General features: G+C 65.3%; 222 protein-coding genes, 2 tRNA genes and 1 riboswitch (2 of these 225 cut by a window edge). Of the genes, 108 read left to right on the top strand and 116 right to left on the bottom strand.

From position 1 onward, the window contains the following. Positions 1–134 carry the 5' portion of an alpha/beta fold hydrolase gene (locus tag ABC969_RS05295; RefSeq protein ID WP_345863469.1) on the bottom strand. Its footprint begins 814 nt before the window's first position, so the window shows 134 of its 948 coding nt (coding positions 1–134); it begins with the start codon at positions 132–134; its stop codon lies off the left edge, out of view. A 48-nt stretch (positions 135–182) separates the two neighbouring features. On the opposite strand from ABC969_RS05295, the gene ABC969_RS05300 reads away from it, so the two are divergent. The 8 genes from ABC969_RS05300 (at position 183) to ABC969_RS05335 (ending at position 8026) form a co-directional block, all read left to right on the top strand. Next, positions 183–662 carry an A24 family peptidase gene (locus ABC969_RS05300; protein ID WP_345863470.1) on the top strand — a complete coding sequence of 160 codons (480 nt, stop codon included), beginning with the start codon at positions 183–185 and terminating at the stop codon, positions 660–662. Positions 663–707: 45 nt separating this feature from the next. Continuing rightward, positions 708–1742, top strand: coding sequence for a Flp pilus assembly protein CpaB (gene cpaB, locus ABC969_RS05305; protein ID WP_345863471.1), 1035 nt, complete (start codon positions 708–710; stop codon positions 1740–1742). Continuing rightward, the gene (locus tag ABC969_RS05310; RefSeq protein ID WP_345863472.1) at positions 1742–3265 is read left to right on the top strand and encodes a type II and III secretion system protein family protein; all 1524 of its coding nucleotides are present in this window, start codon (positions 1742–1744) and stop codon (positions 3263–3265) included. The genes cpaB and ABC969_RS05310 overlap by 1 nt, the downstream gene beginning before the upstream one ends. A 23-nt stretch (positions 3266–3288) precedes the next feature. After that, a complete protein-coding gene (locus tag ABC969_RS05315) occupies positions 3289–3996 on the top strand; it encodes a CpaD family pilus assembly lipoprotein (RefSeq protein ID WP_345863473.1) in 708 nt (235 codons plus the stop codon). Position 3997: 1 nt separating this feature from the next. Then, positions 3998–5272: a CpaE/TadZ family protein gene (locus ABC969_RS05320; protein ID WP_345863474.1), complete on the top strand. Its 1275-nt coding sequence runs from the start codon at positions 3998–4000 to the stop codon at positions 5270–5272. Positions 5273–5331: 59 nt separating this feature from the next. After that, positions 5332–6309 (top strand): type II secretion system F family protein, encoded by a 978-nt coding sequence (locus ABC969_RS05325; protein ID WP_345863476.1) that lies wholly within the window; start codon positions 5332–5334, stop codon positions 6307–6309. 19 nt (positions 6310–6328) lie between these two features. Beyond that, positions 6329–7330, top strand: a complete 1002-nt coding sequence (locus ABC969_RS05330; RefSeq protein ID WP_345863477.1) for a type II secretion system F family protein — start codon at positions 6329–6331, stop codon at positions 7328–7330. A gap of 90 nt (positions 7331–7420) precedes the next feature. After that, positions 7421–8026 (top strand): hypothetical protein, encoded by a 606-nt coding sequence (locus ABC969_RS05335; protein WP_345863478.1) that lies wholly within the window; start codon positions 7421–7423, stop codon positions 8024–8026. A gap of 127 nt (positions 8027–8153) precedes the next feature. Here ABC969_RS05335 and ppdK read toward each other — a convergent pair whose 3' ends face one another. From ppdK to ABC969_RS05350, 3 genes are all read right to left on the bottom strand, one after another. Next, complete coding sequence (gene ppdK, locus ABC969_RS05340; protein WP_345863479.1) at positions 8154–10817, bottom strand: pyruvate, phosphate dikinase; 2664 nt, start codon at positions 10815–10817, stop codon at positions 8154–8156. A gap of 61 nt (positions 10818–10878) precedes the next feature. Then, entirely contained in the window at positions 10879–13359 is a 2481-nt protein-coding gene (glyS, locus tag ABC969_RS05345) for a glycine--tRNA ligase subunit beta (RefSeq protein WP_345863480.1), read from the bottom strand. 312 nt (positions 13360–13671) lie between these two features. After that, a complete protein-coding gene (locus tag ABC969_RS05350) occupies positions 13672–14538 on the bottom strand; it encodes a glycine--tRNA ligase subunit alpha (protein WP_345863827.1) in 867 nt (288 codons plus the stop codon). Positions 14539–14675: 137 nt separating this feature from the next. On the opposite strand from ABC969_RS05350, the gene ABC969_RS05355 reads away from it, so the two are divergent. From ABC969_RS05355 to ABC969_RS05425, 15 genes are all read left to right on the top strand, one after another. Then, positions 14676–15563: a TraB/GumN family protein gene (locus tag ABC969_RS05355; protein ID WP_345863481.1), complete on the top strand. Its 888-nt coding sequence runs from the start codon at positions 14676–14678 to the stop codon at positions 15561–15563. After that, entirely contained in the window at positions 15560–16375 is an 816-nt protein-coding gene (locus ABC969_RS05360; protein WP_345863482.1) for a TraB/GumN family protein, read from the top strand. The genes ABC969_RS05355 and ABC969_RS05360 overlap by 4 nt, the downstream gene beginning before the upstream one ends. Positions 16376–16610: 235 nt before the next feature. Beyond that, on the top strand, positions 16611–17324 hold the full coding sequence (locus tag ABC969_RS05365) for a 50S ribosomal protein L25/general stress protein Ctc (protein ID WP_345863483.1): 714 nt from the start codon (positions 16611–16613) through the stop codon (positions 17322–17324). A 90-nt stretch (positions 17325–17414) separates the two neighbouring features. Next, a complete protein-coding gene (gene pth / locus ABC969_RS05370) occupies positions 17415–17984 on the top strand; it encodes an aminoacyl-tRNA hydrolase (RefSeq protein ID WP_345863485.1) in 570 nt (189 codons plus the stop codon). 54 nt (positions 17985–18038) lie between these two features. Beyond that, positions 18039–18641 (top strand): TIGR02466 family protein, encoded by a 603-nt coding sequence (locus ABC969_RS05375; protein ID WP_345863487.1) that lies wholly within the window; start codon positions 18039–18041, stop codon positions 18639–18641. 92 nt (positions 18642–18733) lie between these two features. Continuing rightward, on the top strand, positions 18734–18982 hold the full coding sequence (locus tag ABC969_RS05380; RefSeq protein ID WP_345863488.1) for a DUF6894 family protein: 249 nt from the start codon (positions 18734–18736) through the stop codon (positions 18980–18982). A gap of 115 nt (positions 18983–19097) precedes the next feature. Then, positions 19098–19346: a DUF6894 family protein gene (locus ABC969_RS05385; RefSeq protein ID WP_427916125.1), complete on the top strand. Its 249-nt coding sequence runs from the start codon at positions 19098–19100 to the stop codon at positions 19344–19346. A gap of 137 nt (positions 19347–19483) precedes the next feature. Beyond that, positions 19484–20269 carry a Crp/Fnr family transcriptional regulator gene (locus ABC969_RS05390; protein WP_345863490.1) on the top strand — a complete coding sequence of 262 codons (786 nt, stop codon included), beginning with the start codon at positions 19484–19486 and terminating at the stop codon, positions 20267–20269. A gap of 74 nt (positions 20270–20343) precedes the next feature. After that, the gene (locus ABC969_RS05395; protein WP_345863491.1) at positions 20344–20520 is read left to right on the top strand and encodes a hypothetical protein; all 177 of its coding nucleotides are present in this window, start codon (positions 20344–20346) and stop codon (positions 20518–20520) included. A 96-nt stretch (positions 20521–20616) separates the two neighbouring features. Next, positions 20617–21714, top strand: a complete 1098-nt coding sequence (ychF, locus tag ABC969_RS05400) for a redox-regulated ATPase YchF (RefSeq protein ID WP_345863492.1) — start codon at positions 20617–20619, stop codon at positions 21712–21714. After that, the gene (locus ABC969_RS05405) at positions 21714–22100 is read left to right on the top strand and encodes a hypothetical protein (RefSeq protein WP_345863493.1); all 387 of its coding nucleotides are present in this window, start codon (positions 21714–21716) and stop codon (positions 22098–22100) included. Before ychF ends, ABC969_RS05405 begins: the two co-directional genes overlap by 1 nt. Next, on the top strand, positions 22097–22417 hold the full coding sequence (locus tag ABC969_RS05410; RefSeq protein ID WP_345863494.1) for a hypothetical protein: 321 nt from the start codon (positions 22097–22099) through the stop codon (positions 22415–22417). The genes ABC969_RS05405 and ABC969_RS05410 overlap by 4 nt, the downstream gene beginning before the upstream one ends. Before the next feature lie 283 nt (positions 22418–22700). Then, entirely contained in the window at positions 22701–23906 is a 1206-nt protein-coding gene (locus ABC969_RS05415) for a hypothetical protein (RefSeq protein WP_345863495.1), read from the top strand. Between the two features lie 115 nt (positions 23907–24021). Continuing rightward, positions 24022–25287, top strand: coding sequence for an alkaline phosphatase family protein (locus ABC969_RS05420; RefSeq protein ID WP_345863497.1), 1266 nt, complete (start codon positions 24022–24024; stop codon positions 25285–25287). Between the two features lie 11 nt (positions 25288–25298). Further along, entirely contained in the window at positions 25299–25757 is a 459-nt protein-coding gene (locus tag ABC969_RS05425) for a MaoC family dehydratase (protein ID WP_345863499.1), read from the top strand. A gap of 36 nt (positions 25758–25793) precedes the next feature. On the opposite strand, the gene ABC969_RS05430 is transcribed toward ABC969_RS05425, so the two are convergent. The 4 genes from ABC969_RS05430 to petA form a co-directional block, all read right to left on the bottom strand. After that, a complete protein-coding gene (locus tag ABC969_RS05430; protein ID WP_345863500.1) occupies positions 25794–26555 on the bottom strand; it encodes a peptidase in 762 nt (253 codons plus the stop codon). Between the two features lie 119 nt (positions 26556–26674). Continuing rightward, on the bottom strand, positions 26675–27514 hold the full coding sequence (locus tag ABC969_RS05435; protein WP_345863501.1) for a cytochrome c1: 840 nt from the start codon (positions 27512–27514) through the stop codon (positions 26675–26677). A gap of 22 nt (positions 27515–27536) precedes the next feature. After that, positions 27537–28847, bottom strand: coding sequence for a cytochrome b (locus ABC969_RS05440; RefSeq protein WP_345863502.1), 1311 nt, complete (start codon positions 28845–28847; stop codon positions 27537–27539). A gap of 10 nt (positions 28848–28857) precedes the next feature. Further along, positions 28858–29442, bottom strand: a complete 585-nt coding sequence (gene petA, locus ABC969_RS05445) for a ubiquinol-cytochrome c reductase iron-sulfur subunit (RefSeq protein ID WP_345863503.1) — start codon at positions 29440–29442, stop codon at positions 28858–28860. Positions 29443–29628: 186 nt separating this feature from the next. Here petA and ABC969_RS05450 point away from each other — a divergent pair, with 186 nt between their 5' ends. The 3 genes from ABC969_RS05450 to ABC969_RS05460 all read left to right on the top strand — a co-directional run bounded on the left by ABC969_RS05450 (position 29629) and on the right by ABC969_RS05460 (position 31717). Then, positions 29629–30078, top strand: coding sequence for a tRNA (cytidine(34)-2'-O)-methyltransferase (locus tag ABC969_RS05450; RefSeq protein ID WP_345863504.1), 450 nt, complete (start codon positions 29629–29631; stop codon positions 30076–30078). A 183-nt stretch (positions 30079–30261) separates the two neighbouring features. After that, complete coding sequence (hemF, locus tag ABC969_RS05455; protein WP_345863505.1) at positions 30262–31101, top strand: oxygen-dependent coproporphyrinogen oxidase; 840 nt, start codon at positions 30262–30264, stop codon at positions 31099–31101. Between the two features lie 19 nt (positions 31102–31120). Continuing rightward, positions 31121–31717 carry a GNAT family N-acetyltransferase gene (locus ABC969_RS05460; RefSeq protein ID WP_345863506.1) on the top strand — a complete coding sequence of 199 codons (597 nt, stop codon included), beginning with the start codon at positions 31121–31123 and terminating at the stop codon, positions 31715–31717. Here the strand turns inward: ABC969_RS05460 and ABC969_RS05465 are convergent. Together ABC969_RS05465 and ABC969_RS05470 are read right to left on the bottom strand one after the other, a co-directional pair. After that, on the bottom strand, positions 31684–32439 hold the full coding sequence (locus tag ABC969_RS05465; RefSeq protein ID WP_345863507.1) for a hypothetical protein: 756 nt from the start codon (positions 32437–32439) through the stop codon (positions 31684–31686). The genes ABC969_RS05460 and ABC969_RS05465 overlap by 34 nt on opposite strands. Positions 32440–32449: 10 nt before the next feature. Continuing rightward, positions 32450–33277 (bottom strand): DUF7847 domain-containing protein, encoded by an 828-nt coding sequence (locus ABC969_RS05470; protein ID WP_345863508.1) that lies wholly within the window; start codon positions 33275–33277, stop codon positions 32450–32452. A 126-nt stretch (positions 33278–33403) separates the two neighbouring features. Here ABC969_RS05470 and lipB point away from each other — a divergent pair, with 126 nt between their 5' ends. The 3 genes from lipB (at position 33404) to ABC969_RS05485 (ending at position 35241) form a co-directional block, all read left to right on the top strand. Next, complete coding sequence (gene lipB, locus ABC969_RS05475; RefSeq protein ID WP_345863828.1) at positions 33404–34060, top strand: lipoyl(octanoyl) transferase LipB; 657 nt, start codon at positions 33404–33406, stop codon at positions 34058–34060. Between the two features lie 88 nt (positions 34061–34148). Then, a complete protein-coding gene (locus ABC969_RS05480; RefSeq protein ID WP_345863510.1) occupies positions 34149–34424 on the top strand; it encodes a hypothetical protein in 276 nt (91 codons plus the stop codon). Between the two features lie 133 nt (positions 34425–34557). Next, a complete protein-coding gene (locus ABC969_RS05485) occupies positions 34558–35241 on the top strand; it encodes a hypothetical protein (RefSeq protein WP_345863511.1) in 684 nt (227 codons plus the stop codon). Positions 35242–35275: 34 nt separating this feature from the next. Here the strand turns inward: ABC969_RS05485 and queE are convergent, their stop codons facing one another. The 7 genes from queE to ABC969_RS05520 all read right to left on the bottom strand — a co-directional run bounded on the left by queE (position 35276) and on the right by ABC969_RS05520 (position 41500). After that, the gene (queE, locus tag ABC969_RS05490; protein ID WP_345863513.1) at positions 35276–35908 is read right to left on the bottom strand and encodes a 7-carboxy-7-deazaguanine synthase; all 633 of its coding nucleotides are present in this window, start codon (positions 35906–35908) and stop codon (positions 35276–35278) included. 2 nt (positions 35909–35910) lie between these two features. Beyond that, positions 35911–36606, bottom strand: coding sequence for a 7-cyano-7-deazaguanine synthase QueC (gene queC / locus ABC969_RS05495; protein WP_345863514.1), 696 nt, complete (start codon positions 36604–36606; stop codon positions 35911–35913). Positions 36607–36765: 159 nt separating this feature from the next. Beyond that, entirely contained in the window at positions 36766–37179 is a 414-nt protein-coding gene (locus ABC969_RS05500; RefSeq protein ID WP_345863515.1) for a DUF3617 domain-containing protein, read from the bottom strand. Positions 37180–37260: 81 nt separating this feature from the next. Beyond that, positions 37261–38172: an Hsp33 family molecular chaperone HslO gene (hslO, locus tag ABC969_RS05505; RefSeq protein WP_345863517.1), complete on the bottom strand. Its 912-nt coding sequence runs from the start codon at positions 38170–38172 to the stop codon at positions 37261–37263. 112 nt (positions 38173–38284) lie between these two features. Beyond that, positions 38285–39208 (bottom strand): ornithine carbamoyltransferase, encoded by a 924-nt coding sequence (gene argF, locus ABC969_RS05510; protein ID WP_345863519.1) that lies wholly within the window; start codon positions 39206–39208, stop codon positions 38285–38287. A 147-nt stretch (positions 39209–39355) separates the two neighbouring features. Next, positions 39356–40552, bottom strand: a complete 1197-nt coding sequence (locus tag ABC969_RS05515; RefSeq protein ID WP_345863521.1) for an aspartate aminotransferase family protein — start codon at positions 40550–40552, stop codon at positions 39356–39358. A gap of 84 nt (positions 40553–40636) precedes the next feature. After that, positions 40637–41500, bottom strand: coding sequence for an ABC transporter permease (locus ABC969_RS05520; RefSeq protein WP_380808493.1), 864 nt, complete (start codon positions 41498–41500; stop codon positions 40637–40639). 62 nt (positions 41501–41562) lie between these two features. Between ABC969_RS05520 and ABC969_RS05525 the strand changes: the two genes are divergently transcribed. Next, positions 41563–42288, top strand: a complete 726-nt coding sequence (locus tag ABC969_RS05525) for a GcrA family cell cycle regulator (RefSeq protein WP_345863523.1) — start codon at positions 41563–41565, stop codon at positions 42286–42288. Between the two features lie 195 nt (positions 42289–42483). Here the strand turns inward: ABC969_RS05525 and ABC969_RS05530 are convergent, their stop codons facing one another. Beyond that, a complete protein-coding gene (locus ABC969_RS05530; RefSeq protein ID WP_345863524.1) occupies positions 42484–43335 on the bottom strand; it encodes an outer membrane protein in 852 nt (283 codons plus the stop codon). Between the two features lie 391 nt (positions 43336–43726). Here ABC969_RS05530 and parE point away from each other — a divergent pair, with 391 nt between their 5' ends. Next, complete coding sequence (gene parE, locus ABC969_RS05535) at positions 43727–45709, top strand: DNA topoisomerase IV subunit B (RefSeq protein WP_345863830.1); 1983 nt, start codon at positions 43727–43729, stop codon at positions 45707–45709. Between the two features lie 128 nt (positions 45710–45837). Then, positions 45838–46893 carry a hypothetical protein gene (locus ABC969_RS05540; RefSeq protein WP_345863526.1) on the top strand — a complete coding sequence of 352 codons (1056 nt, stop codon included), beginning with the start codon at positions 45838–45840 and terminating at the stop codon, positions 46891–46893. Between the two features lie 4 nt (positions 46894–46897). On the opposite strand, the gene ABC969_RS05545 is transcribed toward ABC969_RS05540, so the two are convergent. Genes ABC969_RS05545 through ABC969_RS05565 form a run of 5 tightly spaced genes read right to left on the bottom strand, consistent with a single transcriptional unit; the run spans position 46898 to position 50074 of the window. Further along, positions 46898–47155, bottom strand: coding sequence for a hypothetical protein (locus ABC969_RS05545; protein WP_345863528.1), 258 nt, complete (start codon positions 47153–47155; stop codon positions 46898–46900). Beyond that, the gene (locus ABC969_RS05550) at positions 47152–47679 is read right to left on the bottom strand and encodes a GNAT family N-acetyltransferase (RefSeq protein ID WP_345863529.1); all 528 of its coding nucleotides are present in this window, start codon (positions 47677–47679) and stop codon (positions 47152–47154) included. The genes ABC969_RS05545 and ABC969_RS05550 overlap by 4 nt, the downstream gene beginning before the upstream one ends. Then, complete coding sequence (locus tag ABC969_RS05555; protein ID WP_345863531.1) at positions 47676–48470, bottom strand: LysR family transcriptional regulator; 795 nt, start codon at positions 48468–48470, stop codon at positions 47676–47678. The genes ABC969_RS05550 and ABC969_RS05555 overlap by 4 nt, the downstream gene beginning before the upstream one ends. Then, positions 48471–48869 carry a Co2+/Mg2+ efflux protein ApaG gene (gene apaG / locus ABC969_RS05560; protein ID WP_345863532.1) on the bottom strand — a complete coding sequence of 133 codons (399 nt, stop codon included), beginning with the start codon at positions 48867–48869 and terminating at the stop codon, positions 48471–48473. Beyond that, positions 48866–50074: a trans-sulfuration enzyme family protein gene (locus ABC969_RS05565; protein WP_345863533.1), complete on the bottom strand. Its 1209-nt coding sequence runs from the start codon at positions 50072–50074 to the stop codon at positions 48866–48868. The genes apaG and ABC969_RS05565 overlap by 4 nt, the downstream gene beginning before the upstream one ends. A gap of 212 nt (positions 50075–50286) precedes the next feature. On the opposite strand from ABC969_RS05565, the gene ABC969_RS05570 reads away from it, so the two are divergent. Continuing rightward, positions 50287–51534 carry a phospholipid carrier-dependent glycosyltransferase gene (locus tag ABC969_RS05570; protein ID WP_345863534.1) on the top strand — a complete coding sequence of 416 codons (1248 nt, stop codon included), beginning with the start codon at positions 50287–50289 and terminating at the stop codon, positions 51532–51534. A 205-nt stretch (positions 51535–51739) separates the two neighbouring features. On the opposite strand, the gene ABC969_RS05575 is transcribed toward ABC969_RS05570, so the two are convergent. The 14 genes from ABC969_RS05575 to ABC969_RS05640 all read right to left on the bottom strand — a co-directional run bounded on the left by ABC969_RS05575 (position 51740) and on the right by ABC969_RS05640 (position 67155). Continuing rightward, positions 51740–52840, bottom strand: coding sequence for a glycosyltransferase (locus tag ABC969_RS05575; RefSeq protein ID WP_345863536.1), 1101 nt, complete (start codon positions 52838–52840; stop codon positions 51740–51742). After that, the gene (leuB, locus tag ABC969_RS05580; protein ID WP_345863537.1) at positions 52837–53880 is read right to left on the bottom strand and encodes a 3-isopropylmalate dehydrogenase; all 1044 of its coding nucleotides are present in this window, start codon (positions 53878–53880) and stop codon (positions 52837–52839) included. The genes ABC969_RS05575 and leuB overlap by 4 nt, the downstream gene beginning before the upstream one ends. Before the next feature lie 47 nt (positions 53881–53927). Beyond that, entirely contained in the window at positions 53928–54554 is a 627-nt protein-coding gene (recO, locus tag ABC969_RS05585) for a DNA repair protein RecO (protein WP_345863538.1), read from the bottom strand. A 438-nt stretch (positions 54555–54992) separates the two neighbouring features. Continuing rightward, on the bottom strand, positions 54993–58223 hold the full coding sequence (locus tag ABC969_RS05590; protein ID WP_345863539.1) for a DUF3857 domain-containing protein: 3231 nt from the start codon (positions 58221–58223) through the stop codon (positions 54993–54995). Between the two features lie 81 nt (positions 58224–58304). Continuing rightward, positions 58305–60224 carry an excinuclease ABC subunit UvrC gene (uvrC, locus tag ABC969_RS05595; RefSeq protein WP_345863542.1) on the bottom strand — a complete coding sequence of 640 codons (1920 nt, stop codon included), beginning with the start codon at positions 60222–60224 and terminating at the stop codon, positions 58305–58307. 107 nt (positions 60225–60331) lie between these two features. Further along, positions 60332–60637 carry a hypothetical protein gene (locus ABC969_RS05600; RefSeq protein WP_345863543.1) on the bottom strand — a complete coding sequence of 102 codons (306 nt, stop codon included), beginning with the start codon at positions 60635–60637 and terminating at the stop codon, positions 60332–60334. A 147-nt stretch (positions 60638–60784) separates the two neighbouring features. Beyond that, a complete protein-coding gene (locus ABC969_RS05605; protein ID WP_345863545.1) occupies positions 60785–61339 on the bottom strand; it encodes a F0F1 ATP synthase subunit B family protein in 555 nt (184 codons plus the stop codon). After that, positions 61332–61826: a F0F1 ATP synthase subunit B family protein gene (locus tag ABC969_RS05610; protein ID WP_345863546.1), complete on the bottom strand. Its 495-nt coding sequence runs from the start codon at positions 61824–61826 to the stop codon at positions 61332–61334. The genes ABC969_RS05605 and ABC969_RS05610 overlap by 8 nt, the downstream gene beginning before the upstream one ends. Before the next feature lie 27 nt (positions 61827–61853). Then, positions 61854–62066 (bottom strand): F0F1 ATP synthase subunit C, encoded by a 213-nt coding sequence (locus ABC969_RS05615; protein ID WP_260600460.1) that lies wholly within the window; start codon positions 62064–62066, stop codon positions 61854–61856. A gap of 64 nt (positions 62067–62130) precedes the next feature. Then, positions 62131–62889 (bottom strand): F0F1 ATP synthase subunit A, encoded by a 759-nt coding sequence (locus ABC969_RS05620; protein WP_486669488.1) that lies wholly within the window; start codon positions 62887–62889, stop codon positions 62131–62133. 20 nt (positions 62890–62909) lie between these two features. Beyond that, positions 62910–63194: an AtpZ/AtpI family protein gene (locus tag ABC969_RS05625; RefSeq protein ID WP_345863548.1), complete on the bottom strand. Its 285-nt coding sequence runs from the start codon at positions 63192–63194 to the stop codon at positions 62910–62912. A gap of 198 nt (positions 63195–63392) precedes the next feature. Then, complete coding sequence (locus ABC969_RS05630) at positions 63393–63782, bottom strand: DUF1318 domain-containing protein (protein ID WP_345863549.1); 390 nt, start codon at positions 63780–63782, stop codon at positions 63393–63395. Beyond that, the gene (locus tag ABC969_RS05635; RefSeq protein ID WP_345863550.1) at positions 63782–63985 is read right to left on the bottom strand and encodes a YnbE family lipoprotein; all 204 of its coding nucleotides are present in this window, start codon (positions 63983–63985) and stop codon (positions 63782–63784) included. The genes ABC969_RS05630 and ABC969_RS05635 overlap by 1 nt, the downstream gene beginning before the upstream one ends. Then, on the bottom strand, positions 63982–67155 hold the full coding sequence (locus tag ABC969_RS05640) for an intermembrane phospholipid transport YdbH family protein (protein WP_417766394.1): 3174 nt from the start codon (positions 67153–67155) through the stop codon (positions 63982–63984). The genes ABC969_RS05635 and ABC969_RS05640 overlap by 4 nt, the downstream gene beginning before the upstream one ends. A gap of 93 nt (positions 67156–67248) precedes the next feature. Here ABC969_RS05640 and radC point away from each other — a divergent pair, with 93 nt between their 5' ends. Further along, positions 67249–67932, top strand: a complete 684-nt coding sequence (radC, locus tag ABC969_RS05645; protein WP_345863554.1) for a RadC family protein — start codon at positions 67249–67251, stop codon at positions 67930–67932. 149 nt (positions 67933–68081) lie between these two features. Here the strand turns inward: radC and ABC969_RS05650 are convergent, their stop codons facing one another. The 7 genes from ABC969_RS05650 to ABC969_RS05680 all read right to left on the bottom strand — a co-directional run bounded on the left by ABC969_RS05650 (position 68082) and on the right by ABC969_RS05680 (position 74810). Beyond that, positions 68082–68726 carry a glutathione S-transferase family protein gene (locus ABC969_RS05650; protein WP_345863556.1) on the bottom strand — a complete coding sequence of 215 codons (645 nt, stop codon included), beginning with the start codon at positions 68724–68726 and terminating at the stop codon, positions 68082–68084. 65 nt (positions 68727–68791) lie between these two features. Continuing rightward, entirely contained in the window at positions 68792–69661 is an 870-nt protein-coding gene (locus ABC969_RS05655) for a dienelactone hydrolase family protein (protein ID WP_345863557.1), read from the bottom strand. Between the two features lie 223 nt (positions 69662–69884). Further along, complete coding sequence (locus ABC969_RS05660) at positions 69885–70964, bottom strand: MBL fold metallo-hydrolase (RefSeq protein ID WP_345863558.1); 1080 nt, start codon at positions 70962–70964, stop codon at positions 69885–69887. A 70-nt stretch (positions 70965–71034) separates the two neighbouring features. Then, entirely contained in the window at positions 71035–71718 is a 684-nt protein-coding gene (locus ABC969_RS05665) for a cell cycle transcriptional regulator TrcR (protein WP_345863559.1), read from the bottom strand. Positions 71719–71828: 110 nt separating this feature from the next. After that, entirely contained in the window at positions 71829–72851 is a 1023-nt protein-coding gene (locus ABC969_RS05670) for a glycosyltransferase family 4 protein (RefSeq protein ID WP_345863560.1), read from the bottom strand. A gap of 7 nt (positions 72852–72858) precedes the next feature. Beyond that, entirely contained in the window at positions 72859–73737 is an 879-nt protein-coding gene (locus tag ABC969_RS05675) for a UDP-2,3-diacylglucosamine diphosphatase (RefSeq protein ID WP_345863561.1), read from the bottom strand. 89 nt (positions 73738–73826) lie between these two features. Then, positions 73827–74810 carry an NAD(P)H-quinone oxidoreductase gene (locus ABC969_RS05680; RefSeq protein ID WP_345863832.1) on the bottom strand — a complete coding sequence of 328 codons (984 nt, stop codon included), beginning with the start codon at positions 74808–74810 and terminating at the stop codon, positions 73827–73829. Between the two features lie 122 nt (positions 74811–74932). Here ABC969_RS05680 and ABC969_RS05685 point away from each other — a divergent pair, with 122 nt between their 5' ends. The 5 genes from ABC969_RS05685 (at position 74933) to ABC969_RS05705 (ending at position 81388) form a co-directional block, all read left to right on the top strand. Continuing rightward, a complete protein-coding gene (locus tag ABC969_RS05685; protein ID WP_345863562.1) occupies positions 74933–75130 on the top strand; it encodes a DUF1192 domain-containing protein in 198 nt (65 codons plus the stop codon). A 138-nt stretch (positions 75131–75268) separates the two neighbouring features. Then, positions 75269–77584, top strand: coding sequence for an ATP-dependent Clp protease ATP-binding subunit ClpA (gene clpA / locus ABC969_RS05690; protein ID WP_345863563.1), 2316 nt, complete (start codon positions 75269–75271; stop codon positions 77582–77584). A 119-nt stretch (positions 77585–77703) separates the two neighbouring features. Further along, positions 77704–79398, top strand: a complete 1695-nt coding sequence (locus tag ABC969_RS05695; RefSeq protein WP_345863564.1) for a GGDEF domain-containing protein — start codon at positions 77704–77706, stop codon at positions 79396–79398. 65 nt (positions 79399–79463) lie between these two features. Continuing rightward, positions 79464–79658, top strand: a complete 195-nt coding sequence (locus ABC969_RS05700; RefSeq protein ID WP_345863565.1) for a hypothetical protein — start codon at positions 79464–79466, stop codon at positions 79656–79658. Positions 79659–79696: 38 nt separating this feature from the next. Further along, on the top strand, positions 79697–81388 hold the full coding sequence (locus ABC969_RS05705) for a long-chain-fatty-acid--CoA ligase (protein WP_345863566.1): 1692 nt from the start codon (positions 79697–79699) through the stop codon (positions 81386–81388). A gap of 53 nt (positions 81389–81441) precedes the next feature. Here the strand turns inward: ABC969_RS05705 and ABC969_RS05710 are convergent, their stop codons facing one another. Next, a complete protein-coding gene (locus ABC969_RS05710) occupies positions 81442–82800 on the bottom strand; it encodes an NAD-dependent succinate-semialdehyde dehydrogenase (protein ID WP_345863567.1) in 1359 nt (452 codons plus the stop codon). 90 nt (positions 82801–82890) lie between these two features. Between ABC969_RS05710 and ABC969_RS05715 the strand changes: the two genes are divergently transcribed. The 8 genes from ABC969_RS05715 (at position 82891) to ABC969_RS05750 (ending at position 88501) form a co-directional block, all read left to right on the top strand. Further along, on the top strand, positions 82891–83145 hold the full coding sequence (locus ABC969_RS05715) for an exodeoxyribonuclease VII small subunit (RefSeq protein ID WP_345863568.1): 255 nt from the start codon (positions 82891–82893) through the stop codon (positions 83143–83145). 4 nt (positions 83146–83149) lie between these two features. Next, positions 83150–84049: a polyprenyl synthetase family protein gene (locus ABC969_RS05720; protein ID WP_345863569.1), complete on the top strand. Its 900-nt coding sequence runs from the start codon at positions 83150–83152 to the stop codon at positions 84047–84049. A gap of 114 nt (positions 84050–84163) precedes the next feature. Then, positions 84164–84670 carry a pantetheine-phosphate adenylyltransferase gene (gene coaD, locus ABC969_RS05725; protein ID WP_345863570.1) on the top strand — a complete coding sequence of 169 codons (507 nt, stop codon included), beginning with the start codon at positions 84164–84166 and terminating at the stop codon, positions 84668–84670. Between the two features lie 83 nt (positions 84671–84753). Continuing rightward, positions 84754–85476 carry a peptidylprolyl isomerase gene (locus ABC969_RS05730; protein ID WP_380808952.1) on the top strand — a complete coding sequence of 241 codons (723 nt, stop codon included), beginning with the start codon at positions 84754–84756 and terminating at the stop codon, positions 85474–85476. A gap of 34 nt (positions 85477–85510) precedes the next feature. After that, a complete protein-coding gene (gene queA / locus ABC969_RS05735; RefSeq protein ID WP_345863573.1) occupies positions 85511–86578 on the top strand; it encodes a tRNA preQ1(34) S-adenosylmethionine ribosyltransferase-isomerase QueA in 1068 nt (355 codons plus the stop codon). Beyond that, on the top strand, positions 86575–87036 hold the full coding sequence (locus ABC969_RS05740) for an EF-hand domain-containing protein (protein ID WP_345863574.1): 462 nt from the start codon (positions 86575–86577) through the stop codon (positions 87034–87036). The genes queA and ABC969_RS05740 overlap by 4 nt, the downstream gene beginning before the upstream one ends. A 137-nt stretch (positions 87037–87173) precedes the next feature. Further along, a complete protein-coding gene (gene tgt, locus ABC969_RS05745; protein WP_345863575.1) occupies positions 87174–88316 on the top strand; it encodes a tRNA guanosine(34) transglycosylase Tgt in 1143 nt (380 codons plus the stop codon). A 2-nt stretch (positions 88317–88318) separates the two neighbouring features. Next, complete coding sequence (locus tag ABC969_RS05750) at positions 88319–88501, top strand: hypothetical protein (RefSeq protein WP_345863576.1); 183 nt, start codon at positions 88319–88321, stop codon at positions 88499–88501. A 239-nt stretch (positions 88502–88740) separates the two neighbouring features. Here the strand turns inward: ABC969_RS05750 and ABC969_RS05755 are convergent, their stop codons facing one another. Next, positions 88741–89067 (bottom strand): hypothetical protein, encoded by a 327-nt coding sequence (locus ABC969_RS05755; RefSeq protein ID WP_345863578.1) that lies wholly within the window; start codon positions 89065–89067, stop codon positions 88741–88743. Positions 89068–89185: 118 nt separating this feature from the next. Further along, on the bottom strand, positions 89186–90436 hold the full coding sequence (locus ABC969_RS05760; protein WP_380808473.1) for an N-acetylmuramoyl-L-alanine amidase: 1251 nt from the start codon (positions 90434–90436) through the stop codon (positions 89186–89188). Between the two features lie 496 nt (positions 90437–90932). On the opposite strand from ABC969_RS05760, the gene ABC969_RS05765 reads away from it, so the two are divergent. Next, positions 90933–93743 (top strand): Rne/Rng family ribonuclease, encoded by a 2811-nt coding sequence (locus ABC969_RS05765; protein ID WP_380808470.1) that lies wholly within the window; start codon positions 90933–90935, stop codon positions 93741–93743. Positions 93744–93868: 125 nt separating this feature from the next. Here the strand turns inward: ABC969_RS05765 and queG are convergent, their stop codons facing one another. Next, positions 93869–94930 carry a tRNA epoxyqueuosine(34) reductase QueG gene (gene queG, locus ABC969_RS05770; protein WP_345863581.1) on the bottom strand — a complete coding sequence of 354 codons (1062 nt, stop codon included), beginning with the start codon at positions 94928–94930 and terminating at the stop codon, positions 93869–93871. A 79-nt stretch (positions 94931–95009) separates the two neighbouring features. On the opposite strand from queG, the gene ABC969_RS05775 reads away from it, so the two are divergent. From ABC969_RS05775 to msrB, 4 genes are all read left to right on the top strand, one after another. Next, entirely contained in the window at positions 95010–95951 is a 942-nt protein-coding gene (locus tag ABC969_RS05775; RefSeq protein ID WP_345863582.1) for an ABC transporter ATP-binding protein, read from the top strand. Then, the gene (locus tag ABC969_RS05780; protein ID WP_345863584.1) at positions 95948–97192 is read left to right on the top strand and encodes an ABC transporter permease; all 1245 of its coding nucleotides are present in this window, start codon (positions 95948–95950) and stop codon (positions 97190–97192) included. Before ABC969_RS05775 ends, ABC969_RS05780 begins: the two co-directional genes overlap by 4 nt. 206 nt (positions 97193–97398) lie before the next feature. After that, positions 97399–98631: a cytochrome P450 gene (locus ABC969_RS05785; RefSeq protein WP_345863585.1), complete on the top strand. Its 1233-nt coding sequence runs from the start codon at positions 97399–97401 to the stop codon at positions 98629–98631. A 187-nt stretch (positions 98632–98818) separates the two neighbouring features. Further along, entirely contained in the window at positions 98819–99307 is a 489-nt protein-coding gene (gene msrB, locus ABC969_RS05790) for a peptide-methionine (R)-S-oxide reductase MsrB (RefSeq protein WP_345863586.1), read from the top strand. 15 nt (positions 99308–99322) lie between these two features. On the opposite strand, the gene ABC969_RS05795 is transcribed toward msrB, so the two are convergent. From ABC969_RS05795 to ABC969_RS05805, 3 genes are all read right to left on the bottom strand, one after another. Then, positions 99323–99880, bottom strand: a complete 558-nt coding sequence (locus tag ABC969_RS05795) for a CHAP domain-containing protein (protein WP_380808465.1) — start codon at positions 99878–99880, stop codon at positions 99323–99325. A gap of 148 nt (positions 99881–100028) precedes the next feature. Further along, entirely contained in the window at positions 100029–100283 is a 255-nt protein-coding gene (locus ABC969_RS05800; RefSeq protein WP_345863590.1) for a DUF6356 family protein, read from the bottom strand. 112 nt (positions 100284–100395) lie between these two features. Next, on the bottom strand, positions 100396–101787 hold the full coding sequence (locus ABC969_RS05805) for a UDP-N-acetylmuramate--L-alanine ligase (RefSeq protein ID WP_345863591.1): 1392 nt from the start codon (positions 101785–101787) through the stop codon (positions 100396–100398). A gap of 65 nt (positions 101788–101852) precedes the next feature. Between ABC969_RS05805 and ABC969_RS05810 the strand changes: the two genes are divergently transcribed. The 4 genes from ABC969_RS05810 (at position 101853) to ABC969_RS05825 (ending at position 108647) form a co-directional block, all read left to right on the top strand. After that, complete coding sequence (locus ABC969_RS05810; RefSeq protein ID WP_345863593.1) at positions 101853–102671, top strand: LD-carboxypeptidase; 819 nt, start codon at positions 101853–101855, stop codon at positions 102669–102671. 238 nt (positions 102672–102909) lie between these two features. After that, on the top strand, positions 102910–104901 hold the full coding sequence (gene thrS / locus ABC969_RS05815) for a threonine--tRNA ligase (protein ID WP_345863594.1): 1992 nt from the start codon (positions 102910–102912) through the stop codon (positions 104899–104901). Positions 104902–105112: 211 nt separating this feature from the next. Then, on the top strand, positions 105113–105616 hold the full coding sequence (infC, locus tag ABC969_RS05820; RefSeq protein ID WP_345863596.1) for a translation initiation factor IF-3: 504 nt from the start codon (positions 105113–105115) through the stop codon (positions 105614–105616). A 247-nt stretch (positions 105617–105863) separates the two neighbouring features. After that, positions 105864–108647, top strand: a complete 2784-nt coding sequence (locus ABC969_RS05825) for a TonB-dependent receptor (protein WP_345863598.1) — start codon at positions 105864–105866, stop codon at positions 108645–108647. Between the two features lie 266 nt (positions 108648–108913). On the opposite strand, the gene ABC969_RS05830 is transcribed toward ABC969_RS05825, so the two are convergent. Next, positions 108914–109294, bottom strand: coding sequence for a VOC family protein (locus ABC969_RS05830; protein ID WP_345863600.1), 381 nt, complete (start codon positions 109292–109294; stop codon positions 108914–108916). A gap of 12 nt (positions 109295–109306) precedes the next feature. Further along, complete coding sequence (locus ABC969_RS05835; RefSeq protein WP_345863602.1) at positions 109307–112051, bottom strand: [protein-PII] uridylyltransferase; 2745 nt, start codon at positions 112049–112051, stop codon at positions 109307–109309. Between the two features lie 229 nt (positions 112052–112280). Here ABC969_RS05835 and ABC969_RS05840 point away from each other — a divergent pair, with 229 nt between their 5' ends. Together ABC969_RS05840 and ABC969_RS05845 are read left to right on the top strand one after the other, a co-directional pair. After that, complete coding sequence (locus ABC969_RS05840; RefSeq protein ID WP_345863604.1) at positions 112281–112961, top strand: GNAT family N-acetyltransferase; 681 nt, start codon at positions 112281–112283, stop codon at positions 112959–112961. 73 nt (positions 112962–113034) lie between these two features. Next, positions 113035–113598 carry a glycine zipper 2TM domain-containing protein gene (locus ABC969_RS05845; protein ID WP_345863606.1) on the top strand — a complete coding sequence of 188 codons (564 nt, stop codon included), beginning with the start codon at positions 113035–113037 and terminating at the stop codon, positions 113596–113598. A gap of 12 nt (positions 113599–113610) precedes the next feature. Here ABC969_RS05845 and mutS read toward each other — a convergent pair whose 3' ends face one another. After that, complete coding sequence (gene mutS, locus ABC969_RS05850; protein ID WP_345863834.1) at positions 113611–116187, bottom strand: DNA mismatch repair protein MutS; 2577 nt, start codon at positions 116185–116187, stop codon at positions 113611–113613. A gap of 160 nt (positions 116188–116347) precedes the next feature. Between mutS and ABC969_RS05855 the strand changes: the two genes are divergently transcribed. The 4 genes from ABC969_RS05855 to hslU all read left to right on the top strand — a co-directional run bounded on the left by ABC969_RS05855 (position 116348) and on the right by hslU (position 121448). After that, complete coding sequence (locus ABC969_RS05855) at positions 116348–118606, top strand: NADP-dependent malic enzyme (protein ID WP_345863608.1); 2259 nt, start codon at positions 116348–116350, stop codon at positions 118604–118606. Positions 118607–118829: 223 nt separating this feature from the next. Next, on the top strand, positions 118830–119243 hold the full coding sequence (locus tag ABC969_RS05860; protein WP_345863835.1) for a holin family protein: 414 nt from the start codon (positions 118830–118832) through the stop codon (positions 119241–119243). A 173-nt stretch (positions 119244–119416) separates the two neighbouring features. After that, entirely contained in the window at positions 119417–119968 is a 552-nt protein-coding gene (hslV, locus tag ABC969_RS05865; RefSeq protein ID WP_345863610.1) for an ATP-dependent protease subunit HslV, read from the top strand. Positions 119969–120152: 184 nt separating this feature from the next. After that, positions 120153–121448, top strand: coding sequence for an ATP-dependent protease ATPase subunit HslU (gene hslU / locus ABC969_RS05870; RefSeq protein WP_345863611.1), 1296 nt, complete (start codon positions 120153–120155; stop codon positions 121446–121448). A 26-nt stretch (positions 121449–121474) separates the two neighbouring features. Here hslU and ABC969_RS05875 read toward each other — a convergent pair whose 3' ends face one another. The 5 genes from ABC969_RS05875 to ABC969_RS05895 all read right to left on the bottom strand — a co-directional run bounded on the left by ABC969_RS05875 (position 121475) and on the right by ABC969_RS05895 (position 124631). Beyond that, complete coding sequence (locus tag ABC969_RS05875) at positions 121475–121861, bottom strand: DUF6491 family protein (protein ID WP_345863613.1); 387 nt, start codon at positions 121859–121861, stop codon at positions 121475–121477. 40 nt (positions 121862–121901) lie between these two features. After that, positions 121902–122636 carry a hydroxyacylglutathione hydrolase gene (gene gloB / locus ABC969_RS05880; protein ID WP_345863615.1) on the bottom strand — a complete coding sequence of 245 codons (735 nt, stop codon included), beginning with the start codon at positions 122634–122636 and terminating at the stop codon, positions 121902–121904. A 1-nt stretch (position 122637) separates the two neighbouring features. After that, a complete protein-coding gene (locus ABC969_RS05885; protein ID WP_345863837.1) occupies positions 122638–123069 on the bottom strand; it encodes a VOC family protein in 432 nt (143 codons plus the stop codon). 81 nt (positions 123070–123150) lie between these two features. Next, positions 123151–123894 carry a tetratricopeptide repeat protein gene (locus ABC969_RS05890; RefSeq protein WP_345863616.1) on the bottom strand — a complete coding sequence of 248 codons (744 nt, stop codon included), beginning with the start codon at positions 123892–123894 and terminating at the stop codon, positions 123151–123153. Beyond that, entirely contained in the window at positions 123891–124631 is a 741-nt protein-coding gene (locus ABC969_RS05895) for an alpha/beta hydrolase (protein ID WP_345863617.1), read from the bottom strand. Before ABC969_RS05895 ends, ABC969_RS05890 begins: the two co-directional genes overlap by 4 nt. A 132-nt stretch (positions 124632–124763) precedes the next feature. Here ABC969_RS05895 and ABC969_RS05900 point away from each other — a divergent pair, with 132 nt between their 5' ends. Then, positions 124764–125207, top strand: a complete 444-nt coding sequence (locus ABC969_RS05900; protein ID WP_345863618.1) for a hypothetical protein — start codon at positions 124764–124766, stop codon at positions 125205–125207. A 49-nt stretch (positions 125208–125256) separates the two neighbouring features. On the opposite strand, the gene ABC969_RS05905 is transcribed toward ABC969_RS05900, so the two are convergent. After that, positions 125257–126078: an SDR family NAD(P)-dependent oxidoreductase gene (locus ABC969_RS05905; protein ID WP_345863619.1), complete on the bottom strand. Its 822-nt coding sequence runs from the start codon at positions 126076–126078 to the stop codon at positions 125257–125259. Between the two features lie 239 nt (positions 126079–126317). Here ABC969_RS05905 and ABC969_RS05910 point away from each other — a divergent pair, with 239 nt between their 5' ends. After that, the gene (locus tag ABC969_RS05910; protein WP_345863621.1) at positions 126318–127463 is read left to right on the top strand and encodes an acyl-CoA dehydrogenase family protein; all 1146 of its coding nucleotides are present in this window, start codon (positions 126318–126320) and stop codon (positions 127461–127463) included. A gap of 108 nt (positions 127464–127571) precedes the next feature. Next, complete coding sequence (locus tag ABC969_RS05915; protein ID WP_345863623.1) at positions 127572–128360, top strand: SDR family oxidoreductase; 789 nt, start codon at positions 127572–127574, stop codon at positions 128358–128360. Between the two features lie 206 nt (positions 128361–128566). Here the strand turns inward: ABC969_RS05915 and ABC969_RS05920 are convergent, their stop codons facing one another. The 6 genes from ABC969_RS05920 to ABC969_RS05945 form a co-directional block, all read right to left on the bottom strand. Then, positions 128567–129199: a retropepsin-like aspartic protease family protein gene (locus tag ABC969_RS05920; RefSeq protein ID WP_345863625.1), complete on the bottom strand. Its 633-nt coding sequence runs from the start codon at positions 129197–129199 to the stop codon at positions 128567–128569. 86 nt (positions 129200–129285) lie between these two features. After that, entirely contained in the window at positions 129286–130254 is a 969-nt protein-coding gene (glk, locus tag ABC969_RS05925; RefSeq protein ID WP_345863626.1) for a glucokinase, read from the bottom strand. A gap of 72 nt (positions 130255–130326) precedes the next feature. Beyond that, positions 130327–132546 carry an aldehyde oxidoreductase molybdenum-binding subunit PaoC gene (paoC, locus tag ABC969_RS05930; protein WP_345863628.1) on the bottom strand — a complete coding sequence of 740 codons (2220 nt, stop codon included), beginning with the start codon at positions 132544–132546 and terminating at the stop codon, positions 130327–130329. A 4-nt stretch (positions 132547–132550) separates the two neighbouring features. Beyond that, positions 132551–133501 (bottom strand): FAD binding domain-containing protein, encoded by a 951-nt coding sequence (locus tag ABC969_RS05935; RefSeq protein ID WP_345863630.1) that lies wholly within the window; start codon positions 133499–133501, stop codon positions 132551–132553. Next, complete coding sequence (paoA, locus tag ABC969_RS05940) at positions 133498–134130, bottom strand: aldehyde dehydrogenase iron-sulfur subunit PaoA (protein WP_345863632.1); 633 nt, start codon at positions 134128–134130, stop codon at positions 133498–133500. Before paoA ends, ABC969_RS05935 begins: the two co-directional genes overlap by 4 nt. Before the next feature lie 180 nt (positions 134131–134310). Next, the gene (locus ABC969_RS05945; protein WP_345863633.1) at positions 134311–136599 is read right to left on the bottom strand and encodes an FdhF/YdeP family oxidoreductase; all 2289 of its coding nucleotides are present in this window, start codon (positions 136597–136599) and stop codon (positions 134311–134313) included. A gap of 149 nt (positions 136600–136748) precedes the next feature. Here ABC969_RS05945 and fdhD point away from each other — a divergent pair, with 149 nt between their 5' ends. Both fdhD and mobA read left to right on the top strand, forming a co-directional pair. Then, positions 136749–137525, top strand: a complete 777-nt coding sequence (fdhD, locus tag ABC969_RS05950; protein WP_345863634.1) for a formate dehydrogenase accessory sulfurtransferase FdhD — start codon at positions 136749–136751, stop codon at positions 137523–137525. Further along, a complete protein-coding gene (gene mobA, locus ABC969_RS05955) occupies positions 137522–138067 on the top strand; it encodes a molybdenum cofactor guanylyltransferase (RefSeq protein WP_345863635.1) in 546 nt (181 codons plus the stop codon). The genes fdhD and mobA overlap by 4 nt, the downstream gene beginning before the upstream one ends. On the opposite strand, the gene ABC969_RS05960 is transcribed toward mobA, so the two are convergent. After that, entirely contained in the window at positions 138018–138641 is a 624-nt protein-coding gene (locus ABC969_RS05960) for an alpha-ketoglutarate-dependent dioxygenase AlkB (protein ID WP_345863636.1), read from the bottom strand. The genes mobA and ABC969_RS05960 overlap by 50 nt on opposite strands. Before the next feature lie 62 nt (positions 138642–138703). Between ABC969_RS05960 and ABC969_RS05965 the strand changes: the two genes are divergently transcribed. The 8 genes from ABC969_RS05965 (at position 138704) to ABC969_RS06000 (ending at position 145796) form a co-directional block, all read left to right on the top strand. Then, positions 138704–139300 carry a hypothetical protein gene (locus tag ABC969_RS05965; protein ID WP_345863637.1) on the top strand — a complete coding sequence of 199 codons (597 nt, stop codon included), beginning with the start codon at positions 138704–138706 and terminating at the stop codon, positions 139298–139300. A gap of 270 nt (positions 139301–139570) precedes the next feature. After that, entirely contained in the window at positions 139571–140155 is a 585-nt protein-coding gene (locus tag ABC969_RS05970; RefSeq protein WP_345863638.1) for an SRPBCC family protein, read from the top strand. Between the two features lie 34 nt (positions 140156–140189). Further along, entirely contained in the window at positions 140190–141371 is a 1182-nt protein-coding gene (locus tag ABC969_RS05975; RefSeq protein WP_345863639.1) for a zinc-dependent alcohol dehydrogenase, read from the top strand. 21 nt (positions 141372–141392) lie between these two features. Next, positions 141393–142154 carry an SDR family NAD(P)-dependent oxidoreductase gene (locus tag ABC969_RS05980; RefSeq protein ID WP_345863640.1) on the top strand — a complete coding sequence of 254 codons (762 nt, stop codon included), beginning with the start codon at positions 141393–141395 and terminating at the stop codon, positions 142152–142154. A 33-nt stretch (positions 142155–142187) separates the two neighbouring features. After that, positions 142188–142697 carry a YciE/YciF ferroxidase family protein gene (locus tag ABC969_RS05985; protein WP_345863641.1) on the top strand — a complete coding sequence of 170 codons (510 nt, stop codon included), beginning with the start codon at positions 142188–142190 and terminating at the stop codon, positions 142695–142697. Between the two features lie 107 nt (positions 142698–142804). Beyond that, positions 142805–143926: an 8-amino-7-oxononanoate synthase gene (locus ABC969_RS05990; protein ID WP_345863642.1), complete on the top strand. Its 1122-nt coding sequence runs from the start codon at positions 142805–142807 to the stop codon at positions 143924–143926. Beyond that, entirely contained in the window at positions 143923–144549 is a 627-nt protein-coding gene (gene bioD, locus ABC969_RS05995) for a dethiobiotin synthase (RefSeq protein ID WP_345863643.1), read from the top strand. Before ABC969_RS05990 ends, bioD begins: the two co-directional genes overlap by 4 nt. Then, positions 144546–145796 carry an adenosylmethionine--8-amino-7-oxononanoate transaminase gene (locus ABC969_RS06000; protein ID WP_345863644.1) on the top strand — a complete coding sequence of 417 codons (1251 nt, stop codon included), beginning with the start codon at positions 144546–144548 and terminating at the stop codon, positions 145794–145796. The genes bioD and ABC969_RS06000 overlap by 4 nt, the downstream gene beginning before the upstream one ends. A 50-nt stretch (positions 145797–145846) precedes the next feature. On the opposite strand, the gene ABC969_RS06005 is transcribed toward ABC969_RS06000, so the two are convergent. Next, positions 145847–147169: an MFS transporter gene (locus ABC969_RS06005; protein WP_345863838.1), complete on the bottom strand. Its 1323-nt coding sequence runs from the start codon at positions 147167–147169 to the stop codon at positions 145847–145849. 198 nt (positions 147170–147367) lie between these two features. Here ABC969_RS06005 and cyoA point away from each other — a divergent pair, with 198 nt between their 5' ends. The 7 genes from cyoA to ABC969_RS06040 are packed head-to-tail and all read left to right on the top strand — an operon-like array spanning position 147368 to position 153957. Then, on the top strand, positions 147368–148399 hold the full coding sequence (gene cyoA / locus ABC969_RS06010) for a ubiquinol oxidase subunit II (protein WP_345863645.1): 1032 nt from the start codon (positions 147368–147370) through the stop codon (positions 148397–148399). An 11-nt stretch (positions 148400–148410) separates the two neighbouring features. Beyond that, positions 148411–150417 (top strand): cytochrome o ubiquinol oxidase subunit I, encoded by a 2007-nt coding sequence (gene cyoB, locus ABC969_RS06015; RefSeq protein ID WP_345863646.1) that lies wholly within the window; start codon positions 148411–148413, stop codon positions 150415–150417. After that, positions 150414–151037: a cytochrome o ubiquinol oxidase subunit III gene (gene cyoC, locus ABC969_RS06020; RefSeq protein ID WP_345863647.1), complete on the top strand. Its 624-nt coding sequence runs from the start codon at positions 150414–150416 to the stop codon at positions 151035–151037. Before cyoB ends, cyoC begins: the two co-directional genes overlap by 4 nt. Then, on the top strand, positions 151034–151438 hold the full coding sequence (cyoD, locus tag ABC969_RS06025; RefSeq protein WP_345863649.1) for a cytochrome o ubiquinol oxidase subunit IV: 405 nt from the start codon (positions 151034–151036) through the stop codon (positions 151436–151438). Before cyoC ends, cyoD begins: the two co-directional genes overlap by 4 nt. After that, entirely contained in the window at positions 151435–152142 is a 708-nt protein-coding gene (locus ABC969_RS06030) for an SURF1 family protein (protein WP_345863651.1), read from the top strand. The genes cyoD and ABC969_RS06030 overlap by 4 nt, the downstream gene beginning before the upstream one ends. 50 nt (positions 152143–152192) lie before the next feature. Then, positions 152193–153434, top strand: coding sequence for an ATP-binding protein (locus tag ABC969_RS06035; RefSeq protein WP_345863840.1), 1242 nt, complete (start codon positions 152193–152195; stop codon positions 153432–153434). After that, a complete protein-coding gene (locus tag ABC969_RS06040) occupies positions 153427–153957 on the top strand; it encodes a response regulator transcription factor (protein WP_380808442.1) in 531 nt (176 codons plus the stop codon). Before ABC969_RS06035 ends, ABC969_RS06040 begins: the two co-directional genes overlap by 8 nt. 27 nt (positions 153958–153984) lie before the next feature. Here the strand turns inward: ABC969_RS06040 and ABC969_RS06045 are convergent, their stop codons facing one another. The 5 genes from ABC969_RS06045 to ABC969_RS06065 form a co-directional block, all read right to left on the bottom strand. Continuing rightward, on the bottom strand, positions 153985–154188 hold the full coding sequence (locus ABC969_RS06045; RefSeq protein ID WP_345863655.1) for a hypothetical protein: 204 nt from the start codon (positions 154186–154188) through the stop codon (positions 153985–153987). Between the two features lie 195 nt (positions 154189–154383). Beyond that, entirely contained in the window at positions 154384–157242 is a 2859-nt protein-coding gene (locus tag ABC969_RS06050; protein ID WP_345863656.1) for a GAF domain-containing hybrid sensor histidine kinase/response regulator, read from the bottom strand. A gap of 18 nt (positions 157243–157260) precedes the next feature. Then, the gene (locus tag ABC969_RS06055) at positions 157261–158727 is read right to left on the bottom strand and encodes an ATPase domain-containing protein (protein ID WP_345863657.1); all 1467 of its coding nucleotides are present in this window, start codon (positions 158725–158727) and stop codon (positions 157261–157263) included. Between the two features lie 172 nt (positions 158728–158899). Beyond that, positions 158900–159745: an oxidoreductase gene (locus ABC969_RS06060; protein WP_345863658.1), complete on the bottom strand. Its 846-nt coding sequence runs from the start codon at positions 159743–159745 to the stop codon at positions 158900–158902. A 108-nt stretch (positions 159746–159853) separates the two neighbouring features. Continuing rightward, complete coding sequence (locus tag ABC969_RS06065; RefSeq protein WP_345863659.1) at positions 159854–162478, bottom strand: glycoside hydrolase family 3 protein; 2625 nt, start codon at positions 162476–162478, stop codon at positions 159854–159856. 174 nt (positions 162479–162652) lie between these two features. Between ABC969_RS06065 and ABC969_RS06070 the strand changes: the two genes are divergently transcribed. Then, the gene (locus tag ABC969_RS06070) at positions 162653–164662 is read left to right on the top strand and encodes a putative bifunctional diguanylate cyclase/phosphodiesterase (protein WP_345863660.1); all 2010 of its coding nucleotides are present in this window, start codon (positions 162653–162655) and stop codon (positions 164660–164662) included. Here the strand turns inward: ABC969_RS06070 and ABC969_RS06075 are convergent. Next, on the bottom strand, positions 164622–165527 hold the full coding sequence (locus tag ABC969_RS06075; protein WP_345863662.1) for a crotonase/enoyl-CoA hydratase family protein: 906 nt from the start codon (positions 165525–165527) through the stop codon (positions 164622–164624). The genes ABC969_RS06070 and ABC969_RS06075 overlap by 41 nt on opposite strands. A 1051-nt stretch (positions 165528–166578) precedes the next feature. Here ABC969_RS06075 and ABC969_RS06080 point away from each other — a divergent pair. Further along, positions 166579–167343, top strand: a complete 765-nt coding sequence (locus tag ABC969_RS06080; protein WP_345863664.1) for an N-acyl amino acid synthase FeeM domain-containing protein — start codon at positions 166579–166581, stop codon at positions 167341–167343. Between the two features lie 23 nt (positions 167344–167366). Here ABC969_RS06080 and ABC969_RS06085 read toward each other — a convergent pair whose 3' ends face one another. Both ABC969_RS06085 and ABC969_RS06090 read right to left on the bottom strand, forming a co-directional pair. After that, positions 167367–167915 carry an MOSC domain-containing protein gene (locus ABC969_RS06085; RefSeq protein ID WP_345863665.1) on the bottom strand — a complete coding sequence of 183 codons (549 nt, stop codon included), beginning with the start codon at positions 167913–167915 and terminating at the stop codon, positions 167367–167369. A gap of 21 nt (positions 167916–167936) precedes the next feature. After that, complete coding sequence (locus ABC969_RS06090; protein ID WP_345863666.1) at positions 167937–168368, bottom strand: DUF6456 domain-containing protein; 432 nt, start codon at positions 168366–168368, stop codon at positions 167937–167939. A 90-nt stretch (positions 168369–168458) separates the two neighbouring features. Here ABC969_RS06090 and ABC969_RS06095 point away from each other — a divergent pair, with 90 nt between their 5' ends. Further along, entirely contained in the window at positions 168459–169022 is a 564-nt protein-coding gene (locus ABC969_RS06095) for a helix-turn-helix domain-containing protein (protein ID WP_345863667.1), read from the top strand. Beyond that, a complete protein-coding gene (locus tag ABC969_RS06100) occupies positions 169019–169792 on the top strand; it encodes a glutaminyl-peptide cyclotransferase (RefSeq protein ID WP_345863668.1) in 774 nt (257 codons plus the stop codon). Before ABC969_RS06095 ends, ABC969_RS06100 begins: the two co-directional genes overlap by 4 nt. A 54-nt stretch (positions 169793–169846) precedes the next feature. Here the strand turns inward: ABC969_RS06100 and ABC969_RS06105 are convergent, their stop codons facing one another. Continuing rightward, positions 169847–170326 carry a monooxygenase family protein gene (locus ABC969_RS06105; RefSeq protein ID WP_345863670.1) on the bottom strand — a complete coding sequence of 160 codons (480 nt, stop codon included), beginning with the start codon at positions 170324–170326 and terminating at the stop codon, positions 169847–169849. Between the two features lie 57 nt (positions 170327–170383). On the opposite strand from ABC969_RS06105, the gene ABC969_RS06110 reads away from it, so the two are divergent. Beyond that, positions 170384–170932 (top strand): TetR/AcrR family transcriptional regulator, encoded by a 549-nt coding sequence (locus tag ABC969_RS06110; protein WP_345863671.1) that lies wholly within the window; start codon positions 170384–170386, stop codon positions 170930–170932. 109 nt (positions 170933–171041) lie between these two features. Here the strand turns inward: ABC969_RS06110 and ABC969_RS06115 are convergent. The 7 genes from ABC969_RS06115 to ABC969_RS06145 form a co-directional block, all read right to left on the bottom strand. Continuing rightward, positions 171042–171117: transfer RNA gene (locus ABC969_RS06115), tRNA-Val, on the bottom strand. 41 nt (positions 171118–171158) lie between these two features. Next, on the bottom strand, positions 171159–172124 hold the full coding sequence (locus tag ABC969_RS06120; protein WP_345863673.1) for a MarR family winged helix-turn-helix transcriptional regulator: 966 nt from the start codon (positions 172122–172124) through the stop codon (positions 171159–171161). Positions 172125–172284: 160 nt separating this feature from the next. Then, a complete protein-coding gene (locus ABC969_RS06125; protein WP_345863675.1) occupies positions 172285–173766 on the bottom strand; it encodes an NAD(P)(+) transhydrogenase (Re/Si-specific) subunit beta in 1482 nt (493 codons plus the stop codon). A gap of 103 nt (positions 173767–173869) precedes the next feature. Next, positions 173870–174178, bottom strand: a complete 309-nt coding sequence (locus ABC969_RS06130; RefSeq protein ID WP_345863677.1) for a proton-translocating transhydrogenase family protein — start codon at positions 174176–174178, stop codon at positions 173870–173872. A gap of 12 nt (positions 174179–174190) precedes the next feature. After that, complete coding sequence (locus ABC969_RS06135) at positions 174191–174550, bottom strand: PH domain-containing protein (protein ID WP_345863678.1); 360 nt, start codon at positions 174548–174550, stop codon at positions 174191–174193. Further along, positions 174550–175671, bottom strand: a complete 1122-nt coding sequence (locus tag ABC969_RS06140; RefSeq protein ID WP_345863679.1) for an NAD(P) transhydrogenase subunit alpha — start codon at positions 175669–175671, stop codon at positions 174550–174552. Before ABC969_RS06140 ends, ABC969_RS06135 begins: the two co-directional genes overlap by 1 nt. A gap of 11 nt (positions 175672–175682) precedes the next feature. Beyond that, a complete protein-coding gene (locus ABC969_RS06145; RefSeq protein ID WP_345863681.1) occupies positions 175683–175808 on the bottom strand; it encodes an aa3-type cytochrome c oxidase subunit IV in 126 nt (41 codons plus the stop codon). Positions 175809–175959: 151 nt separating this feature from the next. On the opposite strand from ABC969_RS06145, the gene ABC969_RS06150 reads away from it, so the two are divergent. Next, complete coding sequence (locus tag ABC969_RS06150; RefSeq protein ID WP_345863682.1) at positions 175960–177384, top strand: sigma-54-dependent transcriptional regulator; 1425 nt, start codon at positions 175960–175962, stop codon at positions 177382–177384. Positions 177385–177388: 4 nt separating this feature from the next. On the opposite strand, the gene ABC969_RS06155 is transcribed toward ABC969_RS06150, so the two are convergent. The 7 genes from ABC969_RS06155 to glmM form a co-directional block, all read right to left on the bottom strand. Continuing rightward, complete coding sequence (locus ABC969_RS06155; RefSeq protein ID WP_345863683.1) at positions 177389–178273, bottom strand: bestrophin family protein; 885 nt, start codon at positions 178271–178273, stop codon at positions 177389–177391. A gap of 51 nt (positions 178274–178324) precedes the next feature. Further along, positions 178325–179395, bottom strand: a complete 1071-nt coding sequence (gene folP / locus ABC969_RS06160; RefSeq protein WP_345863685.1) for a dihydropteroate synthase — start codon at positions 179393–179395, stop codon at positions 178325–178327. Positions 179396–179452: 57 nt separating this feature from the next. Next, positions 179453–180592 carry a site-specific DNA-methyltransferase gene (locus ABC969_RS06165; RefSeq protein WP_345863686.1) on the bottom strand — a complete coding sequence of 380 codons (1140 nt, stop codon included), beginning with the start codon at positions 180590–180592 and terminating at the stop codon, positions 179453–179455. A gap of 182 nt (positions 180593–180774) precedes the next feature. Continuing rightward, positions 180775–181383: a ribonuclease HII gene (locus tag ABC969_RS06170; protein WP_345863688.1), complete on the bottom strand. Its 609-nt coding sequence runs from the start codon at positions 181381–181383 to the stop codon at positions 180775–180777. After that, positions 181376–182338 (bottom strand): bifunctional hydroxymethylpyrimidine kinase/phosphomethylpyrimidine kinase, encoded by a 963-nt coding sequence (gene thiD / locus ABC969_RS06175; RefSeq protein WP_345863841.1) that lies wholly within the window; start codon positions 182336–182338, stop codon positions 181376–181378. Before thiD ends, ABC969_RS06170 begins: the two co-directional genes overlap by 8 nt. A 229-nt stretch (positions 182339–182567) precedes the next feature. After that, entirely contained in the window at positions 182568–182792 is a 225-nt protein-coding gene (locus tag ABC969_RS06180; protein WP_345863690.1) for a DUF1272 domain-containing protein, read from the bottom strand. Positions 182793–182922: 130 nt separating this feature from the next. After that, positions 182923–184266 carry a phosphoglucosamine mutase gene (gene glmM / locus ABC969_RS06185; protein WP_345863691.1) on the bottom strand — a complete coding sequence of 448 codons (1344 nt, stop codon included), beginning with the start codon at positions 184264–184266 and terminating at the stop codon, positions 182923–182925. 82 nt (positions 184267–184348) lie between these two features. On the opposite strand from glmM, the gene ABC969_RS06190 reads away from it, so the two are divergent. After that, the gene (locus ABC969_RS06190) at positions 184349–185662 is read left to right on the top strand and encodes a dicarboxylate/amino acid:cation symporter (RefSeq protein WP_345863693.1); all 1314 of its coding nucleotides are present in this window, start codon (positions 184349–184351) and stop codon (positions 185660–185662) included. Here the strand turns inward: ABC969_RS06190 and ABC969_RS06195 are convergent. After that, entirely contained in the window at positions 185596–185904 is a 309-nt protein-coding gene (locus ABC969_RS06195; protein ID WP_345863694.1) for a hypothetical protein, read from the bottom strand. The two genes, ABC969_RS06190 and ABC969_RS06195, sit on opposite strands and share 67 nt — an antisense overlap. A gap of 151 nt (positions 185905–186055) precedes the next feature. On the opposite strand from ABC969_RS06195, the gene ABC969_RS06200 reads away from it, so the two are divergent. Continuing rightward, positions 186056–187177, top strand: a complete 1122-nt coding sequence (locus ABC969_RS06200) for an extracellular catalytic domain type 1 short-chain-length polyhydroxyalkanoate depolymerase (protein WP_345863695.1) — start codon at positions 186056–186058, stop codon at positions 187175–187177. A 21-nt stretch (positions 187178–187198) separates the two neighbouring features. Here ABC969_RS06200 and pepN read toward each other — a convergent pair whose 3' ends face one another. Next, positions 187199–189817: an aminopeptidase N gene (gene pepN, locus ABC969_RS06205; protein ID WP_345863697.1), complete on the bottom strand. Its 2619-nt coding sequence runs from the start codon at positions 189815–189817 to the stop codon at positions 187199–187201. Positions 189818–189929: 112 nt separating this feature from the next. Here pepN and ABC969_RS06210 point away from each other — a divergent pair, with 112 nt between their 5' ends. The 3 genes from ABC969_RS06210 to ABC969_RS06220 all read left to right on the top strand — a co-directional run bounded on the left by ABC969_RS06210 (position 189930) and on the right by ABC969_RS06220 (position 193855). Continuing rightward, a complete protein-coding gene (locus tag ABC969_RS06210) occupies positions 189930–191600 on the top strand; it encodes a M28 family metallopeptidase (RefSeq protein WP_345863698.1) in 1671 nt (556 codons plus the stop codon). A gap of 42 nt (positions 191601–191642) precedes the next feature. Further along, complete coding sequence (locus ABC969_RS06215) at positions 191643–192920, top strand: M48 family metalloprotease (RefSeq protein WP_345863699.1); 1278 nt, start codon at positions 191643–191645, stop codon at positions 192918–192920. Positions 192921–193018: 98 nt separating this feature from the next. Next, positions 193019–193855, top strand: coding sequence for a Rossmann-fold NAD(P)-binding domain-containing protein (locus tag ABC969_RS06220; RefSeq protein WP_345863700.1), 837 nt, complete (start codon positions 193019–193021; stop codon positions 193853–193855). Here ABC969_RS06220 and ABC969_RS06225 read toward each other — a convergent pair. The 3 genes from ABC969_RS06225 to ABC969_RS06235 form a co-directional block, all read right to left on the bottom strand. After that, the gene (locus tag ABC969_RS06225; protein ID WP_345863701.1) at positions 193765–194679 is read right to left on the bottom strand and encodes a DMT family transporter; all 915 of its coding nucleotides are present in this window, start codon (positions 194677–194679) and stop codon (positions 193765–193767) included. The two genes, ABC969_RS06220 and ABC969_RS06225, sit on opposite strands and share 91 nt — an antisense overlap. Continuing rightward, entirely contained in the window at positions 194679–195674 is a 996-nt protein-coding gene (gene galE, locus ABC969_RS06230) for a UDP-glucose 4-epimerase GalE (protein ID WP_345863702.1), read from the bottom strand. Before galE ends, ABC969_RS06225 begins: the two co-directional genes overlap by 1 nt. Before the next feature lie 182 nt (positions 195675–195856). Beyond that, complete coding sequence (locus ABC969_RS06235) at positions 195857–196849, bottom strand: L-threonylcarbamoyladenylate synthase (RefSeq protein ID WP_345863703.1); 993 nt, start codon at positions 196847–196849, stop codon at positions 195857–195859. Between the two features lie 42 nt (positions 196850–196891). On the opposite strand from ABC969_RS06235, the gene ABC969_RS06240 reads away from it, so the two are divergent. Beyond that, a complete protein-coding gene (locus ABC969_RS06240; RefSeq protein ID WP_345863704.1) occupies positions 196892–198616 on the top strand; it encodes an acyl-CoA dehydrogenase family protein in 1725 nt (574 codons plus the stop codon). After that, positions 198613–199410: an arylamine N-acetyltransferase family protein gene (locus ABC969_RS06245; RefSeq protein ID WP_345863705.1), complete on the top strand. Its 798-nt coding sequence runs from the start codon at positions 198613–198615 to the stop codon at positions 199408–199410. Before ABC969_RS06240 ends, ABC969_RS06245 begins: the two co-directional genes overlap by 4 nt. A 121-nt stretch (positions 199411–199531) precedes the next feature. Here ABC969_RS06245 and ABC969_RS06250 read toward each other — a convergent pair whose 3' ends face one another. After that, positions 199532–199888 (bottom strand): GntR family transcriptional regulator, encoded by a 357-nt coding sequence (locus ABC969_RS06250; RefSeq protein ID WP_345863706.1) that lies wholly within the window; start codon positions 199886–199888, stop codon positions 199532–199534. Between the two features lie 49 nt (positions 199889–199937). Beyond that, positions 199938–200534, bottom strand: coding sequence for a nitroreductase family protein (locus ABC969_RS06255; RefSeq protein ID WP_345863708.1), 597 nt, complete (start codon positions 200532–200534; stop codon positions 199938–199940). 111 nt (positions 200535–200645) lie between these two features. Between ABC969_RS06255 and ABC969_RS06260 the strand changes: the two genes are divergently transcribed. After that, positions 200646–202454 carry a peptide MFS transporter gene (locus tag ABC969_RS06260; RefSeq protein WP_345863709.1) on the top strand — a complete coding sequence of 603 codons (1809 nt, stop codon included), beginning with the start codon at positions 200646–200648 and terminating at the stop codon, positions 202452–202454. 62 nt (positions 202455–202516) lie between these two features. On the opposite strand, the gene ABC969_RS06265 is transcribed toward ABC969_RS06260, so the two are convergent. Beyond that, entirely contained in the window at positions 202517–202678 is a 162-nt protein-coding gene (locus ABC969_RS06265; protein ID WP_345863710.1) for a hypothetical protein, read from the bottom strand. Positions 202679–203095: 417 nt separating this feature from the next. On the opposite strand from ABC969_RS06265, the gene ABC969_RS06270 reads away from it, so the two are divergent. Continuing rightward, positions 203096–203572, top strand: coding sequence for a hypothetical protein (locus ABC969_RS06270; RefSeq protein ID WP_345863711.1), 477 nt, complete (start codon positions 203096–203098; stop codon positions 203570–203572). Between the two features lie 27 nt (positions 203573–203599). Here ABC969_RS06270 and ABC969_RS06275 read toward each other — a convergent pair whose 3' ends face one another. Genes ABC969_RS06275 through ABC969_RS06285 form a run of 3 tightly spaced genes read right to left on the bottom strand, consistent with a single transcriptional unit; the run spans position 203600 to position 206762 of the window. Then, a complete protein-coding gene (locus ABC969_RS06275) occupies positions 203600–204451 on the bottom strand; it encodes an oxygenase MpaB family protein (RefSeq protein ID WP_345863713.1) in 852 nt (283 codons plus the stop codon). Then, entirely contained in the window at positions 204451–205992 is a 1542-nt protein-coding gene (locus tag ABC969_RS06280) for an ABC transporter permease/substrate-binding protein (RefSeq protein WP_345863714.1), read from the bottom strand. The genes ABC969_RS06275 and ABC969_RS06280 overlap by 1 nt, the downstream gene beginning before the upstream one ends. After that, positions 205989–206762, bottom strand: coding sequence for an ATP-binding cassette domain-containing protein (locus ABC969_RS06285; protein WP_345863716.1), 774 nt, complete (start codon positions 206760–206762; stop codon positions 205989–205991). The genes ABC969_RS06280 and ABC969_RS06285 overlap by 4 nt, the downstream gene beginning before the upstream one ends. A 74-nt stretch (positions 206763–206836) precedes the next feature. On the opposite strand from ABC969_RS06285, the gene ABC969_RS06290 reads away from it, so the two are divergent. Then, the gene (locus ABC969_RS06290; RefSeq protein ID WP_345863717.1) at positions 206837–207631 is read left to right on the top strand and encodes an SDR family oxidoreductase; all 795 of its coding nucleotides are present in this window, start codon (positions 206837–206839) and stop codon (positions 207629–207631) included. Here ABC969_RS06290 and ABC969_RS06295 read toward each other — a convergent pair. Then, positions 207628–207924, bottom strand: a complete 297-nt coding sequence (locus ABC969_RS06295) for a 4a-hydroxytetrahydrobiopterin dehydratase (RefSeq protein ID WP_345863718.1) — start codon at positions 207922–207924, stop codon at positions 207628–207630. The genes ABC969_RS06290 and ABC969_RS06295 overlap by 4 nt on opposite strands. Before the next feature lie 49 nt (positions 207925–207973). Here ABC969_RS06295 and ABC969_RS06300 point away from each other — a divergent pair, with 49 nt between their 5' ends. The 5 genes from ABC969_RS06300 to ABC969_RS06320 all read left to right on the top strand — a co-directional run bounded on the left by ABC969_RS06300 (position 207974) and on the right by ABC969_RS06320 (position 210454). Continuing rightward, positions 207974–208396 (top strand): metallopeptidase family protein, encoded by a 423-nt coding sequence (locus ABC969_RS06300; RefSeq protein WP_345863719.1) that lies wholly within the window; start codon positions 207974–207976, stop codon positions 208394–208396. Next, entirely contained in the window at positions 208393–208977 is a 585-nt protein-coding gene (ccmA, locus tag ABC969_RS06305; RefSeq protein WP_345863721.1) for a heme ABC exporter ATP-binding protein CcmA, read from the top strand. Before ABC969_RS06300 ends, ccmA begins: the two co-directional genes overlap by 4 nt. Further along, complete coding sequence (locus tag ABC969_RS06310) at positions 208968–209612, top strand: heme exporter protein CcmB (protein ID WP_345863723.1); 645 nt, start codon at positions 208968–208970, stop codon at positions 209610–209612. Before ccmA ends, ABC969_RS06310 begins: the two co-directional genes overlap by 10 nt. 82 nt (positions 209613–209694) lie before the next feature. Continuing rightward, a complete protein-coding gene (locus tag ABC969_RS06315) occupies positions 209695–210111 on the top strand; it encodes a cupin domain-containing protein (RefSeq protein WP_345863724.1) in 417 nt (138 codons plus the stop codon). 4 nt (positions 210112–210115) lie between these two features. Further along, a complete protein-coding gene (locus tag ABC969_RS06320) occupies positions 210116–210454 on the top strand; it encodes a hypothetical protein (protein WP_345863725.1) in 339 nt (112 codons plus the stop codon). Between the two features lie 12 nt (positions 210455–210466). Here the strand turns inward: ABC969_RS06320 and ABC969_RS06325 are convergent. Further along, positions 210467–210540 (bottom strand) — tRNA-Gln (locus tag ABC969_RS06325). 159 nt (positions 210541–210699) lie between these two features. Between ABC969_RS06325 and ABC969_RS06330 the strand changes: the two genes are divergently transcribed. Further along, the gene (locus tag ABC969_RS06330) at positions 210700–211806 is read left to right on the top strand and encodes a Ppx/GppA phosphatase family protein (RefSeq protein ID WP_345863727.1); all 1107 of its coding nucleotides are present in this window, start codon (positions 210700–210702) and stop codon (positions 211804–211806) included. Positions 211807–211819: 13 nt separating this feature from the next. Next, complete coding sequence (locus tag ABC969_RS06335; protein WP_345863729.1) at positions 211820–212509, top strand: RlmE family RNA methyltransferase; 690 nt, start codon at positions 211820–211822, stop codon at positions 212507–212509. Positions 212510–212972: 463 nt separating this feature from the next. Here the strand turns inward: ABC969_RS06335 and rpoZ are convergent, their stop codons facing one another. Beyond that, positions 212973–213317, bottom strand: coding sequence for a DNA-directed RNA polymerase subunit omega (gene rpoZ / locus ABC969_RS06340; RefSeq protein ID WP_332706973.1), 345 nt, complete (start codon positions 213315–213317; stop codon positions 212973–212975). A 119-nt stretch (positions 213318–213436) separates the two neighbouring features. On the opposite strand from rpoZ, the gene ABC969_RS06345 reads away from it, so the two are divergent. Then, on the top strand, positions 213437–214612 hold the full coding sequence (locus ABC969_RS06345; RefSeq protein ID WP_345863732.1) for a phospholipase D-like domain-containing protein: 1176 nt from the start codon (positions 213437–213439) through the stop codon (positions 214610–214612). Positions 214613–214772: 160 nt separating this feature from the next. Here ABC969_RS06345 and ABC969_RS06350 read toward each other — a convergent pair whose 3' ends face one another. Then, positions 214773–215396, bottom strand: coding sequence for a class I SAM-dependent methyltransferase (locus tag ABC969_RS06350; protein WP_380808411.1), 624 nt, complete (start codon positions 215394–215396; stop codon positions 214773–214775). A 148-nt stretch (positions 215397–215544) separates the two neighbouring features. On the opposite strand from ABC969_RS06350, the gene ABC969_RS06355 reads away from it, so the two are divergent. Beyond that, the gene (locus ABC969_RS06355; RefSeq protein WP_345863733.1) at positions 215545–216897 is read left to right on the top strand and encodes an MFS transporter; all 1353 of its coding nucleotides are present in this window, start codon (positions 215545–215547) and stop codon (positions 216895–216897) included. On the opposite strand, the gene rarD is transcribed toward ABC969_RS06355, so the two are convergent. Next, positions 216894–217769 (bottom strand): EamA family transporter RarD, encoded by an 876-nt coding sequence (gene rarD, locus ABC969_RS06360; protein ID WP_345863734.1) that lies wholly within the window; start codon positions 217767–217769, stop codon positions 216894–216896. The two genes, ABC969_RS06355 and rarD, sit on opposite strands and share 4 nt — an antisense overlap. A 48-nt stretch (positions 217770–217817) precedes the next feature. Further along, on the bottom strand, positions 217818–218561 hold the full coding sequence (locus tag ABC969_RS06365) for an energy transducer TonB (RefSeq protein ID WP_345863735.1): 744 nt from the start codon (positions 218559–218561) through the stop codon (positions 217818–217820). A 111-nt stretch (positions 218562–218672) separates the two neighbouring features. Here ABC969_RS06365 and ABC969_RS06370 point away from each other — a divergent pair, with 111 nt between their 5' ends. Beyond that, positions 218673–219311 carry a DedA family protein gene (locus tag ABC969_RS06370; protein ID WP_345863737.1) on the top strand — a complete coding sequence of 213 codons (639 nt, stop codon included), beginning with the start codon at positions 218673–218675 and terminating at the stop codon, positions 219309–219311. Here the strand turns inward: ABC969_RS06370 and ABC969_RS06375 are convergent. From ABC969_RS06375 to ABC969_RS06410, 8 genes are all read right to left on the bottom strand, one after another. Next, a complete protein-coding gene (locus ABC969_RS06375; protein WP_345863738.1) occupies positions 219289–219996 on the bottom strand; it encodes a DJ-1/PfpI family protein in 708 nt (235 codons plus the stop codon). The genes ABC969_RS06370 and ABC969_RS06375 overlap by 23 nt on opposite strands. A 20-nt stretch (positions 219997–220016) precedes the next feature. Beyond that, a riboswitch (ZMP/ZTP riboswitch) is annotated at positions 220017–220097 on the bottom strand. 102 nt (positions 220098–220199) lie between these two features. Then, complete coding sequence (locus ABC969_RS06380) at positions 220200–220535, bottom strand: hypothetical protein (protein WP_345863739.1); 336 nt, start codon at positions 220533–220535, stop codon at positions 220200–220202. Between the two features lie 71 nt (positions 220536–220606). Beyond that, entirely contained in the window at positions 220607–221029 is a 423-nt protein-coding gene (locus tag ABC969_RS06385) for a hypothetical protein (RefSeq protein ID WP_345863740.1), read from the bottom strand. A gap of 48 nt (positions 221030–221077) precedes the next feature. Further along, entirely contained in the window at positions 221078–221614 is a 537-nt protein-coding gene (locus ABC969_RS06390; protein ID WP_345863741.1) for a demethoxyubiquinone hydroxylase family protein, read from the bottom strand. Continuing rightward, a complete protein-coding gene (locus ABC969_RS06395; protein WP_345863742.1) occupies positions 221611–222096 on the bottom strand; it encodes a disulfide bond formation protein B in 486 nt (161 codons plus the stop codon). The genes ABC969_RS06390 and ABC969_RS06395 overlap by 4 nt, the downstream gene beginning before the upstream one ends. Before the next feature lie 22 nt (positions 222097–222118). Next, the gene (locus tag ABC969_RS06400) at positions 222119–223444 is read right to left on the bottom strand and encodes a S41 family peptidase (RefSeq protein ID WP_345863743.1); all 1326 of its coding nucleotides are present in this window, start codon (positions 223442–223444) and stop codon (positions 222119–222121) included. Positions 223445–223538: 94 nt separating this feature from the next. Further along, positions 223539–224726: a murein hydrolase activator EnvC family protein gene (locus ABC969_RS06405; RefSeq protein WP_345863744.1), complete on the bottom strand. Its 1188-nt coding sequence runs from the start codon at positions 224724–224726 to the stop codon at positions 223539–223541. Between the two features lie 4 nt (positions 224727–224730). Further along, positions 224731–224905 carry the end of a 23S rRNA (pseudouridine(1915)-N(3))-methyltransferase RlmH gene (locus tag ABC969_RS06410; protein ID WP_345863745.1) on the bottom strand. It continues 248 nt past the right edge of the window, so 175 of the gene's 423 nt are visible here — the last part of the coding sequence; its start codon lies beyond the right edge, outside the window; its stop codon occupies positions 224731–224733.

The following is a 224905-nucleotide window of genomic DNA, read 5'->3' on the forward strand; positions in this document are numbered from 1 at the left end:
AACAGGATGCTGCCGCGCGCCGGCGCCGCGGCGGGCCAATCAAAGCGACGCAAGGCCCAGCCATCGGGCGCAAGCCAGGTGCCGATCCGCGCTTCGGCGGGAAGCGCACGGCGATACATCGCGGGAAATTTCATGCGCGATCGTTACGTTTTCGAAAGCCATGCCGTCTAGGGGTTTCCCCGATGGTGTGGGGAAATCCGACTTTCGTGTTGCTGGCGGTGCTGGTGGTGCTGCTGCTGTCGGCCGCGGTGGAGGATGCGCGATCGCGCCAGATCGCCAATGGCAAGAACGCGGCGATCGCGTTGCTCGCCCCGTTGTGGTGGTGGGCACAAGGGCTGCAGCTATGGCCCGACATCGCGCTGCAGATCGCGGTGGCGCTGATCGTGTTCGCGCTGTTCTGCTTCGCCTTTGCGCGCGGCTGGATGGGCGGCGGCGACGTCAAGATGATCGGCGCGGTGGCCCTGTGGTGCGTCGATTGGGGCGCGCTGGCCTGGCTGCTGATCCTGATGTCGCTGATCGGCGGCGTGCTGACGCTGGTGCTGGTGATCGATCAATGGCGCCGCCGCAGCACGGCGCCGATCGAAGTGCCCTACGGCGTGGCGATCGCGGTGGCGGCGGCCGCAACGCTTAGCGAACCGATCCTTAACCAATTTCACCGATGATTAACCGCGGATCAACTGATCCAGGTGCGAGAGGCTCGAAGCGTCATGGATACCCGTAAACTCATCCTGCTGGTCGGCGCGTTGCTTGTCGCGGTGGTCACGGCGTTCATGGCGCGCAGCCTGATCTCGGGGACGCCGGCGCCAACCGCGCAGGCCGGCGCCGCGCCGATCAACGGGCCGGAAGTGCTGGTCGCGACCCGCGCGCTGCCGGTCGGGACGATCCTCGATGCCACGGCGCTGAAGTTTCAGCCCTGGCCCAAGGAGCTGGTCGAAAATGCCTATTACCTGAAGGACGCGACCAACCTGCAGGCCTTGCAGGGCACGGTGGTGCGCAATGCGATCACCGCCGGCCAGCCAGTGACGCAGGGCGCGCTGGTCAAGCCCGGCGATCGCGGCTTCCTGGCGGCGGCGCTGGGCCCGGGGATGCGCGCGGTGACTATCCCGATCACCGCGCAATCCGGGGTGGCCGGGTTCGTCTTCCCCGGCGATCGCATCGATCTGATCCTGACGCAGAGCGTGGTCGGCGGCGGCGACGGCCCCGAACTCAAGACCTCGGAAACGGTGATCCGCAACCTGCGCGTGCTGGCCACCGACCAGCGCACCGACAATACGGTGGGGCCGGACGGCAAAAGCGTGGTGCAGGCGTTTACCAGCGTGACGGTGGAGGCGACGCCCAAGATCGCCGAGGAGATCGCCATCGCGCAGACGCTGGGCAGCCTCTCCCTGTCGCTGCGTTCGATCGCCGACAACAGCACCGAACTGGAACAGGCGATCGCCAATGGCGACATCAACATGCCCGATGGGAACGACCCCAAGGCCGAGAAAGCGATGCTGGCGAAGCTCGCCACGCAACCCGTGTCGGGGGGCGGCAGCTATATCGTGGGCGCGGATATCTCGCGCTTCCAGCGCCGCACCGTGCCGGGCAAGCCGCCCACAGCATCCGCGCCCAGCGGCGCGCCGGCGCCGATGGGGGCCTATCCGGGCATGGCGACGGCGGCAGGAGACGCGGCCAGCGGACCAGTGGTGCGCGTGGCGCGGGGCAATACGGTGACCGCCGTGGTCATCGGGGAGAAGAAGTAATGCGTTTGTTATCCACGGTGGCCTGGCCGCTGGCCGCCGCGATGATGGCGGGCGCCTGGCTGGGCGGCGCGGCGCCGCTTGGCGCGCAATCCTCCGCCGCGGCGCCGGTGCTGCAGATCAACACCGGGCGCGGCCGGCTGATCACGCTGGCGCGGCCGATGAGCGACCTGTTCGTCGCCAGCGACGATATCGCCGACGTGCAGGTCCGTTCGCCGACGCAATTGTATGTGTTTGGCAAAAAGCCCGGCGAGACGACGATCTCGGCCACCACCAAGGCGGGCGCGGTGGTCTATTCGGCGACCGTGCGGGTGATCAACAATTTCGATTCGGTGCAGCAGATGCTGGCACTGGCCATGCCGGAAGCGCAGATCACCGCGACCCCGATGAACGGATTGGTGCTGCTGACCGGAACGGTCGCGTCGCCCGATGACGGGGCGGAGGCCACCCGACTGGTGCAATCCTTTGTCGGCGACGCGACCAAGGTGCTGAGCCGATTGCGCACGGCGACCCCGCTGCAGGTCAACCTGCAAGTCCGCTTTGCCGAGGTAAGCCGCAGTTTCGTCAAGAATGTCGGCGTGCGGCTGAACACGTCGGACGGGAATGGCCGCGGCTCGCTGTTCAATTCCGTCAATGGCGATGCCGGCACGATCACCTACAATCCGACGACCGGGCAGAAGACCTCGACCGTGTCGGACGGCGGATTACGATCGACGCTCGGCCTGGCCGGACGCGCGCTTGGCACCGACTTTCTCGCGGCGCTCGATCTGGGCGAAACCGCGGGGCAAGTGGCGACGCTGGCCAACCCCAACCTAACCGCGATGTCGGGCGAGACCGGCACTTTTCTGGCCGGTGGCGAGATTCCGATCCCGATCAGCCAGGGGCTCGGCGCGGTGTCGATCGAGTACAAACCCTATGGCATCAGCCTGACCTATACCCCGGTGGTGCTGGCCGATGGCCGCATCTCGCTGCGGCTGCGCGCCGAAGTGTCGCAGCTGACCTCGACGGGAGCGGTGACGATGAACAGCACCGTCATCCCCGCGATCAGCACGCGACGCACGGAAACCACGGTCGAGCTGGGATCGGGGCAGAGCTTCATGACGGCCGGGCTGCTGCAGAATACGCATGACAACAATATCGAGAAGACCCCGGGGCTGGGCGACGTGCCCGTGCTCGGCGCGCTGTTCCGCTCCAACGCGTTCAACCGCAACGAAACCGAGCTGGTGATCGTGGTGACGCCGTATCTGGTGAAACCGGTCAACGCCAATGACATCGTGCTGCCCACCGATGGCTATCTGGCGCCCAACGATGCCGAGCGCATCCTGCTCGGCCAGATCGGCACCAGCCGCACCGGCGAGCGCCCCAAGCCAAGCATGGCGCCGCCCGTCGCGGTCGCGCCGGCCTTTGGCGCGGTCGCGCCGACGCTGCCGGCGCCGCGCGCCGAGGGCCGGCGCGAGGAGCGCGCGCCGGCCCCGACCAAGCCGCCCAAGCAGGGCGCCAGCGCCGCGCCCGGATTTTCGTTTTGACGTTCGCAAGCAGGAACACGACCATGGTGATGCGCAACATGCTGATCGCCGCCGCGCTGGCGCCCGCGCTGCTGCTCGGCGCGTGCGGCGGGACGAAGAATGGCGGCCTTGAATCGGTCCACCAGCCGATCGTGACGCGCGCCGATTATCTGTTCGATGTGGCGACCAGCGGCGACGCGCTGGCGCCGGGCGAAGCACAGCGGCTGGCCGGCTGGATGCGCTCGATCAATCTCGGCTATGGCGACCGGATCGCGATCGATGATGCCGGGGCCTATGCCGGCGGCGGCGTGCGCGAGGCCGTGCAGGCGCAGGCGGCGCAATATGGCCTGCTGGTGGCGGACGACGCGCCCGTGACGGGTGCGGCGATCAGCCCCGGTACGGTGCGCATCATCGTCAGCCGCATGAAAGCGACCGTGCCGAACTGCCCCGATTTCAGCCGCGCCACCGGCATCGAATTTGCCGGCAACACATCCTCCAACCACGGCTGCGCGATCAATTCCAACCTGGCCGCGATGATCGCCAACCCGAGCGATCTGGTGCAGGGGCAACGCGGCGCTGGGTTCACCGATCCGATCCAGGCCAACAAGGCGATCGACGCCTTCCGCCGGGGCACCGGCAGTGCCGCCACGGGCGCAGCGGGCGGGGCAGCGGGCGGGGCAGGCGGCGGCGCGGCGGCCAGCGGATCGGGGCCCGGCGCGAGCGGCGGCGGCAGCCCGAACGGGGGGCAATAAGATGAACGCACCGATCACGTCGCTGCGCGCCGGCCAGCGCGTGCCCTTCACCGCCTATGTCTGCGACGATGCCACCGCCGACGCGCTGCGCCCGGTGGTCGCCGAAATGGGGTGGCCGGTCGAGAAGGTGCACAAGGGGGGATTGCGCAACGCCGTTCAGTCCTTGTCCGTATCAGCGAGCCCGCAGATCCTGTTGGTCGATCTATCCGAATCCATCGACCCGCTGGGCGACATCAATGCGCTGGCCGAAGTGTGCGAACCGGGCACGGTGGTGATCGCCACCGGGCAGGTTAACGACGTGCGGCTGTACCGCGATCTGGTCATCAGCGGCATCCAGGATTATCTGCTCAAGCCGCTCAGCCCGGACACGCTGCGCGATGCCTTCATGGTGGCGCATGCCATGCTGCATGCGCCGAAGATCAACGACGCCGGTGTTGAACGCGCGCATTGCGCGACGGCGGTGATCGGCGCGCGTGGCGGCGTCGGCGCCTCCAGCGTGGCCAGCTCGGTGGCGTGGCTGTTGAGCGAACGGAACAAGCGCAGCACCGCCTTGCTCGATCTCGACGTGCATTTCGGCACCGCGGCGCTGACGCTCGATCTTGAACCCGGCCGCGGGCTGACCGACGCGATCGAGAATCCGAGCCGGATCGATGGACTGTTCATCGAACGCGCGATGGTGAAATCGAGCGCCACGCTTTCCGTGCTGTCAGCGGAAGCGCCGATCAATGCGCCGTTGATCACCGATGGCAGCGCGTTCTTCCAGTTGCAGGAAGAAATGCGCGCCGCATTCGAATGCACCGTCATCGATCTGCCGCGCAACATGCTGGTGCAATACCCGCAGCTGATCGCCGATATCCAGCTGGCGGTGATCGTTACCGACCTGACGCTGGTGGCGGCGCGCGATACCATTCGATTGCTTTCCTGGTTCAAAACCAACGCCCCGCAAACGCAGATTCATATCGTCGCCAACCGGGTCCCGCCATCCGCATTGCTGGAAATTTCGCGCAAGGATTTCGAAAATTCGATCGAGCGCCGGATTGATTACATCCTGCCGTTCGATCCCAAGCTGGCGATGGAAGCGGCCAAGCTGGGCAAACCGCTGGCCGAGGCGGGCAAGGGATCGAAAACGATCGTGCCGCTGGCCGAGCTGGCCGATGCACTGATGGCGTGCGGCGATGCCGCCGGCAGCGCCAGCGAGGGCGCCAAGAAAGCCGCCAGGGGCCGATCGCTGATCGGCAAGTTCGCCTTCAAGACAATGTTGTCCAAGAAGAAATAGACGGCGGCGTGGCCGGGCCATTGACCGTCCGGTAACCAAACCGTGTGCAAGGTAGCGTCATGGAATTGATGCCATTCATCATGTTGGTCGGCGGCGCGGTGACGATCGTGTTGTTGCTCGCCTTTGCCTTTGCCGGCCCGTCGCCGAAGCGCGCGCAAGCCCGCCGGCTGACCGGGCTGCGCGCCCGCCACGTCAATGGCGGCGAGGTCATGGTGGAGGAGCAGATGATGCGCCGGATCAGCGCGGCGCGCGGCACCAAGGTGGACGGGCTCGTCGCCCGCTTGCTGCCGCGGCCCGCGCTGCTCAAAAAGCGGCTGTCGATGACCGGCAAGACCTGGACGGTGGGGCAATATGGCATGGTCACTGCCGGGATTGCCATTATCGCCACGATGGGGCTGATCATCCAAGGCGCGCCGCTGCTATTTTCCTTGCTGTTCGGCCTGCTGCTCGGCGCCGGGCTGCCGCATCTCGTGGTGGGCAGGACCATCAAGCGGCGCGTCAACCAGTTCACCGTGAAGCTGCCCGATGCGATCGAATTGCTGGTGCGCGGGCTGCGCTCGGGCCTGCCGATCACCGAAACGATCGCCGTGGTGGGCAGTGAAGTGGATGGCCCGATCGGCGTGGAATTTCGCGCCGTGACCGACAAGATGAGAATCGGCCGCACCATGGATGTCGCGCTGCAGGAGACCGCGGACCGGCTGGGCACGCCGGAATTCCAGTTCTTCGTCATTTCGATCGCCATTCAGCGCGAAACTGGCGGCAATCTGGCCGAGACGCTGGCCAATCTGGCCAACGTACTGCGCCAGCGCGCGCAGATGAAGCTGAAGATCAAGGCGATGTCATCCGAGGCCAAGGCATCGGCCTATATTATCGGCGTGCTGCCGTTCTTCGTATTCGGAATCATCTGGATCGTCAGCCGCGGCTATATGGAGAAATTCTTTACCGACGAGCGCTTGATGATCGCCGGCGTGGGCGGGCTATGCTGGATGGCCATCGGCGTGATGGTGATGGCCAAGATGATCAGTTTCGAAATCTGATGCGCGGGAACCACCAATCATGAGTGAGGCTCCCGGCCCGACGATCCTCGGCATCGACGTGATGATGGTGGCGACGATGCTGGCGGCGGTGGCGGCGTTTGCCGTGCTGCTGGCGATCTATGCCGCGACCACGGTGCGCGATCCGATGGCCAAACGCGTGAAAGCGCTCAACGAACGGCGCGAGCAATTGAAGGCGGGGATCACCGCCTCGACCAAGCGGCGCGCCAAACTCGTCAAGACGAACGAGACGACCGACCGCATCAAGGCATTGCTGAGCGGCATGAAGGTGCTGCAGGACAGCCAGGTAAAGGCCGCGCAGACCAAGCTGATGCAGGCCGGCATCCGATCGAAGGAATATGCCGTCGCAGTGATTTTTGCGCGCATGATGTTGCCGATCGTGTTCGGCGGGCTGGCGCTGTACATTTTCTACGGCACCGACATGTTTCCTGATTATGGCGCGCTCAAGCGTTACGGGATTGTCGCTGGGGTGTTTGTCCTGGCGTACAAAGCGCCGGATCTCTGGCTGAAGAACAAGATCAGCAAGCGATCCAAATTGATCCAGAAAGGCCTGCCCGATGCGCTCGACCTGCTGGTGATCTGCGCCGAAGCGGGGTTGACGGTGGACGCCGCATTCCAGCGCGTGGCGCGCGAACTGGGCCGCGCCTATCCCGAACTGGGCGAAGAATTCACGCTGACCGCGATCGAGCTGGGCTTTCTCGCCGACCGCCGCATGGCGTTCAACAATCTCGCCATGCGCGTCGATCTCGAGGCGGTGAAAGGCGTCGTCACGACGATGATCCAGACCGAGAAATACGGCACGCCGCTGGCCTCCGCGCTGCGCGTGCTGTCAGCCGAATTCCGCAACGAACGCATGATGCGCGCCGAGGAAAAGGCCGCGCGTTTGCCCGCGATCATGACCGTGCCGCTGATCCTGTTCATCCTGCCGGTGTTGTTCGTCGTCATTCTCGGGCCGGCGGCGTGCTCGATTGCCGATGCATTCAAGAACGGTATTGGCGGATGATCACGGAGACTTGATCGCGCCGGCACATCGCGTCAGGATCGGCGGGCGGGCCAAACGGTCGGTCCGCTTCCGATCAAGGCGAGCCTGGCGATGCTGTTTACCACTCCCCCGCAGTTCATCGTGCTCATCATCCTGTTCGTGGGCGGTTTGCTGCTCGGCCTGGGGCTGCATCCCGGCGGCAAGAAGTGGCGCAAACGCTTCCGCGACGAGAGCGGCAATTATGCGCAGTTCCGCCGCGACGCGGACAAGCAGATCGCGGAGGCCAATCGCCGCATCGCCGAACTGGAACGCGAGAATGCCACGCTGCAGGACGAGGCAACGCGCGCTGCCGCAGCGCGGGGCACACGCGCCGGCGTGATCCAGGCGGTGCCGGTCTCGGCCGCGCCCCCCCCCGAGCCACGGCCCGACACGCCAAGCGCGCCGGCCGCTGCGCAGACCAATACCTGGTTCAGCGTCGGTCGGCCCGATCTGGGGCGCATCCGCGGGATCGATGCGGAATTGAAGACCAGCCTGTTCGGCATGGGGCTGACGCGGTACGAGGATATTATCGATCTCTCGCCCGAGGACGAAATGGCGCTGGAGCAGCGGCTGGCGCTGCCCCCCGGCCATATCGCGCGCGAGGCATGGCGCGAACAGGCCGCGTTGCTGCGCGACGGCCACGATGCCGAGCATGCCCAGCGCTTTGCGCTGGGGTGAGCGATCCGGCGCGGGGCGACGGCCTTGCGCAACAATCGGCTATCACCCCGGCGCAAGCTGGGGTCTCACGCGGCCCGCGCCAGCCGCTTGAGATCCCGGCGTGCGCCGGGATGACGATGGCGTAGCCTCAGCGCCTGGCCAACGCCGCCTGCGCCGCTGCCAGCCGCGCGATCGGCACGCGATAGGGCGAGGCGCTGACATAATCGAGCCCGACCTGCTCGCAGAACGCGATGCTTGCCGGATCGCCGCCATGTTCACCGCAAATGCCAAGCTTGATCCCCGGGCGCGCCGCCCGGCCGCGCTCCGCCGCCAGCTCGATCAGCTGGCCGACACCCTCGACATCGAGACTGACGAACGGATCCTTGGCGTAGATGCCGCGCTCGACATAGGTGGTGAGGAAACGCGCGGCGTCGTCGCGGGACACGCCGAGCGTCGTCTGCGTCAGATCGTTGGTGCCGAAGCTGAAGAATTCACCGACCTCGGCGATCTCGCCCGCCATCAGGCAGGCGCGCGGCAGCTCGATCATCGTGCCGACGAGATACTCGATTTCGCGGCCCTTATCGGCGAATACCGCCTGCGCGGCCTTGTCGACGACCTGCTTCATCAGCTCGAGCTCGCGGCGCGTGCCGACCAGCGGAATCATCACTTCGGGGATCGGCGCGGCACCCGATTTCACCGCCACCTCGATCGCCGCCTCGAAAATGGCGCGCGCCTGCATCTCGTAGATCTCGGGGTAGGTGACGCCGAGGCGGCAGCCGCGATGGCCGAGCATGGGATTGAATTCGTGCAGCTCGGCGGCGCGGCGCTTGAGCACCTCGATATCGATCCCCGCGGCGCTGGCGACTTCGGCGAATTCGGCTTCCTCGTGGGGGAGGAATTCGTGCAGCGGGGGATCGAGCAGGCGGATCGTGACCGGCAAGCCGGCCATGACCTCGAACAATTCGACGAAATCGCTGCGCTGTTCGGGGAGCAATTTCTCCAGCGCGATACGGCGGCCGGCTTCGTCTTCGGCCAGGATCATCTGGCGCACGTTGGTGATGCGCTCGGCATCGAAGAACATGTGCTCGGTGCGGCAGAGACCAATGCCCTCGGCGCCGAATTCGCGCGCGACGCGGGCGTCGAGCGGGGTTTCGGCATTGGCGCGCACCTTCAGGCGACGCACGCCATCGGCCCAGGCCATCAGCGTGCCGAAATCGCCCGACAATTCGGGCTGCACGGTCGGCACCGCGCCGGCCATCACTTCGCCGGTCGAGCCATCGATGGTGACGATATCGCCGGCGTGGATCTCGCGGCCGCCCACGCGCATCACGCCGGTCTTGGCGTCGATCGAGATCGTTCCTGCGCCAGAGACGCAGGGGCGGCCCATGCCCCGCGCGACGACCGCGGCGTGGCTGGTCATGCCGCCGCGTGCGGTGAGGATGCCCTTGGCGGCATGCATGCCGTGAATGTCTTCCGGCGAGGTTTCGGTGCGGATAAGGATCACGCTGTCTCCAGCGGCAGCGCGCTTTTCGGCCGTGTCGCTGTCGAACACCGCCGCGCCCGAGGCGGCGCCGGGGCTGGCGGGCAGGCCCTTGGTGAGCACGTCGCGCGTGGCCGAGGGATCGAGCGTCGGATGCAGCAACTGATCGAGCGCCTGCGGATCGACGCGGGCGACCGCTTCCTCACGCGAGATCAGCCCTTCCTCGGCCATGTCGACGGCGATCTTCAGCGCGGCCTTGGCGGTGCGCTTGCCCGAGCGGGTCTGCAGCATCCAGAGCTTGCCCTGCTGCACGGTGAACTCGATATCCTGCATGTCGCGGTAATGCGTCTCGAGCAGATCGAACACCTTGGCCAGTTCGCCGTACACCTCGGGCATCGCCTCTTCCATCGAGGCGGGCTTGGCACCGGCGGCTTCGCGCGCGGCGATGGTGAGATATTGCGGCGTGCGGATGCCCGCGACGACGTCTTCGCCCTGCGCATTGATCAGGAATTCGCCGTAATAAGCGCGGTCGCCCTTGGCGGGATCGCGCGTGAACGCCACGCCCGTCGCGCTGGTTTCGCCCATATTGCCGAACACCATCGCCTGGATGTTGACCGCGGTGCCCCAGGCGGCGGGGATGTCGTTCAGGCGGCGATAGACTTTCGCGCGCTCCGACTGCCACGAGCCGAATACCGCGCCGACCGCGCCCCACAGCTGATCATGCACGTCCTGCGGGAACGGCTTGTGCCACTGCTGCTCGACCAGCGCCTTATAGTCGGCGACGAGCTTCTGCAGATCCTCGGCCGTCAGATCGGTATCGAGATAATAGCCGTTATCTTCCTTGGCGATCTCCAGCGCATCCTCGAACGCGGCATGATCGAGCTCCAGCACGACATCGGCATACATCTGGATGAAGCGGCGATAGCTGTCCCACGCGAAACGCGCGTCGCCCGAGGTTTCGGCGAGGCCCTGCACGGTCTGATCGTTGAGCCCGAGATTGAGCACGGTATCCATCATGCCGGGCATCGAGGCGCGCGCGCCCGAGCGGACCGAGACGAGCAGCGGATCGGCGTTGTCGCCGAAGCGCTTGCCCGTCACGCCCTCAATATGCGCGATCCCGGTGGCGACTTCATCGCGCAAGCCCTGTGGGAAAGCGCGGCCTTCCTGATAATACACGTCGCAGAATTCGGTCGAGATGGTGAAGCCGGGCGGCACGGGCAGCCCGATCGAGGCCATCTCGGCGAGGTTCGCGCCCTTGCCGCCGAGCAGATTGCGATCACCCTTGCCGCCATCCGACACGCCGCCGCCAAACCGATATACGTACTGCGTCATTGCTCAGTCCCTTATGAGTGTCGTGGGCCTGGGGAGGCGGGAGGTTAGGCGGCGAGGGTGTTCAGCCCTCGATCCTGGAGAAATCGGCGACTTGATGCACCGCGGCGCGCACACGGGCCAGCAGGCCGAGCCGCGCGGTGCGTTTGGCGGGATCGGGATCGTTGACGGTCACGGTTTCGAAGAACGCATCGATCGGCGCGCGCAGCGTGGCGAGCGCCGCCATTGCGGCCTCGAAATCCTCGCGCGCGACGGCGGCGGCGGCCCGGGGGGCGGCCGCATCGAGCGCGCCGTGGAGATCGGCTTCGGCTGGTTCGGGGGTGTAGGACAGCGGAGAATTTCCCGCGCTACCCTCCCCCGTCACCCCAGCGAAAGCTGGGGTCTCGTGCGGCTCTTGTCCCGCGCCATCGCTTGAGATCCCAGCTTGCGCTGGGATGACGCCTTGGGGCCGCGTGGCGGCAGCGTCGGCAACGCCTTCCTTCTTCAAAATATTCGCCGCGCGCTTGTATCCGGCGAGCAGGTTCGCGCCATCGGGCGTGCCGACGAACGCCTGCAGCGCATGAACGCGCGCGAGCAGCCGGACGAGATCGTCCTCGCCGCCCAAAGCAAACACCGCGTCGATCAGATCGTGCCGGACGCCGGCCTCGCGTTGCTGGACCTTGAGGCGGTCGGCGAAGAATTGTGAAAGAGCCTCAATAGACTCTTGGGCGGCCTGGACCTCAGGCACAATTACTTCTAACAACTCCAGGTATTTAGCATTTCTAACCTTCGAAGCGGCCGCCTCTTGATCGAACAAAAACTCTTGTACGATAGAGATTACTTTCTCAGCTTCAGCCTGCTCACCCTCTGCAAACACCCTAACCCTCGCGAAGTAAGGTGCCATCACCTCAACGAAGATGGTTTTAGATAAGGAAATGCGCAAATTATTTTGAAGAATAGTGCTAACTACTCCTAAAGCTGCCCGCCGAAGAGCAAACGGATCTCTCGACCCCGTTGGTGGCAAACCAACCCTAAAGAATCCCATCAGCGTATCCAGCTTGTCCGCCAGCGACACCGCCACCGTGACCGGATCGGTCGGCACGTCGTCGCCCTGCCCGACCGGCTTGTAATGATCGCGCACCGCCGCGGCGACGGCGGGGTCTTCGCCCTGCGCTGCCGCGTAATAGCCGCCCATCAGGCCCTGCAACTCGGGGAATTCGCCGACCATGCCGGTGACGAGATCCGCCTTGGCGAGGCGCGCGGCGCGTTCGGCCTGATCGGCCAGCTTCTTGAGCCCCTCCCCTTCAGGGGAGGGGTTGGGGTGGGGGTTGTCCCCAGGCGCAACATCGTGAGGCACGCCCCCACCCCCAACCCAGTTCGGCTGCTTTTGGCCCCGTCCGGGGGACGGGGCTGCAGCCGAACTCCTGAAGGGGAGGGGCTTATTGGTGACGATTCCCTCTTCCACCAGCCAGCGCGCCAGCTTGGCGACGCGGTCGACCTTGTCGGCGAGCGTGCCCAATTTCTCGTGGAACACGATCTGCCCAAGTTTTTGCGCCTGCGCGTCGAGCGGCACGGCAAGATCGGTGTCGTAGAAGAATTTCGCATCCGACAGCCGCGCGGCGAGCACCTTGCGGTTGCCCTCGATGATCTTCTGCCCGCCATCCGCGGCATCGATATTGGCGGTGCAGACGAACGCATTGGCGAGCTTGCCATCGGCACCGCGGCAGACGAAATATTTCTGGTTCACGCGCGCGGTGAGCTGGATCACCTCGGGCGGGACATCGAGGAACGCTTCATCGAAGCGGCCGAGCAGCGGCACGGGCCATTCGGTGAGCCCGGCATTCTCGATCAGCAGCCCTTCGTCCTGGATCAGCTCCAGCCCGGCTTTGCGCGCGGCCATCGTCGCGCCAAGCGCGATGATCTGGCGGCGTTCCTCGTGATCGACGACGACGTGGCAGGCGCGCATTTTCTCGACATAATCGGCGGCCGACCCGATCGTGATCATGCCGGGATGATGGAAGCGGTGGCCGAGCGTGGCCGCGCCGCTGGTGACGCCGGCGAACTCTACGGACACGATCTCCTCGCCGAGCAACGCGACGATGCCCTGCAGCGGGCGGACCCATTTCATGCTCTCGGTGGTGGTGCTTGCCTGCCCCCAGCGCATCGATTTGGGCCAGGGGAAAGCGCGGACGATCGCCGGGATGGCGTGCGCCAGCACGTCGGCGGTGGCGCGGCCGGGTCTGTCGATGACGGCGAAGAGCACGCCATCGCGTTCGATCAGTTGCTCGCGCGTGAGGCCGGTCTTGCGCAGGAAGCCTTCCAGCGCCTGCGGCGGGGCGCTGCTCTTGGGCCCCTTGGTTTCTTCGCTCACCGCAGCAGTTTCGGTGGGGAGATCGCGGGCGATCAGCACCAGGCGGCGCGGCGTGGCGTAAGTCACGAGCTCGGGCGCGGCGAGGCCGGCCTTGGTCAGTTCCGCAGTAAACAGCCGCGCGAGATCGTCGCGCGCCTTATCCTGCATACGCGCGGGGATTTCTTCGGAGCGCAGCTCGAAGAGGAAATCAGCCATTCGCCGTCTCCTGCTTCGAGGCTTCGTGGCTTCGTGCGAGGATGATTTTTTCGCACGAAGACACGAAGGCGCGAAGAGAAGAAGGTCGCGTAGCGCTATTACGCCAAGGCGCTAATATGATCTGCTGCGCGTCTCCGCGGCTCCGCGTGAACCGCTCTTCTTGTTCACCCGGAGACGCGGAGACGCGGAGAAAGAAGGACTTCTGCGCTGCGCTCTCTGCGCCTCTGCGCGCAAACAAGAAGGTTGGTTCGCGCAGAGGCGCGGAGGACGCGGAGAGGAAGGTTGAGGGGCGCTGCGCGCCGGGGGTTACGCTCATGCCGTCCACCCCGGGTACTTCGCTTGCCAGGCGGGCGTATTGTGCTCGATCCACGCCTGGCAGCTGCCCTTCGCGAGATCGCGGACGCGGCCCATATAGGCCTGGCGCTCCGCCACCGAGATTACGCCGCGCGCCTGCAGCAGATTGAATACGTGGCTGGCCTTGATCGCCTGCTCGTACGCCGGGATCGGCAGCTTGACGTCGAGCGAGTTTTCGCATTCGGCGACATGCTTGCGGAACAGATCGAACAGCGCCTCGGTGTTCGCCACCTCGAAATTCCACTTGGACATCTGCTTCTCGTTTTCGAGGAACACGTCGCCGTAGCTGACGCCGGCATCGTTGAACGCCAGATCGTACACGCTGTCCTTGTCCTGGATATACATCGCCAGCCGCTCGAGCCCGTAGGTCAGCTCGCCCGCGACGGGCTTGCAATCGAACCCGCCCATTTGCTGGAAATACGTGAACTGCGTGACTTCCATGCCATCGCACCACACTTCCCAGCCGAGCCCCCAGGCGCCGAGCGTAGGTGATTCCCAATCGTCCTCGACGAAGCGGATGTCGTGGCGCGTGAAATCGATGCCGATCGCCGCCAGGCTGCCCAGATACAATTCCTGCAGATCGGACGGGCTGGGCTTCAGGATCACCTGATATTGATAATAATGTTGCAGCCGATTGGGATTCTCGCCGTAGCGGCCATCGGTGGGGCGGCGGCAGGGCTGGACGAAGGCGGCGTTCCACGGCTCGGGGCCGAGCGCGCGCAGCGTGGTCGCGGTGTGGAACGTGCCGGCGCCCATTTCCATGTCGTACGGCTGGAGGATCAGACAGCCGCGTTCGCTCCAATAATCATGGAGCTTGAGAATCATGCGCTGGAAACTGAGCGGTCGGCTCAAGGACGATACCTCTGGCAGATGTGGAAACGTCGGGTGGCTTTGGCGCAGCCGGGTTTGGGGGTCAACCGGCGCGAATTGCCCGCCCCGTGCGCGCGACCTATATGCGCGGCATGATGCTGCTCAAAAAACTGCGCGCGCTGCTTGCCGCCACCCTGCTCGCCCTGCCGCTGCCCGCCGCGGCCAAGGGCAACGATGCCGATCCGGCGCTGTGGGTGGTGAAAGATGCCGACACCACGCTTTATCTGTTCGGCACGATCCATGTGCTGAAGCCCGGCCTCAGCTGGTTCGACGCGGCGGTGAAGAATGCGTTTGATAGCAGCGACGATCTGGTGCTGGAAATGGTCCAGCCGCCCGCGCCCGAGATGCAGGCGATCGTCATGAAAGCGGGCTTCACCACCACCGGCCCGACGCTGCCGGAAAAACTCACCGCGCCGGATCGCGCCGCCTATCTGAAAGCGCTGACCGGATTCGGGTTGCCCGCCACGGCGCTGGATCGCGCCGATCCGTGGCTGGCGGCGACGCAATTGTCGCTGATCCCGGTGATGAAATCGGGCTATGATGCGAGCAACGGCCCCGAGACGGTGCTGAGCGCGGCGGCCAGGGCCGCTGGCAAGAAGGTCATCGGGCTGGAAACCGCGGAGCAGCAGATCGGCTATTTCGATAGCTTGCCCGAGCCGCTGCAGATCAAGTTTCTCAACAGCACGGTCAAGGATCTGCCCGAGGTCGATACATCGCTGAACGACATGGTCGCCGATTGGTCGGCGGGGAAGCCCGAGCGGCTGGGCAAGACGATGAACGAGGGGATGCGCGATACGCCCGAGATCGGCCGCATCCTGCTGACCGATCGCAATCTGCGCTGGGCCGACTGGATCGACCAGCGCATGACGCAGCCGGGCACGGTGTTCGTCGCGGTGGGCGCGGGGCATCTGGCGGGCAAGGACAGCGTGATCGCGCAACTCAAGAAGCGCAAATTGAAGGCGCGGCGAATCAACTATTGATCCGGCTGCTCGGCCTCGTCGCGGCGCTGCTGCTGGCATCGTGCGGGCCGCGCGCGACCGATGCGCGGCCGGCGATGTGGCGGGTTAGCGATGCGGATACGGAAATCTGGCTGCTGGGCACGATCCATGCGCTGCCGCCCCGCGTGGCGTGGGAGACACCGGCAGTGGCGCGCGCCATTGCCGGCGCGGATACGCTGGTGACGGAGATTCCGGCCGGGGATACCGCGACGTTCGAGCGGGTGGCGCAAGGGTCCGGCCTGCCGCCGCTGGTCGAGCGTGTCGCGCCCGCGCAGCGCGCGGCGGCGGCAGGCTATGGCGCGCGGCTCGACGGGCTCAAGACCTGGGCGGCGGCGGTGACGATCGCGGCGGGGCCGATGCAGGCGGCGGGCGCCTCGGCCGAGCATGGCCTAGAAGGCGCGCTGGCGGCGCGCTTTGCCGGGCGGCGGCGTGTCGCGCTGGAGACGCAGGCGGGGCAACTGGCGCTGTTCGATACGCTGCCCGAGGCGGCGCAGCGCGTGCTGCTGGCGCGCGCGATCGACGATCCGGCGGGCTATGCCCAGACGCTGGCGGCGTGGCGTGCGGGGGACGTGCGCACGTTGGCCGCAGATTTCGAGCGCGCCTTTGCCGGTGCGCCGGTGTTGCAGCAGGTGCTGGTAACGCGGCGCAATGCGCGCTGGTCGGCGTGGATCGCGCGGCGCATGGCGGCGCCGGGGCGCGTGCTGGTGGCGGTCGGCGCGGGACATCTGGTGGGGCGACAGTCGGTCGTGGCGATGCTCCGCGCGTGGGGGCTTAAGGTGGAACGGGTCCAGTAACTCCCCTCCCTGCAAGGGAGGGGTTGGGGGTGGGTCGATGCGCGCGGTACGGCTGCCGACCTATGCTGGGCGGGCAGTACGCCAAGACGCGACCCACCCCCCGCCCCTCCCTTGCAGGGAGGGGAGCCGCAAGGATTGCCATTACCCCCCCTTTCGCCTATAGGCGCGCGCTTCGCGTCAGGGTCATCCCTGGAGGCTTGGCGCGAGATTTGAACCTGCATTTCGGAGCAATATAATGAGCGAACAATTGACGCTCGCAGCCGAGACGCGCGAACTGGTTGGCAAGGGAGCCTCCCGTTTGTTGCGCCGCGAAGGCCGCGTACCCGCCGTAATCTACGGCAACAAGCAAGACCCCGTCTCGATCCACCTCGAGGAAAAGGCGCTGATGCGCGCCTTGATGACCGGGCATTTCATGAATTCCACCGTCTCGGTCGAGCTGGCCGGCGGCCCCGCCACGCTGACGCTGCCCAAGGACGTCGCGTTCCACCCCGTCACCGACCGCCCGATGCATGTCGATTTCCTGCGCATCGGCGAGCATACCGAAGTGCACGTTTCGGTGCCCGTCGTGTTCACCGATGAGGAAGAATCGCATGGCCTGACCAAGGGCAATGGCGTGCTCAACATCGTCAAGCACGAGATCGAACTGGTTTGCGACGCCTCGGCGATCCCGGGCGAGATCACCATCTCGCTCAAGGGCCGCGAGATCGGCGATTCGATCCACATCAGCGACGTCGCACTGCCCAAGGGCGTGACGCCGGCGATCATCGACCGCGATTTCACCATCGCGACGATCGTGCCGCCGACGGTGCCGACGGTTGAAGACGAAGAGCTCGATGCCGCCGTGGTCGAGGCGAACGCCGAAGCCGCTGCCGAAGCTGAAGCCGAAGCAGGCGCCGACGCGGATGCCGCCGAGGGCGATGCTGCCGAAGGCGACGACAAGGGCGAATAAGCCTTAAGTCTATTGAATGCGATCGAGGGCAGCGGCGACGGGCACACCGTTTCCGCTGCCCTTTTTCATCGGGACGGGCGATAGTACGGCATGCAACTTTGGGTCGGTCTTGGAAATCCCGGTGCGGGCTATGCGCTCAACCGGCACAATGTCGGCTTCATGGTCGCCGATACGATCGCCGACATGTACGGCTTTTCGCCCGTAAAGAAGCAGTTCCAGGGCTGGACGCAGGAGGGCCGTGTCGGCACGAGCAAGATCCTGCTGCTCAAGCCTGGCACGTTCATGAACGAGAGCGGCCGCAGCGTCGGCGAGGCGCTGCGCTTCTACAAGCTCGATGTCGATGCGCTGACCGTGTTTCACGACGAGCTCGATCTGGCGCCGTTCAAGGTGAAGGTGAAGACCGGCGGCGGCACCGCGGGGCATAATGGCCTGCGCTCGATCGACCAGCATCTGGGGCCTGATTTCCGCCGCGTGCGCCTCGGCATCGGGCATCCGGGGCACAAGGATCGCGTGCACGGCTACGTGCTGGGCAATTATGCCAAGGCGGAGATGGACCCGCTGGCCGAGCTGCTCGGCGCGGTTGCGGCCGAGGCACCCTGGCTGGCGGCGGGCGATGACGGGCGGTTCATGAGCGACGTGGCGGTGCGGCTGGCGGAGTAGCGCCCTGCCCCCCTCTCCGCCTGGCAAAGCAGGTTTCAAGAAAGACAGACAGATATGACCAGTCGTTCGCTTTTCGCCACGCGCCTTTACGAAGGCCAGCTCGCCAATGACCCGTTGCTCGCCGAGCTCGATCGCTCGTGCCGGTCGCTGAGCGAGGAGGATCATGCCGGGCGCAACTGGTCCAAGCAGCATGGCTATCGCGGCTATACCTCCTATGCCTCGCTCGACGATCTGCCATATCGCGATCCGGCGTTCGGCGATCTGGTGCGCGTGCTCAACAAGCATGTCGCGGCGTTCGCCAAGGAGTGTTCGTTCGATCTGGGCGGGCGCAAGCTTAAGCTGGATAGTTTGTGGGTCAATGTGCTGAAGCCCAAGGGCACGCATACCGGGCATCTGCATCCGCACTCGGTCGTTTCGGGAACGATCTACGTGAAGGTGCCGGAAGGCGCGGGCGGGCTGAAGCTGGAGGATCCGCGGCTGCCGCTGATGATGGCCGCGCCGACGCCGCTCGCCGATGCGCCGGAGGACGCGCAGCGCTTCGTGTATGTTACCCCGGCCGAGGGCACGATCCTGTTGTGGGAAAGCTGGTTGCGCCACGAAGTGCCACCCGGCGCGGCGCGCGAGGACCGCATCAGCATCAGCTTCAATTATCGCTGAGCGCTGCCGCAGAACCGGCAAGTTGAGCGAGTTAATGGCCGGGCCGGCCCCATCAATGCTATAGGTCACCTTCACTATCGCGGAGTGGACCGATGCCCTTGTTTCATTTCGACCTGGCCGATCATGTCCGCGAGCCCGATCCCGAGGGCACCGTTTTGCCCAGTGTCGCGGCGGCGCGAATCCAGGCTATTGTCTTTGCCGGCGAATATCTGCGCGACCATCCCAAGCTGATCAACGAGGGCAGGGATTTCCGTGTCGAAGTGAGCGACGAAGAGGGTTGCGGATTGTTTGCCGTGCGCATCGAGCTGATCGAACAGGATCGCCTGGCCGAATTGTCCTAGCCGGCGCGGCGTGGAACGAACGCCGGTATCGGCTGTTATGCTGTCATTGCCGGTTGAACGCGTCAGGCGTCCGTCAACCGAGAGACCTTCGCGCTCCCGCCTGTGTGGAGCGACCATGCCCAGATTTTATTTCTATTTGATCGAATGCGATTCTGTGACTGACGACCTTGAGGGACGCACCTTCGCCGATGTGAGCGCCGCGGTGGCCGATGCCATCCGCCAGATCAGGTGTATGCTGTCGCTCGAAATCGTCGAATTTGGCCAGATCGCGCTCGATCGCGCGATCGACATTCGCTGCCCCGACGGCAGCGCCCGGCGGATCGACTTTTCCGACGCTGTCAAAGTACTTGCGCATGTTGCGTGATAGACAAATGTTATAAACATTTTATTAGTTCAGATCAATGACAATGGCGCCAACATGATTTAGTCACGGTCGCACTACGGAACAGACTGGCGTCGCGAGGAGGCCAGCCGACTCTTCCGCTTTGAGGCGAAGATGACGTGTCAGTCGAGACTAACGACCATTGGCTGTCACAGCCGTCACGGCCGCATACGCAGCTGCAATCAGCCGATCTCGGCGCGCTCGAGGCGCTGCCGGTTACCCGCCGCGAATATCATCCAGGGCAATATCTGCTCCGCGAAGGCGATCGCCCGAAATTCTGCAGCTATCTTCAGAATGGCATGGTTTATCGCCACAAGATCGTCGGTAACGGCGGACGGCAGGTTCTGTCGCTGCATGTGGCGGGGGATTTCGTCGATGCGCAGAATTTCCTGCTCGACCATGCCGACCATAATATCCAGGCGTTGACCTATGCCATGGTAGCGATGGTGCCGATCGAACAGCTGACCATCACCATCATCAAGCATCCTGCCATCGCCCGATTATTATGGCGCGAAACGCTGATCGATGCGGCCGTATCGCGGGTCTGGCTGACCAATATCGGGCGCCGTGACGCGCGATCGCGCACCGCGCACATGTTGTGCGAGATCGCGGTGCGGCGCGAAGCGGCCGGGCTCGGCCCGCGCGAAACATTCGATCTGCCGATGACGCAGGAGCAATTGGGCGACACGCTGGGGCTGACCGCTGTGCATGTGAACCGGACGTTGAAATCGTTGCAGGACGACGGCCTGATCCTGCGCACCAAACGATCCATCACGGTGGCCGATTGGCACGCGTTGCGCAGCGTGGCGGATTTTTCCGCCGACTATCTGCATCTGCCACCGTCGCCCGCCCTGTCGCCCGCCCTGTCGCCCGCCCTGCCGCCCGCCCTGCCGCCCCCCGCTTGAGCGATATCATCGGCGTGCGAGGCGCATCGCTTTATACTCCATTCGGCAGCGCGGGGCTGCAGGAGGGAACGACAATGTCGGAAGACGACAAGGCATATCACGCGCGCCGCGCGGCGACGCAGCGCTGGCTGGCCGAGCGCAGCAGCGATCCGGCGGCGGCGGCGGCGCATCTGGCGCTGGCTGCGCTGCATGACGATCGCGCGGCGGGCGGAACGACCAGGCCGATGCTGCGCATGGCAGTGCCGCGGTGAGCCTGCACACATGGCTGGCAAAACGGCCGTGAACCTTCTATCCCGCGCGCCATATCGCCGGCTGGGGCCGGCTTCTTTCAGTGCAAGGCGTGTGAGATGGGTTTCCGTTGTGGTATCGTCGGTCTGCCGAATGTCGGCAAATCGACCCTGTTCAATGCGCTGACCGAAACGGCCGCGGCGCAGGCGGCGAATTACCCGTTCTGCACGATCGAGCCCAATGTGGGCAACGTGGCGGTACCCGATCCGCGGCTCCAGCAGCTGGCGACGATCGCCGGATCGCAGAAGATCATCGAGACGCAGCTGGGCTTCGTCGACATTGCCGGGCTGGTCCGCGGTGCCTCCAAGGGCGAGGGTCTGGGCAATCAGTTCCTCGGCAATATCCGTGAGGTGGACGCCATCGTGCATGTGCTGCGCTGCTTCACCGAGACGGACGTGACGCATGTCGAGGGCAAGGTCGATCCGATCGCCGACGCCGAAACGGTCGAGACCGAGCTGATGCTGTCCGATCTCGAATCGCTCGAAAAGCGCGTGCCCGCGGCGGCCAAGAAGGCCACGCAGGGCGACAAGGAAGCCAAGATCGCCGCCTCGGTGCTGGGCCAGGCGCTCGATCTGTTGCGCGACGGCAAGCCCGCGCGGCTGACCGTGCCCAAGGATGAGGACGAGGCGCGCATGTTCGCGCAGGCGCAACTGATCACCGCCAAGCCGGTGCTGTATGTGTGCAATGTCGATGAGGGCGATGCGGCGCACGGCAATGCGCTGTCGGCCAAGGTGTTCGAGAAGGCCAAGGCGGAGGGCGCGCAGGCGGTGGTCGTCTCGGCAGCGATCGAGGCCGAGATCGCGACGATGGCACCGGACGAGCGCGGCGAGTTCCTCGGCGAATTGGGTCTTGAGGAAACTGGTTTGGCCCGCGTGATCACCGCGGGCTATTCGCTGCTGCAGCTGCTCACCTTCTTCACCGTCGGCCCCAAGGAAACACGCGCCTGGACGACGCATGTCGGCGCGACTGCGCCGATGGCGGCGGGCGAGATCCACAGCGATTTCGAGAAAGGCTTCATCCGCGCCGAGACGATCGCGTTTGACGATTTCATTGCATTGGGCGGCGAATCGAAGGCGCGCGAGGCGGGCAAGTTGCGCGCCGAAGGCAAGACCTATGTCGTGCAGGATGGCGATGTCATGCATTTCCTGCACAGCTGATGGCGCGGCGGCCGATCGAGCGCCTGCTGCTGGCCGTGATCGGCCTGGGCTTCGCGATCGGCTGTCTCACGCATGCGCTGGATTTCTGGTGGTTCGGCTGGGCGCCGTATGATTTCGGGCCGCCATTGCTCAATGCATTCTGGAATTCACTGGTCGCGCTGGATGCGGCGGTGCTGCTGCTGCTGGTGCTCCGGCGGCGGCGACTGGCGCTGGCGCTCGCACTGGCCATCATGCTCAGCGACGTGGCAGCCAATTCCTATGCCTGGGCCTATCTCCGCATGAGCGCGTTCGAACCGGCACTGGTGGCGCAGAGCGGGTTTCTTGGCTTGCTGCTGGGATCGATAGGGTTCCTGTGGCCGCACAGAGCGGCTACACGCGAAGCATGATCGCGCGCCTCATCCTGATGCTGTTGCTCGCCTGCCTGGCGCTGCCGGCAATGGCGGCCGCGCCGTGTCATGACGAATCGGGCGCGATGAGCGGGATGGCGATGCCGCATGCCATGCCCGCGCCGACGGAAGAGCATGAGCGCAAGGCAGTGGCGGTGCATGCGTGCATGGGCTGCATCCCCCCGGCGACGTTGCTGCGCGCCGCCATGACCGCGCCATTACCGCTGGTGGCCTTGCCACCGGCGCGCGCGCTGGTGCGCTTCGATCGCGGGCGGATGACGCCGCCCGCCACCCCCCCGCCGCGTCTGGACGCGTGACCGACCGGAGGCTTTGCGCCTCCGCCTGTTCATGCGTTCGACGAAAGATGTGATGATGAAACGATATCTGCTCGCGGCTGGCGCCGCGATGGCATGCCCTGTGCCGGTGCTGGCACAGGCAATGGATCACGCGATGCATATGCCTGCTCCTGCCCACCCTTCCCCCCCTGTAGAAGCTTCTTCCCCGGCGCAGGCCGGGGCCCATGGTGACCACGCGCAGCATCCGACGACGCCTACTGTGCCTACTGTGCCGCGACCGGCGCCGGGGCAGGAAGCGACAGAAATGGATCACGCCGCGATGGGCCATGATATGGCCGCCATGCCCGGCATGAGCATGTCCATGGCGATGGGCCAGACCGGCTATGCCGCCGGCTCGGGCACCTCCCGCCTCCCCGCCAACGAGGGCATGATGCGAGGGGTGATGCTGCATCCGGGCGACTGGATGCTGATGCTGCACGGCTATGTCTGGGGCGCCTATACCGATCAGGGCGGCCCGCGCGGCGACAATATGGCGGTCGTGCAATCCATGGGCATGATCACCGCGCAGCGGCCGCTCGGCGATGGCGCACGGCTGCAATTGCAGACGATGCTCAGCCTGGAGCCGCTGATGGGCGCGCGCGGCTACCCCAATCTGTTCGCCACCGGCGAGGCGGCGAACGGCCGGCCGCTGATCGACCGGCAGCATCCGCATGATCTGTTCATGGAACTGTCCGCCCGGGTCGACGTGGACATCGCCCGGGATACCAGCCTGTTCCTGTATGCCGGCCCGGTCGGCGAGCCCGCGCTCGGGCCATCGGCGTTCATGCACCGCAAATCGGCGCAATATCAGCCGCTATCGCCGATCACGCATCACTGGTTCGACAGCACGCACATCACGTACGGCGTGGTGACGGCGGGCATTGCGGCGCCGACCTTCCAGCTCGAGGCCTCGGCGTTTCGCGGGCGCGAGCCGGACGAGCGGCGCTGGGGGATCGAAACGCCACGGCTCGATTCGTGGAGCGTGCGCGGCACCTGGACCCCCTCCCCCGCCTGGGCGGTGCAGGCGAGCTATGGCTGGCTCAAATCGCCCGAGGAACTGGAGCCTGAGGGCAACGAGCGGCGCACCACCGCAAGCGTGAATTACGCGACGGGTGCGCTGACCACGACCTTTGCCTTCTCCAACAAGGACAAAGGGCCGGGGCGCACGCTGACGGCGTGGCTGGGCGAAGTGAATTACGATCTGAGCGCACGGCACAGCGTGTTCGGCCGCGTCGAGAACGTCGCCAATGACGAGCTGTTTCCCGACGATGATGACCCGCTGCACCATCAGCGCTTCCGCGTCACCAAGCTGGAGGGGGGCTATGCCTATCGCATGCCGATCGCCGGGCCGGTCGGGCTGGCGGTCGGCGGGGCGGTCGGCACCTATGTGCTGCCCGCTGCGCTGGATGCGGCCTATGGCAAAGTGCCGGTGAGTTTCACGCTGTTCGCGAAGCTTATGTTGGGGCAATAGCCGCCCACCCAATCCCGTCATCCCGGACTCGGTCCGGGATCCAACTCTATCCTTGGTGGAGCCTAGCCTCATGCTCGCAGACGTTCGCGCCAAGGGGATGGTTGGATCCCGGACCATGTCCGCGATGACGGGGTTTTTGGCCGCCCTCGCCCTGTCGGCCTGCGCCACTGCGCCCGCCCCGCCTCCGCCCCCGCCTGTCGCGCAGACGGCGCCGGACACCCGCGCGCCGGTCACCATCCTGATTTCGATCGACGGCTTCCGGCCCGATTATCTCGATCGCGGCGTGACGCCCACGCTGTCGCGGCTGGCGGCGGAGGGTGTCACCGGGCCGATGCATCCGAGTTTCCCGTCCAAGACCTTCCCCAATCATTATACGCTCGTCACCGGGCTGCGCCCCGATCGCCACGGCATCGTCGCCAACAGGATGGAGGATCCGCGCCGGCCGGGCGAGATCTTCACCATGGCCAGCGACGATCCGTTCTGGTGGAACGAGGCGGAGCCGATCTGGGTGACAGCAGATCGCGCCGGCGTGCGGACGGCGACGATGTTCTGGCCCGGCGCCAATGTCGCGATCGGCGGCACCCGCGCGACCGCGTGGCCGCACGCGCTGACCGGCGGGGTGCGGCCCGATGACTGGCAGCAATATAACGAAGCGGTGACAGGCCCGCAGCGGGTCAATGCGGTGCTCGATTGGCTGCGGCGCCCGGCGGCGATCCGCCCCGCCTTCGTCACGCTCTATTTCGATACGGTGGATACCGCCGGGCACCATTTCGGCCCGGGCGATGCGCGCACCACGGCGGCGGTGGCCGAGGTCGATGCGCGGATCGGCGATCTGGTCGGCGGGCTGGCGTCGCTCGGCCAGCCGGCCAATGTAGTGCTTGTCGCCGATCACGGCATGGCGGAGACGAGCAGCGCGCGGACCATCGCCCTGGACACGATCGCTGATCCGGCAGACTATCGCGTCATCGAGAGCGGCCCCTATGCCGCGCTCGCCGCCATGCCGGGGCAGACGGCGGCGCTGGAACGCAAGCTGCTGGGCAAGAGCGCGCATATGACGTGCTGGCGCAAGGCGGAGATCCCGGCGCGTTTTGCCTATGGCAAGAATCCGCGCGTGCCAGCCTATCTGTGCCTCGCCGATGATGGCTGGACGATCGCGCCGAGCGCCCCCAAGCAAGCATCGAGCGGCGGCAGCCATGGCTATGACAATATGGCCGATGACATGACCGCCTTGTTCATCGCCCACGGCCCGGCCTTTGCGCGGGGTCGCATCATCCCGGCATTTGACAATGTCGACGTGCAGCCGATGCTGGCGGCGTTGCTCGGCATCGCGCCGCGCGTGACCGATGGCAGCCTGACGACGTGGAACGCAGCAAAGAAATAGGAGAGCGGCGCGTGCAATATTTCGAGGATATCGAGATCGGCTCCCGCCAGCGTTTCGGCCGCTATGCCGTCACGCGTGAGGAGGTGATCGCTTATGCCGAGAAGTTCGATCCCCAGCCCTTCCACCTGTCGGACGAGGCGGCGGCGCAGACGCATTTCGGGCGGCTCTCGGCCAGCGGCTGGCACACCTGCGGGATGGTGATGTCGATGGTCGTCGCCAATCTCACGGCCAACAAGCAGGCGGGACTGGGCTCCCCCGGGATCGACGAGCTGCGCTGGCTGAAGCCGGTCTATCCGGGCGACACGTTGCGCTGCGAAACCGAGATCCTCGACAAGCGCGCCTCGCAGAGCCGCCCCGAAATGGGCAGCTTCCGCTCGCGCATGACCGTGCTCAATCAGGACGATGTGGTGGTGATGACGTTCGTGTCGATCGGGCTGATCCGCACACGACCTGACGAAGCCGGGCGATAGCGTTCCCCGGCAACCGCCGGGGAAAGCATGGCGACATCATTCCGGACGGGTGTCCCGACCGCTGCGCCCACCGCCACGCCCACCGCCACGCATCGCGCCGCGGTTGTCGCCGCCCGACTGCCGAGAGCTCTGCCGTCCGCCGTCGGGCCGCGCCTGCGGCTGTGCGACCGCACCGGCATCGGCCGCCCCCGGCTGGACCGCCGGACGCGCGCCGCGATTGCCCTGATACCCCTGGCGCGACCCACGACTGCCCTGGAAGCCCTGGCGCGGCCCGCGATCGCCCTGGGCGCCCTCAGCCTGCCGCGGATCGCGGTTGAAGCCCTGCCAATTGGCGCGGTCCGGCCCGCGACCGTCGGTGCCCGGCCGGCCATCGCGATCGGGGCGCCCCTGCCACGTGCCTGGCCGGCCATCGCGACCCGGGCGGCCCTGCCAGTTCTGGCCCGGACGGCCCTGGAAGTTCTGGCCACCACGGCGGCCTTCCCAATAGCGGCGCTGATTATCGTTCCAGCGATGCGCGCGGCGATTACGATCGTAAACGTAATAGCCCGTGCCGGGATAATAATAATCGCCATACCAGCCGTAATAGCTGTTGCCGAAGCCACCCAGGCCATAACCCGCGCCGCCATAGCCCAAGCCGCCGTACCCTAGGCCGCCGTACCCGAAACCGTCGTCATAACCATAGCCGCCGGCACCATAGCCGATACCGACCCCGCTATAGCCATACCCATCGGTGCAGCCACCCAGGCCGATCGCCGCGACCAGGCCGAGCGCGGCCAATTTCATCCGTGAAAACGCCATTTCCCAATTCCCGAACATGCGCGGCAATCCGATGCCGTCTGCAGATGGAAACAAAACGGGGGGCGGAACATATTCGTTCCGCCCCCCGGCATTGGCACTGATGCACGGCGTGCAGCAGCTCAGTGCTTCACGTTGCGCCACACGTTCTGATACGCGCCGTAAGCGAGGAAGGTGAAGATCAGCAGGAACAAAACGGTGGCAATGCCGGCGCCGTGGCGCGCCTGCAGCTTGGGCTCCGCCGTCCACACCAGGAATGCCGAAACGTCCTTGGCCATCTGATCCACCGTCGCCTTGGTGCCGTCGAGATAGGTCACCTGCCCGTCGGTGGTGATCGGCGCCGGCATGGCGATGTTGAGGTTGGCGAAATACGGGTTGTAATACAGCCCCTCCGGCGTCTTGGAATCGGGGAAGTGCTTGAGCAGCGCCGCCGGCTGGTTCTGATAGCCGGTGAGCAGCGAATAGACATAGGCCGCGCCGTCATGCCGCGCCTTGGCCATCAGCGACAGATCAGGTGGCAGCGCATTGTTGTTGGCGGCGCGCGCCGCGACGTCGTTGGCGAAGGGCGACGGGAAGCGATCCGATGCGACGCCCTTGCGCGTGGCGACTTCGCCGGTGTCGGGATTGATCGACGGGATGTTGTCGTAGCTGCCGGCGAAGGCCTTCACCTGCGCGTCGTTATACCCGATTTCCTTGAGGTCGCGGAACGCCACCAGGCGCAACGAATGGCAGCCCGCACAGACTTCCTTGTAGACCTGCAGCCCGCGCTGGACCTGGCGGTTGTCGAACTTGCCGAACGGGCCGTTGCTGGCCAGCGCGAGTTCTTTCGGATGCTCGTGGAATTCGTGCTCGGCGGTAACCGCGGGCGGCTCCGAGATCAGCCCGGTGACCGTGCCGAACAATGCGAGCGCCAGCACGCCGGCAAAGGCGATCCCGACGATCAGTGCGATAAAGCGAACCATGCTTGTATTTCCTCTTGTTCGCTTACGACTGCACGGCGGAAGGCTGGGCCGGCGTCAGCGCGGTATGCGCCGGGCTGGTGCCGCCACGTTTCGCGAGCACCGCCTCGGTGATCGAATTGGGCAGCGGCGCCGGCCGTTCCGACCGCGAGATCATCGGCAGGATGATCAGGAAGTGCGCGAAATAATAAGCGCCGCAGATCTGGCTGAGGATGACGTACACCGGATCGGCCGGCGATCCGCCGCAATAGCCGAGGATCAGCACGTCGAGCACCAGGATCCAGAACGCGATCCGCGCCTTGGGGCGATAATTGTTCGAGCGCACCGGCGAATTGTCCAGCCAGGGCAGGAAGAACAGCAGCAGGATCGAGCCGAACATGGCCAGCACGCCCCACAGCTTGGCAGGCAGGATGAAATCGACCGTGAAGGCGCGCAGGATCGCGTAGAACGGCCAGAAATACCATTCGGGCACGATATGCGCGGGCGTCGAGAGCGGGTTGGCCGGGATGTAGTTATCGGGATGGCCCAGGAAGTTCGGGAAGAAGAACAGCAACACCGCGAACACCAGCAGGAACACGCCCAGCCCGAAGCCGTCCTTCGCCGTATAATACGGATGGAACGGCACGGTATCCTGCTCGCCCTTCACTTCCACGCCGGTCGGGTTGTTGGAGCCCGGAATGTGCAGTGCCCAGATGTGCAGGATGATCACGCCGGCGATCACGAACGGCAGCAGATAATGGAGCGAGAAGAAGCGATTGAGCGCGGCATCGTCCGGCGCATAACCGCCCAGCAGCCACACGCGGATCGTTTCGCCGATGCCGGGTATGGCAGAGAAGAAGCCGGTGATGACCTGCGCGCCCCAGAAGCTCATTTGCCCCCAGGGCAGCACATAGCCCATGAACGCCGTCGCCATCATCAGCAGGAAGATGGTCACGCCGAGCAGCCAGATCATCTCGCGCGGCGCCTTGTACGATCCGTAATAGAGGCCGCGGAAGATGTGCAGATAGACGACGATGAAGAACATCGAGGCGCCGTTGGCGTGCGCATAGCGCAGCAGCCAGCCGGCGTTGACGTCACGCATGATATGCTCAACCGAATCGAACGCGATCGCGCCGTTCGCCGCATAATGCATCGCCAGCACGATGCCGGTGATGATCTGAATGGCCAGCGCCGCGCCCGCGAGCACGCCGAAATTCCAGAAATAGTTGAGATTGCGCGGCACAGGATAGCCGGCGCCCACCGCGTTGTACACGAGGCGCGGGAAGGGCAGACGCTCGTCCACCCATTTCATCACCGGATTGCCCGGTTGATACTGCTTGGCCCAGGGAAAGCTCATATCTGGATCCTCAACCGACGGTCACGGTCGTGTCTGACGAGAAGGCATAGTCCGGCACCACCAGATTGGTGGGCGCGGGGCCTTTGCGGATGCGTGCAGCGGTATCGTAAGCCGATCCGTGGCATGGGCAGAAATAGCCGCCGAACGGGCCCTTATTCTCGCCCTCGCCCGCGCCCAGCGGCACGCAGCCGAGATGCGTGCACACGCCCATGGTGATCAGCCAATTCTTTTTGTTTGGCTTGGTGCGATCGGCAAGCGACTGCGGATCGCGCAACTCGCTGACCGGCACGGCATCGGCGGCGGCGATCTCCGCCGGCGTCAGATTGCGCACGAACAGCGGCTGCTTGCGGAAACTGGTCTTGATCGCCTGGCCGGGCAGGATCTTGGACAGATCGATCTCGGTCGTCGCCTGCGCCAGCACGTCGGCGCTGGGGTTCATCTGGTTGATCAGCGGCAGCACCGCCACACCCGCGCCAACGCCGGCAAAGGCGACGGCCGCGATGTTGATGAAATCACGACGACGGGGGTCGTGGGACTCATCATGGTGTGGCGCCGGGGCCTCACCGGGTGGGACAGCGGTATCAATACTTGCCATTCACTTGCCCTTGCAACTTAGCCGGCGATCATTCCCGGGGTAGCATCCGCAAACGCACAAGATACGCATCCCCTATCCCCCGTTCCCGCGGGGGCTGCCGATCTGATAGACGCGGCAGGGCGACTTTGCCAACTGCATTTTGGCACGGTTGCGGCACGCGCGATCGATGTGCGATGGGATGAAGCCATGCGTATCGCTTTGTATCAGCCCGACATCGCCGGCAATGTCGGCGCCATCCTGCGCACCGCGGCGTGCCTGGGGCTGGGCGTCGATCTGATCGAGCCGATGGGATTCACCTGGAGCGACAAGGCGCTGGCCCGCTCCGGCATGGATTATGTCGGGCAGGTCGATGTCGTGCGACATATGGATTGGGCCGCGTTCCTCGCCCAGGTGAGCGGGCGCATCGTGCTGCTCACCACCAAGGGCGCGGTGCGGCTGGATGCCGCCGTCTTTGCGGAGGATGACGTGCTGCTGATGGGCAGCGAAGGCGCTGGCGTGCCGGCGGAGGTGCATGCGCGCGCCGATGTGCGCGTGCTCATCCCGATGCGCGCCGGCATGCGATCGATGAACATCTCGGTGGCGACAGGGATCGTGGCGGCCGAGGCGCTGCGCCAGACCGGCGGATGGCCTATTTAATTCCTCCCCGACCTTTGCTCGGGGAGGGGGACCATTCGCTGAAGGAGCGAATGGTCCCAGCGGCGGGTCGATCGTGCCCCCGGCACGATCTTGGATTGCCGGGGGCAATCCAACCCGACGCTCCCAGCAAGCTGGGGAAGGAATTTTGGTTCCCCACCCGGCACGAAACGATAATAAGACATCATGATCCTCGACCCCGAACAGACCCTCGCCCGCACCTGGTTCGAATCGCTGCGCGATCAGATCTGCGCCGAATTCACCGCCATCGAACGCGAGGCGGGCTCCGACGCCGCGTTCGAATATTCCCCGTGGGACCGGATCGATCCCTCGGGCGGGCCGGGCGGTGGCGGCACGCGCGGGGTGATGAAGGGCAAGGTCTTCGAGAAGGTCGGTGTCAACGTCTCCACCGTCGGCGGCACGCTGGAAGGCGATTTCGCCAAGACGATCAACGGCGCGGGCGACGATCCGGCGTTTTTCGCCACCGGCATCAGCCTGGTCGCGCACATGGCCAATCCGCAGGTGCCCGCGGTGCACATGAATTGCCGCTTCCTCGTCACCACCAAACGCTGGTTCGGCGGCGGCGCCGATCTCAACCCGCCGCTGCCGGTGGCCGAGGATACGGCGGATTTCCATGCCACGCTGGAGGCCGCGTGCGATGCGCACGATCCGGGCGATTATCCGCGCTTCCGCAAATGGGCCGAGGACTATTTCTTCATCCCGCATCGCCAGGTGCATCGTGGCGTGGGCGGCATCTTCTTCGATCATCTGGAAGGCGATTTCGCCACCAACTTCGCCTTCGTGCAGGATGTCGGCCGTGCGTTCCTGGATGCCTATCCGCGCATCGTCAGGCGGCGCATGAACGATCCGTTCGACGCCACCGATCTGGCCAGGATGCACGCCTGGCGCGGGCGTTATGCCGAATTCAACCTCGTCTATGATCGCGGCACGCTGTTCGGGCTCAAGACCGGGGGCAATATCGACGCCATCCTGATGAGCCTGCCGCCGGTCGCGACATGGGAGTGATCGGGGTGGGCGTGATCGGATGGCATTGATCCCCGTCGCCGACAGCGATGTGGCGACGATCGTCACCACGCTGGAAATGACGTGCCGCCCCCCGGCCCGGCCGATGCCCGATTCCACGCTGCGGCTGATGCGCTGGGACGCGCCATCGCCGGACAAATATCGGGCGCTGTTTCGCCGCGTCGGCGCGCCGTGGCTATGGTTCTCGCGGCTGGTGATGAGCGACGCGCAACTGACCGACATCATCCATGATCCGGCGATTGCGATCCACGCGGTGGTCGACCGACAGGGGATCGAGGTTGGCCTGCTCGAGCTCGATTATCGCAGCGCCGGCGTATGCGAGCTTGCCTATGTCGGGCTGATTCCCGAGCTGACCGGGCAGCGCCATGGCCGCTGGCTGATGGCGCAGGCGCTGGCCATGGCCTGGCGCAAGGATGTGGCGCGGGTGTGGGTGCATACCTGCACGCTGGATCACCCCTCCGCGCTCGGCTTCTATCGCGCGTCCGGTTTTACCGCGATCTCGCGCACGGTAGAGACGTTCGCCGATCCGCGGCTGACCGGCACGCTGCCGGCCGACACCGCGCCTCAGATCCCCGTGCTGGCGATCAACCGGCGATAAGCCGCGATCTGCACCAGGATGGTGGCCAGCACCGCCGCGCTGGTCACCACCCCCGCGCCGGCATCGGCCATGGCGATCGCCACGACATTGGGCGCGCCGGCCTCGAGCGCGGTGGCGATCATCGTGAACGGCGTCGCCAGCAACGCGCCCCCGACGACCGTTAGCGCGGCCAGCCCCGCCAGCACCAGGCCATGGCCGCGTGTCAGCGCCCAGCTGCGCGACAGGCTGCGCGCGACGCTCAGGCCCGGCTCCGCCGCCAGCACCGGCCCAACCACCAGCAGGCGGCCAAGCAGATAGAAAGCCGGCACCAGCAAGACGAGCGTGAGCACGCCGATGCCGAGCGGCAGGCCGACCACGATCATGGCCAGCAGGTAGCGCGGGAACAAGCGCACGCCGGCGCGGATCGCACCCGCCACATCGGGCCGATCACGCTGCAGATACAGCATCAGCACGACGAGCGACCCGGCCTGCACCAGCAGCGTGCCGACGAGATACCAGCCACCATAGGCCGATACCCAGGCGACCACCTTCTGCGCCACCACCAGTTGGTCGGCATCGCTCATTCCCGCCGTCACCGATAGCGGCGGCATGGCGGGCAACAGCAGCAACATGGCGAGTTGCGGCAGGAAGAAGAAAAAGCCCGCCACGCGCAGCAGCAGATCGCCATCGGCGCGCGCCATCGCCCAGGCATCGACGAGCACGCTTCGTATATCAAATTTCATAACGGAATGGTCATCTCGATTCGACGATCGCCTCACGCGCATCGCGCACGGCCAGATAGAGTTTGCCCTCGAACGCCGCGGCCAGCACGAAGAAGCTGGTCTGCACCACGCTGACCACTACCGAGGTGAGCACGGTGGCGAGCGAAATCTCGCCCTCGCCGCCGGCGATCAGCTGGAAGATCGAGCCGAACACGGTGCGCGCCGCGAGCATCGCGACACCAAAGACGATGCAATAGAGAATCAGCACCCCAATCACTTTCCAGGTGATGCCGCGAGTCAGCACGAATGACCGCTTGAACGCCCCCACCCCCCGCCGCTCCCGCACCACCACCGGCGTCAGCAACGACAGGCGCGCGACGAGAAACAGAAATAGCGGCAGGAGCAACAGCCCGTAAACCGACACGAACATGGCCACACCGCCCGATACCGGCACGCGCTGACCGCCCATCGCGCCGCGAAAATCATAACCGGCGAGGCTCAGCGCCACCGGGATCGGCACAAACAGCGCGAAGCCCGCGATCACCGCGAGCAGCGAAATGCCGATCAGCGGCAGGAGGCGGGCATTGGCCGTCCGGACCGCCGGCCCGCGACCGGCGCGCTGTTGCGTCGCCAAGGCAATAATGGCCAGCTGCCCCCACAAGCCGATCAGCGTGAGCACCAGCCCGACCGCGCTCACGATCATGCTGGCCGTAGGCGATTGCTTTGCGAACGGCGCGATGCTGGCCGATAGCGAGCTGGGCAAAAAGATCGTCAGCAAGGCGATGGGCACGACCACGCCCATATTGTCGCTCAGGAAATCGGTCGCTCGATCCCATACATTGCCCATGCTGATCTTCATCGAACCACCGCTCCCCACGCCCCGTCCCTAGGCTCGTCTCGTAGCGCAAGCCGGCGGTGCTTGCCAGTACGTGACAGCCGCCTGCTTGCGCCACGCCCGCGACTGGCGCAATTGCCACGTGTGATGATGCTGGACGATATCGAATGGCGCGTGGCGCCCGCACCGGTGGACTATGCGACCGCGCTGGTGGAGATGGAAGCGCGCGCCAGCGCGGTCGCCACCGGCGCCGCACGCGAGCTGATCTGGTTGCTCGAACATCCCCCGGTTTATACCGCGGGCACCTCGGCCGATAGTGCCGAGCTGGTTGATCCGCGCTTCCCGGTGGTCAGCGCCGGGCGCGGGGGCCGCTATACGTATCATGGTCCAGGGCAGCGCGTCGGCTATGTCATGCTCGATCTGACCAAGCGCGGGCGCGACGTGCGGCACTTCGTTCACACGCTCGAAGGCTGGATCATCGCGGCGCTGGGCGAGCTCGACATCGCTGCGTTCCGCGCGCCGGGGCGCATCGGCATCTGGACGCTGGATGGGGGCAAGGAAGCCAAGATCGGGGCGATCGGCGTGCGCGTGCGGCGCTGGATCACGCTGCACGGCTTTTCGGTCAACCTGTCGCCCGATCTCGGGCATTTCGGCGGCATCGTGCCATGCGGCATTGCCGATTACGGCGTGACCAGCGCGGCGGCGCTGGGAAAAGCAACGGACCTCGCAACCTTTGACGCCGCCCTCGCGTTGCACCGCAATGCGTTTCTCGAAACACTTTCTTGCAGCGCAGAAAACTGTGCTTGAGGCGTTTCGTTAATCCGACTAACGTCCACGCTGGTTTGGGTATTTGGCCAACAGGCGTTACCAATCCATTTTCTAGGGAGCTATTCAAATGCGTGCACTCATCTCCAAGGTCCTCACTGGTTCGATGATCGCCGGCGCGGCGCTGATGGTTTCGGCCTGCGGCCCGAAGACCGAAACGACGACCGAAAACACCATGGTCACCGATCTGAACGCGACCGAAGGCATGGACACGATGTCCGACAACATGACCGCCGTTGACGGCGCGATGGGCAACGACATGGGCGCTGGCATGGCCAACGACACGATGATGTCGAACGACACCATGATGATGTCGAACACCACGACGACCAACACCACGATGTAATCCAGCCTCACGGCTTGGTTAACGGCAGGCCGTCCGGGAAACCGGGCGGCCTTTTTGATTCCGCATCGGAAAAGAGTTGGGCAGCAACGTAAAAGGCCGTAACCAGACGCGAATGCATTCAGGTGAGGTTTCGATGACGGTGTTGCTGCGTACCATTTTTGCCGCGACGATCGCGGCGTCGGCGCTCGCGCCGCTGCCGGCGTCGGCACAATTCTACATGAAATCCTTTGACTTCAGCGGCGCGCCGGTGCGCGGCGACGAACCGATCATCGGGCTCAACATGCCCGATGCGACCGAGGCGGAGCTCGATGCCGGCCTGGTGTGGAATCTGCGCGCCGCGCTCAATATCGCTGCGCTGCAATGCCAGTTCGCGCCCAATCTGCTCACCGTGCCGCAATATAATATGGTCATGCTGGATCACGCCGGCGAGCTGAAATCCACTTATGCCACGCTGACCAAATATTTCGCGCGCAAGAACAAGGCGCCCCGCGCCGCGCAAATGGCGCTCGATCAGTTCGGCACGCGTGTTTACAGCAGCTATTCGACCACCTCTGCGCAATTGGGCTTCTGCCAGACCGCGTCGAACATCGGCCGCGCCGCGATCTTTGCGCCACGCGGTTCGCTGCACGTGGTGGCGAAAAACCGCCTGCGCGAGATGCGCAATGCCTTGCTGCCTTATGGCGAACAGCGCTTCCCGCGCGGCATCGGTTTCGAGGATCGCCGCGTGCTCGTGCCGCGGCTCGATGCGCAGTGCTGGAAGGGCAGCAGCTGGAACGCGAGGAAGTGCGGCTCCAGCGTCCAGTGGGTGATGCAATAAGGCTCTTGCTCCCCGCTCTCATGCGGGGAGCAGCCTAGCGCAGACCGAGCAATTTGTGCGTCTGGATGGTCAGCCGCCATTTGGGGCGTGCCAGCACCATATCGATCGCGGCGGCATGATTGGCCTGCGCCTGCGCATTATCCATCGGCTGAAGCAGGAAATGGGCAAAATCCCAGGTTTCCAGCGCCGTGATATCGGTGCCCGCCTGTGGCCACACCAGCTTTAGCTCATCGCCGCTGCGCTGCACCACCTGGCTGCCGGCCTTGGGGCTGATGCACACCCAATCGATGCGGGGATGCACCGGCAGCGTGCCGTTGCTCTCGATGGCGATCTCGAAGCTTTCCGCGTGGAACGCATCGACGATCGCATCATCGATCTGCAGCATCGGCTCGCCACCGGTGAGCACGACAAAGCGGCGCTCCACAGCTTCGCCCCAAAATTCTGCCGCCGCCGTCGCCAGCGCCGCAGCATCGGCGAACTTGCCACCGCCGAGCCCATCGGTGCCGACAAAATCGGTATCACAGAACTGGCAGATCGCGCTCGCACGGTCCTGTTCGCGGCCTGACCACAGATTGCAGCCGGCGAAGCGCACGAACACTGCACGGCGCCCGGCATGCACCCCCTCGCCCTGCAGCGTGAGGAACATCTCTTTAACGGCGTAACTCATGATCAGGCGGCGTAGATCGTCGGATCGGGCAGGCCGGCATCCTCGAAACCCTTGCTGCGCAACCGGCAGCTATCGCATTGCCCGCAATGCAGCCCTTCGGGCGTGGGATCGTAGCACGACCAGCTGAGCCCGGCATCGAGCCCGAGCCGCGCCGCTTCGCGCACGATATCCGCCTTGGTCATATGCTGCAGCGGCGCCTGGATGCGGAACGGCACGCCCTCCACGCCGGCCTTGGTGGCGAGTTCCGCCAGATGCTCGAACGCGGCGATGAATTCGGGGCGACAATCGGGATAGCCCGAATAATCCAGCGCGTTGACACCGATATACAGATCGCGCGCGCCCATCGCCTCGGCCCAGCCCAGCGCCAGGCTGAGGAAGATCGTGTTGCGCGCGGGCACATAGGTGACCGGGATGCCGCCGCCATCGCGCGTGCCCGCGCCGTCCTTGGGCACGTCGATATCGGCGGTCAGCGCGGAGCCACCGAATGCCGACAGATCGAGCGGCAACACGATATGCCGCGCGGCGCCGAGCGCGGCGACGATCCGGCGCGCGGCGGCAAGCTCGACCTGATGGCGCTGATTATAATCGATCGAGAGCGCCAGGATCTGATGCCCGTCCTCGCGCGCGCGCGCGGCGGAAACCATGGAGTCCAGGCCGCCCGAGACGAGGACGACGGCGTAGCTGGTGGCAGATGTCATGATGGCGCCCCCGCTATGCCCATGATCGGGCCAGCGCAACGAAAAACGGGCCGCCCGTAGGCGACCCAGGGGTGGCTGATGACAGCCCGTTTAGGGAGAACCGTGGCCGAACGAATATGGTCACGACCCTGTTATTAGCCGGACATCGTAAATTATCGCTTAACGAACTGCCCCGGTCTGGTGGCAAAAACCCACATGATGGCCTTCATATTCGGTTTCAAACGGTGCGCCTTCGAGAATGCCCTGCGTCCGTAAACTGAACTGCGTGCGCCCCTCGACATGGATCATGCTGCGGCCATGCCCCGCCCCGGGGCAGGTATAATGCACCGTCGCCGAACGGGGATCATTGGCGATCACGAAACGCGAACATTGCGCTGTGCCATGCTGGATCTGCATGACGTTGCGCGGATCGGCAATGCACAGCGAGCGTGACGTGCCATCCTTTTCCTTGAGCACCCACCGCCCCGGCTGGAGCGCATCCAGCGCCGCCACGCGCGGCGCCTGCGCCGCGCTGGCCGCGCCGCCCACCACCGCCACGAACAGCAATCCCATCATCGCTTGTCGATACCGCATCTCGCCAGCCCCCGGGCCGGAACGCGCTGTGCAACCGGCCGCTGGCTATCTGGGGATGCCCGGCACGCCAGACAATGACGCTTACGAAACGATTGCGCTGACCGGCACTGGAAATTTGGTCGAGCAGAATTGGCAATCGACATGGATCAGCCCGTGCTCGTCCGCCATATCCGCCTGCTCCGCGGGCGGGAACTGGCCCAGCACCCCGGCGATGTACTCGGGCGAGCAGCGGCACCCGCGCGCCAACGGCACGTCGGACAGCAGCCGCACTTCCTGCTCCTCGTTGAACAAGCGCCACACCAAGGTTTCCAGCGGCAGCGCGGGATCGGCCAGTTCGTCCGCCCCCATCGTGCCGCCGAGGATCGCGACATGCTCCCATTCGGGGTGATCAAGCCGCACGTGCAGCCGCTCGCGGCCTTCCTCGCCCTCGGGCAAATGCTGCAGGAACAGCCCGCCGGCGACATGCCGCCCATCGGGCTGGCGCTTGATGCCGAGCCGCACCAGACTGGGGATCTGTTCGGACTGGATGAAATAGCTTTCCGCCGCATCGGCCAGCGTGTCGCCATCCAGCGGCACGATGCCCTGATACCGCTCCTTGGTCGCCGCCTGATCGAACGTGATGGCGAGATAGCCCGTGCCGAACAAAGCGAACAGGCTGGGATCTTCCGGCCCTGCGGCGAGCCGCTCGGCATCATATTGCACATAACCGCGCAATTCGCCGGCCTTGTAATCGCACACCAGCAGCTTGACGACGCCGCTCTCGGTCTGCGCCTGCAAGGTCAATTGCCCGCCGACATCCTTCAGCGTCGAGCCCAGCAACGCCGCCAGCGTCAGCGCCTCGGCCAGCAACGCCTCGATCGGCGGCGGATACGCGTGCGCGGCAAGGATCGTGTCGAGCGCAGCGCCCAGCCGCACGACGCGGCCACGGGCATGCCGCGCGGGGATGGTAAAGCCGAGCGCGCGGTCGGTATCGTTGGAAATCGCTTCGTTCATAAATTCCGTCATCCCAGCGAACGCCGGGATCTCATGCCGCAAGGTCGCCCTTGGTTACGTGGAGCTGCCAGCGTCCGCCGGCATGATGGAAATAGGCAATATTGCCCGTGGATCAACCGATCTGCCCGAAGCACCAGCGCAGGATCGATTTCTGCGCATGCAGCCGGTTGGCCGCCTCGGCCCAGATCAGCGATTGCGGGCCGTCGATCACCGCATCGGTAACCTCCTCGCCGCGATGCGCCGGCAGGCAGTGCAGGAACACGGCATCGGGCTTGGCCTCGGCCATCAGCGCCTCGCTGACCTGATAGGGCGCGAGCGCGGCGAGCTTGGTCTCGGCATGCTCCTGCCCCATCGAAATCCAGCTGTCGGTAATGACGACATCGGCACCGGCGACTGCCTCCGATGCCCTCGCGACAACGGTCGCGCGGCCCTGCCCGCGCGCGACATCGATATCGCTCGGCATGAAGCCCTGCGGGCAGGCGGCGACGACATCGAACTGCATCAGCGCCGCTGCCTCCATGATCGAGGCGAGCACGTTGTTACCATCGCCGACCCAGGCGACCTGCAAGCCGGGCAGCGGCTTGCCGCTTTCGATGATGGTCAGCAGATCGGCCATGATCTGGCTGGGATGCGAGGCATCGGTCAGCCCGTTGATCACCGGCACGCTCGCATAATGCGCCATCTGTTCGAGCTTGGCGTGATCATCGGTGCGGATCATGATCGCATCGCAATAGCCCGACAATACGCGCGCCGTATCGGCGATCGACTCGCCGCGGCCGAGCTGTGTGGTGCCGGCATCCAGCACGATCGACGCGCCGCCCAGCTGCCGCATCGCCATGTCATACGATACGCGCGTGCGCGTGGAATTCTTCTCGAACACCATGCCCAGGACATGCCCGGCGAGCGGCGCATCACTATCGGCGCGGCCCTTGGGCCAGCCGGCGCGCGCCGCCTTGCGGTCCAGCGCATCGGCCAACATGGCCGCGATGCCATCGGGCCCGGCGTCCGAAAGATCGAGGAAGTTGCGGTAGGTCATTGAAAATCCTCCCTCGCGCAGCGGGGGAGGTGGCAGGCGAAGCCTGACGGAGGGGGCGCCCCCGCAGGCGCCACGCTCGTGGAGCGGCCCCCTTCACCATGCTGCGCATGGTCCCCCTCCCCCGCTGCGCGGGGGAGGATGTTAAGCTCAATCATCGCTCGTCCCCGCGAAGCTCCGCGCGCCGGCGCTGAGCCGCTCGATGCAATCGGCGATATGGCTTTCGTCGATGATCAGCGGCGGCAGCACGCGGAACACGTTCTCGCCCGCCGCAACGGTCAGCAGCCCGTGATTGTCGCGCAGATGGGCGACGAAATCGCGGCTGACGGCCGGCTCCTTCATCTTGATGCCGAGCATCAGCCCCTTGCCGCGAATTTCCTCGAAGAGATGATCGTGATTGGGGATAAGTTGCTCGAACGCCGCGCGCAGCCGCTCGCCCATCCGTTCCACCTGCGGCAGGAAATCGGCCTCGAGCATCACATCGAGCACCGCCATGCCCGCGGCCATGGCCAGCGGGTTGCCGCCATAGGTCGAGCCATGCGTGCCGAACACCATGCCCTTGGCGGCTTCCTCGGTCGCCAGGCACGCGCCCAGCGGGAAGCCGGCGCCGATGCCTTTGGCCACCGTCATGATGTCGGGCTCGATGCCGTAATGTTCATAGGCCCACATCTTGCCGGTGCGGCCATAGCCGCACTGGATCTCGTCGAGGATCAGCAGCAGGCCGTGCTCGTCACAGGCCTTGCGCAGCCCCTGGATGAATTCGGGCGTGCCTGCGGTCATCCCGCCCTCGCCCTGGATCGTCTCGACCAGGAAGCCGGCCGTCTCGCCATCGATCTTGGCCAGCGCGCCGGCCAGATCGTTGAACGGGACATAATCAAAGCCCGGCAGCAGCGGCTCGAACCCGTCCCGCATCTTGGGCTGATCGGTGGCCGAGATCGCGCCGATCGAGCGGCCGTGGAAGGCGTTCTTGAACGTGATCAGCTTGTGCCGCTCAGGGTTGCCATTGACGTAATGATAGCGCCGCGCGGTCTTGATCGCGCACTCGATCGCCTCGACGCCCGAATTGGTGAAGAACAACGTATCGGCAAAGCTGACATCGATGATGCGCTGCGCCAGCGCCTCGCCCTGCGGGCTGCCATACAGGTTCGACACGTGCATCAGCGTCGCGGCCTGCTCGGCAATCGCTTTCACCAGATGCGGATGGCCGTGGCCCAGCGCGTTGACTGCGATGCCGGCGGCGAAATCGAGATAGCGTTCGCCCTGTTCGCCATAGAGATACACGCCCTCGCCGCGCACCGGGCGCACGCCGCAACGCGGGTACACGGGCATCAGGGGGGTGATCGGCACGACAGGTCTCCCGAAAAGGAAAGGGCGACCAAAACGGTCGCCCAAGGCCCGTTTTACGGCCACCGTGGGCGCAGCGCAATGCCGCTAGTTCTTGATCTTCCAGCCCGAGCGCAGCAGCGCATAACAGACGATGGCCAAGGCCACATCGAGCGCCAGGATGGCGATGCTGCCGATCAGGATCGGCGAATCCGCGGTGCCGAGAAAACCGTAACGGAAACCCGAGATGATATAGAAAAACGGATTGGCGTGGCTGACCGCGCGGAACGCCGGCGCCAGCCGGTCGACCGAATAGAAAGTGCCCGACAACAACCCCAGCGGCGTGACGAGGAAATTCGTCACCGCAGCGGCATGATCGAACTTCTCCGCCCAGATCGACGTGATCACGCCGAGCAGGGCCAGAAACAGCGTACCGAGGAACCCGAACCACGCCACGGCCCAGAAATGCACCGGGATCAGATGCACGCCGTACAGCATCATCGCGCCCCAGACGGCAATGCCGACGAGGAATGCGCGCGTCATCGCGCCGCCGAGCAACGCGACGAGCAACTCCATCGTCGAGAGCGGCGGCTGGAGGTAATCGACGATCGTGCCCTGGATCTTGCCCACCATCAGCGAGAAGCTGGCATTGGCGAAGGCCGGCCCCATCATGCCCTGGGTGATGATCAGCCCGGGAGCGATGAATTCGGCGAACGGGATTTGCACGCCGCCGATCAGCACCGGCAGCTTGGCGCCGGTGGCGATGCTGAAAACGATCAGGAACAGCAGGGTGGTAAGCGCCGGTGCCCAGATGGTTTGCAGCTGCACCTTGAAGAAACGGCGCACCTCCTTGATATAGAGCGTTCGAAGACCGCCCCAATTGACGTTACGAATGACCGGAACGCCGGGGGCGCTCATCACCGATGATGGCACATCGACTGAATTTGGGCCGAATGGGGGCTGGCTGCTCATGGCACTCGCGCTAAAGCGTGGCGCCGCCGCCCGCAACCCGGCAGAGAAGAATGGGATAAAGAATGAGCTGGACTGACGAGCGGATCGATACGCTACGCAAGATGTGGGAAGGCGGCAGCACCGCCAGCCAAATTGCCGAGGAACTGACCGGCGTCAGCCGCAACGCGGTGATCGGCAAGGCGCATCGCCTGGGGCTGCAATCGCGCCCCTCGCCGGTTAAGCCCAACGAACCCGTCGCCGACAAGCCCGCGGCGGCCGCGGCACCGATCGCCCCCGAGCCGGTCGAGCCGAAGGCCGTGCCAGCGCCCAAGCCGGTCGTTGCCGCGCCCGTGCCCAAGCCCGTGGAGCAAGCCGCGGCGCCCGTGCCCGCGCCGGTTGATCTCGACGATGAAGACGAGGATGACGACGAGATCGACGCGCCCGTGATCGCGGCCCCCGCCGCACCGCCGGCACCGATCATGCGCTCGGTCGGCCCCGGCGGCTTCCTGCGCCAGGCGCCCGGCGAGCAGCAGGCACCGATCACCCCCGCGCCGCCGCGCCGGCTGGTGCCGGCCAAGCCCTCGCCCGAGATGGCGGACAAAACCAGCCTGCTCGATCTCAGCGACAAGGTGTGCAAATGGCCGCTCGGCCATCCCGGCGAGCCCGATTTCCATTTCTGCGGGGATAAGGTGAACCCGGGCTTCCCGTATTGCGTGGCGCATTGCGGCCATGCCTATCAGGCGCAGCTGCCGCGCCGCGATCGTCGCCCGCCGCCGCCGCTACCGTTCGGTGGCGCGCGCGGCCGCTGACTTCGGCCGCGAACCAATAAAAACCCCGCTGCAGCCGATAGGCCGCAGCGGGGTTTATGTTGCATGGCAACGTGGGTTGTCCGGGATGACTAGATTGCTGTCCGAGTCATTTAATCCCTGGGGCCACGCCAATCGGGCTGCAAATCCGATTGGAAGCGCCTGGATCGCGAACGATCCAGGCAACTCGCGCATCTCTTAAAAACGGAATGCGGCAACTGCGCGAACGCTGTGCGATTTCAGCCGGTCATCGCTGCGCTGAAAATCGGTGCCCTGCGCATTGCCCAGCACGAACGGGTTGGTCACTGGCGTGGTCGCGCCGGCCCCGGCCCGGACGGTATAATCATCGTCCTTCAGCGTCTTGTACTGATATTCCAGACCGACCGAGAAATTGCGCCCGACCTTCTGCTCGACGCCGCCGCCCAGGACATAGCCCCAGGCATCGTTTTTGCCCGATGCGCTGAACGTGTTGGCCGCATTGCTGGTCTCGAAGCTGTGATCGACCTTGGCATAAGCGACGCCGCCCGTGCCGTAGAACAGCGTGTTGCTCGCCGCAAAGCCCAACCGCAGACGCGCGCTGGCGTCATAATCGACCGCACGCGTCATCGTGTAAAAGGCCGGCGTGGTGCTGAAGGCGGTCACGCTGTCGCGAATCTCGCTCTTGCCGAACTCGCCGACCGCACCGACGACGATTGCGCCAAACTGCTTGTCGAGACCGATCCGCGCAGCATAGCCCGTGCCATCCTTGTTCGGGCGGCAGCCATTGGCGGCGGTCGCCGCGGTAGCGCGGCCGCGGCAGAAGCCCGGAGCAAAGGCGTTGCTGTTGCCATTGGCCTGTGGCGCGGCGAGCGTCACCGTATCGCCGAACGTGCCATCGAGGTTGCGATCGAACGCGATCGTATCGTTGCCGCCCTTCGGCTGAAAATCATAACCGAGCGACCCACCGACATAAAAACCGTCGAACGGCGCGGCTTCCGTTTGCGCCGCAGCGGGGGTCGCCATGGCGAGGCCCATACCACCGGCCAGCAGAATCATCATTTTGTTACGCATTACACACTCCTTGGCGGGAACATTCCGCGGCAGCGATCGCGAGCCCACTCTTCCTGGGACGCAAACAATTACATTTGGTTACGCAACGTCGTCGTCACGCTGGCGGTCCCGTGCGGCCCATGCCGCGGCGGTAGCCATGCCCCGATCCGTCCCTGCCATCGCCGGCAGGGTCGCATTGGGTGATACCAGGACGAACGAGTCCCCCGCGCCCAGCCCCGGCGCCAGTCAGGACGCCAGACCAAGGCGGGAGGCGGACGCCCGGCATCAGACTGCAGGAACGAGCCGCTGCCCGGTTGGACGCATGCCGATCCTTCTTGGCAAAAATATGTTGCAGGCGAGCAACACCGGCGGTCGCTTGGCAGTGCTGCCCCCGCCGCCCTATAGTGATGGCATGGCCGATGATCTGTTCGCTTCCAAAACTGCTCCAACGTCCGATTACGATGCTTCCTCGATCGAGGTGCTGGAGGGTTTGGAACCCGTCCGGCGCCGACCGGGCATGTACATAGGCGGCACGGATGAACGCGCGCTGCACCATCTCGCGGCCGAAGTGCTCGATAATGCGATGGACGAAGCGGTGGCGGGGCACGCCAACCGCATCGAGATCACGCTGGAACCAGGCAACCGGCTGACCATCGTCGATAATGGCCGCGGCATCCCGGTCGATCCGCATCCGAAATTTCCCGACAAGTCGGCGCTCGAGGTGATCCTGTCGACGCTGCATTCAGGCGGCAAGTTCGACGGCAAGGCCTATGCCACGTCGGGCGGCCTGCACGGGGTGGGCGTGTCGGTGGTCAATGCCTTGTCGAGCGATACGGTGATCGAGGTCGCGCGCAACAAGACGCTGTATCGCCAGCGTTTCTCGCGCGGCGTGACGCTGGGGCCGCTGGAAGCACTGGGCCCGACGCCCAACCGCCGCGGCACCTCGGTCAGCTTCGTGCCCGACGAACAGATTTTCGGGCCGGTGCTCAGCTTCAAGCCGGCGCGGCTGCACAAACTGGCGCGGTCCAAGGCCTATCTGTTCGCCGGGGTCGAGATCCGCTGGAAATGCGCGCCCGAGCTGATCAGCGACGACACGCCAGCAGAAGCAATGTTCCAGTTCCCCGGCGGCCTCGCCGATCATCTGCGCGAGCAGATCGCCGGTCGCGAATGCGCGACGGCGGATTTCTTCGCCGGCAGCCAGGATTTTCCCGGCGAGAACCAAGGCCGCGCCGAATGGGCGGTGGCCTGGCCGTTATGGAGCGATGGCTCCTATTCCTGGTATTGCAACACGATCCCCACCCCCGATGGCGGCACGCACGAGGCGGGGCTGCGCGCCGCGCTGGTGCGGGGCTTGCGCGGCTTTGGCGATCTGGTCGGCAACAAGAAGGCCAAGGACATCACGGCGGACGACGTGATGGTCGGCAGCGAATTGATGCTCAGTGTGTTCATCCGCGAGCCGCAATTCCAGAGCCAGACCAAAGATCGTCTGACCAGCCCGGAAGCGGCGGCGATGGTGGAAAAGGCCATGCGCGATCATTTCGATCACTGGCTCAGCCACAATATGGAGCGCGGCAAGGCGCTGCTCAATTACACGCTCGAACGTCTGGACGAACGTCTGCGGCGAAAAGCCGAGCGGGAAGTCAAACGTAAGACAGCCACGTCGGCGCGGAAGCTGCGCCTGCCCGGCAAGCTCACCGATTGTTCGTCGGATGATCCCAAGGGCACCGAGATCTTCATCGTCGAGGGCGACAGCGCCGGCGGCTCGGCCAAGCAGGCGCGCGATCGCAAGACGCAGGCGATCCTGCCGATTCGCGGCAAGATCCTCAACGTCGCCAGCGCCACGCTGCAGAAGATCGCCGCCAATTCGGAAATCGCCGATCTGATCCAGGCGCTGGGCTGCGGCACGCGCAAGGACTGCCTGCCCGACAATCTGCGCTACGAGCGCATCGTCATCATGACCGACGCCGATGTCGACGGCGCGCATATCGCGACACTGCTGATGACGTTCTTTTTCCAGGAAATGCCCGAACTGGTGCGCCGCGGGCATCTGTATCTCGCCCAGCCGCCGCTCTATCGCCTGACCGCCGGCACCAAATCGCTCTACGCGATGGACGATGCCGATCGCACCAAGATCGAAGCCGGCGTGTTCAAAGGCAAGAAAATCGATGTCGCGCGGTTCAAAGGTCTCGGCGAGATGAACCCGATGCAGCTGCGCGAAACGACGATGGATCCCAAGACGAGATCGATGTTGCGCATCACCCTGCCACAGGAATATGAAGAACGCGCCGGTGTGAAAGACTTGGTCGATCGCCTGATGGGCAACAACCCCGCCCATCGCTTCGCGTTCATCCAGGAAAACGCCGCGCGGATAGACGAGGAAACGATCGACGCCTGACGCGGCGTATTGGGAGATCAGCGATGATGATTCGTGGGATCCTGTTATCGGCGTTATCCGCGCTGTCGTTTCCCGCCACCGCGCAGCACTCGCCACCGCCGGTACGACGCGACATCATCGTCACGGCAATGCCGCTGGAGCGCAGCGACGCGTTGCTGCGGGCATGCCTTGCGCGAAGCTGCCCGCCGAAGGACGATATCGACGCCAGCCTGGCGCATGCCGAAAATGCCTTCGTGGCCGGGGATTATACGACTGCGCGCACCACCTTGTTGGCATCGATCCGCCGCAACAGGAAATATGCCGCCACCCTGCCGGTCGACGTCTCGGATCTGATGCGCGCGCAATCGCGCGTGGCGGTGCATCTCGGCGAAAAGAATAGCTACCTGTCCAGCACGCGCGATGTGGTGGACGCGCTCAAGGCCGGGCTTCCCGACAGCGACGCACGTATTCTCGATGCGCGCATTGCCGTTGGTGATAGCCAGGCGAAAATCGGTAACATCAATACGGCGGTTGGCATCTATCGTTCGGTTATCAAACAGGCACAAAAATACGATCTGGCGCAGACGGCGGCCTACGCGCAATTGCGCATCGCCAACCTATATTCGTCGCTCGCAAAACAGGACGTACTCTATCGTGAGGCGGCCGATCGTGAACTCGCGGCACTTTCCACCCGGACCGATCCCAAACTCGCTCGCTTTTCGGGCGCAGCAAAGGTCCTGCAAGCGCGCACAGCGGCGCGGCGCGGCGACATGAGCCAGGTCGATCGTCTGGTCGATGGCCTGAGAGCTGCTGCAGAAATTACGCCGATATTGTTATATGCGCCGCCGCTTGTGCCGGATCGGCTGCCCGGAAATAGCCCGTTGGTGAGTGTGACCAATCGCATACTCACCACCAACGTCGACAAACAATGGGTCGACATCGGTTTCTGGATCGGCACCGATGGCAAGGTCAGCGACGTTGAAGTCCTGCGCGAGAGCCCTGCTCTGTCGGGCAAATGGGTCGAGCCGGTAAAAACGGCGTTGATCGGTCGGCGCTATACGCCGTTCACGCCGAAGACCGGCACGTCCGGGATGCAACGTGTCGAGCGCTACACGCTCACAGCGTTCTGGAGCATCAAGCTGGGATCCCGCATGCGCTCGCGCGACCCCGAGACGCGAATCGAAATGCTGGATCTGACTAGTTGAGCCGCTACTCGCCCTTCATCCGCCGCGTGTGATAGATCGTGCGCATCGCCATCGCCGCCAGCATGTTCAGCACGCCCAGCGCCAGTGCAGCGAGCGGGACGAGCGTCGGGAGTTCGGGCAGCCATAGCCGCCGCGCGATGGCAAGCACGACGCCGACGAGGAGGAATGCCACGCCCGTCAGCCGCAGGGGACGGGCAATGGCGCGCAATTCGCGGCCATAAGCGACGCGCTGCGCGGGATCGGTGAGGTCAGGCGGGGTCATTGTTTGATCCAGTCGTCGGCGAGCAGGCCCCAGATATAGGAATCGCGCAGCCCGATATGCGTCTCCCATTCGCCGCGCAGCCGCCCCTCAAGCACGAAGCCCAGGCGTTCGAGCAGGCGGTTGGAGGCGGTATTGTCGGGATCGGTATCGGCGAAAACGCGGCGATGGCCTTCCTCGCGGATCAACAGATCGATCAGCCGTGCCACAGCCTCGCGCGCATAACCCTGGCCCCAGGCGGATCGCACCAGCATATAGCCGATCTCGCTCAGCCCGGGCCGTTTGACCCCGGCCCATAAGGTGCCGATCGCATGGTCATTATCGTGCAGCGTGATCGCCCAACCGCGCTGATCGCCCGTATCAAGCCGCGCCGCCATATAGGCGCGCGTCGCGGCGACATCGGCATGCGGTCCGCTCGACCAATAGCGCATCAATGCCTCGTCTCGATACGCCTCGTGCAGCGCCTCGGCATCCTCGATCCGCGTCGGGCGCATGCGCAGCCGCGCACTCTCGAACGCCGCCGTCACGAGGTGGCCAGCGCCTCGACCAGCGCCTTGACCTTTTTCTGGCGCCATTGCGGCAGCGGCGCGACCAGCCAATAGCCTTTGGCGGAGGGCTGCGCGGCGCCGACCCGCACCACGCGCCCCGCCGCGAGGTCCTGCGCGGCAAGCAATTCGGGCACGGTGGCCCGGCCCAGCCCCTCGGCCGCCGCATCGAGCGCGAGCCCGGCATCGCCGACGCTGACCAGCGAGACGGCATCGTCGTTAAGGCAACCAGGCCAGGAGATGCGCGTATCGGCGCCGCCGCCGGGGCGCGCGACGGTCACTAGTCCTTCGGATTCCAGCGCTTCGCCCTCATGCGCGCCAGGCCCGTCGCCCCAGCGGATCGCAAGATCGAGATTGGCCTCGGTGAAGTCGATATCCTCATCGGCCGAGACCAGTGCGAAGCGCAGCTCGCCATCGGCGCGGGCGATGTCGGCCAGCCGCGGCATCAGCCATTTTTCGGTGAAATCGCGCGGCGCGGCGATGGTCAGCGATTTGCTCGTCTGCCCGGCCTGCATCGCGCGCACCGCTTCCTCGAATTCGAGGAACCCCTGGCGCAGCGGGCCCAGCCCGGCAGCACCTTCAGGCGTCAGTTCCAGCCCCTTGGTGGTGCGGCGAAACAGCACCACGCCCAGCGTATCCTCCAGCGCGCGGATCTGCTGCCCGACCGCCGCGGGAGTCACGGCGAGTTCGTCGGCGGCGCGGGTGAAGGAGAGATGGCGCGCGGCGGCATCGAGCACGCGCAGGCCGTTGAGCGGGAGATGCGTACGCTTCATTTACGCCCCCACCGCCGGCGCATGCAGCGCGAACTTGGGGATCGCCACGTCGAACGCGGCGCCATCCTCGCCGATCATCTGATAGCTGCCCTGCATGTGCCCGGTCGGCGTGGCCAGCGGGCAGCCGGAGACGTAATCGAAGCTGGCGCCAGGCGCGATCATCGGTTGTTCGCCGACCACGCCTTCACCCTCGACGGAATGCGTCGCACCACGGCCGTCGGTGATGATCCAGCGCCGGCTGAGCAACTGCACCGCCTGCGGCCCATCGTTCTCCAGCCGCACATGATAGGACCAGAACCAGCGCCCCCGCTGCGGTTCGGATTGATCGGGCAGATAGCTGACCGAGACGCGTACGGTGATCCCCCGCGTCTCCGCGACGTTGGGGAACAGCGCTTTCACAAACCGACCTTTGTCAGCGCCTGATCGAGATCGGCGATGACATCCTGCGGATCTTCCAGCCCGACATTCAGCCGCAGCAGATTTTCCGTCACGCCCATTTCGATGCGCTTCTCCTCCGCCACGCCGTAATGCGTGGTCGAGGCGGGGTGCGTCATCAGCGAGCGCGAATCGCCGATATTGTTGGAAATATCGACCAGCTCGAGCGCATCGAGCAGGCCATGCGCCTGCGGCCGCCCGCCCTCGACCTCGAAGGCGAAGATCGAGCCGCAGGCATCCATCTGCCGCATCGCCAGATTGTGCTGCGGGTGGCTCGCCAGGCCCGGATGCAGGATGCGCGGCACGCGCTTCTCCAGGAACGCGCCGACCTTGAGGCTGTTCTCGCTTTGCCGGTGGATGCGCAGATCGAGCGTCTCCAGCCCCTTCAGCACCACCCAGGCGTTGAACGCGCTGAGCGTCGGCCCGGTGTTGCGCGTGAACGGCAGCAGCACATCGTTGATGAAAGCGCTGGTGCCGCATACCGCGCCGGCCAGCACGCGGCCCTGCCCGTCCATCATCTTGGTCGCGCTATAGGCGGTGACGTCCGCGCCGAACTCCATCGGGCGCTGCAGCGCGGAAGTGGCGAAGGCATTGTCGACCACGCTGGTGATGCCGTGCCGCTTGGCGATGTCGCACACCGCCTGCAGATCGACGATATCCATCGTCGGATTGGCCGGCGTTTCGAAAAAGAACACCTTGGTGTTGGGCTTGACCGCATCCTGGAATGCCTGCGGATCGCGCGCATCGACGATCGTCGTCTCGATGCCGAATTTGGGCAGCAGCGTATCGGTCAGCCAGCGGCACGAGCCGAACGCGGCGCGCCCGCCGACCAGATGATCGCCCTGTTGCAATTGGCACAGCAACACCGCCGTCATCGCCGCCATGCCCGTCGCCATCGTGCGGCACGCCTCGGCGCCTTCCATCAGCGCGATGCGCTCCTCCAACATCTGCACGGTTGGATTCTGCAGCCGCGAATAGGTCATCCCGTCCTGCTCGCCGGCGAAGCGCGCGGCGGCATCCGCGGCAGAATCATAGGCATAGCCCGAGGTGAGGAAGATCGCTTCGGATGTTTCGCCGAATTCGCTGCGCGCGGTGCCGCCGCGCACGGCCTGCGTGGCGGGGCGCCAGTTACGGGTGATTTCGCGATTTTGTCCGGTGCGGCGTTTCATGCCGCCCGCTTTGCCGGGCGCGGTCGGTGCGCGTCAATGGCTATGCGTCTAAGGCTGCATCTATGCGCCATCTCCACGCGCATCGCCCCAGCGTAAGCTGGGGCCGCCTGCGGCTCCAGCGCCCCATCGGCCGCTTGAGATCGCAGCGGTCGCTGGGATGACGCGATTGCTCCAGTGACGACAGAGTTCGCGGCCGGTAAGCAGACAACCGCATGCCCAGCGTCACCCCGCCCCGCCCCATTCTGACTGCGACCCTGATCGGCGTGGTGGCGCAATTCCTCTTCACGCTGAACATCGCCCGCCCGAGCATTCTCGTTTTCGACGAGACGCATTACGTGCCCGCCGCGCGCCGCTTACTGGCGCTGAGCGGCCCGGCCAATATCGAGCATCCATTGCTCGGCAAAAGCCTGATCGCCGCGGGCATGGCGCTGTTCGGTAACAATGCGCTCGGGTGGCGCCTGCCCTCCGCGCTCGCTTCCACCGCGGTGGTGCTGGGCGTGTTCTGGATCCTGTGGGTGCTGTTCCATGATCGCCGCACGGCGATCATCGGCGCGGTGCTGACGATGCTGAACATCACCGTCTTCATCCAGGGCCGGATCGGGATGCTCGACGGGTTCATGGCCGCGTTCCTGGTGCTGGCGGTGCTCGCGCTGCTGCGATCGGCTTATGCGCCGCCCGATCGCGTCTGGCGGCGCTGGATTCTCGGCAGCGTGCTCTTGGGGCTGGCCGTCGGCGTGAAATGGGCCGCCGCGCCTTATGTGGCATGGGCGGCGCTCGGTTTTGTCGCGGTGCGCTGGCGTGACAGGGCCGCGCGGCACCACTGGGCCGGGATGGCCACGCTGCCCGCGCTGGCCACGCTCGGCGCGGTGAGCATCGCGACGTATCTGCTGACCTTCGCGCCGGCCTTCTTCTACGCTGCGGAGCCGATGACGCTGGCCGGGCTGATCCCGTTTCAGAAGAGCATGTATCTGCAGCAGACCGAGATCCTGCCGCCGCACCCCTATCAGTCGAGCTGGTGGAGCTGGCCACTGATGATCCGCCCGATCTGGTATCTGTACGAACGCGCCGACGATGCGCAGCGCGGCATCCTGCTGCTGGGCAATCCGGCGATCCTGTGGGGCGGGTTGCTGGCGGTGGCGTGGTGCGCCTGGGCCGGGATCATGCAGCGCGCCTGGATACTGCTCGGCATTGCCGGCTTATGGACGGTGTCGCTGCTGATCTGGGCGATCATCCCCAAATCGCTTGGCTTCTTTTATTATTACTATCCCTCGATCATCTGGCTGAGCCTTGCGCTGGCCGTGGCCGGCCATCACTGGCGCGATCGCGCGCTGCACTGGGAGACGGCATATCTGGCGGTGGTGGCGCTGCTGTTCGTTTATTTCTACCCGATCATCTCGGCCACCGCGCTGCCCGGCCCGGCGGCGTTTCGCTTTTGGATGTGGTTCCCGACCTGGCCATAACGTCGAGCGCGATCGTCGCCAGTCGCCCCCCAACCGTCACCCGGAACTTGTTCAGGGTCCACCGCGCTCCGCGATCGGTCGTCGGTGAGGCGCGGTGGATGCTGAAAACAAGTTCAGCATGACGGTAGGCGGCTTTGGGGGGCTTCCTGAAGCTTATCACCCCGGCTTAAGGCGAAAATGTAAACGCAAGGTTCGATCGGCAGGATCAGTACCGCCCCCACACGAAGCGCGACGACACCGCGTAATTCCACACTGCGCCGACCGCCACGCCGATCACCGCCGACACGGCCCATTCGTGGCGCTGCGCGTCGTGGAGGAATTCCGCCACGCCGACATTGGCGATCGCGCCGACCGAGCAGACCGCGCAAAATGACAACCAGCCGCCGAACAGACCGCGCGCGCCCCTGAGCCGCAATTCGCGATAGGTCAGCGCGTTGTTGAGGAAGAAATTGACCGTCATCGCCGCGCCCGTGGCAACGATCACGCCAAGGCGGAAGCTTGTTTCCAGCCCGACATACAAAGCGGTCAACACCGCCATATGGATGCCCAGACCAAGCAAGCCGATCGCCGAGAACATCGCGAACCGCACCGGCACGACATGGCCGAACATGCGATCATAGAGTGCGATGAGGAATTCCATCGCCACGACATGATCGAGCTTGCTCTCGCCCTCGGTGCGCACGCGGAACGTGTAGGGGAATTCGCGGAACACGATTGGCCGTTTGCTCGTCGTCATGATGTCGAGCAGGATCTTGAAGCCGATCGCCGACATGTCGTGCGCCAGATCGCGCACGATCGCGCTGCGGATCATGAAGAAGCCGCTCATCGGATCCTTCAGCTCGGCGTTGAGCACGCCGCGCGCCAGCCGTGTGGCGAAAGCCGATTTGGCGACGCGGTCACTATCCCACTCGCCCGTCCCGCCGCCCGGCACGAAGCGCGAGCCGATCGCCAGATCCAGCGTCTGATCGGCCTGCAACGCGTCAAGCATCGTCGGCAGGATCGTCTCGTCATGCTGCAGATCGCCATCGATCACCGCGACGAGCGGCGCGGCGGTGGCGCACATGCCCTCGATACAGGCCGAGGACAGGCCACGCCGGCCGATACGCTGCACCACGCGCACGCGCGGGTCGGCGCGGGCAATGGCACGCGCCACATCCGCCGTGCCGTCCGGGCTGTCATCGTCGACGAAGATCGCTTCCCAGCGCCGCCCGACCAACGCCGCCTCCAGCAGCGCCACCAGTTTGGGCACGTTGGCGGATTCGTTGAACGTCGGGATGACGACCGCCAGATCGAGCAACTCGCTCACAGTTGCGCGAGCACCGCATCGCCCATTGCGTGCGTGGTCAGCGTGCCGCCGAGATCGGACGTGCGCGCGCCGGTCGCCAGCGCGCGGCCGACCGCCGCCTCGATCCGGTCCGCCGCCTCACGCATCCCCAGCGAATGACGCAGCAGCATCGCGGCCGACAGGATCGTCGCGCACGGATTGGCGCGGCCCTGCCCGGCAATATCGGGCGCGCTGCCGTGAATCGGTTCGTAGAGCCCCTTGCCCGCGCTATCGAGCGACGCGGAGGGGAGCATGCCGATCGATCCGGCACACATGCTCGCCTGATCGGACAGGATATCACCGAACAGATTGCCCGTCACGATCACGTCGAACTGGCCGGGATTGCGCACCAGCTGCATCGCGCAATTGTCGACGTACATGTGGCTGAGCGCGACCTGCGGATAGTGCGCCGAAATCTCGATCACCACGTCGCGCCACAATTGCGACGTTTCCAGCACATTGGCCTTGTCGACCGAACAGAGCCTGCCGCCGCGCCGCGCCGCGGTCTGGAAACCGAGATGCGCGATGCGGGCTACCTCCGCCTCGTTATAGCTCATCACGTCATAGCCTTCGCGCAGGCCGTCGACGGTGGTGCGCATGCCCTTTTCGCCGAAATAGACGTCGCCATTGAGTTCACGCACGATGACCATGTCGATCGCCGCGGCGACTTCGGGGCGCAAGGCGGAGGCGTCCTCCAGCCCCGGGAACAGCTTGGCCGGGCGCAGATTGGCGAACAGGCCGAGATGCTTGCGCAAGCCGAGGATCGCCTGTTCGGGGCGCAGCGATCGTTCCAGCTTGTCGCACAGCGGATCGCCGACCGCGCCGAACAGGATCGCATCGGCGCGCTGGGCCAGCGCCAGCGTTTCCGGCGGCAGCGGATGCCCGGTGGCGTGATACGCCGCGCCGCCGACCAGCGCCTCCTCGAAGATCAGATCGAGCGTCAGCGCATCCAGCACGCGGCGCGCCTCGGCAGTGACTTCGGGGCCGATGCCGTCCCCGGCGAGAAGTGCGATCAGCGGCATGAACGATCCTCAAATGAACTAGCGGCGCTTTGCCGCCCCGCCTGCGCTCACGCAACCGCCCTTTTCAGCCGCTCGATCAGCCGCGCGCGCGCGGCCAGCGTATCGTGGCGGCGATCGGTGAGAATATCCGCCTCCAGCGAGAGGCCGGTGACGCGCAAGGCAGCGAGAATATCCGCCCAGTCCGCCTCGCCGCCCGTCCGCAGGATATCGGGCAGATCATCGCTTTCCAGCCCGTAGCCAAGCTCGGCCAGCACCAGCAATTCGAACCGCGCCAGTGCCACCGCCCAGCCGCGCGCCGCCGGCGCCGCCTCGATCGCGCCGATCACGCCGCTGAGCGCGCCATGCACCCGGGGATAAGGCTGCGCCTCGGGCAAGGCGGTGGCGGTGAGCGCGGTTACCCATTCGAGCGCGGCGGCGGGCAGCGGCTCGGCATAAAGCGGGGCACGGCTGCGGATCAGTTCCAGCGTCAGCCCGGCGAGCTGATCATCGGTGCGCGCGCGCCATTCCCCCAGCACGAGATTGGCCGGCTGCAGGATCGGCCGAATCCGCCGCGAGCGCCCGCCACGCACATAGCCGGCCTGCAAGCCATGCGCGGCGGTCAGCGCACGCACGATGGCGCCGTTCTCGCCATGCTGGCGGACCGCGAGGATCAGGGCTTCGGCGCGCAGATGCATGGAAAGCCCATTACACCGCTCCCTCCGGGAAAGGGAGGGGGCCGCGCCGACGTCACGGCGGTGCGGGCAATCGGTGATAAGGAGGGCACCACCCCCAAAACTTCCGCACTTCGCTCTCCCCGGCACCGCCACGAGGCGCAACGCGGGGCAGTCCGGTGCGAGCGGCTATAAAATCACCTCGCTGCTAAGGATCGGCGGGCGGCCGGAACGGCGGGTGCGGAACACGCTTACAATCGATACCGCGCGAGCACTCCAAGGGGTAGGCAATCCCCGCGCCCGGGCCGGCCCGATCAGGCCATCGAACAGGCTCGCCATTTCAAGCGCGCCAACGTGATGTCGCCCGGCGAGTTCAGTATCTATGGTGAGCATACGCGCGCCATGTGCGCGCAGCACGCCAGCCGGGAAGACATGCCAAATGAGGGATGAGCCGGCGTCGGCTCAGGGCATGGTGATGCCGTATTCTTCAAAGTCCGACTGCACGTTGGGATAGACTTTCAGCGCGCTGGCCAAGTCGGCGGCGGCCTGGGCCTTGTTTCCCTTGCGCGCCCACGCCAATGCCCGTCCGTACAGCGATGCGCCCTGAGCCGGATGGCGCGCCAGAACCTTGTCATAGGCGGCAATCGCATCATCGAGCCGCTCCATTCGCAAAAGGACGAACGCCCGAGTATCGAGGATAGCGGTATTTTCGGGTTGCTTGGCGATCGCCGCGTCGCAGTCCTCTAACGCGGACGGCAAGGCGATACCCGCCGTCGCTCTCGTCCAGCACACGGCATTGAGCCCAGTCGCGTCCGTTGCGATCGCGCGCGCGGCAACGAAATCCCTTTCTGCGCCAGCCAGGTCGCGGGATTGGGCACGGGCAACGCCTCGTGCGGCGAGCAAACCAGGACTGTTCGGCTCCAGCGCGATCGCTGCCGTATAGCTGATAATTGCGCCGGGCAGATCGCCCGATTCCTGTTGTAGCCTTGCTTTGCCCGCAATGGCGCTGGAAGATTTCGGTTCTAGCTTCAGCGCCGCATCGTAATCTGCGATCTTGCCAGCCCGATCGCTCTTCGCGCGCGCCACCGCGCGATTGATATAGATATAAGCCTCCGGCTTGAGCACGAGGGCTCGATCGTAGAGTTTCATTGCATCGTCATGATGCTGCACGCGATTATAGACATTGGCCGCTGCCACCAGCGCGTAGACATTATCCGGATTTGCCGCGATTAATGCCGTCGTCTCTTCCAGCACCTTGTCCGTTTTTACCTGCCCCAGCAGAATGTTGACGCGAATTAGGTATGCGTCGACCACACCCGGATCGGCCGTGAGCGCCGCCGCAGCGTCGCTCAGTGCCTCGTTATCCTTGCCCAACGCGCGATAAGCAGCGGCACGTTTGCACAGCGCAAAAACATCCTTGGGATCGGATTGCAACGCCATGGTAAACGCCACGACTGCGTCCTGCAATGCTCCCTGTTGCAGCGCCATAAGCCCACGACCTCGGAATATGATCGCTAAATGAGGCTCGATTGCTGCCGCCGCGTCCAGATCTCTCGCTGCGGCTTTCAGTTCTCCTTGCCAGATGTGCGCGATCGCTCGGTCGGCAAGCGCCAACGCATTGTTCGGCTCGATTGCCAAGGCAGCATTGAAATCGGCGATTCCTTCGGCAATGCGTTGGCGGTCCATCAGGTCATTGCCGCGCTCCAAGAAGGCGCTGGCGGTTTTCGGAGTCTCTTTCAGCGCGGCAGCTAATTCGGCCTCGGTACGGCGATAGGTCCCTGGCCGACGCAGATACAACGCCTCGTCAGCCATCTCGCGCAGGATCGCTTGGGCGGCGGGCGCCTCTTGCGCAGTGAATTCCGGGGCAACACTGCGTTCGGTCTTCTCGACCCTAAAGACGCCGCCGACAAGCGTGGACTTGCGCCGATATGCGATACCGGCGACGGTGCGCTCGACATCGCTTTTTCCATCCGGCTTGATGTCTGGGAAACCCGCTGGCAATTGGATCACTTCCTCGACGCGGGTAAAATACGGATAGGGTACGGCAAACGGCGCATCACGATCGGGCCCAGCATCCCGCGAAAAATCGGCTTTGTAGCCAACCCCCGTCCCGTCAGTTTCATACCAACCGCTCTTCCAGTCCAGCTTGGCAGTGCCCGACATGGTCAGACGTTGCACGCCGGTCTGGGGGTCAAACGTTGCCCCAACCGATGTCGGCTCGACAAAGTCATATTGGCCCTTCCAGTAATCGCGCAGCGCGCGATCACGCGCGTCTCCCACGAGATTGGCAACACTTGCGTTGAGGCTGATCGCGCCATCACCGCGTAGCACTGTTTCCACCGCGATCGGCGCCGCCACCGTGAGCCCGGCACGCGCATCGATGCGGATCGTTGTGCTGGACATTGGAAGCGTTAACGGCGCCGGTATCATCCGCACCAGCGCCGCTCCCGCTACCAAAGGCAACCCCCAGCCGAACCCTGGGACGGCTAGGCGGGCGAGACTGGTGTCGCCCGTGCGCGTCCCGTCAAGCCAATAAGCGCGCCCCCCGATCGTAGCGCGAACCAGCACGTGATCGAATGCGCCGGCCATTGGTAGACGCTCGTCAAGGCCGTCGCCCATGCCAGTGCTGACCAGCACCGGCACCGCGTCAATCTCCAACTGTCTAAGGATTGCCAGCAACAATGCGGTCTTGCCCTTGCAATCGCCAAAACGCCGCGACCACGTTAACGCCGCGTCCGCCGGCACCAACCCACCCGCACCCATCGCGAGCGCGACGTACCGGATGCGATCCTGTACGAGCGCCAGCGCCGCTTCCGCACGGATCGTGGGGTCGGTCGACAGCGCGCGAATCTTGTTCACCTCGTCGGTCAGCGTGCCGACCGCCGGCAGCACGGCTGCTTTGACGTAAAGCGGGGCCATCAATTGCGCGAGATCCGGCCAACCGGCAAAGTCTGATGCCTCGACGCGCCGGCTGAGTTGATAGCGCAACGGCGCGCCCTTGGGGCCGGGCACCGGCACAATATTATCCAGTGACAGATCAACCGAGGTCGTGCCGCCCACCTTCAATGGCTTTAGCGGGGGCAAGGCGCCGCTCTGCCGCAACCGCACCGCGAGCGACGAAGGCCACTGCATGCGCAGGTGGGCACGGGTAATGGGCGCATCGTTCCATGTCGCCGCTACTGCTTCGGCATGGCCTTGCAAGATCGGGTCGCGTGACACCACCGATACCGCAAATTCCAATATATCTCCGACCTGAAGCCCTTCGGGCTGGATATTGGCGGTCAACACACCGTCCAGCGTAGCGCTTTCTAAATTGGTTTCGCGCCGCACAACCGTGAAGGTCTGGCCGGATGCCAGCACATCAATCACTTTACCATCACGGTGGATCGCCAGCTTGTGCACGATCAGGTCATCGGTATCGGGTTTCCAGGGAAATGACACATTCCCCGCCGCCAGCCCCTGCGGCGTCTGTATTCGCAGAGCGATATCAAGGTACGTTGTCTGCTGGTCGGCCTCAAACGCAATTTGCTGATCGGATAGCAGCAACTGGATCGCCGCACCGTCCGCCTTGGGTGCAGGAGGCAAAGCAGTTGGTCTTACCCACGCTGGCGCTGGCGCGATCTTCGGCGCGTCGTTGGCTTGCGCCGCCCCGCCAATGGCTACGAGCGCGACAATGATAACCGGCCGAAACATAGACTTCCCCCACCCGCGTGCCCCGGAGACTAGCAGCGGCGAGATCGGCGGCAAGCGGGCCAGTAAAGAATCGCCGGCGCGCTACCGCCCGTGATAGAAATCATACACCTGCTGCGCCACCGCGGCCGACACACCCGGCGCCTGCTGCAGATCCGCCAGGCTGGCATTGCGCACCGCGCGGCCAGTGCCGAAATGCATCAGCAGCGCCTTCTTGCGCGCCGGGCCGATGCCGGGCACCTCATCCAGCGGGCTCGCGCCGATCGCCTTGCTGCGTTTGTCGCGATGCGCGCCGATCACAAAGCGATGCACCTCGTCGCGCAGCCGCTGCAGATAGAACAAGACCGGCGCGTTGACCGGCAGCTGAAACTCGCGCCCGTCGAGCATGTGAAACACTTCGTGCCCGTCGCGGCCATGCATCGGCCCCTTGGCGATGCCGACCAGGCATACGTCCTCGATGCCCATATCCTCAAGGATCGCCTTGCACGCGTTCAATTGCCCGCGCCCGCCATCGATCAGCACCAGATCGGGCCAGTCACCGGCGTCGCGATCAGGATCCTCGGCTTGTGCGCGCGCGAAGCGGCGCTGGAACACCTCCTTCATCATGCCGAAATCGTCGTTGGTCTGCGCTTGCTTGATGTTGAACTTGCGATACTGGCCCTTGCGGAAACCCTCCGGCCCCGCGACGACCATCGCGCCGACCGCCGCGCTGCCCTGAATATGGCTGTTATCGTATATCTCGATGCGATCGGGCGGCTCGGCCAGGTCGAACAATTCGGCCACTTCGCGCAGCAATTTCGCCTGCGTGGTGCTTTCCGCCAGCCGCCGCTCCAGCGCCTCGACCGCATTGCGCTGCGCCTGCTCCATCAGCCGCTTGCGCGTGCCCCGCTGCGGCACCGACAGCGCCACCTTATAGCCCACCGCACCGCCCAGCGCCTCGCCGAGCAATTCCGCCTCGGGCAGATCGCGATCGACGAAGATCGCCTTGGGTGGCGGCACTTCCTCGTAAAATTGCATCAGGAAGCTGGTCAGCACGTCCTCTTCGCCCACCTCGTTGGTGTGCTGCGGGAAGAAGCTGCGATGGCCCCAATTCTGCCCGCCACGGATGAAGAAGGCCTGGATGCCCATCACGCCATTCTGGTTGGCGAGCGCGAAGATATCGGCATCGCCAACGCCCTCGGCGTTGATCGCCTGGCTACCCTGAATGAAGGTCAGCGCACGCAGCCGATCGCGCAGGATCGCGGCAAGCTCGAAATCCATGTTGGCCGCCGCCGCCTCCATCTGCCCGCCGAGCTTGGCCTGCACCTGCGTCGATTTCCCGCCGAGGAACGCCTTCGCGTCGTTGTTCAGCTCGGCATAATCTTCCTTGGAGATGCGCCCGACGCACGGCGCCGAGCAGCGCTTGATCTGGTACAGCAGGCACGGCCGATCGCGGGTCTTGAAGAAGCCGTCGGTGCAGCTGCGCAACAGGAACAGTTTCTGCAGCGCGTTGAGCGTGTTGTTGACCGATCCGGCGCTAGCAAACGGGCCGTAATAATCGCCCTTCGCGCGCCTGGCGCCGCGATGCTTCTGGATGCGCGGGAAATCGTGATCGCCACGCAGCAGGATGAACGGGAAACTCTTATCGTCGCGCAGCAGCACGTTATAGGGCGGGCGATAGCGTTTGATCAGCTGCGCCTCGAGCAGCAGCGCTTCGGCCTCGTTATTGGTCGTCACGATGGTCATGCTGCGCGTCTGCGCGATCATCCGCTGCAGCCGCTTCGACAGGCGATCGACCTGCGTGTAATTGGTCACGCGGTTCTTGAGCGCGCGCGCCTTGCCGACATACAGCACGTCGCCGCGCGCATCCTGCATGCGGTATACGCCGGGCCGCGTCGGCAGCGTGGCGAGAACGTTGCGGATCGCCGCCACCCCCGCCTCGAGATCGGGCGCATCGCCGCTGCCGCGGACGGCGAAGGTGGATTTTTCTTCGTTGAAGCGATCGGGGGCGTTGGGCACGGACATTGCCGCTGATTTAGGGACTGATGCCCCGCCACACCAGCCGTTGTCACGCCTCCCCGCCGCCAAATCGCCGTCATCCCGAACCGGTTCAGGATGACGGCAATGCGGGGTTACTTGATCGCGCTCAGATCCGCCGACGCCTTGGCGAGCATTTCCGGCGTGATCGCCCCGCCCGCCATCGGCGCGACCTGATTGAGCGACATGCCCTTGAACTGTTCAAACATCGGATGCGTTGAGACGCCCGGAATATTCTTGTCGAGCACGGCCTTGGCTACGGGGTCGGCGATAATCGTGGTGAGCGGGGTATCGAGCGAGAATTTGGAGCTGGCGGCAATCGACGCGGCGGGCGCGGGCGCGGTCTGCGCGCAAGCGATGGCAGGCAGGCTCAGCGCGGCAGCGAGAAGAACGAATTTCATGAGGCAGGCACTCCGAAGCGGTGGCGCGATTCGCCAGCCTGCGAAGCTGTAGCGGGATTGAGAATGATCCGAAATGTGCTGGATCAAGCGTCGGATTGACCGCACTTCCCCGGCGTCTGCCGGAGCCGTGCTGGGCGGTCGACGAGGCTAGTTCAGCCGCCCCAGCCCGGCGATCGTGCGATCGATGATCGGCTGATCGGCCGCCGCATCATGCCGTTCGGCGATGATCGACGCCGCGGCGCGCGCTGCAGCCTCGGCGGCATGCGCGCGGACTTCGGCGATGGCGATGCGTTCGGCCGCGCCGATCTTGTCCTCGGCCATCTTGCCGCGACGCGCGACGAGATCAGCGGCATGCGTCTGCGCGTCCGTGATCAGCAGACGGGCTTCCGCTTCGGCATGCGATACGATCGCGGCGGCATCGCCGGCGCTGGCCGCATCACGCGCCTTGGCCGCGACGAGCAACGCCTCGGCTTCGGCGCGCAGCGCGGCCGCTTCGTCGAGATCATGCCGGATCGTGGCGATCTTGGCATCGAGCATCCGCCCGATCAGCGCCGGGACCTTTTTCCACAACAGGATCAGGATGACGACGAGCATCGACAGGGCAACGAAGCCCGGCGCCGAAATACCGAACGCTGTCGGCATATGGTGCAGCTCGGCCACGCCGGTTTCCGCGACCGCTTCCACTGCGTGTCCTTCAGCCATGCGCGCGTTCCGCCCTTACCTTCTGCTCGATCGTCGCACGATCCACCGCCACGCCCGAAAGCTTGGCAACGATATCCTGCACCGCATCGACCGTCGCGGTTTCGATTTCAGCCTCGGCCGCGGCTTTGGCGGCATCGATCCGCACGGTGGCGGCGGCGATCCGGTCATGTGCCGCGGCGTCGCCGGTCTTCAGCGTAGCCTCGGTCGCGGCGATCGCCTGTTCCTTGGCCGCGCCGACCGTTTTCAGCGATTGCGCGCGGGCCGCATCGAGGCCGCTCTGGTAAGCGGTCTCAAGCCCGTGCGCGGTATCGTTGGCGGTCTGCGCGGCAAGCAGGTCACCCGAGATGCGCGCGGCACGATCATCGATCGTGCGCTCGATCTTGGGCACCATCGCCTTGCCGATCCCGAAATAGATCAGCGCGAACACGATCGCGAGCCAGAACAGCTGCGACGCGTAAATCTCACCGATCTGGGAAATCTGTGGCATGGCGATACTTCCTTCGGTTCGCTGGTCTTAGCGAACGACGAAGAGGATGAGGATCGCGACGACGAAGGCGATCAGGCCGAGCAATTCGGCACCGGCGAAGCCGATGAACAGGCGGCCCTGCTGGCCGTCTGCCGCGCTCGGATTGCGCAGCGCGCCTTCGAGATACTTTGCGAACACGTTGCCCACGCCGAGCGACGCGATGCCGCAACCGATCGCTGCCAGGCCGGCACCGAGATACATTGCACCAAGATCAGTCATGTTAAGAACTCCTACGAAAATACAATTTTGTGGTTGGAAACGGGGACTAGTGCAGATGCACCGCGTCGTGAAGATACAGCGACGTCAGCAAAGCGAACACATAAGCCTGGATGGCGCAGACCAGCAGCTCGAGCGCGCTGACGCCGACGATCATCACGAAGCTCAGGATCGAGACCATCCAGCCGAGCGGGCCGCCGCTCGCAAAACCCTGCACCACGAAGCTGCCGAACACTTCGAGCAGAATGTGGCCCGCGGTCATTGCCACGAACAGTCGCAGCGCGAGGCTGAACGGGCGCACCATGAACGACAGCAATTCGACCGGGGGGATCAACCACAGCAGCCACCAGGGCGTGCCATGTGGCACGAACAGGCTGAAGAATTTCAGGCCATGCTTGGCAAAGCCGACGATCAGCACGATCGCGAACGACAGGAACGCCAGCACCGCCGTCACCGTGATATGGCTAGTCACCGCGAAGGTGTGCAGCCCGGGCAGCACCGCCAGCGGCATCACGCCGATCAGATTGGCGAACAGGATGAAGAAGAACAGCGAGAAGATATACGGCGCGAATTTCTTGCCGCCGGCGCCGATATTCACGTTGACCATATTGTCGATAAAGCCGACCGCGCCCTCGGCCATCACCTGCCAACGGCCCGGGATCAGCTCGCGCTTCATGCCGCCGACCATGAACAAGGCGAGCAGCACGAACACGGCGACCATGAACAGCGCCGAATTGGTGAAGGACACGTCATAGCCGAACAATTCCAGATGGCGGCCCAGCACGGGCTCCACCAGAAACTGTTCCATCGGATCGATTTTGCCGGCGCTCACTCTGCGCGCTCCTTCGAAATCTTCATGATGTTTATGAACGCGCCGATGATGGCGAGGGTGAGGACGATCAGCAGCCCCCAGGGCGTGGTGCCGAACCATTGGTCGATGGCCCAGCCGATGATGCCACCGCCCAGCAACGCGCCGAGCAACAGCGACAGCACGCGGCCACCTTGCGAATAGCCCTTGCCGACCTGCTTGGCCTCGCCGCCACGCGCCTGCTCCCCGCCGCGCGCCTTGGCGATGCGGCTGGTCAGATCATCGGTGGAACGGCGGTCGGCCAAGGCTGGATACGTCCTGATAAGAAAACGCCGCCACACCAAGGGTGCAGCGACGAGGGAATAGGGGAGCGACGCCCCCGTTGCGCGGTCCGTTTAGGAAAGGGGTTGCTGCAAGTCAACTCTAGTGGCGGCCGAGCGCCACTCCCACCGTCAACCCGGACTTCGTCCGGGTTGACGGTGGGAGTTGAGCACCGAATCACCTCACACGCACGAATCGCTTCGGGTCGGCGGCGCCGAGGTTCGCGTTGCCCATGCCCCGCCCGCGCCCGGCCCCGGCAGGCGATACTTTTCCCCCGGCAGGGTCTGCGCGATCAGATTGCAGCCGAACGTCACCGCCTGATCGTTGATCGTCACGCCTGCCGCGGCGGCCTTCTCGGCATAGGTCGCCTTGCGCTGGATATTGATCTTGTCGGCGATCGCCTGGATCGCGGGTCCACCGCTGACCACGCCGAGATAGCCGTTGGGCTGCTCGCCGACCTGCCCGGCGGCGCGCGCCGCGGCATAGGCCGGATCACGCTGCGCCATCGCGGCGGTCGAGGCAGTTGCCAGCAGCAGCGCGCCCGCGAACCACAATTTGCCATGCTTGGTCATCAGAAAATCCCCGGATTCGCTTTGATGGTCGATTTCGCCTCACCATCGAGACGATACACGACTTCCTGCTTCACGTTGATATTGAGATTGATTTCGATCGGCTTGTCCGGCGCGCTGATACTCACGCAGCCCGAACTCGCGGCGATCGCGGTCGCTCCCAGTGCCGCCGTGAGGCATCGTCTCCACGTCACTGTCAGGGTCATGGCACGATCTCGCTTTCTTGGGGCTGAACGGGTTTTGCCGGCGGCGCGGCCGGCGGCTTGGCCTGGCGATCGCGTTCCTCGATCAGCGCGGGCAGATTGCGTTCGACCAGCCGGCTGGGCTCGTAGAACGAGCGCGCCGAATCGAACAGGCCGCGGAACGGCGCCTTGATGCGCACATTGAACACCAGGGGCAGGCGCTGCAGCCGATCGAACAGGAAATTGCGTTTGGCGCCCGCGCCCTGATTGACCCCGGCAAAGCGCACTTCGGTGACCATCTCGCCCGATAACGGGCCATTCATCGTCAGGTCCAGGTTGCGATAGCGCAGCGATTTCAGCGCCTGAAACGCATAATCGCCCCAGAAACCGAGATTTTCCTTCGAGATTTCGCCCAGATACCGGATCGTCCCGCCGCCATCGCGCACCGTGAGCCGGCCGTTGTCGACGCGGCCGCCGGCCGAATCGAAGATCATCGGCAATTGCCCGTCGAACACGCCGGTTGCATCGAGATTGTCGAAGTCGAATTGCGCCAGGAATTTCGCCGCTTCCATCCCGCTTACCGTCAGCGTCATGCGCCGTTCCTGCGCGGCGGAGAAATCGAGCACCGTGGGCTCCAGCACCAGCGTGCCGCCGGCAAACGGCCAGCGCCCCTGCTCCACGCGCACGCGCGCCTCGGGCAAGGTCTGATACCGGATCACGCCGTCGTTCACGACGATGCCGGTGTTGATCGCCTTGATCGTGGCGATCTGGCCGGCGGCGCTCTGCAGCGCGAGCAGATCAGTGAAGCGGATTTCGGTGGCGATGCCGGAGACGGGGCCAAGCGCTGCGGCCAGATCCATGTTGCCGGTGCGGAACACGCCGTCGCTGGTCACAGCCTGCGGTGACCAGCGGATATGCCCTTCGCCCGCCACCGTGCCGACGACATTGGCGATCACCCCGTAGGTCAGCCGCGTGAGATCGTCGGGCTGCAAGCCCTTATCGGCAAAGGTAAGGCCGGGGACAATCAGATCGGCGGTGCCGCTGCCCTTGGCCAGATCGTGGACGATCGCGACGGTAGCCACCGTCACCGTCTTGCCCGGCGTGAGCAGCTTGCCTTGCGCGGTGATCCGGCCGTTGGCGAGCCGCAGCGTCACGCCATCGGCCGCCAGCGGCGTGAAGCGCGGCTCGGTTGCCGCATCGCTGACCATCATGCCGCCGTCGAGCTCGAGCATGCCGCGCTTGAAGCCCCAGTCGCCTGCGGCGGCCGACAGGATCAGCGGCACGTTGCCGATCTGCCCGCCGCCACCCGCAAAGTGCCCCGCGATCGTGCTACCGCTGATCCGCCCATCCAGCGCGGAGAAATCGAGCCGCGTCACCCGCGTCAGCGCGCCGAGCCGCGCCGCGACATCGCGCAACGCAAATGTCCCATCGGCCAATTCCAACCGCGCGCTGCTCGCCGCCAGCGTCAGCGGGGTGCTGCCCAAAGCGCCGGCCAGCCGTGGCGCCGCGATTGTGGCGCCGCCGTGCAGCCGCGCTCCATCCATGCTGACTAAGGTGCCGCTGATCGGGCACAAGCGGAGAGTCGCCGGGCGCAGCACCAGCCCCGATACTGCCAACCGCTGAAAGCCCAGCGCGGTGCAATCGGGATTGAGCGCCAGCCGCCCTCGCCCATTCCAGATGCCCTGCAGCGGCAGCTCCAGCCCCTCCACGCGCCCGTCACCCAGCGGCCCCGACAACGTCACACGCATGGCGAAGCGGCTGTTGCCGCCCGGTGTCGCGCTAAAGCGCAGCGGGGTGAAGGCCAGGCGCGCCCCACCCGCGGCATAAGGCTGGAGCAGCCGCGCGGTGCCGGTGACCGGCGCACCGGGCGTTGCTTGCGCCAGCGTCACCGTCGCGACGGGAAAGCCGCCACCGTGCATCGTCAGCGTGCCCGCCAGGCGTAGCGCTCCAGAACTAGGATCATACAGCAGGTCGGCGTCGTCGGGCGCCGCCAGCAGCCCGGATGCCGAACGCAACTGCACGGCGCGGACATGCACCGGCCCGTCGCTGCTGGCCGAAAACCGCGCCTGCCCGTCCAGCGACCGCCCCGCCGCCACGCTCGCGCGTGCCAGCGCGGTCGTCAGCGGGCCGACCGGCGTCCCTGCGCCGCTTGCCCCCAGCCGTGCGACCGCCGCGAGCCGCGTGGGCGACAGCGCTACGCCGCTCCACGTGGCGGTGGCATTCTCCAGCGCCAGCCGCGCGCCGACCGCATAATCTCCGTCAATCCCCAGCCGCCGCCCCGAAGCCTCGGCGCTGACGAAGCGACCGCTGTCGAGCTTGATGCTGCCCTTGGTTTCCGCTGCGGTGCCGGCGAACGACACGGTGCCCGCGATCGATTCGGTTCGCGCCAACGGATGCCGCGCCGCCTGCGTCGCCAGCCGCGCCTGCCCCCTCCAGCGATCGAGCCCCGCGCTGAGCGCCACGCTAACATCCGCCCCAACGCCCGCCACTTTGGCACCGCCACACGTGACCAATGCCACGCGCACCGGCGCGCTCAGCGACGGCGCCGCCTTGGACACGCCGATTTCGCTGGCCACCGCGACACCCCGCGCCACGCAGCCCCCGACGGTCAACATATCCGACACCGCCGCCAGGCGCCCGGCAAAGCCATCGTTAAGCTTGCCCCGCCCGCTGAGCTTGAGCCCGATCACGCCGTGCGGCGTCTCCAGCCGCATCCGCGCATCCGCCACCTCGACATTGAGCGCAGGCAGCGCGAACGGCTTGCCGCTTGGCGGGGGCAGCAATTTGTCGAGCGCGCCGAGCACCAGTCGGCCGTCCACCAGCCGCCCGCGCAGCCGCAGCGCGCCGGCGCGCACCACATCCACACGCGCGCCGGAAAGCCCGACATCGGTACTGAGCTCGATCCAGTCCGCCACCAGATCCGGTCGCGCGGGATCGCCGATCACCACATTGGTCAGCCGCTGCCGCCCGAAGCCCAGGTCGGCGATGTCATACGTCGCAGCAACACCCTTGCTCGCCAGATAGCGGTTCACATAGCCCGCCGCGATCGGCTTGCGTTGGGTCCACACCGCCATCAGCGCCACAAGCAGAAGCAGCGCGATACCGCCGATGATCCGCGCGCCACGGCCCAGTTGCGGGAGGCGGCGACGGCGCGGGCGTGCTTCAACCTCGTCGTCCGCCGTCACGCCGTGCATTCTCCCGGGGCCCCACGCGCCCGAGCTCCAGCATAGGGGCCACGCCGCGTCATGCAATTGCACGTTGCTGCAGGCTTGCTAATCTCAGGTCCGATGCGCGATCTCGACCCCGCCACCACCGGCCACCGCGCCCGCCTGCGCCAGCGGCTTACCCAGGGCGGCGGCGACGCGCTGCTCGATCACGAGCTGATCGAATATCTGCTCGCACTTGCCATCCCCCGCCGCGACACCAAGCCCCTCGCCAAGGCGTTGCTTGCCGAATTCGGCGGTATTGCCGGATTACTCAATGCCGAGTCCGAAGCGCTCGCGCGCTTCCCCGGGCTTGGCGAAACCTCGATCGCCGCGCTGAAGATCGCGCATGCCGCGGCCATCCGCCTGCTCAAAAGCGAGATCGACGAACGCCCGGTGCTGGCCAATTGGCAAGCGCTGCTCGATTATCTGCGTGCCGACATGGCGCACGACGGAATCGAGCGTTTCCGCGTGCTGCATCTCAACACCAAGAACATGCTGATCCGCGACGAAGTGATGAGCAAGGGATCGATCGACCAGGCCGCAGTGTATATCCGCGAAGTGATCCGCCGCGCGATCGAGTTCGGTTCGGCCGCGGTGATCCTGGTACACAATCATCCGAGCGGCGATCCCGCCCCGAGCCGCGCCGATATCGACATCACGCGTAGCATCGCCGAGGCGGGCAAACGGCTCAATATCGCCGTGCACGATCACGTCATCATCGGCCGCAGCGGCCATGCCAGCCTGCGCGCGCTGGGGCTGATTTGACATGCCCAATACCGATAGCATCTCGTCGTCACCGGGGACTTGGCCCGGGGTCCACCGGGCGGCTCTGTCTTGAAAGGAGGGTGAGAGTCGCCATCCCGGCAAAATTGATCCTGAAACAAGTTCAGGATGACAGTGATATTTGTCGGATCCTATGCCGTCTCCACCGGAGCCTTCGTCTGCGCCTGAGCGGCAGCGATCAGCGCATCATCGATCTCACCCGCACGCTTGTACGCCGGCCGCGAGAGGATTCGCGCGAGGTACGCATCGAAGGCATCGCGCTGCGGCAGCGAGCCGAACTGCCTGCCCCAGGCAACCTGAGAACCGGCATAAACATCCGCCGCAGTGAAACGATCGCCGGCAAGATAATCATGCGCCGAGACGGCTTTCTCCAGCACATCAACCATCAGATCGAAATTGCCGTAACCAGCCATGCGCCCCTGCTCCGCGGTCGGCGCAAAGCCCATCGATTTGTTGGTCACCGCTTGTTCCGCCGGTCCGGCGGCGAAGAACAGCCAGCGATAATAATCGGCGCGCTCCGTGGTCGGCGGGGCAAGCCCGGCCTCGGGGAAGGCATCCGCCAGATAGGCGCAGATCGCTGCCCCCTCGGTCACCACCTTGCCATCATGGACGATCGCCGGAACCTTGCCCATCGGGTTGATCGCCAGATAGTCCGCGCCCTTCATCGTCGAGGCGTAATCGAGCACCACCGTTTCATACGGCACGCCCACTTCCTCGAGCATCCAGCGCGCGATGCGGCCACGGGACATCGGATTGGTATAGAAAATCAGGCTCATGGGCGTTCTCCGGCTCACAATTTGCAAGAACATTAGTAGAACATCGTGCGCCCTGCGTCAAGTCGTTACGCAAGCGTTCTTTCGAATAAGCCGAGCATCCGGCCCCACGCGCGGTCGGCCTGCGCGGCATTGTAGACTTTGCTATCGGGCGGGCACCAGCCGTGCAGCGCGCCCTGATAAACCTCGATTTCGGCGGGCAGCTTGGCGGCGGCAAAGGCGCTGCGCAATGCCTCCTTGTCGCCGGGGCTGCGCGCGTCATCGTTCTCGGCGATGGCGAACAGATAGCTCGCCTTCATCTTGGGCACCAACAGATGCGGGCTGTCCGGCGCGTCCGTCACCAGCCCGCCGCCGTGGAACGAGGCGCCCGCGCGCAGGCGATCGGGGCGCAGTGCGGCGGTGATCATGGTCATTGGCCCGCCCATGCAATAGCCGGTGCTGGCCATGCCCCTTTTGGTATCGACCGATTTCTGCGCATCGAGAAAGTCGGTAAAGGCCCGCGCGTCGCGCGTCGTCGCTGCCGTGGTCAACGCCGCACGCCAAGGCATGATTTTCGCGCGCACCTCGGGCTGATCGAACGATTCGCCGGCCTTGAGGAATGGCGCTTTGGTGCTGCGGTAGAATTGATTGACGACGAGCACGGCATAACCCGATTCCGCCAGCCGATCGGCCATTCGCTGGAACGCCGGGCGCAGCCCCATGATGTCAGGCCACACCAGGATGGCGGGATGCTTGCCGCTGGTGGGCGCGACGAAATAGCCGTCGGCCTGGCCATCGGGCGTGGCGATGGTGACGTTCCTGCCCTTCACCGTCATGGCGTTGGCCGGGCTGGGCAGAATCATCGCCAACCCCACAGCGCCAGCGGCGGCGCCGAACTGGCGGCGGGAGAGACCGGCAAGATGGGTCGCGTTATCGTCGGCGGTGTGTTCGTCGCACATGCGGGCTCTCCTGATCGATTCGCCGTTTGGCGTATGGCGTATGGCGCGAGGCTAACCGCTGATCGAGGTCGCGTCATCAGCCGGGGATCGGCGCTCTGCGGAACAAGGGAGCGCGCACGACGCCACGAAGACCAGGAAGGACCAGCTCATCGCTAACTCCCTCAGCTCAGACCGTGTTCCGTTGGGTCCTTGTATCTTCGTGTCATCGTGCAAAAAATCGTTCTCAAACCGAACGATACCACCATACCCCATCGCGCACGTCCTTCACCGCCCGCCCCTCGACCTCGAGCCGCCGCAGATGCGCCAGCGCCTCGCCGGTCGCCATGCCCAGCATGTCCGGCCCGATCGCGCGGCGGAACAGCCGCCCAAACACATCGACTGCGCGCTTGCCGTCGCCCAGGAACGCATGAAGCTCGTCGAGCCGTTCGCGATGCTCGCGATCCATCGCGTCGAGCCGCGTGTGCAGCCCGGTAAACGGATCGCCATGCCCGGGCAGCACGAGCAGATCGGCGGGCAATGTCTTCAATCTGGCGATCGAGGCAAACCATTCGCCGAGCGGATCGGCATTTGGCTCGGCCACGCCCAGCGACACATTGGGGCTGATCCGAGGTAATACCTGATCGCCGGCGATCAGCACGCCCGCTGCCTCGTTCAGCAAACAGGCATGCTCCGGGCTATGCCCCGACCCCACCACCACGCGCCACGCCGCGCCGCCCAGATCGAGCGTGTCGCCATCCTTGATCCGCGTGTAGCTGAGCGGCAGCGGCGCGACGATACGGCGAAACCCCGCCCAGCCGCGCACAGCGGCGTGCGCAATCTGTTCTTCACTCCAACCGCAGCCGATGCGGAACGCGGTCACCTCATCCGGCACGGCATCGCGCGCATCGGCGATCAGCATCTGCGCGGTCAGCCATTCGCCGCGCGTCATGAGCAGGGGCGCCGCGTGGTGCGCACACATCCAGCCGGCCAAGCCGATATGATCGGGGTGCATGTGCGTGCCGATCATCTTCGTCACACGCACGCCGGCCAGCGGCCCCCTAAAGATCGCCTTCCAGGCATCACGTGCTTCGCTGGTGTTCATCCCGGTATCGACCAGCGCGACGCCCTCGCCGCGCGCATCGGTATCATCGAGCAACCAGCAATTAACGTGTTTCAGCGGCCCGGGAATATGCAGCCGCACCCATCGGATGCCGGCGGCAACGGGCATGACCACGCCAGCGGCGGGCTCGGCGCCTCCGAACGGGTAGGTCAGCCCCTTATGACTGGTGGGAGTAAAGGCATCTGCGGCAGGTTCGGTCGACATAGGTTGCGAGTAGCAACGCGATTGCCGCAACGATAGCCCCTCCCCTGTAGAGAGGGGCTTCGCAAGAAGCTCAGCTCTTGAACAAATTCTCCGCGGTTCGTTCCACCGGTGCGGCCACGCCCTCGCCCGCTTCCGCGGCCTCGGCATCGATCGCCGCCTGCGCGCGCTGCGCGCGCAATTCGGTGATCAGCGCCTCGCGGTCGCCGTCCAGCTTGGTGTCGACCACCGGCTCGAGGCCCGCTGCCTTGCCGGCCTTGGCCACCGCCGCGTCCAGTTCGCGCTGCGTGGTCAGGCCCAAGGTCACCGGATCCTTCGGCGTGATGTTGGCGATGTTCCAATGGCTGCGATCGCGGATCGCGGCGATCGTGGTGCGCGTCGTGCCGATCAGCACGCCGATCGCACCATCAGTGATTTCGGGATGGTTGCGGATGATCCAGGCGATGCCATCGGGCTTGTCCGAACGCTTCGATACCGGCGTGTAGCGCGGGCCCTTGGTACGACGAACCTGCTCGGGTCCCTTGATGATCTGCAGCGCGTAATCCGGATCGGCCTGGCCCTTGTCGATTTCGTCCTGCGTCAGTTCGTGCGCGCGGATCGGATCGCGCCCGGTCAGCTTGGTCGCCGCGGTATCATCGGCGATGGCCTGGATTTCGAGGATGTGCAGGCCGCAGAATTCGGCGATCTGCTCGAACGAGAGCGACGTGTTGTCGACCAGCCACGAAGCGGTGGCATGGGGCATGAGCGGCTGGGCCACGGGCAAGACTCCTAGAAACAGAAAGGGCCGCCCCTTTCGGAGCGGCCGCGCTGCGCCGTGATGTACTGCTTCTGGCCCGGACTAGCAAGGCGCGTGCTGGCCGGAAACGCTCAGGCGGCGATGGCTTCGGGATAGACCGGCACCAGCGCGGAGAGGAACTGCTGCGCGCTTGCTTCCCAAGTGAAGCCGGCGCCGAACGCGGCGCAGGCGGCGCGGTCGCATGTCAGCGCGCGATCGATCGCCGCGTCGAGATCGTCGTCCATCGCCCCCACCGCGTCGGTGAGCACGTCGATCGGCCCGGTAACCGGATAGGCGGCGACTGGCGTGCCGCAGGCCAGCGCCTCGATCATTACCAGCCCGAACGTGTCCGTGCGGCTGGGGAAAACCAGCACGTCGGCGGCGGCGTAAGCGGCGGCCAGCGCCGCGCCGTAGAGCGGGCCGAGAAAGTGGGCGTCCGGATATTGCGCCTGTAAGGCAGCGCGCGCGGGCCCGTCGCCGACCACCACTTTGCTGCCGGGGTGAGGGCTGTCCAGGAACGCCGCGATATTCTTCTCCACCGCGACGCGCCCAACGTGCAGCATGACCGGCCCGGGCAAGACGACGATGGCCGGGTCCGGCGCGACCTGCGCGGTGAAAATGGTATGGTCGACGCCCCGGCCCCAGGGGCGGACATGCCCCAGCCCGTGCCCCGCCAGTGTCTCGGCAATCGAGCGCGTAGAGGCGAGAATCGACTGCGCCGGCGCGTGGAACCAGCGGATATAGCGCCAGATCCATTCCGGGTTCACGCCGGTGCGCGCCGCGACATAATCGGGGAATTGCGTGTGATAGGCGGTCGTAAACGGGAAATGATGCGCCAGGCACCAGCGGCGTGCAGCAAGGCAGACCGGCCCCTCGGTGGAAAGGTGGATGGCATGCGGTGCGAACGCTTCCAGCATCCGGCCAACCGCGCGCGTGCGCGCAAAGGCCAGTCGAATCTCGGGATAGGTCGGGCAGGGCATCGACACGAACAGATCGGGCGACACGACCAGCACGTGGTGTCCCTGCGCGCGCAACTCGGCGCTCACCGCCTGCAAGGTCCGCACCACCCCGTTGACCTGCGGGCTCCACGCATCGGTGACGATCGCGATGCGCATGCCGCGCTCAGGCCGCCAGCATCGCGATTTCCGGCGCCGGCACCACGTCGCGCGCGGCGATCTCGTCGGCCCAGTGCAGCACTTCCATCCGCCCGTCGAAATGTTCGACCAGGGCAGTGCAGCCTTCGACCCAGTCGCCATCGTTATAATATTCGATGCCATCGATATCGCGATATTCAGCGGTATGGATATGCCCGCATACCACCCCATCGACGCCCTTATGCGCCGCGGCCTGCGCCACCACTTCCTCATAATTCGAGATGAACTCGACTGATTTCTTGACCTTGGCCTTGGCGTGCTTGCTGAGCGACCAATACGGCAGGTTGAAGAAGCGGCGATACGCGTTGAGGCCACGATTGAGCGCCATCAGCAGATTGTACGCCGCATCGCCGACATGCGCCAGCCAGCGGTGCGCCAATGTGATCGCATCGAACTCGTCGCCATGCAGCACGAGCAGCGCGCGGCCATCGGCGGTGTTGTGGATCGCCTGGCGACGAATCTCGACCCCACCGAAATCGAGCCCGACAAACTGCCGGAACATCTCGTCATGATTGCCCGGAATATACACCACGCGCGTGTTGCGTTTGGCGCGCTTTAGCAGCCGCCACACGACATCGTTATGCGCCACCGGCCAGTAGAATTTCTTGCGCAGCCGCCAGCCATCGACGATATCGCCAACCAGATATAATGTCTCGCTGTCGACATGATCGAGGAAATCGATCAGCATCGCCGCGTTGCAGCCCCGCGTGCCGAGGTGCACGTCGGAGATCCAGATCGTGCGAAATTGCCGGCGACCGGCAATGGTCCGCTCGGGGATTGCCGGCTGCGAATTGGCGAAATCCGCCAAATCCGCGAGATTGTCCAACCCGATCCTGACGACGCTCATCCTGCCTGCCTCGCATCATTCGTGATGCGAGGCCTATGCCCGAACATTGTTACAATACGACTCGTAGCGCCATGGATCGCGGGACCGCCTTATCCCTCCATCACCAGCACGATCTTGCCGACATGGTCGCCCGCTTCCATCCGCTCATGGGCCTTCGGGGCATCCGCGAACGGAAAGATTGCGTCGATCACGGGCTTGAGCCGGCCCGCTTCGACATGCGGCCACACGGTACGCGTCAATTCCTCGGCGACGAGCGACTTGAACGCAGTGTCGCGCGGGCGCAGCGTCGATCCGGTCAGCGTCAGGCGGCGGCGCATGATGTCGAACAGCGGGATCGTCGCTTGCGCACCGCCCTGTACGGCGATCGACACATGGCGGCCGTCCTCGGCCAGGCATTGCAGATTGCGCGGCACATACTCGCCGCCGACCATGTCGAGCACGACCTGCACGCCCCGCCCTTCGTTGATCGTCTTGACCGACGCGACGAAATCCTGATCCTTGTAATTGATCGCGTGATCCGCGCCGAGCGCCACCGCCGCCGCGCATTTTTCATCCGAACCGGCCGTCACGATGATCGTCACCCCGAAGAGGTTGCACAGGCCGATGGCCATCGTGCCGATGCCGCTGGTGCCGCCATGGACGAGCACCGTATCGCCCTCGGCGGCGTAGCCGCGCTCGAACAGATTGGTCCACACGGTGAACAGGGTTTCGGGCATCGCGGCGGCCTCGACCATGCTCAGCGCCTCCGGCACCGGGAGGCACTGACCCCACGGCGCGACGGCATATTCGGCATAGGCACCGGCGGTAATCAACGCGCAAACCGGCTGCCCGATCATTTCGGGCATCACGCCCTCGCCCACCGCGACGATCGTGCCGGCGATTTCCATGCCAAGGATCGAGGATGCGCCGGGCGGCGGCGGATACAGCCCCTTGCGCTGCATCACTTCGGGGCGATTGACGCCCGCGGCAGCGACACGGACCAGCACCTCGTCCGGCCCCGGCTTCGGCACCGGGCGCTCAACAAGAACGAGCACCTCGGGGCCGCCGGGCGATGCGGGATCGATCGCTCGCATCATGGTTGGTATCTCGCTCATTCGTCCACCGCCCTAATTTGCCACTGAGATTCTTTGGGACGCTGGATCCCCTGCGGCGGTTCTTATTGACATCGGTATCCAGAGGGTCAACTTTCTTCCCCATGGATCTGGACGAGATTTTCGCCGGCAAACCCGATGACCCGCTGACCGCGCTGACGCGGCAGGATCTGGATCCTTTGTCCGTCGCCGAGCTGGACGCGCGGATCGCGGCGCTGGAGGCCGAGATCACACGCACGCGGGGCAAAAAGGATCGTGCCGTTCATCACCGCGCAAGCGCGGATGGCCTATTCAGGCGATGAACGCGCAACGCGCCAGCAAGAGAATGTGTGGGCGTGTTTTTCAAGTGCTTGATGCGGGCGGTTCGCCTCCCGACATAGTGGGAAAGGGCCGCACAGTGTTTGTGGCCTGCCCCAATGTACTCTGGGAGTAATCTTGACATGCCATCTTTCGCCTCTGCGCTGGAGACCACGCTCCACAAGGCACTCGAAGCCGCTTCATCGCGCCGCCATGAATATGCCACGCTGGAGCATCTGCTGCTCGCGTTGATCGATGACGAGCACGCCAGCAAGGTGATGCTGTCGTGTGGCGTGGAGCTCGACGAACTCAAGACGACGGTCGCGCATTATCTCGATACCGAACTGGAAGCGCTGAAGGTTGACGCAGCCACCGATCCGTCGCCGACCAGCGGGTTCCAGCGCGTCGTGCAGCGTGCGATCCTCCACGTGCAGTCTTCAGGCCGCGACGAAGTAACCGGCGCCAATGTGCTGGTGGCCCTGTTCAGCGAGCGCGAGAGCTATGCGGTCTATTTCCTGCAGCAGCAGGATATGAGCCGCCTGGATGCGGTCAGCTTTATTTCCCATGGCGTCGGCAAGGGCGGCGCAGCACCGGAGACACGCGACGTGAAGGGTGCCGAGGAAGAGAAGCCGGCCAAGCCGGGCGAGAAGGGCAAGAGCGAGAGCGCGCTCAAGCAATTCTGCGTCGATCTCAACGAGAAGGCCAAGAACGGCAAGGTCGATCCCCTGATCGGGCGCGGCCCTGAGGTGGATCGCACGGTGCAGATCCTGTGCCGCCGCTCGAAGAACAATCCACTGTATGTCGGCGATCCCGGCGTCGGCAAGACGGCAATCGCCGAGGGCCTGGCGCGGAAAATCGTCGAAGGCGATGTGCCCGAGGTGCTGCTGCCGGCCGTGATCTATTCGCTCGACATGGGCGCGTTGCTAGCCGGCACGCGCTATCGCGGCGATTTCGAGGAACGGCTGAAGGCTGTCGTCACCGAGCTCGAAAAGATGCCCGACGCGATCCTGTTTATCGACGAGATCCACACCGTGATCGGTGCCGGCGCGACCAGCGGCGGCGCGATGGATGCCTCCAACCTGCTCAAGCCGGCTTTGTCGGGCGGCACGATCCGCTGCATCGGATCGACCACCTACAAGGAATTCCGCAACCACTTCGAGAAGGACCGGGCGTTGCTGCGGCGTTTCCAGAAGATCGACGTCAACGAGCCGACCATCGAGGATACGATCAAGATCCTGACCGGCCTGCGCACCGCGTTCGAGGACCATCACAAGGTGAAATATACGTCCGATGCAATCAAATCGGCGGTGGAACTGAGCGCGCGCTATATCAACGACCGCAAACTGCCGGACAAGGCTATCGACGTGATCGACGAGGTCGGTGCGATGCAGATGCTGGTGGCGCCGAACAAGCGCAAGCGCACGATCACCACGCGCGAAATCGAAGCCGTGATCGCGACGATGGCGCGGATACCGCCAAAGTCGGTATCGACCGATGACACGAAGGCGCTGGAATCGCTGGAAATCGATCTCAAGCGTGTCGTGTTCGGGCAGAATGCGGCGATCGAGAAACTCGCTTCGGCGATCAAGCTTAGCCGTGCGGGTTTGCGTGATCCGGAAAAGCCGATCGGCAATTACCTGTTCACCGGGCCGACCGGCGTGGGCAAGACAGAGGTCGCAAAGCAGCTCGCCACGATCATGGGCATCCCGCTGCAGCGCTTCGACATGTCCGAATATATGGAGCGTCATTCGGTCAGCCGGCTGATCGGCGCCCCCCCGGGCTATGTCGGGTTCGATCAGGGCGGTCTGCTCACCGACGCGATCGATCAGCAGCCGCATTCGGTGCTGCTGCTCGATGAGATCGAGAAAGCGCATCCCGATCTGTTCAACATCCTGTTGCAGGTGATGGATAACGGGCGCCTGACCGATCAGCACGGCAAGACGGTCGATTTCCGCAACGTCATCCTGATCATGACGACAAATGCCGGCGCATCGGATATGGCGCGCGAGACATTGGGCTTCGGTCAGCTCACCCGCGAGGGCGAGGATGAGCAGGCGGTGCAGAAGATGTTCACGCCGGAATTCCGCAACCGCCTGGATGCGATCGTGCCGTTCGGGTATCTGCCGACCGAGGTTGTCGCCCGCGTGGTCGACAAATTCATTCTGCAGCTCGAACTGCAGCTGGCCGATCGCAACGTGCATATCAATCTGGACGACGAATCGAAGGCGTGGCTGACCACCAAGGGCTATGACAAGCTGTATGGCGCGCGCCCGATGGGCCGCCTGATCCAGGAGAAGATCAAGCAGCCGCTGGCCGAGGAATTGCTGTTCGGCAAGTTGGTCCATGGCGGCGAGGTCAACGTGAAGATGAAGGACGGCGCCTTGTCGTTCGAAATCACCCCTGCACCGCCCAAAAAGCCGCGCAAGAAGGGCAAGGCCGAGGCGGTCGAAGCAAAGTAATCGTTCCTTGCTGACGACAGCGCGGCCCCACCCGGGGTCGTGCCTGTCGTCGGCAATCCATTGCCGCCGGCGATCATCACATTCACACTATCTTTGCTGATCGCGTCTAGGCGATGCGCATGTTGCGCCGCTATCTTTTCGCTTTGCTATACCTGGCATCACTTTGTGCCGGCATGACCCCCGCTGGCGCGGTGGTTACCGCCGGCACCGTGGGGACCGGCATTGAGGTGTGCATCCGCGCCGATTCGATTGGGAGCGATGCCAGCACGCTGCTGCGCCATCCGCGCGGATTCGATTGCACCACCCGACAACGCGACTTTGGCGCGGGCGATTTCTGGGCCATCAGCCAGCCACTGCGGATTGCCGCCGATCAGCCGTTGAACGTGCGCGTTGCCAGCGTTTGGCAGAAGCGCATGACGCTTTACGCCCTGTATGACGATGGCACGCAGGTCAGCGTCGTTACGGATGCGCAAGCGGTGACCCGCGGCCTGCAGCTGGGCGCCATCATGCAGCAAGCATTGCCGCGCCGCGCGGCCAGGTTGGTCCGCCTGCTATGGCACGTCGAAGGCAGTGCCAACACGCGCGGAATCTTGCTGGCACCGACCGTCGCGACCGATCTGCAAGCAGCATCGTCGAACGTAACGATGGCGGCGATTTACGCCGCGTTCGGTGGCATGTGCCTGGCGCTGCTAATCTACAATCTGGGCCTTGCGCGCGCGCTGCAGCATGCGTTCCTGCCCTATTACTGCGCGATGATGACGGGCATGCTGATTTATGCCTTTTCCTCATCCGGGGCACTGGCCTGGGCCATGCCCGACGTGGGCAATAACGAGCGCCTCCGGCTCAATTATGTCATTCTGGCGATGACCGGGGTGGCCGCGATCCTGTTCCTGCGTCATTTTTTCGAAGAGGGTGTGATCCCGCGCTGGCTGGATCGGGTGATCCATTTCGCCTGCATCGTGCTGGCGACGTCAACGCTGGCCATCGTGCTGCTCGCGCCGTGGGAGTTCCGCGCGCTCGACATGGTGTACGCCATGAGCTTTGCCTTGCTGCTGGGGCTGGCCGTCCCGATGATCATTTGCGCCTGGATCAAGCGCAGCGATTTTCTGTATCTGTTCATCATCGCCTGGACGGCGCCGATCGTGCTGGCCATCCTGCGCATCGGCTATGCCATGGATCTGCTGCCGTACAGTTTCTGGCTGGATAATTCGACCATCCTGTCGATGACTTTCGAGGCACTGCTATCGAGCCGGGCGATCGCTTATCGCATTCTGCTGATCACACGGGAGCGGGACACCGCGCGCGCGCAGCAAATCGCCGCCTTGATGCTGGCCGATACGGATCCATTGACCGGGCTGTTGAACCGCCGCGCCTTCCTGCGCGAGGCCATTGGGCGTCCCGGCGAGCAAAAGCTGTTGTTGCTCGATATTGATCACTTCAAACGCGTCAACGACACGATCGGGCATGATGGCGGCGACGAGGTGCTTCGCCTCGTGGCGCGCGTGCTGCGTGCCGCGCTACCCCCCGGCGGGCTGCTGGCACGAATTGGCGGAGAGGAGTTTGCCATCGTTTGTCCGCTCGACGCCGCCCCCGACAGCAGCGAATTGCTAGCGACGCTGCGCAGCGCACGGATGCCATTCGATCTGACCGTGACGGCGAGCATCGGGGTGTGCCATGGCCCGCTGGCCCGGGAGGCCGACTGGAAGACGCTGTATTGCGCCGCCGACAGCGCGCTGTTCGCGGCCAAGCGCGACGGCCGCGATCGGGCCTGCATCGCAGACCTCAGCGCAGGGCTTGGTGCCCTCGCCGCCTGACGTTCGGCTTGCCCGACGATGGCCTGGCGCGTATTGTCTACGCCTACGCCTAAGGAGTCGATGTCATGCGCGAACGCCGGATCGGTCTGATCATTGCCGTCGCGATGCTCCTGCTGCTCGCCGTGCGCCATCCCTCGGCGGACGTTCAGATCCTGACGCATGACGCCACCGACCGCGCACCGGCGCGGATGCAGGCGGCGCTAGATCTCGGCCTGATCGGCGTGTCGGTGCTGATTACCTGGAGCAAAAGGCTCGTCTGAACTTGCAGCACGACGGTTGCCTGCTTACACCGTTGTAAATGACTGATCCGACGACCGCGTGGCTCAACGCTTACCGCCATCCCACCCCGTGGAATACCGATTTTCCTCCGCTGTCGATGGTCGATCTGTTCGACCGCAGCGCCGCCGCGCATAGCGCCGCGCCGCTGATCGATTTTCTCGGCCGGCATTATAGCTATGCCGAGACGCTTGCAGCCGCCAACCGCGTTGCAGCGGGATTGGCAGCGCTTGGCTATGGCCCCGGCGATCGCATCGGGCTGTTCCTGCCCAATGTGCCGCATTATCTCGCGGCCTATTACGGCATCCTCAAGCTCGGCGCGACCGTGGTCAATTTCTCGCCACTCTATACGGTCGACGAGCTTGCCCATCAGGTGACAGATTCGGGCACCAAGTTGCTGTTCACCGTTTCGGCCAAGGCAGTGCTGCCGACCGCGCTGAAAGTGCTCGACCGCAGCGGACTCGACCGGCTGGTCGTGGGTTCGGTGGCGGGCGCGCTACCGGCGGGCAAATCATTGATGTACCGGCTGTTCAAGGGCAAGGAGACGGTAAAGCGACCGGACGATCCGCGCGTCATCGTCTTTTCCAAGCTGATCGCCAATGACGGCAAGCACAGCACACCGCCGATCGACCCGATCAATGATGTCGCGCTGATCCAATATACCGGCGGCACCACCGGTGTGCCCAAGGGCGCGATGCTGACGCACCAGAATTTGTCGGCCAATGCGCGCCAGGTGATGGCGCTCGATCCGCATCCGGGCGAGGCCGATCGCATTCTCGGCGTGCTGCCGCTGTTCCACGTGTTCGCCAACACCTGCGTACTCAACCGCACCGTCCTCAACGGCGGCAGCATCGTGATGCTGCCGCGCTTCGATGCCGGGCAGGTGCTCGCCGCGCTCGGGCGCACCAAGGCCACGGCGTTGCCCGGCGTGCCGACCATGTATCAGGCGCTGCTCGATCATCCACAGGCGGCGACAACCGATTTCACCTCGCTCAGAATCTGTATCTCGGGCGGCGCGCCGCTGTCGGCTGAGCTGAAGGCCAAGTTCGAGGCAACCACCGGCGCCACCGTGGTCGAGGGCTATGGCCTGTCGGAAAGTTCGGGCGTCGTCTCGGCTAATCCTTACGAAAACGAAGGCAAGCCCGGCAGCATCGGCCAACCGCTGCCGGCCACCGAAGTCCGCCTGGTCGACAAGGGCGATCCCACGATCCCCGCACCCGAAGGCGAGCCGGGTGAGGTGATCGTGCGCGGGCCGCAGATCATGAAAGGCTATTGGGGCAAGCCCGACGCCAATAACGAGGTGTTCGTGCCGTTCAATAATCTGGAAGGCTGGCTGCGCACCGGCGATGTCGGCGTGATCGATGAGGACGGCTTTATCCGCATCGTCGATCGCCTGAAGGACATGATCGCGGTCAGCGGGTTCAAGGTATTCCCGAGCCAGATCGAGGCGCTGCTCTACCATCATCCGGCGGTTAAAGAGGCGATGGTGATCGGTCTGCCCGACGCCTATCGCGGCGAGCAACCGCGCGCCTATGTGACGCTCAACGACGGGATCACGGCGACGCCTGATGAATTGCGCGAGTGGATCAATCCGCAGCTGGGACGGCACGAGCGGGTGGATCAGGTGGTGATCCGCCTCACCATGCCCAAGACGATGATCGGCAAATTGAGCCGCAAGGATCTGGTCGCCGAGGTGATGGCAGAAGGCGTCTGACACCTCGCGTCACCCCGGCGGGGGGCCGGGGTGACGTAGCTATGCGCGCTCGCTTACCCCAGCACGGTCTTCAAATTCATGAACTCGTGCAGCCCGTAGGGGCCCAGTTCCCGCCCATGTCCAGAGCGCTTGATTCCGCCGAACGGCGCCTCGGGGCTGCTGGACAGCATCTGATTGACTGCGGTCATCCCGGCCTCGATCTCGCGCTCGAAGCGCTCGCGCTCGGCCGCATCGTTGGTCCATATCGACGAGCCGAGGCCAAATGGCACATCATTGGCCAGCGCGATCGCCGCATCGATATCGTCCACTTTGAACAGCATGGCGACAGGGCCGAACAATTCTTCCTTGGCGACGGCATGATCGATCGGCACGTCGACCAGGATGCCGGTGGACATATACGCGCCCTTGCCCGGCAGGGCCTCGCCGCCGAACAGCAATTTGCCGCCTTCCTTTTGGATCATTTCAAGCTGATCCAGCACGGTCTGGCGCTGCGCCTCGCTCGACAGCGGCCCGATATCGGTGGCCGCGTCCATCGGATCGCCGGCTTTCACCGCCTGCATGCCGGCGGCAAATTTCTCCAGGAACGCATCATAGATATCGGCATGGACGATCATGCGCTTGGCGCAGACGCAGGATTGACCGGTATTCTGCACCCGCGCGGTGACCGCCGTCTTGGCCGCGAGATCGAGATCGGCGGAGGGCATGACGATGAACGGATCCGAGCCACCCAGCTCGAGCACGACCTTTTTCAGCGCGCGACCGGCGGCTTCGGCGACCTTCATCCCCGCGCCCTCGCTGCCGGTCAGCGTCACCGCCGCGATGCGATCATCGGCGATCAGCGCATCGACCTTGTCGGATTTGATCGCGAGATTCTGGAACAGGCCGGCCGGCGCGCCCGCCGCGATCACCATCTCCTCGATGGCGGCACCGACGCCCTGCACGCTGGAGGCGTGCTTGAGCAGCCCGACATTGCCCGCCATGATCGTCGGCGCGAGGAAGCGCACGACCTGCCAATAGGGGAAGTTCCACGGCATCACGGCCAGCACCGCACCGATCGGCAGCCAGCGCGCCGTGGCCCTGCCGCCCGAGGTGGCGATCTCGCGCGGGGCGAGCATCGCCGGCCCTTCCTGCGCATAATGCCTGAAACCGACCGCGCATTTATCGACCTCGGCCAGCGCCGATTTCAGCGTCTTGCCCATCTCGCGGACGGCGATCTCGGCGAGCCGCTGGCGGTTGGCCTCGAATTGCTCGGCGATCGCCGAAAGCAGCGCCGTGCGCGTGGCATAATCGGTCGCGCGCCAGGATTTATAGGCCTGCGCGGCGCGCTGCAGCTTGGTCTCGATCTCGTCCGCGGTCAGCTCGGCAAAGCTCTCGCCAGGCGCGCCGGTGGCAGGGTTGATGCTGGTAAACATGGAAAAAGCTCCTGAAACGTCGCTTGCTCAACGCAGCGCGCGTGCCGTGTATCCTTGACCCCCGTCGCCCGCACAGGCCATAGCGCGGCCATGGATATTAACCCCGTTCAACCTCCCGTCGAAGAGCTGTCGTTCGAAGCGGCGCTGCGTGAGCTGGAGGCGATCGTCGGCCGGCTCGAATCCGGCGACGAGCCGCTGGAAGGCGCGATCGCGCTGTACGAGCGTGGCGACAAATTGCGGCTGCGCTGCAAGGAGCGGCTTGATGCCGCCCAATCGCGCATCGAATCAATCCGTACCGACGCCGACGGCCGCGCTGCGGGCACGCAACCCTTTGCCGCAGGCTGACACTATGGGGGGGGCATCACCCGTGCTGCAGGGAGCGCTGACCGAGGTCGCGCGCGATATCGATGCGCGTTTCGATGCATTGCTCGAGGTGCCGAGCGATCCGCGCGCCGATCTGTACCGCGCGATGCGCCATGCCGCGATCGGCGGCGGCAAGCGGCTGCGGCCGTTGCTGGTGCAGGCAACCGCGCAATTGTTCGCGGTGGATCGCGATTGCGCCGGGCGCGCGGGGCTCGCGATCGAATGCATCCATGTCTATTCGCTGACTCACGATGATCTGCCGGCGATGGACAATGACGATATGCGCCACGGCAAGCCCGCCGCGCATGTCGCGTTTGGCGAGGCAACGGCGATCCTTGCCGGCGATTGCCTGCACGCCTTGGCCTTCGACGTGCTCGCCGATCCGGCGACGCATGCCGACCCGTTCGTCCGCGCCGAGCTGATCGCCGATCTGGCGCGCGCTTCCGGCCCGAACGGCATGGCCGGCGGGCAGATGATGGATCTTGAAGCGGAAAAATCGAGCTTCGATCTGCCCACCGTCACCCGCCTGCAGGCGATGAAGACCGGCGCGCTGATCGCGGCGTCGGTCGAGGCCGGCGCAATCCTCGGTCGGTTGCCGATCGAGGGGCGCACGAGTCTGCGCGGTTATGCCCGCGATCTCGGCCTCGCTTTCCAGATCGCCGACGACATTCTGGATGTCGAGGGCGATCAACAGCTCGCCGGCAAGGCGCTGCGCAAGGATGCGGCGGCGGGCAAGGAGACGTTCCTGTCGCTGCTCGGGCTCGATCGGGCCCGTGAGCAATTGCGCATGCTGGTTGATCAGGCGATCGCGCATCTGCACGCCTACGGCCCGGAAGCGGACGTGCTGCGCGATATAGCGCGCTTCGTGATGACGCGCGATCACTGACCTTCCCGTCACCCCAGCGAAGGCTGGGGTCTCTGTGGGGCGTACGTCGCGCTCGCCTCACGAAGATCCCAGCGTCCGCTGGGATGACGGCTTCTCGGTTTGGGAGCTAATGACATGACCACCCGCATCGGCGTTTATCCCGGCACGTTCGACCCGATCACGCTCGGCCATACCGACATCATCCGCCGCGGCGCGAAACTGGTCGATCGGCTGGTCGTCGGCGTCACCACCAATGCCTCTAAATCGCCGATGTTCAGCATCGCAGAGCGCATGGCGATGGTGCAGCGCGAGGTCGAGGAGATTGGTGGTGATATCGATGTGGTCAGTTTCGATTCGCTGCTGATGGATTTCGCCGAACGCCAAGGCGCCAAAGTGATCGTCCGGGGCTTACGCGCCGTCGCCGATTTCGAATATGAATATCAGATGGCGGGGATGAATCAGCAGATCAATCCGCGCGTCGAAACGGTGTTCCTGATGGCCGATGTCGCGCTGCAGCCGATCGCCAGCCGGCTGGTCAAGGAAATCGCATTGTACGGCGGGGATATCGGCAAGTTCGTGCCACCACGCGTCCAGACCGAAGTTGCCGCCCGCGTAGCCACGATCGGCCGCAAAGGGAGCTGAGCGGCGCGTCTGACGTTCAGATTGGCGCAAGCCGGGATTTGCTCTAGACGCCGGGCTACTGCCGAAATTGTCGCGGGGATATGATGCGTTCGATTGCCACCATGATTGCGTTTGCGTGCGCGCTGTTTGCCGCGCCGGTGCTGGCGCAGCAGCCGGCCCCGGAAAAGGCCGCGCCGCTTAAGAATGTCGAATCCCCCGTGGTGTTCGCACCGCGCATCGCGCCGGCCTCGGCCACCGATCCCGAGAACCTGCTGTATCTCGATCTTTCCACCGGCGGGCGCGTGGTGATCTGGCTGCGCACCGATGTCGCGCCGAAGATGGTCGAGCGCGTCAAGACGCTGACGCGCCAGCGTTTCTATGATGGTCTGCCGTTCCACCGCGTGATCGAAGGCTTCATGGCGCAGGGCGGCGATCCCAAGGGGGATGGCACCGGCGGCTCGCCGCTGCCCAACGTGCCGGCCGAGTTCAACTATCTGCCGCACGTGCGCGGCGCGGTTTCCGCCGCGCGCGCCGAAGACAAGGACAGCGCCAACAGCCAGTTCTTCATCGTCTTCCAGCCGCGGCTCAGCCTCGACAAGAAATATACCGTATTCGGCCGCGTGATCGAGGGCATGCCATATGTCGATGCGATCGAGCGTGGCGAACCGCCGGCCAACCCGTCGAAGATCGTGCATGCCTATATCGCGGCGGATGGCCCGCCGGCCTATGCCCCGCCCCCGCCCGTCGCCGCGCCGTCACCGCTGCCCGTGCCCGGCGCAAAGCCCGCGCCCAAGCCCGCCGCCGCAAAGCCTGCCGCCAAGAAATAAGCTAACGCCCCGCTCGCGGGCGGGGACCGTACCGATGAACGTCGATCTGTTTGATTTCGTACTGCCGCCGGAGCGCATCGCCTTGCGCCCGGCCAGCCCGCGCGATGCCGCGCGGATGCTGGTGCTCGACGGCGCCGAGACACGCGACCTTCACGTCGGCGATCTGCCCGGGCAATTGCGGCGCGGCGATCTGCTGGTGTTCAACGATACGCGCGTGATCCCGGCGCAGCTCGAAGGCACGCGCGCCGCCGCGGATCGCGACGCGCAAGGCGCGTCGGGGGCGAAGATCGGCGCGACGCTGCACAAGCGCGAGGGGCCCCGCCGCTGGCGCGCCTTCGTGCGCAACGCCAAGCGACTGCGCGAGGGGGACAGCATCGATTTCGGCCAGGGCGTGTCGGCGATCGCCTCCGATAAACTGGCCGATGGCAGCGTCGCGCTGACCTTTGCCGGTAACGAGCCGGTCGAGCTGCTGCTCGACCGCGCCGGTCGCATGCCATTGCCGCCCTATATCGCCGCCAAGCGCCCCGCCGATGCCAGCGATCTGGACGATTACCAGACGATGTTCGCAGCGGAAAAGGGCGCCGTTGCCGCCCCCACCGCCGCGCTGCACTTCACTCCCGAATTGATGGCGGCGCTCGATGCTGCGGGGATCGGCCACGCCACGCTCACGCTGCATGTCGGCGCGGGCACGTTCCTGCCGGTCAAGGCGGAGGATACCGACGCGCATCAGATGCACGCCGAATGGGGCCGCATCGACCCCGCCACCGCCGACCGGCTCAACGCCACCCGCGCCGCTGGCGGCCGGGTCATCGCGGTCGGCACGACGAGCCTGCGCCTGATCGAAAGCGCGAGCGACGAGGACCATCTCGTCCGCCCGTTCGAAGGCGATACCGCGATCTTCATCACCCCCGGCTATCGCTTCCGCGGCGTGGACGGGCTGATGACCAATTTCCATCTTCCGCGCTCCACGCTGTTCATGCTGGTCAGCGCGCTGATGGGCCGCGAACGCATGCAGGCGGCCTATGCGCACGCCATCGACAACGACTATCGTTTCTACAGCTACGGCGATGCCAGCCTGTTGCTGCCGACGAAGGATCAATGATGCTGCTCGCCGCGCTCCTGTTTGCCGCCGTCCAGCAACCCGCGCCACCGGTGCCGGGCGCCCAGCCGCAGCCGTTCGCCTCGATCGTCGCCGAACCCGCGGCATTGCTGATCGCGGCCTGCGATGAAGATGGCGATGGCGATGCGGTGGTGACACGCGTCGAGCTGCACGCCTGCCTCGCGCGCAGCTTTGCCGGCGTCGCGCAGGGCAAGCCCGATATCGGTTATATCGGCTATGGTGACTGGGCGCTGCGCTGGCTGGGGGACGCCAATGCGCTGCCCAGCCAATATGGCGTCGATACCGACAATGATGACCGCATCACGCTGGCCGAACTGACTACCGAATTCGATCGCCTGTTCGATCGTTATGACGTGGACAAGAACGGCACGCTGACCCGTGCGGAGCTGCTGACGATCCGCAGCGCCATCCCGCCACGGCCGCCGGGCAAGCGCAAATAAGGGCTCCGCCGTCATCCCAGCGAACGCTGGGGTCTCACGCAGCATAGGCGAGACAGAAGCCGCATGAGACCCCACCCTTCGCTCGGGTAACGGCAGGCATACTCGACACGTACCAGCCAAGACGGCATGGGACCCCCATGACCCCCCGTTTCGATTTCACGATCGCCGCCACCGACGGCAAGGCGCGCACCGGCGCGATTCGCATGCAGCGCGGCGAGATCCGCACGCCGGCCTTCATGCCGGTGGGCACCGCCGCCACCGTCAAGGCGATGAAGCCGGGCGATGTGCGCGCGTCCGGCGCGGACATCATTCTTGGCAACACCTATCACCTGATGCTCCGCCCGACCGCGGAGCGCGTCGCGCGCTTGGGCGGGCTGCATGCCTTCATGGGCTGGGACCGGCCGATCCTGACCGATTCAGGCGGCTATCAGGTGATGAGCCTCAGCGATCTGACCAAGCGGGATGAAAACGGCGTCACTTTCCGCAGCCATCTCGATGGCTCCAAGCACACGATCAGCCCGGAACGCTCGATCGAGATCCAGCGGCTGTTGGGCTCCGACATCGTCATGGCGTTCGACGAACTCGTGCCCACCACCTCGACGCGCGAGGTGCAGGCCGCCGCGATGGCGCGCTCGATGCGCTGGGCGCGGCGCAGCCGCGATGCGTTCGACGGCGGCGGCGAGCATGCCGCGCGCGCAGCGATCTTCGGTATCCAGCAAGGCGCGCTCGATCAGCGCTTGCGTGCGGAGAGCGCCAGCGATCTTACCGCCATCGGCTTCGATGGGTATGCGGTCGGCGGCCTGGCGGTCGGCGAAGGCCAGGAAGCGATGTTCGGCTGCCTCGATTTCGCGCCCGATCAATTGCCCGCCGACAAGCCGCGCTATCTGATGGGTGTGGGCAAGCCCGATGATATCGTCGGCGCGGTGGAGCGCGGCATCGACATGTTCGATTGCGTGCTGCCCACCCGTTCGGGCCGCACGGGACAGGCGTTCACCCGCGGCGGGCCGATCAACCTGCGCAATGCGCGCTTCGGCGAGGATCAGGGCCCGCTTGATCCGGCTTGCGCATGCCCGGTGTGCGGCACCTGGACGCGCGCGTATATCCATCATCTGGTGCGCTCGGACGAGATGCTGGGCGCGATGCTGATGACCGAGCATAACCTGTATTTCTATCAGGCGCTGATGGCCGATCTGCGCGCCGCGATCGCCGATCGGCGGCTGTCGGTATTTGCCAACGGCTTCCGCGAGGCATATCGAAAAGAACCCAAATCCGGAGAGTGAGCGTGTCCGACCAGGAACCCAACGAGATCGTCGCCGCGGCGGCACGTGCCAAGGCCGCCAAGGAGCGGCTGGCAGCCGATGCGGACAAGAAGAACTGGCCGATCGCCGCGATCGGGCTTGGCGTCGGCATCGGCTCGGCCGCAGTCGCCGCAGCGGTGATGTTCGCCGGGCGCAAGAAAGACTGAGAACGCGCCAGTCCGACATCCCGTGTCGGCGCCGGCGCGGATGAAGAGCAACGGCGACGCGGCATGACGCCGGATTTGTTCACGATTGGCGGCGCTTGCGCTGCCGACTATCGCTGGAAGAATTCGGCAAGACCGCTGTAATAGCGACGCCCGGGCACCGCAAACAAACACCCCCGCTAAAACGAAACGGCCCCGCCATCACTGGCGGGGCCGCTGCCGCTAACGCGCTTGCGCCGGGATCAGCGACGAGCGCCCTGGCGGTCGTTCTTCTGGACGCGGATGCGCTGGTTCAGCGTGTCGAAGCGGCGATCGAGATCGCGGCGTTCGGCCTGGGTAAGGCCGGGACGGCTGCGACGATATTGCTGCTCGAGATTGGCCAGCGTGCGGAACTGCGTTTTCAACCGCGTTGCTTCATTGCGGTTGAGTGCGCCCGTACGAATGCCCTGATCGATCCGCTGATACATATTGGCCTGGCGCTGGTTGATGTTCTGCCACGGCGCGGCGCTGGCCGGAACGGCGGCCGCAGCGAAGCCCAGGCCTGCCAAAGCGAGCATGATCTTGTTCATAACCTAAACTCCTTGTGCCGGCCGATCGCGTCGGCCTGAGTGCAGGTATGAAACCCGGCTGTCGCCAGGATGTGCCATGATCTGCCAGAAAGTGTCGCGAATTGTGTCGGATACGCGATCAGTTGCCCGCCAGCCGCCGCGCGAAATGCACCTCCACCGCACGCCGCACGCTTTGCGCGATGCGTTTGCGACCGTCCGCTGAATCGATGAACGCGGCGTCGCCGGGGTTCGAAATATAGCCCGTCTCGAACAGGATCGAGGGCATGTCCGGCGCTTTCAGCACCATCAGCGATGCCATCCGGTGAAAATTCGCCTTAAGCGGGATCAGCGGCTGCGCCTCCCGGCCGAGCAAGCGCGCGAAATTGGCCGAGGCGTTCATTGTCTCGCGCTGCGTCAGATCGATCAGGATCGAGGAAATGTCCGCGGTGGTACCACCGAGATCGATCCCGCCGATAATATCCGCCTTGTTCTCGCGCGCCGCCAGCCGCGCCGCTTGCTTGTCGGAGGCCACTTCCGACAGCGTATAGACCGAGGCGCCACTGGCGGTGCCCGAACCGACGCTGTCGCAATGGATCGAGATAAACAGATTGGCCTTGAGCCTGCGCGCAATCCCGTAACGTTGCTGCAGCACGAGAAAGCGATCATCCTCGCGCGTCAGCGCGACGCGCACCCGCCCAGATCGCACCAGCTCGTCGCGGATCGCCTTGGCGATACGCAACGTCACATCCTTTTCGCGCAACTGATCGGAAGGCGCGATCGCGCCCGGATCGACCCCGCCATGCCCGGCATCGATCACCACCAAGGGGCGGCTGGCGTCATCTCCATAAATCGGCGGCAGTTTCGGCTTCTTGCTCGGCCGCGGCAGCGGGATGGTCAGTTCATACTTGCGCCGCGGGGCCGCCGCCTGGAGGCCGATCGGAGGCAGGAAGCTGAGCCGACCTTGCGCCGCCGCACGGGCAAAGCGCGCATCGTCAACGCCGCGCAGCTCCAGCGTCAGCGTGCGCCCATCAGCGCCGAAACTACCCCCACTGATGACCACCGGGCGCGACAGATCGAACACAATGCGCACGCCATCCCGGCGCGCCGATTGCCGCACCGCGCGGACCGGCCCGCCGAGCGCGCTGCGCTTGCCCGGTTGGACGCCTGCAACGTCGAGCGCCAGGCGGTTGGGCCCGGCCAACGTCACCGCCGAAGCACCGATCACCCGCGCGTCGGCCTGCACGACGATGCGATCGCGCGCGATCGCCACGCGCTCGATCGTCGCCGCCACGGCTGGAACGCCGGTGAACCAGCAGACCAAAAGGGTGAGAAACAATGACACGCGATGGTATTGCCGCGCCGATGCGGACGCGGTCCAGTCAAAAGACATGAGCGCCAGGCGGGGTGATAAAGTTAAACACCATGCCCGTGGTCATAGCCCCACTGCCTTCCGGCGTGGTGAAGCGATACGGTTAATGCCGAATTCTCATGTTCTTATCGCGACTTCGCGACGGCCATACCAAAAGCTGAACATCACCGCCATTGAGCCCAGTTGCTGTAAACAAAGTCCGGTGCTAGTCATCGGTGCGCACCGGCATGGCATTCTGCCGACCGGTCCACATGGCACGCGCCGTTCCAGGCGCGGCCGATCCAGGTTGACGTACGCATGATGCATTCCCCCTGCCCTCCGCGCCGACCGGCTTTTGCCGGCGGGATCGCGGACGTGGCAGGCGCCCAGGGCCAGATGCCGGGGCGTGCTCAGCGTGCAGAGGCAATGTTGTCCATCGACGGCACGCAATCGGGCGGCACTCCGCCCCCTGCGCCGCCGCATCACAATCGCGCGCGGGGAGCCCCAGGCACCGGACCGCGCGCCCGGAGAGAATTACATGACAATGCGTATGCTGATCGACGCACGCCACCGGGAAGAAACCCGGGTCGCCGTGGTCAATGGAAACCGAATCGAGGAATTTGATTTCGAATCGTCCGAGCACAAACAGCTCAAGGGCAATATCTATCTCGCCAAGGTTACCCGCGTCGAACCATCGCTGCAGGCGGCGTTCGTCGATTATGGCGGCAATCGCCACGGTTTCCTGGCGTTCAGCGAAATCCACCCTGATTATTATCAGATCCCCAAGGAAGATCGCGAAGCGTTGCTGCGCGAAGAGGCCGAGCATGCTGCCGAGGAAATGGCGCTGCGCGCCGAGCATGACGATGACGACGATGAACTGCATGACGACGATGGTGGCTACACCTCGGGCGGCGAGCTCGACGACGATGAGATCGACGAAGACAGCGTCGAGCGTTTCGAGGACGATGGCGGCGTAGAGGCCGAAGTCGTCGCCGAAGGCGCGGCCGAACCGCGCGGCCGTCGTCGCAAGCGCAGCAGTGCCAATGACGAAGCCGCCGAGGATCTGCGCGAGCGCCGCACCAATCTGCGCCATCGCTACAAGATCCAGGACGTGATCCGTCGCCGTCAGGTGCTGCTCGTCCAGGTCGTCAAGGAAGAACGCGGCAACAAGGGCGCGGCGCTGACCAGCTATCTGTCGCTCGCCGGTCGTTACTGCGTGCTGATGCCCAACACGTCGCATGGCGGCGGGATCAGCCGCAAGATCAGCAACGCCGGCGATCGCAAGCGCCTGAAGTCGATCATGGCGGACATGAAGCTGCCTCCCTCGATGGGCTGCATCGTGCGCACCGCCGGGCTCCAGCGCACGCGCCAGGAGATCAAGCGCGATTTCGACTATCTCGCCCGCCTGTGGGACGGGATTCGCGAGAAGACGCTCGAATCCTCCGCGCCCGCGCTCGTCTATGGCGATAGCGATCTGCTCAAGCGTGCGATCCGCGATATCTATAACAAGGATATCGACGAGGTCATCGTCGAGGGCGTCGAGGGCTATCAGCAGGCGCGCGAATTCATGAAGCTGCTGATGCCCAGCCATGCGCGCAAGGTGAAGCATTATTCCGATGCCGTGCCGCTGTATCAGCGCGCGCGCGTCGAGGAGCAGCTCTCCGCGATGTACCACCCGGTGGTGCAGCTCAAATCGGGCGGCTATCTGGTGATCAACCCGACCGAGGCATTGGTGTCGATCGACATCAACTCGGGCCGTTCGACGCGCGAGCATTCGATCGAGCAGACCGCCACCGCGACCAACCTCGAAGCCGCGACCGAAATCGCGCGCCAGTTGCGGCTGCGCGACATGGCCGGCCTTGTCGTGATCGATTTCATCGACATGGATAACAGCTCGAACGTCCGCAAGGTCGAGAAGGCAATGAAGGATGCGCTGAAAAACGATCGCGCGCGTATCCAGGTCGGCCGTATCTCCAGCTTCGGTCTGATGGAAATGAGCCGCCAGCGCTTGCGCACCGGCGTGCTCGAAGCCTCCACCCGCCAGTGCCCGCATTGCGAAGGCACCGGCCTGGTGCGCACGGCATCGTCGTCGGGCGTGTCGGCACTTCGCCTGATCGAGGATGAAGCCGCGCAGGGCCGTGGGTCGGTGCTGACGCTGCACGCGAGCGCCGAAGCCGCCTTCTTTCTGCTCAACCGCAAGCGCAGCGATCTCGCCGAGATCGAGGAGCGCTACGGCGTGACCATCGAAGTGACGCCGGATGGCGAGCAGGAAGGCGCGCGCATGTCGGTCGAAGTGGCCGGCCCGCCGCCCGCTTACGCGCCGCGCTTCGCCGCGCCGATCGTCGAGATCGAGGAAGACTATCCCGAGGAAATCGAGGAAGAATTCGACGAGATCGAGGACGACGACGAGGTCGAGGAAGCGGCCGAGCCGCGCGCCCCGCGCGAACCGCGTGAACGCACCGAGCGTTCGGCCGACGATGAAGGCGGGCGCAAGCGTCGCCGCCGTCGTGGGCGCCGTGGGCGCAATCGCCCTGAGGGCGAAGAAGCGCGCGAAGGCGACGAGGCGACGACCGAGGAGCCAGTCGACACCGAGATCGACGCCGATGTCGCCGATGAAGCCCCAGAGGTCGATGGCAACGAGCAACCGGTAAACGAAGAAGGCGGCGAAGGCCGTCGTCGGCGTGGCCGTCGCGGGCGTCGTGGTGGTCGCCGCAATGAGGGCGATCGCGTCGAGCGCAGCGGCGACGCTGTCGAGGGCGATGTCGAGGTGGCCGACGATGCGCCGGTTGCCGAGGCGCCAGCCCCCGAGCCGGTCGCTCAGGTCGAGGACGCGCCCAAAAAGGGCCGTCGTCGCCCGCGCGCCCGCGCCGCCGATACCGCGCCCGTTGCCGAGACCGCGCCGATGGTGGAAGCGGAGTCTGCGGTGGAAGCGCCGGTTGCCGAAGCCGAGCCAGAAGCACCGGCCAAGCCCAAGCGCAGCCGTCGCAAAAAGGCCGACACGGTGGAGGCCGAGGTTGCTCCCACCGAGACCGTCGCGATGGAAAGCCCGGCGCTAATGGATGCGCCGATCTCGGAAGAGGCAGCGCCCAAAAAACGCCGCGCGCCGCGCAAGAAGGCGACTGAAGCTGAGGTGAGCCCCGAAGCGGACGCACCGGTTGCTCCAGCTCCCAAGGCTGCGCCGCGCCGCAAGCCCAAGGCGGTCACCGCACCGGTGGCTGATGCCCCAGTGGCCGAGCCGGAGGCAGCGCCGGAGCCGGAAGTCATGCCCGCCGAACGCGAGATCGACGCCGATCCGGGTGAGGCAGGCAGCCCGCGCCGCGGTTGGTGGCAGCGCACCTTCGGGGCCTGATCACCTGCCCGGCTAAAGAAAGGCCCTCTCCCCGCGCGGGAGGGGGCCTTTTCGTTTGCGCGAGCAGTCGCTGCCGCCGCGATATCCAGGCGGCGCTATACAGTGGTAGCCGAAACGGACGGCGTTCACCCGGCGGGCGACAACTGTGACAAAGCCCAGCGCGCCGCGTCGCTAACGACCTCCGATGGGTCTTCTAACAACCGCGACAGCGGCGCAATCAGCGCTGCCGACCCGCTATTCCCCGCCGCAATCGCGGCGTTGCGCACCATCCGATCGCGCCCGATGCGCTTGATCGGCGAGCCCGCAAATACCTGGCGAAACCCCGCATCATCCAGGGCCAGCAGATCCGCCAGCTCCGGCGCGGTCAGTTCCGCGCGTGGCACAAAGGCCAAATTGGCGCTCGCTGTGGCGGCAAACTTGTTCCACGGGCACACCGCCAGGCAATCGTCGCAGCCATAGATGCGGTTGCCGATGCTCGCGCGAAATTCCTCGGGGATCGGGCCGGCATGTTCGATCGTGAGATACGAGATGCAGCGCCGGGCATCGAGCCGGTAGGGCGCGGGAAAGGCGCTGGTGGGGCAGGCGCGCTGGCAGGCGTCGCACGACCCGCACGTGTCGAGCCCCGGGCGATCGGGGGTAAGATCCAACGTCGTGTAGATCGCGCCGAGGAACAGCCAGCTGCCATGATCGCGGCTGACCAGATTGGTGTGCTTGCCCTGCCAGCCGAGCCCCGCCGCCTCGGACAGCGGCTTTTCCATCACTGGCGCGGTATCGACGAACACTTTGAGATCGTGGGGCACATCGCTGGGTAGCTCGGCGACCAGCCAGCGGGCCAGCGTCTTCAGATTGCGCTTGATCACGTCGTGATAATCGGACCCTTGCGCATAGACCGAGATGCGGCCCACCTCCCCTGCCCCGGCCAGTGCCAGCGGATCGACCGCGGGCGCATAGCTCATGCCGAGCGCGATCACGCTGCGCACCTCGGGCCACAGGCCGGCGGGCGATTCGCGGTGGTGGGCGCGCTCCTCCATCCAGATCATGCCGCCATGCAGCCCCTCCCCCAGCCACTGCCGCAGCCGGGCGGCGGTCTGCGGCGCGGCATCGGCGCGCGCCACCCCGCACGCGACGAACCCCAGTTCCGCCGCTTTCGCTTTCAACCGATCGGTGAGTGACTTGTCTTGCTGCACCGCACACCGCTACCACGTTGAGGAAACGCCAACACCTTTGCCGTACGGCGGAGATAGAGCGGATGTAAGGGGCGCCCAAGTGACAAGCGACACATTGGCGATCAGCGCCACCGGGCTGATCAAGAATTTCGGTGGCCGTCGCGTGGTCGACGGCGTCGATATCGCCGTGCCCAAGGGCGCGATCTACGGCGTGCTCGGCCCCAACGGCGCGGGCAAGACGACCACGCTGCGCATGCTGCTCGGCATCATCGAGCCGGACGGTGGCAGCCGTACGTTGCTCGGTCATGATCGACCACGCGAGGCAAGTGACCTGGTCGGCTATCTGCCCGAAGAACGCGGGCTTTATCCAGCGATGAAGGCCAAGGATGCGATCGCCTTTCTCGGCGCGCTGCGCGGGTTGGATCGGCAGACCGGGCGCAAGCGCGCGGTGGAGCTGCTTGAGGCAGCGGGGCTCGGCCACGCGGTCGATCAGAAGATTCGCAAACTCTCCAAGGGCATGGCGCAATTGGTGCAGCTGCTGGGCGCGGTGGTGCATCGCCCCGATCTGCTGGTGCTGGACGAGCCCTTTTCCGGGCTCGATCCGGTCAATCAGGAACGGCTGGAAGCGTTGATCATCGCCGAGCGGGATCGCGGGGCGACGATCCTCTTTTCCACGCATGTGATGGGGCATGCCGAGCGGCTGTGCGATCGGCTGTGCATCATCGCCGGGGGCAAGCGCCGCTTCGAGGGCACGGTAGCGGAGGCACGCGGCACGCTGCCGATGAAGGCATTGTATGTGCCGCATCATGACGGGGACGGCATCGCCGCGTTGCTGCCGGCGGACGCGATGCGCGACAGCACGGGCTGGAGCTTTACCGTGCCGGAGGACGGCGCCGAGGCGATCCTCAAGCGGCTGATCGATGCCGGCTTTGGCATCGCCACGCTCTCGATCGAGCGGCCGGGCTTGCACGAGGCGTTCGTGCGCATCGTCGGTGCGGCGGCGCAGGACGACGAAGCGGCATCGCTGGAGAAAGCGGCATGACCACGCCAACCAGCAACACGCGGCGGTTGATCCGCCAGACACTGACCATCGCGCGGCGCGATTTCGTCGCCACGGTGTTCACGCCCACTTTCCTGCTGTTCCTGTTTGCGCCGCTGATCATGGGATCGTTTGGCGCGATCGGCGGGCTGGGCGCGGCCAGCCTGCGCGATGGTAACGACCACAAGGATCGTATCGTCGCGATCGTGACGGCCGAGCAGGCGCGCACGATGAACGCGATCGATACGCGCTTGCGCCGGATTTTCCGCGGCCGCGACGAACGCCCGCCAGTGCTGGTCACTGAAGCGCCTGGCCCCGATTCGGCCGCCCGCGCCCGCGCCGAATTGCAGGCCAAGGAGTATGACGTCTCGGCGGTGCTCTATGGACCGCTGGCGACACCGACGATCCTGTACGGCGCGCAAGGATCGCGCACCGCAGATTATCTCGCCGAACTGGCCGAGGCCACGTTGCGCGCCGAGCGCAGCGGCGGGGCGACGCCACTGAGCCAGCCGAGCAAGCAATCCGTGGTCAGCGCCAAAGTGTCGATCGGCGGCAAAAACCAGGCAGCGTTCTTCACCGTATTCGGCATTTTCTTCCTTACCCTGCTGCTGGCGGGGCAAGCGGTCGGCACGATGGCGGAGGAGCGCAGCAACAAGGTGATCGAGGTGCTGGCCGCCGCCGTGCCGCTCGAATCGGTTTTTCTCGGTAAATTGCTCGGCATGTTCGGCGTGGCGGTGTTGTTCGTCGCCTTCTGGGGCACGTTGGTCAGCCAGATCAGCGCAATCGCGCCGCCGGGGCTCGCCGCCAATCTCGCCACGATTGGCCCGGCGATCGGCATGCCCGCTTATGTCATGCTGTTCTTCGCTTATTTCACCATGGCGTACATGCTGCTCGGCGCTGTTTTCTTGAGCGTCGGCGCGCAGGCCTCAACGATGCGCGAGATCCAGATGCTGTCGCTACCGATCACCATCGTGCAGGTGGCGATGTTCGGCCTAGCCTCGGTCGCCGCGTCGCAGCCGGGGACCGCCGTGGCGACCTTTGCCGAATGGTTTCCGCTCTCGTCGCCGTTCGCCATGGCGGCGCGCGCGGCAAACCGGCCGGAACTCTGGCCGCATCTGCTGGCGCTGGCGTGGCAAGCCTTGTGGGTAGCGATCGTCATCACGCTCGGCGCGCGTGCCTTCCGCCGCGGCGTGCTGCAATCGGGCAGCGGCAAGTTCAGCATCAAGGCGTTGCTGGGGCGATAGCCCCGCCCCACCTCATTCCGTCATGCTGAGCTTGTTTCAGCATCCAGGCGCGGCTGGTTGCCAAAACCGGCACCTTCCGTGGATCGTTTGACCGCGCCTGGCTCCTGACACGAGTTCAGCATGACGACCGGGTAGCGGGATTCGGTTCAAACACTATTGACCTCGATGTCAGTTAGGGTTCTTCTATCGTCAAAAGGAGAGGGACAATGGCCACGATGCTGCAGCCGGAAATGCGCGCGGATCCGTTCGATATGAGCCGCGCAGCTTTGTACCGTGACGATCTTTGGCACGCGCCATTTCGCGAATTGCGCGCCAACAGCCCCGTCCACCGCGTCGAGCACAGCGACTATGGCCCTTATTGGTCGATCGCCGGCTACCATCCCATCATCGAGGTCGAGTCGCTGCCCGACATCTATTCCAGCCAGGCCGGCGGCATCACCATCGCCGACTTCCTCGCATATGACGACACGGTGGAGATGCCGATGTTCATCGCCATGGACCGTCCCAAACATACCGGTCAGCGCCGTACCGTCGCGCCCGCCTTCACGCCCTCGGAAATGGTGCGGATGAGCGACGACATCCGCCACCGTACGGGCGAAATCCTCGATACATTGCCGTGGGGCGAAGAATTCGATTGGGTCGATCGCGTGTCGATCGAACTGACCACGCAGATGCTGGCGATCCTGTTCGACTTCCCCTGGCAAGACCGGCGCAAGCTGACCTTCTGGTCTGATTGGGCGGGCGATATCGAGCTGATCAAGGACGGGAACAAGCGCGCCGAACGGCTCGGCCATATGTATGAATGCGGTGCCTATTTTCAGAACTTGTGGAACCAGAAAGTCGGCCAGCCCCCCGCGCCGGACCTGATCTCGATGATGGTCCATTCGGATGCCATGCGCGAGATGGATCATCTCGAATTTCTCGGCAATCTCATCCTGCTCATCGTCGGCGGCAATGATACCACCCGCAACACGATGACCGGCCTGGTCTACGGGCTCGACAAATTTCCTGATTCACGCAGCAAACTGGAAGCCGATCCCGGGCTGATCTCCAATGCCGTGCAGGAAGCAATCCGCTGGCAGACGCCGCTTGCGCATATGCGCCGCACGGCGACGCGCGACGTCCAACTGATGGGTCAGAACATCGCCGCCGGGGACAAATTGATCCTGTGGTATCTCTCGGCCAATCGCGACGAGAGCGTGTTCGAGGATGCCGACCGGATCATCGTCGATCGCCCCAATGCGCGGCGGCATCTGGCCTTCGGGCACGGCATCCACCGCTGCGTCGGCGCGCGGCTGGCGGAGCTGCAGATCGCGACGCTGCTGGCAGAGATGGCCAAGCGACGGATGCGCGTGAACGTGCTGCGCGAGCCGGAGCGCGTGGCGCAATGCTTCGTGCATGGGTATAAGAAGCTGCCGGTGACGATCAGCAAATACTGAAATGCCGCATGCAATCGCCCCCCCAAACCGTCACCCCAGCGAAAGCTGGGGTCTATGTGGGGCGGACGCTTCCCCGCCGCCTGAAGACCCCAGCTTTCGCCGGGGTGACAGGTGGGGAAATGCTGCATCTCGCAACCCCCGCCCCGCGTACTTACATCCACACCAGATGCCCGATGCGAGAACGCCCATGCCCCACGACCGCCGCACCTTCCTCGCCCTAGCCGGCTCCGGCGCTGCCGCCTTCGCGCTGTTCGGCTGCCGCGGCGCGACGGCCGCGCCTGAGAAGTTCGCCTATGTCCTGACCGACGCGCAGTGGAAAGCCAGGCTGTCGCCCGCCGCTTACCAAACGCTGCGCCACGAGGCGACCGAGCGGCCGTACAGCAGCCCGCTCAATGCCGAGCATCGCGCAGGCGTGTTTTCCTGCGCCGGTTGCGCGCTGCCGCTATTTTCGTCGGCGACCAAGTTCGAGAGCGGGACGGGCTGGCCGAGCTTCTGGCAGCCGCTGGCCAATGCGGTGCGCACGCGGCGCGACGGGTCGCTGGGCTTCACCCGGACCGAGGTGCATTGCCGCAACTGCGGCGGGCATCTCGGGCATTTGTTTGATGACGGCCCCAAGCCGACGGGCAAACGCTATTGCATGAACGGCGCGGCGATGACGTTCCGGGCGAAGCGCTAGGCCCGATCCGCTGGTTTAGAACGCCACCCGGTTGACCAGCGAAAGCACGCCGATCGTCTTGGCCGCGTCGGTCGAGGCCATCGTTACCGACGGCAGCGGGGCGACGTCATCGGTGGTCGCGCCGTTGGCATAAATAAAGCCATTGGCCGGATAGGCGGTGGTGCCGAGATCGCCATTGGCGGCGAACCAGATCTTGACCATGCTCCAGTCACCCGCGGCCGACACGTCGATGGCGCGCACGTTGCGCTCGATCCCGCCGCGGCGCGACCAGTTGGCGTGCGTCAGCGTGACTTCGCGGTCGTTGATCACGCCGGAGACCATTGCGACATGGCCAAGCCGCATGCGGCCGCTCGATTGCAGCGACAGTACAGCGCCAACCTTGGGCGCCTGGCCGCGGTCATACCGACCGGCAGCCTGCGCCCACCAGGTGTGCGCGTTGCCATGGATATTGATGCCGGAGATCGACCGGGCATAGGGCGCGCACTGCCAGAACTGCGCCGCGGCTGGGGTCGCCCCCATCAGGACGCACGATACTGCCAGTGCACAACGCACTGCAAAAGCCCGGAATTTCATATGACCCCCTCAGGTCCAATCGTTCACTGAGGGTCACAAAGCAGGTCGGCGGCGGGGTGGAAACCCCCGCGCAGGTTTGTGTGGAACCTTTCCGGACGAAGTGAGTTTACCGTACGACGAAGCCCCCTCGCCCGTCCCCGATCGCGCCTCAGATGACGTATTCGACCGTCTTGCGCTGCGCCTCATCGGCTGCCTTCGCCGCGCGCATATCCACGATCCGCTGATTGAGCCGTGCCACGGTGCGGCTACCCGTGGTCTTGAACAGTGCCGGAATGAAGGCATGCACGACACTGGCGCAGCCCGCCGCGATCATCGTCAGCCCGAAGCTGGAGGCGACGCCGAAATGCTCGGTGAAGCTCTCGCCGACCGATTCGGGGTGGTCGAGGAACAGGCGGCGGAACATGGGATACCTCGTGGCTGATGCTTGCGCAGAATATCACGCGGCATAACGAGTGTCAGCCATCGACCTCGCTGCCAACCCGGCGACCGCCGGGACGGCGCTGTAGTAGATGTGGCTAGCTCAGCTGCCCCAGCATGTCCCCCGCCAGCAGGCTCAGCGTATCATCGCGCGCGCCCATCACGACGATGCGATCCCCCGGCCGCGCCAGCGCCACCAGATGCGCCGCCGCACCTGCGCGATCGGCGATGTGCGCCGCCTGCGCCCCCGTCGCCGCGATCTCCGCGACGATGTCCGCACTGGTCACTTCGCGATTGACGGTGCCGCCCTGATAGACCGGATCGGGCAGCACCAGCACGTCGCCTGCCGCCAGCCGTTCGGCGAACATCGCCACCAGCTCGCGGCGCATGACCTTGAGCGGCCCATAGCCATGCGGCTGGAACAGCACGAGCAACCGGCCGGGAAACGCGTGCAACGTCTCCAGCGTGGCGGCGATCTTGTCGGGATTGTGCCCGAAATCGTCGATGACCGCGACGCCGCCGGCTTCGCCGACCAGCTCGAACCGCCGCTTCAGGCCGACAAATCCGGCGATCGCGGTGATCGCCTCGGCCAGCGGCACGCCCGCCGCGCGCACCGCGCCGAGCGCCGCCAGCGCGTTCGACACGTTATGCCGCCCGGGCACCGACAACCGCACCTTGTGGCGCTCGCCGCCCTTGACCAGATCGAAGCCGATGGCGAACGGCTCCGGCAGCAGATTTTCCGCGCGCAGATCGGCCGAGGCATCGATCGCGAAGGTCACCAGCCGGTCGCGCGGCAGGCTCATCGCCAGCGCCGCGGATTCGGCATCGCCGACATTGACCACGGTGGTCACCGCTCTGCCGGCAAACGTGCCGAACAGCGCGCGCAGTTCCTCCAGGCTCTTGTGATCGAGGCTGACATTGTTGAGCACGGCGATCTTGGGATGATAAAGCGCGATCGAGCCATCGCTCTCGTCCACTTCCGAGACGAACGCCTCGCCCTGCCCGACCAGCGCGCTGGCAAACGGCGCTTGCGGGGCCACGAAATTCTTCATCACCGCGCCGTTCATCACCGTCGGATCGCGCCCGCAGGCGTGCAGGATCCAGCCGATCATGCCCGTCACGGTCGATTTGCCGCTCGTCCCCGCCACGCCGATCGGCAGCACGCCGGCGTTGAACAATTGGCTGAGCAGCTCGGCGCGGCTCAGCCGCGCCGCGCCCACCGCCTCGGCGGCGACGATATCCGGCACGGTCGCCTCGACCGCGGCGGAAGCGACGACAATCTGGTCGGCCGAGCTGATCCCGCTGCCGTCCTGCGGGAACAGCGCCACGCTCTTGGCGGTGAGATCGGCGAACTTGGCGGGCAAGGCGCCGCTATCCAGCGCGCGGTCCGAGCCCGCGACCTGATCGCCGCGGCCGGCAAGAATCATTGCCAGCGGCATCATGCCCGAGCCACCGACGCCAACGAAGAAGTAGGATTTGCGCGTTTCCATGACCGCGGGCTATCGCGGCATTTCGGCAACGGGGCAAGCGCCCCACAGACAAGGCGAATTTCCGCATGCGCATCGGCGTGGTCAGCCCGGCACGACCAATCGACCCGTCGGTGGAGAGCATGATGCAGGCGCTGGTCGCGGTCAGCTTTCCCGAAGTGGATATCGTGTTCCACCGGCAATGCTTTTTGAGCGACGGGCATTTCGCCGGGTCGGATGCGGTGCGCAGCGCCGCGTTCCTGGAATATGCCAATGATCCCGCGTTCGACGCGATCTGGTTCGCGCGCGGCGGCTATGGCGCCAATCGCATCCTCGATACGGTGCTGCCGCAACTGAATGACGCCGCGCGCCGCAAGACCTATCTCGGCTATTCCGACATGGGGTTTCTGCTCGGCGCACTGTATGCCAGCCGCATCGGGCGGCAGGCGCACGGGCCGATGCCGAGCGAGATCCGCCGCAAAAACGATCATGCTGCGTGCGTATCGCGCGCGCTCTCCTGGCTGATCAGCGGCGATCGCCGGTCACTCGAACCGACTATCGACGCGCGGCCTCATGCCGCGTTCAACCTGTCGATCCTGACCGCGCTGATCGGCTCGAAATATCTCCCCGATCTCACCGATCACGTGTTGATGATCGAGGAAATCAGCGAACCGCTCTACCGCATCGATCGCATGCTGTTCACTATGGCGCATGCCACGCAATTGAAGGGCATTGCCGGCGTGCGGCTGGGCGTGGTGGGCGACGTGATCGAGAATGACGTGGTGTTCAACGACACGCCCGAGCAGATGATCGTGCGCTGGTGCGCGGATATGGGGGTACCCTATCTGGGCCGCGCGCAGATCGGGCATTATGCGGCGAATTGCGTCGTGCCGTTCGGCGTGGCGTAACGCCTCCACCTTCCGTCATCCTGAACTTGTTTCAGGATCCATCGGGCGGCTAAGTCCGGCGGCATGGGGTGAGCATTGCCATTCCGGCACCATGGATCCTGAAACGAGTTCAGGATGACGGCGCTATACGGGGCGGCCGCATCCCGCACCACACTCGCCTCTACACGCAAGCTTGCCTATATAGCCGCTGCAGGCATAAGCCCCGCCCTCTGCCCTAGTCACGAAAGACCGTTTCCCGATGTCCGAGATGTTCCGCATAACGCTGCCTGACGGTTCCGTCCGCGAGGTAGCGCCGGGCACTACCCCGGCGGACATCGCCGCGGCGATCGGTCCGGGCCTCGCCAAGGCGGCAATCGCCGCGCGCGTCGATGGCGAACTCCGCGACATCATGCGCCCGTTCGAGCAGGACGCACAACTGGCGCTGGTCACCGCGCGCGACGAAAAGGACGCACTGGAGCTCGCCCGGCACGATTTCGCGCATGTCATGGCCGAGGCGGTACAGCATCTGTTCCCGGGCACGCAGATCACCTTCGGCCCGGCGACGGACGACGGCTTCTATTACGATTTCGCCCCTAAAGACCGCCCGTTCACCGACGAGGATTTGCCCGCGATCGAGGCGGAGATGCGCCGCATCATCGCGAATAACGAGCCGTTCATCCGCGAAGTGTGGAGCCGCGAGCAGCTGATCGAGACGTGGACCAGGCAGGGCGAAACGTTCAAGGCCGAATGGGCCGCCGAACTGCCCGATGGCGAGGAGCTGACGATCTACCGCCAGGGCCAGTGGCTCGACATGTGCCGCGGGCCGCACATGGTCTCGACCGGCAAGCTCGATCCGCAGGCGTTCAAGCTGACGCGCGTGTCCGGTGCGTATTGGCGGGGCGATCAGAACAATGCGATGCTCAGCCGCATCTACGGTACCGCGTGGCTCAACAAGAAGCAGCTCGATGCGCATCTGCTGATGCTCGAGGAAGCGGCTAAGCGTGATCATCGCAAGATCGGCCAGGAAATGGACCTGTTCCATCTCCAGTCCGAAGCGCAGGGCTCGGTCTTCTGGCACCCCAAGGGCTATATCCTGTGGCGCGAACTGGAGGCCTATATGCGCCGCCGGCTCGATGCGGCGGGCTATCAGGAGGTCAAGACGCCGCAGTTGATGGACGCGCGCCAGTGGGAGCAATCCGGCCATTGGGGAAAGTATCGCGAGAACATGTTCGTCGTGCCGGACGAGATCCCGAACACGGACGATGCGGCCGCGATCTTCAGCGGCACCGCCGATCTGATGGCGCTGAAGCCGATGAACTGCCCGGCGCACGTGCTGATCTTCCGCCAGGGGATCAAATCGTATCGCGATCTGCCGCTGCGCCTCGCCGAATTCGGCTGCTGCCACCGCAACGAACCGCATGGCGCGCTGCACGGCATCATGCGCGTGCGCCAGTTCACGCAGGATGACGCGCATCTGTTCGTGCGCGAAGACCAGTTGATCGGCGAAGTCGCGCAATTCATCGACCTGCTCGACAGCGTGTACAAGCACCTCGGATTCGAGGATTATGCCGTCAAGCTCGCGCTGCGCCCCGAACAGCGCTTCGGCAGCGACGATATGTGGGATCAGGCCGAAGCAGAACTGCGCGAGGCGGTGCTGCAATCCTCGCTCAGCGACTCGATCAAGGCCAAGTTCGAGGAACTTCCGGGCGAAGGCGCTTTCTATGCGCCAAAGCTCGAATTCCACCTGACCGATGCGATCGGGCGGACCTGGCAGGTAGGCACGATTCAGTCCGACCGCGTGCTGCCCGAGCGACTTGATGCCAGCTATGTCGGGCAGGATGGCGAGCGCCACCGCCCCGTGATGCTGCACCGCGCGATCCTCGGCACGTTCGAACGCTTCCTCGGCATCCTGATCGAGCATCATGCCGGGCGTTTCCCGTTATGGCTGGCCCCGGTGCAGGCGGTGGTGGCGACGATCGTGTCGGATGCCGATGATTATGCAGCGGAAGTGACGGCGAAGCTGCGCGCGGCGGGGCTGCGGGTGGAGACCGATCTGCGCAACGAGAAGATCAACTACAAGGTGCGCGAACATTCGCTGGCCAAGGTGCCCAACCTGCTGGTGGTGGGCAAACGCGAGGCGGAGGAAGGCACCGTCGCGCTCCGCCAGTTGGGCAGCGATCGGCAGCAATTCCTGGCGCTCGACGACGTGATTGCAAAGCTCGCGGAGGATGCCAAGGCGCCGGATTTGTAAGCCTCTGCCCCACCCCAGCGAAAGCTGGGGTCCCAAGCGGCTCCCGTCCCGCGCCAAGCGCTTGAGATCCCAGCTTTCGCTGGGATGACGGCGGGCGGCAAGAGAACCTAGCGCCACACCTTTCGCTATAACGCCTAAATCGCTATATACAGTCGTCACAACTACAGGAGCTATACCTATCCGACCCCCAATGACCCGGCAGGCGCCGCCGATGAACGGCCCTCGCTTCAACGAATTCATCGTATCGCCCAAGGTCCGCGTGATCGACGGAGAGGGCGAGAATCTGGGTGTCATGTACACCCGCGAGGCGATGGAGCAGGCGCGCGAGGTCGGTCTCGACCTGGTCGAAGTGTCGCCCAACGCCGATCCGCCGGTGGCCAAGTTCCTCGATGTCGGCAAGTTCAAATACGAGGCGCAGAAGAAGGCGAACCTCGCCCGCAAGAGCCAGAAGACGCAGGAGATCAAAGAGATCAAGATGCGTCCCAACATCGACGACCATGATTATAACACCAAGATGAAGAAGGTCGCCGAGTTCATCGACGAGGGCGATAAGGTGAAGATCACCCTGCGCTTCCGCGGTCGCGAGCTGAGCCACGGCCAGCTCGGCATGGCGCTGCTCCAGCGCGTGCAGACGGATATCGCCGAAACCGCCAAGGTGGAAGCCTATCCGCGCATGGAAGGCCGTCAGATGCTGATGGTGCTCGCGCCCAAGTAAGAAATCGGGCCGGTTGCAAATAGGACAATCGTCTTTGTTGCCGGCCCGTTGCCACTTGCCGTTTCCGTAAGGGAAAATGGCCTACCGATTGCGTAAAGCGCAGTCGCATCCCGCAAAATTGTGCCGATCCGGCCGAAAGTGACTGTTTTCCGTCGCTTTTTAAGCTGGACGTTGCGCGTGCGCGCTCTATGCAATCGGACGCTAACGGCAAAAATGCCGGGTCAAGATATCATAGGAGAGGTTCACGATGCGCAAGACCGCGTTACTGTTGTCCGTCGCTACGCTGGCAATCGCCGCCCCCGCCTTCGCGCAAGACGCGACGGCCACCAACACCACCACCGAGACGACGACGCAGGACGCGCAGGTTGCCTCCGAAGCAACCGCTGCCGCCGACACCGCCGCTGAAGACGTAAACCTGGGCGACATTATCGTCACCGCCACGCGCCGCAGCGAGCGGCTGTCCAACGTGCCGATCGCGGTTTCCGCGGTCAGCCAGGAAGCGCTACAGAATTCGGGCGCCACCGATATCCGCCAATTGAGCCAGCTCGCGCCATCGCTGCTGGTCAGCTCCACGGGCAGCGAATCGAACGCATCGGCGCGTATTCGCGGTATCGGCACGGTGGGCGACAATCCCGGCCTCGAAAGCTCGGTCGCGACGTTCATCGACGGTGTCTATCGCAGCCGCACCGGCTCCGGCCTCAATGATCTGGGCGAAGTCGATCGCATCGAAGTGCTGCGCGGGCCGCAGGGCACGCTCTCCGGCCGCAACGCCTCGGCCGGCACGATCAGCGTGATCACCAAGGCGCCTGATCTCAACAAGTTCGGTGGTTATGCCGAAGGCACCTACGGCAATTACAACAATATCCGCTTGGCCGGCGCGCTCACCGGGCCGATCAGCGAGACGCTGGGCTTCCGCATCGACGGGATCTACGCCAAGCGCGACGGCTATTATTACGACGTCGTCAACAACACCGATTACAATGATCGCAACCGCATCTTCGGTCGCGCGCAATTGCTGTGGGAGCCCTCAAGCGACGTACGCGTACGGCTGATCGGCGATTACAGCCGCCGCGACGAAAAGTGCTGCGGCGCGGTCTATACCGATATCAACGAGAAGATCGATCCGACCCCGGGTGTGCCGGGCGATTACACCGTCAATCCGGCGGGCAACCGCATCGTCGATATCATGACCGGCCTGGGCGCCGTCTTCCCGAGCGCCGGTGATCCCTATAACCGCCGCATCGCCAATTCGCCGGGCCGTGCCTATAGCAACAAAACGGTGGATTATGGTGGCTCGGCGCAGGTCGACATCAATCTCGGCGCCGCCTCGCTGACCTCGATCACCGCTTACCGCGAATATAACGCCGAAGGCGCGGCGGACATCGATTATGGCAGCCTCGATATCGGCTACCGCCCCGATGACGGCAACAATTACCGCCAGTTCCACACCTTCACGCAGGAGCTGCGGCTGAACGGCGAAGCCTTCGGCGGCAAGCTCGATTGGCTGGTCGGCGGTTATTACAGCAACGAGCAGTTGCAGGTCGTCGACAATCTCAAATTCGGCACCGAATATGGTCAGTTCGCCGCCTGCCGCGTCGTCTCGGGGATCAGTGCATCGCCGGCGTTGCGCAATCTGAGCGCACCGGGCTGTCTCAGCGCCACTGGCACCGCCGCCGTGACCGGCACGTTCGGCGCCGCCGCGTCGCTGATCATCGGCAATCTGCGGCGGCTGAGCACGCTCAACGATCTCGGCAGCAGCCGCGATGTCTATAACCAGACGAGCAACAATTACGCCTTCTTCACGCACAATATTTTCAAGCTGACCGATCGCCTGAGCATCACGGCCGGCCTGCGCTACACGCGCGAAAAGAAGGATTTCGACGCCAACTTCCAGAACAACAATACGGTCTGCCCGGCGCTGCAGGCCGGCACCGCGCAAGGCGGCTTGGGCGGCCTGCTCGCCAACCCCGCGCTGGCATCGGTTGCGGCCGGGATCATCACGCTGGGCTGCACGGGCAATTCGAGCTCGGCGCTCAATGCGGTCAAGCTCAACGACAGCCTGAGCGAAGGCGAATTCACCGGCACCGGCGTGCTCTCGTGGAAGCCGGTCGACGCGCTGCTCACCTATGCGAGCTATTCGCGTGGCTATAAGGCCGGCGGCTATAACCTCGATCGTTCGGATCTCGGGGATGCCTTCCTGGCATCCACGCTCGCCAACCCGAACGCCACGCGGCTGCGCTTCGACTCCGAGACGGTCAATGCCTATGAAATCGGACTGAAGTATAGCTCGCGCCAGTTCACCTTCAACGCCGCCGCGTTCCGCCAGGAATTCGCCAATTTCCAGCTCAACACGTTCAACGGCACCAACTTTGTCGTACAGAACATCCAGTCGTGCAAAAACAGCCTGAACGGCGGCGACCGCGATGCGAGTGCGGCGACCGGCGCGTGCGCCAATGGCGATACGCAGTACGGCGTGGTGTCGCAGGGCGTCGAGCTGGAAGCCGGCTTCTATCCAGCGCGCAACTTTGCGGTAGCGATGGGGTACACCTTCTCGGATACCAAGTTCCGCAACAATCTGGTCGGCAGCAATGCGGGCGAAGCGCTCGATCCGGCATTGTTCCTGCTGGCGGGCAAGCAATTGTCTAACGCGCCGCGCAACGTGGTGACCAGCTCGGTCAGCTGGACGCCGGACATCGGCGGCAATGGCCTGAGCGCGTTGTTCTATGTCGATGGCCGTCTGTCGTCCGACTACAACACCGGTTCCGATCTGTTCGTCGAGAAGGAGCAGGATGCGTTCTTCGTGATGAACGCGCGTGTCGGCCTGCGCGGTGCGGACAAGAAATGGGCGCTCGAACTTTGGGCGCAGAACCTGCTCGATACCAATTATCAGCAGGTCGGCTTCAATGCCCCGTTCCAGGGCGCCGGCTCACAGGCGCAGGTGCAGGCGTTCGGCGGTGTCGGCAACCAGATCTTCACCTCGTATCTGGCCGAACCGCGCACTTACGGCCTGACGCTACGCTCGCGTTTCTGAGCCTGGCATAGCGCCGCGCTTGCGGCCGGCCTCCGAAAGGGGCCGGCCGTTTTCGTGTGGGACGCTGTGAAGCAGAAGGTTGTTCGCGCGGAAGCGCGGAGGCGCGGAGATGGTGCGCTTGCTGCGCAGCGGCACTCATCATCGAGCCTTGCACAAAGCCGCCGGGGCAAAATTGAGGCGCTAGGCGCGCCAATGGAGCAACCTCCTCCGCGCCTCCGCGCCTCCGCGCCTCCGCGCGAACAAACCTTCTTACCCGGTTCCCCCAATCAAACAGGCGGCTCCCACAATTCGATCGCATTCCCTTCCGGATCGTGGATGCGCGCGAATTGGCCGGTCGCCGGGTCGTTCCATTCCGGCTTGGTGACGATCTCGATTCCGCTCGCATTCAATTGCTCGAGCAACGAATCCAGATCGCGCACGCGCAGGTTGAGCATGAACTGCTTGTCCGCCGCGAAATACTCGCTGTCCGCCTGGAACGGCGCGAAGACCACGGGGCCGCCTTCGGCCTGCCAGCTATAGTCGTCCGCCGTGGCACCCTCGGTGGATACGCAGCCCGCACCGATGCCCAGATGCTCCCGATACCAGCTGTTCAGCGCGTCGGGATCGTTCGCGCGAAAGAACAGCCCACCAATTCCCAGCACCGGCATGTCGAGTCTCCCTCAGCCGGTCTCGATCATATCGATCCCCGCCGCAGCGTCCAGCAGCCGCCGCTCAAGCGTTTTGAGCCGCGATGCACCCTGGATCTTGTCGCCCGTCAGATCGGTCAAATAAAACGTATCCACCGCGCGTTCGCCATAAGTCGCCACGTGCGACGAATGGATCGTCACTTTCGATTGGAATAAGGTGTAAGCCAGCTGGTGCAGCAATGCCGGCCGGTCGCGTGCGTTGACCTCGATCACGGTGAAGCGGTTAGACGCCTTGTTGTCGATCAGCACGTTGGGCGCGATGTCGAACGCTTCCGCGCGCATCCGCGGCAACGGTTTGGCGCGCAACCGATCAGCCAGCCGCCCGCGATTGGCCAGCGCATCCTCGATGCCCGTCTTGAGCCGCTGCAGCTGGCCGGCGTCGTCGAACGTCCGGCCGAGCGGATCCTGGACCAGGAAATTATCCAGCGCCATGCCGTCGCGCGTGGTGTGAATACGCGCATCGATGATGTTGCCGCCCGCCGCATGGATCGCACCGGCGATGCGGTAAAACAGCCCGGGATGATCCGCGGCATAGACCGTGACCAGGGTCGCGCCACGATCGGGATAGACCTGCGCCTCGATCGACAATTGCGCGCCCCCCGCCGCGACGATCTGCCGCGCGTTGCGCGCCAGCACGTCCTCGGGCTCGGCCACCCAATAGGGTTCGGGCAAGCGCCGGACCAGGGTGGCGAAGGTCGCATCGTCCCAGCCCAGCGTCGCCTGCAGTGCCTCCTGCTTGGCGGCCACGCGCTCGCTGCGCCCCTTTTGCTTGTGACCGAGGCGCAGCACTTCCTCCGCCGCCTCGTACAGATCGGAGAGCAATTGCCGCTTCCACCCGTTCCACACCGCCGGCCCGACCGCACGGATATCGACGACGGTCAGCGCCAGCAGCAGTCGCAGCCGCTCGGGGCTTTGCACGACGTCGCAGAAATCGAGGATCGTCTTGAAGTCGGAGAGATCGCGCTTGAACGCGGTGGCCGACATCAGCAGATGATAGCGCACCAGCCACGCCGCGGTTTCGGTTTCCGCTGCCGTCAGCCCGAAGCGTGGGCCGAGCCGTTCGGCCACTTCGGCGCCAAGGATCGAATGATCGCCGCCCCGCCCCTTGGCGATGTCATGCAGCAGCACCGCGACATACAGCACGCGGCGCGACACGATTTGCTGGAAGATCGCCGTCACCAGAGGATGGTCATCAGCCAGCGTGCCATGCTCGATCGTGCTGAGCAGCCCGATCGCGCGGATCGTATGCTCATCGACGGTATAGTGGTGATACATGTCGAATTGCATCTGCGCGACGATGCGACCGAAATCGGGCAGGAAACGGCCGAGCACACCGGCCTCGTTCATCCAGCGCAGCACCAGTTCGGGGTCGCGCGGTGAGGTCAGGATATCGAGGAACAGCGCGTTGGCTTCGGGGTCGGGCCGCAAGTCGTCGGCCAGCTTGGCATCGCGCGCGGCGATGCGCATCGCCAAGGGGTGAATCTCCAGGCCGTGCTTGTCGGCCAGCGCGAACAATTCGATCAGCCGCATCGGCTTCTTGATCAGAAAATCGTCCGCCGGCAGCGCGAGGCGTCCGCGCACCAGCATGAAACCGTTCAATTTGCGCGGCGAACGACGCAGCATCGGCAACCCGAAACGCCGCCCGCGCGCGGCGAATTTCTCGTCGAGATGCGCCAGGAACACGCCGCTCAGGTTTCCAACCGTCTTCGCCTGCAGAAAGTAATATTGCATGAAGCGCTCGACGCTCGATTTGCCGGGGCGATCGGCGAAGCGCATGCGTTCGGCAATGTCGCGCTGCAGATCGAAGGTCAGCCGGTCCTCGCCGCGCCCCGCAATGCTGTGCAGATGGCAGCGTACCGCCCAGAGGAAATTATCGGCGCGGTGAAACTGGCGATATTCGTTGGCGGTGAGCAATCCGGCATCGACCAGTTCGGCTGCGCGCTGCACATTATAGGCATATTTGCCGATCCAGAACAGCGTGTGCAGATCGCGCAAGCCGCCCTTCCCTTCCTTCACGTTGGGCTCGACCACATACCGCGTATCGCCCATCTTCTTGTGCCGCACCTCGCGCTCGGCCAGCTTGTCGGCAACGAAGCCGGCTGTATCGGTCTGCACCTCGGCCTTGAACCGCCGGGCCGCTTCCTCGTACAATTCGGTGTCGCCGCAGACGTAGCGTGCTTCCAGCAACGCAGTGCGGATCGTAATGTCGCTTTTGGCCTGGCGCACCATATCGTCGAGCGAGCGGCTCGAATGGCCGACTTTAAGACCGAGATCCCATAAGGTGTAGAGCATGGTCTCGATCACCTGCTCGGCCCAGCCGGTTTGCTTCCAGGGCGTCAGGAAGCCGATATCGAGATCGGAATAGGGCGCCATCTCGCCGCGGCCATAACCGCCCACCGCAATCAAGGTGAGCCGTTCCCCGGCGGTGGCATTGCCGACCGGATAGAGCCGCTGGAGGGTAAAATCCTGGATCAGCATCAACAGCCGATCGGTAAGGTATGCCTGCGCCGCGGCCGATTCGAGCCCGCGCGAGGGGTGCTCGATCAACCGGCGTTCGATCTCGACGCGGCCCGCTTCAAGCGCGGCCTTGAGGATCGGCACGGTCGCGCGGCGCAGCAGCACGCGATCGTCGCCCTCGATGGCAGCAAGTTGTTCGGCAATGCGGCCGCGATCGATGATCGCGCGGCGTTGCGGGAGCGTGTCGAAGCGATTGTGCATGCGCTTTGCAGATAGGGTGTGTTGGCGGGCGCGTCACCCGGCTTCGGAGGGGAAGGCGACATTCAGCCACTCCCCGTCATCCCAGCGAAAGCTGGGATCTCACGCGGCAGGAAGGCACAAGAGCCGCGGGAGACCCCGGCTTCCGCCGGGGTAACGGTGATGCGGCGGTTATAGTTCAACCACAGAAAACAGGATGCCTCGCCGCGCCGACCGGTCCATCATCACGCCCATGATGCCCCATCCCCTCGACCGCCCGATCTGGCACTCGCTCACCGGCGCCCACGCGCCCCTCGCACTCGGCTACGGCGACGCGCTGCGCTATCGGCCCGAAGCACACTTTTTCGCCGCCGCCCCCGATGACTGCCGCGCCAGCCTTGTCGCGCTTGCTCGGCTGCTCCCGCTGGACGGCACACTCGGGCTGGTTCAGGCGGATGCGATCGATGCACCGCCCGGCACGCACATCCGTTCGCGCGTGGCGATCAATCAGATGGTGCTGACGGCGCTCACCACCGCTGGCGCGCCGATCGCCTTTGATGATCTCGGCGATGCCGATGCGCCGGACATGCTCGCGCTCGCCACGCTGACCGCGCCCGGCCCGTTCTTCGCTGAAACGCATCGCCTCGGCGCGTTCATCGGCGTCCGCCATCACGGCCAGCTCATCGCCATGGCGGGCGAGCGCACCAGGCCGCCCGGTTTTACCGAAATCAGCGCCGTGTGCACGCATCCCGATCATCGCGGGCGGGGCTTCGCCCGCGCGCTGATGCAGATCGCCATTGCGCGCATCCTGGCGCGCGGCGATGCGGCATTTCTCCACGTCTATGGCCATAACGAGGGCGCGGTTGCGCTGTACGAAGCGCTCGGTTTCCGCTTCCGGCGCGAGATGATCTACACAATTCTCGAGGCTGCTTGAGCGACAAGCTTCGGTTCAGGCAACAAAGGCCATCGCCCGGTCGTTACGTTGCCATCACTACCGGAGATTCGCCATGAAAAGCCTGCTGTTGATTCCCGCCCTCGCCGCCGGCGTGCTTGCGCTTGCCGCCCCCGCTGCCGCGCAAACCGCGCAGGAAAGCCAGCGCTTCGCCGCCGCGCAAAACCGCTTCAATAGCGAGATGCAGACATTCCGCGCCGAATTCGATCGCTATCAGGCCGCCGTCCAGCGCCGCGGCGGCAATAGTGGCTATCGCGACGCGCCGTACAATGATTCGCGCAATGATCCGCGTTACAACGACTCGCGCTACGACCAGGACGATTACTCGCGCGCCGAACCCAATTACGATCCGACGCGCTATTATCGCGATGGCCGCAATTATCAGGAGCGCACGCTGAGCGCCGACGAGCGCGTCTATGCCGGCAATGACGGGCGCTATTATTGCAAGCGCAGCGACGGCACGACCGGGCTGATCATCGGCGCGGCCGGTGGCGGCATCCTTGGCAACGTCATCGATGGCGGCCGCTCGCGCACCGTCGGCACGTTGCTCGGCGGCGCTTTGGGCGCGGTCGCCGGCCGGGCGGTCGAGCAGAACCAGAGCCAGGTGCGCTGCCGCTAACCTTAAAGGCGCTCAGCTCTCGCGGCTGAGCGCCTTTAATTTGTAAAGCACGTCCAGCGCCTCGCGCGGGGTCAGGGCATCGACATCGATCGCCTCGACCTCCGCGCGGATCGCGTCGCACTCCTCTTCCGTCGCCTCCTGCAGCGCGGCGAACAGCGGCAGATCGTCGAGCCCCGCCGCCAGCCCGCCGGTCTTGGCGCGCCCCGCCTCGAGCTTGGCGAGCACGGATTTGGCGCGCGCGATCGTCACCGGTGGCAGCCCCGCCAGCCGCGCCACGGCAAGCCCGTAGGAGCGATCCGCCGGCCCCTCGCTCACCTCGTGCAGCAGCACCAGCTCGCCCTTCCATTCGCGCGCGCGCACGTGATGCAGGGTCAGCGCCTCGCAGCGTTCGGCCAACCGAGTCAGCTCGTGATAATGCGTGGCGAACAGGCAGCGGCAGCGATTGTCCTCGTGGATCGCCTCGACCACCGCCCAGGCAATGGCGAGGCCATCATAAGTGGAGGTGCCACGCCCGACCTCATCGAGGATGACGAACGACTGGGGCGTGGCCTGCGCCAGGATCGCCGCGGTCTCGACCATCTCGACCATGAAGGTCGATCGACCGCGCGCAAGATTGTCGGACGCGCCGACGCGACTGAACAGCCGATCGACCAGCCCCAGCGTGGCCGACGTCGCGGGCACATAGGCGCCCGCCTGCGCCAGCACCGCGATCAGCGCATTCTGGCGCAGGAAGGTGGATTTGCCGCCCATGTTCGGCCCGGTCACCAGCCACAATCGCGACTCCTCGGATAGCCGGCAATCATTGGCCACGAAACGCTCGCCGCGCTTGGCCAGCGCATCCTCGACCACCGGATGCCGCCCGCCTTCGATCTCGAAACAGGCATGCTCGACCAGCGCGGGCCGCGCCCAGCCGCCTTCGACCGTGCGCTCGGCGAGCCCCGCCGCGACATCCAGCCGAGCGAGCGCGTCTGCCGTCGCAGCGATATTTTCCCGCTTGTCGAGCGCCGCCGCGATCAGATCCTCGAGATGCGCCGCTTCCGCCGCCAGCGCATGGGCGCCGGCCTGCGTTACGCGAGCGGCGACGTCGTGCAATTCCGGCGCGTTGAAGCGCACCGCCCCCGCCATCGTCTGGCGATGCGTGAAGCCGCTTTCCGCTTTCATCAGCACATCGGCATTCTTGGCCGCAACCTCGATATGATAGCCGAGCACGTTGTTGTGCCGGATCTTGAGCTGCGCGATGCCGGTGCGCGCGCGATAGTCCGCCTCCAGCGCGGCGATCGCCCGCCGCCCGCCGGCGCCGGCATCGCGCAGATCGTCCAGCGCGGCGTCATAGCCCTCGGCAATATAGCCTCCGGCGCTGGCATCGATCGGTGGCGCGGGCACCAGCGCGCGGTTGAGCAGATCGATCAGCGCGCCATGCCCGCGCAGTTGCGGCGCAAGCTCGGTGAGCAAGGCGGGCGGCGTCTGGATCTTTTCCAGCCGCTCGCCCAGCCGCCAGGCGCCATCCAGCCCATCACGCAATTGCCCGAGATCGCGCGGGGAGCCCCGCCCCGCCGCCAGCCGCCCGAGTGCGCGCCCGATATCGGCCAGCCCGCGCAATGTGCTGCGCAGCGCCTCGCGCAGCGCGCCATCCTCGACCAGCACTTGCAGCAGATCGAGCCGCGCCTCGATCGCGGCGCGCGCCATCAGCGGCGCGCCGAGATCGGCGGCGAGCAAGCGCGCGCCCGCGCCGGTAACGGTGCGATCGACCGCGTCGAGTAGGCTGCCCTTGCGCTGCCCGCTGGCCGTCTGCGTCAGTTCCAGGCTTTCGCGCGTCGCGGCATCGATCGCCATCGCGTGGCTCGCCTGGTGCAGCCGCGGCGGGCGCAGGAACGGCAGCGATCCCTTGGCGGTGTGCGCGAGATAGGCGATCAGCCCGCCCGCCGCGGCAAGGCCGGCGCGGCTGAACTGCCCGAATCCGTCGAGCGTCGCCACGCCGTATAGCTCCTTGATCCGCCGCTCCGCCGCTCCGCTATCGAAGTCGGCGCGCGGGCGGAGCATCGTCGCCGTATCGGCAAACGCGCTTCCCTCGCACGCGATCGTCTCCGCCGGCGCCAGCCGCGCCAGCTCCGCGCCCAGCCCCGCCGCACTGCACTCGATCAGTTCGAACCGCCCGGTCGACACATCCGCCGCGGCGATCGCCACGCCCCCCGCCGCCTCGCCGACGGCGACGCACCAATTGGCCGTCCGCGCGTCGAGCAACGCTTCCTCGGTCAGCGTCCCCGCCGTCACCAGCCGCACGATGCCGCGTTCGACCAAGGTCTTGCCGCCGCGCTTCTTGGCCTCGGCCGGGCTTTCGGTCTGCTCGGCGATGGCCACGCGGTGCCCGGCCTTGATCAGCCGCGCGAGATACGCCTCCGCCGCATGCACCGGCACGCCGCACATCGGGATCGGCACGCCTTCATGCTCGCCGCGTGCGGTCAGCGCGATATCGAGGCACGCGGCGGCGATCTTCGCATCGGCGAAGAACATCTCGAAGAAATCGCCCATCCGGTAGAACAGCAGGCAATCCTGCGCCTCCGCCTTGAGCGCGAGATATTGCGCCATCATCGGGGTGGGGGGTGAAGACATTTCCGCGGGGTAGCGAAAAGCGCGCGGCGCTCCAATCCCTCTCCCGCATCGCGATGCTGCTTCGGCGATAACCGCCCCAAGCCGGTTCACATCCTCGCGCACATTCCGTAAGGACAGCCGCGACACGAAAGGCCTCCCCATGTCCGAAGATTCCAATCTGCAATTCTCCGAGCGCGAGGCGCTGCTGTTCCATTCCGAAGGCCGCCCGGGCAAGATCGAGATCATCGCCTCCAAGCCGATGGCGACGCAGCGCGATCTGGCGCTGGCCTACTCGCCCGGCGTGGCGGTGCCCGTTCAGGCGATCGCCGACGATCCCTCCATGGCCTATGATTACACCGCCAAGGGCAATCTCGTCGCCGTGATCTCCAACGGCACCGCGATCCTCGGCATGGGCAATCTGGGCGCGCTCGCGTCCAAGCCGGTGATGGAAGGCAAGGCTGTCCTCTTCAAGCGCTTCGCCGATGTCGATTCGATCGATATCGAGCTGAAGACCGAGGATGTGGACCGCTTTATCGACGCGGTCGAATTGATGGAGCCGACCTTCGGCGGGATCAATCTCGAGGACATCAAGGCGCCGGAATGCTTCATCATCGAGCAGACGCTGCGCGAACGTATGAACATCCCCGTGTTCCATGACGATCAGCACGGCACGGCAATCATCTGCGCCGCCGGGCTGATCAACGCCTGCCTGATCACCGGGCGCAGGCTCAGCGAGATCAAGCTCGTCGTCAACGGCGCGGGCGCCGCCGCCATTGCCTGCACCGAGCTGATGAAGGCGATGGGCGTGCGCAACGATAACGTCATCATGTGTGATCGCACCGGCGTGATCTATCAGGGTCGCGACGATGTGAACCAGTGGCAGTCGGCACATGCCACGACAAGCGAGGCCCGCACGCTGACTGAAGCCTTGGTCGGCGCGGACGTGTTCCTCGGCCTGTCCGCCGCCGGCGCGCTCAAGCCCGAAATGGTCGAGCATATGAATGCCGCGCCGATCATCTTCGCGATGGCCAATCCCGAGCCGGAAATCCGCCCCGAACTGGCCATGGCGGCGCGCCCCGACGCGATCGTTGCCACCGGGCGCTCGGATTATCCGAACCAGGTCAACAACGTGCTGTGTTTCCCGTTCATTTTCCGCGGCGCGCTGGATGTGCGCGCGACCGGGATCAACGACGAGATGAAGATCGCCGCCGCCAATGCCATCGCCGAACTGGCGCGGGAGCGTGTGCCGGAGGAAGTCGCGCTGGTGTACGGCGTGCATCACACGTTCGGCCCGACCTATATCATCCCCACCCCGTTCGATCCGCGGCTGATGGAAATCGTGCCCGTCGCGGTGGCCAAGGCGGCGATGGCCTCGGGCGTGGCGACCAAGCCGATCCTCGACATGGAGGCATACCGCCAGTCGCTGCGCGCGCGGCTCAACCCGACGACGTCGGTGCTGACGCTCGCCTATGAAGGCGCGCGCGCGCATCCCAAGCGCGTGATCTTTGCCGAAGGCGAAGAAGAAGTCGTGCTGCGCGCCGCGATCGCCTTCCGCGAGGGCGGTTATGGTACGCCGGTGCTGGTCGGGCGCGACGATGTGCCCGATCGCCTGCGTGCGCTGGGCGTCAAGGATCCGGAAAGCTTCGAGCTGCATAACAGCCGCGTCTCGCCGCTCGTCCCCAAGATGGTCGATTTTCTCTACGGCCGGCTGCAGCGCCGCGGCTATCTGCGGCGCGATTGCGAGCGGATGGTGAATCAGGATCGCAACATTTTCGGCGCGCTGCTGCTGCAGCTCGGCGAAGGCGATGCGATGATCACCGGCATCACGCGCACGTACGGCGAGACGATGCGCCAGATCTACCGCGTGATCGATCCGGCGGCGGGCAAGACGCCGTTCGGCATCCATCTGCTCGTCGGGCAAAGCCACACCGTGTTCATCGCCGATACCACGGTGAACGAACGCCCCAGCGCCGAACAGCTCGCCGATTTCGCCGAGCAGACTGCCGCCGTCGCGCGGCTGATGGGGCATGAACCGCGCGTCGCGTTTCTCAGCTATTCCAATTTCGGCAATCCCAAGGGCGAATGGCTCGACAATATCCGCGATGCCGTGACCGTGCTCGACGGCCGCCAGGTGGGCTTCGAATATGAGGGCGAAATGGCGCCGGATGTGGCGCTCAACCCCAAGCAGCTGGCCAATTATCCGTTCGCTCGGCTCTCCGGCCCGGCCAACGTGCTGATCATGCCAGGGCTGCAGTCGGCGCATATCTCGGCCAAGCTGCTGCGCGAATTGGGCGGCGATTCGGTCATCGGGCCGATGCTGATCGGCATGGAAAAGCCGGTCCAGGTCGCGCCGATGACGAGCACGGCCAGCGAATTGGTAACGCTGGCGGTGCTCGCCGCCGGCGGCATCGCGCGGTAATTTCCTGATTGCCTCCCCGCTTATGGCGCCCTGGCAACGCAGGGCGCCGGAAGCGGAACGGCGCTTGGGCAGAACGTCGCCCGGCAGGATGCCGCCAACCAGTTTAGCGACAAGGCGTTAGCGAAGATTTTGCTCGGCCTAATAAAACGCTGTCCTACATGAAACCAAATAGGTTATCTTGCCCGACCGTCGCGAATGGTGACGGTACATGGAGGCACGTTTCATGGGCATTCTCGACGGCATTATCGGCCCCATCGCCGGGCTGATCGACAAGATTATCCCCGATCCCAAGGCGCGCGACGCAGCGAAGCTGGAATTGTTGCGGCTGCAAGGCAGCCAGGAGCTCGAGCAGGTCAAGACGCAGATGTCGGCCATCGTTGCCGAAGCGCAATCCGTCGATCCCTGGACCAGCCGCGCGCGCCCGAGCTTTCTCTACGTCATGTATGCGCTTTTGCTGTGGTCGATCCCCATGGGCCTGATCGCGGCGGTGCAGCCGGCAATGGCCAAGGACATCGCCACCGGGATGAATGCCTATCTCGCCGGGATTCCCGAACCGCTCTACGCGCTCTTTGGCACCGGCTATCTTGGCTATACGGTCGCGCGGAGCTGGGGCAAGGCCAAGGGCCTGGACAAATAGGCGTACTTTAATGTCGGGCCGGGGACGCAAAATTTCACGATCGCCGTGAAAAGTGCGAAGCCAATCTGCCGGCCGTGCCGCGGCGCGTGACGAAATGTTTCCCCGCCGGCGCGTGATGAGAACAAGGATGGGGGGTGATTGCGCGCCGCGGATCGCCCACCCATATCCCGCCCATGAGCGAAAAACTGACGTGGCACGGCACGACCATTCTCTCCGTGCGCCGCAATGGACGCGTCGTCGTCGCCGGTGACGGCCAGGTGACGCAAGGCCAGACCGTCATGAAGCCCAATGCCAAGAAGGTCCGTCGCCTGGGCGACGGTTCGGTGATTGCCGGCTTCGCTGGCGCGACCGCCGATGCCTTCACCTTGTTCGAACGGCTTGAGCGCAAGCTCGAACAGCATCACGGCCAATTGCTCCGCGCCGCAGTCGAACTGGCCAAGGATTGGCGCACCGACAAATATCTCCGCAACCTGGAGGCGATGATGATCGTCGCCGATAAGGATGTGACGCTGATCCTCACCGGCAATGGCGATGTGCTGGAGCCAGAAGCGGGCGTCGCGGCGATCGGCTCGGGCGGCAATTTCGCGCTCGCCGCCGCGCGCGCGCTGGTCGATTACGAGCAGGATGCCGAGACGATCTGCCGCAAGGCTATGGCGATCGCCGCCGAGGTCTGCGTCTACACCAACGACCGACTGACCGTGGAAAGCCTGGAAGCCAGCGCCTGACTTCCTTCTAGTCCTCTCCCGCTCTTCGCGGGAGAGGGTTGGGTGAGGGTCTTCTTCTTCTTCTTCTTCCGCCCTGGTGAAGAAGAAGACCCTCACCGACTTCGCCTAGGCCCGCATGAAGTATGCGGGCCAAGTCTCCGTAGCCTCTCCCGCGTGCGGGAGAGGGCAATAAGAAGCCCCGCACATGAACGACGCCCTCACCCCCAAAGCCATCGTCGCCGCACTCGACGAACACATTATCGGCCAGACCGATGCCAAGAAGGCGGTCGCCGTCGCGATGCGCAATCGCTGGCGCCGCCAGCGGCTCGGCGCCGATCTGCGCGATGAGGTAAGCCCCAAGAACATCCTGATGATCGGCCCCACCGGCTGCGGCAAGACCGAGATCAGCCGCCGCCTGGCCAAGCTTGCCGACGCGCCCTTCATCAAGGTCGAAGCGACCAAGTTCACCGAGGTCGGCTATGTCGGTCGCGATGTCGAGCAGATCGCGCGCGATCTGGTCGAGGAAGCTGTGCGGCTGGAAAAGGAACGCCGCCGCGTCGCGGTGAAGGACAAGGCCGAGGAAGCGGCGATGATCCGCCTGCTCGATGCGCTGACCGGCAAGGGTGCGAGCGAAGCGACGCGCGAGGCATTCCGCCAGCGCATGCGCGACGGACATCTGAACGAAACCGAGATTGAGATCGAAATGGAGGCAGCGCCCGCCATGCCGTTCGAAGTCCCCGGCGGCGCGCCGCAGATGATCAATTTGTCGGAAATGATGGGCAAGGCCTTTGGCGGCCCGCAGCTCAAGCGCCGCAAGCTCACCGTCCCCGCCGCCTGGGAGAAACTGGTCGAAGAAGAAGCCGACAAGCGGCTGGATCAGGAAGAGGTCAGCCGCACCGCGCTCGCCGATGCGGAAGCCAACGGCATCGTGTTCCTCGACGAGATCGACAAGATCGCGGTCAGCGATGTCCGCGGCGGCTCGATCAGTCGTGAAGGCGTGCAACGCGATCTGCTGCCGCTGATCGAAGGCACGACCGTCGCCACCAAATACGGCCCGATGAAGACCGACCATATCCTGTTCATCGCCTCGGGTGCGTTCCACGTCGCGAAGCCCAGCGATCTGCTGCCCGAATTGCAGGGCCGCCTGCCGATCCGCGTCGAGCTGAAGGCGCTGACGGAGGCCGATTTCGTCGCCATTTTGAGCGACACCAAGGCCAGCCTGCTGCAGCAATATACCGCGCTGATCGGTACCGAAGGCGTGACGGTCACCTTCACCGAAGACGGCATCGCCGCCGTCGCCAAGATTGCCGCCGAAGTGAATGGCGAGATCGAGAATATCGGTGCGCGTCGCCTGCAGACGGTGATGGAGAAACTGCTCGAGGAAGTAAGCTTCGAGGCCGAGGATCGCGGCGGGCAGACGGTGGTGGTGGACGCCGCCTATGTCGATAGCCAACTCGCCAGCATCGCGCGCAACACCGATCTGTCGCGCTTCGTGCTGTGACCTATGCCGGCCCGATCGTTAGCCCGCTAACGCTTGGGCCGGTCATACGGGGTAAACGTACCCAGCCGGCAGTTTGCGCCGGGGACGACGTCGCCCGGCTGCCGCGGCTGGAACTGATCATTCTGGCACATCTGCGATCCGAAAGCCTGGACGATCAGCGTCGAATCCCGCCGCAGCGACGGGCAGCTTGCGGGCAGCGTGTTGATCCACAGCCGGCGCCCGGATTGGGTGAAGAGCAAGGTATGATCACCCACGATCTGCGGCCCGCCGGCGCTCGACCGGTCGATGCAACGTTGTGGGGCACCGGCGATCCGCCCTGCAGTCGCCTCCGCCAGCGCACGATCGGCGCTGCTGGTGTCGACGGGCAATGAGGTGCACGCGGCAAGCAGCGGGAGCAGAATAAACGTGCGCATCGACTCTCTCCCGCTCCCCGCCAGCATAACCGATCGCCGGCTAGCCGCGAAATGCATCCTTCGCGGCGCGGCGCTCGGCAAGCTGGGCTGCAGACGATGCGCGGAGGAACGGGTTGGTCGCCAATTCCGATGCGATGGTCGTCGGCAGCGTCGCCTCGCCGTGCGTGCGCAGCGCATCGACCTCCACCATGCGTTCACGGATCGCCGCATTGTCAGGCTCGGCGGTCAGCGCATAGCGGCCGTTGCTCTGCGTATATTCATGCGCCGCATAGACCATCGTCTCCGGCGGCAGCGCGGCCAGACGCTGCATGTTGGCAAACATCTGCGCGGCATCGCCTTCGAACAATCGTCCGCAGCCCATGGCGAACAGCGTGTCGCCGGGAAACAGCAGCGCATCGTCTGCCAGGCTAAACGTGATGTGCCCTGCGGTGTGCCCCGGCGTCTCCAGCACGGTGCCGACATGATCCCCCAGCCGCACCGTATCGCCCTCGGCCAGCGCCACATCCAGCGTCGGGATGCGCGCCGCCTCCGCCGTCGGCGCGCTGACCACGGCGCCATGCGCCGCCTTGATCTCGGCATTGCCGGCGGTGTGATCGGGGTGCCAGTGCGTGTTCCAGATCTGCCCGATGGTCCAGCCCCGCGCGTCCGCCTCGGCCAGCACGGGGCTGGCCTCGGCTGGATCGATCACCACCGTCTCGCCCGACGCCGCATCGTGCATCAGCCAGACATAATTGTCGCTGAGCACCGCGATGCGGATAATCTCGAGCCCGCTCATGTCACCACTCGCCGACATTGGGCATCGATTTCCACGGCTCGGCCGGCTCCAGCACGCCATCCTGCAACAGCTCGATCGAGATGTTATCGGGCGTGCGCACAAACGCCATATGGCCATCGCGCGGCGGGCGGTTGATCGTCACGCCAGCATCCATCAGCCGCTGGCAGGTCTCGTAGATATTCTCGACGCGGTAAGCGAGATGCCCGAAATTGCGCCCACCGGTATAGACTTCGGGCGCTTTGTCATCGGACGGCCAGTTGTACGTCAGCTCGACCTCGGCGCGTGCGCGTTCGCCCGGGCCATTCATGTCTTCCGGCGTCGCGAGGAAGATCAGCGTGAAACGACCCTGCTGGCTGTCCAGGCGGCGTACTTCCTTGAGGCCGAGCAGTTCGAAGAACCGGATCGAGGCATCGGGATCGGTGACGCGGATCATGGTGTGGAGATAGATCAAGGGATGCTCCTGCAGATGATGCACCCGAGATAGGAAGCGACGACGGTGCCCGCCAGTATCGTTTCAGGGCGTGGCGGTATCAAACTGCGCCAGTGCGGCCTGCGCGCGCTTGCCCGCCTCGCTGGCCGGCGCGCGGTTTGCCGCCTGTCGCCATGCGGCCTTGGCGCCCGCTTCGTCGCCAGCAAGGGCGGCAATATTGCCCGCCTCAAGCTGTACCGAGGCATCCTCGGATGACAGCCGCAGCGCCTCGGCAATATCCTTCCGCGCCCGTGGCAGATCATCCATGCGTCGCGCCAGCGTCGCCGATAACAGCCAGGCCAGCGGATCCGCCGCGGCATCGATCAGCGCGGGATCGAGATCGCTGCGTGCGCCGGCCAGATCGCCCGCCGCCACCTGCGCCCGCGCCCGATCCAGCATCGCTTCGCCGCGATCGAGCCCGGTCAGCGTACCCGCGGCCAGCGCGGCATCCAGCGCCGCGCGCGCCTTTGGGGCGTCCTGTGCGGCCAGCCAGGCATTGCCGCTCTGCGCCCAGTAGAGCGCCGCGCGCTTGTCCTTGGCCAGCTCCGCCGCGCGCGCCGCGCCCTCGAACTCGCTCGCTGCAGCGGCCCATTTGCCGTCATTGGCATAAGCCATGCCCAAACATTGCCGCGCCAGCGCACCGCCCCCGGCAAGCCGCCAGCGGCCTGCTTCTTCCGCCGCCGCATGCGGATCTCGGCCAGCCAGCTCGACGCACGCGTTAAACCTATCCTGCAGCGAGGGAGCGGGCGGGCCTGCCTGAGCGGCGAGCAACAATAGCGGCAAGATCATAAGCGTGCGATCACATCCTCCACCGCCCGGATGACAGCCGCGATATCGGCATCGCGCGACAGGCGGTGATCGCCATCCTTGATCAGTATCGTCTGCACGTCGGCTGAACGGAGCAATTCGGCCAGCCGCGCGGTGCGCGCCCAGGGCACGTCCTTGTCGCGCTGGCCCTGCACCAGCCGCACGGGGACATCAATGGCGATCTGCCCGAACATCAGCCGGTTGGCCTCGCCCGAGGCCCAAAAGGCGTTGGTGTAGACGGTGGGCTCGGGACCATAAGGCGACGCGCGCTCCAGCCGTCCGGCCGACAGCATCACGAGCTTCTCGTCGGTGGTGAAGCCCCAATCGGTGAAATCGGGCGCCGGGGCGATGCCGACCAGCCCAGCGACCAGCGCCGGCCGGTCGCGCGCGACGAGCAGCATCAGCCAGCCGCCCATCGACGAGCCGACCAGCACCGCCGGCCCTTTGGCCAGTTGTTCGAGCATCGACACGACATCGTCGCGCCAGCCGGCCAACGTCTGATCCTCGAACGCGCCTTCGCTTTGCCCGCAGCCGCCATAATCGAAACGCAGGAAGGCGCGGCCCTCGGCCTTGGCCCAGGCTTCCAGCGCGAGCGCCTTGGTACCGGTCATGTCGCTGGCATAGCCGGGCAGGAACACGATGGTCGGGCCGGTCCCCTCGGTCAGGTGATAGGCGAGCGCCGGGCGGGCGGCGGGCGGAGCGGCGACGGTGTCGATCATGGCGCGACCCTTAGCAATCGAGGGCGCGGTTTACAGCCCTCGACGCGAAATCGCCGTGGGAGGGCAATGCGATGGGCGCTGCGGGGCGCCTGCCTCTCGCTAATCTGCCGCGCAGTACCTACTATATGGCCCATGAAACACCTGCTTCCGGCGCTTTCCCTGTTGCTCGCCGCCTGTTCGAACAGCACGGGGATGGGCAACGATTTCGCCACCACCGTTCAGCAAGCCGAGCCGATGCGCCCGGGCGTGCGCGCGGTACGCATCGGCGAGGGCGGCCCCGGCTTCCAAGCCTGCGCCTATACCGCGCGGGTGGTGAATTTCGGCAAACCCGATCTGCCGCTGCGCCAGGCACCGTTTCAGGAAGCGGACGAAGTGCTGCGCCTGCCCCACGACGCGCGCCTGTTCGCCTGCACGCGCTCGATCGACCAGCGCTGGCAGGGCGTGGTCGTGCCGCCGGCTGATGCGCCCGATACGGATTGCGGCGTGACCGCGCCGGTGGCGTCACCGCGCGATTATACCGGGCCGTGCAAAAGTGGCTGGGTGGCGAGCGCGTTCGTGCGGTTGGTCGCGGGCTAGTCGCTCGATCCTCCCCAACTGCCGTGTCATCCTATTGAAAGCCGGGATTTCAAGCGGCAAACGCCTCCAGCGCGGTGAACAGCGAGGGGGTTGCCGGATCCCAGCCGTGCCGCGGCCCGATCGTCATGCCGCCGTCGACCGTGATGTGGGTGCCGGTCACGAAGCCGGCATCGTCGCTCGCCAGATAGGCCGCCGCGGCGGCGATATCTTCTGCGCGGCCGGCGCGTTGCAACGGCTGCGCCTTGGCCGCGATCTGGCCGATCGCGCCGTTGGCCACGGCACACTTATCGCCGGCAATGCCCAGCGCCGATGTGAAGATGTTGGTGGTGATGAAGCCGGGGCACACCGCGTTGACGCGGATATCGAACTGCGAAAGATCCGCCGCCGCCATCGTCGTCAAATGCAGCACGCCAGCCTTGGCCACCGAATAAGCGGTCGGCGCGGCGCCGGCCTGCAATGCGGCAATCGAGGCGGTGTTGACGATTGCGCCCCCCTCCCCTCGCGCGATCATCAACGGCGCGGCATACCGGATGCCGAGCGCGACCGAACGCAACAACAGGCTCTGCGTGCGATCCCAATCTTCCGGGCTGATTTCGTGAATCGGGCTGCGCGACCCGCCGGCACCGGCATTGTTGAACACGACATGCGCATCAGCGGTAGTCATCAACGCTTCGATGTCGGCAGCTTGCGTCACATCGGTGCGCAGAAAGTGAATCCGTTCATTGGACGTGGCGGCAAGCTCACGCCCGCCATTCTCGTCGATATCTCCGATCCACACTTCGGCGCCTTCGCTGACCAGCCGGAGTGCGGTGGCCTTGCCGATGCCCGAAGCGCCGCCGGTGACGACGGCGCGCTTGCCTGTGAACCGCATCCTGCTTCTCCTGTGTTTTGCACAGCATAGTATGGGGTTTGCGTCGGTCAACCGAGCGATTTTGGAATTTCGGGTTTGCAGCCCGCAAGCGATTAAGGCATCGATCCTTCAACTATTGTGTGCTGACGTCGTTCAGCGTCGATGCGCGGTCACTCGTCACAAGAGCGACGTCTATGGGGTTCCTGACCGCGCATCGATGCTGAAACAAGTTCAGCATGACGGGTATTGGAGAGATGAAGATGGCACTCGACCGCGAAACCTTCGATGCGCTGATCGATACGGTAGGGCGCTTTGTCAGCGAACGGCTGCGGCCACTTGAAGGCGCGGTTGAGGAAGCCGATGCGATCCCCGACGATATCGTGCAGGAGATGCGCGACATGGGGCTGTTCGGCCTGTCGATCGCCGAGGAGTATGGCGGGCTCGGGCTGACCATGTCGGAGGAAGCGCGCGTCGCGATCGAACTGGGGCGGACGACGCCAGCGTTTCGATCCACCTTCGGGACGAACGTCGGGATCGGCTCGCAGGGATTGGTCATGGCCGGCAACGATGCGCAGAAAGCGGCGTGGTTGCCACGCATCGCCAGCGGCGAGATCATCACCAGCTTTGCGCTGACCGAGCCGGACGTGGGCAGCGATTCGGGCGCGGTGAAGACGCGCGCCGTGTTCGACGGGCAATCCTATCGGCTGAGCGGGACCAAGCGCTACATCACCAATGCCGACAAGGCCGATCTGTTCACCGTAATGGCGCGCACCGGCGACGACCCCGGCGCGCGCGGCGTCTCCGCATTCCTCGTGCCGCGCGATCTGGCCGGTTTGTCGATCGGCGAACCCGAAAAGAAGATGGGGCAAAAGGGGGCGAAGGTCGCCGATGTGATCTTTGACGATGTCGTGGTACCCGCCGAGAACCGGCTTGGCGCGGAGGGTGAAGGCTTCAAGATCGCGATGCGCGTGCTCGATCGCGGTCGTTTGCATATCTCGGCGGTGTGCGTCGGCGTGGCGGAGCGGCTTATCGCGGATTGCGTGGCCTATGCGACCGAGCGCAAGCAGTTCGGCAAGCCGATTGCCGAGCATCAATTGATCCAGGGCATGATCGCGGATTCCAAGACCGAGGCGCTGGTAGCGCGCGCGATGGTGCTGGAGACGGCGGCGGCCAAGGATGCCGGCAAGGACGTGGTGATGGAATCGGCGGCCGCGAAATATTTCGCCTCCGAGATGGTCGGGCGCGTGGCGGACCGCGCGGTGCAGATTTTCGGCGGCGCCGGCTACATTGCCGATTACGGGATCGAGCGGTTGTACCGCGATGTGCGGCTGTTCCGCATCTATGAGGGCACCAGCCAGATCCAGCAGATCATCATCGCGCGCGAAACGATCAAGCGCGGCGGGTGATCTGATGCCGTCACCCCAGCGCAGGTTGGGGTCTCGTGATGGCGCGCGGCACGCCAGACAATAAGCAGACGCCAGCTTGCGCTGGGGTGACAACTTGGGAGAAATACCATGGACACGACCAACCTTTTCCGCCTCGACGGGCGCACCGCGCTCGTCACCGGTGGATCGCGCGGGATCGGCAAGATGATCGCCGCGGGCTTTATTGCGCAGGGCGCGACCGTTTATATCTCCGCGCGTAAGGCCGATGCCTGCTTCGCCACCGCGGCGGAACTGGGTGAGCGCTGTATCGCGTTGCCACAGGACGTGTCGACCGTCGCCGGGTGCCAGGCGCTGGCCGCGCAACTCGCCGAGCATACCGACAGCCTCGACATCCTCGTCAACAATGCCGGTGCCGCCTGGGCCGAGCCGTTCGAGGATTTTCCGGAAAAGGGTTGGGACAAGGTGATGGACCTCAACGTGAAATCACCCTTCTTCCTGACCCAGGCGCTTCATGCCGCGCTCAAAAACGCTGGCCGGCCGGACAGGCCATCAAAGGTGATCATGATCACCTCGATCGACGGCCAGCGGCTCAATCCATGGGAAACGTACAGCTATCACGCGTCGAAATCGGCGCTCATCTATCTTACCAAGCGCATGGCGGCGCGGCTGGTGAAAGATGCAATCAACGTGACGTCGATCGCGCCAGGCGCGTTTGCCAGCGAGATGAACAAGGCGGCGCGCGATCATGGCGAGACGATTGCCAAGAGCATTCCGGCCGGGCGCATCGGCGTGGCCGAAGACATGGCGGGCACCGCGATATTCCTCGCCAGCCGCGCCGGAGATTATGTCGTGGGGGATACGATCACGGTGGATGGCGGACTGGTCAATGCCGCGCTGGGGACGAGCATCGATGCATAACTGATCCCGCCCCCAGCTTTGCTGGGGGCGGGGGAGTAGCGGGTCCGACAGCCCCGCTGTTCAAGCTCTCCCCGGGGGCCGACCCACCGGCGACTCTCCGCTTCTTCAGCTGAGTTGGGGAGGGTTCCGGCGGCGTACGCAGCATTTGCGACTTACCCTCCATGACGCTTCGCGTGCCACCTCCCAGGGACAAGCTCGTCGAGGAGTTACGTCGTCGTTTGCGGATGATGGGGTTCGAGGATCAGCGTCTTGCCCTCGACACGCCAGCTTTTCAGCCGCGAAAGGAAATTCATCCCCACGACGCTGAGCTCGCCAAACGCAGGCGACACCACCACGGGCAGATCGCGCGCCACCACGTTGCCAATGCGCAGCTCGGGAATCGTCGCGGTCTGCGCGTTGATCGACCCGTTGGCGGTCCGCAGCACGACGGGCACTAATGGCGTTTCAACCTTAAGCCCCATCGCCTGCGCGACGTTGCTGGACAGCGCCGTCACCGTCGCACCACTATCCACCAGCATCCGCTGCTCGGTATCGCCGACCTTGACGCGGACCCAAAAATGCCCGTCGCGCGCCATCGGTACACGCATCTCTCGGCCCACCACGCGCTGGCTGCTATCATCAAGGTTGAGCGCCTTGGCGACACCATCAAGCCCGGGATCGAAATTCGCGCGCTGCGTGAACAGCGCCAGCGATACCGCGATCAGCCCGATGGTCAGCAGCGTGCCGAGGATGCGGAACCGACGCGCCAGTATAACCAGCACAGCAACGCCGGCGACGATCCACCAGAAATGCGGATTGGCATTGAAGGCGTTGGCAAGGCTGGTCAGGATATCGGTCATGGGATGAACGATATGTATGTGCGCCGAGCCGCGTTGCTAGGGGCAACCGATCGCCACGATGCCCGCCGCAGCGCCGGGAGGCGATCCTAGCGCGCATGCTCCTGCGCGAACGCGGCGGCAGCGCCAAACAGGCCGGGTTGCGGGTGGACGATTAGTTTGACCGGGATCGTCGACATCAACGCCTCGAAACGGCCTTTGGCGGCAAAGCGTTCGGCAAAGCCGCTACGATCGAAATGATCCTTGAGCCGCAAGCCCAGGCCGCCGGCGATGACCACGCCCATCGCGCCATGCGCCAGCGCCAGATCGCCCGCCACCGCGCCCAAGGCCTGGCAGAAGCGATCCAGCGCGTCGAGCGCCAGGCTGTCGGTCCCCTCCAGCGCCATCGTCCAGATCGCCTTGTCGTCAAGCCGCTGCACCGCACGGCCGGCCATCGTGGCCAGCGTTTCGTAAATCCCGACGATGCCGGGACCGGAAACGATACGCTCGGCCGAGACGCGCCGGTAGATCGGGCGCAAATGCTGCACGATCGCGTCCTCCAAACGATCGAGCGGGGCGAAATCCATGTGCCCACCCTCGGTAGGCAATACGTGATAGCCGTGCTCAGTGCACAGCACCTGCGCCACGCCCAGCCCCGTGCCGGGGCCGCAGACGGTGATCACGCCGCGATCCTTGAACGGCACGTCGGGCCCGGCAAGATGCAGGAAGTCGCTTGCCGGCGCTTGCGCTACGGCATGGCCGACCGCGCCAAAATCATTGATCAGGCTGAACTGATCGACTTCCAGCCGGCCGGGGATCATTGCCGGGCGGATGATCCAGGGATTGTTGGTCAGTTTGATCACTTCGCCGCCCACCGGCGAGGCGACGGCGATCGCCGCATTGCGCGGCAACACGCGCCCGGCTTGCGCGCCAAACGCCTGCCAGGCGGTCTGCACGCTGGCAAAATCGGCGGTCTTCAACGTGATCGCGTCGCTCATGGAGACGACGCGGCCCTGTTCCACTTCGGCAATGGCAAAACGGGCGTGCGTTCCACCGATATCGACTGCGACGACTTCCACCGGCTTCTCCTTCGAGCGCGGGGATAGACGGGCGGGAGGCACGGTCAAGCCCTGCGCTCCCGCCCGAGGCGGTCAGGTCATCACCGGCAGCTTATCCAGATGCTTGTCGAGCGTGATCGGATAATCGCGCACGCGCACGCCAGTGGCATTGTAGATCGCGTTGGCGATCGCCGCGCCCACACCGCACAGGCCCAGTTCGCCCACGCCCTTGGCCTTCATCGGCGAGGAGATCGGATCGACCTCGTCGAGGAAAATCACTTCCTGGTGCGGGATATCGGCATGGACCGGCACTTCGTAGCTCGCCAGATCGTGATTAACGAAGAAGCCGAAGCGTTTGTCGACCGCGAGCTCCTCCATCAATGCCGCGCCCGCGCCCATCGTCATCGCGCCGATCACCTGGCTGCGCGCCGATTTGGGATTGAGGATGCGCCCGGCAGCACACACCGCGAGCATGCGGCGAATACGCGTCTCGCCGGTATAGGCGTTGACCGCGACTTCGACGAAATGGCCGGCGAAGGTGGATTGCTGGTACTTCTTGCCGAGATCGCCATATTCGATCGCGTCTTCGACCGTGAGCCCGGCATCGCCGACTGCCTCGCCCAAGGCGATGCTGCGATTGCCCGAACCTACCTTGCCGTCAGCAAAGGCGACGTCGGCGGCGTTGTAACCAAGCTTCTGCGCGATCAGGTCACGCAGCTTGACGCAGGCGGCATAGACCCCGGCGGTGGAGTTGTTAGCACCCCACTGACCGCCGGAACCCGCCGAGGCCGGACTGTCCGAATCGCCCAGCTTGACCACGACCTGATCGAGCGTGACGCCCATCATCTCCGCCGCGGTCTGCGCGATGATCGTGTAGCTGCCAGTGCCGATATCGGTCATGTCGGTCGTGACGGTGACGATGCCCTTGCGGTCGACGCCGACGCGCGCGGCCGACTTCATCAGCAGATTGTTACGGAAGCCCGCGGCCACGCCGAGGCCGATCAGCCATTGCCCTTCGCGCCTGGTGCCGGGCGTGGCGCTGCGCGCGCTCCAGCCGAACTTGTCCGCGCCCATTTCGAGGCATTTGATCAGCTGACGCTGGGAGAAACGGCGGGCGGGCTTTTCCGGATCGACCTGCGTATCGTTGGCGATGCGGAAGGCGACCGGATCCATGCCGAGCTTTTCGGCCATTTCGTCCATGGCGATTTCCAGCGCCATCAGGCCGGGCGCTTCGCCCGGCGCGCGCATCGCATTGCCCTCGGGCAGATCAAGCACGGCGAGCCGCATCGAGGTCAACCGATTGGCGCCGGCATACATCAATTTGGTCTGGCTGACCGCCGTCTCCGGGCCGCCGCCGGGAAGATCACCCGAGCCGCTTTCATGCGCGATGGCAGTGATCTTGCCCGCCTTGGTCGCGCCGATGCGGATGCGTTGCATCGTCGCCGGGCGATGCGTGGTGTTGTTGATCATCAGCGGGCGCTGCAACGTGACCTTCACGGGGCGACCGGCGGCCTTGGCGCCCAATGCCGCCATGATGGCATCGGTACGGACGAACAGTTTGCCGCCGAACCCGCCGCCGATATAGGGCGAGATCAGCCGCACCTTGTCCTTGGGGATTCCTAGGGTCTTGGCGACATCGCCCTTGCCCCAGGCAATCATCTGGTTCGACGTCCACAAGGTCAGCTTGTCGCCTTCCCACACGGCCAGCGACGCGTGCGGCTCCATCATGGCGTGGCTGTGATCCGGAGTCGTGTAGCGCGCATCGAGCGTGACCGGAGCGCTGGCGAAGGCGCCCTCGAAATCGCCGACGCGATCGACCGGCGGCGCCTTGCTGCCTTCTCCACTGTCGCCCCCGGTAAGCGGCGCGACCTTGAGTTCGGCGGCGAGATCGAAACGCCCCTTGCCACGCGCATAATCGACGCGAACGAGGTGTGCGGCAGCGCGCGCCTGTTCGAACGTCTCGGCGACGACCAGCGCCACGGTCTGGTGGTAATGCTGGATCTCCGGGCCGCCGAGCAGCATCGCCGTGTTGAAATCGCCCTTGATCAGCTTGCCGGCATTGTCCGCCGTGACGATGGCGATCACGCCGGGTGCGGCCTTGGCTTCGGCCAGATCGATGGCGTTGATGCGGCCCTTGGCGATCGCCGCGCCGACGATATAGCCATAGGCCTGGTTGGCGACGACATCATGCTGTTCATAGGCATAAGGCGCTGTACCGGTGGTCTTGAGCTTGCCGTCGATACGGTCATGCGGGCGGCCCACGACCTTCAGCTGATCGATCGGGTTCCGGCCGGCGGGGGTGTCGAACTTCATGGGATTACCCCTTCGCTTCGGCGAGCACCGCGCCGAGCGTCCGCTCGACCAGAGTCACCTTGAATGCATTGTCTTCGGTCGGGCGTGCGCCGGCGAGCAATTTGGCGGTAACCGCCTTGGCGCCACGCGGCAGATCGGCGTCGGCCGCCTCCACGCGCCACGGCTTGGGCGCGATGCCCCCCACCGCTACACGCCCCGTGCCATCGGGCTGCACCACCGCCGCCACCGAGACCAGGGCGAACGCATAGGAAGCACGATCGCGCACCTTCCGGTAGATATGCGTCCCGCCGAGCGGCTTGGGCAGCGTCACCGCAGTGATCAGCTCACCGCGCTGCAGCACCGTATCGATATGCGGCGTGTTGCCCGGCAAGCGATGGAAATCGGCGATCGGGATGGTGCGCGCGACGCCTTCGGGATTGACCGTCTGCACGGTGGCATCGAGCAGCCTAAGCGCCACCGCCATGTCGCCGGGATAGGTGGCAATGCAGGCGTCGCTGGTGCCGATCACGGCGAGCTGACGGCTATAGCCGCCGATCGCCGAGCAGCCCGTGCCGGGCTGGCGCTTGTTGCACGGCTGATTGGTATCATAGAAATACGGGCAGCGCGTGCGCTGGAGCAGATTGCCCGCCGTGGTCGCCTTGTTGCGCAACTGGCCCGAGGCCCCCGCGACGATCGCGCGACTGAGCACGCCATAATCACGGCGCACGCGCGCATCGGCGGCGAGATTGGTGTTGGTGACGAGCGCGCCGATGCGCAGCCCGCCATCATTGCTATCCTCGATCTTGTCGAGTTTCAGCGCGTTGACATCGATCAGATGCGCCGGCGCCTCGATCTGCAGCTTCATCAGATCGAGCAGATTGGTGCCGCCGGCGATGAACTTGGCGTTCGGCGTGCGCGCGGCGGCGGTGGCCGCTTCGGCCGGCGTCTTGGCGCGCTGATAGGTAAAGGGCTTCATGCCACGGTCTCCGCGACGTCGGTCATCGCTTCCAGAATGTTCGAATAGGCCCCGCAACGGCAGATATTACCGCTCATCCGTTCCCGCATCTCGTCGTTCGAGGCGGTGGGACGGGCGGTAAGATCGGCGGTGACATGGCTCGGTACGCCGGCCTTGATTTCGCCCAGCACGGCGACGGCGGAGCAGATCTGCCCCGGCGTGCAATAACCGCACTGATAGCCGTCATGCTTGATGAAGGCGGCTTGCATTGGGTGCAGCTTGTCGGGCTGGCCGAGCCCTTCGATCGTGGTGATCTTGTCGCCTTCGTGCATCACCGCGAGGCTGAGGCAGGAATTGATCCGTACGCCATCGACGAGCACGGTGCAGGCACCGCACTGGCCGTGATCGCAGCCCTTCTTGGTGCCGGTGAGCTGCAGATTTTCGCGCAGCGCATCCAGCAACGTGGTGCGCGTATCGACCTGCAGCGTGCGCCTTTTGCCGTTGACCACGAAACCGAGCTTGGTGGTGGCGGGCACCGGCGCTGGCGCCTGGGCCGCCGCGCCAACCGGCACTGCAGTGACCGCGACCGATGCCGCGCCCGCACCGAGCAGGCCGCGACGCGACACTTCGAATTCTCCGCTATCGCTCATGGCGGTATCGTTTCTCACTTGGCAGGGCCGCGCGCGGCCGATGTTGGTATGATCTTGATAACGTGCAAATGACGTTAAGGTACCGATTGCGCAGGCAATATTTGCTCCGCATACCGATCGGTATAATACAAAGCGGGCTTGGCGTCCACCCGCTGGTGTCGTGTTTGAGCGATGCCGCGCCTACGCCACGATCCTGACCGGCACCGATTTAGCGGCGGGGACATGGCTTTCCTCGGCAAAATGCTCGACCGGCATGAGCACGTTGGCCTCGGGATAATAAGCGCCAAGGCAGCCGCGCGGGATGCTGTAGGGCGTGACGATCAGCCCCTCGCGCCGGCGCATGATGCCATCGTCAGCATCGCTTTCCAGCGCGACGATCTGGTTCTCCTTGAGCCCCGCCGCGGCGATATCCTGGAGATTGATGAACAGCACATCGCGCGTGCCCTTCACGCCGCGGAAGCGATCATGATAGCCGTAGATCGTGGTGTTGAACTGGTCGTTGGAACGCAGCGTCATCAGCCGGAAGCGACCGTCGGCATCGTCGAAGCCGGTGGCGCACAAGCCGGTGGGGGCGAGGAATTCCGCCTTGCCGCTGGGCGTCTGCCAGATCCGCTCGCTCGCCTTGTTGCCTTTCCAAAAGCCGCCGGGCTGGAACAGCCGGGCGTTGAAATCGGCGAAGAATTGCGGATAGGTCTGCTCGATGGCGTCGCGGATTTTCGAATAATCGTCGACCCAGGCATCCCAGTCGACCTTGGGATTGACCGGCAGGATCTGCTTGGCCAGCGCGCCGACGATGGCGGGCTCGGACAAAAGATGCTCGCTCGCCGGCGTCGCCTTGCCGCGCGAAGCGTGGATGCAGCTGGTGGAATCCTCGACCGTGACGACCTGCGGGCCGCTGGCCTGCACGTCGGTTTCGATCCGCCCCAGGCACGGCAGCAGATACGTTACCTTGCCGGGGAAGAGATGGTTGCGGTTGAGCTTGGTGGCGACCTGCACCGACAGATCAAGATTGGTCCAGGCGGACTCCATCGGCCCGGTTTCGGGCACCGCGCGGAGGAAATTGCCGCCCAGCGCGACAAACGCCTTGATCGAGCCATCGATCACGCCTCGGCAGGCATCGATCGTGTCGGTGCCTTTCTCGCGCGGCGCGGTAAAGCCATATTGCGCCTCCAGCCGCTCGACCGGCACCAGCTCGGCCTTTTCGGTGATGCCAACCGAGCGCTGCCCCTGCACGTTGCTGTGCCCGCGCACCGGGCATGGGCCGGTGCCCGGCCGGCCGATATTGCCGCGCAGCAGCAGCAGATTGACCAGCATGCGGACATTCTCAACGCCCTTCACATGCTGCGTCAGCCCCATGCCGTAAATCGCCATCACCGCCTTGGCCTTGGCATAAACGCGCGCCGACGCCTCCAATTCGAGCTTGGACAGCCCGGATTCGGCAACGATCGCGCCCCAATCGGCGGCACGGACAGCGGCCACAAACTCCTCGAAGCCATGCGTGTGCGCTTCGATGAACGCGGTATCGAGCACGGCGGGCTGCCCGGCGAGAATGGCCGCATCGTGCCATTCGACGAGGAATTTGGCGATCGCCATCATCGCGGCGATGTCGCCCCCGGCCTTTACCTGGTGATATTGCGTCGAAATGCGCGTTTCGCCCAAGGTCGCCATCTCGATCGGGTTCTGCGGATCGGTAAAGCGTTCGAGCCCGCGTTCGCGCAACGGATTGAAGGTGATGATTTCCACCCCGCGTTTGCGGCAATCGCGCAAATCATGCAGCATGCGCGGCGAATTCGAGCCGACATTCTGCCCGAAGAACAGGATCGCGTCGCAATGCTCGAAATCCTCGAGCCGCGTGGTGCCCACCGGCACGCCGATCGCCGCCTTGAGCCCGACCGAGGTTGATTCATGGCACATGTTCGAGCTGTCGGGCAGGTTCTGATTACCGTACATCCGCGCCATCAACCCGTACATGTACGAGGCCTCCAGGCTGGTGCGGCCGGACGAGTAGAAGACCACCGATTTGGGATCGAGCGGCCGCAGCACAACGCCTATTTCGGAAAACGCCTCATCCCACGAACAGGCGACATATTTGTCGCTCGTGGCATCATAGCGCAGCGGGTGCGTCAACCGGCCATTCTGCTCCAGATCGTAATCGCGCCAGGTGCGCAGCTCGGTCAACGTATGCTCGGCAAAGAATTCGGGCGTGGTGCGATAGGTGGTCAGTTCCCAGGCGGTGGCCTTGGCGCCTTCCTCGCAGAATTCGGCGGGGTGATGATTGGCCGGTTTGGGCCAGGCGCAGCTGACGCAGGCGAAGCCATCCGGCTTGTTCTGCCGGACCAATTCCCGAAGTGTCTCGGGCGAGGCGCGCTCGCGCGGCATGATCTCGGCCAGCGATCGCACCGATCCCCAGCCGCCTGCGGGGCCGGCGAACGGGGTGATTTCGGGTTTGTCGGAATGCTGCTTGGCCATGATGTTTCCTGCCCGAACACGGTAATGCGTTTGCCGAGTTTACTGAGGGTGGAACGGCGCGGCGCTGAAATGGTTCACGCCAAATGCGCCGCAGCGCAGCGGGCGCCGCCCGTATTGGCGCGCGGGACAGATCGTGTAGGACGACACGCATGACCTCGCTGCCGCTTCCCTTCCTACGCCGAACGCCCGATGGCGTCGCGGAACCGATCAATCGCGCGATTGCCATCGAACGCCCGATCGCGATCGAGTTCAACGGCATCGGCTATGCCGTGATGATGGCGACGCCTGCCGACCTGCACGATTTCGCCTTCGGCTTTGCGCTGAGCGAGCGGCTGGTCGATAGCGCCGCATCGATCCTCGACGTGGATGTACACAGTATCGCGGCCGGCGAGGTGGTGCGCGTGACGCTCGATCCGTCTTGCGGCGCGCGTTTGCTGGAGCGCGTGCGGCACCGCGTATCCGAATCGTCCTGCGGCTTGTGCGGCATTGAAAATCTCGAACAGGCGCTGCGCCCCCTGCCCCGCGTGACATCGACCAGCGCGGCGGATGAAGCCGCGATCTTTCGCGCGCTGGCCGGCTTGCGCGCACAGCAGCCGCTCAACCGCGCGACCGGGGCGGTGCATGCGGCGGCGTTTTGCTCGGCGGACGGCACCGTGCGACTGGTGCGCGAGGATGTCGGGCGGCATAACGGATTCGACAAGTTGATCGGCGCCATGGCACGCGAGGGGCTCGGCTGGGATGGTGGCTTTGCCGTGCTGTCGTCGCGCTGCTCCTACGAACTGGTGGAGAAGGCCGCACTCGCCGATTGCCCCTTGCTGGTGACGATCTCGGCGGCGACCGATCTGGCGATCGCGCGGGCGCGGGAAGCGGGGTTGCGGCTGATCATGCTGGCGCGCGCGGATGCCATGCTGGCCGTTACCGAATGAGGATCCTCGGCGCGATCCTGGCCGGCGGCGAAGCGCGGCGCTTTGGCAGCGACAAGGGCCTCGCGCAATTGGAGGGGCAGAGCCTGATCGCCCATGCTGCAGACGTGCTGCGCAGCATGAGCGATGCCGTGGTGGTATGCGGGCGTGCCGTGGCACCGGCCGGGCTGGCGACGGTGCCGGACTGGCCGGCGGGCGGGCTCGGGCCGCTGGGCGGCCTATGCGGGGCGTTGCGCCATGCCGCCGCCGGCGGGTTCGATGCGGTGCTGACGGTTGGCTGCGACACGCCGGAATTGCCCCCCGCGGTGCTCGGCGCGCTGATCGCGGCGGGCGGCGCGAGTTATGTGCGGCAGTTGCCCATTCTGGGCTGCTGGCCGGTGACGCTGGCGGCGCGGCTGGCGGATCATCTGGCGACGGATACCGATCGCTCGGTGCGCGGTTGGGGCACATTGGCGGGAGCGGTGGCGATCGATGCCGGAGGCGACATCGCCAACATCAACCGCCCGGACGACCTGACCCGGTTGATTGCCGCGCGAGCGCGCTGAGCCCCTTGTACGACAGCGTGCGGAAGGTGATCGACCAGCGCGGCACCTCCATCGCGGCGATGCTGTGTTCCCATGCGTGGCGCACGTCGCCGCTTAGCAAATAGATCGAGCGCGGCGGGAGCGGGAGGCTTGCGCGCTCGAAACCGTCCGCCGAGCGGCGCCGCAGGCGTAATGTTGCCGCATTGGCGAGCGAAATGCCGATGACATGCTCGAACACAGGGCGATCACGATGCCAGCCGATCCCGGCGCCGGGATCGTAGCGCGTGACCATGGCCTGGACGAGATCGTCCTGGGGCATAGCGGCAAAGGCGGCGGCGCGGGCGCGCAAGGGGAGCAGATAATCGGGGATCGCCTCGGTAGGGCCGAAACTGGCATCGTCGAAATCGTAGCGCCAGCCGAACGACGCCGTCTCGCGCTTGCCCAGCCAGCCCTGGAACTTGAACGGGGCGACGGGCACTTCGGCCAGGCGGGCGAGCAACGCGGTCTCCTCGGCGGCGGTGAGGATGTCATCGGCGGCGGCCAAGCCGGGCGGCAACGTCGGGGCAGCGGCAAACAGATCGAACTGGGCGGTCATCCGTTGGATATGGGGCCGGGCCGCATCGGAACAACGTAAAGCGGCGGGGGATTGTACCGATCATGCCGACGCTCAAAGTGTATCGCACGCCGATCGGCTTTCATGACGCCTATGTTGCCGCGCCAAGCAAGAAGGCGGCGCTGCGCGCCTGGGGCAGCGAGAAGGATCTGTTCGCGCGCGGCGCGGCCGAACTGGTCACCGACGCAGAGCTGTCGAAAGCGCCGCTGGCCGAGCCGGGTGTGGTGATCAAACGCTCGCGCGGCACGGCAGCGGAGCAGATCGCCGCGCTGCCGCCGGACCCGCCGCGCCGGGCGCAGGCGACGGAGAGCGCGGAAGAGGCGCCGACCCGCCGCAAGGCGAAGCGCGCGGCGCCCCCTGCGCCCAAGCCCCAGCCCAAGCCCCAGCCCAAGCCTCAGCCGAAACCGGCGCCCAAACCACGACCCGATCGTGCTGCGCTGGACAATGCCGATGATGCGATCGGCGCGGCGGGGAAGCGGCACGACAAGGCGCGGCAGGAGATCGATGCGCGGATCGCCGCATTGCAGGCCGAACGCGACGCGCTGGTGCGCGAGCAGCGCGCGGAGAACGGCGCGCTGGAAGACGCGCGGGATCGGCTGGCTGACGATTACGACGCGGCGATGCGTGCCTGGCGGGGTTAGCGGCGCTCCCCAAAACACCTCGTCACCCCGGACTTGGTCCGGGGTCCGCTACGCCGCACCGCTCGGTTTCTATTGCAGTCGCTTAGTGTGCCGCCTGGTGGACCCCCGGACCAGGTCCGGGGTGACGAGGAAGGTGGCAAGGCAACCTATCCCCCAATAATGCTGATCGAGACAAACCTCTCACGTCGTTTGATTTCGCCGGTGAAACAACCCGGAACTTAACCACGCCCCATTTGCTTGAGCAGGCGACCAGCAAGACCGGAGGATTTCATGGCCAACGAATTTGCTACCACCGATGACGCGCCGCTGACCGCATCGAAAAACAGTCATGCCGCCGAGCAGGCGGGGCAGACGCTGATCGAGCCGAAGGGCGACAGCCTGGTCGGCCGCGCGGTGACGATCAACCGCCCCGCCGCCGAGCTTTATGACTATTGGCGCGACTTTTCGAACCTCGCGCAGTTCATGGAGAATGTCGTTTCGATCGAGACGCTCGATGCCAAGCGCTCGCACTGGGTGGTCAAGGCCCCGGCTGGCAAGACGGTGGAATGGAATGCCGTCGTCACCGATGAGGCCGAAAACAGCTTCATCGCCTGGGCCTCGGAAGAAGGCGCCGATGTGCCCAATAGCGGCCGGATCGACTTCAAGGAGGCCGGCGCGCGCGGCACCGTCGTCACCGCCACGATCCTGTACGATCCGCCGCTGGGCGTGGTCGGCAAGGTAATCGCCAAGCTGTTTCAGCGCGAACCGGCGATCCAGGCGCGGCGCGATCTGCGGCGCTTCAAGCAGCTGATGGAAACGGGCGAGATCGCCACCGCGGCGTTCACCCAGGAACAACTCCAAGAGGAGCGTAACTGATGCGCGCGCGTTTTTGTAAAGAGGAGCGACGCTGATGCGCGCACTGGCATGGCACGGCAAGCACGACGTCCGCATGGACACGGTGCCCGATCCCGAAATCATCAACCCGCGCGATTGCATTATCAAGGTCACCTCGACCGCGATCTGCGGCTCGGACCTGCATCTCTACGATCATTACATCCCGACGATGCAGGCGGGCGATATTCTCGGCCACGAATTCATGGGCGAAGTGGTTGAAACCGGGCCCAAATCGACGCTCAAGAAGGGTCAACGCGTCGTCGTGCCGTTCACCATCGCCTGCGGCAGCTGCTATCATTGTGGCAAGCAGCAATATTCGGCGTGCGACAACGGTTTGCCGGCTGACAATCAGGATATCGCGCAGACCATTTACGGCCAGCCGATGTCCGGCCTGTTCGGCTATAGCCATATGACCGGCGGCTATGCCGGCGGCCAGGCCGAGTATGTCCGCGTGCCGTTCAGCGATGTCGGCCCGATCGTCATTCCCGACGGCGTAGATGACGACAAGGTGCTGTTCCTGTCCGACATCCTGCCGACCGGCTGGCAGGCGGCGGAATATGCTCAGATCGAACCGGGCGATACGGTGGCGGTGTGGGGCTGCGGGCCGGTTGGCCTGTTCGCGGTGCAATCCGCCTTCCTGATGGGCGCCGAGCGCGTGATCGCCATCGATCATTTCCCCAAGCGCCTGGCGCTTGCCGCCAAGTTCGGCGCGGAGACGATCAATTTCGAGGAAAGCGCGGTCTATGAAGCGCTGATGGAAATGACCGGCGGGATCGGCCCCGATGCGGTGATCGACGCGGTCGGGCTGGAAGCACACGGGCTGTTCGTCGACAACGTGATCGACCAGATCAAGGCCTCGACTTTCCTCGGCACGGATCGCACGCATTCGATCCGCCAGGCGATCATCGCCTGCCGCAAGGGCGGTCGCGTGTCGATGCCCGCCGTCTATGGCGGGTTCGTCGACAAGTTCCCGCTCGGCGCGTTCATGGAAAAGGGGCTGACGCTCAAGACCGGGCAGACGCACGTACAGCATTACATGCCGGCCCTGCTCAACGCGATCATGGAAGACAAGATCGATACGACCTTCCTGATCTCGCACCGCATGGATCTGGAGGACGCCCCCAAGGCGTATGACATGTTCAAGAACGATCAGAACAACGTGACCAAGGTCGTGCTCAAGCCCGGCCTGGGCCGCTAATTACTTTCAGGAGCGTATAAAATGGCCAATAAATTCGCAATCGTCACCGGCGCTTCCGCCGGGATCGGTGCCGAGCTTGCCAAGCTGGCTGCTGCCGAGGGCTACGACCTGCTGCTCGCCGCCGACACGCCGTTTACCGAGAGCGTGGGCAACGCCGAAACGCTGGATGTCGATCTCTCGACCTTCGAGGGCGTCGATCGCCTGCTGGAGGCCGCGGGCCATCGCCAGATCGATCTGTTGTGCGCCAATGCCGGTCACGGCCTGGGCCGCGCGTTCCTCGATCAGGATCCGGCGGAGTGGAAACATGTCGTCGATACCAATATCGTCGGCACCGCCTATCTGCTGCAAAAAGTGCTGCCGCAGATGGTGTCGCGCAACGACGGCAAGGTGCTCGTGACGGGCTCGATCGCGGGCTACATTCCGGGCGCGTTCCAGGCGGTCTACAACGGCTCCAAGGCGTTCGTCGACAGCTTCGTCGCGGCGCTGCAGAACGAGATCAAGGATTCGGACGGCATCACGCTGACCAACCTGATGCCCGGGCCGACGGACACCGATTTCTTCGAACGCGGCGACATGATGGATACCTCGGTCGGCACTGATCCCAAGAAGGAAGACCCGGCGGACACGGCCAAGAATGGCTGGGATGCGCTGATGTCCGGCAAAGCCAGCGTCGTTTCGGGGCTGAAGAACAAGATCCAGTCCGCCGTGGCCAATGTCACGCCGAACGCGATCCTGGCCGAGCAGCATCGCAAGATGGCCGAACCCGGCACCGCCGACGACTGATCCGTTTCACCACCACTTTTCAGGAGACAGACTATGGGCTTGTTCAGCAAAGATATCGCCACTCTCGACGACCTGTTCCTGCACACCGTGCAAGACATCTATTATGCCGAGCATCAGATTCTCAAGGCGCTGCCCAAGATGATCGACAAGGCAACGGCGCCGGGGCTCAAAAAGGGTTTCGAGACGCATCTGACGGAAACCGAAGGCCAGATCGCGCGGCTCGAGCGCGTGTTTGCCTCGCTCGACCAGAAGGCCAAGGCAGTAAGCTGCCCGGCGATCGACGGGATCATCAAAGAGACCAACGAGATCATCGGCGAAGTCGCCGACAAGGCCGTGCTGGATGCGGCATTGATCGCAGCGGCGCAGGCCGTCGAGCATTACGAGATCACGCGCTATGGCACGTTGATCGCCTGGGCCAAGGAACTGGGCCATACGGAAGCGGCGGGCTTGTTTGCCGAGACGCTGGCCGAGGAAAAGGCTACTGACGAAAAGCTGACCAAGATGGCCGAAAGCAAGGCCAACGCAAAGGCAGCGGCGGCGTAAGCCGTACGCCCGGGCGTGATTTAAGGGCGTGGGCGGTTTCCGCCCGCGCCCTTTATTGTGGCATGATGAGGCTCGCACTGGGGCGCCGAGCGTCTTAAAGGCGCGCGATGACTTTTCTGGCGGCGCAGCAAGCCGATTTCCACATGCTCGAGGCGCGCGCGCGGCTGCGGCGGTTGCAGCCACGCACGGGCGTTGATTTTTGTTCTAACGATTATATCGGGCTGGCCAACGCGGCGCGCTTGCGCCGCGCGGTGACCGAGGCGCTGGCCCGGGGTGTCGCCTTGGGATCCGGCGGATCGCGGCTGTTGCGCGGCAACGATCCCGAGCATGAGGCGCTGGAGGCCGAGGCGGCAGCGTTTTTCGGCAGCGACAGCGCGCTGTTCTTTTCCTCCGGTTATGCCGCCAATGCCGCCTTGTTCGCGACGCTGCCGCAGCGCGGCGACCTGGTAGTGCATGATGCGTTGATCCATGCCAGCGCGCATGAAGGGATGCGCCTTGGGCGGGCAGACTGCATATCGGCGCCGCATAACGATGTGCAGGCGATCGCCGAGGCGGTGGCCGCCTGGCGTCGCGGCGGCGCCACCGGGCAGGCGTGGATCGCGGTCGAGAGCCTGTACAGCATGGATGGCGATCGTGCGCCGCTGGACGATCTGATCGCGGTGGCGGATCGGCTGGGCGCGATGCTGCTGATCGACGAGGCGCACGCCACCGGCGTGTTCGGGCGCGACGGGCGGGGGCTGGCCGAGGGGCTGGAGGGGCGGCCCAACGTCGTCACGCTCCGGACCTGCGGGAAAGCGCTGGGGTGCGAGGGGGCATTGCTGTGCGGGCCAACGATCGTGCGCGACATGCTGGTCAATCGTGGGCGCGCGTTCATCTTTTCGACCGCCCCCTCGCCGCTGATCGCGGCCGCGGTGCGCGAGAGTTTGCGGATCCTGGGTGACGAGCCGGCGCGGCGCACGGCGCTGGCCGCGTTGATCGCGCAGGCCGGGCGGGTGCTGGCGCCGCTTGGCGTGGCGGTCACGGGATCGCCGATCATGCCGCTGCTGCTGGGCGACGATGCGCTGACGATGCGTGTTGCCGGCGCGGTGCAGGAAGCAGGGTTCGACGTGCGCGGGGTGCGGCCACCGACCGTGCCGGTGGGGACCAGCCGGCTGCGCATTTCGCTGACGTTGAATGTGAGCCCGCGCGAGATCGATGCGCTGGCACTGGCGATTGGGGATGCATTATGAGCGATTTTAGTTGCGTGGTGACCGGCACGGACACCGATATCGGTAAAACTGTGTTTGCCGCGGCGCTGGTGGGTGCGCTTGGCGGCTATTACTGGAAGCCGGTGCAAGCGGGGCTGGACGGCGGCAGCGATGCCGAGCGGGTGGCGGCGCTGAGCGGGTTGGCGCCGGAGCGCGTGCTGCCCGAGGCGTATCGCCTGGCGACGCCGTGTTCGCCGCACCGCGCGGCGGAACTGGACGGCGTGACGATCGATCCGGCGCGGCTGGAGCCCCCAGCGCAGCGCCCACTGGTGATCGAGGGCGCTGGCGGCGCGCTGGTGCCGGTGACGCCCGATGTGCTGTTCGCGGACCTGTTCGCGCGCTGGCAGTTGCCCGTGGTGATCGTCGCGCCCACCGGGCTGGGCACGATCAACCATAGCCTGCTGACGATCGAGGCGCTGCGCGCGCGCCGCGTGCCGATCCTGGGCATCGCCTTTGTCGGCGACGCGGTGGAGGATAGCGAGGCGACGATCGCGCGGCTCGGGCAGGTGAAGCGCCTGGGCCGACTGCCGCTGCTGAGCACGCTCGATCGCGAGACGCTGGCGCGGGCGTTCGCGGCCAATTTCGCGCTGGATGATTTTCGATGAGCGCGATCTGGCATCCCTTTACGCAGCATGGCCTGGGCGAGCCGATCCCGCTCGTCACGCATGCCGAGGGGGCGGCATTGTTCACCGCGGATGGGCGGCGGATCATCGATGGCATCTCCTCCTGGTGGGTGACGACGCACGGCCATGGCCATCCGCGCATCGTGGCGGCGATCGCCGCGCAGGCGCAGCGGCTCGACCAGATCATCTTCGCCGGCTGGACGCATGAGCCCGCCGAGACGCTGGCGGCGGGCCTGCGGGCGATCATTCCCGAGCCGCTGACGCGCGTATTTTTTTCGGATTCGGGATCGACCAGCGTGGAAGTGGCGCTGAAGATGGCGCTCGGCTTCTGGGCCAATCGCGGGGCGCCGCGGCAGCGCATCCTGGTGCTCGAGCATAGCTATCATGGCGATACGATCGGGGCGATGTCGGTCGGCGCGCGGGGCGTGTTCAACCAGGCCTATGCGCCGTTGCTGTTCGATGTCGGCACGATCCCGTTTCCCATGGCCGGCGGGGAACAGGCGACGCTGGACGCGCTGGAAGCGGCGTGCCGAGCGCAGCCGGCGGCGTTCATCGTCGAGCCGCTGGTGCTGGGCGCGGGCGGGATGCTGATCTATCCCGCGTGGGTGCTGACGGAGATGCACGCGATCTGCGCGCGCCACGGCGTGCTGTTCATCGCCGATGAGGTGATGACCGCATGGGGGCGGACAGGGACATTGCTGGCGTGCGAACAGGCCGGCGTGGTGCCGGATATTCTCTGTTTGTCGAAGGGGCTGACCGGCGGCGCGATGCCGCTTGCCGTGACGATGGCGCGCGAGGAAATTTACGCCGCGCATCTGTCGACCGATCGCGCGCGGATGTTTTTCCATTCATCGAGCTATACCGCCAATCCGATCGCCTGCGCCGCGGCCAATGCCAATCTCGCGATCTGGCGCGAGGAGCCGGTACTGGCGCAGATTGCCGATCTGGCAGCGCGGCAGGCGGGGCATCTGGCGGCGCTGGCCGCGCTGCCGGGCGTGACCGGCGCGCGAGCCATCGGGACGATCACGGCGCTGGACATTGCGGGCAATGCGCAGGGCTATCTGTCAGCGCTCTGGCCGCAGTTGCTGGCGTTTTTTCGCGAGCGCGATCTGCTGATACGGCCGCTGGGCAACACGGTGTATGTGATGCCGCCCTACTGCATCGACGAGGGCGATCTGGCGCTGGTCTATGCCGGGATCGGCGCAGCAATCGAGATGGCGCAAGGATAACTTCGGGCCGATAGCGCCCCCTCTCCCGTGGGGAGAGGGATGGCCACCGCTTACGAAATACGCTTGCCGAGTTCCTTGTTCACGCCGAGCGCGATCAGCGTGCCAAGCGCGCCCGATAGCAGATACGCGCCCGCTGCGAGCAAGCCGAATTCGCTCGCCAGCACCAACGCAACGAGCGGCGCGAAGCCGGCGCCGACCAGCCAGGCCAGATCAGAGGTCAAGGCGGCGCCAGTATATCGCCGTGCGCTGGCGAAGTTGGCTGCCACCGCGCCCGATGATTGGCCGAAGGCTAGCCCAAGCAGGCCAAAGCCGGTGACCATGAACACGATCTCACCCAGATCGCCGCCGTTCAGCAATTGCGGCGCAAAGCCGCTGAACACCGCGATGCCGGCCGCCGACGCGCCAAGCAGGAAGCGCCGCCCGACGCGATCGGCGATCAGCCCGGAGGCGACCACGGCAATCGTGCCGACGACCCCGCCAACGATTTCGATGACCAGGAAGCGTGCGGCGTCCTCCTGCGTGAACAGCACCACCCAGGACAGCGGAAACACCGTGACCATGTGGAACAGCGCGAAGCTGGCCAGCGGAGCGAATGCGCCGATGACGATGTTGCGCCAATCGCTGCGCAGCGTATCCGTCACACGCGATGGTTCGAGCTCCTTGCTCTCGAACAGCGCCATATAATCCGGCGTCGTCACCATACGCAGCCGCGCGAACAGCGCGACCACATTGATCGCGAAGGCGACGAAGAACGGATAGCGCCAGCCCCAATCGAGGAAATCGGCGGTCGACAGCGACGACACGAAGAAGGCGAACAGCGCGCTCGCCACGATCAGGCCGAGCGGCGCGCCCAATTGCGGGATCATCGCATACCAGCCGCGCTTGTTCTCCGGCGCATTGAGCGCGAGCAGCGAGGCAAGGCCATCCCATTGGCCGCCCAGCGCCACTCCCTGGCCGATACGGAATACCGCGAGCAGGATCGCCGACCACGCGCCGATCGTTTCGTACCCCGGCAGGAAGGCCACCGCGACAGTGGAAATGCCCAGCAGAAACAATGCGATGGTCAGCTTGGTGCCGCGGCCGAGCACTTCATCGATGCGCAGGAAGATGAGCGAGCCGATCGGTCGCGCAATGAATGCCAGCGCGAAAATGGCGAATGAATAGAAAGTGCCGGTAAGCCGATCGACATAAGGGAATACCAGCGCCGGAAAGACCAACACCGAGGCGATGGCATAAACGAAGAAGTCGAAGAATTCCGATGTTCGCCCGATGATCACGCCGATCGCGATTTCGCTCGGCGCAACATCGCCGTGCCGTGCGTTGATGGCGCGCGCGTCGCGTTCTGCAGTGTGGGAAGCGGTCTGGGCGGTCATCTCGGTATCCTGCGTGCCGGGTTGGTTGGCCACTATGAGGCTCAATGCACCATAACGCACGGGACGGCACATTGGACAAAATGTCCAATGTCGCACTGCAGCATCGAAGAGTAATTCGCGATCATGCCTGTCACCCGACTCACTCCTCCCCGCCACCCCGGATCTTTTGTACGTGCAGCGCTGGCCAAAGGTGCTGCCGTGGCCGCGCTTGCCTTGCTTGCGGGCTGCAATACCGTGGTGCTCAATCCAGCGGGCGATGTTGCGCAGCAGCAGGGCAATCTGGTGATCTTCTCCACCGTGCTGATGCTGGTCATCGTGCTGCCGGTGATCTTCCTCGTCTGCCTGTTCGCGTGGCGTTATCGTGCGAGCAACGAGGAAGCGACCTATTCCCCCGATTGGGACCATTCGACGCAGCTCGAATTGCTGATCTGGGCGGCGCCGCTGCTGATCATCATCTGCCTTGGCGCGGTGACCTGGACGGCGACGCATCTGCTCGATCCGTATCGCCCGATCGAGCGCATCGCCAAGGATCGGCCGGTCGCGCCCAATACCAAGACGCTCGAGGTGCAGGTCGTGGCGCTCGATTGGAAATGGCTGTTCATCTATCCCGAATACGGCATCGCCACGGTCAATGAACTGGCCGCGCCGGTCGATCGCCCGATCCGCTTCCGCATCACCGCATCATCGGTGATGAACGCCTTCTATGTGCCGGATCTGGCAGGGATGATCTACGCCATGCCGTCGATGGAGACCAAGCTCCACGCGGTGATCAACAAGCCGGGCAATTATGCCGGATTCTCCTCCAACTATAGCGGTGCGGGCTTCTCGGGCATGCGCTTCCGCTTCCACGGGCTAGATGATGCCGGCTTCGCCGCCTGGGTGGCGAAGAACAAGGCGGCGGCCCTGCCCTTGTCGCGCGGCAATTATCTGCAGCTCGAAAGGCCCAGCGAGAATACGCCGGTGATGCGCTTCGCGCGCGTCGCACCCGGCCTGTTCGATGCGGTGGTCAATCAATGCGTGCGCCCCGGCACGACCTGCATGTCCGATATGATGCAGCATGATCGGGGCGACAGCGCCGCGATGAAGCACATGCCAGGCAAGGGCAGCCCGGCCGCCGCCAAGCCCGAGGAAGCGCTGACCGGCGGCGACGCCGCCGAAGCGCCGACCAAGAATCCGAAGGATGTGCAGCAGCGCAGCAATGCCTCGCCATCCAACCCGACAACGCTGTGAACGGCCAGATCATGCAGACCACCACCCACCCCGCCATCAGCCCGATCCTGGGCCGGTTCACGCTGGAATCGCTGCCGCTGCACGAACCGATCGTGGTCGCCACGTTCGTTGGCGTGGCGATCGGCGGCATCGCGCTGATCGCGGCGCTGACCTATTTCAAACTCTGGGCCTATCTGTGGAAGGAGTGGTTCACCACGGTGGATCACAAGCGCATCGGCATCATGTACATGATCCTAGGCATCGTCATGCTGCTGCGCGGCTTTTCCGATGCGATCATGATGCGCGCGCAACAGGCCATGGCGTTCAACAACGAAGGCTATCTCAACGCGCACCATTATGATCAGGTGTTCACCGCGCACGGCGTGATCATGATCTTCTTCGTCGCCATGCCGATCGTGACCGGGCTGATGAACTATGTCGTGCCGCTGCAGATCGGCGCGCGCGACGTGTCCTTCCCGTTCCTCAACAATTTCAGCTTCTGGATGACCGCATCGGGCGCGGTGATGGTGATGATGAGCCTGTTCGTCGGCGAGTTCGCGCAGACCGGCTGGCTGGCCATGCCGCCGCTCTCGGGCATCGGCTTCAGCCCCGGGGTGGGCGTCGATTACTATATCTGGTCGTTGCAGATCGCCGGCGTCGGCACGTTGCTATCGGGCGTCAATCTGATCTGCACGATCGTCAAGATGCGCGCGCCCGGCATGAGCATGATGAAGATGCCGATCTTCTGCTGGACCGCGCTCTGCACCAACATCCTGATCGTCGCCGCCTTCCCGGTGCTGACCGCGGTGCTCGCGCTGCTCAGCCTCGATCGCTACGCCGACACCGCGTTCTTCACGAACACGCTGGGCGGCAACCCGATGATGTACGTCAACCTGATCTGGATCTGGGGCCACCCGGAGGTGTACATCCTGATCCTGCCGATGTTCGGCGTGTTCAGCGAAGTGACCTCGACTTTCTCGGGCAAGCGGTTGTTCGGCTATACCTCGATGGTCTACGCGACCTGCGTTATCACGCTGCTCGCCTACCTCGTCTGGCTGCACCATTTCTTCACCATGGGGTCGGGCGCCAGCGTCAATTCGTTCTTCGGCATCACCACGATGATCATCTCAATCCCCACGGGGGCCAAGATCTTCAACTGGCTGTTCACGATGTATCGCGGGCGCATCCGCTTCGAGTTGCCGATGATGTGGACCGTGGCGTTCATGATCACCTTCACGATCGGCGGGATGACCGGCGTGCTGCTCGCCGTGCCGCCGGCTGATTTCGTGCTGCACAATTCGCTCTTCCTGATCGCACATTTCCACAACGTGATCATCGGCGGCGTGCTGTTCGGCGCCTTCGCGGCGATCAACTACTGGTGGCCCAAGGCGTTTGGCTTCACGCTCAACCAGTTCTGGGGCAAAATCTCGTTCTGGCTGTGGGTCAGCGGCTTCTACTTCGCCTTCGTGCCGCTCTACGTGCTTGGCCTGATGGGCGTGACGCGTCGGCTGCGCACCTTTGAGGACCCGTCCTACCAGATCTGGTTCATCATCGCGGCGTTCGGCGCGTTCCTGATCGCGCTTGGCATTGCTGCCATGCTGATCCAGTTCGCGGTCAGCATCCGCGATCGCAAGAAGCTGGTCGATGTGACGGGTGATCCGTGGAACGGGCGCACGCTGGAATGGGCGACCTCGTCGCCGCCGCCCGACTACAATTTCGCCTTCACGCCGATCGTGCATGACGGCGATGCCTGGGCGGACATGAAGGCGCGTGGCTATCAGCGCCCGGTGAGCGGCTACAAGGACATCCACATGCCGAGCAACACCGGCACGGGCGTGATTCTGGGCGCGCTCAGCACGGCCTTTGGCGTGGGCATGATCTGGTATGTGTGGTGGCTGGCGGGCTTGAGCTTTATCGGCATCCTCGCCGTCGCCATCGGCCATACCTTCAACTACAAGCGCGATTACCACATCCCCGCGGCCGAAGTGACGGCCACGGAAGATGCGCGGACCGCGGCGCTGGCAGGAGTGGTCGCATGAGCGCCCAGGTAGCAGAATTCGATCGCGACCTATTCCACCCGGAAGAGGAGCCGCATCACGCCGAGGGGTCGAGCACGATGCTCGGCTTCTGGATCTACCTCATGAGCGATTGCCTGATCTTCGCGATGCTGTTCGCGACGTATGGCGTGCTCGGCACGAGCTATGCCGGCGGCCCGGGGCCGAAGGAATTGTTCGAGCTGCCGCTGGTCGCGCTCAACACCTCGATGCTGCTGCTGTCGTCGATCACGTACGGCTTCGCCATGCTCAACATGACCGAGGGCAAGCAGCGCGCGACGCTCGTGTGGCTGGGCATCACCGGATTGTTCGGCGCGGCATTCCTCAGCATCGAGCTGTATGAATTCTATCACCTGATCCACGAGGGTGCGACGCCGCAGCGCAGCGCTTTCCTGTCCTCGTTCTTCACGCTGGTCGGCACGCACGGGCTGCACGTCACGTTCGGGATCATCTGGCTGGTGACATTGATGGTGCAGGTCGCGCGCAAGGGGCTGATCACCGCCAATCGCCGCCGGCTGATGTGCCTGAGCCTGTTCTGGCACTTTCTCGATGTGATCTGGATCGGTGTCTTCACCTTCGTCTATCTGATGGGAATGCTGCGATGAGTGCTGTCAGCGACGGTTACGACAACCCCGAACACGCCGTGCAGGATCATGCGCACGACGATGAGGAAGCGCACGGCTCGCGCAAGGGCTATTGGATCGGCTTTGCGCTTTCCGTCGTGCTCACCGCGATCCCGTTCTGGCTGGTGATGACCAATCCGCTGTCGGCGCAGACCACGGCGCTGATCATCATGGCGTTTGCGGCGGTGCAGATCGTGGTGCACATGATCTTCTTCCTGCACATGAACCGTCGCGCCGAGGGTGGCTGGTCGATGATGGCATTGCTGTTTACGATCGTCATCGTGGGCATCTCGCTCGCCGGATCCCTGTGGGTGATGTATCACATGAATGCCAACATGATGCCGGCGATGGATATGCAGGATATGGGCGGCGGCATGGGATGATACGCGCCGTTGCCCATGTTGCGCTGGCGGTGCTGTGGATCGCGGTCATTGCCGGGTTGCTGGCGCTTGGCACATGGCAGGTGCAACGGCGGGCGTGGAAGCTGGATCTGATTGCACGCGTTGATGCGCGGCTGAAGGCGCCGCCGGTACCGGCACCCGCGCTAGCCGATACCGAGGACGCCTATAGTCGCGTGAGCGCAACGGGACGGTTCCTGCCAGGCAAAGACAGTTTCGTGCAGGCCTCCACCGTGCAGGGGCCAGGCTGGTGGGTCATGACGCCGCTGCGGGTGGAAGCTTTGGGGGATAAGCGCGCGCCCCGCACCATCCTCATCAATCGCGGTTACGTGGCGGAGCGCCGCGCCGCGCCGGTGCCGACGGAGCGTGTCACGATCACTGGGCTGCTGCGCTTGACCGAACCCAAAGGAGGGTTCCTGCGCAGCAACGATCCCGTCGCCCAGCGCTGGCATTCGCGCGACGTGGCCGCGATCGCCGCGCGCCAGGGCCTTACCGACACGGCCCCTTATTTCATCGATGCGGATGCCGCAGGCAACGCGCCCGGCCAGCCGGTCGGGGGGCTGACCGTGGTGAAATTCCCCAACAGCCATCTGGTATACGCGATCACCTGGTATGTATTGGCGATGATGACCGCCGCCGGCTTCTATTACTGGATCACACTGGTGCGCCGCCGCGGACGACCGGCGTGATCCGGGCGCTGCCGGGGCGTCCCGCCGATGCCGAGGCGGGGCATGACAATATGCGGCAGCTGGTGCAGCTGCGCTGGCTGGCGGTGGCGGGGCAGCTGGGGACGATCCTGCTGACGCATTTCGTGTTCGACATCCGGCTGCCACTCGTGCCCATGCTGGGCGTGCTTGCGGCACTGGTGGCGCTCAATATCGCCAGCATCGGGCTGTTGCGGCAGGCGCGCGCGATCACCAACGCAGAACTGTTCATCGGCATGCTGCTCGACGTCGCCGCCTTGTCGGCGCAGCTCTATTTCAGCGGCGGGGCGACCAATCCGTTCGTCTCGCTGTTCCTGTTGCAGGTCGTGCTCGGCGCGGTGTTGCTCGATCTATGGTCGAGCTGGCTGCTGGTGCTGGCCTCGAGCATCGCCTTTGCCTTTCTGACCGCGCTGTATCGCCCGATCCTGCTGCCGCCCGAAATCCCCGGCGATCTGTTTGCGCTGCATATCCAGGGCATGTGGGTTTGTTTCGCGCTGGTCGCGGTGCTGCTGGTAATGTTCGTCACACGCATCAACGGCAATCTGCGGGCGCAGGACGCGCATCTGGCGGAGATCGGGCGCCAGGCGGTGGAGGAGGAGCATATCGTGCGTATCGGCATGCTCGCCTCTGGCGCCGCCCACGAACTGGGCACGCCTTTGTCATCGCTGTCGGTGATCCTGGGCGATTGGCGGCGCAACAAGACGATCGCGCGGAACCCCGATCTGGTCCGCGATGTCGAGGAGATGCAGGCCGAGATCCAGCGCTGCAAGGCGATCGTCACCTCGATCCTGCTGTCCTCGGGCGACGCGCGTGGCGAGCAATCGGCGGCGACGACGGTGCGCACCTTGCTCGACCGGGTGATTGCCGATTGGTGCGTGGCGCGCGATTTCACCAATGCCGTCTATGCCGACCATTTCGGCCGCGACGTGCCGATCGCGTCGGACGTCGTGCTGCAACAAGCGGTGTTCAATCTGCTCGACAATGCCGCCGAAGTGTCGGCCGCCATCCACATCCGGCTGGCGCGCGAAAACGATGCCCTCGTGCTCAGCGTGCGCGACGAAGGGCCGGGTTTTGCAGCGGAGCAGCTCGCCAATCTGGGCAAACCCTATAACAGCAGCAAACCCGATCTGGGCCGGGGCCTGGGGCTGTTCCTCGTCGGCAATGTCGCGCGCACGTTGGGCGGGACGCTGGGCGCGCGCAATCTGGCCAAAGGCGCGGAAGTCACCTTGCGGCTGCCGCTGGCGGCGATCCGGCTGGCGGAGGATGACGATGGCTAAACCGCTGCTGCTGATCGTCGAGGACGACGCGGCGTTTGCGCGCACGCTGCAGCGCTCGTTCGAACGCCGCAATTATGAAGTGATCCACGCCAGCGGCCCCGGCGAGCTGCCCGATCTGCTTTCGGTGCGCACGCCGGATTATGCCGTGGTCGACCTCAAGCTCGCGCAATCCTCGGGGCTGACCTGCGTCGAGGCGCTGCACGCGCATGATCCGCAAACGGTGATCATCGTGCTGACCGGCTATGCCAGCATTGCAACAGCCGTGCAGGCGATCAAGCTTGGCGCGACCTCATATCTGGCCAAGCCCGCCAATAGCGACGATATCGAACGCGCGTTTGGCATGACGCTGGGCGACGCCGACGTGCCGATCAGCGCGCGATCGACCTCGATCAAGACGATCGAATGGGAACGGATCAACGAAATGCTCGCGGAAACGGGCTTCAACGTGTCCGAAACCGCGCGGCGGCTGGGCATGCATCGGCGCACGCTGGCGCGCAAACTGGAAAAGCGGCCGATCGTTTAGTTTCGCAACAGGCCCGCAGCGGGGTCGTTACCGAACGCGCAGGGTTGGGGACGCAATGACGCGATCTTGAGTGGCCTCGGCATGATATCCGATCGCCTTGTCGATCAACTCGGCTGCCAGCGGCTCTGCCGTCACCACGGCCAGCAGCACGCAATCCTGCGCATACTGTTTGGCCCGCATCATGCGATCCGCACGCGCCGAATCGAGCGCATCAATATACCAGAATTCCATTCCAAGCCTCACGTTCCGCCCCCGCAGCAACGGGCTAAAGCAGTTAACGCGCGAGAAAGGTTCCGCTTTCCGAAATTAATCTAGATTATGTCGCGGGCCGCGCAGGCGATTGCAATCCTGCTGGCGGTGCCTCGACCATTGGTCCGCAGCAAGGCGCGAGGATCACGATCACTCCGCCACAACTGGCGCGCCTCGCTACGCCCCGATCAAGTCGCGGATCCGCCCGGCCAGCACGTCCATCCCGAACGGCTTGGTCATCACATGCATGCCCGGATCAAGATGGCCGTTGCCGACTACGGCATTTTCGGCATAGCCGGTGATGAACAACACGGTGAGCCCGGGCCGGCCAATTCGCGCCGCATCGGCGAATTGGCGCCCATTCATCCCTTTGGGAAGCCCGACATCGGTGATCAACAAATCCACCGTAACATCGGTTTGCAGAATGGCGAGGCCGGCCGGGCCATCGCCCGCTTCGAGCGCGGCATAGCCGAGATCGGCGAGGATATCGGTAACCAGCATCCGCACTGCCGGTTCGTCGTCGACCACCAGCACGGTTTTATCGGAGGGCGCTCCACGTGGCGCGATGCGGGCTTCGACGACGGGCTCGGCCTCGGCATCGCCATGCGCGCGGGGCAGATACAGGCGCATCGTCGTCCCCTGGCCGAGTTCGGAATAGATCCGCACCTGCCCGCCGGATTGCCGCACGAAGCCATAAATCATCGACAGGCCGAGACCGGTCCCCTCGCCGAGCGGTTTGGTGGTGTAAAACGGATCGAACGCACGCTCGATGGTCTGCCCGTCCATCCCCGTACCGGTATCGCTGACGCTGAGCGCAACATATTGCCCGGGCGGCAGATCGCATTCCTTGGCAGCGATCGCATCGAGCCATTTATTGGCCGTCTCGATCGTAATCCGCCCCCCCTGGGGCATCGCGTCACGCGCATTGATGCACAGATTGAGTAGTGCATTTTCGAGCTGGTTGGGGTCGATCAAGGTCGTCCACAGGCCACCCGCACCGACGATCTCGATGTCGATCTGCGGGCCGACCGAGCGGCGCAGCAGATCATCGAGGCTGGCGATCAGGCGATTGATGTCCGTCGGCCGTGGATCGAGCGTCTGCCGACGCGAAAAAGCCAGCAGCCGGTGCGTCAGCGCAGCGGCGCGCTTGGCCGCTTGCTGCGCCATGGCGACGTACCGTTCGACGCGATCCGTCTCACCCTGCAGAATTCGCGTCTGGATCAATTCCAGGCTGCCTGAAATGGCGGTCAACAGATTATTGAAATCGTGCGCCAGCCCGCCGGTCAATTGGCCGACCGCCTCCATCTTCTGTGCCTGACGCAGCTGATCCTGCGTCTGTTCGAGCGCCGCGCGCGCCTCGCGCTCTGCGGTGATGTGGCGGCCGCTGGCATAGATGCGATCGCCTTCCATCGTCGCCACCCACGACACCCAGCGATACGATCCATCCTTATGACGCAGACGCTGTTCATAGCGTCGCAGCGACCCGGCCCGCGCCTTGGCGTGCGCCGCTTCGCTTTCCGCCTGCTCCTCGGGATGATTGAACACCGTGTACGGCTGGCCCACGATCTCCTGTGGCGACCAGCCGAGCACACGTGTCCAGGCGGGGTTGACGGCAATGAACGCGCCGTCAGGCGCGACGATGGCAAGCAGATCCTGCGTGTTCTGCCAGGTACGGTCGCGTTCGCGGGTGCGCTCCTCGACCTGCCGTTCCAGCGTTTCGGCGAGCGTGGCCAATGCTTCCTCGGCCTTGCGCCGCTCCACTGCGGTTCGCGTGCGATCGGCCACGTCGCGGATAAACGCGAGATCTTCCGCCGACCAGTGCCGTGACGCTTGGTGATTGAGATACAGGAGAGCGACGAACGCCCCGTTTTCGATCACCGGCAGATTGACGAACGAACGCGCCGAAATCGCCTCGAGCGCCGGCGCACCTTCAATCGTACGGGGATCGAGCCGGACGTCGGCGATCACGGTCGTCTCGCCGCGTTTGAGATCTTCGATATACGAGCCATAATCGCGGAACTGCAGCGTTCCGGCCAAACTCTTGATCCCCGGCTGGTTCCAATCGCGCTCGACCGTGATGGTCTCGCGCGCGGGATCGATCGTGCCATAACCGGCGCGGCTGACGTCGAACGTGGTGCCGAGGATTTCGGCCGCGCGATACGACATTTCGGCGGCGTCCGGCGCCTCGCGCAATTGATCGCTGAGCATCAGCAGCGCGCGTTGCCGATCCTCGATCTGGCGCCGTTCGGTGATCTCGTGCGATACGCCGACCAGGCGGATCGGGCGATCGTGCGGATCGACTTCGACCCGGCCATTGGTCTGCAGCCAATGCAGCGTGCCATCGGGCCAGATAACGCGATATTCGGCGCCATAATCCTCGCCGCGCTCGATTGCCGCATCGGCCACCGCGCGCACCCTCGCGCGATCATCGGGATGGATACTCTCCAGCAGATCAGCGTACGCAAGAGGCTGATCGGGCTGTCGCCCGAAATGCGCCTTGCACTCATCATCCGCGAGCAAGCTGATGGGATCGAATTCGATCCGCCAGGCGCCCAGCCCGCCGGCGGACAGCGCCAGCTTGAGCCGCTCCTGCCCTTCATGAATATCTTCCAGCCGTTTGCGCGCTTCATATTGCCGCCGCCGCGCGCGGCGCGCGGCGCGCGCCAGTGACAGCAAAGTGGTGGGGTGAAACGGCCGCTCGAGGAACGTGACGTTACCGAGCGTATCGAGCAGGCGCACCGCCCCCGGATTGCGCTCCAACCCGCCCCCGCGCTCGGTCAAGACGATGAAGGGCAGATCGGACCAGCCCGCCTGATCGGCCACGAAGCCCACCAGATCGCGCAAATCTGCGCCGCGCAATGCTTCCTCGGTAACCACGGCAAAGCCCACGCCGGTGCGCAGCGCGCTTACCAGCGCGGCGAGATCAGGCGCAACACTCGCCTCAAGGCCCCCTTCCCGGAGCATGGCTTGCGCGATCGCGGCGTCGCGACCACGCGGCGCGAGAACGATGGCCCATTCGGCAAAAGTGCGATTCAACGGTTCATCGAGCCTTATTCAATCCAATAAAAGATCGCCACTGCCCACCAGACTGGGCACGCCCCGCAACACGCCCTGGAAGGCAGTCAACGGCGCCCCCACGGTGATGCCGTCGCTGCCGATCATGAACTCGCGGATCGTATCCTCATGGTGACCAGTGCGCTTCTTAACGACCGAAATCGCCCTTCGGACCCGTCCCCCGACCTCAAAATATCTTAACAAAACCAACGTGTCCGCCAAATAAGTAACATCGACCGGCGAATGCATGTCGCCAAACAATCCGTGCTGCGCCACGGTCAGGAATGTCATCGCGCCCTGACGATTGAGATATTGCAGCAATTCATGCATGTGGAGGATCAACGCGCGCTCCTCCGGCATTGCCGCCTGATAGCCGTTGAGGCTATCGATCACGATCGTCTTGGCCTGATATTTCTCGACACACACGCGCACGCGCTGTGAAAACTCGCCCGGCGTCAATTCCGCCGCATCGATCTGCTCGATAACCAGATGACCGCCATCGACCATCGCGGTCAGATCGATATCAAGCTTTCTGGCGCGATCGAACAGCAGGCCGAGTTCTTCATCGAACACAAACATCGCGGCATTTTCGCCGCGCGCGACCGCGGCCTTGATCAGGCTCAAGGTCAGCAGCGACTTGCCGGTGCCCGCCGGCCCCAGAATCAGCGTGCTGGCGCCACGCTCGAACCCGCCGCCGACCAGCTCATCGAGCGCGGCATTGCCCGTCACCACCGTCTCACGCACAAAGCTGGTGTGATGTTCGGCCGCCACCAGCCGGGGGAACAGGCGGATGCCGCCTGTTTCGATAACGAAATCGTGAAAGCCGCCGCGATATTTACGCCCGCGATATTTAAGCACGCGCAGCTGGCGCCGTTCCGCGCCATAATCAGGCGATAATTCCTCAAGCCGGATCACCGCATGCGCCACGCTGTGCACGGCTTTATCGAGTATATCGGCGGTCAGATCATCGAGCATCAGCACGGTGGCGTTCTGCCGCGCAAAATAGTGCTTCAGCGCGAGTATCTGGCGGCGATAGCGCAGCGAGCTTTGCGCCAGAAGGCGGATTTCGGACAGGCTATCGAGCACTACGCGCGTCGGATTGAACCGCTCGAACGCGTCGAAAATGCGCCTGGTGGTCTCGCCCAGTTCAAGATCGGAGGAATACAGTAGGCTTTGCTGCTGCTCGTCGTCGAGCAGACTTTCCGGCGGCACAAGTTCGAAAATTTCGAACGAGGGCGCGAATTGCCAGCCATGCGAGGCCGCACCATCGCGCAGTTCCTCCTCGGTTTCAGACAAGGTGATGTACAACACCTTTTCGCCGGCATCGGCACCCGCCATCAGAAACTGCGTGGCGATCGTCGTCTTGCCCGCCCCCGGCTTGCCTTCAAGCAGGAACAACCGGCCACGCGCCATGCCGCCAGCAAGGATTTCATCAAGTCCGGCTACGCCGGTTGTGCAATTATTCAAGCCATTTGCTCCCAACCGATAACTCGTATCAGTTGAGGCGACACAACGTAATTGATGCAAATCATGTGCTGCGTTGCATGATGGACTGCCGCGCTGCACCGCGATCCACGATGCAGCACGCCCCTTGGTCGCGCGCGGTATGGGCGATGGCGTGGTTAGGTCTTCGCTGCGATCATGCGTCAGGAAAGTCGGCGCTCAGGCTCAACGCCCGATCGGCTTCGATCGCTGCGAGCCGTTCGCGCAGCTTGCTCGTCACCGTCTCGAAGGCGAATTTGCCCAGCACCAGATGCCGCGGCGGCACGGCGCGTTCGACCGCGGCGATGATTGCTTCGCCGGCGCGCACCGGGTCGCCCGGTTGCGCGCCGCTATACGCCTTGGTGCCATCCATCCGCGCCGCCGCCGTCGCCGCATAGTCGTCGATCGTGCTCGGCGTCTGGCGCAGCGAGCGGCCCGCCCAATCGGTGCGAAACGGCCCGGGCTCGACGCAGGTGACGCCGATGCCGAGCGGCGCGACTTCGGCGAGTAGCGCATCGGACCAGCCCTCGACCGCATGCTTCGACGCGGCATAATAGCCCGAACCGGGCAGACCGACGAACCCCGCGAGCGAGGTGAAATTGACGATGTTGCCGCTGCGCTGTGCGCGCATGATCGGCAATACCGCGCGGGTCAGCGCGAACAGGCCGAAGACGTTGGTGTCGAACTGCGCGCGGATCTCGGCCGCGTCGCCTTCCTCGCTGGTGGCCTGATAGCCATAGCCGGCATTGTTGACGAGCACGTCGATCTGGCCGAATCTGTCGTGCGCGGCAGCCACGGCAGCGGCGATCTGCGCCGCATCGGTGACATCCAGATCGAGCGCCAGCGCGTTGGCATTGCCCTCGACCAGATCGGCGACGCGATCGCGCCCACGCGCCGTGACCACCGCGCGCCAGCCGCGATCCAGCACCAGCCGCGCAAGATCGCGCCCGAAGCCGGTCGAGCAACCGGTGATGAACCATACGGGCGAGGTGGGGATAGCCATGCGGAAGCCTTCCGGAAGTTGCGGGAACTCAATCAGAAGCGTGTAACGCGGCACCCCCTGGCTCGGGTCCGAGCAACGGTGCGTTTCGGCGATTGCCACATTCCGCGATCACTCCGGCAGCGTGACCGTTCCGGTGATGGCCACGTGCAACGCCTGACCCGGCGGGACCACGTCGCGGCCCGACAGGGGCTGACCACCCCCCACCCACAGATCCGCCTTGCCCGGCATCACCCGGCGGACGCCGCCGGCGTCGACCGTGCTCAGCGCACGCGCATCGAGCGCGAAGGACACGCGCCGGCGTTCGCCGGGCGCCAGATGAACCCGCTCGAAGCCGATAAGCGCGCGGATCGGGGCGTCGGGAAGTCCCGGGCGGCTGACATACAGCTGCACCACCTCGTCACCGGCGCGATCTCCGCTGTTGGTCACGGTCACGCTGACGGTAAGCGGTGCGCCGGCGCGGATGCGCCGCTGCGACACGTGCCCGCCGCTATAGGCGAAGCGGGTGTACGACAGGCCGTGCCCGAAGGGATACAGCACGGGGCGATCGAAATAGCGGTAGGTCCGCGCGGCCATGGCATAATCGGTAAAGGGCGGCAGATCCGCGGCGGTGCGGTAAAATGTCACGGGCAAGCGCCCGGCGGGATTGACGTCCCCGGCGATCACGCGCGCCACCGCGTCGCCGCCCTGCCCGCCGGGATACCAGGCTTCAAGGATCGCGGGGACATGCGCATCGGCCCAATTGACGCTGAGCGCGCTACCGTTGACGAGCACCAGCACGAGCGGGGTGCCGGTCGCGTGGACACGCTCCAGCAGTGCCTGTTGCGGCGCTGGGAGATCCAGGCTGGTGCGATCGCCGCCGGCAAAACCGGGCACGGCCATCGGCATCTCCTCGCCTTCGAGCTGCGCGGTCAACCCGGCGACGAACACGGTGAGATCGGCAGCGCGCGCCGCCGCCACGGCGGCCGCAGCGCCGGGATCGGCGGGCGGGCTCCACAACAGCCGCTCGCGCCCCTCGGTCGCGCGCTGGAACGCCTCGACACGCAACCGATAGGTGTGACCGGCCTCGAGCCGCACTCTGCCCGCGGCGATCGACGGTCGCCAATCGACATTCCAGGCGTCGACCACCGGCTTGTCATCGAGGAAAATGCGATAACCGCCATTGGCTTCATAGCGAAACACATGATCGCCATTCTCACGCGCGGTGAGATAGCCGGTAAAGCGCACCGCGCCGCTTTGCAGCGCGCCCGACCAGGCATGATCGGCGCGCTCCACGACCGCCGTGGTATCCGGCCGCCCGGCGAACGTGCGATCGACGAAATGCTCGATCGTCACCCCGCGCCGCCGGCACGCCGCATCGACGCACAAATCGTTGCCATCCACCGGCTGCAGCGCCGGATCGATCAGCCCCGAGCCCTCGACATGGCTTATCGCGGCATCGGGAAAGCGCCGCTTGAGGCCATCGAGGATGGTGACGGGATGCGACGGATCGCCGTTATAATTGCCGACCAGCGCCGCCTGGCTATCGGCGTTGGGGCCGATCACCGCGATCCGCCGCGGGGCGGCCCTGAGCGGCAACAGCCCGTCATTCTTGAGCAGCACCAGCGACCTTTCCGCCGTATCGAGCGCCACCGCGCGGTTGGCCGCGGTATCGTAATCCTTGGCCGTAATGCCGGGAAAAACTGTCGCCGCCTCGTCGAACTGGCCGAGCTTGATCCGCGCAGTGAACAACCGCACCAGCGAACGATCGATCACTGCCTGGCGCAGCACGCCGCTGTTGACCGCGCGCACGATATGCTCGCTTTCCACCGCCCCGCCGCAGATCAGATCCATCCCGGCATCGAACGCCGCGGCGACGCCCTGTTCGGGCGTACGCCGGAACCCGTGATGGTCGGGCAGATAGGTGTCCGCCACCGCCTCGCAGTCCGACACGACATAGCCGTTGAATTTCCACGCCCCGCGCAGCGTGTCCGTCAGCAGCGCGGGATTGGCGCATGCAGGCATTCCGTTCACGGCATTGTAGGCGCACATCACCGATTGCGCGCCCGCTTCCATCACGGTCGCGCGAAACGCGGGCAGATACGTGTCGGCCAGATCGTGCGCGCTGGGGCGAATATCGTCGCGGTGGCGGCTCGCCTCGGGCCCCGAATGTACTGCGAAATGCTTGGGCGTGGCGATGGTGCGGAAATAATCGGCATCGGTACCTTGCAGCCCGCGCACGAAAGCGACGCCGAGCCGCGCGGTGAGATAGGGATCCTCGCCATAGGTTTCCTGCCCCCGCCCCCAGCGCGGATCCCGAAAGATGTTGATGTTGGGCGACCACACGGTCAGCCCGCCAAACCAGTCCGATCCGCCAAAACGATGCTGCGCGGCGAGATATTTGGCGCGAAATTCGGTGCTGATCAGGGATGCGACCTGCCCGATATGCGGCGCATCGAAGGTGGCAGCGAGCCCGATTGCCTGCGGGAAGACCGTCGCATGGCCGGCGGCGGCGACCCCGTGCAAGCCTTCGTTCCACCAATTATATTCGCGAATGCCAAGCCGGGGAATGGCGGTGGCATCGTTGACCAATTGCGATGCCTTCTCCTCCAGCGTCATGCGCGCGACCAGATCGGCGGCGCGCGCCGGCGCGGACTTCCCAGTGTCACGGTAAGACGGCAAGGACGCGCCGGGCAATTGCGCCGCCGCCGATCCGATCAGCGAGCCCGCCAGCAATATTGCCGCGATCATTCTCATCGTCTTCCCCCCCGATACATCTATGCGGGGAATAATGGCCGCACCGATGGACGTGGTCCAGCCCCCCTCCCGCTCGCTAAAGACAACATGTCTCGCTGAACAACGAAATACTTTTGCGGTGAACACTCCGCGTTTCTTCGTGTCTTCTACACTATTGCCAGTCATACAAACGCGATGATGGGCCTCATTACCCGGCTGAGAAAGCTACGACATACCGATCAGGCGGTCGTGGCACACGTGCGCCGCACGCTGGTGGAATCGCTGTACACATCTCCGCAATCGCTGGTGATCGGCGCTGTCACCAGCAGCGCGATCGCGATCATTGTCGCGATCGTCAGCGGACACCGGCTCATGCTGGCCTGTGCTGCGGCGATCGCCATCGTCGGGGCGGTCCGCATTGCCGATGCGGTGCTGCTGCAGCGTCCTCCTCGGAGCATGTCGCGCGGCGCCTGGGCCAGACGGCAGGAAGGCCTCTATCGCTCGGGTGCGCTCGTTTATGCGGGGCTGCTCGGCACCTTTGGCTTTCTCACGCTGCTGCAGACTGAGGACGGCGTGCTGCATATGCTCGCGGTGACCACCGCGATCGGTTACGCGGCGGGCATTGCCGGTCGCAATGCCGGCCGCCCGTGGATTGCCTTGTCGCAGCTGTGCCTGGCATCGCTGCCGCTGTCCGCCGGGCTCTTCCTTTCACTCGATCCGCTCAAGATGATGCTCGCGGTGGTGATCATCCTGTTCGTGGCAGCGATGATGGAGATCACGCTGCAAACCTACAGTGTGATCCTCACCGCGACCGTGGCATCGCGCGAGAAGACCGCTTTGGCCGAGCATCACGCCGCGATCGCGCGGCGCGACGATCTGACCGGCGTGGCCAATCGCAAAGCGTTTCACGAGCAATTCGACGCACGTCTGCAGGCATTGCAGAATAGCGATCAAACGCTGGCCATCCACTGGCTCGATCTCGACCGCTTCAAGGAGATCAACGACACGTTTGGGCATCTGGCGGGCAACGCGCTGCTCGTCGAAGTCGCCGGCCGGCTGGCGCATCGCTTTAGCGGTGGCGATTGTATCGTTGCCCGAATGGGCGGCGACGAATTCGCCGTGATCAGCGCGATACGCCACAGCTGCGACGCGCACCGCATCGGCAGCGAAATTCTGGCCGAAGTGAAACGGCCCGTCGATCATGACGGGCGATTGTTGCAGATCAGCGCGTCGATCGGGGTTGCGATTGCCCCCAGCGACGGGGTGGACGCGGATACGCTGCTTAAGAACGCCGATCTGGCACTGTATCGCGCCAAGGATGGCGGCCGCGGGCAGATGTGCTTTTACGAGCCGCTCATGGACGAGAAAATCGAACGCAGCCGCGATATTGCCGCGGAAATGCACGGTGCGCTGGAACGGGGCGAATTTCACCTGTTGTTCCAGCCGATTTTCGATCTGGCTGGTCAGCGCATCTTATCCTGCGAGGCGCTGCTGCGTTGGACCAACCGGCGCCACGGCGCGATCGCGCCGGCCGAATTCATCCCCATTGCGGAGGATAATGGCCTGATCGTCGGCATCGGCAATTGGGTCATCCGCGAAGCGTGCCGCACCGCCAGCCGCTGGCCGGTCGAGGTCAAGATCGCGGTAAACCTGTCACCGGTGCAACTGAAATCAATCAACCTGCCGATCATCATTCTGAGCGCGCTGGCGGCGAGCGGTCTGGCGGCCGACCGGCTCGAGCTGGAAGTGACCGAATCCGTACTGCTCGATGATATCGACGCATCGCTGGCCGCGCTGGACGCGATCAACCGGCTGGAGGTACGCACCACGCTGGACGATTTCGGCACGGGCTATTCGTCGCTCAGCTATCTGACCAAATTCCCTTTCCAGACGCTCAAGATCGATCGCTCGTTCATCGCCAATCTCGAACAATGCCCGGCTTCGGTGGCGATCGTGCAAACCGTGATCGAACTGGCCGCCAAATTGGGCATGCGAACCGTGGCCGAAGGGATCGAAACGCAGGCGCAATTGGATCAGCTGCGCCGTACGCGCTGCGACGCCGTGCAAGGATATCTGCTCGCGCACCCCATGCCGCCCAGCATGGTGACCTCCATGCTGAGCGGTCGTAATACGCTGGACGGCTTCTCGCCGGACGCGGCGCAATTCAGTTCAACGCCTTATCCATCAACTTCGTTTGGGCACTGACGAGCCGGCGCATCAGCTTCAGATCGGCATCGCTGATGCGCAATGCGGCATCGGCCCACAACCCGACCACGGCTTGCAGCTCGCTCAGCGGCAGCGGATTGACCGAGCGCGACGCTTCATAAATCGCGCAATGCCCGCTGTGGCGCCGGCTGTTTTGGCGGATATAGCTTTCCACCTCGGCGCGCCCCTGACCCTTGGTGGCCAGGCCGTGGACGATGCCCAGATCGTATAATTCCTCCGCGCTGTAGCTGCGGCCGCTCAGGATCATCTGTTCCGCGCGCGCCGCCCCGAGCCGGCGCGACAGGAAACAATGCGCCCCCATCCCCGGGAACAGCCCGAAATTGGTTTCGGGCAACCCGAAATGCGTGCCCCGCTCCGCGATCACCACGTTAAATGACAGCAGCGCCTCGAAGCCCCCGCCCAGCGCATCGCCCTCGACCAAGCCGATGGTGATGATCGGCTGCTCCAGACTTAACATATTGCGGTGCAGGATTTGCACGCAGGCGCGGCCATAGCGGACCAGCGCCTCGCGATCGCCCCGACGGATGTGGGCGGCGAACAGATCGAGATCGCCACCCAGCGAGAAAATACCCGGAAAGCGCGATCCCAGCACCAGATAACGGATCGGCATCGCCCCCGAGGAGCGCACATCCACGATATCAGCCTGCCACTGTTCGAATTCGCGCAGCAGGCTCGGCGTGAAGCTGGGGCGGACTCGCTGGCGCATATAGGTCCACAGCGTGCCGAGCTCGGGATCGAAGCGCGTTTCCAATTCGGCGAGATCGAATGGTCGTCGGGCGGCAGGCAGGCCGGGGCATAGCTGCGAACTGCCGTCCGCAGGGGTTCCGATATGGTCGAGCGTCATCGCATGATCCTTCTTCACGCACCGCATTGTGGCGCGGAGGAAGTCGAGGTCGATATGCCGGCGGGGCCGGCGTCGTGACGCGAACAGGAAGCGGCGCTAACTTGCGGGAGCGCTCAACCCGAGTCAATCAAAGGCGGCGGGGCGGGATCAGCATTTGCGCATGGCCTAAGCATCCGCCGCAGGACCGCGCCGGATATAATGATGATATAGCGAACTGATCCCGTCGCGCATTGTTGGCTCCAATGGCGTCCCAGCGCGATGCTCGAGCCGTGAATCCGGCGCCGACGCCCGCGCGCGCGGCCATTTCTGGACCGCCTTCCCGAACAACGAGCAGCTGGCACAGTATTTGAATGTAGAACCGGATCGCCGTTCAATATCGGCAATGCGAATATACCTATTTGTTGTTTAATTTTACGATTAAAACATTTTTGGGGCTTAAGTAATTTATTAATCGAATCATTATATTTCATTCTTGCGTCCGCCGGCAATTTTTATTCAGACCGGGCGGCGCAACCGGGCACAAATAGATAATATTTATATTTTAATCATCGTCGTTTTAGGTCCCTGGGCGTGCTGCTGCAGCAGCGCCCAAGAGATATTTCTTCGTATTGCTCATGTTGCCGCACTTTAGGAGCGTCTTGGCCCAAGAGGGGGGCAAAAATTTTCGGACAATGTCATTGTGGGTTCGGCATCAGCGCGATCTCGAATGCCCTGCACGCAGGCGGCCGTCGCAAACGGACGTAGAATAAAGCGTGCTGGCATTGGGGCATCGATTCGGAGGCAGGCAGGCCAATATCGATCTGAGACGATCACTCCTGGGGGACTTTAACAGTACGCGGATAGTTGGAGAAGCACTTGGCAGGCTTCGATCGCACACATGCGTTCGATGAACTTTTCCACACATCTGAGCAACTACGCTGCAAATCTTTCCGGACGTTTGTCAGATCCTGTTTAATGCTCTTGCCGACGCAAGGTTATTAGCGCTGCAGAAGCACATTTAGCTATGAATTACTTCAACAGGCGATAACTCAGTCAAAGATCGGAGCGTAAAATGCAAATGTTTCATGATCCGCAATCTCACGAGAGAAGTTTCCTGCCATTGCAGGCTGGAGATACTCAACAAAGATCACACCCACCATCGACATTGGGAATACGACTGCCGTGGTCGGAAAATGTCAGTGGGGTAAATCCGATTACGGTGCGTCTGGCTGATATCGGAGAGCAACGAAATTCCGCGCGAATGCTGGTTAACAAGATGTATTCTACACGCGGCTATGGCGACCAGCACGTTATCCCACAGACACCTACGCACACCACCTTCTCGGCAACCGCTGGCCCAGAAACGATTGGCACGATCACACTCGCCGTAGATTCCAGCGCCGGTCTGGCAGCCGATGCTATTTTCAAAGACGAGATAGACACGTTCCGGCAGGTCCCCGGCGCCAAGGTGTGCGAACTTACCAAGCTCGCATTCGATACCACCGCGCCATCCAAGCCCTTATTGGCATCAATGTTCCATTTGGTCTTTATATATGGTCAGCGCCGGCATGATTGTACGGATCTATTCATTGAGGTAAATCCTCGCCACACGCGATTTTATGAAGCAATGCTTGGCTTCAAGCGCGTCGGCAATCTCAAGATCAATGCAAGCGTTGCCGCTCCTGCCCAATTGCTTAATCTCAAAGTCTCCACGATCCGCGCGGAGATCAATAGACTGGCCGGCATTGGAGAAAACTCGACATCTCGATCGCTGTATCCTTACTTTTTCTCGCCAAAGGAGGAGGACGGCATTTACAGCCGCATGACATCTGAATAGCGGCCGACGCCCGCTTTGCCCTTTCACACCACGGGCAACGCCACGAACGCCGCCGGGGCTGACACGATTCGCACGGCGTCCCCCGCGCGCACCACGCCACTCGCAACGACCACCGCCATGACCCCGCTTTTGCGCACCAGGGTCCCATCCGCCGCCTTGTTCAACAGCGCTGCCATCAGCCCTTTTTGAAAGCGGTCGATTTGTTTGCAGGGATTGCGCAACCCGGTCACGCGCACACGCGCCGCATTACCCAGCGCGAGCACCGCGCCCTCGGGCAATCCGAGCAGATCGATGCCCCGCACCGTAACATTCTCACCCAATTCGCCGGGCGCGACGGCAAAGCCCTTTGCGGCCAGCTCATCGAACAATTCGGCGTGGATAAGATGCACCTGACGCAGATTGACCGCCCCCGGGTCCTTCTTCTGGCGCGACAGATGCTGCACCGTGACGCCCAGATGCGCGTCCCCCTCGACGCCGAGCCCCTCGATCAGCCGGATTTCGTTGCGGCGCGGCTTGGCGAACCGATGCGCGCCGTCAGCCGCCACGGCGATCACCTCTGCTGTTACCGTCATCACTGCCCCATCGTTACCCGATCATCGCAAGCCATAATGCGTGGCCAACCGATCGAGCGCCAGCGTTAGCACGACGCGCCCGGCGCGTGCCGGCCAACCCAGCGCCCGTTCCGCCGCCGGCAGCCCCTCGCCCGCGCACACCACGCGCCACAATATGTCGTTAAGCCCCGGCCCGACTGCGCCGACCGCGGCATCGAAGCGTCGTTTGGCCGCGATTTGCGCCGTGCCCGGATCGAGCGCCGCGCCACCACCGTCGACGCGCGGCGCCCAGCGCATCGTGGTTCGCGGCGCGATCGCCGCGCGCTCGTAATCGCCGCGCAATCGTTCCCCCGCCTCGAACTGCCGCGCATCGACAAGATCGCGCGAGCGCAACCAGCCCAGGGGCGACTCCGCCAGATTGACCGTCACGCGCCGCGCGCTCCCCGCCACCGCCCGTTCTGCCAAGTGCCGCATCGCCATTCTCCTCTCGTCCGTGCGAATCGCGGCTTGCCACAACGTCATGTTTGTAGGACAGCACAAAAACCAATCTGGTTAGGAACCACGATGATTACTGCAATCCGCGAAGTTCGCCGCGCCAAGGGGCTGACGCTTGAGGATGTCGCCAGGGCCTGCAGCCCGCCGACCACCGCGCAAACCATCGGCCGGCTGGAGACGGGCACGCGCACCGTTTCGGTCGACTGGCTTAATCGCATCGCCGATGCGCTCGGCGTTACCGCCGCCGATCTGGTCAAACTGCCGACGCGCGCCGACCTTCCGGTCGCCGCCATCCTCGATGCCGGCGGCGCACACGCCCCCAAACGCACCGCCACGGTCGCCCCGCCAGCGCCCGGCCCCGGGCTGATCGCGGTCACGGTCGCGCAGGGCATTGGCGATTATCGCAGCGGCGATGCATTGTGGTGCGAGACGCTCGCCCCTGCCGATTTCGCGCGGGCGCTCAATCGCGATGTGCTCGTCCCCCGCCCCGCCGGCCGCTTCCTCTTCGGGCGATTGATCGGCCGTGAAGGCGACAAGCTGCACCTCCTACCGCTCGGCGCCGGCAGCCGCCAGCAGGTCGTTACCGATCCGCCCTGGATCGCCCCCGCCATCCGATTGGTCCGCACGTTATGATCCGCGCTCTCGCGCTTGCCGTCCTGCTTGTCGCCACCACGTCTTCGACACAGGAAACGCCGCCGCGACCGCCCGCCATCCAGCCGACGCTTGTTGCTACCTATCCGCATGATACGAGCGCCTTTACCGAAGGGCTGCTGATCACCAACGGCAAACTCTACGAAAGCACCGGCCGCGAAGGCGCCTCCTATATCCGTCAGGTCGATCTCAAAACCGGCAAGGTGCTGCACCAGATCGCGCTGCCCGCGCCCTTGTTCGGTGAAGGCATCGTTGCGTGGAACAACGAACTGCGCAGCGTCGTGTGGCATGGCGGCCAGGGCTATCGCTGGTCGCTGCCTAAACTGAAACGGCTCGGCACGTTCCGGTATGATGGCGAAGGCTGGGCCATGACCGATGATGGGCGCCACATCATCCTGTCGGATGGCACGCCGGTACTGCGCTTCCTCGATCCGGTAACGATGAAGGTCGTGCGGCGGCTGACCGTTACCTATGCCGGCCAGCCGCTGCGGCAGATCAACGAGCTGGAATATGTGGAGGGGGAAATTCTCGCCAATATCTGGATGACACCTGCGATCGCGCGGATCGATCCGGCGACGGGGGTGGTGCGCGGCATCATCGATCTATCCGTGCTGGTCGCCGCGGCGGGGGTGGTGGACCGCGATGCCGTCGCCAACGGCATTGCCTATGATCGAACCGCGCGCAAACTGTACGTCACCGGCAAGAACTGGCCCAAACTGTACGAAATTGCGCTGCCGCCGCAGGGGGGATGATGGAACGCGACGGCATGTGGCTGATCAGCTAGCGTCCGATCCTCGTCAGCTTGGCTATTGCGGCGACGCCGCATGAGTGACGCCGCCCTGGACGCGCGCTCTGGCGGTCATGAAGGGGCCAACCGGACGCCGCCCCGGCGCGAATTTCTGCAGGCCCACCGGCTCGGGCATTGCCACATACAGCGCTTCTACGCCGCCCCTGGCATGGTATGTCTCGTGCCAGAAACCGGCCCCCGCCGAGAGTTCGCGGATGCGACGCCACCAATCGGCGTGCGGCTCGCTCCGCGTAAACTGCTCAAGCATGTCGATATCGCGCCAATACTGGCGGAAACCGAAATGCGTCAGACCGAACATCATGCCTTCGTGCGCCAACAGACCTTCAGGCGCGCGCCGTCCGATCTCGTTCAGCCCCGGGCCGATCCGGCGCATCGCGAGCAACCCGCGCCACCCTTTCAACTGGAAGCCAAGCATGATCATGACCAGATCTGGATAGGCCGACAGGTCCACAGACTGCCGATCGATGGGCGCTTGCATCTTTCATCCTTCTGCTGCTTACAGCGTAAGCATAAACAATTGGTGTACGATGTAAACATGGCGAATGAAAATAGTCTGGATCTGCATGCGCGCTTGCTTGCGGCGGCGTTAGCCGCACTTGAGCGTGGCGAGGATGTCGGCCTGCGGGCGATCGCGCGCGATGCCGGCGTGTCGGCGATGGCGCCGTACCGGCACTTTCGCGACAAGGCAGCACTATTGGGCGCGGTGGCAATGGCTGGCTTCGACGATCTGCGCAACGTTCTGCTGATGGCGGATCAGAAGCCCGATGCGCGCACTGCTTTGGTCGCCCAGGGCGAAGCGTATATCGCGTTCGCGCGGGCCCGCCCCGCCCTGTTTCGGTTGATGTTTGCCGGACACGATGACGGCCCACCACCGGTCGAGGACAATGCTTACGGCGTGATGGTCCGGCGGGTACAGGAACTCGCGCCAGTCAATCTGGACGCGGCGACGCTCGCGTGCTGGGCGGCGGTCCACGGGATGGCAACGCTGGCCCTTGACGGCGGCTTGCCCGCAGGCGGTTCGCCCCACGAGCGCGCTGCCCTTGAGCTCGTCGTGGCAGGCTTGGCCCATACCGATCGAGCGTGAACCAGCCGCAATCATCAGCGGGGGCTGCGCGCGGTGGCGATGCTGGGGCTCGATGGCCCTGTCGTGCAGGCCTATCGCGTAATTCCACGATGGCGGGTTCTGGCGGGGGTGGTGGGCGATGACGGGCTCGAACCGCCGACATTCTCGGTGTAAACGAGACGCTCTACCAACTGAGCTAATCGCCCCCGCGTGCTCCATGCCAAAGCAGCGCCCCCCTGGCAACCCATCAGGCGATCGATAGACCTGCGCGTCGCACCGCCGCAAAATAGCCACGCAGGCCATCTCGCGCCTGGACGGAGAGCGCCATGAACGCGCGCCGGCGATCGAACGGATCCGGCTCTCGCTCGAGCAGCCCGGCCTCGGTCATCTTGGAAATCCAGCGCAGCGCCGTGGTCGGTGCGACAGCGGCAGCGATGCACAAGGACGATACCGAGACCTGCGCGCGTTCAAGCTCGGCCGCGTAAAGATCGAGCAGCATATCCCAAGCGGGATCTTCGAGCAGCGTGGGATCGAAGAACTGCCCGCGCAGCCGACGCGCGCGGATGGCCTGCCGTAGATCGCTGGCGCGGACATCGTCCTCGCGCGGCGGCGCGCCATAGCCATTGTGGCGGTCGCCGACGCCGGGCGGCGCGCGGTCTGGCGGCAGCCCACCGTCGCGCGTCAGTTGCGCCAGCGTCTCGGCAATACGCGCCACTTCTTCGTTCAACCGTCGCAACCGCGCCGCCTCGGCATCTCGGCCAACCTCGCCCACCACTGCATCCGGGCGCCCTGCCGCAGCGACGGCGAGGGCGGCGACGCGTTCGGTCAAACTCGGGCGACATAGCAGGTCGACGTGCGGGCCAAACGCATGATTGGCGACGGTATCGATCTGGTCCTCCTCCAGCGCGACAATGATCCTCGCCCCGTGGCGCCGCGCTTCCCCGATGATCGGCGGCAGCGCGGTCGCCAGTACGGCATCGCAGACCCCGATCGCTTCGAGCACGAGCAGATCGAGCCGCAGCGGGCGGGCCAGCAGCGTCGCTGCATCAGCCCAATCAGCGCGCAGCAGGATTCTGGCGCCTGCCAGTGCGACCGCCTCTGCCGGGAGGATCGAAGCGGGCGCGGCAACAAGAACCGCGCCCAGCCGCGAATCATAACATGGTGCGTCGTCGATCATCCCCGCCCCCAGCGTTTCCAGCCTCGAAATACGCATTTCGCCGCGTTCGGGGAGCCGTAATCCATCCATATCGGCGGTAAGCGCGCGATGCGTCGCGACAGCACGCGGTGCGCCTAACTTATCACCGTTTCGGAGCAATCTTGCCCGAGCAGCTTATCCTGGGGAACGATAATCGCCGTGTGTTTTGCGCCGCATATCATTCCAGAGATTTGACGATTTCCTCGACCATCTTTTTGGCGTCGGCGAGCAGCATCATCGTATTGTCCATATAGAACACATCGTTATCGACGCCGGCATAGCCCACCCCGCCCATGCTGCGCTTGATGAACAGCACCGTCTTGGCCTTCTCCACGTCGAGCACCGGCATGCCGTAGATCGGCGAGGTCTTGTCGGTCTTGGCGGCCGGATTGGTCACGTCGTTGGCGCCGATCACGAACGCGACGTCGGTCTGCGCGAATTCGCCGTTGATATCCTCCAGCTCGAACACGTCGTCATAGGGCACGTTGGCCTCGGCCAGCAGTACGTTCATATGTCCGGGCATACGTCCGGCCACCGGATGAATCGCGTATTTCACGCGCACGCCGTGTGCCTTCAATTTGTCGCCCATCTCGCGCAACGCATGCTGCGCCTGCGCCACCGCCATGCCGTAGCCGGGAACGATAATGACCTGTTCGGCCTGCTGCAGCAGGAACGCGGCATCCTCGGCGCTGCCGCGCTTCCACGGCCGCTGCTCCTTCGCTTCGCCGTCGCCCGCCACCGCTTCGGCGCCGAAGCCGCCGGCGATCACGCTGATGAAGCTGCGATTCATCGCCTTGCACATGATATAGCTGAGGATCGCGCCCGACGAGCCGACCAAGGCGCCGGTGATGATCATCGCCGTGTTGTGCAGCGTGAAGCCCATCGCCGCCGCCGCCCAACCCGAATAGCTGTTCAGCATCGACACGACGACCGGCATGTCCGCCCCGCCGATCGGGATGATCAGCAGGAAACCGATCGCGAAGGAGAGCGCGGTGATCGTCCAGAATACCCAGGCGCTCTGATCCTGCGTGAAATACGCGACCAGCCCAATGATCGCGGCGAGCACCGCGAGATTGATGACGTGGCGGCCGGGCAGCATGATCGGCTTGCCGCCCATATTGCCGTTGAGCTTGAGGAAGGCGATAACCGAGCCGGAAAAGGTGATCGCGCCGATGGCGATGCCGAGGCCCATTTCGATGCGGGAGACGGTAAGGATATTGCCGAGGCCATCGACGATGCCGAATGCTGCAGGGTTCAGGAACGCAGCAGCGGCGACCAACACCGCGGCCAGACCGACCAACGAGTGGAACGCCGCGACAAGCTGCGGCATATCGGTCATCGCGATGCGGCGTGCGGTGGTGAGGCCAATTGCCGCGCCGATGCCGATGGCGGCAAGGATTTCTACGATGGTGATGAAATCGACACCACCGGGCCATAGCGTCGCATTTCCGGCAGGCGATGTGACGAAGGTTTCGTCGAGCAGGACCGGCACATGCGTCAGCAGCGTCGTCACCACGGCGATCGTCATGCCGATCATGCCATAGCGATTGCCGCGCTGCGAGGTTGCTGGCGACGACAGGCCGCGCAGCGCGAGGATGAAGCACACCCCGGCAATCAGATAGGCCAACGCCGCCCAGGGATTAACGCTCAGATGTTCCATAGTGCTCGCCCGCCTCATTCGTCATGCCAGTGAACGCTGGCATCTCCCCATTGCTCGCGCGGGACAATGCCGCGCGAGACCCCAGCATTCGCTGGGGTGACGGCTAGTGTTTCGCCGCCGCCGCCGGCTTCTTCTTGTACATCGCCAGCATCCGCGCGGTAACCGCGAAGCCGCCGAAGATGTTGACGCTCGCCAGCACCACTGCGAGCAGCCCGAGCCACTTCGATGTGGCCCCCGTGCCCCCGATTCCCGTCGCCGCCGCAGCGATCAGTGCGCCGACGATGATCACCGAAGAGATCGCATTGGTCACCGCCATCAAGGGCGTATGCAATGCCGGCGTCACCGACCACACGACATAATAGCCCACGAAACAGGCCATCACGAAGATCGACAGGATGCTGATAAAATCCATGTGTCCGTTCCCTTACCGATCGAGCTTTTGCGCGAGGAAGCTTTGCAGGCTGCGCACATCGGTATTGCGCCCGACCTTGAACTGGATCCCGTCATGACCTGAAAGATAGATGCTCAGCTCCGCGTCCAGATCGAACGTCCCTGCCGTCTCGATCGAGAAAGCCGTGATCGAGCGATACGGCACGGTCAGATAATCGCGCTTGCTGCCGGTCAAGCCCTGTACGTTGATGTACAGCACGCGCCAGTTGGTGAAGGCGATATAATCGCGCAGCGCCTTGAACGCGAAATACACCGTCTCGCCATCGGTCAGCGCGTCGCCATGCTTGTCGATCAGTTCGCGCGGATCCGCGGCGGTGGCGTTAAGCAGGCCCATCAGCCCAGCAACCGCGCACTCACCACCCGACCATCCTTGGTCAGCCGGATCGCATCGCCAATTTCCGCATCGAGCACTGGCCGACCCGCGTCCTTATTCCAAAACGCGTTGAGAAAATTGTACAGGTTGCGCGAAAACAACGCGCTGGCATCCGCCGCCAATCGGCCCGCAACATTGCGATGCCCGACGATCTTGACCCCGCCGACCGTGACGACCTCGCCCGCCACCGCGCCCTCGACATTACCGCCTGCCTCGACCGCGAGATCGACGATCACGCTGCCCGGCCGCATGCTCGCGACCTGTGCGGCGGAGATCAGCCGCGGCGCGGGGCGCCCCGGGATCAGCGCGGTGGTGATGACGATATCCTGCTTGGCGATATGCCCCGAGACCAATTCGGCCTGCGCCGCCTGATATTCAGGAGACATCTCGCCGGCATAACCACCGGATCCCTCGCCTTCGATGCCCGCGACATTCTCGACGAAGATTGGCTTGGCGCCAAGCGACTGGATCTGCTCCTTGGTCGCCGAGCGCACGTCCGTTGCCGAAACCTGAGCGCCCAGCCGCCGTGCGGTGGCGATCGCCTGCAACCCGGCGACTCCGACACCCATGATGAACACACGCGCGGCGGACACCGTGCCCGCGGCGGTCATCATCATCGGAAACGCGCGGCCATATTCCGCCGCGGCATCCAGCACCGCCTTGTAGCCGGCCAAATTCGATTGAGACGACAGGATATCCATCGATTGCGCCCGCGTGATGCGCGGCATGAATTCCATCGCCAGCGCCTCGATCCCCGCCGCGGCATAGCCATCGACGCGGGCGCGCTCGACAAAGGGATTGAGGCTCGCGGCAAGCCACGCGCCGGATGCGGCGCCGGCGAGCGACGCCGCATCCGGCCCCTGCACGCCGAGAATTATCTCCGCGCCAGCCAGCGTCGCCGCGCGATCGCCGAGCCGTGCGCCCGCCGCCGCATAATCGCCATCGGCATAGGAAGCGGCGCTCCCGGCGCCCGCCTCGACGGCAACGTCGGCGCCCAGCGCGACGAACTTTTTCACCGTCTCGGGCGTAGCTGCGACGCGACTTTCCCCGGCGGCCTGCTCCTTGAGGACGGCGATTTTCATCCGCTGAATGCTCAGCCCGAGATCAGATAGATGACCGCCGCGACGACCACGGCGCAGGCGACAGCGCCCCATTTCAGCATGCCGATCACCTGTGCGTAGGTGCCTTCGTGCGCTTTGATGTCACCGTTACCGGCCATATCCTCTGATCCCTGTAAGCTTTGTATATGTCTCGCTTAGCCGCCCGCCGCGCGTCTCTCAAGTGCCTAGCGATTGACCACGCCTGCGCTTAAGCCCGTCTTTACCCTACGCGGTTATGCCTGTCCGCAGCGATTGGGACAGGACAAAAGAATGACGCGCAACGGACAGCGCCTGTTGATGCTGATCGACGACGAGCCCGCCCAGCGCCGGCTGATCGCGGCGATCGCCGCGCGGCGCGGTTGGCGCGCAGTGTTTGCCGATGACGCCGAAATGGCCATCGCCATGCTCGGCACGCAGGACGGCATGCAGCTCGACGCGATCCTGCTCGATCATTGGGCCGCAGAGACGGACGCGGCGGCGCTGATCGCGGAGATTCGCGCGCGCCGCCCGGCGCTGCCGTTGCTGATGCTCACCGCCAACGGCTCGGTCGCGCACGCCGTTGCGGCGATGCGCGCCGGCGCCACCGATTTCCTGGTCAAGCCTCTTGCCCCCGAACGGCTGCTTGCCGCACTGGACGCCGCCGTTGCCGGCAGGACGGCCGGCGAGTTGCGCCCGTTGAGCGAAAAGATTCCTGCTTTGCTCGCGTTCGACGAGATTGTCGGATCGTCGCCTGATTTTCGCGCGGCGCTGGCGATCGCCGCCAAGGCGGCGCGCGCGCGCGTTGCCCTGCTGCTCGAAGGCGAGAGCGGCGTGGGCAAGGAAGTTGTGGCGGAGGCGATCCACGCTGCGTCGCCCCGCTCGAAGCGGACGATGGTGACCGTTAACTGCGGGGCGATTCCGGCCAATCTGGTGGAATCGGAACTGTTCGGGCATGAAAAGGGCGCGTTTACCGGCGCGTTCGAGCGAAAAATCGGGCGATTCCAAGAAGCTGATGGCAGCACGATCCTGCTCGACGAAGTCGGCGAGATGCCGCTCGAGGCGCAGGTCAAGCTGCTGCGCGTGCTGCAATCGGGCGAGATCCATCCGATCGGCGCGCGCCATCCTAAGGAAGTCGACGTCCGGGTGATCGCCGCGACCAACAAGAAATTGATCGAAGAAGTCGAGGCCGGCCGCTTCCGCGAAGATCTGTATTACCGGCTCAACGTGGTGCAGGTAACCATCCCGCCGCTGCGCGAACGCACCGCCGATATCCCAGCGTTGACCCGGCACCTGCTCGCCCGTGTCGCGCAGCAACCCGGGCTACGTCCGCTCGGCATCACTGACGATGCGCTGGCACTGCTCGGCGGGTATGACTGGCCGGGCAATGTTCGGCAGTTGCAGAACGCGCTGTTCCGTGCCGCGGTGTTGTGCGACGGCGACGCACTGACGCGCGCCGATTTCCCGCAGATCGCCGCGCTCAGCCAGCAACGGCACAGCACGCCCGGCCCGGTGCCGATGGCGACCAGCGGCGGCGTTACGCTGTTCCACGCGGACGGCAATCTTCGCGCGCTGGAGGACATCGAGGCGGATGTCATCCGCCTTGCCATCGGCCATTATCGCGGCCGCATGACCGAGGTAGCGCGGCGGCTGGGGATCGGCCGCTCGACGCTGTACCGCAAGTTGGGCGAACTCGGGATCGATAACGCTGCCGCCTGAGGCGTCACCACAACACGCCCTTGACCGGCACGACCGGCTCCGGCGCGGGATCGCCGAGCGCCTGCAGCAGATCGATTTCGATCGTGCGCGTCATCGCGGTAAGCGGCACATCGTGCACGCTATCGGCAAACGGATCGACCAGATCATCGCCGATCTGCAACACCGCCAGGAACATCAGCCCCGCGACGGTCGAGCCGATCGGCGTGGCATAGCCCAAGGTTTCGACCAGCCCGATCGGCAGCAACACGCAGAACAATCGCGTGAAAAAGGTCGGGAAGAAGCGATACTGGTTGGGCAGGGGCGTGTTCTTGAGCCGCTCCATCCCGCCCTGGGAATTGGCGATATCGACCAGGGTACGCTCGATCGAGGCTTGCTGCACGGTATCGATCCAGCCTTGGGCACGCGCCTGATCGACGCGGCGACCGGTGCCGTCGAGAATGCCATTGGCCCGGTTGGTGCGGGCCAGCGACGGCGCCGCCTCGTCCGGCGACAGGAAGCGGTTTAGCTCCGTCGTGGGATCCTGCCGCCGGAGCTGGCAGCGCAAGACGTGGGCGTAAGTGATCTGCCGCAGGATGATCGCGCGCTGCAGATCGCGCCCTTCATCGTCGGGCAAATAACTGCGGGCGGCGCGCGCCAGACTACGCGATGAATTGATCATCGCCCCCCACAACACGCGGCCTTCCCACCAGCGCTGATAGGCCGAGGTACCGCGAAAACCGAGAAACAGCGCCAGCGCCGAGCCGAACAGCGTCAACGGCAGCGACGGCGCTTTGAACGGCATGACGTAATACGTTATCGTTACGATAACGTCCCACACGAACAGGCCGATCAGCGGCCGCCACACCTCAGTGATGATGTGCCGGACCCGCGGCACAGAATCGATGATCATATAATCCTCCACTTGGCCGGCCCGAACGCATCACGCCAAGTCTCGGGTGCATCAGCCGCCAACGAGCGCCTGATCCTTGCAACCGCGCCACACCCGCAACGCCTGTACCGTCTCCGCGACATCATGCACGCGCATCAATTGCACGCCAGCCTCCGCGCCCTTCAGCGCCAGCGCGACCGAGCCGCCCAGCCGTTCACCCGCCGGCGCTTCGTTGGACAGCGCGCCGATCAACCGCTTGCGGCTCGCACCGAGCATGATCGGGCAGCCCAAGCCGTGGAACAGCGCCAGCCCGTTGAGCAACGCCAGGTTCTCCTGCAGCGTCTTGCCGAAGCCGATGCCAGGATCGACCAAGATCCTGCTCCGTTCGACGCCGCCGGCCACCACCGCGGCGATCCGCGCCTCGAGCCAGTCGAACACGTCGGTCAGCACATTGGCATAACCGTTGCCACCATGCGGGCCCTTGGCCGGATCGGGCGAGTGCATCAGGATCACCGGGCAGCCCGCCCTGGCCACCACATCGAGCGCGCGATCATCCCACAACAACGCCGACACATCGTTGACGATCGCGGCGCCGGCAGCCAGCGCGGCCTCCATCACCGCGGCCTTGCGGGTGTCGATCGACACCAGTGCGCCGCCCTTGGCCAGCCGCTCGATAACGGGCACGACGCGCTCGATCTCGTCGCCTTCCCACACGATCGGCGCGCCGGGGCGGGTGGATTCGCCGCCGATGTCGATCAGCGCGGCGCCCTGCACCGTCAGGTCGAACCCGGCGCCGGCGGCAGCGGCGGCGTCACCCAGATGCGCACCGCCATCGGAGAAACTGTCGGGCGTGATGTTGAGGATCGCGGCGACGCCGGGCTGGTCGAAGCGCAGCATGCGGTGTCCCAGTGCAAGGGGAGCGCGGGGCGCGGTGATGGCGGCGTGGAGCTGGCGCGCACGCGCGCTGGTGCCCAGCACGGCATCGAACTCGGCGATCGTTACCGTGCGGCGCGCACTGCCTTCCAGCACGTCATAGGCGGCGAACCATTGCAGCCCGCCGGCGAGGCGCGCGACTTCGCCGTCGCGCCCGATCGGACTGTCGACGAAGTGCGTGGGGCGGAGGTGGAGCATGCGATCAGTCATTCAACTCCCTGCCCTCACCCGGAACAAGCCCGGGGTGACGTGTCATTGGGGCCGGCGTTACGGCTGCGTCGCCAGCAGATAGGTCTGCCGGAGCGTGTCGATCGGCTTCAGCCCCTCGGGCGTCTCGTAATGCCAGAAGGTCCAGCCGTTGCACGCCGGCGCGCCCTGCAGCACCGAGCCCAATTTGTGGATCGACCCGGTCACGTCACCCGACAATACCGAGCCATCCGCCCGCACCGTGACGCTATAACGGCGCTTGGCATCGACCAGCACCGCGCCCGCCACCAGCATGCCATTCTCGACGATCGTGCCGAACGCGACGCGCGGCGCCGCCTTGGGGCTTTGCATCGTTTTCAGCGCCGACTCATCCAGCGGCAGCGCCGCGGCGATCCGCTCGCGCGCCGCCGCGACATACGCCGTCTCGCGTTCGATGCCGATCCAGCGCCGGCCCAGGCGCTTGGCCACCGCGCCGGTCGTGCCGGTGCCGAAGAACGGATCCAGCACCACATCGCCCGGCTTGGTGCAGGCGAGCAGGATGCGATAGATCAGCGCCTCGGGCTTTTGCGTCGGATGGACCTTGACCCCGTCCTTCTTGAGCCGCTCCTGCCCGCCGCACACCGGAAATTCCCAGTCGCTGCGCATCTGCAGCTCATCATTCAGCGTCTTCATGCTGCGATAGTTGAACGTGTAGCGCGCCTTTTCGCCCATCGACGCCCAGATCAGCGTCTCATGCGCGTTGGTGAAGCGCGTGCCCTTGAAATTGGGCATCGGATTGGATTTGCGCCACACGATATCGTTGAGGATCCAATAGCCCAGATCCTGGATCGCGGCGCCGACCTTGTAGATATTGTGATAGCTGCCGATCACCCAGATCGCGCCATTATCCTTCAGGATACGCTTGGCCTCGGCCAGCCATTCACGGGTGAACTTGTCGTATGCGCTCAATGAATCGAACTTGTCCCATTCATCCGTGACGGCATCGACATGGCTGCCATCGGGGCGCGAGAGATCGCCGCCCAATTGCAGATTATAGGGCGGATCGGCGAAGATCAGATCGACCGATTTGGCGGGCAGCGCACGCATCGTGGCGATGCATTCGCCCATCAGGATCTGATCGAGCGGCAGTTCTGCCGCCGGAATCCCGACGGGCTGTGCCGGGGCGCGTGTCGCCGCCCGGACTTTTTCGATGACGCCCATTAACCTTGCCCCTGTCTCTGTCGGCAGCATCCCTGCGGATGCGCGGACTCCGGTCAAGTGAACATTCGTTAACGCCAATTGCCCCTGCGACCTCGGCCTGCGAGAACATTTCGGGGGCGCACCCAGATGTTGAGTCCCGCCTTATCCACAGCCCACCAGCGCTGGGGTGTGGCGCGAAAGACTCACAGATCGAGGAACAGCTGCGCGACCGGCGAAAAGCTCCGCCGATGCAGCGGCGACGGCCCATGTTCGCGCAAGGCAGCGAGATGCGTTCGGCAGCCATAGCCCTTGTTCGAATGCCAATTGTAGTGCGGATATGATTCGGCATGCCCGATCATGATCGTGTCGCGCGTATGCTTGGCGATGATCGAGGCCGCCGCGATCGACAGGCTGATGGCATCGCCGCTGACGATCGGCGTGGCATCATAGCCCCAGCGCGGCAGGCGATTGCCATCGACCAGCACATGGCCGGGCGCGCAGCCCCCCGCTGCCGCCACCGCATCCACCGCCAGCGTCATCGCCTTCATCGTCGCCCAATAGATGTTGAGGCTGTCGATCTCGTCCGCCTCGACGATGCCGACGCCGACGATCGCGCAGCCCTGCAGGCGATCGTGCAGGCGCAGGCGCTCGGCGGGGGAAAGCTTTTTGGAATCATTGATGCCGCGCGGGATGCCCTTGGCCGGCAAGATGACGGCGGCGGCGACCACGGGGCCAGCAAGCGGCCCGCGGCCGGCTTCATCGACCCCGACGACGGGGGCGAGGCAGCGTTTCTCGTGTTTGAGGCTAGGCATTGGTCAGCACGTCATAGGGCACGCGGCCAAGCGCGTGGCCCATCGGGCCGTGGCCTTCCCCAAGGCCAGGGGCATGGGCCAGCGCGGCGCGAACATAGGCGATCGCGCGGCCAATCGCGTCGGGGAGCGGCAGGCCGGCGCCGAGCCCGGCGGCAATACCGCTGGCAAGCGTGCAGCCGGTGCCGTGGCTGTGGCGCGTGACGATGCGGGGATTGAGCCAGCGGGCGATTTCCTCGCCGTTGAGCAGGAGGCGATCGATGATGTCGGGGCCTTCGGCGTGGCCGCCTTTGATGAGGAGGTGGCCCAGGCCGGATGGACGCTCAACATCCTCCCCCGCCAGGGGGAGGTGGCGCGCGTAGCGTGACGGAGGGGGCGGAAGCGGCGCACCCTGTCGCAATGGGCATCGCTCGCCTCCCCCTCCGTCGCCTTCGGCGCCACCTCCCCTTGGCGGGGGAGGATTGAAGTTATCGTCTGGCACCCGATCCGGGTCACCCTCACCCTTCCGCCGTTGCGATCGTCCCTCCAGCACCGCCAATTCCGGCAAGTTTGGCGTCGTAAGGGTGGCGACCGTCATCAGCCGCCCGAACGCGGCGATCGTCGCTGGATCCGCCAGCACCGAACCGCTGGTCGCCACCATCACCGGATCGAACACGATCGGCACGTCCAGCTGCGCGAGCCGATCGGCCAGCGCATTGGCCGTCTCGGCCGAGCCGATCATGCCGATCTTCACCGCATCCACGCCGATATCGGACACGCAGGACTCGATCTGCGCCAGCACCATCGCGGTCGGCACCGGCATCACGGCCTGTACGCCCAAGGTATTCTGCGCGGTGATCGCGGTGATCGCGGTCATGGCGTGGCCGCCGAACATCGTGACGGTCTTGATATCCGCCTGGATGCCCGCGCCGCCGCCCGAATCGGAGCCGGCGATGATCAGGATGCGCGGGGTCTTCATCACGCCGGGTGCGCCGTGAATGTTGACAATGTTGAGACGCCGGCGCGGTTTTGCCCGCCGGCGCGGCGCGAATGTTGACAATGTTGAGACGCCGGCACGGTTTGGTGGGCGGCGACAACGCGACTGTCGAGACGATGGCGGGAGCGACGGTTCATGGCGCTGGGCTATGCCATAACCGGCAGCTTGTAGGACAGCAGTTTCGCCTTTGTTCCGCTGCGGGAGTGATGAACTAGCTGGCGAATTTGCGCGCGGTGGCCGCGGGATGCGTGACCAGCGCCTTGCCGGTGCGCGTCGGGCGATCCATCAATTCGCCGCCGCAATTGGGGCAGCGCTCATCGAGCGCATCGGCGCATTCGGCGCAGAAGGTGCATTCGAACGAACAGATGAACGCGCCGGGCGCGGGCGCGGGCAGATCCGCGCCGCAGCGCTGGCAATCGGGGTGCATGGCGAGCATCGGGCTGCTTTAGCCGCCCGGTCCCGCCCCGTCACCCCAGCGCAGGCTGGGGTCTTTGTGGGGCGGGCGCGCCGCGCGCCTCGGGGAGACCCCAGCGTGCGCTGGGGTGACGGCGGGGCGTTCGGCGAATTCAGGCCGCCGCCACGCGCACCGCGTCGCAGATGCGATCCACCACCCGGGTCACCTGGCCTGCATCGTCGCCCTCGGCCATCACGCGGATCACCGGCTCCGTCCCCGAGGGGCGGATCACGAGCCTCCCCGTGCCGGCCAGCTCGGCCTCCGCCTCGGCGATCACTGCCTTGACTGCCGCATCGTCGAGCGGTTTGCCGCCCTTGAAGCGCACGTTCTTGAGCAATTGCGGCAGCGGCTCGAAACGGTGCAGCACCTGGCTGGCGGGGGCGCCGGCGCGGACCAGCTCGGCGAGGATCTGCAGGCCGGCGACCAGCCCGTCGCCGGTGGTGGCATAATCCGACAGGATGATGTGCCCGCTTTGCTCGCCGCCGACATTATAGCCCTGCGCGCGCATCGCCTCGAGCACATGGCGATCGCCGACCGCGGTGCGCACCAGCCCGATGCCCTGCGTGGCGAGATGCCGCTCGAGCCCGAGATTGGACATCACGGTCGCCACGAGGCCGCCATTCCTGAGCCGCCCGGCGCGGGCATAGCCGCTGGCGATCGTCGCCATCAACTGATCGCCATCGACGACACGGCCGAGTTCATCGACCACGATCAGCCGATCGGCATCGCCATCCAGCGCGATGCCAAGCTGCGCGCCCGCCGCCACCACCGTCTCGCGCAGCAGCTCCGGCGCGGTCGAGCCGACACCGTCGTTGATGTTCTTGCCATTGGGCGTCACGCCGAGCGAGATCACCTCGGCGCCCAGTTCCCACAACGCCGCGGGCGCGACCTGATAGCCTGCGCCATTGGCGCAATCGACGACGATCTTCATGCCGTCCAGCGTCAGTTCTTCCGGAAAGGTGGATTTGGCGAAATGGATATAGCGCCCGCGCGCATCCTCGACGCGGCGCGCACGGCCGATTTCGGGCGGGGCGGCGAGCGCGACGTCGCTGCCGTCGATCAGCGCCTCGATCGCCATCTCGTCTTCGTCGCTGAGCTTGTAGCCATCGGGCCCGAACAATTTGATGCCGTTATCGCCATAGGGATTGTGGCTGGCGGAGATCATCACGCCCATGTCCGCGCGCATCGACTGCGTCAGCATCGCCACTGCCGGGGTGGGCATCGGGCCGAGCAGCACGACATCCATGCCGACCGAGGTGAAGCCCGCGACCATCGCGTTTTCGAGCATATAGCCCGACAGCCGCGTGTCCTTGCCGATCACCACGCGGTGGCGGTGATCGCCGCGGCGGAAATGCGCGCCCGCCGCCATGCCGACCTTCATGGCCATCGCCGCGGTCATGTTGGCGCCGTTGGTGACCCCACGAATACCATCGGTGCCGAAATATTTCCTTGCCATGTCAAGCGTTCCTGTCCGCTATGCGTTCGCCTAGGCGTGAAGAGCGCCGCGCGTGTCCGCGTAGCCATATCGAAGGATCAGCATGTCGCAAGCTACCCGTATCCTGATGGCCCTGGTGGTTGGGCTGGGCGGGGGCATTGCGCTTGCCGCCGTGCAACCGGCCGCGGTCGAGGGAACGATTGCGATCGCGCAGCCGATCGGCACCGCCTGGCTGCACGCGCTGCAGATGACGATCGTGCCGCTGGTCGTCTCGCTGCTGATCACCGGCGTGGCGGCGACGGCGGCGGCGGCGCAGGCCGGGCGGCTCGCCGGGCGCGCGATCGCCTTATATATCGGCCTGCTGTTCTGCTCGGCGCTCGCGGCGGCGATCCTGACGCCCTTGTTTCTGGAGATCGTGCCGTTGCCCCGTGAGTCCGCCGCGGCGTTGCGCGCGGCGATGATCGGCGCCGAGACGATCCCGACGGTACCGCCACTGGGCCAGTTCTTCGCGGATGTGATCCCCGGCAATGTCGTGAAGGCGGCGGCGGAGAATTCGTTTCTGTCGCTGATCATATTCGCGCTGATCTTCGCCTTTGCCATGACGCGCATCGCCGGCGAGTTGCGCGTGTTGCTGACGCAATTCTTCACCGCGATCCGCGATACCATGCTGGTGGTGATCGAATGGGTGTTGTGGATCGGCCCGGTCGGCGTGTTCGCGCTGGCGCTGGTGGTCGGCGCGCGCGCCGGATCGGGCGCGTTCGGCGCGCTGATCCATTACATCGCCACGGTCGTCGCGGTCGGGCTGACCGTGTCGCTCGCCGCTTATCCGCTCGCCGTGTTCGGCGGGCGCACCAGGCTGGGCGCCTATGCGCGCGCCGCGCTGCCCAGCCAGGCAGTGGCGGTGAGCACGCAATCCTCGCTCGCCTCGCTCCCCGCGATGGTCGAGGGTGCGACCGATCTGGGCGTGCCGGTGGCAACATCGGGCGTGACGCTGCCGCTGGCAGTGGCGATCTTCCGCGCCACCGGCCCGGCGATGAACTTCGCCGTGGCGATCTATATCGCCGTGTGGTTCGAGGTGCCGCTGAGCCCGGCGACGCTGGCGGTGGGCACGATCGTGGCCACGCTGACCTCGCTGGGATCGGTCAGCCTGCCCGGGACGGTCAGCTATGTCAGCGCAATCGCGCCGGTGGCCGCGACGATCGGCGCACCGGTCGCGCCGCTCGGACTGCTCGTGGCGGTGGAGACGATCCCCGACATCATGCGCACGCTGGGCAACGTGATGATGGATCTGGCGACCACGCTGACCTTATCCCGCCGGACGCGCGCGGCGCCCGGCGAGGACCTGGTGGGTCATTCGTCAGTATCGGTTTCGACCACGCCCGAGGCGTTGAATTCGCCAAACGCATCGCGCACCTGAGCCGCGGCGGCTTCGTCGGGAACGTCGATCGAGACGACGATCGCGCCGGTCAGCGCCGCATCGTCCGGCGACGCCCGCCCGGTATCGTCGGCGCCCGCCGGCTCGACGCCCGCACTGTTGGCATCGCCACCGGCAGTAACGCTGATCGCCGCGCGATCGAACTTGAATTCCTGCACGAGGCGTTCGACGGTCATTTCCGCCTCACGGCGCGTGTCGAACGTGGCGGTCAATACGATGCTCATGATCTTGTCCCGAATGGTTTCGCTGTCTGAGCGCCCGGCAGCGGCTCCTGGTTCCCTCGCCCAAGATTTCTGCTGCATCGCAGCAACAACTTGGCCCGGTGCTGCGTTCTAGCAGCCAGGTCGATCTTCCCGACCGGAGGAAGAGACGATCATGGCACGCATTTCCGAAACCCTGGCGGAGCTGGCCGCCGCCCGTTTGCCGGGCGGCGCGGGCGCGACGCGCGAAAGCGATGCGTTGCAGCCGCTGACGCCGACGGGGCGCAATCCCGGCGCGCTGGGCGCTTGGATGTACGTGCCCGCCGATCTGCCGCCGGGCGCGCCACTCGTCGTTGTGCTGCATGGCTGCACGCAGACCGCCGCTGGCTTCGATTACGGCACCGGCTGGTCGACGCTGGCCGAGCGCGCGGGCTTTGCGCTGCTATTCCCCGAACAACGCCGCGGCAACAACATGAACCTGTGCTTCAACTGGTTCCAGAGCGCCGACATCGCGCGGCTCGGCGGGGAGGCGGAATCGATCGCCGAACTGACCGAACAGATGATCGCCACGCATGACCTTGATGCGGCGCGCGTGTTCGTCACCGGCCTGTCGGCGGGCGGCGCGATGACCGCGGTGATGCTGGCGACCTATCCCGATCTGTTTGCCGCGGGGGCGATCATCGGCGGGCTGCCTTATGATTGCGCCAACGGCGTGTCGGAGGCAATGGCGCGCATGGCCGGGCGTTTCGCCGCGGGCGGCGATACCGCGGCGGTGATGCGTGCCGCGCCCGGCACGCGCCGACCGCGCGTGTCGATCTGGCACGGCAGCGCCGATCATACCGTGGTGATCGGCAATCTCGATCGGCTGGCCGCGCAATGGCGCGGCGCGCATGATCTGGGCGATGCCCCCGGCATGATCGCCAAAGGCGCCGGCTGGACGCAGGAAAGCTGGATCAGCGGCGGCGAGACGCTGGTCGAAACATGGCGCATCACGGGCATGGGCCACGGCGTGCCGATCGACCCCGAGGGCGCCGAGCAGCTCGGCGCGGTGGGGCCATATATGCTGGCCGCGGGGATCGACAGCACGGCGATGATCGCCAAATCCTGGGGCCTGCTGCCCGCCAAGGCAGCGCGCGTCGCGCCAGCCACCAAGCCCAGCGCCAAGATTCTGCCGCCCAAGCGGCTTGCCCCCCGCCACGCCAAGCCCGCCGCGGCGCCCAAGGCGGCAGCAAAGCCGATCGCGGGCATCCAAGGCGTGATCGAAAATGCGCTGCGCGCCGCGGGGCTGATGAAATAGCGGCGCGGCGCCCCTACCCGCCTACCCCGCCAGGCTCTTCGATGCCTGTTCGAACATATCCTTCGACAGACCTGGCGTTGCCACGATGCGTTCCAGTTCCTGGCGCATCAGCGCGGCGCGGGCCTCGTCGAAACGCCGCCAGCGGCCGAGCGGGGGAATCATCTTAGCAGCGGTCTGCGGGTTGAGCTTGTCCAGCGCGATCAGCTGATCGGCGACGAAGCGATAGCCCGCGCCGTCCGCCGCGTGAAAGGCGCGCTGGTTGGCGCTGAACGCGCCGATCAGCGCGCGCGCACGATTGGGGTTGGCCAGCGTAAAATCACGGTGCCGCGCCAGTTCCTCGACGGTCGCCAGCGTATCGGCGCGTGAACTGAGCGCCTGCACCTGGAACCATTTATCAAGCACCAGCGCATTATCGCCGTAGCGATTGTAGAAAATATCAAGCGCGGCGACGCGTTCGGGCGACTCCCCGGCGACCAGGGTGGCGAGCGCCCCCTGCCGATCGGTCATATTGTCCGCGCCCTCGAACTGCGCAAAGGCGAGCCCCGCGGCATCGTCCACGCCGCTCGCCGCGATATAGCCCAGCGCCACCGTCTTGAGCCGGCGCAACCCCTTGGCGGCGGGCGTATATTCGAAACGATCGACCTGCGCGGCATCATAGGCCGCGCGCCAGCGGCCAGCGAGGCGCTGCCCGACATCCGCGCGCAACGCTTCCCGCGCGCGGAAAATCGCTTCCGGATCGACGCGCGCCATCTGATCGCCGACAAATGCATCCGATGGCAGCAACACCGCCTCGGCAATAAACGCGGGATCAAGCGCGGCATTATCAAGCGTGCCAGCGATCGCCGCGATCACCGCCTGATGATCCGCCGTGCCGTTGGCGGCGCTTTCCACCAGCGTATCGAGCATCAATTGCTGCATCGCCTCATAACGCGCGAACGGATCGTCATCATGCGCGCTGAGAAAGGCGAGATCGGCCGCGCTGCGATCCGTTTCGATCACCACCGGCGCCGAAAAGCCGCGATTGATCGACAGGATCGGGCGCTCGCCGACACCTTCGAACACGATGTGTTCGGTCGGCTGATCAAGCAACACGAGCTGCTCCGGCGCCAGCGTCTGCGCGGTTTGCGCGCCGAACAATTTGAGCTTGAGCGGCAACACCATCGGTTGCTTGCTCGGCTGGCCCGGCGTTGGCGGAGTGCGCTGCGACACCGTGAGCGTGGCGCGATCGCTGCCCGTATCGTGGTGCAGGCTGGCGGTGACGCGCGGCGTTCCCGCCTGCGCATACCACAGGCGGAATTGTGACAGGTCCACGCCGCTGCCCGCCTCCATCGAGGCGACGAAATCCTCGCACGTCGCCGCCGTGCCATCGAAACGGTCGAAATACAGATCAGTGCCGGCGCGGAAGCGCTCCGGCCCCAGGATCGTGGCGATCATGCGGATCACCTCGGCGCCCTTGTTGTAGATCGTGGCCGTGTAGAAGTTGGAGATTTCTTGATATTCATCCGGGCGGATGGGATGCGCCAGCGGGCCGGCATCCTCGGGGAATTGCGCGGCGCGCAAGCCCCGCACATCCTCGATCCGCTTGACCGCGGCCGAGCCCTGATCGGCCGAGAAGCCCTGATCGCGGAACACGGTGAAGCCTTCCTTGAGGCTCAGCTGGAACCAGTCCCGGCAGGTGATGCGGTTGCCCGACCAATTATGAAAATATTCGTGCGCGACGACCGCGGCGATGGCATCGAAATCGTAATCCGTCGCGGTATCGGCATCGGCGAGGATGTAGCGGCTGTTGAAGATGTTCAGCCCCTTGTTTTCCATCGCGCCGAAATTGAAATCGTCGACCGCAACGATGTTGAACACATCGAGATCATATTCGCGGCCATAGACGCGCTCGTCCCACGCCATCGAGGTTTGCAGCGCGGCCAGCGCATGTTCCGTCTTGGGCAGATCGGCGGCGCGCACCCAGATGCCCAGCGCGACATCGCGCCCCGACATGGTGGTGAAGGTGGCGCGGTTGGCGACGAGATCGCCGGCGACCAGCGCGAACAGATACGAAGGCTTGGGGAACGGATCGCGCCATTCGGCCCAGTGCCGGCCATCGGGCAGATCGCCCGCAGCGATCGGATCGCCATTGGCGAGCAGCACCGGATAGCGCGCTTTATCCGCCGCCAGGCGCACCGTGTAGACGCTCAGCACATCGGGGCGATCGGGGAAGAAGGTGATGCGCCGGAAGCCTTCGGCCTCGCATTGCGTGCACAGATTGCCGCCCGAGGCATACAGCCCCATCAGCTGCGTGTTGCGCTCCGGCGCGATCTCCACTTCGGTTTCAACAACATGCGCCGCGCCGCTGAGCGGGACAATCAGCGCACCGCCTTCCAGCCGCCAATCGTTGATCGCCACGCCATCGACGATGACCGACAGCGGCGTCTGCCCGCCGCCATCCAGCACCAGCGGCTGATCATGCGCGCTGCTGCGCACCACCTGGAGCGTGGCGCGGACCCGCGTGGCCGCCGCATCAAGCGCGAAATCGAGCGCGATCTCGGGCACCTGCCAATCGGGCGGGGTATAATCCTCGCGCCGGATGACCCCGGCGGCAGCAAGGGGAGCGAGGGGCGGATGGGCGATGGCCTGAACGTCGAGCATGCGCTGAATGTAGGGACGCGACGCCCGCCTGTCACCGGACTCGGCGGCGTTTGCGCAGGCGAAACCGCATGCTACCGCCCAAATACACGCTGCAACGCGCAAAGGATTTGTAATGCTTCGAATTTTGGGCGCCGTGGCGCTGGCGACGATCACCACTGCTGCGGGCGCCGAGGAAGCGCCCAAGCCGCGCGACAATTTGGCGATCAACGCGATCATCACCGCGCCGCTGCCCGAGGATCAGGCGGCGATGAAGGCGCATGTGATGTTCCTCGCCTCCGACGCGATGCGCGGGCGCGAGGCGGGCAGCGCCGAATTCGATATCGCCGCGCAATATGTCGCCGCGCAATTCTATGCCGCCGGGCTGCGGCCCGCAGGCGACGAGGGCGGCTATCTGCAAAAGGTGCCGCTGACCACGTACCGCGCGGCGGACAAGGGCAGTTTCGTGCTGACCCGCGCGGGCCGCGCGCCCCAGCCGCTGCTGTTCGGCGAGGATGTCGTCCCCGCCGCCAATCCGGCGGCGCGCGAAACGACGCTGAATGCGCCGGTGGTGTTCGTCGGCTTCGGCATCGTCGCGCCGCATGCCGGGCGCGATGATTATGCCGGCGTGGATGTGCGCGGCAAGATCGTGGCCTATTTCGGCGGCGCGCCGGAGAGCCTGCAAAGCGAGGAGCGCGCGCATTTCTCGGGCGGCAGCGCCAAGCAGGCAATCGCCGCCCAGCACGGCGCGCTGGGCACGATCACGATCGAGCGCGCCGGGGCGCAACGGGCGCAACCGTTCGCGCGGCTGGCGGCGGAATGGGATCGCGCGCGCACGACCTGGGCGCTGGCCGATGGCACAGGCAAGCCGGATGGCGCGCCCAATCTCGGCACGCTGAGCGCCAGCGGCGCGGCGAAGCTGTTCGCTGGCGCCAAGACCAAATGGGCGCGGATCGCCAAACAGGCGCGCAACAGCGAAACGCGCTTCACCGCCGAGACGCTGCCCGTGACGCTCGCGGTCGCAGCTAAAACCACCTTCACGCCCGTGCTCAGCAGCAACGTGGCGGGCATCATCCCGGGGAGCGACCCCGTGCTTGGCAAGCAGGTCGTGGTGCTGTCGGCGCATCTCGATCATATCGGCGTGGGCAAGCCCGATGCCAGCGGCGACACGATCTATAACGGCGCGGAAGACAATGCGATCGGCATCGCCAGCCTGATCGAGGAAGCGAAGCGCTTCAAGACGAGCGGCAAGGCACCGCGCCGCACGATCATGTTCCTGGCGGTAACGGCGGAGGAAAAGGGCCTGGTTGGCGCGGATTATTTCGCGCGCCACCCGACCGTGCCGATCAATACGATCGTGGCCGACGTCAATCTCGACATGCCGATCCTGACCTTCGCGTTCGAGGACATGACGGTGTACGGCGCGGATCGCTCGACGCTGGGGCCGATCGTGGCCAAGGCGGTGGGCACGCTGGGGGTCACGATGGGGCCCGATCCCGATCCTGCGCAAGGCTTCTTCGTGCGCTCGGACCATTACCGTTTCGTGCAGCAGGGCGTGCCCTCGGTATTCCTGTGGCCGGGCCAGGCCGGGCCGGGCAAGGCGGCCTATGCCGATTTCCTGTCGCGGCATTATCACAAGCCGTCGGACGATCTGACGCAGCAGCCCGCGCTCGATTGGGCGCAGGGCATCCGCTTCGTCGATGCCAATTATGCCATCGCCCGCGCGATCGCCGATGATGATGCCCGCCCGCGCTGGAACAAGGGCGATTTCTTCGGGCTGCTCTATAATGGCTATGGCGCGCGTTAACATCTCGCGCTTGATTGAGAAATCGGCGGTTCGGGGGATTTGATGCGCAAGGCTTTGGGATACGGATTGATTGCGGCGTTAACGCTCCCTGCCGTGGCGCATGCCGCCACGCCGGGGTTCGATGTCGACGCGGCGACGCGCGCCTATCTCGCGTTGCTGCAAGGCCCGTCCCGTGCGCAATCCGACGCCTATTTCGAGGGCGGCTATTGGCTGCCCTTGTGGAGTACGCTGGTATCCAGCCTGGTCTATCTGGCGTTGCTGTTCACCGGCGTGTCGCCGCGGCTGCGCACCTGGGCCGAGCGCAAGACGCGCAAACGCTGGCTGGTGCCGGGGATCTACGCGCTGCCGTTGGTTGTGCTGACGACGGTACTGACGCTGCCCTGGTCGATCTACGCCGGTTTCCTGCGGGAGAATCAGTATGGCCTGATGAACCAGAGCTTCGCCGGCTGGGCGATCGACGCGGCCAAGGCGTTCGGCATCGGGCTGATCTTCAACGCGCTGCTGGCCATTCTGCTGTTCGCGGTGATCCGCGGGTTTCGCCGCAGCTGGTGGCTGATCGGCAGCGGCGTGATGGTGGCGGTGGTGCTGTTCGGCGCGCTGGTCACGCCGGTGTTCATCGCGCCCTTGTTCAACACCTATACCGAGCTTCCCGCCGGGCCGATCCGTGAGCGCATCGTGGCGATCGCCGCGGCCAACCAGATCCCGGCCGAGCATATCTACGTCTCGGATGCCTCGCGCCAGACCGAGCGCATCTCAGCCAATGTCTCGGGGCTGGGGCCGACGATCCGCATCACGCTCAACGACAATCTGCTCGAGCGCACCGCGCCTGAGGAAGTGGTGGCGGTGATGGGGCATGAGATGGGCCATTATGTGCTCAATCACGTGTGGAGGCTGATCCTCGCCTTCAGCCTGGTGGTCCTGCTGCTGTTCTTCGTCGTCAGCCGGATTGCGCCCGCGCTGATCGCGCGCAACCCGCGCTGGGGCGTGCGCAACGTGGCCGATCCGGCGGCGACGCCCGTGCTGCTGCTGCTCGCCGGGATCGGCGGCCTGATCCTGACGCCGGTGCAGAATTCGATCATCCGCCATCACGAGATCGAGGCGGATATTTTCGGGCTGGATGCGGCGCGCGAACCCGATGGCTTTGCCAAGACGGCGATGCGCTTGTCCGAATATCGCAAGATTTCGCCGGGGGCGGTGGAGGAAATCTTGTTCTTCGATCACCCGTCGGGCGAAAACCGCGTGCGGCGCTCGATGCAGTGGAAGAAGGATCATGTGCCCGGCGCGACGATGGTGACGCCCAGCCCGATCACGGGGAAGTAAGCCCGTCATCCCAGCGAACGCTGGGATCTCAGGCGGCGGCGTGCGACAGGAGCCGCGTGAGACCCCGGCTTTCGCCGGGGTGACGGTGAGAATTGACCATGGCGCGCCTGTTGATCTTCGGCCTCGGCTATACCGCCGAGCGCATCGCCGCCGCGCTGGCGGCGCAGGGCTGGCACGTTAGCGGCACGAGCCGCGACGGCCGCAACGGCACGATCGCCTTTGCCGACGGCCAGGCGATCACGCGCGAGATCGCGCTGGCCACGCACATCCTGTCCTCGGTGCCGCCCGCCGCGGAGCAGGATCCGGTGCTTGCCACCTATGGCGCGCAGCTCGCGCACAGCCGCGCCTGGCTGGGTTATCTCTCCTCCACCGGCGTGTATGGCGATGCCGCCGGTGCGTGGGTCGACGAAAGCGCGCCGATCCGCGGGCGGCGCGGCGCGCGCGCGGCGGCGGATGGCGCGTGGCTCGCGCTCGGCGCGCGCGTATTTCGCCTGCCGGGGATTTACGGCCCGGGCCGCTCGGCGCTCGACCGCGTTGCCGAGGGCCGCGCGCACCGTGTCGATCTGCCGACCCAGGTGTTCAGCCGCGTGCATGTCGACGACATCGTCAGCGGCGTGCTGGCCGCGCGCGATGCGCCGGCAGGCGCCTACAATCTCTCCGACGACGAACCCTGCGGGCAGAACGAGGTGATCGCCTTTGCCGCCGCGTTGCTAGGCCTCGCCCCGCCCCCGTTCGTCGCGCTCGAGACGCTGAGCCCGATGGCGCGCGCTTTTTATGCCGAGAACCGCCGCGTCGCGAACGGCAAGGCCAAGCGCGTGCTTGGCTGGCAATTGCGCTATCCCGATTACCGGGTGGGTCTGCGCGCTCTCAACGCAATGACCAGACCGACCATCGCCAGCGCCGCGCCGGCGCCGGCCAGCACCGACCAGCGATAGCCCTCGAACAGCGTTGACAGGATCATCGCGATCACCGGGGTGAGCACGCCCGAATAGGCCGCCTTGGCCGGCCCGATCGTGCGGATCAGCCCGAAATAGAGCGTAAAGGCGATCGCCGAGGCGAACACGCCGAGATACAGCACGCCAAGCACATAAGCGGCGCGGAACTCGAATACCGGCGGCCCGGTCAGCGTGAAGGCGAGCAGCCCATCGAAGACCGCGCCGATCAGCATCGATATGCCGAGCATCGTCGCCATCGGATAGCGTCGCGCGGTCTGCGTGCCCTGCATGACATTGGCGGTGGAGGCAGAGCATACCGCGAGCAGGGTGATGCCGATGCCGATCAGCACGGCGTGCGACCCGCTGCCGCTGACGCGCGCTTCATGCAGGAACAGCAGCGCCACGCCGGCCATCGCCACGAGCGACCCGATCAGCAGTTGCGCGCCCATCCGCTGCCCGAGGAAGATCCGCGCCAGAATGGCATTGGGCACCAGCAGCAACGCGAACACCACCGCCACCAGCCCCGAGGTGACATAGCTTTCCGCGCGATAGACGAAATTGAAGTTGAGGCAGAATTGCGCCAACGCCAGGCACGCGGCAAAGCCCCAGCCGCGCGCATCCAGGCTGAGCTTCTCGCGCTTGACCGCGGCATAGCTCAGCATCGTCACCCCGGCGACGAGGAAGCGATAGGTGACCGACCAGCTCGGCGGCACGACGCCGAGCTGATCCTTGATCACCAGCCAGGTCGAGCCCCAGATCAACGTGACGATGGCGAACGGGATCAGCACCGTCAGCCGGGTGGATTGCGGCGCTGGCTGATCCATTAATCGCGTTCGGACAGAGTCCGCTCCCACGCCAGGGCATCGCTGACGATGAGATCGAGATCGGCGCGCTCGGGCACCCAATCGAGCGTGCGCAGAATGGCGGCATTGTCCGCCACCAACGCGGCGGGATCACCCGGGCGGCGGCCCTGCGGCAGGCGCACGATGGTGCAATTGGTGACACGATCGACCGCATCCAGCACCTCGTTGACCGAATAACCGCGGCCATAACCGGCATTCAGCGTGTGGCTGCGGTGCGGCTCGGCGATCAGCCGCTCGAGCGCGGCGACATGCGCGGCGGCAAGATCGCTGACATGGATATAATCGCGCACCCCGGTGCCGTCGGGCGTGTCGAAATCGGTGCCGAAGATCGCCACCGAGTCCCGTTTGCCCGTCGCCGCCTCGACCGCGACCTTGATCAGATGCGTCGCGCCGTCGGTCGATTGGCCGCTGCGGCCCTGTGGATCGGCGCCGGCGACGTTGAAATAGCGCAAAGCGGCATAATTGATCGGATGCGCCGCGGCGACATCGCGCAGCATCATCTCGGTCATCAGCTTGGAGGTGCCGTAAGGGTTGATCGGCACGGTCGGGCTGGTTTCCGACACCGTCTCGGTGGTCGGCGTGCCATAGGTCGCCGCCGTCGAGGAAAAGATGAAATGCGGCACATGCTCGACCACCGCGCTTTCGAGCAGCGAGCGGCTGGCGACGGTATTGTTGCGATAATATTTGAGCGGATCGCTGACCGATTCGGGCACCACCACCGAGCCGGCGAAATGCATGATCGCCTTGACGTGATAGCCGCGCAGCGCCGCGCGCACGCGGCCCTCATCCTCGATCGCGCATTCGATCAGCGTGGCGCGGTCATCGACTGCCCAGGCAAAGCCGGTGACGAGATTGTCGATCACGACGACCTGGTAGCCGGCATCGAGCAGCGCCAGCACCGCATGGCTGCCGATATATCCGGCCCCGCCCGTTACCATTACCGTCATGTCGCGCATGTGCTGCTCCCTTGGCCTTCCGCCTAACAGCGCAGGGAGCGCGACGCCACTATGGTCGCCTAATACTTCCGTCATCCCGGACTTGGTCCGGGATCCAACGTGCCCCAGAACAATCGGCCGGTGGCTATGTGGCACGTTGGATCCCGGATTAAATCCGGGATGACGGGAGGTTGCGGTTGGGACTAGCGATGCGCCGCGCGGCGCAGGCGATCGTTGATCGCGGCGCCGATGCCGGTGTGCGGAATGGGCGCGATGGCCAGCGTCCGCCGGTCGCTGGCGTCGGCGCGGTGGAGCGCATCGAACAGGTGGGCGGCGGCTTCGGTGAGGTCACCGGTGGCAGAGAGCGTGTCGTCGCCGGGGATGGCGCCGAAACCGATCAGCCATTCGTCTGCGCCCGCTTCGCGGGCTTCGAGGCGCAGCGGTTTGCTCGGCGCATAGTGGCTGTCGAGCTGCCCGGGCGCGGTCACCGCGCTCCCCCGACCGCGGTCCAGGGTAACGGCGCGCAGCGCGTGCGATACTGGCCTCCCGCTTTCGCGGGAGAACAGTGCATCAATCTGTTCGCGCGTGATCGGCCCTTCGCGCAGGATGCTGATCCCCCCGGCGGTCGACACGATCGTCGATTCCACCCCCGCCGTGGTGGCCCCGTCATCGATTACCAGCGGGATGCGCCCGCCCAGGCTTGCCACGACATGCGCCGCGCGCGTCGGGCTGATCGCGCCGCTGGCATTGGCGGAGGGCGCGGCCAGCGGCACGCCGCTTGCCGCGAGCACGCTGCGCATCGCGCGGTGCGCCGGCACGCGGATCGCGACCGTCTCCAGCCCGGCCGTCACCAGCGAAGCGATCCCCGCATCGGGCTTCACCGGCAGCACCAGCGTGAGTGGCCCCGGCCAGAACGCCGCCGCCAGCCGCAACGCCACCGCATCGAACACCGCGATCCGCTCAGCCGCCGCCAGATCGAGCACATGCACGATCAGCGGATTGAAACTCGGCCGGCCCTTGGCGGCATAAATCCCCGCCACCGCGCCCGACTCGGTGGCGTCCGCGGCTAGGCCGTAGACCGTTTCCGTCGGCACCGCGACGCAGCCGCCGGCGGCGATCACCCGCGCCGCATCGGCGATCGCCGCCGCGCCGTAGGGTAAGGTGCGCGTCGCATGCGAGGGATTTGGATTGGCCATAAGCCGGGGCTATAGCGCCGGCACACTGTCAGGATAAGAGCGATGCCCTTCACCCCCGCCACCACCGAACAACGCTTCGTGCTCGATCACATCACCGGCATTGCCGCGCTCGCGCAAAGCGAACGCTTCGCCGCCGCCAGCGACGATGTCGTCGATGCCGTGCTCGACGGCGTCGGGCAGCTGGCCGAGGGCGAATGGGCGCCGCTGCAGCGGATCGGCGATACGGTCGGCGCGAAATGGACCACCGAGGGCGTGGTCATGCCCGACGGCTATGTCGCGGCGTATCACGATTATGTCGAGGGTGGCTGGGGCACGATCGGCGTGCCGGAGGAATTCGGCGGCCAGGGCCTGCCCTTTGCGATTCAGACCGCGGTACTGGAAACGCTGGGCAGCGCCAATATGGGCTTTGCGCTCGCCCCGACGCTGACCGTCGGCGCGATCGAGGCACTGGCGCATCATGGCAGCCCCGAGCAACAGGCGCTGTATCTGCCGCATCTCGCCACCGGCGCATGGACCGGCACGATGAACCTGACCGAGCCGCAGGCCGGATCCGATGTCGGCGCCTTGCGCAGCACGGCCACCCCGCTTGGGGAGGGCAAATTCGCCATCAAGGGCACCAAGATCTATATCTCGTTCGGCGATCACGACATGGCCCCGAACATCGTCCACCTCGTCCTCGCACGCACGCCGGGCGCACCCGCCGGCACCAAGGGCATTTCGCTGTTCCTGGTGCCGAAATACCGGCTGAACGCGGACGGCACGCCGGGCGACTTCAACGATGTCCGTGTCGTTTCGATCGAGCATAAAATGGGTCTGCATGCCTCGCCAACCTGCGTGCTGAGCTTCGGCGATAACGACGATTGCATCGGTGAGCTGATCGGTGGCGAGTTCGGCGGCATCCGCGCGATGTTCACGATGATGAACAATGCGCGCCTGAACGTCGGCCTGCAGGGCGTGCAGATCGCCGAGGGCGCGACGCAGGCGGCGGTGGCCTATGCGCTGGATCGCGTGCAATCGGCCCGCGCCGGCGGGGCATCGCGCGATTCCGTCCGCATCGTCGAACATCCCGATGTGCGCCGCATGCTGATGCGCATGAAGGCGCAAACGCAGGCCGCGCGCGCTTTGGTCTACCTCGCGGCGGCGCAGGTCGATCGCGCGGCGCTGGGCGAAGCGAGCGCGCAGAACCGGCTGGAGATCCTGACGCCACTGGCCAAGGCGCACGGCACCGATATCGGCTGCGAAGTCAGCTCGATCGGCGTGCAGGTGTTCGGCGGGATGGGCTATATCGAGGAGACGGGCGCGGCGCAGTTCTTCCGCGATGCGCGCATCACCCCGATTTATGAGGGCACCAACGGCATCCAGGCCGCCGATCTCGTCGGGCGCAAGCTCGGGCTCGACAATGGCGCCGCCTTTGCCGCGCTGATCGCCGACATGCGCGCCGAGGCGCAAAATGCCGGGCTGATCGCGCTGATCGATGCCTGCGAGGAAATCGGGCGCGGCATGATGGCGCTGGATGCCGACGACAAACTGGCCGGGTCGTATCCGTTCCTCACCATGCTGTCGGTGGCGACGTGCGGCTGGCTGATGGAGCGTCTTGGCCGTGTAGCCGACAGCGCGGAGGGCGATGCCAGTTTCCTGGCGATGAAGACGGCGGCGACGCGCTTCTATGTCGAACAGATCGTGCCCGAGGCATTGGGCCTCAAGGCTGCGGCGACGGCCAGGGCGGACGTGCTGTATTCGGTCGAGGCCGAGGCATTCGCGGCATGAGTTTCGCCCTGGACGCGTATCTCGCGCGCCTGACGCTGGGCGCGCGGCCGTCGCCCGATGCCGAGGGCCTGGCGCGGCTGCAACGCGCGCACCGGCTGGCGATTCCGTTCGAAAATCTCGACGTGATGCTCGGTCGCGGCATCGCCATCGACAGCGATGCCGTGTTCGCCAAGCTGGTGACGGCGCGGCGCGGCGGCTATTGCTTCGAGCATAACCGGCTGTTCGGCGATGCGCTGGCGGCGCTGGGCTTTACCGCACGGCCGCTGCTCGGTCGCGTGTGGATCCTCAATCCGGAACAGACGCCGGGCCTGACGCATACGCTGAGCCTGGTGACGATCGACGGGCAGGACTGGATCGCCGATCCCGGGTTCGGCGGCAGCTATACCCCGCCGATGCCGTTGCTCGACGGCGCGACCGCCGTGGCGCCCGATGGCGCGACGTTCCGGCTGGAGGCGGACGCGGTGTATGGCTGGATGCTGTCGCGCGATGCCGGCGAGGGCTGGCAGCGGCAATATAGCTTCACGCTGGCCGAGGTGTGGGACGCCGATCTGCAGATCGGCAATCACTGGTGCGCCACCGCGCCGGCGAGCCGCTTCACGCAGAGCGCCATCGTCAGCATCGTGCTGCCGGGCGGCTTTGCCAGCCTCAACGGCAACGCCTATCGCCGGCGCAACGGCGCAGACGAGGCGAGCGCGGAAATCAGCGATCCGCGCGTGTACAAGCTCAGGCTCAGCATGTTGTTCGGGATCGATCTCAGCGCGGACGCGGTGGCGGCGCTGCGCGTTTTCGACTGAGCGCTGCCAGCCAAATGCGCGTCATCCCAGCGTAAGCTGGGAGCTCATGCGGTGGCGCGGGACAAGAGCCGCACGAGACCCCAGCTTGCGCTAGGGTGACAAGATGGCGACGACAGAAAGCCTAAGCCCGCTCGCGCTCCAGCAACTCCGCCACGTCGAGCCCGAGCAGATCGATATGGCTGCGAATGCGCGGCCAGCTCGTGGTGAGAAAATGGTCGCGCTCGGCGAGCTTCAATTTCTCCGCCGCGCCCGGCAGCACGAACATGCCGACACCGCGGCGCACCTCGACATAGCCGTCATCCTGAAAGCTCTGATAGGCCTTGGCCACGGTCAGCGGATTGGCGCCATGTTCGGCGGCGAGCGCGCGCACCGAGGGCAGCTGATCCCCCGCACGAAAATCGCCGCGCAGGATCGCCGCGGAAATCGTCGCGCGCAGCTTCAGGTATACCGGGCTGTCTTCGCTGTTGAGCGCTGTCATAGCGCCTTAATACAGCAATGGGCCATTCCGTCCAGTGGCTTGATCTCGATTATACTGGCGGAGACCAATGCGACACGATCCGCGCCAGCGCCGGCCGCGGGCGTTCGTCGAGCGGCCGGCCCGGCGTGCCGATGAACATGAAGCCGGCGATCCGCTCGGGCGCCGCACCGAAGGCATCGCGCACCGCATCGCTGACGCTCGGCCAGCCGGTCAGCCAGCCGCCCGCATAACCCAGCGCATGCACCGCGTGGAGCAGGTTCATGCACGCCGCGCCGGCGGACAATTCCTGCTCCCACAAGGGAATATGGCTCTCGGTCTTGGGGGAAAACAGCGCCACCACCAAAGTCGGCGCCTGATGCGCGAATTGCTCGAGCGAGTCGATTTCGCTGCGGGTCGCCTGCGGTCGCTCGGCGCGGTAGGCATTGGTGATCACCGTGGCGAGCGCATCGCGCGCGCCGGCATCGACGATCACGAAGCGCCACGGCGCGATCTTGCCGTGGTCCGGCGTGCGCGCGGCGATCGTCAGGATCTGATCGAGTTCGGCGGCATCGGGGCCCGGCGCGACCAGGTCGCGCGGTTTGCCCGAACGGCGGGTGGCGAGCAGCGAGAGCGGCGTGGAGCGGTCATTGAAGGTCATACCCGCCATCTAGGCATGGCGAGCGCGTATTTACACTGCTGCGTTAGCCGCTACTCTCGCCGCCATCCAACGCGCCGCATCCTCAGACGGCGCCCCAGAGTATCAGGGAGCGTTTTAAGAATGGTCGACACCCCCACCGCGGATTCCCGCGGCGAGCCGGATATCAGCCACGTTAATCCCGCCGAGCAAAAGACCTGGTTCGGCCACCCCCCCCAACTCGCGCGGCTGTTCACCACCGAAATGTGGGAGCGGTTCGGCTATTACGGCATGCGCGCGCTGCTCACGTTGTATCTCACCAAGCATTTCGTGTTCGGCGATCGCCAGGCCACCGGCCTGTATGGCGGGTTCACCGCGCTCGTTTATCTCACCCCGCTGATCGGCGGCTATCTCGCCGATCAATATCTCGGCTCCAAGCGCGCGGTGAAATTCGGCGCGGTCCTAATGTCGCTGGGCTATTTCGTGCTGTGTTTCGGCGGGCAGACCGCCACGCCGTTCGCCACGATCGACGGGCAGCGCTACGCGGTCGAGGTGCGCCAGGAAAATGGCGGCGAGACGCGCTATGTCACCAACAGCGCGCCCGGCGCCATCGCCGCGCCGCTCAAGGTAAAGGGCAATGACGACGGCACCGTGACGCTGACGCGCGCGGATGGCAGCGTCGCGCAGACCGTGGCCAAGGGCGGCTTCGTCTCCGATGCCGATCGCAGCCCGTTCTACGTCGCCTTGATGCTGCTCGCACTGTCGATGGTTTCGGTCGGCAACGGCTTCTTCAAACCCAATATCTCGACCATGGTCGGCGAACTGTATCAGCAAGGCGACCGACGCCGCGATTCGGGCTTTACGATCTTCTACATGGGCATCAACCTGGGATCGCTGGGCTCGCAGATCCTGTGCCCGTTCCTGGCCGATGCGGTCGGCTGGTGGGCCGGGTTCGGGCTTGCCGCGATCGGCATGCTGTTCTCGTTCGCGCTGATCCAGTTCGATGGCGGCAAGCTTGCCGGCTATGGTGAATCGCCGATCGCGGCAGGGCAGAAGGATCCCGCGCTCGGTATCTTCGCGCTCGCTTTGCTCGGCGTGCCGGCCTTTTATCTGCTGTTCGTCAATCTGATGAACATGGCGCCGCAAGTGCCGGGATCCGGCATCGTCGGCTATATCGCCTCGCTGTCGCTGATGGGCAAATTGCTGTTCGGCACGTTCCTCATCGCCGTTCCAGGCATCCTCATCTGGTCGTTCCTGAAAGGGTCCGCCAAGGAATTCCAGATGATGCTGGCGGCGATGGTGCTGGTCGTGTTCAACGTGGTGTTCTGGACGTTGTTCGAACAGGCCGGTTCGTCGCTCACGCTGTTTGCCGATCGCAACACCGAATTGTCGTTGCTCGGCATTCCGATTTCCGCCGGGCAGACGCAATTCTTCAACGCCTTCTTCATCGTCGCGCTGGCACCGGTGATGAGCTTCCTATGGACCAGCCTTGCCAAACGCGGGCTGGAGCCCTCGATCCCGGTGAAGTTCGGCATCGCGCTGATCGGCGTCGGGCTCGGCTTCCTGTTCCTCGTCTGGGGCACGTCGTTTGCCGGGCCGGACTTCAAGGTCGCCTTGTGGTGGCTGGCCGGGCTCTACTTCATCCACAGCTTCGCCGAATTGTGCATCTCGCCCGTGGGGCTCAGCATGATCACCAAGCTGTCGATCGCGCGCATCGTCGGGCTGATGATGGGCGTGTGGTTCCTGTCGATCTCGGTCGCGCAATATGTCGCCGGGATCGTCGCGCAGGTCGCCAGCGTCGAGACAGTGGGCGGCGAGGTGACCAACCTCAAGGTCAGCCTGGATACTTATTCGGGCGTGTTCACCACCATCTCGCATGTCGCGATCGCGCTCGGCATCCTGCTGCTGCTGCTCGCCTGGCCGCTCAAGAAGTGGATGCACGGCGTCAAATAACGTGCCGCCGCCGGTGCCGGGCGCGCGGCACCGGCGGCCATGTTACCGCCATCGCGGCGATACTATCCGCGCCAATCGGCCTCGATATGATCGTGGCCGACGGCGTATTTCTGTTCGATCAGCGCCATTGAATGGCCGATATGCGCGGCAATGGCGAAATCGCCGGCCGCCTCCAACGATCGGCACGCCTCCTGCAGCAGCGCATACACTTGCAAGGGGTCCATTCTCGTCTCCGCCACCGTCGACCCCGGTCGCATTCCGGGCAAGCGCCGGCCTATACATGGCGGCGGCGACCATCAAACGCGGAATTGGGTGCCGCCGCGTGATGCGATGTCCCATCGGTCAGACAATAGGCACCGCAATGGGTTGATCTTGGCAATATCCGTAGCGTCGGATTGCCCGGCGGAATCCTGCTCTTAATCGAGGTTAACGATAACATGCGAAACGGAGGCGTAAAAAAACCGTCCGTGGCTGAAAGTACTGGCCCAGCAAGGCTGGCAAAGATGCACCATTGTGCGATGCATGACCTTTGCAATATGATCCATGTTTAGATACCCAAGGTATATTGGGCAAAAGCCAAATTGGCAGGCGGAGGGCCGGACCGCATTGCAGTGTATTGTTTCGGTGCAGGAGCGCGTGGGATGGAAACCGTTGAGGACCTGATTCGCGATTTCAGTTCAAAACTCGGTGCCGTCGCCGGTGAGTTCAGTTCGCGCGCCGACCGGATCATTGCCTCCGGGTGCCTCAGCAATGGCGCCAGCACCGGGCAGGCAGCGGAACACCACGACCTCGTCGCGCAGGCGCGACATCACCTTGCCGTACGCAAGGCGCGCCGCCGCCATTTCCCGACCGATCTGTTCCACGAACCGGCATGGGAAATGCTGATCGCGTTGTTCGTGATCTACGAAACCGATCACAGCATGAACGTAAAGGCGCTGGTATCATGCAGCGACGCGCCCGCCACGACCTCGCAACGCTGGATCGATCATCTCCACAAATCCGGGCTGATCGATCGCGTAACCGATCCGATCGATCGCCGGCGGGTGGATATTTCGCTCAGCGAACAAGGCAATGAGGCGATGGTGCGGTATCTCACCGAAGTCGCCGGTCTCGCCTGAGTTCACCCCGGCGACACAACGACCACGCTAGGCCTGAAACGCCCAGCGCAACATCCGCGCCAGCCCGAACGTGCCCGCCGCGACCAGCGGCCGGCCCAGCCCCGACGCGGGCAAACCGTGCATCTCCCGCGCCCAGCGCGGCAGCAGATCGACCGCCGCCTGGAAGGTGACGATCTGGATCGGCTGCGCAGCGAGCTTGGGGGAGCGCTGCGACAGCACGATCTGCGCCACCTCGCGGCTGCGCGCATCGGCGACCAACTCGGGGCGCATCGCCGCGATCAGCGCCAGCGCCTCGGCCTTGCTGCGCGGCACGGGATCCGCGCCGAGCCGCTCGCCGATCACCGCCACCTCGGCAAAATAGCGGTCCTGCTCGGCCAGCGGCATGGCCGGATTGCCGTAAGCCAGCCAGGCGTCGAGAAAGCTCGTCATTTCCGTGACATGCACCCAGGCGAGCAGGCGCGGATCATCCGCGCTATAGGCCGTGCCATCGGGCAAGGTGCCGGCAACATGGTGATGGATCTTGCGCACGCGCGCCATCACCGCTTCCGCCTCCTCGCGCGAGCCATAAGTGGTAAGCGCGATGAACCGCGCGGTGCGCCTGAGCCGCCCGATCATGTCGCGCCGGAAGTCGCTGTGATCCCATACGCCCGCCAGCACGCCGGGGTGCAGCATCTGCAACAGCAGCGACGCAACGCCGCCGACCATCATCGTCGTGACATCGCCGTGGACCTGCCAGGCGACCGAGCCCGGCCCGAACAACCCGTCGGCGCGCCGCTGCACCGGCTGCTGGCCGCGCTGCTGATCGTTGAACACCTGGCGCACCTCGCCGATGATGCGGCGCTTGACCTGCGCGAAGGGAGAGAGATCGGCCAGCGCCATCAGCGCAGCCCGATCCGCTGCTCCAGCCAGCGCGCCGCCTGCTCGGGCGAGGTCTTGTTGTCGTCTCGATCGACCATGTAATTCGCTTCCCGCATCGCTGCCACCGGGACACGCCCGATCAGCGGCTTCAACGCATGTACCAGCCGTTGGTCGCGTGCCGCGGTGCGCGATACGAGCAGCATCGCGTCATAACTGGGAATGGCGCGCCGCGGATCGGTCAACACCGTCAGTTTCTGCGCCGCGATGCGCCCATCGGAGGAAAAAGCGGAAATCACATCGCCCTGCCTGCTATCCAGCGCACGATACATGAAGGTGGGCGCATACGCATGCGCCGATTTGAATTTTAGCGGGTAAGCCCGCTTCACCGCCGCCCATTCGGGGCGTTCGAGAAATTCGAGATCGGCCGAGAAATTCAGCGCCGGCGCCGCGCCGACCAGATCGTCGAGCGAGACGATGCCGCGCCTTCTGGCGTCATCGCCGCGCATGGCAAAGGCATAGGCATTTTCGAACCCCAGCGAGCCGAGCAGCGTGATGCCGAACGTCTGCTGCGCCCAGGCACCGATCTCGGCCAGCATCGCCGGACGCGTCGGCACATCGCGGCGGCGCATCTCGTTGGCCCAGACCGTGCCCGAATAATCGACATAGACATCGATCGTGCCGTTCTTCAGCGCGCCGAACACGACCGCCGAGCCCAGCCCCTCGCGGTACCGCACGGTATAGCCATCCCGCTCGAGCTGGTGACCGATCAGCCGCGCCAGGATGAATTGTTCGGAAAAGCCCTTGGCGCCGATCGTGATTACGGTGTCGTCGCCCGCGCGTGGCCAAAGCGGTGCCAGCGCGATCGCGACACCCAGCGCCAGCACCGCGGCGGCCATCCAGATCTGCATCCGGCGGCGGTGGCGGATGCCGTGTTCGATCATGCCGAGCAGCGCATCGACCGCCAGCGCCAGCCCCGCCGCGCTGAGGCAGCCGGCCAGCACCAGCGCCCAGTTCTGCGTTTGCAGCCCGGCGAAGATCATGTCGCCAAGGCTCGGCTGGCCGACCGTGGTGGACAGCGTCGCCGCGCCGATCGTCCACACCGCGGCGGTGCGGATCCCGGCCATCAGCACCGGCGCGACGAGCGGCGCCTCGACCAGGCGCAATTTCTGCCCCGGCGTCATGCCGACGCCGTCCGCCGCCTCGATCGCCGCCGGATCGATGCCGTTCAGCCCGGTGATGCCGTTCCGGAGGATCGGCAGTAGCGCATACAGCGTCAGCGCCAGCAGCGAGGGCAGGAAACCGAGCACCGGTATCCCGCCGCCGACCAGCGCCGAGAGCGACAGCAGCAGCGGATAGAATAAGGCGAGCAAGGCGAGGCTGGGAATGGTCTGCACCAGGCTGGCGAACCCCAGGCTGACACGCGCCACGCCCGCGTGCCGCGCCGACCACACCGCGAGCGGCAGGCTGATGACGAGGCCGAGCACGAGCGCCGAGGCGGCGAGCAACAGATGCGCGGCGAGCAGATCCGGCACGCGGCCCATCGCCTCCCAGAACGCGCTCATGCGCCGCGCTCCAGCGCCTGCAGCCGCCGCGCCTGATCGCGTGGCACCGCGACCAATGCATCCGCCGCCGCCCCACCCTCCCCAGCGAGCAATTCGCGCGGGGTGGCATCGGCGACGATCCTGCCGCGCTCCATCACCAGCACGCGGTCAGCCAGCAGCAATGCTTCGGCCATGTCGTGCGTCACCATGATCGTGGTCAGGCCCAGCGCATCGTGCAGCGCTAGGATCGCCACGCCCAATTGATCGCGCGTCACCGGATCGAGCGCGCCGAACGGCTCGTCCATCAGCATCAGCCCCGGCTGCGTGGCCAGCGCGCGCGCCACGCCGACGCGCTGGCGCTGCCCGCCGGATAGCGCATCGGGCAGGCGCGTGGCGACATCGGCGGGCAGATCGACCAGCGCGAGCAGCTCGGCCACGCGACCGTTGATCGTGGTCCCGGCGAGGCGCAGCCCGATGGCGATATTCTCCGCCACGGTCATGTGCGGGAACAGGCCGATATTCTGGAATACATAGCCGATCCGGCGGCGCAGCGCGTGGGGCTCGGTCGTGGTGACGTCTTCCCCGGCAATCGTGATGCGCCCCGCACTGGGCTCGATCAGCCGGTTGACCATCTTGAGCAAGGTCGACTTGCCCGAGCCCGACGCGCCGACCAAGGCGACGAAGCTGCCCCCGGCGATGTCGAGCGTGACCGCGTCGACCGCGATCGTGGCGCCGTAGCTTTTGGTGACGCCGGCAAAGGCGACCGTGGGGCCGGGCGATGATGGTTGCATCGGAGCGTTGTGCGGGAGCAAACTGGACGGGTCAAACGGAACGGCGCGCCGTTAGCAGGAGCATAGGAGAGACCGTGACCGAACCGCACCCAAAAGCGATCTTCATCACCGGTGGTGCCTCCGGCATCGGGCGCGCGACGGCGCAGTTGTTCGCCGCGCGCGGCTGGCGCGTCGGCCTCGCCGATGTCGATGCCGCCGGGTTGGCCGAGACCGCCGCGGCGCTGCCCGCCGGCATGGCCAGCACGTATCACATGGACGTGCGCGATCGTGCGGCCTGGGTAACGGCGCTCGATGCGTTCACCGCCACCTCCGGCGGGCGGCTCGATGTGTTGTTCAACAATGCCGGGATCGGATCGGGCGGGCCGCTTGCCGACACCGATTTCAACGAGCTCGACCGCGTCATCGCCATCAACCTGATGGGCGCGCTGAACGGCGCGCGGATCGGCCATGCCTATCTCAGGCGCACGCCCGGATCGTGCCTGCTCAACACATCGTCAGCCTCGGCCATTTATGGCTCGGCCGGGCTGGTGCCCTATTCGATGACCAAGTTCGCGGTGCGCGCGCTGAGCGAGGGGCTGGACGGCGAATGGGCGGCGGACGGCATCAAGGCGCGCGCAATCCTGCCGAGCTTTATCGATACGCCGCTGCTGGCGTCGCCGGCCGCCGGCTCCAACCGCTCGATCCGCGAGACGGTAACCGCGGCAGGACTGGAACTGACCCCGGTGGAGGCGGTGGCCGAAGCGGCGTGGACGGCGGTGCACGGCGGCAAGGTGCTAACCTATGTCGGCAAAACCGCGCATCGCATGGCCTTTGCCGCGCGCTGGATGCCAGGCAAATTGCGCCAGATGATGCGCCGTGGCGCGCGCTAGGGCTCGACCAGCGCGTCGATCGCCTCGGCCATGTCGATATCGCGGTGCGACAGCCCGCCCGCGTCATGCGTGGTGAGCAGAATGTCGACGCGGTTCCACACATTGGACCATTCGGGATGATGATCCGCTTTCTCGGCGAGCAGGGCGACCCGCGTCATGAAGGCGAACGCCTGGCTGAAATCGGCAAAGGTAAAGCTGCGCGTGATCGCTTCGCGCGCTTCTTCGAAATCCCATTCGTCGAGCGCATCCAGCGCCTCAGCGCGGTCCGCCTCGCTCAATTGTTCGATCGTCACCGCTTGCTCCCGCTGGCGCGCCCCGCCCCCATTGCGTAAGGCTTAGCGCATGGCCGCCCCGGATCAACCCGCCGATTTACCCGCCGATCGCGCGCCAAGCGCCGCGGTGATCGAGGAGATCGCGCTGGCCACGCTGGAGGCGCTGCCCGCCGAATTCCGCGCGCATCTCGGCGATGTCGTGCTGATCGTCGAGGATCTGGCCGACGCGGATACGCTCACCGTGCTCGGTATCGACCATCCGCTGGATCTCACCGGCCTGTATCATGGCCGTCCGCTGGGCGAGAAATCGTCGAGCGAATCGGGCGCGCCGCCCGATCGCATCCACCTGTATCGCCGCGCCATTCTCGATGAGTGGATCGACACCGATGTCGGGCTGCACGAGCTGGTCGCACACGTGATGATCCATGAGATCGGGCATCATTTCGGCTTGTCCGACGATGACATGCACGCGCTGGAAGACGCAGTCGCTTGAGCGCGGCGCTGGCGTTCGAGCAGGTACGCTGCGACCGCGGCGGACGCCCCCTGTTCGAGCATCTGTCCTTCGCGCTCGCCCCGGGCGACGCCGCGTCGGTGATCGGCCCCAACGGCATCGGCAAGTCCAGCCTGGTGCGTGTCGCGGCGGGGCTGCTGCGCCCGGCGGCGGGCACGGTCATCACCACCGGCGATCGCGCGCTGCTCACCGAGGCGCATGCGCTCGATACGGAACTGCCGCTGGCTGCGGCGCTCGATTTCTGGGCACGAATCGATCACCGGCGCGATGCCGTGGGGGCGGCGCTCGCCGCGTTCGAGCTGACCGCGCTGGCGGCAGTGCCGGTGCGGCTGCTGTCCACCGGGCAACGCAAACGCGCTGGGCTCGCACGCATCGCCGCGAGCGGGGCGGCGACCTGGCTGCTCGACGAGCCGGCCAATGGCCTCGATGCCGCCGCTGTCGGCTTGCTCGAAACAGCGATCGCGCGCCACCGCGCCGCCGGCGGAATCGCGCTGGTCGCGACGCATCAGCCGCTCGCGCTGCCGCACGCGCAGCAGATCGATTTGGCCGCGGCATGCGCCTGATCGCCACGCTGATCGCGCGCGACGTGCGCCGCGCCTGGGCCGGCGGGGGGGTGACGCTCCTCGTCGCGTTCTTTCTGCTCGCCGCGATTCTCTTTCCGTTCGCCATCGGCCCCGACGCAAAACTGCTCGCGCGGGTCGGCGGCGGGGTGATCTGGGCGGCGGCGCTGCTTGCCGCGTTGCTCCCGGTGGAGCGGCTGATCGTGCCGGACAGCGAGGCCGGGCTGCTCGATCAGTTCGCCGTGCGCGGGGTGAGCATGGCGACGGTCGCCGCGGCCAAGATCGTCGCGCACTGGCTGAGCTTCGGCCCGCCGATCATGCTCGCGGGCGTTGCCGCCGCCGGGCTGCTCGATCTGTCGCTGCCCGTGTTGCTCGCGGTCGAATTGGGTCTGCTGATCGGCACGCCGGGGCTCGCCGCGCTGGCGGTGACCACCGCCGGGCTGGTCAGCGGCGTGCGCGGCGCGGGCGCGGTGGCCGGGCTGGTCATGCTGCCGCTGGCCGTGCCGCTGCTGATCTTTGGCGCGGGATCGATCGAGGGCGGCGCCGGTGCGGTGAAGCTGCTCGCCGCGGTCAGCCTGCTGCTGCTCGCCGGCGCGCCGTTCATCGCCGGCGCCGCGCTGCGCGCGACGCTCGACTGACGGCTGGCGCCCGGAGCGATTGCCCCCACGCATCCAAACGCGCCGCTGCTGGTTATGCTGGCAAACCACAGGAGCGAAAACGATGGCGATCTTCAACAAGGACATGATCGAACTGGCCGGCAAGAACGACTTCTTCCAGAAGGAAGTTTACCGCGATGCCAAGGTGCAGATCGTGCTGATGAGCATTCCCGAAGGCGAGGATATCGGCATGGAAACGCACCCCGCCGACCAGACGACTTTCTTCGTTAGCGGCGACGGCCAGGCGACCGTCGATGGCGGGCACACCAAGGTCTCGGTCAACCATCTGATCGTCATCCCCAAGGGCGCCGAGCACAATATCATCAACAAGGGCAGCGGGCCGCTCAAGCTGTTCTCGGTCTATGCCCCGCCGGCCGAACCCGCCGGCGTCGCGCACAAGACCAAGGCGGATGCCGAAGCGGCCGAGGAAGGCATCGTCTCGCGCGCGGCCAAGAAGATCAAGGCGGCAATCAAGGGCTGACGCGATGCCGGCGCCGGTGACGCCCGACGGCCGCTACCTGATGGTGCGCGGCCGTCTCTGGCGCCGCGCCAACCCCGCTTTGCCCGAGCCGACGCGCGCGGCACTCGTCGCGGCGCTGATGGACGCGCGCCGCGCCGTCGCCCGGGGCAGGAAGGCGGATGATCGCGATGCCATCGCCGCGGCGCGCGCGGCGGTGCAGCAGGCCAAGGTGGCGCTGGGCGAGCGCGGCCCCGTCTGGTGGCACGATGCTGCGCCCGATCTCAACCGCCACATGGCGCACACCACGCCTTATGCGGCCTGGGCCGCAACCCTGGCGAAGGACCAGCCGGCAAGCGATCGATGATGGCGGAAGCGCTGGATGCCCCGCGAGGATTCGAACCTCGATAGACGGTATCAGAAACCGCAGTCTTACCATTAGACGACGGGGCATCAGCGAGCGCGCGAGATAGGCGGCGGGTTCGGCGGTGTCAACAACGCAAGGCGCATCGCTTGCCGCTGCCGCGCACCTGCGCTACCTATGCCGCCAAGCACCGAGCGCCGGGCGCACTGCCCTCAGCGTGACGGAAGAACATAATAAGTGAGAACGGCATGGGGGATCAGTCGCCCAGAACGCCGTACCGGCAGCAATACCCTGCCCGTCCGGCACCAGCCCCCGGGAGCCCGCAGCGGGCCTCGCGCGCCGGCCATAGCCCGGCTGCGCCCTCCGCTGCGGCGGCCACCGGCCAGCGCAAGGGCTGGAGCGAGCCGCGCCATTATGCCGCGCTCGATCTCGGCACCAACAATTGCCGGCTGCTCATCGCGCGGCCGCAGGGCGATGGCTTTGCCGTCGTCGATGCCTTTTCGCGGATCGTGCGGCTGGGCGAGGGCCTCGCCGCCACGGGCAAATTGAGCGACGCGGCGATCGAGCGCACGCTGTCCGCGCTGAAAGTCTGCGCGGATAAATTGAAGCGCCGTAACGTGCTGCTGTCGCGCTCGGTCGCCACCGAGGCGTGCCGCCGCGCCGACAATGGCGCCGCGTTCATCGCCCGCGCGCTCGACGAGACGGGCATCCATCTCGACATCATTTCCGCCGAGGAGGAAGCGCGGCTTGCCGTGCTCGGCTGCCATGCGCTGATCGAGCCGGGCGAGGATCCGGCGCTGATCTTCGATATCGGCGGCGGATCGACCGAACTGGTGCTGGTCGATACGCGTTCGGAGGTGCCGCGCGTGCTCGATTGGCATAGTGCGCCATGGGGCGTCGTCTCGCTCACCGAGCATATCGGTTATGCTGACAGCCGGCAGGGGCGGCTCGATGCCTATCAGCGCATGCGCGATATCGTCGCCGAAAGCTTCGCCGCCTTCACCGCGCGGCTGCCGCGCGGGATCGATCGCCCGCGGCTGCTTGGCACCTCGGGCACGGTAACGACGCTGGCCAGCGTGCATCTCGGGCTGTCGCGCTACGACCGCGCCGAGGTCGACGGGCTGATCGTGCCGGCCAGTTCGATGCGCCGGATCAGCGCCGATCTGTCGGGCATGGACCTGGCCGAGCGCGCCACCCTGCCCTGCATCGGCACCGAGCGCGCCGATCTCGTCGTGGCGGGCTGCGCGATCCTCGAGACGATCATGGATTTATGGCCGGCCGAACGGCTCGGCGTGGCGGATCGCGGCATTCGCGAAGGCATTCTCCGCCGCCTGATGGGCAAGGAACGATTATGAGTAAGGCCCCTATATGAGCAAGGATGGCGGCGGGTTGTGGGTCCGCGTCAAGACCGCGCGCAAGCGCACCCCGCAATCGACGCGCTGGCTGCAACGCCAGCTCAACGATCCGTACGTCAAGCGCGCCAAGGCCGACGGCTATCGCAGCCGCGCGGCCTATAAGCTGATCGAGCTCGACGAGCGGTTCGGCTTTCTGAAGGGCAAGAAGCGCGTGCTCGATCTGGGGCTGGCGCCGGGCGGGTGGAGCCAGGTGGTGCGGCGTCAATCGCCTAAGGCGGCGATCGTCGGGATCGATCTGCTGCCGGTCGATCCGATCGACGGCGTGACCATCCTGCACATGGATTTCATGGACGACGCCGCGCCGGACAAGCTCATCGCCGATCTGGGCGGCGCGCCGGATCTGGTGTTGTCCGATATGGCCGCCAACACGGTGGGCCATCCGCAGACCGATGCGCTGCGCACGTTGGGGCTGGTCGAGGCGGCGCTGGCGTTCGCGATCGAGGTGCTCGAGCCGGGCGGCGCGTTCGTCTCGAAGGTGTTTGCCGGCGGCGCCGATTCGGAGCTGGTAGCGGAGATGAAGCGCAACTTCACCACCGTGAAACACGCCAAGCCGCCCGCCAGCCGCAAGGGATCGGTGGAATGGTTCGTCGTGGCGCAGGGCTTCAAGGGCCGGCGCGCGGTGGCGGAGGCGAAGGCAGAGTAAACGAAACTCCTGCCCCACCTGGGGAGGGGACCGTTCGCGTTCTTCACGCGCATGGTGTTGGGGGCACCAAGCAGACCAATAAATCCTCCCCCGCCAGGGGGAGGTGGCGCCGAAGGCGACGGAGGGGGAGGTTGGCGATCAGCTTTCGATTCGCCATCGTCGCTGGAGCGCGACCGCGATGATCTGGCAACCCACGTCGCTCATGTTCGCCAACACCTCGGTGGCCGAATTCAACATTCGCCGATCGCACGCCATCGCTTGGCCGAATCGCCGCCGCCGGCCTGACGCGCGATCGGTGCTCTTATTGGCCGGCAACGGCCGGGTCTCACGAAAAAGCCCGCCGATCGCTCGGCGGGCTGTTCGTTTGGGGCAGCGCCGCGGCAAAGCCGCGTCGTCGGTCGGGCCTGCAGCCCGCCGGCCGGGCTAAAGCTGAAACGCGGATTAGCGCTGCTAATCCGCTGCTTTAGCCTTCGTAATCAGCACCCAGATTCTGGTTGCGCGGCGGTGCAGCGGCAGTGAGGCGGAGGGCCTCGGCCGACTGCGCCAGGTTGCCGACGGCATCGGCCTCGTCCTCGTCGTCGACCTGCACGCGCTGCAGCCCCGAAATCACCGATTCCTCGAGATGCGCGGGCTTCACGTTCTGCTCGGCGATCTCGCGCAGCGCGACGACCGGGTTCTTGTCACGATCACGATCCAGCGTGAGGTCGGCGCCGCCGGAAATCTGGCGGGCGCGCTGCGCGGCCAGCAGGACCAGATCGAAGCGGTTGGGAATCTTGTCGACGCAATCTTCGACGGTGACGCGCGCCATGAATGGCTTCCTTCGGTAAACGGCAGGATAGATGAAGCGTCGCGCTGTACGGCGCGCCCCCGCCAGAGTCAAGGAATCCGGCTTGCGCGCAGGGCCGCGCCCCGCCATCACGCCGCGCGATGACCGAACCCGCCGCGCAGCCGAGCTTCACCGTCGACGGCGATCGACTGACCATGCTGGATACCGGGCCGCGGCGGCTCGCCGCCTTGCTTGATCTGATCGATGGCGCGCAGACCTCGCTGCGCATCCTCTATTACATCTATGTCGATGATGCCGCCGGCGCGCAGGTGCGCCAGGCGATGATCGCCGCCGCCACGCGCGGCGTGGCCGTATCGGTGATCGTCGATGGCATGGGCAGCGGGCCGGCGACGAACGAGCGCTTCTTCGATCCGCTGATCGCCACCGGCGCCTCGGTCTGCCGGTTCGAGCCGCGGCTCGGGCGGCGCTATCTGTTGCGCAACCACCAGAAGCTCGCGCTGGCCGATGGGGAGACGGCCACTGCACGCGTCATCATCGGCGGGTTCAATATCGAGGATTCCTATTTCGGCACGCCCGCCGAGCAGGCCTGGCGCGATCTCGGGCTGCTGGTGGAAGGCCCCTCGGCCGCCGCGCTGACCGGCTATTTCGATACGCTCAATCGCTGGATCCAGACCCCCAAGGCGCCGATCCGCGCGCTGCGCCGCGTGCTCGCGCAATGGAGCCAGCGCCAGGGGCATACGCGCTGGCTGCTTGGCGGGCCGACGCGGCATCTGAGCCCCTGGGCCAAGGCAGTGCGCGAGGATCTGCGGCGGGCCAAAGCGTTCGATCTGATCGCCGGCTATTTCGCGCCCAACCCGGCGATGCTCCGCCGGCTCGATAAATTGGGCCGGCGCGGGCGCGTGCGCATTGTGCTGCCCTCGAAGAACGATCACGAAGGCGCGATCTGGGCCTCGCGCTTCACTTATGCCGGATTGCTGCGCAAGAACGTGGCGATCTACGAATATCTGCTGACCAAATTGCACACCAAATTGTTCGTCATCGATGATGTGGTGTATGTCGGATCGGCCAATTTCGACATTCGCAGCATGTTCCTCAATCTCGAAATCATGCTGCGCATCGACGATCCGGCGTTCGCCGCGCATGCCCGGGCCTATGTCGACGGCGAGATCGCGCAATCCGAACTGATCACCCCAGCGCTCTACAAATCCCGCACCACGCCGTGGCGCCGGGTGAAGCAAGCGGCGGCGTATTTCGTGATCACCGTGCTGGATTATAACGTGACGAAAAGCCTGAATTTCGGGCGCGGGCAACGGTAGACGAGTCCGGTCTGGAGGAATGAACCCACGGCGTCACCCCAGCGCAAGCTGAGGTCTCCATCGATAACGCGTGACGACAGCCGCACAAGATCCCAGCGTGCGCTGGGATGACGGTCCATGCTTAGCGTCTTCGCGTCTTCGCGCGAAAGAATCTTCGCCGCTATTCCTTCCACGCCCAGTAAAGCTGCGCCGGCGGCACGTTCCACCATTCCATGGCGTGATCGATCTTGGGCAGATACGGCTCGATGAAGTCGCGGCATTTGGGCGAGAATTGATAGACCAGAAAAGCGCCGCCGGGGCGCAGCACGTCGGCCGTCGCCTGGCCGATGGCATCGCCGACGCCGGCCGGCAGCGTCGAAAAGGGCAGGCCGGAGAGGACGAAATCGGCATGCGGCGCGCCGTGATCGGCGACGATCTGGCGCACATCGGCGGCCGAACCCAGCACGGCCGAAAAGCGCGGATCGACGATTTCGTGGCGCAGATACTGGATGAAATCGGCGTTGGTATCGATCGCGATATACAGGCCGTCGCTGGGCAGCTGATCGAGAATCGCGCGCGAGAAGGTGCCGACGCCCGGGCCATATTCAACGAACACCTTGGTGTTGGCCCAATCGACGGGTTTCAGCATCTTGCGGATCAGCTGCGGCGAAGACGGCACGATCGACCCGACCATGACCGGATGTTTCACGAAGCCGCGCAGGAACATGCCCCAGGGAGAAGGAACACCGGCAGCCTGTCGAAGCTGACGGCGCTGGCGCCGCGTGGCGAGGGTGGAAACTGGCACTGATGATCCTTGATTCTGGCCCTCGGCCGGGCTTCACGATGGTCTTTAGCCGTTCCGTCGCAAACTTGTAACGAACATTCAAGGATCGGGTTGCGTGGCGCGCGTCGGGCGGGTTTGCGCGCGCGGCCAAAACCCGTAAGCCGGGGGCATGGATCAGGAACCGACGGCCGGCGTCAGCCCGGCGAGTGTAGCGCAGCGTGAACGCCGGCTCGAACGCGATTTCCTGTTACTGTTCGTGGTGATGCTGACCATCGCGGCGGGCAACACCGCGTTGCAATCGGTGCTCCCCGCGCTCGGCCGATCGCTGCGCGTGCCCGATAGCGCGGTCGCCGCTGCGTTTTCCGTCTCTGCCTTGCTGTGGGTGATCTCGGCGCCGTTCTGGGCGAATCGGTCCGATCATCATGGTCGCCGCGCGATGATCCTGCTCGGCCTGTGCGGCTTCACCGCCTCGCTATTGCTGTGCGGCGTCGCGCTGACCGCGGGAATCAACGGCTGGATCGGCGGCACCGCGGCGTTCCTGGCCTTCATTGCCGGGCGTCTGCTGTACGGCGCGTTCGGCTCCGCCGCGCCGCCGGCGGTGCAGGCGCTGGTGGCGGGCAGCACGACGCGCGCCGAGCGCACGCGCGCGCTGACCCTGCTCGGTTCCGCGTTCGGCCTGGGCACGATCCTGGGGCCGGCGGTGGCGCCTTATCTCACGTTGGGCGCGATTGGCGGGATCGAGATCGGGCTGGCCGGCCCGGCCTTTTGCGGCGCGCTGTTCGGCGCGATCATCCTGCTGACGGTGTACCGCGTGCTGCCGCATGATCGCGTCGCCAGCGCCGGGCCGGCCGATCCCGCCAGCCACGGCGCGGCGATCGCCTATCCTTCGGTCGGCGGGCAATCATCCGGCGCCAGCGTCACCGCAGCGACGCATCTGGGGGGTGAGCCGGTCGGCTATCTCGATCCGCGCATTCGCACCTGGATGATCCTGGGGCTGATCATGGGGCATGCGCAGGCGATGACCGGCCAGGCGATCGGCTTCCTCGTCATCGACCGGCTGGGCGTGGCGCCGATCGATGCGCTCAAACCGACCGGCCTGGTGCTGATGATGGGCGCTGGCTCCGCGCTATTGGTGCAATGGGGGCTGATTCCGCTGCTCAAGCTCGATCCCAAACGACTGGTGCTGACCGGGCTGGTGCTGTCCGCTATCGGCTGCGCGCTGACCGGGCTCGCCACCTCGCTCTACGGCATTGCGCTGGCTTATGCGCTGGCCTCCGCGGGGTTCGGCTTCACCCGCCCGGGCTTTACCGCCGGATCCTCGCTGGCGGTGGGGCCGGCCGCGCAAGGGTCGGTGGCGGGCAAGGTGACCAGCGTCAACGGCGCGAGCTTCGTGCTCGGGCCGTCGATCGGCGTCGGGCTGTATGAAGCGCAGCATGCGCTGCCTTATCTGATCGCCAGCGCCGCCTTGGTGGCGGTATTCTTCTATGCCTGGAGGGCGCTGAGAACGCCGGCGACCTTTTAGGATGCAGCGGCAGTGCGCCGCGCGCCGATCACCATGCCGGTGGCGTAGATCGCCAGCGCGATCCAGATCAATGCGAACGCGGCCCATTCGAACACCTGCAGCCGTTCGCCATACACCGCCACCGCGAGCACCAGTTGCAGCGTCGGGCCGATATATTGCAGCAGCCCGAGATCGCTGTAGCGCACGCGCTTGGCCGCGGCGGCGAACAACACCAGCGGGATCGCCGTCACCAAACCCGCGGCGGGGAGCAACGGCCAGGCTGGGCCGGCGGCAAGCGATGTGCCGGCCAGCAACAGCCACAACAATGACGGCGGTGAGAGGATGGCGGTCTCGATCAGCAATCCATCCAACGCATCGACCGGGGTGATCTTGCGGATCAGGCCATAGATGCTGAACGAAAACGCCAGCGTCAGCGGGATGACCGGCACGCCACCTTGCTCAAAAGCGAGGAAGAGCACGCCGAGCAGCGCCAGCGCCACCGCGGCCAGCTCGATCCGCCCCAGCCGCTCGCGCAGGATGACGACGCCAAGCGCCACGTTGACCAGCGGATTGATGAAATAGCCCAGACTCGCCTGCGCCACGTTGCCGCTGTTCACGGCGACGATGTAGCACAGCCAGTTGACCGCGATGAGCAGCGCCGACGCCGTCAGCGCGAGCATCAGCCGGGGCGTGGTGACGATGCGTTTGAGCGCCGGGCCATGCTTCAGCACGATCGCCAGCCCGCCCAGCAGCAGCAGCGACCACAGGATGCGATGCGCCAGAATATCCGGCGCGGGCAACGGCTTCAGAAGCTTGAGAAACGCCGGCAGCAAACCCCAGATCGTATAAGCGATGACGGCATAGAGAATGCCGGGGTTGATCCTGCGGGTCATGCCCGGCTGGTGCTGGCATTCGCGACGCGGGTCAATCGCCGCTTTGGCTCAATCGTCCGCGCCGTCGATCACCCAGACATGATCTTCCTCCACCACGGACGATACCGGCCTTCCCGCCGCGTCGGTACCCGGCCGGTAGCGAAAGCGCTTGGTCACCAGCCGGCACGTCACGGCGTCGAGTTCGGCATTGCCGCTGCTGCGCGTCACGCGGCAATCCTGCGCGCGGCCGTGCACGGTGACGGTGTAGCGCACCCACACTATGCCCCCGATCCCCGCGCGTGCCGCCGCCTTGGGGTAATCACCGTCGCGGATCTGGCCGGCGATCTTGCGCGCGAAGGTGCCGCGCCCGCCCGCGCCCTGCCCGTTGCCGGCGCCGCCGCTGCCCGTCCCCTGCCCGCTCCCCCCGCCGCCCGTGCCCGGCCCGGGCAGGAGCGCGGCGCCGGACGCTGGCGCCACCTCCGGCCCCGCCACGGGCGCGGCGATAACCGGGGGCGGGACGATCGCCGGCCGCACTGGTGCGACGATCTCGCTCGGCCGTGCACCACGATTGGCCGGGGCCGCCGCGCCGCTCTTGCGCGGATCGACGGCCGGCCTCGGCGCCCGTCGCGCGGGCGGCGGCGGTGGCACCGGCAACACCTCGAACAACCGCAAGCTCTCGGAGGCCTGGCGCACCAGCGCGGGCGCCAGCCCGGTCACCAGCAGCCAGCCGATCGCGGCATGGACCAGCACCACACCGGCGCCGGCTATCCAGCGCTCGCGCCCGCCCCGCTGATCACCATATCGTTCGCTCACCACACGATCCTGCCCGCGCCCGCCTGAACCGGTCGTGACGAATCATTGCCGGCCATGCCCCACACGTTTTCGGCTTCCCTTCGCGTGCCGCTTCGCGCATCGCTTCGGCCCATGGTCGAACACATACTGGGCATCCTTGCCACCTTCGTCATCTCGATCATCGAGGCCACCGGCTATCTCGGCGTGATGCTGCTGATGGCGATCGAGAGCATGTGCGTGCCGCTGCCCTCCGAGCTGATCATGCCGTTCGCCGGCTATCTCGTCTCGCAGGACAAGATGAACCTGTATCTCGCCGCCACCGCCGGCGCCCTGGGCTGCAATCTCGGCTCGATCGTGGCGTATGAAGCGGGCAAGCGCGGCGGCCGGCCGCTGGTAGAGCGCTGGGGCAAATATCTGCTGATCGGCCCGGACGAACTCGACGCCGCCGATCGTTTCTTCGCGCGCTGGGGCAAATCGGCCGTGTTCGTCGGCCGGCTGCTCCCCGTGATCCGCACGTTCATCGCCTTTCCGGCGGGCGTCGCGCGCATGCCCTTGGTGCCGTTCCATATCTATACCTTCGCCGGCTCCTGGCCGTTTTGCTTCGCGCTGACCTGGCTCGGCATGAAGCTGGGCGAGGCATGGCACAGCGATCCGCGCGTCAAGGCGGCGTTCCACAGCGCCGATGCGCTGATCGGCGTGGTGCTGGTCATCGCCATCGTCTGGTATGTCTGGCACCGTATCAGCGCGATCAGGAAAGCGCGCTCCTCCTGAGCCGCGCTGCGGCGGCCAGCGTGCGCGCATCGCGATCGGGCGCGCGCTGCGCTGCCATGTCGTGATAGCGCGCCAGCATCGCCGGGTCGGCGCGCTCAGGCGCGCCGCCATCGAACGGCGGCGACGGATCATATTCCAGGCTGAGCTGCACGAAGCGGGCCTGCGCCTCGCTGCGGATCGCCGCCATCAGCGACAGCGCGAAGTCGATCCCCGCGGTCACCCCGCCGCCGGTCGCCCGGTTGCGATCGATCACCACGCGGTCCTTGACCGGGATCGCCCCGAACGCCGCGAGATGCTGATGCTGCGCCCAATGACACGTCGCCCGATAGCCTTCGAGCAACCCCGCCGCACCGAGCAGCAGCGATCCGGTACACACGCTGGTGATCCAGCCCGCCCCCGCCGCCGCGCGCTGCACCCACGCCATGGTATCGGCATCGTCAATCGCATCGTTGATCCCCATGCCGCCGGGCACGCACAGGATATCGGGCTGCACCGCCGTCCCGAACGTAGCGGTGGGCACCAGCGCAAAGCCGGCATCGGTCATCACCGGATCGAGCGTCTTCGCGACGAGATCTACCGTGGCGTTGCCCAATCGCGACAAGACCTGCGCCGGGCCAGTCAGATCCAGTTGCGTGACATCCGGGAACAGCAGAAAAGCCACGCGGATCGGGGACAGTTCGGACATACGGACACTCCTTCCATCGAGAGGGGTGCCCAGGCGAACGGCGTTGCTATGGTCGGCGCTCCCTTGTGGTGCCCCACGATTCGCCAGTCACGCGACCGCCCCTATCCTACGCCCGATGCGCGGTTCGAACAATGTCGGCGCGATCCGTCCCCGGCAGATGCTTTCTAGATAGATTGCGACCACCGTTTTTCCGTTGCCGATAATCATTGAAAAATGACAATAACGCCGGCTTCTCCGCCTGCGCTATGAAGAGTCTTGTAAGACCTCATCGCATCGCCAACCAACTGCTTGGCATCATCAAATGAAAGCACACCTCGCTTAGGTTGCAAGCCGATGATTTTCCATTGCACAAGGTTGCGCTCAGACCCGCCAGGTGGGACCAGCGTCTCTAATTGTCCTCCAAAGGATGCCACGATTTCTTCGCCCGCACGCAGCTCCCAGCCATATTCACCGTCCGGTCCACGAAACGTTCGCAACAGCTTGATGCCGCTGTCGGGATCCCACGTGATCAGGGCGTCATAATCACTAATGAACGTCATAGGATTTCCCCAACACCTACGTCGTCACGACGTGTCACGCCGTCATCGCTGAAGAAATCAGCATGAGCGGCTTACGGCAGCGATTCCTCGACCTGCTTGGCGTCCGCCGCGCGCTTCTTTTTATATGCACGATACTGATCGGCATTTTGCGCGAAGCAGCCCGTCGCGCCGCCTACCCCCACCGTCGAACACGTGCCGATGCCGCTGGCGCCGGCATTGTCGTTCGCCTTGGCGCGCACCGCCCAGCTTTCGTTTTCCGGCGTCACTTCCAGTTCGCGCAGCTCCTTGGGGATGCGGAACTGTTCGCTCGCCTTGCGGCGCACGCACACGACCACTTCATTGCCTTCCTGCGTAGTCGGGCATTTCTGCTCGCCATAGATGACCAGCACGCCGTTCTGCGGCGCGTTCTGCGCTGCCGCGGGCACCGCCGCGCCGCTGGCGAGCAGGCCGGCAAACACCGCTGCGGCCGCGCCTGCACCGATCGTGAGCTTCATTATTCTACTCCCAGCCCGACGCCTGCGCGCCACCCAACGCCCTTAATGTCATATCCGCTGCGCCGTGGCGATCGCTACCCGACAGCCCAGCCGGATCACCCCGCTGAGCAGCGGATAAGCGATCGCGCTTTCCGCACCCGCCGCCAGCGCCGTCTCGCGATGCTCGACTTCCTCGGCCTGGAAATCGAGGATCGCGGCGCTCAGTTCGGGATCGCTGTCGCCCAGCGCCACCAGCTGATCTTCGTAATGCTTGTCGATCTCGGTCTCCACCGCAACCGTGCAGGCCATCGCCGCCGCCGGGCTGATCGCCGCGGTGATCGCGCCGAGCGCGAAGCCGGCGATTTTCCAGGCGGGCTGCAACAAGGTCGGGCGCACACCGCGGCGCGCCATCATGGCATCGAAAAAGGCCCGGTGGCGCTCTTCCTGCACGGCCATGCCGGCAATCTCGCGCGCCGCCGGAATACGATCGCCCATCACCGCCAATTGCCCGCCATAGATGCGGATCGCGCCATATTCGCCGGCCTGATCGACACGCACCATCGGTCCGGTGGCACGCCTGGAGTCGCCTGGTTTCCAACGGGTCATGTGCGGTCTCCGAACAACAGGGCAAGGATCGTCGCGGCGCCACCCAGCGACAGGATGGCGTTGAAGCCGGCCAGCGAAATGCCGAACAGCGACCATTGCGCCACATCGCAACGCACCACGGGCGCGTTCATGATCCGCGCCAGCATCTCCTCAGCGGTTCCGCCGCTGCCAGCGACAGTCGAGGTGCAGGCGGTGATGCCGTTCCACCAATGATATTCGACGCCGGCATGAAACACGCCGATCGCGCCGCTGAGCGCGATGGCGAGCGCAGCGGCGAACACCACCGCGCGTTTGGCGGGGTGGCTGGGCGTGACGAAGCCGAGCGCGGCGAGCACGACGGCGGCATAATGCGGCCAGCGCTGCCAGTGGCACATCTCGCACGGATACAGCTGCCCGATCAGCTGCGAGCCCCAGGCGCCGGCCAGCAGCGCGGCGGGAAGCAGCAGGGCGATGAGACGGGCGGTGGTGAAGTTGCGGGTCAAATTGTCATCCCATGCGCCATCTTCACTTTGCCGCCGTCCGCGTCGCGGGCTTGATCGGTCCTAGCCGCGCCAGCGTCTTCAACGCATAATCGAGCTGGAAATCCTCCACGCCCCGGGCCTTCAACTGCTCGGGCGTCGCGGTGAAGCGCGGATCGTCCTTGGTGTCTTCCTCCAGCACCTTGTCGTCGGCCTTGACCTCGTTGATCAAATGGCGGCGCAGATCGGCCTCGCGAAACACCGGGCGGGTTTTGAAATCCGGGTCGGTGATCTGCGGCACGCGGATATCGGGTTCGATCCCGCCTTCCTGCACCGAACGGCCCGACGGGGTATAATAACGCGACGTTGTCAGCCGCAACGCGGTGTTGTTGCCAAGATCGAGCACGGTCTGCACCGAGCCCTTGCCGAACGATTTAACCCCCATGACCAGCGCGCGGTGATGATCCTGCAGCGCGCCGGCGACGATCTCGGAGGCCGAGGCCGAGCCCGAATTGACCAGCACGATCGTCGGCAGCCCGCGCGACGGATCGCCGGCCTTGGCATAAAAGCGCTCGATATCGTTCTTCTCGCGCCCGCGCTCCGAAACGATCTCGCCATAATTGAGGAACTGATCGGAGACGGTGATGGCCTCGTCGCGCAAGCCGCCGCCATTGTCGCGCAGATCGACGATCCACCCGAGCGGCGGATGACCGAGCGACTTTTCGACGCTCATCATGCCCGCCTTAACCGCGGCACCAGTGCCGTCGGAGAAGGTGTTGATGTTGAGGATGCCGATGCCGTTCTTGACCTCCCATTTCACCGGGCGCTGCACGATCTTCTCGCGCACCAGCGCAATCTCGATCGGCTTGTCGCGGCCGGGGCGGACGATCGTCAGGTTGATCTTGCTGCCGGGCGCGCCGCGCATCTGCGTGATCGCCTCGTCCAGCGTCAGCCCGTAGATCAGCTTGCCGTCGATATGTGTGATATAGTCGCCCGACTTGATCCCGGCGCGATAGCCCGGCGTATCTTCCTGCGGCGAGATGACCTTCACCGCGCCGTCCTCGGCGGTGACGGTCAGCCCGAGCCCGCCATAGCTGCCCATCGTCTGGATGCGCAGATTGTCGTAATCCAGCCCCGCCTCGAACCCGCTATGCGGATCGAGCGCCGCCAGCATGCCGTCGATCGCGCCCTTGATCAGCGTCTTGTCGTCGACCTTGTCGACATAGGTCGCCTTGATCCGCGCGAACACGTCCATGAACTGATCGAGCTCGCGATACGCATCGGTATCGACCTGCGCCATCGCCGCGGTGCCGGCGGGGACGAGCGCGAGCACCAAAGCGATCGCGGTGGCCTGGATGAAGGGACGAGCCATGTCGGGGTGAATACCTGTGAAGTGTTGAGAAACGACACTAGCGCCTTATGCGGTGCGATCAAAGCGGATCACGCGTGAACCGGCGATGAGCGGATCAGTCGAGCAGCGGCGTCATATCCACCGCGCGCCCGCGCCGGCGCAGCTCGATCGTGAGGCGGGCGGCATCGCGCTGTGCTGCACGCCCGATCGGTGCGCCCTGGCCGATGCGATCGCCGACACGCACCGCCGTCAAGCCCAGGCCGGAGACGAGCGAGGTCCAGCCGTCGCCATGATCGAGGATCACGATCCGGTCATAGCCGCGAAACGCGCCGGCAAACGCCACCCGCCCCGCCGCCGGCGCCACCACCAGCGCCTGCGTCGCACAGGCCAGCGTCAACCCGCGCGAGCGCACGCCGGCATCGGAGAGTTCACCAAAGCCGGTGACCACGCGCCCGATCACCGGCAGGCGATACGGCGCGTTGCCTCCCGACCACGGCACCGTATCTATCGGCAGCGCGCTCTCGCCGGCGCGCGGCGGGCGCGATTGCGGGCCGGGCAGCGCGGCGAGGCTGTCGCGCACGCCGGCCTGATCGCCCAAACGGTCCATCAAATCGACGATATCGCGCGCGCGCTCGCCCAGCGCGATGGCGCGATCGGATTCGAACAGCGATTCGCGCCCCAGCGCGCGTGCGCGCAGGCGATGCGCCGCCTCCATGCGGGTCAGCGCCAAACGCTGCCGCTCAAGTTGCGCGCGCGCGGTTGCCAGGTTCTGCGCGGCCAGCGCGGCATCGGCCTCCAGCCGGCGCGCGCGGGCGAGATCGGCGCGCACATCGGCGGTGCGCTGCCGGATCACCGGCAGCGTGGTCGCCAGCACCGCGCGGACATGGACGATATCGCTCACCGATCCCGGCTGGATGAGGCTGATCAGTGCCGGGCGGCGCGCCAGCGATTGCAGCGCGGCGATCAGCCGCACGGCCGGGGCCTGTTTGGCGGCGAGCCGCGCGCGTTGCGTATCGATCAGGCGGCGGAGAATCGCGATACGCGCCTGCTCGGCGGCGATATCGGCTTCGGCTTGCTGGATACGCGCCGCCACTGCCGCCTCCTGCGCGCGTGCCTGCCGCGCCTGGTCGCGTTCCCCCGCCGCTTGCCGATCGAGCGCGACCGCGCGCGCGGCGGCGGCGGCGGATTGTCGCTTGGCATCGGCAAGACGGCTGTGCTGGTCCTGCGCCGGCACGGAGGCGGCCATCAGCGCGATGCCGCAGGCCAGTGCGATTGCCGTCCACCGTCGTGCGGCCCGGCTCATCCCGCTATCCTTCGCGGTGATAGGGATGGTTGGCCAGGATGCTGGCCGCGCGCCACAATTGCTCGGCCAGCATCGCGCGCGCCAGCATGTGCGGCCAGGTCGCGCGGCCGAACGACAGCAACAGATCGGCCTGCGCGCGATCCGCTTCGTCAAAGCCGTCCGCTGCGCCGATCATGAAG

Source organism: Sphingomonas qilianensis, assembly GCF_039614825.1.
In the GTDB taxonomy this organism is placed as follows: domain Bacteria; phylum Pseudomonadota; class Alphaproteobacteria; order Sphingomonadales; family Sphingomonadaceae; genus Sphingomonas; species Sphingomonas qilianensis.

Bases quoted from the DNA above. Each gene is read 5' to 3' on its own strand.
- ABC969_RS05300 (WP_345863470.1), top strand. From the start codon at position 183: ATGGTGTGGGGAAATCCGACTTTCGTGTTGCTGGCGGTGCTGGTGGTG.
- cpaB (WP_345863471.1), top strand. From the start codon at position 708: ATGGATACCCGTAAACTCATCCTGCTGGTCGGCGCGTTGCTTGTCGCG.
- ABC969_RS05310 (WP_345863472.1), top strand. From the start codon at position 1,742: ATGCGTTTGTTATCCACGGTGGCCTGGCCGCTGGCCGCCGCGATGATG.
- ABC969_RS05315 (WP_345863473.1), top strand. From the start codon at position 3,289: ATGGTGATGCGCAACATGCTGATCGCCGCCGCGCTGGCGCCCGCGCTG.
- ABC969_RS05320 (WP_345863474.1), top strand. From the start codon at position 3,998: ATGAACGCACCGATCACGTCGCTGCGCGCCGGCCAGCGCGTGCCCTTC.
- ABC969_RS05325 (WP_345863476.1), top strand. From the start codon at position 5,332: ATGGAATTGATGCCATTCATCATGTTGGTCGGCGGCGCGGTGACGATC.
- ABC969_RS05330 (WP_345863477.1), top strand. From the start codon at position 6,329: ATGAGTGAGGCTCCCGGCCCGACGATCCTCGGCATCGACGTGATGATG.
- ABC969_RS05335 (WP_345863478.1), top strand. From the start codon at position 7,421: ATGCTGTTTACCACTCCCCCGCAGTTCATCGTGCTCATCATCCTGTTC.
- ppdK (WP_345863479.1), bottom strand. From the start codon at position 10,817: ATGACGCAGTACGTATATCGGTTTGGCGGCGGCGTGTCGGATGGCGGC.
- glyS (WP_345863480.1), bottom strand. From the start codon at position 13,359: ATGGCTGATTTCCTCTTCGAGCTGCGCTCCGAAGAAATCCCCGCGCGT.
- ABC969_RS05350 (WP_345863827.1), bottom strand. From the start codon at position 14,538: ATGATTCTCAAGCTCCATGATTATTGGAGCGAACGCGGCTGTCTGATC.
- ABC969_RS05355 (WP_345863481.1), top strand. From the start codon at position 14,676: ATGATGCTGCTCAAAAAACTGCGCGCGCTGCTTGCCGCCACCCTGCTC.
- ABC969_RS05365 (WP_345863483.1), top strand. From the start codon at position 16,611: ATGAGCGAACAATTGACGCTCGCAGCCGAGACGCGCGAACTGGTTGGC.
- pth (WP_345863485.1), top strand. From the start codon at position 17,415: ATGCAACTTTGGGTCGGTCTTGGAAATCCCGGTGCGGGCTATGCGCTC.
- ABC969_RS05375 (WP_345863487.1), top strand. From the start codon at position 18,039: ATGACCAGTCGTTCGCTTTTCGCCACGCGCCTTTACGAAGGCCAGCTC.
- ABC969_RS05380 (WP_345863488.1), top strand. From the start codon at position 18,734: ATGCCCTTGTTTCATTTCGACCTGGCCGATCATGTCCGCGAGCCCGAT.
- ABC969_RS05385 (WP_427916125.1), top strand. From the start codon at position 19,098: ATGCCCAGATTTTATTTCTATTTGATCGAATGCGATTCTGTGACTGAC.
- ABC969_RS05395 (WP_345863491.1), top strand. From the start codon at position 20,344: ATGTCGGAAGACGACAAGGCATATCACGCGCGCCGCGCGGCGACGCAG.
- ychF (WP_345863492.1), top strand. From the start codon at position 20,617: ATGGGTTTCCGTTGTGGTATCGTCGGTCTGCCGAATGTCGGCAAATCG.
- ABC969_RS05405 (WP_345863493.1), top strand. From the start codon at position 21,714: ATGGCGCGGCGGCCGATCGAGCGCCTGCTGCTGGCCGTGATCGGCCTG.
- ABC969_RS05410 (WP_345863494.1), top strand. From the start codon at position 22,097: ATGATCGCGCGCCTCATCCTGATGCTGTTGCTCGCCTGCCTGGCGCTG.
- ABC969_RS05415 (WP_345863495.1), top strand. From the start codon at position 22,701: ATGGATCACGCCGCGATGGGCCATGATATGGCCGCCATGCCCGGCATG.
- ABC969_RS05420 (WP_345863497.1), top strand. From the start codon at position 24,022: ATGTCCGCGATGACGGGGTTTTTGGCCGCCCTCGCCCTGTCGGCCTGC.
- ABC969_RS05430 (WP_345863500.1), bottom strand. From the start codon at position 26,555: ATGGCGTTTTCACGGATGAAATTGGCCGCGCTCGGCCTGGTCGCGGCG.
- ABC969_RS05435 (WP_345863501.1), bottom strand. From the start codon at position 27,514: ATGGTTCGCTTTATCGCACTGATCGTCGGGATCGCCTTTGCCGGCGTG.
- ABC969_RS05440 (WP_345863502.1), bottom strand. From the start codon at position 28,847: ATGAGCTTTCCCTGGGCCAAGCAGTATCAACCGGGCAATCCGGTGATG.
- petA (WP_345863503.1), bottom strand. From the start codon at position 29,442: ATGGCAAGTATTGATACCGCTGTCCCACCCGGTGAGGCCCCGGCGCCA.
- ABC969_RS05450 (WP_345863504.1), top strand. From the start codon at position 29,629: ATGCGTATCGCTTTGTATCAGCCCGACATCGCCGGCAATGTCGGCGCC.
- hemF (WP_345863505.1), top strand. From the start codon at position 30,262: ATGATCCTCGACCCCGAACAGACCCTCGCCCGCACCTGGTTCGAATCG.
- ABC969_RS05460 (WP_345863506.1), top strand. From the start codon at position 31,121: ATGGCATTGATCCCCGTCGCCGACAGCGATGTGGCGACGATCGTCACC.
- ABC969_RS05465 (WP_345863507.1), bottom strand. From the start codon at position 32,439: ATGAAATTTGATATACGAAGCGTGCTCGTCGATGCCTGGGCGATGGCG.
- ABC969_RS05470 (WP_345863508.1), bottom strand. From the start codon at position 33,277: ATGAAGATCAGCATGGGCAATGTATGGGATCGAGCGACCGATTTCCTG.
- lipB (WP_345863828.1), top strand. From the start codon at position 33,404: ATGCTGGACGATATCGAATGGCGCGTGGCGCCCGCACCGGTGGACTAT.
- ABC969_RS05480 (WP_345863510.1), top strand. From the start codon at position 34,149: ATGCGTGCACTCATCTCCAAGGTCCTCACTGGTTCGATGATCGCCGGC.
- ABC969_RS05485 (WP_345863511.1), top strand. From the start codon at position 34,558: ATGACGGTGTTGCTGCGTACCATTTTTGCCGCGACGATCGCGGCGTCG.
- queE (WP_345863513.1), bottom strand. From the start codon at position 35,908: ATGAGTTACGCCGTTAAAGAGATGTTCCTCACGCTGCAGGGCGAGGGG.
- queC (WP_345863514.1), bottom strand. From the start codon at position 36,606: ATGACATCTGCCACCAGCTACGCCGTCGTCCTCGTCTCGGGCGGCCTG.
- ABC969_RS05500 (WP_345863515.1), bottom strand. From the start codon at position 37,179: ATGCGGTATCGACAAGCGATGATGGGATTGCTGTTCGTGGCGGTGGTG.
- hslO (WP_345863517.1), bottom strand. From the start codon at position 38,172: ATGAACGAAGCGATTTCCAACGATACCGACCGCGCGCTCGGCTTTACC.
- argF (WP_345863519.1), bottom strand. From the start codon at position 39,208: ATGACCTACCGCAACTTCCTCGATCTTTCGGACGCCGGGCCCGATGGC.
- ABC969_RS05520 (WP_380808493.1), bottom strand. From the start codon at position 41,500: ATGAGCAGCCAGCCCCCATTCGGCCCAAATTCAGTCGATGTGCCATCA.
- ABC969_RS05525 (WP_345863523.1), top strand. From the start codon at position 41,563: ATGAGCTGGACTGACGAGCGGATCGATACGCTACGCAAGATGTGGGAA.
- ABC969_RS05530 (WP_345863524.1), bottom strand. From the start codon at position 43,335: ATGCGTAACAAAATGATGATTCTGCTGGCCGGTGGTATGGGCCTCGCC.
- parE (WP_345863830.1), top strand. From the start codon at position 43,727: ATGGCCGATGATCTGTTCGCTTCCAAAACTGCTCCAACGTCCGATTAC.
- ABC969_RS05540 (WP_345863526.1), top strand. From the start codon at position 45,838: ATGCCGCTGGAGCGCAGCGACGCGTTGCTGCGGGCATGCCTTGCGCGA.
- ABC969_RS05545 (WP_345863528.1), bottom strand. From the start codon at position 47,155: ATGACCCCGCCTGACCTCACCGATCCCGCGCAGCGCGTCGCTTATGGC.
- ABC969_RS05555 (WP_345863531.1), bottom strand. From the start codon at position 48,470: ATGAAGCGTACGCATCTCCCGCTCAACGGCCTGCGCGTGCTCGATGCC.
- ABC969_RS05565 (WP_345863533.1), bottom strand. From the start codon at position 50,074: ATGAAACGCCGCACCGGACAAAATCGCGAAATCACCCGTAACTGGCGC.
- ABC969_RS05570 (WP_345863534.1), top strand. From the start codon at position 50,287: ATGCCCAGCGTCACCCCGCCCCGCCCCATTCTGACTGCGACCCTGATC.
- leuB (WP_345863537.1), bottom strand. From the start codon at position 53,880: ATGCCGCTGATCGCACTTCTCGCCGGGGACGGCATCGGCCCCGAAGTC.
- recO (WP_345863538.1), bottom strand. From the start codon at position 54,554: ATGCATCTGCGCGCCGAAGCCCTGATCCTCGCGGTCCGCCAGCATGGC.
- ABC969_RS05590 (WP_345863539.1), bottom strand. From the start codon at position 58,223: ATGTTTCGGCCGGTTATCATTGTCGCGCTCGTAGCCATTGGCGGGGCG.
- uvrC (WP_345863542.1), bottom strand. From the start codon at position 60,224: ATGTCCGTGCCCAACGCCCCCGATCGCTTCAACGAAGAAAAATCCACC.
- ABC969_RS05600 (WP_345863543.1), bottom strand. From the start codon at position 60,637: ATGAAATTCGTTCTTCTCGCTGCCGCGCTGAGCCTGCCTGCCATCGCT.
- ABC969_RS05605 (WP_345863545.1), bottom strand. From the start codon at position 61,339: ATGGCTGAAGGACACGCAGTGGAAGCGGTCGCGGAAACCGGCGTGGCC.
- ABC969_RS05610 (WP_345863546.1), bottom strand. From the start codon at position 61,826: ATGCCACAGATTTCCCAGATCGGTGAGATTTACGCGTCGCAGCTGTTC.
- ABC969_RS05615 (WP_260600460.1), bottom strand. From the start codon at position 62,066: ATGTATCTCGGTGCCGGCCTGGCAGCGATCGGTTGCGGCATCGCGTCG.
- ABC969_RS05620 (WP_486669488.1), bottom strand. From the start codon at position 62,889: ATGGAACAGTTTCTGGTGGAGCCCGTGCTGGGCCGCCATCTGGAATTG.
- ABC969_RS05630 (WP_345863549.1), bottom strand. From the start codon at position 63,782: ATGACCAAGCATGGCAAATTGTGGTTCGCGGGCGCGCTGCTGCTGGCA.
- ABC969_RS05635 (WP_345863550.1), bottom strand. From the start codon at position 63,985: ATGACCCTGACAGTGACGTGGAGACGATGCCTCACGGCGGCACTGGGA.
- ABC969_RS05640 (WP_417766394.1), bottom strand. From the start codon at position 67,155: ATGCACGGCGTGACGGCGGACGACGAGGTTGAAGCACGCCCGCGCCGT.
- radC (WP_345863554.1), top strand. From the start codon at position 67,249: ATGCGCGATCTCGACCCCGCCACCACCGGCCACCGCGCCCGCCTGCGC.
- ABC969_RS05650 (WP_345863556.1), bottom strand. From the start codon at position 68,726: ATGAGCCTGATTTTCTATACCAATCCGATGTCCCGTGGCCGCATCGCG.
- ABC969_RS05655 (WP_345863557.1), bottom strand. From the start codon at position 69,661: ATGTGCGACGAACACACCGCCGACGATAACGCGACCCATCTTGCCGGT.
- ABC969_RS05660 (WP_345863558.1), bottom strand. From the start codon at position 70,964: ATGTCGACCGAACCTGCCGCAGATGCCTTTACTCCCACCAGTCATAAG.
- ABC969_RS05670 (WP_345863560.1), bottom strand. From the start codon at position 72,851: ATGCGCATCGCGATCGTCACCGATGCGTGGAGCCCGCAGGTCAACGGG.
- ABC969_RS05675 (WP_345863561.1), bottom strand. From the start codon at position 73,737: ATGAGCGTCGTCAGGATCGGGTTGGACAATCTCGCGGATTTGGCGGAT.
- ABC969_RS05680 (WP_345863832.1), bottom strand. From the start codon at position 74,810: ATGCGAGCGATCGATCCCGCATCGCCCGGCGGCCCCGAGGTGCTCGTT.
- ABC969_RS05685 (WP_345863562.1), top strand. From the start codon at position 74,933: ATGGATCTGGACGAGATTTTCGCCGGCAAACCCGATGACCCGCTGACC.
- clpA (WP_345863563.1), top strand. From the start codon at position 75,269: ATGCCATCTTTCGCCTCTGCGCTGGAGACCACGCTCCACAAGGCACTC.
- ABC969_RS05695 (WP_345863564.1), top strand. From the start codon at position 77,704: ATGTTGCGCCGCTATCTTTTCGCTTTGCTATACCTGGCATCACTTTGT.
- ABC969_RS05700 (WP_345863565.1), top strand. From the start codon at position 79,464: ATGCGCGAACGCCGGATCGGTCTGATCATTGCCGTCGCGATGCTCCTG.
- ABC969_RS05705 (WP_345863566.1), top strand. From the start codon at position 79,697: ATGACTGATCCGACGACCGCGTGGCTCAACGCTTACCGCCATCCCACC.
- ABC969_RS05710 (WP_345863567.1), bottom strand. From the start codon at position 82,800: ATGTTTACCAGCATCAACCCTGCCACCGGCGCGCCTGGCGAGAGCTTT.
- ABC969_RS05715 (WP_345863568.1), top strand. From the start codon at position 82,891: ATGGATATTAACCCCGTTCAACCTCCCGTCGAAGAGCTGTCGTTCGAA.
- ABC969_RS05720 (WP_345863569.1), top strand. From the start codon at position 83,150: ATGGGGGGGGCATCACCCGTGCTGCAGGGAGCGCTGACCGAGGTCGCG.
- coaD (WP_345863570.1), top strand. From the start codon at position 84,164: ATGACCACCCGCATCGGCGTTTATCCCGGCACGTTCGACCCGATCACG.
- ABC969_RS05730 (WP_380808952.1), top strand. From the start codon at position 84,754: ATGCGTTCGATTGCCACCATGATTGCGTTTGCGTGCGCGCTGTTTGCC.
- queA (WP_345863573.1), top strand. From the start codon at position 85,511: ATGAACGTCGATCTGTTTGATTTCGTACTGCCGCCGGAGCGCATCGCC.
- ABC969_RS05740 (WP_345863574.1), top strand. From the start codon at position 86,575: ATGATGCTGCTCGCCGCGCTCCTGTTTGCCGCCGTCCAGCAACCCGCG.
- tgt (WP_345863575.1), top strand. From the start codon at position 87,174: ATGACCCCCCGTTTCGATTTCACGATCGCCGCCACCGACGGCAAGGCG.
- ABC969_RS05755 (WP_345863578.1), bottom strand. From the start codon at position 89,067: ATGAACAAGATCATGCTCGCTTTGGCAGGCCTGGGCTTCGCTGCGGCC.
- ABC969_RS05760 (WP_380808473.1), bottom strand. From the start codon at position 90,436: ATGTCTTTTGACTGGACCGCGTCCGCATCGGCGCGGCAATACCATCGC.
- ABC969_RS05765 (WP_380808470.1), top strand. From the start codon at position 90,933: ATGACAATGCGTATGCTGATCGACGCACGCCACCGGGAAGAAACCCGG.
- ABC969_RS05780 (WP_345863584.1), top strand. From the start codon at position 95,948: ATGACCACGCCAACCAGCAACACGCGGCGGTTGATCCGCCAGACACTG.
- ABC969_RS05785 (WP_345863585.1), top strand. From the start codon at position 97,399: ATGGCCACGATGCTGCAGCCGGAAATGCGCGCGGATCCGTTCGATATG.
- msrB (WP_345863586.1), top strand. From the start codon at position 98,819: ATGCCCCACGACCGCCGCACCTTCCTCGCCCTAGCCGGCTCCGGCGCT.
- ABC969_RS05795 (WP_380808465.1), bottom strand. From the start codon at position 99,880: ATGAAATTCCGGGCTTTTGCAGTGCGTTGTGCACTGGCAGTATCGTGC.
- ABC969_RS05800 (WP_345863590.1), bottom strand. From the start codon at position 100,283: ATGTTCCGCCGCCTGTTCCTCGACCACCCCGAATCGGTCGGCGAGAGC.
- ABC969_RS05805 (WP_345863591.1), bottom strand. From the start codon at position 101,787: ATGGAAACGCGCAAATCCTACTTCTTCGTTGGCGTCGGTGGCTCGGGC.
- ABC969_RS05810 (WP_345863593.1), top strand. From the start codon at position 101,853: ATGCGCATCGGCGTGGTCAGCCCGGCACGACCAATCGACCCGTCGGTG.
- thrS (WP_345863594.1), top strand. From the start codon at position 102,910: ATGTCCGAGATGTTCCGCATAACGCTGCCTGACGGTTCCGTCCGCGAG.
- infC (WP_345863596.1), top strand. From the start codon at position 105,113: ATGAACGGCCCTCGCTTCAACGAATTCATCGTATCGCCCAAGGTCCGC.
- ABC969_RS05825 (WP_345863598.1), top strand. From the start codon at position 105,864: ATGCGCAAGACCGCGTTACTGTTGTCCGTCGCTACGCTGGCAATCGCC.
- ABC969_RS05830 (WP_345863600.1), bottom strand. From the start codon at position 109,294: ATGCCGGTGCTGGGAATTGGTGGGCTGTTCTTTCGCGCGAACGATCCC.
- ABC969_RS05835 (WP_345863602.1), bottom strand. From the start codon at position 112,051: ATGCACAATCGCTTCGACACGCTCCCGCAACGCCGCGCGATCATCGAT.
- ABC969_RS05840 (WP_345863604.1), top strand. From the start codon at position 112,281: ATGATGCCCCATCCCCTCGACCGCCCGATCTGGCACTCGCTCACCGGC.
- ABC969_RS05845 (WP_345863606.1), top strand. From the start codon at position 113,035: ATGAAAAGCCTGCTGTTGATTCCCGCCCTCGCCGCCGGCGTGCTTGCG.
- mutS (WP_345863834.1), bottom strand. From the start codon at position 116,187: ATGATGGCGCAATATCTCGCGCTCAAGGCGGAGGCGCAGGATTGCCTG.
- ABC969_RS05855 (WP_345863608.1), top strand. From the start codon at position 116,348: ATGTCCGAAGATTCCAATCTGCAATTCTCCGAGCGCGAGGCGCTGCTG.
- ABC969_RS05860 (WP_345863835.1), top strand. From the start codon at position 118,830: ATGGGCATTCTCGACGGCATTATCGGCCCCATCGCCGGGCTGATCGAC.
- hslV (WP_345863610.1), top strand. From the start codon at position 119,417: ATGAGCGAAAAACTGACGTGGCACGGCACGACCATTCTCTCCGTGCGC.
- hslU (WP_345863611.1), top strand. From the start codon at position 120,153: ATGAACGACGCCCTCACCCCCAAAGCCATCGTCGCCGCACTCGACGAA.
- ABC969_RS05875 (WP_345863613.1), bottom strand. From the start codon at position 121,861: ATGCGCACGTTTATTCTGCTCCCGCTGCTTGCCGCGTGCACCTCATTG.
- gloB (WP_345863615.1), bottom strand. From the start codon at position 122,636: ATGAGCGGGCTCGAGATTATCCGCATCGCGGTGCTCAGCGACAATTAT.
- ABC969_RS05885 (WP_345863837.1), bottom strand. From the start codon at position 123,069: ATGATCCGCGTCACCGATCCCGATGCCTCGATCCGGTTCTTCGAACTG.
- ABC969_RS05890 (WP_345863616.1), bottom strand. From the start codon at position 123,894: ATGATCTTGCCGCTATTGTTGCTCGCCGCTCAGGCAGGCCCGCCCGCT.
- ABC969_RS05895 (WP_345863617.1), bottom strand. From the start codon at position 124,631: ATGATCGACACCGTCGCCGCTCCGCCCGCCGCCCGCCCGGCGCTCGCC.
- ABC969_RS05900 (WP_345863618.1), top strand. From the start codon at position 124,764: ATGAAACACCTGCTTCCGGCGCTTTCCCTGTTGCTCGCCGCCTGTTCG.
- ABC969_RS05905 (WP_345863619.1), bottom strand. From the start codon at position 126,078: ATGCGGTTCACAGGCAAGCGCGCCGTCGTCACCGGCGGCGCTTCGGGC.
- ABC969_RS05910 (WP_345863621.1), top strand. From the start codon at position 126,318: ATGGCACTCGACCGCGAAACCTTCGATGCGCTGATCGATACGGTAGGG.
- ABC969_RS05915 (WP_345863623.1), top strand. From the start codon at position 127,572: ATGGACACGACCAACCTTTTCCGCCTCGACGGGCGCACCGCGCTCGTC.
- ABC969_RS05920 (WP_345863625.1), bottom strand. From the start codon at position 129,199: ATGACCGATATCCTGACCAGCCTTGCCAACGCCTTCAATGCCAATCCG.
- paoC (WP_345863628.1), bottom strand. From the start codon at position 132,546: ATGAAGTTCGACACCCCCGCCGGCCGGAACCCGATCGATCAGCTGAAG.
- ABC969_RS05935 (WP_345863630.1), bottom strand. From the start codon at position 133,501: ATGAAGCCCTTTACCTATCAGCGCGCCAAGACGCCGGCCGAAGCGGCC.
- paoA (WP_345863632.1), bottom strand. From the start codon at position 134,130: ATGAGCGATAGCGGAGAATTCGAAGTGTCGCGTCGCGGCCTGCTCGGT.
- ABC969_RS05945 (WP_345863633.1), bottom strand. From the start codon at position 136,599: ATGGCCAAGCAGCATTCCGACAAACCCGAAATCACCCCGTTCGCCGGC.
- fdhD (WP_345863634.1), top strand. From the start codon at position 136,749: ATGACCTCGCTGCCGCTTCCCTTCCTACGCCGAACGCCCGATGGCGTC.
- mobA (WP_345863635.1), top strand. From the start codon at position 137,522: ATGAGGATCCTCGGCGCGATCCTGGCCGGCGGCGAAGCGCGGCGCTTT.
- ABC969_RS05960 (WP_345863636.1), bottom strand. From the start codon at position 138,641: ATGACCGCCCAGTTCGATCTGTTTGCCGCTGCCCCGACGTTGCCGCCC.
- ABC969_RS05965 (WP_345863637.1), top strand. From the start codon at position 138,704: ATGCCGACGCTCAAAGTGTATCGCACGCCGATCGGCTTTCATGACGCC.
- ABC969_RS05970 (WP_345863638.1), top strand. From the start codon at position 139,571: ATGGCCAACGAATTTGCTACCACCGATGACGCGCCGCTGACCGCATCG.
- ABC969_RS05975 (WP_345863639.1), top strand. From the start codon at position 140,190: ATGCGCGCACTGGCATGGCACGGCAAGCACGACGTCCGCATGGACACG.
- ABC969_RS05980 (WP_345863640.1), top strand. From the start codon at position 141,393: ATGGCCAATAAATTCGCAATCGTCACCGGCGCTTCCGCCGGGATCGGT.
- ABC969_RS05985 (WP_345863641.1), top strand. From the start codon at position 142,188: ATGGGCTTGTTCAGCAAAGATATCGCCACTCTCGACGACCTGTTCCTG.
- ABC969_RS05990 (WP_345863642.1), top strand. From the start codon at position 142,805: ATGACTTTTCTGGCGGCGCAGCAAGCCGATTTCCACATGCTCGAGGCG.
- bioD (WP_345863643.1), top strand. From the start codon at position 143,923: ATGAGCGATTTTAGTTGCGTGGTGACCGGCACGGACACCGATATCGGT.
- ABC969_RS06000 (WP_345863644.1), top strand. From the start codon at position 144,546: ATGAGCGCGATCTGGCATCCCTTTACGCAGCATGGCCTGGGCGAGCCG.
- ABC969_RS06005 (WP_345863838.1), bottom strand. From the start codon at position 147,169: ATGACCGCCCAGACCGCTTCCCACACTGCAGAACGCGACGCGCGCGCC.
- cyoB (WP_345863646.1), top strand. From the start codon at position 148,411: ATGCAGACCACCACCCACCCCGCCATCAGCCCGATCCTGGGCCGGTTC.
- cyoC (WP_345863647.1), top strand. From the start codon at position 150,414: ATGAGCGCCCAGGTAGCAGAATTCGATCGCGACCTATTCCACCCGGAA.
- cyoD (WP_345863649.1), top strand. From the start codon at position 151,034: ATGAGTGCTGTCAGCGACGGTTACGACAACCCCGAACACGCCGTGCAG.
- ABC969_RS06030 (WP_345863651.1), top strand. From the start codon at position 151,435: ATGATACGCGCCGTTGCCCATGTTGCGCTGGCGGTGCTGTGGATCGCG.
- ABC969_RS06035 (WP_345863840.1), top strand. From the start codon at position 152,193: ATGCGGCAGCTGGTGCAGCTGCGCTGGCTGGCGGTGGCGGGGCAGCTG.
- ABC969_RS06040 (WP_380808442.1), top strand. From the start codon at position 153,427: ATGGCTAAACCGCTGCTGCTGATCGTCGAGGACGACGCGGCGTTTGCG.
- ABC969_RS06045 (WP_345863655.1), bottom strand. From the start codon at position 154,188: ATGGAATTCTGGTATATTGATGCGCTCGATTCGGCGCGTGCGGATCGC.
- ABC969_RS06060 (WP_345863658.1), bottom strand. From the start codon at position 159,745: ATGGCTATCCCCACCTCGCCCGTATGGTTCATCACCGGTTGCTCGACC.
- ABC969_RS06065 (WP_345863659.1), bottom strand. From the start codon at position 162,478: ATGAGAATGATCGCGGCAATATTGCTGGCGGGCTCGCTGATCGGATCG.
- ABC969_RS06070 (WP_345863660.1), top strand. From the start codon at position 162,653: ATGATGGGCCTCATTACCCGGCTGAGAAAGCTACGACATACCGATCAG.
- ABC969_RS06075 (WP_345863662.1), bottom strand. From the start codon at position 165,527: ATGACGCTCGACCATATCGGAACCCCTGCGGACGGCAGTTCGCAGCTA.
- ABC969_RS06080 (WP_345863664.1), top strand. From the start codon at position 166,579: ATGCAAATGTTTCATGATCCGCAATCTCACGAGAGAAGTTTCCTGCCA.
- ABC969_RS06085 (WP_345863665.1), bottom strand. From the start codon at position 167,915: ATGACGGTAACAGCAGAGGTGATCGCCGTGGCGGCTGACGGCGCGCAT.
- ABC969_RS06090 (WP_345863666.1), bottom strand. From the start codon at position 168,368: ATGCGGCACTTGGCAGAACGGGCGGTGGCGGGGAGCGCGCGGCGCGTG.
- ABC969_RS06095 (WP_345863667.1), top strand. From the start codon at position 168,459: ATGATTACTGCAATCCGCGAAGTTCGCCGCGCCAAGGGGCTGACGCTT.
- ABC969_RS06100 (WP_345863668.1), top strand. From the start codon at position 169,019: ATGATCCGCGCTCTCGCGCTTGCCGTCCTGCTTGTCGCCACCACGTCT.
- ABC969_RS06105 (WP_345863670.1), bottom strand. From the start codon at position 170,326: ATGCAAGCGCCCATCGATCGGCAGTCTGTGGACCTGTCGGCCTATCCA.
- ABC969_RS06110 (WP_345863671.1), top strand. From the start codon at position 170,384: ATGGCGAATGAAAATAGTCTGGATCTGCATGCGCGCTTGCTTGCGGCG.
- ABC969_RS06120 (WP_345863673.1), bottom strand. From the start codon at position 172,124: ATGCGTATTTCGAGGCTGGAAACGCTGGGGGCGGGGATGATCGACGAC.
- ABC969_RS06125 (WP_345863675.1), bottom strand. From the start codon at position 173,766: ATGGAACATCTGAGCGTTAATCCCTGGGCGGCGTTGGCCTATCTGATT.
- ABC969_RS06130 (WP_345863677.1), bottom strand. From the start codon at position 174,178: ATGGATTTTATCAGCATCCTGTCGATCTTCGTGATGGCCTGTTTCGTG.
- ABC969_RS06135 (WP_345863678.1), bottom strand. From the start codon at position 174,550: ATGGGCCTGCTTAACGCCACCGCCGCGGATCCGCGCGAACTGATCGAC.
- ABC969_RS06140 (WP_345863679.1), bottom strand. From the start codon at position 175,671: ATGAAAATCGCCGTCCTCAAGGAGCAGGCCGCCGGGGAAAGTCGCGTC.
- ABC969_RS06145 (WP_345863681.1), bottom strand. From the start codon at position 175,808: ATGGCCGGTAACGGTGACATCAAAGCGCACGAAGGCACCTACGCACAG.
- ABC969_RS06150 (WP_345863682.1), top strand. From the start codon at position 175,960: ATGACGCGCAACGGACAGCGCCTGTTGATGCTGATCGACGACGAGCCC.
- ABC969_RS06155 (WP_345863683.1), bottom strand. From the start codon at position 178,273: ATGATCATCGATTCTGTGCCGCGGGTCCGGCACATCATCACTGAGGTG.
- folP (WP_345863685.1), bottom strand. From the start codon at position 179,395: ATGACTGATCGCATGCTCCACCTCCGCCCCACGCACTTCGTCGACAGT.
- ABC969_RS06165 (WP_345863686.1), bottom strand. From the start codon at position 180,592: ATGGGCGTCATCGAAAAAGTCCGGGCGGCGACACGCGCCCCGGCACAG.
- ABC969_RS06170 (WP_345863688.1), bottom strand. From the start codon at position 181,383: ATGCCTAGCCTCAAACACGAGAAACGCTGCCTCGCCCCCGTCGTCGGG.
- thiD (WP_345863841.1), bottom strand. From the start codon at position 182,338: ATGAAGACCCCGCGCATCCTGATCATCGCCGGCTCCGATTCGGGCGGC.
- ABC969_RS06180 (WP_345863690.1), bottom strand. From the start codon at position 182,792: ATGCTCGCCATGCACCCCGATTGCCAGCGCTGCGGCGCGGATCTGCCC.
- glmM (WP_345863691.1), bottom strand. From the start codon at position 184,266: ATGGCAAGGAAATATTTCGGCACCGATGGTATTCGTGGGGTCACCAAC.
- ABC969_RS06190 (WP_345863693.1), top strand. From the start codon at position 184,349: ATGTCGCAAGCTACCCGTATCCTGATGGCCCTGGTGGTTGGGCTGGGC.
- ABC969_RS06195 (WP_345863694.1), bottom strand. From the start codon at position 185,904: ATGAGCATCGTATTGACCGCCACGTTCGACACGCGCCGTGAGGCGGAA.
- ABC969_RS06200 (WP_345863695.1), top strand. From the start codon at position 186,056: ATGGCACGCATTTCCGAAACCCTGGCGGAGCTGGCCGCCGCCCGTTTG.
- pepN (WP_345863697.1), bottom strand. From the start codon at position 189,817: ATGCTCGACGTTCAGGCCATCGCCCATCCGCCCCTCGCTCCCCTTGCT.
- ABC969_RS06210 (WP_345863698.1), top strand. From the start codon at position 189,930: ATGCTTCGAATTTTGGGCGCCGTGGCGCTGGCGACGATCACCACTGCT.
- ABC969_RS06215 (WP_345863699.1), top strand. From the start codon at position 191,643: ATGCGCAAGGCTTTGGGATACGGATTGATTGCGGCGTTAACGCTCCCT.
- ABC969_RS06220 (WP_345863700.1), top strand. From the start codon at position 193,019: ATGGCGCGCCTGTTGATCTTCGGCCTCGGCTATACCGCCGAGCGCATC.
- ABC969_RS06225 (WP_345863701.1), bottom strand. From the start codon at position 194,679: ATGGATCAGCCAGCGCCGCAATCCACCCGGCTGACGGTGCTGATCCCG.
- galE (WP_345863702.1), bottom strand. From the start codon at position 195,674: ATGCGCGACATGACGGTAATGGTAACGGGCGGGGCCGGATATATCGGC.
- ABC969_RS06235 (WP_345863703.1), bottom strand. From the start codon at position 196,849: ATGGCCAATCCAAATCCCTCGCATGCGACGCGCACCTTACCCTACGGC.
- ABC969_RS06240 (WP_345863704.1), top strand. From the start codon at position 196,892: ATGCCCTTCACCCCCGCCACCACCGAACAACGCTTCGTGCTCGATCAC.
- ABC969_RS06245 (WP_345863705.1), top strand. From the start codon at position 198,613: ATGAGTTTCGCCCTGGACGCGTATCTCGCGCGCCTGACGCTGGGCGCG.
- ABC969_RS06250 (WP_345863706.1), bottom strand. From the start codon at position 199,888: ATGACAGCGCTCAACAGCGAAGACAGCCCGGTATACCTGAAGCTGCGC.
- ABC969_RS06255 (WP_345863708.1), bottom strand. From the start codon at position 200,534: ATGGCGGGTATGACCTTCAATGACCGCTCCACGCCGCTCTCGCTGCTC.
- ABC969_RS06260 (WP_345863709.1), top strand. From the start codon at position 200,646: ATGGTCGACACCCCCACCGCGGATTCCCGCGGCGAGCCGGATATCAGC.
- ABC969_RS06265 (WP_345863710.1), bottom strand. From the start codon at position 202,678: ATGGACCCCTTGCAAGTGTATGCGCTGCTGCAGGAGGCGTGCCGATCG.
- ABC969_RS06270 (WP_345863711.1), top strand. From the start codon at position 203,096: ATGGAAACCGTTGAGGACCTGATTCGCGATTTCAGTTCAAAACTCGGT.
- ABC969_RS06275 (WP_345863713.1), bottom strand. From the start codon at position 204,451: ATGGCGCTGGCCGATCTCTCTCCCTTCGCGCAGGTCAAGCGCCGCATC.
- ABC969_RS06280 (WP_345863714.1), bottom strand. From the start codon at position 205,992: ATGAGCGCGTTCTGGGAGGCGATGGGCCGCGTGCCGGATCTGCTCGCC.
- ABC969_RS06285 (WP_345863716.1), bottom strand. From the start codon at position 206,762: ATGCAACCATCATCGCCCGGCCCCACGGTCGCCTTTGCCGGCGTCACC.
- ABC969_RS06300 (WP_345863719.1), top strand. From the start codon at position 207,974: ATGGCCGCCCCGGATCAACCCGCCGATTTACCCGCCGATCGCGCGCCA.
- ABC969_RS06310 (WP_345863723.1), top strand. From the start codon at position 208,968: ATGCGCCTGATCGCCACGCTGATCGCGCGCGACGTGCGCCGCGCCTGG.
- ABC969_RS06315 (WP_345863724.1), top strand. From the start codon at position 209,695: ATGGCGATCTTCAACAAGGACATGATCGAACTGGCCGGCAAGAACGAC.
- ABC969_RS06320 (WP_345863725.1), top strand. From the start codon at position 210,116: ATGCCGGCGCCGGTGACGCCCGACGGCCGCTACCTGATGGTGCGCGGC.
- ABC969_RS06330 (WP_345863727.1), top strand. From the start codon at position 210,700: ATGGGGGATCAGTCGCCCAGAACGCCGTACCGGCAGCAATACCCTGCC.
- ABC969_RS06335 (WP_345863729.1), top strand. From the start codon at position 211,820: ATGAGCAAGGATGGCGGCGGGTTGTGGGTCCGCGTCAAGACCGCGCGC.
- rpoZ (WP_332706973.1), bottom strand. From the start codon at position 213,317: ATGGCGCGCGTCACCGTCGAAGATTGCGTCGACAAGATTCCCAACCGC.
- ABC969_RS06345 (WP_345863732.1), top strand. From the start codon at position 213,437: ATGACCGAACCCGCCGCGCAGCCGAGCTTCACCGTCGACGGCGATCGA.
- ABC969_RS06355 (WP_345863733.1), top strand. From the start codon at position 215,545: ATGGATCAGGAACCGACGGCCGGCGTCAGCCCGGCGAGTGTAGCGCAG.
- rarD (WP_345863734.1), bottom strand. From the start codon at position 217,769: ATGACCCGCAGGATCAACCCCGGCATTCTCTATGCCGTCATCGCTTAT.
- ABC969_RS06370 (WP_345863737.1), top strand. From the start codon at position 218,673: ATGGTCGAACACATACTGGGCATCCTTGCCACCTTCGTCATCTCGATC.
- ABC969_RS06375 (WP_345863738.1), bottom strand. From the start codon at position 219,996: ATGTCCGAACTGTCCCCGATCCGCGTGGCTTTTCTGCTGTTCCCGGAT.
- ABC969_RS06380 (WP_345863739.1), bottom strand. From the start codon at position 220,535: ATGACGTTCATTAGTGATTATGACGCCCTGATCACGTGGGATCCCGAC.
- ABC969_RS06385 (WP_345863740.1), bottom strand. From the start codon at position 221,029: ATGAAGCTCACGATCGGTGCAGGCGCGGCCGCAGCGGTGTTTGCCGGC.
- ABC969_RS06390 (WP_345863741.1), bottom strand. From the start codon at position 221,614: ATGACCCGTTGGAAACCAGGCGACTCCAGGCGTGCCACCGGACCGATG.
- ABC969_RS06400 (WP_345863743.1), bottom strand. From the start codon at position 223,444: ATGGCTCGTCCCTTCATCCAGGCCACCGCGATCGCTTTGGTGCTCGCG.
- ABC969_RS06405 (WP_345863744.1), bottom strand. From the start codon at position 224,726: ATGAGCCGGGCCGCACGACGGTGGACGGCAATCGCACTGGCCTGCGGC.